At 39.3% G+C, this 230,686-nt stretch carries 227 protein-coding genes, 6 tRNA genes, 3 rRNA genes, 2 pseudogenes and 1 riboswitch (1 of these 239 only partly in view); of the genes and pseudogenes, 154 read left to right on the top strand and 84 right to left on the bottom strand.

From position 1 onward, the window contains the following. Positions 1 to 410 precede the first annotated feature (410 nt). Positions 411 to 578, bottom strand: coding sequence for a DNA gyrase inhibitor YacG (locus MTO68_RS21030; RefSeq protein WP_004816790.1), 168 nt, complete (start codon positions 576 to 578; stop codon positions 411 to 413). 75 nt (positions 579 to 653) lie between these two features. On the opposite strand from MTO68_RS21030, the gene MTO68_RS21025 reads away from it, so the two are divergent. The 3 genes from MTO68_RS21025 to MTO68_RS21015 all read left to right on the top strand — a co-directional run bounded on the left by MTO68_RS21025 (position 654) and on the right by MTO68_RS21015 (position 3,020). Beyond that, positions 654 to 1,316: a tRNA (guanine-N(7)-)-methyltransferase gene (locus MTO68_RS21025; protein WP_244016009.1), complete on the top strand. Its 663-nt coding sequence runs from the start codon at positions 654 to 656 to the stop codon at positions 1,314 to 1,316. Then, positions 1,306 to 2,511, top strand: coding sequence for a TIGR03862 family flavoprotein (locus MTO68_RS21020; RefSeq protein ID WP_244016008.1), 1,206 nt, complete (start codon positions 1,306 to 1,308; stop codon positions 2,509 to 2,511). Before MTO68_RS21025 ends, MTO68_RS21020 begins: the two co-directional genes overlap by 11 nt. 98 nt (positions 2,512 to 2,609) lie before the next feature. Next, positions 2,610 to 3,020 (top strand): GFA family protein, encoded by a 411-nt coding sequence (locus MTO68_RS21015; RefSeq protein ID WP_004725587.1) that lies wholly within the window; start codon positions 2,610 to 2,612, stop codon positions 3,018 to 3,020. A 47-nt stretch (positions 3,021 to 3,067) separates the two neighbouring features. Here the strand turns inward: MTO68_RS21015 and MTO68_RS21010 are convergent, their stop codons facing one another. After that, positions 3,068 to 3,400 (bottom strand): HopJ type III effector protein, encoded by a 333-nt coding sequence (locus MTO68_RS21010; protein ID WP_244014218.1) that lies wholly within the window; start codon positions 3,398 to 3,400, stop codon positions 3,068 to 3,070. A gap of 145 nt (positions 3,401 to 3,545) precedes the next feature. Here MTO68_RS21010 and MTO68_RS21005 point away from each other — a divergent pair, with 145 nt between their 5' ends. Together MTO68_RS21005 and crcB are read left to right on the top strand one after the other, a co-directional pair. After that, on the top strand, positions 3,546 to 4,394 hold the full coding sequence (locus MTO68_RS21005; protein ID WP_244014216.1) for a DUF2071 domain-containing protein: 849 nt from the start codon (positions 3,546 to 3,548) through the stop codon (positions 4,392 to 4,394). A gap of 125 nt (positions 4,395 to 4,519) precedes the next feature. Beyond that, complete coding sequence (gene crcB, locus MTO68_RS21000) at positions 4,520 to 4,900, top strand: fluoride efflux transporter CrcB (RefSeq protein WP_034616430.1); 381 nt, start codon at positions 4,520 to 4,522, stop codon at positions 4,898 to 4,900. A 70-nt stretch (positions 4,901 to 4,970) separates the two neighbouring features. Here crcB and MTO68_RS20995 read toward each other — a convergent pair whose 3' ends face one another. Next, positions 4,971 to 5,219 carry a type B 50S ribosomal protein L31 gene (locus MTO68_RS20995; protein ID WP_004816804.1) on the bottom strand — a complete coding sequence of 83 codons (249 nt, stop codon included), beginning with the start codon at positions 5,217 to 5,219 and terminating at the stop codon, positions 4,971 to 4,973. A gap of 292 nt (positions 5,220 to 5,511) precedes the next feature. Then, entirely contained in the window at positions 5,512 to 6,810 is a 1,299-nt protein-coding gene (locus MTO68_RS20990; RefSeq protein WP_244014214.1) for an AarF/ABC1/UbiB kinase family protein, read from the bottom strand. A gap of 199 nt (positions 6,811 to 7,009) precedes the next feature. Here MTO68_RS20990 and MTO68_RS20985 point away from each other — a divergent pair, with 199 nt between their 5' ends. Further along, the gene (locus tag MTO68_RS20985) at positions 7,010 to 7,225 is read left to right on the top strand and encodes a DUF1737 domain-containing protein (protein WP_034616427.1); all 216 of its coding nucleotides are present in this window, start codon (positions 7,010 to 7,012) and stop codon (positions 7,223 to 7,225) included. 83 nt (positions 7,226 to 7,308) lie between these two features. On the opposite strand, the gene MTO68_RS20980 is transcribed toward MTO68_RS20985, so the two are convergent. Both MTO68_RS20980 and MTO68_RS20975 read right to left on the bottom strand, forming a co-directional pair. After that, positions 7,309 to 8,664 (bottom strand): MATE family efflux transporter, encoded by a 1,356-nt coding sequence (locus MTO68_RS20980; protein WP_096735236.1) that lies wholly within the window; start codon positions 8,662 to 8,664, stop codon positions 7,309 to 7,311. 40 nt (positions 8,665 to 8,704) lie between these two features. Beyond that, on the bottom strand, positions 8,705 to 9,166 hold the full coding sequence (locus MTO68_RS20975) for a DMT family transporter (RefSeq protein ID WP_004725603.1): 462 nt from the start codon (positions 9,164 to 9,166) through the stop codon (positions 8,705 to 8,707). Between the two features lie 118 nt (positions 9,167 to 9,284). On the opposite strand from MTO68_RS20975, the gene hemW reads away from it, so the two are divergent. Then, on the top strand, positions 9,285 to 10,439 hold the full coding sequence (gene hemW / locus MTO68_RS20970; protein WP_275424467.1) for a radical SAM family heme chaperone HemW: 1,155 nt from the start codon (positions 9,285 to 9,287) through the stop codon (positions 10,437 to 10,439). Positions 10,440 to 10,515: 76 nt separating this feature from the next. Next, the gene (locus tag MTO68_RS20965) at positions 10,516 to 11,001 is read left to right on the top strand and encodes a hypothetical protein (protein ID WP_244014212.1); all 486 of its coding nucleotides are present in this window, start codon (positions 10,516 to 10,518) and stop codon (positions 10,999 to 11,001) included. Between the two features lie 74 nt (positions 11,002 to 11,075). On the opposite strand, the gene MTO68_RS20960 is transcribed toward MTO68_RS20965, so the two are convergent. Next, a complete protein-coding gene (locus MTO68_RS20960) occupies positions 11,076 to 11,966 on the bottom strand; it encodes a LysR family transcriptional regulator (RefSeq protein ID WP_004816817.1) in 891 nt (296 codons plus the stop codon). Between the two features lie 106 nt (positions 11,967 to 12,072). On the opposite strand from MTO68_RS20960, the gene MTO68_RS20955 reads away from it, so the two are divergent. After that, positions 12,073 to 12,993, top strand: a complete 921-nt coding sequence (locus MTO68_RS20955) for an alpha/beta hydrolase (protein ID WP_244014210.1) — start codon at positions 12,073 to 12,075, stop codon at positions 12,991 to 12,993. A 126-nt stretch (positions 12,994 to 13,119) separates the two neighbouring features. On the opposite strand, the gene MTO68_RS20950 is transcribed toward MTO68_RS20955, so the two are convergent. Next, positions 13,120 to 14,943 carry an acyl-CoA dehydrogenase C-terminal domain-containing protein gene (locus MTO68_RS20950; protein ID WP_004725609.1) on the bottom strand — a complete coding sequence of 608 codons (1,824 nt, stop codon included), beginning with the start codon at positions 14,941 to 14,943 and terminating at the stop codon, positions 13,120 to 13,122. A 233-nt stretch (positions 14,944 to 15,176) separates the two neighbouring features. Here MTO68_RS20950 and MTO68_RS20945 point away from each other — a divergent pair, with 233 nt between their 5' ends. Beyond that, the gene (locus tag MTO68_RS20945) at positions 15,177 to 17,582 is read left to right on the top strand and encodes a hypothetical protein (protein ID WP_244014208.1); all 2,406 of its coding nucleotides are present in this window, start codon (positions 15,177 to 15,179) and stop codon (positions 17,580 to 17,582) included. An 81-nt stretch (positions 17,583 to 17,663) separates the two neighbouring features. Here the strand turns inward: MTO68_RS20945 and aroE are convergent, their stop codons facing one another. Further along, complete coding sequence (aroE, locus tag MTO68_RS20940) at positions 17,664 to 18,452, bottom strand: shikimate dehydrogenase (protein ID WP_244014206.1); 789 nt, start codon at positions 18,450 to 18,452, stop codon at positions 17,664 to 17,666. 181 nt (positions 18,453 to 18,633) lie between these two features. Here aroE and MTO68_RS20935 point away from each other — a divergent pair, with 181 nt between their 5' ends. Beyond that, a complete protein-coding gene (locus MTO68_RS20935) occupies positions 18,634 to 18,843 on the top strand; it encodes a hypothetical protein (protein WP_035370575.1) in 210 nt (69 codons plus the stop codon). A gap of 282 nt (positions 18,844 to 19,125) precedes the next feature. On the opposite strand, the gene hemF is transcribed toward MTO68_RS20935, so the two are convergent. Continuing rightward, positions 19,126 to 20,067, bottom strand: coding sequence for an oxygen-dependent coproporphyrinogen oxidase (gene hemF / locus MTO68_RS20930; RefSeq protein ID WP_244014204.1), 942 nt, complete (start codon positions 20,065 to 20,067; stop codon positions 19,126 to 19,128). A gap of 274 nt (positions 20,068 to 20,341) precedes the next feature. Between hemF and hemN the strand changes: the two genes are divergently transcribed. After that, positions 20,342 to 21,706, top strand: a complete 1,365-nt coding sequence (hemN, locus tag MTO68_RS20925) for an oxygen-independent coproporphyrinogen III oxidase (RefSeq protein WP_244014203.1) — start codon at positions 20,342 to 20,344, stop codon at positions 21,704 to 21,706. A gap of 210 nt (positions 21,707 to 21,916) precedes the next feature. Here hemN and MTO68_RS20920 read toward each other — a convergent pair. After that, positions 21,917 to 22,260: pseudogene (locus tag MTO68_RS20920) on the bottom strand (DUF4844 domain-containing protein). A 35-nt stretch (positions 22,261 to 22,295) separates the two neighbouring features. Then, the gene (gene ribA / locus MTO68_RS20915; protein WP_034616453.1) at positions 22,296 to 22,898 is read right to left on the bottom strand and encodes a GTP cyclohydrolase II; all 603 of its coding nucleotides are present in this window, start codon (positions 22,896 to 22,898) and stop codon (positions 22,296 to 22,298) included. A gap of 315 nt (positions 22,899 to 23,213) precedes the next feature. Between ribA and dxs the strand changes: the two genes are divergently transcribed. The 8 genes from dxs (at position 23,214) to MTO68_RS20875 (ending at position 32,314) form a co-directional block, all read left to right on the top strand. Next, positions 23,214 to 25,118, top strand: coding sequence for a 1-deoxy-D-xylulose-5-phosphate synthase (gene dxs / locus MTO68_RS20910; protein ID WP_244014201.1), 1,905 nt, complete (start codon positions 23,214 to 23,216; stop codon positions 25,116 to 25,118). Positions 25,119 to 25,248: 130 nt separating this feature from the next. Beyond that, a complete protein-coding gene (locus tag MTO68_RS20905; protein WP_004725624.1) occupies positions 25,249 to 26,079 on the top strand; it encodes an inositol monophosphatase family protein in 831 nt (276 codons plus the stop codon). Positions 26,080 to 26,736: 657 nt separating this feature from the next. Further along, on the top strand, positions 26,737 to 28,674 hold the full coding sequence (locus MTO68_RS20900) for a DEAD/DEAH box helicase (protein WP_244014199.1): 1,938 nt from the start codon (positions 26,737 to 26,739) through the stop codon (positions 28,672 to 28,674). A 411-nt stretch (positions 28,675 to 29,085) separates the two neighbouring features. After that, entirely contained in the window at positions 29,086 to 29,904 is an 819-nt protein-coding gene (locus MTO68_RS20895; protein ID WP_004725631.1) for an ABC transporter ATP-binding protein, read from the top strand. Beyond that, on the top strand, positions 29,901 to 30,680 hold the full coding sequence (mlaE, locus tag MTO68_RS20890; RefSeq protein WP_244014197.1) for a lipid asymmetry maintenance ABC transporter permease subunit MlaE: 780 nt from the start codon (positions 29,901 to 29,903) through the stop codon (positions 30,678 to 30,680). The genes MTO68_RS20895 and mlaE overlap by 4 nt, the downstream gene beginning before the upstream one ends. Continuing rightward, positions 30,680 to 31,357 (top strand): outer membrane lipid asymmetry maintenance protein MlaD, encoded by a 678-nt coding sequence (locus MTO68_RS20885; RefSeq protein ID WP_244014196.1) that lies wholly within the window; start codon positions 30,680 to 30,682, stop codon positions 31,355 to 31,357. Before mlaE ends, MTO68_RS20885 begins: the two co-directional genes overlap by 1 nt. A gap of 21 nt (positions 31,358 to 31,378) precedes the next feature. Beyond that, a complete protein-coding gene (locus MTO68_RS20880; protein ID WP_004816842.1) occupies positions 31,379 to 31,999 on the top strand; it encodes an ABC transporter substrate-binding protein in 621 nt (206 codons plus the stop codon). 27 nt (positions 32,000 to 32,026) lie between these two features. Beyond that, positions 32,027 to 32,314 (top strand): toluene tolerance protein, encoded by a 288-nt coding sequence (locus MTO68_RS20875; RefSeq protein WP_034614405.1) that lies wholly within the window; start codon positions 32,027 to 32,029, stop codon positions 32,312 to 32,314. Between the two features lie 115 nt (positions 32,315 to 32,429). Here the strand turns inward: MTO68_RS20875 and MTO68_RS20870 are convergent, their stop codons facing one another. Then, positions 32,430 to 33,443 (bottom strand): magnesium and cobalt transport protein CorA, encoded by a 1,014-nt coding sequence (locus MTO68_RS20870; protein ID WP_004816845.1) that lies wholly within the window; start codon positions 33,441 to 33,443, stop codon positions 32,430 to 32,432. Positions 33,444 to 33,601: 158 nt separating this feature from the next. On the opposite strand from MTO68_RS20870, the gene MTO68_RS20865 reads away from it, so the two are divergent. After that, positions 33,602 to 34,219: a TIGR00730 family Rossman fold protein gene (locus tag MTO68_RS20865; protein WP_004816846.1), complete on the top strand. Its 618-nt coding sequence runs from the start codon at positions 33,602 to 33,604 to the stop codon at positions 34,217 to 34,219. Positions 34,220 to 34,296: 77 nt separating this feature from the next. After that, positions 34,297 to 34,695 carry an NUDIX domain-containing protein gene (locus MTO68_RS20860; protein ID WP_034614399.1) on the top strand — a complete coding sequence of 133 codons (399 nt, stop codon included), beginning with the start codon at positions 34,297 to 34,299 and terminating at the stop codon, positions 34,693 to 34,695. Positions 34,696 to 34,747: 52 nt separating this feature from the next. Here the strand turns inward: MTO68_RS20860 and MTO68_RS20855 are convergent, their stop codons facing one another. Both MTO68_RS20855 and recG read right to left on the bottom strand, forming a co-directional pair. Further along, a complete protein-coding gene (locus MTO68_RS20855; protein ID WP_244014194.1) occupies positions 34,748 to 35,377 on the bottom strand; it encodes a phosphoribosyltransferase family protein in 630 nt (209 codons plus the stop codon). A 220-nt stretch (positions 35,378 to 35,597) separates the two neighbouring features. Beyond that, entirely contained in the window at positions 35,598 to 37,643 is a 2,046-nt protein-coding gene (recG, locus tag MTO68_RS20850; RefSeq protein ID WP_209827912.1) for an ATP-dependent DNA helicase RecG, read from the bottom strand. Between the two features lie 59 nt (positions 37,644 to 37,702). On the opposite strand from recG, the gene MTO68_RS20845 reads away from it, so the two are divergent. The 3 genes from MTO68_RS20845 (at position 37,703) to MTO68_RS20835 (ending at position 40,611) form a co-directional block, all read left to right on the top strand. Next, a complete protein-coding gene (locus MTO68_RS20845; protein WP_244014192.1) occupies positions 37,703 to 38,524 on the top strand; it encodes an NAD-dependent epimerase/dehydratase family protein in 822 nt (273 codons plus the stop codon). Between the two features lie 20 nt (positions 38,525 to 38,544). Further along, complete coding sequence (locus MTO68_RS20840; protein WP_244014190.1) at positions 38,545 to 39,057, top strand: alpha-ketoglutarate-dependent dioxygenase AlkB; 513 nt, start codon at positions 38,545 to 38,547, stop codon at positions 39,055 to 39,057. Between the two features lie 309 nt (positions 39,058 to 39,366). Continuing rightward, positions 39,367 to 40,611, top strand: coding sequence for a transposase (locus tag MTO68_RS20835; protein WP_244012863.1), 1,245 nt, complete (start codon positions 39,367 to 39,369; stop codon positions 40,609 to 40,611). Between the two features lie 81 nt (positions 40,612 to 40,692). On the opposite strand, the gene plsB is transcribed toward MTO68_RS20835, so the two are convergent. Beyond that, positions 40,693 to 43,278, bottom strand: a complete 2,586-nt coding sequence (gene plsB, locus MTO68_RS20830; RefSeq protein WP_096735218.1) for a glycerol-3-phosphate 1-O-acyltransferase PlsB — start codon at positions 43,276 to 43,278, stop codon at positions 40,693 to 40,695. Positions 43,279 to 43,573: 295 nt separating this feature from the next. Between plsB and MTO68_RS20825 the strand changes: the two genes are divergently transcribed. Next, on the top strand, positions 43,574 to 44,449 hold the full coding sequence (locus MTO68_RS20825; protein ID WP_244014188.1) for an acyl-CoA thioesterase II: 876 nt from the start codon (positions 43,574 to 43,576) through the stop codon (positions 44,447 to 44,449). Between the two features lie 151 nt (positions 44,450 to 44,600). After that, positions 44,601 to 45,839, top strand: a complete 1,239-nt coding sequence (locus MTO68_RS20820) for a dicarboxylate/amino acid:cation symporter (protein WP_034614383.1) — start codon at positions 44,601 to 44,603, stop codon at positions 45,837 to 45,839. Positions 45,840 to 45,941: 102 nt separating this feature from the next. Here MTO68_RS20820 and MTO68_RS20815 read toward each other — a convergent pair whose 3' ends face one another. From MTO68_RS20815 to MTO68_RS20790, 6 genes are all read right to left on the bottom strand, one after another. Then, a complete protein-coding gene (locus MTO68_RS20815; RefSeq protein ID WP_004816855.1) occupies positions 45,942 to 46,889 on the bottom strand; it encodes a metal-dependent hydrolase in 948 nt (315 codons plus the stop codon). A gap of 136 nt (positions 46,890 to 47,025) precedes the next feature. Then, positions 47,026 to 47,883, bottom strand: a complete 858-nt coding sequence (gene yihA, locus MTO68_RS20810; protein ID WP_004816856.1) for a ribosome biogenesis GTP-binding protein YihA/YsxC — start codon at positions 47,881 to 47,883, stop codon at positions 47,026 to 47,028. Between the two features lie 123 nt (positions 47,884 to 48,006). Continuing rightward, complete coding sequence (locus MTO68_RS20805; RefSeq protein WP_004816858.1) at positions 48,007 to 48,450, bottom strand: Rrf2 family transcriptional regulator; 444 nt, start codon at positions 48,448 to 48,450, stop codon at positions 48,007 to 48,009. A 94-nt stretch (positions 48,451 to 48,544) separates the two neighbouring features. Beyond that, the gene (gene hmpA, locus MTO68_RS20800; RefSeq protein WP_244014186.1) at positions 48,545 to 49,753 is read right to left on the bottom strand and encodes an NO-inducible flavohemoprotein; all 1,209 of its coding nucleotides are present in this window, start codon (positions 49,751 to 49,753) and stop codon (positions 48,545 to 48,547) included. 318 nt (positions 49,754 to 50,071) lie between these two features. Continuing rightward, positions 50,072 to 51,631, bottom strand: coding sequence for a helicase HerA-like domain-containing protein (locus tag MTO68_RS20795; RefSeq protein ID WP_244014184.1), 1,560 nt, complete (start codon positions 51,629 to 51,631; stop codon positions 50,072 to 50,074). A gap of 304 nt (positions 51,632 to 51,935) precedes the next feature. Beyond that, on the bottom strand, positions 51,936 to 53,126 hold the full coding sequence (locus tag MTO68_RS20790; protein ID WP_244014182.1) for a PLP-dependent transferase: 1,191 nt from the start codon (positions 53,124 to 53,126) through the stop codon (positions 51,936 to 51,938). Positions 53,127 to 53,306: 180 nt separating this feature from the next. On the opposite strand from MTO68_RS20790, the gene MTO68_RS20785 reads away from it, so the two are divergent. The 30 genes and pseudogenes from MTO68_RS20785 to MTO68_RS20640 all read left to right on the top strand — a co-directional run bounded on the left by MTO68_RS20785 (position 53,307) and on the right by MTO68_RS20640 (position 69,555). Further along, a complete protein-coding gene (locus MTO68_RS20785) occupies positions 53,307 to 54,032 on the top strand; it encodes a type 1 glutamine amidotransferase (protein WP_244014181.1) in 726 nt (241 codons plus the stop codon). Positions 54,033 to 54,306: 274 nt separating this feature from the next. After that, on the top strand, positions 54,307 to 54,618 hold the full coding sequence (gene rpsJ / locus MTO68_RS20780; RefSeq protein WP_004725677.1) for a 30S ribosomal protein S10: 312 nt from the start codon (positions 54,307 to 54,309) through the stop codon (positions 54,616 to 54,618). A gap of 61 nt (positions 54,619 to 54,679) precedes the next feature. Beyond that, entirely contained in the window at positions 54,680 to 55,318 is a 639-nt protein-coding gene (gene rplC / locus MTO68_RS20775) for a 50S ribosomal protein L3 (protein WP_004816868.1), read from the top strand. Positions 55,319 to 55,329: 11 nt separating this feature from the next. Beyond that, positions 55,330 to 55,932 carry a 50S ribosomal protein L4 gene (gene rplD / locus MTO68_RS20770; RefSeq protein WP_004816870.1) on the top strand — a complete coding sequence of 201 codons (603 nt, stop codon included), beginning with the start codon at positions 55,330 to 55,332 and terminating at the stop codon, positions 55,930 to 55,932. Continuing rightward, entirely contained in the window at positions 55,929 to 56,249 is a 321-nt protein-coding gene (gene rplW / locus MTO68_RS20765; RefSeq protein ID WP_004725684.1) for a 50S ribosomal protein L23, read from the top strand. Before rplD ends, rplW begins: the two co-directional genes overlap by 4 nt. An 11-nt stretch (positions 56,250 to 56,260) precedes the next feature. Then, positions 56,261 to 57,085, top strand: a complete 825-nt coding sequence (gene rplB, locus MTO68_RS20760) for a 50S ribosomal protein L2 (protein WP_004725686.1) — start codon at positions 56,261 to 56,263, stop codon at positions 57,083 to 57,085. Between the two features lie 19 nt (positions 57,086 to 57,104). After that, a complete protein-coding gene (gene rpsS / locus MTO68_RS20755; RefSeq protein WP_004281508.1) occupies positions 57,105 to 57,380 on the top strand; it encodes a 30S ribosomal protein S19 in 276 nt (91 codons plus the stop codon). A 9-nt stretch (positions 57,381 to 57,389) separates the two neighbouring features. Beyond that, a complete protein-coding gene (rplV, locus tag MTO68_RS20750; protein WP_004816873.1) occupies positions 57,390 to 57,719 on the top strand; it encodes a 50S ribosomal protein L22 in 330 nt (109 codons plus the stop codon). Between the two features lies 1 nt (position 57,720). Continuing rightward, positions 57,721 to 58,537, top strand: a pseudogene (gene rpsC / locus MTO68_RS20745) (30S ribosomal protein S3). Next, positions 58,477 to 58,890 (top strand): 50S ribosomal protein L16, encoded by a 414-nt coding sequence (gene rplP / locus MTO68_RS20740; protein ID WP_004725694.1) that lies wholly within the window; start codon positions 58,477 to 58,479, stop codon positions 58,888 to 58,890. Before rpsC ends, rplP begins: the two are co-directional and overlap by 61 nt. After that, positions 58,890 to 59,087, top strand: a complete 198-nt coding sequence (gene rpmC, locus MTO68_RS20735) for a 50S ribosomal protein L29 (RefSeq protein WP_004725696.1) — start codon at positions 58,890 to 58,892, stop codon at positions 59,085 to 59,087. Before rplP ends, rpmC begins: the two co-directional genes overlap by 1 nt. Beyond that, positions 59,084 to 59,341 carry a 30S ribosomal protein S17 gene (rpsQ, locus tag MTO68_RS20730; RefSeq protein ID WP_004725698.1) on the top strand — a complete coding sequence of 86 codons (258 nt, stop codon included), beginning with the start codon at positions 59,084 to 59,086 and terminating at the stop codon, positions 59,339 to 59,341. The genes rpmC and rpsQ overlap by 4 nt, the downstream gene beginning before the upstream one ends. 92 nt (positions 59,342 to 59,433) lie before the next feature. Beyond that, positions 59,434 to 59,802 (top strand): 50S ribosomal protein L14, encoded by a 369-nt coding sequence (gene rplN / locus MTO68_RS20725; RefSeq protein WP_004725701.1) that lies wholly within the window; start codon positions 59,434 to 59,436, stop codon positions 59,800 to 59,802. A gap of 11 nt (positions 59,803 to 59,813) precedes the next feature. Further along, positions 59,814 to 60,131 (top strand): 50S ribosomal protein L24, encoded by a 318-nt coding sequence (rplX, locus tag MTO68_RS20720; protein WP_004725703.1) that lies wholly within the window; start codon positions 59,814 to 59,816, stop codon positions 60,129 to 60,131. Positions 60,132 to 60,147: 16 nt separating this feature from the next. After that, positions 60,148 to 60,684, top strand: coding sequence for a 50S ribosomal protein L5 (gene rplE / locus MTO68_RS20715; RefSeq protein WP_004725705.1), 537 nt, complete (start codon positions 60,148 to 60,150; stop codon positions 60,682 to 60,684). Between the two features lie 9 nt (positions 60,685 to 60,693). Further along, positions 60,694 to 60,999 (top strand): 30S ribosomal protein S14, encoded by a 306-nt coding sequence (rpsN, locus tag MTO68_RS20710; protein ID WP_004725707.1) that lies wholly within the window; start codon positions 60,694 to 60,696, stop codon positions 60,997 to 60,999. A gap of 13 nt (positions 61,000 to 61,012) precedes the next feature. Beyond that, positions 61,013 to 61,408 carry a 30S ribosomal protein S8 gene (rpsH, locus tag MTO68_RS20705; protein ID WP_004725709.1) on the top strand — a complete coding sequence of 132 codons (396 nt, stop codon included), beginning with the start codon at positions 61,013 to 61,015 and terminating at the stop codon, positions 61,406 to 61,408. Positions 61,409 to 61,421: 13 nt separating this feature from the next. After that, the gene (gene rplF, locus MTO68_RS20700; RefSeq protein WP_004725711.1) at positions 61,422 to 61,955 is read left to right on the top strand and encodes a 50S ribosomal protein L6; all 534 of its coding nucleotides are present in this window, start codon (positions 61,422 to 61,424) and stop codon (positions 61,953 to 61,955) included. A gap of 14 nt (positions 61,956 to 61,969) precedes the next feature. Beyond that, a complete protein-coding gene (rplR, locus tag MTO68_RS20695) occupies positions 61,970 to 62,320 on the top strand; it encodes a 50S ribosomal protein L18 (protein WP_004725713.1) in 351 nt (116 codons plus the stop codon). Between the two features lie 2 nt (positions 62,321 to 62,322). Continuing rightward, positions 62,323 to 62,820, top strand: coding sequence for a 30S ribosomal protein S5 (gene rpsE, locus MTO68_RS20690; protein ID WP_004725715.1), 498 nt, complete (start codon positions 62,323 to 62,325; stop codon positions 62,818 to 62,820). A 6-nt stretch (positions 62,821 to 62,826) separates the two neighbouring features. Next, positions 62,827 to 63,003: a 50S ribosomal protein L30 gene (gene rpmD / locus MTO68_RS20685; RefSeq protein WP_004725717.1), complete on the top strand. Its 177-nt coding sequence runs from the start codon at positions 62,827 to 62,829 to the stop codon at positions 63,001 to 63,003. A 3-nt stretch (positions 63,004 to 63,006) separates the two neighbouring features. Continuing rightward, on the top strand, positions 63,007 to 63,447 hold the full coding sequence (gene rplO, locus MTO68_RS20680; protein ID WP_004725719.1) for a 50S ribosomal protein L15: 441 nt from the start codon (positions 63,007 to 63,009) through the stop codon (positions 63,445 to 63,447). Positions 63,448 to 63,492: 45 nt separating this feature from the next. Continuing rightward, positions 63,493 to 64,812 carry a preprotein translocase subunit SecY gene (secY, locus tag MTO68_RS20675; RefSeq protein ID WP_171066869.1) on the top strand — a complete coding sequence of 440 codons (1,320 nt, stop codon included), beginning with the start codon at positions 63,493 to 63,495 and terminating at the stop codon, positions 64,810 to 64,812. 21 nt (positions 64,813 to 64,833) lie between these two features. Next, positions 64,834 to 64,950 carry a 50S ribosomal protein L36 gene (gene rpmJ / locus MTO68_RS20670; protein ID WP_000867907.1) on the top strand — a complete coding sequence of 39 codons (117 nt, stop codon included), beginning with the start codon at positions 64,834 to 64,836 and terminating at the stop codon, positions 64,948 to 64,950. Between the two features lie 107 nt (positions 64,951 to 65,057). Continuing rightward, on the top strand, positions 65,058 to 65,414 hold the full coding sequence (gene rpsM / locus MTO68_RS20665; RefSeq protein WP_004725722.1) for a 30S ribosomal protein S13: 357 nt from the start codon (positions 65,058 to 65,060) through the stop codon (positions 65,412 to 65,414). A 19-nt stretch (positions 65,415 to 65,433) separates the two neighbouring features. Beyond that, on the top strand, positions 65,434 to 65,820 hold the full coding sequence (rpsK, locus tag MTO68_RS20660) for a 30S ribosomal protein S11 (RefSeq protein ID WP_001040166.1): 387 nt from the start codon (positions 65,434 to 65,436) through the stop codon (positions 65,818 to 65,820). Between the two features lie 12 nt (positions 65,821 to 65,832). After that, positions 65,833 to 66,456 (top strand): 30S ribosomal protein S4, encoded by a 624-nt coding sequence (gene rpsD, locus MTO68_RS20655; protein WP_004725725.1) that lies wholly within the window; start codon positions 65,833 to 65,835, stop codon positions 66,454 to 66,456. Between the two features lie 17 nt (positions 66,457 to 66,473). Further along, complete coding sequence (gene rpoA / locus MTO68_RS20650) at positions 66,474 to 67,481, top strand: DNA-directed RNA polymerase subunit alpha (protein ID WP_004816876.1); 1,008 nt, start codon at positions 66,474 to 66,476, stop codon at positions 67,479 to 67,481. An 18-nt stretch (positions 67,482 to 67,499) separates the two neighbouring features. Beyond that, on the top strand, positions 67,500 to 67,865 hold the full coding sequence (rplQ, locus tag MTO68_RS20645) for a 50S ribosomal protein L17 (RefSeq protein WP_004281488.1): 366 nt from the start codon (positions 67,500 to 67,502) through the stop codon (positions 67,863 to 67,865). Positions 67,866 to 68,064: 199 nt separating this feature from the next. Then, entirely contained in the window at positions 68,065 to 69,555 is a 1,491-nt protein-coding gene (locus MTO68_RS20640; protein ID WP_004725729.1) for an NAD(P)/FAD-dependent oxidoreductase, read from the top strand. A gap of 165 nt (positions 69,556 to 69,720) precedes the next feature. Here MTO68_RS20640 and MTO68_RS20635 read toward each other — a convergent pair whose 3' ends face one another. Next, complete coding sequence (locus tag MTO68_RS20635; protein ID WP_004725731.1) at positions 69,721 to 70,893, bottom strand: acyl-CoA dehydrogenase family protein; 1,173 nt, start codon at positions 70,891 to 70,893, stop codon at positions 69,721 to 69,723. A 180-nt stretch (positions 70,894 to 71,073) separates the two neighbouring features. On the opposite strand from MTO68_RS20635, the gene MTO68_RS20630 reads away from it, so the two are divergent. From MTO68_RS20630 to MTO68_RS20605, 6 genes are all read left to right on the top strand, one after another. Then, entirely contained in the window at positions 71,074 to 71,331 is a 258-nt protein-coding gene (locus tag MTO68_RS20630) for a succinate dehydrogenase assembly factor 2 (RefSeq protein ID WP_004816878.1), read from the top strand. A gap of 163 nt (positions 71,332 to 71,494) precedes the next feature. Next, positions 71,495 to 71,722: a hypothetical protein gene (locus MTO68_RS20625; protein WP_244014179.1), complete on the top strand. Its 228-nt coding sequence runs from the start codon at positions 71,495 to 71,497 to the stop codon at positions 71,720 to 71,722. Positions 71,723 to 71,924: 202 nt separating this feature from the next. Continuing rightward, positions 71,925 to 72,086: a hypothetical protein gene (locus MTO68_RS20620; protein ID WP_004725737.1), complete on the top strand. Its 162-nt coding sequence runs from the start codon at positions 71,925 to 71,927 to the stop codon at positions 72,084 to 72,086. 220 nt (positions 72,087 to 72,306) lie between these two features. After that, a complete protein-coding gene (locus MTO68_RS20615; RefSeq protein WP_056512199.1) occupies positions 72,307 to 73,395 on the top strand; it encodes a hypothetical protein in 1,089 nt (362 codons plus the stop codon). Between the two features lie 66 nt (positions 73,396 to 73,461). Next, positions 73,462 to 74,034 carry a rhombosortase gene (rrtA, locus tag MTO68_RS20610; RefSeq protein ID WP_244014177.1) on the top strand — a complete coding sequence of 191 codons (573 nt, stop codon included), beginning with the start codon at positions 73,462 to 73,464 and terminating at the stop codon, positions 74,032 to 74,034. A 416-nt stretch (positions 74,035 to 74,450) separates the two neighbouring features. After that, positions 74,451 to 76,649: a TRAP transporter large permease subunit gene (locus MTO68_RS20605; protein ID WP_034614355.1), complete on the top strand. Its 2,199-nt coding sequence runs from the start codon at positions 74,451 to 74,453 to the stop codon at positions 76,647 to 76,649. A 59-nt stretch (positions 76,650 to 76,708) separates the two neighbouring features. On the opposite strand, the gene MTO68_RS20600 is transcribed toward MTO68_RS20605, so the two are convergent. Further along, a complete protein-coding gene (locus MTO68_RS20600) occupies positions 76,709 to 77,488 on the bottom strand; it encodes a helix-turn-helix transcriptional regulator (protein ID WP_034614351.1) in 780 nt (259 codons plus the stop codon). A 164-nt stretch (positions 77,489 to 77,652) separates the two neighbouring features. Between MTO68_RS20600 and MTO68_RS20595 the strand changes: the two genes are divergently transcribed. Next, positions 77,653 to 78,573, top strand: coding sequence for a DMT family transporter (locus tag MTO68_RS20595; RefSeq protein ID WP_034614348.1), 921 nt, complete (start codon positions 77,653 to 77,655; stop codon positions 78,571 to 78,573). A 100-nt stretch (positions 78,574 to 78,673) separates the two neighbouring features. Here MTO68_RS20595 and MTO68_RS20590 read toward each other — a convergent pair whose 3' ends face one another. The 5 genes from MTO68_RS20590 to rnr form a co-directional block, all read right to left on the bottom strand. Next, positions 78,674 to 79,117, bottom strand: coding sequence for a hypothetical protein (locus tag MTO68_RS20590; RefSeq protein ID WP_034614345.1), 444 nt, complete (start codon positions 79,115 to 79,117; stop codon positions 78,674 to 78,676). A 15-nt stretch (positions 79,118 to 79,132) separates the two neighbouring features. Then, the gene (locus MTO68_RS20585) at positions 79,133 to 79,342 is read right to left on the bottom strand and encodes a YheV family putative zinc ribbon protein (protein ID WP_171066870.1); all 210 of its coding nucleotides are present in this window, start codon (positions 79,340 to 79,342) and stop codon (positions 79,133 to 79,135) included. Between the two features lie 54 nt (positions 79,343 to 79,396). After that, positions 79,397 to 81,424, bottom strand: a complete 2,028-nt coding sequence (locus tag MTO68_RS20580) for a M3 family metallopeptidase (protein WP_244014175.1) — start codon at positions 81,422 to 81,424, stop codon at positions 79,397 to 79,399. A 92-nt stretch (positions 81,425 to 81,516) separates the two neighbouring features. Then, positions 81,517 to 82,152, bottom strand: coding sequence for a hypothetical protein (locus MTO68_RS20575; protein WP_244014173.1), 636 nt, complete (start codon positions 82,150 to 82,152; stop codon positions 81,517 to 81,519). A gap of 158 nt (positions 82,153 to 82,310) precedes the next feature. After that, positions 82,311 to 84,761 (bottom strand): ribonuclease R, encoded by a 2,451-nt coding sequence (rnr, locus tag MTO68_RS20570; protein WP_178283395.1) that lies wholly within the window; start codon positions 84,759 to 84,761, stop codon positions 82,311 to 82,313. A gap of 264 nt (positions 84,762 to 85,025) precedes the next feature. Between rnr and MTO68_RS20565 the strand changes: the two genes are divergently transcribed. The 3 genes from MTO68_RS20565 to MTO68_RS20555 all read left to right on the top strand — a co-directional run bounded on the left by MTO68_RS20565 (position 85,026) and on the right by MTO68_RS20555 (position 85,331). Continuing rightward, positions 85,026 to 85,115, top strand: a tRNA-Ser gene (locus MTO68_RS20565). A gap of 15 nt (positions 85,116 to 85,130) precedes the next feature. After that, positions 85,131 to 85,207 (top strand) — tRNA-Arg (locus tag MTO68_RS20560). Positions 85,208 to 85,254: 47 nt separating this feature from the next. Continuing rightward, positions 85,255 to 85,331, top strand: a tRNA-Arg gene (locus MTO68_RS20555). A 47-nt stretch (positions 85,332 to 85,378) separates the two neighbouring features. Here MTO68_RS20555 and MTO68_RS20550 read toward each other — a convergent pair. Further along, positions 85,379 to 86,047 (bottom strand): hypothetical protein, encoded by a 669-nt coding sequence (locus MTO68_RS20550; RefSeq protein WP_244014171.1) that lies wholly within the window; start codon positions 86,045 to 86,047, stop codon positions 85,379 to 85,381. A 69-nt stretch (positions 86,048 to 86,116) separates the two neighbouring features. Next, the gene (locus MTO68_RS20545; protein WP_244014169.1) at positions 86,117 to 87,058 is read right to left on the bottom strand and encodes a hypothetical protein; all 942 of its coding nucleotides are present in this window, start codon (positions 87,056 to 87,058) and stop codon (positions 86,117 to 86,119) included. A gap of 197 nt (positions 87,059 to 87,255) precedes the next feature. Between MTO68_RS20545 and MTO68_RS20540 the strand changes: the two genes are divergently transcribed. The 6 genes from MTO68_RS20540 to MTO68_RS20515 all read left to right on the top strand — a co-directional run bounded on the left by MTO68_RS20540 (position 87,256) and on the right by MTO68_RS20515 (position 91,608). After that, complete coding sequence (locus tag MTO68_RS20540; protein WP_004816901.1) at positions 87,256 to 87,453, top strand: hypothetical protein; 198 nt, start codon at positions 87,256 to 87,258, stop codon at positions 87,451 to 87,453. A 201-nt stretch (positions 87,454 to 87,654) separates the two neighbouring features. Further along, a complete protein-coding gene (locus MTO68_RS20535) occupies positions 87,655 to 88,314 on the top strand; it encodes an amino acid ABC transporter permease (protein ID WP_004816902.1) in 660 nt (219 codons plus the stop codon). Then, positions 88,304 to 88,969: an amino acid ABC transporter permease gene (locus tag MTO68_RS20530; RefSeq protein WP_034618242.1), complete on the top strand. Its 666-nt coding sequence runs from the start codon at positions 88,304 to 88,306 to the stop codon at positions 88,967 to 88,969. The genes MTO68_RS20535 and MTO68_RS20530 overlap by 11 nt, the downstream gene beginning before the upstream one ends. A gap of 2 nt (positions 88,970 to 88,971) precedes the next feature. Then, the gene (locus MTO68_RS20525; RefSeq protein ID WP_034618240.1) at positions 88,972 to 89,703 is read left to right on the top strand and encodes an amino acid ABC transporter ATP-binding protein; all 732 of its coding nucleotides are present in this window, start codon (positions 88,972 to 88,974) and stop codon (positions 89,701 to 89,703) included. Positions 89,704 to 89,768: 65 nt separating this feature from the next. Next, a complete protein-coding gene (locus MTO68_RS20520; protein WP_244014167.1) occupies positions 89,769 to 90,671 on the top strand; it encodes a cysteine ABC transporter substrate-binding protein in 903 nt (300 codons plus the stop codon). A 73-nt stretch (positions 90,672 to 90,744) separates the two neighbouring features. Then, the gene (locus MTO68_RS20515; protein ID WP_234624070.1) at positions 90,745 to 91,608 is read left to right on the top strand and encodes a cysteine ABC transporter substrate-binding protein; all 864 of its coding nucleotides are present in this window, start codon (positions 90,745 to 90,747) and stop codon (positions 91,606 to 91,608) included. A 69-nt stretch (positions 91,609 to 91,677) separates the two neighbouring features. Here the strand turns inward: MTO68_RS20515 and MTO68_RS20510 are convergent, their stop codons facing one another. Then, positions 91,678 to 92,115 (bottom strand): helix-turn-helix domain-containing protein, encoded by a 438-nt coding sequence (locus MTO68_RS20510; protein ID WP_004725772.1) that lies wholly within the window; start codon positions 92,113 to 92,115, stop codon positions 91,678 to 91,680. A 108-nt stretch (positions 92,116 to 92,223) separates the two neighbouring features. Between MTO68_RS20510 and MTO68_RS20505 the strand changes: the two genes are divergently transcribed. From MTO68_RS20505 to MTO68_RS20495, 3 genes are all read left to right on the top strand, one after another. Then, on the top strand, positions 92,224 to 93,483 hold the full coding sequence (locus tag MTO68_RS20505) for an MFS transporter (protein ID WP_244014165.1): 1,260 nt from the start codon (positions 92,224 to 92,226) through the stop codon (positions 93,481 to 93,483). A 130-nt stretch (positions 93,484 to 93,613) separates the two neighbouring features. Beyond that, positions 93,614 to 93,690: transfer RNA gene (locus MTO68_RS20500), tRNA-Arg, on the top strand. Positions 93,691 to 93,787: 97 nt separating this feature from the next. Then, positions 93,788 to 94,573 (top strand): hypothetical protein, encoded by a 786-nt coding sequence (locus MTO68_RS20495; RefSeq protein WP_244014163.1) that lies wholly within the window; start codon positions 93,788 to 93,790, stop codon positions 94,571 to 94,573. A 25-nt stretch (positions 94,574 to 94,598) separates the two neighbouring features. Here MTO68_RS20495 and MTO68_RS20490 read toward each other — a convergent pair whose 3' ends face one another. Beyond that, positions 94,599 to 95,888: an SRPBCC family protein gene (locus MTO68_RS20490; RefSeq protein WP_244014162.1), complete on the bottom strand. Its 1,290-nt coding sequence runs from the start codon at positions 95,886 to 95,888 to the stop codon at positions 94,599 to 94,601. A gap of 189 nt (positions 95,889 to 96,077) precedes the next feature. Between MTO68_RS20490 and MTO68_RS20485 the strand changes: the two genes are divergently transcribed. Together MTO68_RS20485 and MTO68_RS20480 are read left to right on the top strand one after the other, a co-directional pair. Further along, the gene (locus MTO68_RS20485; RefSeq protein ID WP_004816919.1) at positions 96,078 to 96,578 is read left to right on the top strand and encodes a YcxB family protein; all 501 of its coding nucleotides are present in this window, start codon (positions 96,078 to 96,080) and stop codon (positions 96,576 to 96,578) included. A gap of 47 nt (positions 96,579 to 96,625) precedes the next feature. After that, entirely contained in the window at positions 96,626 to 97,264 is a 639-nt protein-coding gene (locus MTO68_RS20480) for a fumarylacetoacetate hydrolase family protein (RefSeq protein WP_244014160.1), read from the top strand. 375 nt (positions 97,265 to 97,639) lie between these two features. On the opposite strand, the gene MTO68_RS20475 is transcribed toward MTO68_RS20480, so the two are convergent. Together MTO68_RS20475 and MTO68_RS20470 are read right to left on the bottom strand one after the other, a co-directional pair. Beyond that, on the bottom strand, positions 97,640 to 98,440 hold the full coding sequence (locus tag MTO68_RS20475; protein ID WP_244014158.1) for a helix-turn-helix transcriptional regulator: 801 nt from the start codon (positions 98,438 to 98,440) through the stop codon (positions 97,640 to 97,642). 212 nt (positions 98,441 to 98,652) lie between these two features. Then, the gene (locus MTO68_RS20470) at positions 98,653 to 99,897 is read right to left on the bottom strand and encodes a YihY family inner membrane protein (RefSeq protein WP_244014156.1); all 1,245 of its coding nucleotides are present in this window, start codon (positions 99,895 to 99,897) and stop codon (positions 98,653 to 98,655) included. 120 nt (positions 99,898 to 100,017) lie between these two features. On the opposite strand from MTO68_RS20470, the gene wrbA reads away from it, so the two are divergent. Then, positions 100,018 to 100,611: an NAD(P)H:quinone oxidoreductase gene (gene wrbA, locus MTO68_RS20465; protein ID WP_004725790.1), complete on the top strand. Its 594-nt coding sequence runs from the start codon at positions 100,018 to 100,020 to the stop codon at positions 100,609 to 100,611. 102 nt (positions 100,612 to 100,713) lie between these two features. On the opposite strand, the gene MTO68_RS20460 is transcribed toward wrbA, so the two are convergent. The 5 genes from MTO68_RS20460 to MTO68_RS20440 all read right to left on the bottom strand — a co-directional run bounded on the left by MTO68_RS20460 (position 100,714) and on the right by MTO68_RS20440 (position 104,530). Then, positions 100,714 to 101,076 carry a hypothetical protein gene (locus tag MTO68_RS20460; protein WP_004725792.1) on the bottom strand — a complete coding sequence of 121 codons (363 nt, stop codon included), beginning with the start codon at positions 101,074 to 101,076 and terminating at the stop codon, positions 100,714 to 100,716. Positions 101,077 to 101,299: 223 nt separating this feature from the next. Continuing rightward, the gene (locus tag MTO68_RS20455; RefSeq protein ID WP_244014155.1) at positions 101,300 to 102,160 is read right to left on the bottom strand and encodes an acyl-CoA thioesterase II; all 861 of its coding nucleotides are present in this window, start codon (positions 102,158 to 102,160) and stop codon (positions 101,300 to 101,302) included. A gap of 153 nt (positions 102,161 to 102,313) precedes the next feature. Then, positions 102,314 to 102,889 (bottom strand): xanthine phosphoribosyltransferase, encoded by a 576-nt coding sequence (locus tag MTO68_RS20450; protein ID WP_004725796.1) that lies wholly within the window; start codon positions 102,887 to 102,889, stop codon positions 102,314 to 102,316. Between the two features lie 103 nt (positions 102,890 to 102,992). Next, positions 102,993 to 103,697, bottom strand: a complete 705-nt coding sequence (locus MTO68_RS20445; RefSeq protein ID WP_209827967.1) for a DUF3108 domain-containing protein — start codon at positions 103,695 to 103,697, stop codon at positions 102,993 to 102,995. 152 nt (positions 103,698 to 103,849) lie between these two features. Beyond that, positions 103,850 to 104,530 (bottom strand): hypothetical protein, encoded by a 681-nt coding sequence (locus MTO68_RS20440; protein WP_239044831.1) that lies wholly within the window; start codon positions 104,528 to 104,530, stop codon positions 103,850 to 103,852. 232 nt (positions 104,531 to 104,762) lie between these two features. On the opposite strand from MTO68_RS20440, the gene MTO68_RS20435 reads away from it, so the two are divergent. Further along, complete coding sequence (locus MTO68_RS20435) at positions 104,763 to 105,644, top strand: TonB family protein (RefSeq protein ID WP_239044832.1); 882 nt, start codon at positions 104,763 to 104,765, stop codon at positions 105,642 to 105,644. Between the two features lie 14 nt (positions 105,645 to 105,658). Here the strand turns inward: MTO68_RS20435 and MTO68_RS20430 are convergent, their stop codons facing one another. From MTO68_RS20430 to radC, 4 genes are all read right to left on the bottom strand, one after another. Continuing rightward, the gene (locus MTO68_RS20430) at positions 105,659 to 106,057 is read right to left on the bottom strand and encodes a hypothetical protein (RefSeq protein ID WP_244014153.1); all 399 of its coding nucleotides are present in this window, start codon (positions 106,055 to 106,057) and stop codon (positions 105,659 to 105,661) included. Positions 106,058 to 106,371: 314 nt separating this feature from the next. Beyond that, complete coding sequence (locus MTO68_RS20425; protein WP_004816937.1) at positions 106,372 to 106,656, bottom strand: antibiotic biosynthesis monooxygenase; 285 nt, start codon at positions 106,654 to 106,656, stop codon at positions 106,372 to 106,374. Between the two features lie 65 nt (positions 106,657 to 106,721). Beyond that, on the bottom strand, positions 106,722 to 107,633 hold the full coding sequence (locus MTO68_RS20420; protein ID WP_004725806.1) for a bestrophin family protein: 912 nt from the start codon (positions 107,631 to 107,633) through the stop codon (positions 106,722 to 106,724). 37 nt (positions 107,634 to 107,670) lie between these two features. Beyond that, positions 107,671 to 108,393, bottom strand: a complete 723-nt coding sequence (gene radC, locus MTO68_RS20415) for a DNA repair protein RadC (RefSeq protein WP_244014151.1) — start codon at positions 108,391 to 108,393, stop codon at positions 107,671 to 107,673. Between the two features lie 114 nt (positions 108,394 to 108,507). On the opposite strand from radC, the gene coaBC reads away from it, so the two are divergent. The 6 genes from coaBC (at position 108,508) to MTO68_RS20385 (ending at position 113,252) form a co-directional block, all read left to right on the top strand. Beyond that, positions 108,508 to 109,773: a bifunctional phosphopantothenoylcysteine decarboxylase/phosphopantothenate--cysteine ligase CoaBC gene (gene coaBC / locus MTO68_RS20410; protein WP_244014149.1), complete on the top strand. Its 1,266-nt coding sequence runs from the start codon at positions 108,508 to 108,510 to the stop codon at positions 109,771 to 109,773. Between the two features lie 162 nt (positions 109,774 to 109,935). Then, on the top strand, positions 109,936 to 110,310 hold the full coding sequence (locus MTO68_RS20405) for a cytochrome b562 (RefSeq protein ID WP_004725812.1): 375 nt from the start codon (positions 109,936 to 109,938) through the stop codon (positions 110,308 to 110,310). A 531-nt stretch (positions 110,311 to 110,841) separates the two neighbouring features. Then, a complete protein-coding gene (locus tag MTO68_RS20400; protein WP_244014147.1) occupies positions 110,842 to 111,681 on the top strand; it encodes a methylated-DNA--[protein]-cysteine S-methyltransferase in 840 nt (279 codons plus the stop codon). After that, on the top strand, positions 111,668 to 112,405 hold the full coding sequence (locus tag MTO68_RS20395) for a 2OG-Fe(II) oxygenase (RefSeq protein ID WP_244014146.1): 738 nt from the start codon (positions 111,668 to 111,670) through the stop codon (positions 112,403 to 112,405). Before MTO68_RS20400 ends, MTO68_RS20395 begins: the two co-directional genes overlap by 14 nt. Before the next feature lie 3 nt (positions 112,406 to 112,408). After that, positions 112,409 to 112,654, top strand: coding sequence for an Ada metal-binding domain-containing protein (locus tag MTO68_RS20390; protein ID WP_244016007.1), 246 nt, complete (start codon positions 112,409 to 112,411; stop codon positions 112,652 to 112,654). Beyond that, positions 112,641 to 113,252 (top strand): alpha-ketoglutarate-dependent dioxygenase AlkB, encoded by a 612-nt coding sequence (locus tag MTO68_RS20385; RefSeq protein WP_244014144.1) that lies wholly within the window; start codon positions 112,641 to 112,643, stop codon positions 113,250 to 113,252. Before MTO68_RS20390 ends, MTO68_RS20385 begins: the two co-directional genes overlap by 14 nt. Here MTO68_RS20385 and MTO68_RS20380 read toward each other — a convergent pair. The 5 genes from MTO68_RS20380 to rsgA form a co-directional block, all read right to left on the bottom strand. Beyond that, complete coding sequence (locus MTO68_RS20380) at positions 113,247 to 113,726, bottom strand: DUF4184 family protein (protein ID WP_244014142.1); 480 nt, start codon at positions 113,724 to 113,726, stop codon at positions 113,247 to 113,249. The genes MTO68_RS20385 and MTO68_RS20380 overlap by 6 nt on opposite strands. Before the next feature lie 139 nt (positions 113,727 to 113,865). Further along, entirely contained in the window at positions 113,866 to 114,324 is a 459-nt protein-coding gene (gene secB / locus MTO68_RS20375; protein WP_004725824.1) for a protein-export chaperone SecB, read from the bottom strand. Between the two features lie 48 nt (positions 114,325 to 114,372). Next, complete coding sequence (gene grxC, locus MTO68_RS20370) at positions 114,373 to 114,630, bottom strand: glutaredoxin 3 (RefSeq protein ID WP_244014141.1); 258 nt, start codon at positions 114,628 to 114,630, stop codon at positions 114,373 to 114,375. 16 nt (positions 114,631 to 114,646) lie between these two features. Beyond that, the gene (locus tag MTO68_RS20365; protein WP_004725828.1) at positions 114,647 to 115,057 is read right to left on the bottom strand and encodes a rhodanese-like domain-containing protein; all 411 of its coding nucleotides are present in this window, start codon (positions 115,055 to 115,057) and stop codon (positions 114,647 to 114,649) included. Positions 115,058 to 115,148: 91 nt separating this feature from the next. After that, positions 115,149 to 116,207, bottom strand: a complete 1,059-nt coding sequence (rsgA, locus tag MTO68_RS20360; protein WP_004725830.1) for a small ribosomal subunit biogenesis GTPase RsgA — start codon at positions 116,205 to 116,207, stop codon at positions 115,149 to 115,151. Positions 116,208 to 116,329: 122 nt separating this feature from the next. On the opposite strand from rsgA, the gene orn reads away from it, so the two are divergent. The 12 genes from orn (at position 116,330) to MTO68_RS20300 (ending at position 130,606) form a co-directional block, all read left to right on the top strand. Then, positions 116,330 to 116,887, top strand: coding sequence for an oligoribonuclease (orn, locus tag MTO68_RS20355; protein ID WP_004725833.1), 558 nt, complete (start codon positions 116,330 to 116,332; stop codon positions 116,885 to 116,887). A 211-nt stretch (positions 116,888 to 117,098) separates the two neighbouring features. Continuing rightward, positions 117,099 to 117,833, top strand: a complete 735-nt coding sequence (locus MTO68_RS20350; protein WP_004816949.1) for a Bax inhibitor-1/YccA family protein — start codon at positions 117,099 to 117,101, stop codon at positions 117,831 to 117,833. Positions 117,834 to 117,993: 160 nt separating this feature from the next. Beyond that, a complete protein-coding gene (locus MTO68_RS20345) occupies positions 117,994 to 118,797 on the top strand; it encodes an enoyl-ACP reductase (RefSeq protein ID WP_004725837.1) in 804 nt (267 codons plus the stop codon). A gap of 173 nt (positions 118,798 to 118,970) precedes the next feature. Beyond that, entirely contained in the window at positions 118,971 to 121,604 is a 2,634-nt protein-coding gene (locus MTO68_RS20340; RefSeq protein ID WP_004816950.1) for a type VI secretion system Vgr family protein, read from the top strand. Further along, entirely contained in the window at positions 121,604 to 122,461 is an 858-nt protein-coding gene (locus MTO68_RS20335; protein ID WP_004816952.1) for a hypothetical protein, read from the top strand. Before MTO68_RS20340 ends, MTO68_RS20335 begins: the two co-directional genes overlap by 1 nt. After that, positions 122,451 to 125,393, top strand: a complete 2,943-nt coding sequence (locus MTO68_RS20330) for a toxin VasX (RefSeq protein ID WP_244014139.1) — start codon at positions 122,451 to 122,453, stop codon at positions 125,391 to 125,393. The genes MTO68_RS20335 and MTO68_RS20330 overlap by 11 nt, the downstream gene beginning before the upstream one ends. Continuing rightward, positions 125,390 to 126,367, top strand: a complete 978-nt coding sequence (locus tag MTO68_RS20325; RefSeq protein ID WP_004816957.1) for a hypothetical protein — start codon at positions 125,390 to 125,392, stop codon at positions 126,365 to 126,367. The genes MTO68_RS20330 and MTO68_RS20325 overlap by 4 nt, the downstream gene beginning before the upstream one ends. A gap of 88 nt (positions 126,368 to 126,455) precedes the next feature. After that, entirely contained in the window at positions 126,456 to 127,454 is a 999-nt protein-coding gene (locus tag MTO68_RS20320; RefSeq protein WP_035370590.1) for a DUF6708 domain-containing protein, read from the top strand. A 95-nt stretch (positions 127,455 to 127,549) separates the two neighbouring features. Next, a complete protein-coding gene (locus tag MTO68_RS20315; RefSeq protein ID WP_244014137.1) occupies positions 127,550 to 127,762 on the top strand; it encodes a hypothetical protein in 213 nt (70 codons plus the stop codon). A 69-nt stretch (positions 127,763 to 127,831) separates the two neighbouring features. Continuing rightward, on the top strand, positions 127,832 to 128,800 hold the full coding sequence (locus MTO68_RS20310) for an IS30 family transposase (protein WP_235663160.1): 969 nt from the start codon (positions 127,832 to 127,834) through the stop codon (positions 128,798 to 128,800). Continuing rightward, positions 128,793 to 129,635, top strand: coding sequence for a DUF6708 domain-containing protein (locus MTO68_RS20305; RefSeq protein WP_244014135.1), 843 nt, complete (start codon positions 128,793 to 128,795; stop codon positions 129,633 to 129,635). The genes MTO68_RS20310 and MTO68_RS20305 overlap by 8 nt, the downstream gene beginning before the upstream one ends. Beyond that, a complete protein-coding gene (locus MTO68_RS20300; protein WP_244014133.1) occupies positions 129,632 to 130,606 on the top strand; it encodes a hypothetical protein in 975 nt (324 codons plus the stop codon). The genes MTO68_RS20305 and MTO68_RS20300 overlap by 4 nt, the downstream gene beginning before the upstream one ends. Before the next feature lie 161 nt (positions 130,607 to 130,767). Here MTO68_RS20300 and MTO68_RS20295 read toward each other — a convergent pair whose 3' ends face one another. The 7 genes from MTO68_RS20295 to MTO68_RS20265 form a co-directional block, all read right to left on the bottom strand. Continuing rightward, positions 130,768 to 132,171, bottom strand: coding sequence for an efflux transporter outer membrane subunit (locus MTO68_RS20295; protein WP_166781803.1), 1,404 nt, complete (start codon positions 132,169 to 132,171; stop codon positions 130,768 to 130,770). 22 nt (positions 132,172 to 132,193) lie between these two features. Further along, positions 132,194 to 134,185: a MacB family efflux pump subunit gene (locus MTO68_RS20290; protein ID WP_244014131.1), complete on the bottom strand. Its 1,992-nt coding sequence runs from the start codon at positions 134,183 to 134,185 to the stop codon at positions 132,194 to 132,196. Positions 134,186 to 134,187: 2 nt separating this feature from the next. Continuing rightward, positions 134,188 to 135,552 carry a MacA family efflux pump subunit gene (locus MTO68_RS20285; RefSeq protein WP_244014129.1) on the bottom strand — a complete coding sequence of 455 codons (1,365 nt, stop codon included), beginning with the start codon at positions 135,550 to 135,552 and terminating at the stop codon, positions 134,188 to 134,190. A gap of 111 nt (positions 135,553 to 135,663) precedes the next feature. After that, positions 135,664 to 136,656, bottom strand: a complete 993-nt coding sequence (gene holA, locus MTO68_RS20280) for a DNA polymerase III subunit delta (protein WP_004725854.1) — start codon at positions 136,654 to 136,656, stop codon at positions 135,664 to 135,666. Positions 136,657 to 136,660: 4 nt separating this feature from the next. After that, on the bottom strand, positions 136,661 to 137,194 hold the full coding sequence (locus MTO68_RS20275) for a hypothetical protein (RefSeq protein ID WP_004725857.1): 534 nt from the start codon (positions 137,192 to 137,194) through the stop codon (positions 136,661 to 136,663). A gap of 212 nt (positions 137,195 to 137,406) precedes the next feature. After that, positions 137,407 to 140,043 carry a leucine--tRNA ligase gene (gene leuS / locus MTO68_RS20270; RefSeq protein WP_244014127.1) on the bottom strand — a complete coding sequence of 879 codons (2,637 nt, stop codon included), beginning with the start codon at positions 140,041 to 140,043 and terminating at the stop codon, positions 137,407 to 137,409. Positions 140,044 to 140,158: 115 nt separating this feature from the next. Continuing rightward, on the bottom strand, positions 140,159 to 140,554 hold the full coding sequence (locus tag MTO68_RS20265; protein ID WP_004816974.1) for a DUF4124 domain-containing protein: 396 nt from the start codon (positions 140,552 to 140,554) through the stop codon (positions 140,159 to 140,161). Between the two features lie 575 nt (positions 140,555 to 141,129). On the opposite strand from MTO68_RS20265, the gene MTO68_RS20260 reads away from it, so the two are divergent. The 19 genes from MTO68_RS20260 (at position 141,130) to MTO68_RS20170 (ending at position 160,607) form a co-directional block, all read left to right on the top strand. Further along, on the top strand, positions 141,130 to 142,857 hold the full coding sequence (locus MTO68_RS20260; protein ID WP_016539389.1) for an acetolactate synthase 3 large subunit: 1,728 nt from the start codon (positions 141,130 to 141,132) through the stop codon (positions 142,855 to 142,857). After that, on the top strand, positions 142,854 to 143,345 hold the full coding sequence (gene ilvN / locus MTO68_RS20255) for an acetolactate synthase small subunit (RefSeq protein WP_004725868.1): 492 nt from the start codon (positions 142,854 to 142,856) through the stop codon (positions 143,343 to 143,345). Before MTO68_RS20260 ends, ilvN begins: the two co-directional genes overlap by 4 nt. Positions 143,346 to 143,494: 149 nt before the next feature. Beyond that, positions 143,495 to 144,511, top strand: a complete 1,017-nt coding sequence (gene ilvC / locus MTO68_RS20250) for a ketol-acid reductoisomerase (protein WP_004725869.1) — start codon at positions 143,495 to 143,497, stop codon at positions 144,509 to 144,511. Between the two features lie 87 nt (positions 144,512 to 144,598). Further along, complete coding sequence (locus MTO68_RS20245) at positions 144,599 to 145,396, top strand: hypothetical protein (RefSeq protein ID WP_244014125.1); 798 nt, start codon at positions 144,599 to 144,601, stop codon at positions 145,394 to 145,396. A 106-nt stretch (positions 145,397 to 145,502) separates the two neighbouring features. Then, a complete protein-coding gene (locus tag MTO68_RS20240) occupies positions 145,503 to 146,333 on the top strand; it encodes a hypothetical protein (RefSeq protein ID WP_244014123.1) in 831 nt (276 codons plus the stop codon). 87 nt (positions 146,334 to 146,420) lie between these two features. Further along, on the top strand, positions 146,421 to 147,707 hold the full coding sequence (locus MTO68_RS20235) for a glycosyltransferase family 1 protein (protein ID WP_244014122.1): 1,287 nt from the start codon (positions 146,421 to 146,423) through the stop codon (positions 147,705 to 147,707). A 31-nt stretch (positions 147,708 to 147,738) separates the two neighbouring features. Then, positions 147,739 to 148,290, top strand: a complete 552-nt coding sequence (locus MTO68_RS20230) for a phosphatase PAP2 family protein (RefSeq protein ID WP_004725875.1) — start codon at positions 147,739 to 147,741, stop codon at positions 148,288 to 148,290. 216 nt (positions 148,291 to 148,506) lie between these two features. Next, complete coding sequence (gene iscX, locus MTO68_RS20225) at positions 148,507 to 148,707, top strand: Fe-S cluster assembly protein IscX (RefSeq protein WP_004725877.1); 201 nt, start codon at positions 148,507 to 148,509, stop codon at positions 148,705 to 148,707. Between the two features lie 143 nt (positions 148,708 to 148,850). Further along, entirely contained in the window at positions 148,851 to 149,282 is a 432-nt protein-coding gene (gene ndk / locus MTO68_RS20220) for a nucleoside-diphosphate kinase (RefSeq protein ID WP_004725878.1), read from the top strand. Between the two features lie 178 nt (positions 149,283 to 149,460). Next, positions 149,461 to 150,705, top strand: coding sequence for a 23S rRNA (adenine(2503)-C(2))-methyltransferase RlmN (gene rlmN / locus MTO68_RS20215; protein ID WP_004725880.1), 1,245 nt, complete (start codon positions 149,461 to 149,463; stop codon positions 150,703 to 150,705). A 65-nt stretch (positions 150,706 to 150,770) separates the two neighbouring features. After that, on the top strand, positions 150,771 to 151,574 hold the full coding sequence (pilW, locus tag MTO68_RS20210; protein WP_004725881.1) for a type IV pilus biogenesis/stability protein PilW: 804 nt from the start codon (positions 150,771 to 150,773) through the stop codon (positions 151,572 to 151,574). After that, the gene (locus MTO68_RS20205) at positions 151,565 to 152,353 is read left to right on the top strand and encodes a helix-turn-helix domain-containing protein (RefSeq protein ID WP_004816988.1); all 789 of its coding nucleotides are present in this window, start codon (positions 151,565 to 151,567) and stop codon (positions 152,351 to 152,353) included. The genes pilW and MTO68_RS20205 overlap by 10 nt, the downstream gene beginning before the upstream one ends. 21 nt (positions 152,354 to 152,374) lie before the next feature. Then, positions 152,375 to 153,490 carry a flavodoxin-dependent (E)-4-hydroxy-3-methylbut-2-enyl-diphosphate synthase gene (ispG, locus tag MTO68_RS20200; protein WP_004725885.1) on the top strand — a complete coding sequence of 372 codons (1,116 nt, stop codon included), beginning with the start codon at positions 152,375 to 152,377 and terminating at the stop codon, positions 153,488 to 153,490. Beyond that, a complete protein-coding gene (hisS, locus tag MTO68_RS20195) occupies positions 153,487 to 154,782 on the top strand; it encodes a histidine--tRNA ligase (protein ID WP_034612341.1) in 1,296 nt (431 codons plus the stop codon). Before ispG ends, hisS begins: the two co-directional genes overlap by 4 nt. A 30-nt stretch (positions 154,783 to 154,812) precedes the next feature. After that, positions 154,813 to 155,514, top strand: a complete 702-nt coding sequence (locus MTO68_RS20190; RefSeq protein ID WP_004816992.1) for a tetratricopeptide repeat protein — start codon at positions 154,813 to 154,815, stop codon at positions 155,512 to 155,514. Beyond that, the gene (gene bamB, locus MTO68_RS20185) at positions 155,514 to 156,662 is read left to right on the top strand and encodes an outer membrane protein assembly factor BamB (protein ID WP_244014120.1); all 1,149 of its coding nucleotides are present in this window, start codon (positions 155,514 to 155,516) and stop codon (positions 156,660 to 156,662) included. The genes MTO68_RS20190 and bamB overlap by 1 nt, the downstream gene beginning before the upstream one ends. Before the next feature lie 200 nt (positions 156,663 to 156,862). Next, positions 156,863 to 158,272: a ribosome biogenesis GTPase Der gene (der, locus tag MTO68_RS20180; protein ID WP_004725892.1), complete on the top strand. Its 1,410-nt coding sequence runs from the start codon at positions 156,863 to 156,865 to the stop codon at positions 158,270 to 158,272. A 59-nt stretch (positions 158,273 to 158,331) separates the two neighbouring features. Next, on the top strand, positions 158,332 to 159,003 hold the full coding sequence (locus tag MTO68_RS20175; RefSeq protein ID WP_034612347.1) for a 4'-phosphopantetheinyl transferase superfamily protein: 672 nt from the start codon (positions 158,332 to 158,334) through the stop codon (positions 159,001 to 159,003). Positions 159,004 to 159,383: 380 nt separating this feature from the next. Continuing rightward, a complete protein-coding gene (locus MTO68_RS20170; protein WP_244014118.1) occupies positions 159,384 to 160,607 on the top strand; it encodes an ammonium transporter in 1,224 nt (407 codons plus the stop codon). Between the two features lie 93 nt (positions 160,608 to 160,700). On the opposite strand, the gene rsfS is transcribed toward MTO68_RS20170, so the two are convergent. The 5 genes from rsfS to MTO68_RS20145 all read right to left on the bottom strand — a co-directional run bounded on the left by rsfS (position 160,701) and on the right by MTO68_RS20145 (position 166,932). Further along, positions 160,701 to 161,102, bottom strand: a complete 402-nt coding sequence (gene rsfS / locus MTO68_RS20165; RefSeq protein ID WP_016539395.1) for a ribosome silencing factor — start codon at positions 161,100 to 161,102, stop codon at positions 160,701 to 160,703. A gap of 102 nt (positions 161,103 to 161,204) precedes the next feature. After that, entirely contained in the window at positions 161,205 to 161,999 is a 795-nt protein-coding gene (locus MTO68_RS20160; RefSeq protein ID WP_004725901.1) for a TIM barrel protein, read from the bottom strand. A gap of 91 nt (positions 162,000 to 162,090) precedes the next feature. Beyond that, on the bottom strand, positions 162,091 to 162,966 hold the full coding sequence (locus MTO68_RS20155; RefSeq protein ID WP_244014116.1) for an NAD(P)-dependent oxidoreductase: 876 nt from the start codon (positions 162,964 to 162,966) through the stop codon (positions 162,091 to 162,093). A 36-nt stretch (positions 162,967 to 163,002) separates the two neighbouring features. Continuing rightward, the gene (locus MTO68_RS20150) at positions 163,003 to 163,791 is read right to left on the bottom strand and encodes a crotonase/enoyl-CoA hydratase family protein (protein ID WP_244014114.1); all 789 of its coding nucleotides are present in this window, start codon (positions 163,789 to 163,791) and stop codon (positions 163,003 to 163,005) included. 333 nt (positions 163,792 to 164,124) lie between these two features. Then, positions 164,125 to 166,932, bottom strand: a complete 2,808-nt coding sequence (locus MTO68_RS20145; RefSeq protein ID WP_034612366.1) for an ATP-binding protein — start codon at positions 166,930 to 166,932, stop codon at positions 164,125 to 164,127. 314 nt (positions 166,933 to 167,246) lie between these two features. On the opposite strand from MTO68_RS20145, the gene cysM reads away from it, so the two are divergent. The 4 genes from cysM to MTO68_RS20125 are packed head-to-tail and all read left to right on the top strand — an operon-like array spanning position 167,247 to position 172,785. Further along, complete coding sequence (cysM, locus tag MTO68_RS20140) at positions 167,247 to 168,167, top strand: cysteine synthase CysM (protein WP_244014112.1); 921 nt, start codon at positions 167,247 to 167,249, stop codon at positions 168,165 to 168,167. 59 nt (positions 168,168 to 168,226) lie between these two features. Continuing rightward, positions 168,227 to 169,048 (top strand): 3'-5' exonuclease, encoded by an 822-nt coding sequence (locus MTO68_RS20135; RefSeq protein WP_004817004.1) that lies wholly within the window; start codon positions 168,227 to 168,229, stop codon positions 169,046 to 169,048. A gap of 8 nt (positions 169,049 to 169,056) precedes the next feature. Continuing rightward, positions 169,057 to 170,451 (top strand): 23S rRNA (uracil(1939)-C(5))-methyltransferase RlmD, encoded by a 1,395-nt coding sequence (rlmD, locus tag MTO68_RS20130; protein ID WP_244014110.1) that lies wholly within the window; start codon positions 169,057 to 169,059, stop codon positions 170,449 to 170,451. Positions 170,452 to 170,478: 27 nt separating this feature from the next. Beyond that, the gene (locus tag MTO68_RS20125) at positions 170,479 to 172,785 is read left to right on the top strand and encodes a bifunctional (p)ppGpp synthetase/guanosine-3',5'-bis(diphosphate) 3'-pyrophosphohydrolase (protein ID WP_004725915.1); all 2,307 of its coding nucleotides are present in this window, start codon (positions 170,479 to 170,481) and stop codon (positions 172,783 to 172,785) included. 77 nt (positions 172,786 to 172,862) lie between these two features. Here MTO68_RS20125 and MTO68_RS20120 read toward each other — a convergent pair whose 3' ends face one another. Both MTO68_RS20120 and MTO68_RS20115 read right to left on the bottom strand, forming a co-directional pair. Then, positions 172,863 to 173,237 (bottom strand): hypothetical protein, encoded by a 375-nt coding sequence (locus MTO68_RS20120; protein WP_004817008.1) that lies wholly within the window; start codon positions 173,235 to 173,237, stop codon positions 172,863 to 172,865. Positions 173,238 to 173,433: 196 nt separating this feature from the next. Further along, positions 173,434 to 174,207 carry an SDR family oxidoreductase gene (locus MTO68_RS20115; RefSeq protein WP_244014108.1) on the bottom strand — a complete coding sequence of 258 codons (774 nt, stop codon included), beginning with the start codon at positions 174,205 to 174,207 and terminating at the stop codon, positions 173,434 to 173,436. 105 nt (positions 174,208 to 174,312) lie between these two features. On the opposite strand from MTO68_RS20115, the gene mazG reads away from it, so the two are divergent. From mazG to yjgA, 9 genes are all read left to right on the top strand, one after another. Continuing rightward, the gene (gene mazG, locus MTO68_RS20110) at positions 174,313 to 175,092 is read left to right on the top strand and encodes a nucleoside triphosphate pyrophosphohydrolase (protein WP_244014106.1); all 780 of its coding nucleotides are present in this window, start codon (positions 174,313 to 174,315) and stop codon (positions 175,090 to 175,092) included. Further along, complete coding sequence (locus MTO68_RS20105; RefSeq protein ID WP_244014104.1) at positions 175,085 to 175,546, top strand: ComEA family DNA-binding protein; 462 nt, start codon at positions 175,085 to 175,087, stop codon at positions 175,544 to 175,546. The genes mazG and MTO68_RS20105 overlap by 8 nt, the downstream gene beginning before the upstream one ends. A gap of 147 nt (positions 175,547 to 175,693) precedes the next feature. Then, positions 175,694 to 177,175, top strand: a complete 1,482-nt coding sequence (gene pcnB / locus MTO68_RS20100) for a polynucleotide adenylyltransferase PcnB (RefSeq protein ID WP_034612381.1) — start codon at positions 175,694 to 175,696, stop codon at positions 177,173 to 177,175. Then, the gene (folK, locus tag MTO68_RS20095) at positions 177,169 to 177,654 is read left to right on the top strand and encodes a 2-amino-4-hydroxy-6-hydroxymethyldihydropteridine diphosphokinase (protein WP_244016006.1); all 486 of its coding nucleotides are present in this window, start codon (positions 177,169 to 177,171) and stop codon (positions 177,652 to 177,654) included. The genes pcnB and folK overlap by 7 nt, the downstream gene beginning before the upstream one ends. 46 nt (positions 177,655 to 177,700) lie before the next feature. Beyond that, a complete protein-coding gene (panB, locus tag MTO68_RS20090) occupies positions 177,701 to 178,510 on the top strand; it encodes a 3-methyl-2-oxobutanoate hydroxymethyltransferase (protein WP_239044860.1) in 810 nt (269 codons plus the stop codon). A gap of 2 nt (positions 178,511 to 178,512) precedes the next feature. Beyond that, entirely contained in the window at positions 178,513 to 179,358 is an 846-nt protein-coding gene (gene panC, locus MTO68_RS20085) for a pantoate--beta-alanine ligase (protein WP_244014102.1), read from the top strand. A gap of 25 nt (positions 179,359 to 179,383) precedes the next feature. Then, positions 179,384 to 180,235, top strand: coding sequence for an RNase adapter RapZ (gene rapZ, locus MTO68_RS20080; protein WP_004725931.1), 852 nt, complete (start codon positions 179,384 to 179,386; stop codon positions 180,233 to 180,235). After that, positions 180,232 to 180,501, top strand: a complete 270-nt coding sequence (locus MTO68_RS20075; RefSeq protein ID WP_004725933.1) for an HPr family phosphocarrier protein — start codon at positions 180,232 to 180,234, stop codon at positions 180,499 to 180,501. The genes rapZ and MTO68_RS20075 overlap by 4 nt, the downstream gene beginning before the upstream one ends. Before the next feature lie 2 nt (positions 180,502 to 180,503). Beyond that, positions 180,504 to 181,043, top strand: a complete 540-nt coding sequence (gene yjgA, locus MTO68_RS20070) for a ribosome biogenesis factor YjgA (protein WP_004725935.1) — start codon at positions 180,504 to 180,506, stop codon at positions 181,041 to 181,043. 73 nt (positions 181,044 to 181,116) lie between these two features. On the opposite strand, the gene MTO68_RS20065 is transcribed toward yjgA, so the two are convergent. Further along, positions 181,117 to 181,737, bottom strand: a complete 621-nt coding sequence (locus MTO68_RS20065; protein WP_244014100.1) for a hypothetical protein — start codon at positions 181,735 to 181,737, stop codon at positions 181,117 to 181,119. Between the two features lie 138 nt (positions 181,738 to 181,875). On the opposite strand from MTO68_RS20065, the gene baeS reads away from it, so the two are divergent. Both baeS and MTO68_RS20055 read left to right on the top strand, forming a co-directional pair. Then, the gene (gene baeS, locus MTO68_RS20060; RefSeq protein ID WP_035370610.1) at positions 181,876 to 183,618 is read left to right on the top strand and encodes a sensor histidine kinase efflux regulator BaeS; all 1,743 of its coding nucleotides are present in this window, start codon (positions 181,876 to 181,878) and stop codon (positions 183,616 to 183,618) included. 15 nt (positions 183,619 to 183,633) lie between these two features. Beyond that, positions 183,634 to 184,320, top strand: a complete 687-nt coding sequence (locus tag MTO68_RS20055; protein WP_004725942.1) for a response regulator — start codon at positions 183,634 to 183,636, stop codon at positions 184,318 to 184,320. Positions 184,321 to 184,523: 203 nt separating this feature from the next. On the opposite strand, the gene MTO68_RS20050 is transcribed toward MTO68_RS20055, so the two are convergent. After that, a complete protein-coding gene (locus tag MTO68_RS20050; RefSeq protein WP_244014099.1) occupies positions 184,524 to 184,904 on the bottom strand; it encodes an MmcQ/YjbR family DNA-binding protein in 381 nt (126 codons plus the stop codon). A gap of 24 nt (positions 184,905 to 184,928) precedes the next feature. Then, positions 184,929 to 185,528, bottom strand: a complete 600-nt coding sequence (locus MTO68_RS20045) for a L,D-transpeptidase family protein (protein ID WP_004817028.1) — start codon at positions 185,526 to 185,528, stop codon at positions 184,929 to 184,931. A 277-nt stretch (positions 185,529 to 185,805) separates the two neighbouring features. Here MTO68_RS20045 and MTO68_RS20040 point away from each other — a divergent pair, with 277 nt between their 5' ends. Beyond that, the gene (locus MTO68_RS20040; protein WP_244014097.1) at positions 185,806 to 187,410 is read left to right on the top strand and encodes a carboxypeptidase-like regulatory domain-containing protein; all 1,605 of its coding nucleotides are present in this window, start codon (positions 185,806 to 185,808) and stop codon (positions 187,408 to 187,410) included. A 69-nt stretch (positions 187,411 to 187,479) separates the two neighbouring features. Here the strand turns inward: MTO68_RS20040 and MTO68_RS20035 are convergent, their stop codons facing one another. The 6 genes from MTO68_RS20035 to MTO68_RS20010 all read right to left on the bottom strand — a co-directional run bounded on the left by MTO68_RS20035 (position 187,480) and on the right by MTO68_RS20010 (position 194,348). Beyond that, positions 187,480 to 188,937 (bottom strand): protein adenylyltransferase SelO family protein, encoded by a 1,458-nt coding sequence (locus tag MTO68_RS20035; protein WP_244014095.1) that lies wholly within the window; start codon positions 188,935 to 188,937, stop codon positions 187,480 to 187,482. 77 nt (positions 188,938 to 189,014) lie between these two features. Continuing rightward, a complete protein-coding gene (locus tag MTO68_RS20030) occupies positions 189,015 to 189,344 on the bottom strand; it encodes a DHCW motif cupin fold protein (protein WP_004725953.1) in 330 nt (109 codons plus the stop codon). Positions 189,345 to 189,441: 97 nt separating this feature from the next. Then, complete coding sequence (locus MTO68_RS20025) at positions 189,442 to 190,605, bottom strand: acyl-CoA desaturase (RefSeq protein WP_004725954.1); 1,164 nt, start codon at positions 190,603 to 190,605, stop codon at positions 189,442 to 189,444. Positions 190,606 to 190,964: 359 nt separating this feature from the next. Next, entirely contained in the window at positions 190,965 to 191,687 is a 723-nt protein-coding gene (locus MTO68_RS20020; protein ID WP_004817034.1) for a glycerophosphodiester phosphodiesterase, read from the bottom strand. 113 nt (positions 191,688 to 191,800) lie between these two features. Then, entirely contained in the window at positions 191,801 to 192,379 is a 579-nt protein-coding gene (locus MTO68_RS20015; protein WP_096735154.1) for a cob(I)yrinic acid a,c-diamide adenosyltransferase, read from the bottom strand. A 109-nt stretch (positions 192,380 to 192,488) separates the two neighbouring features. After that, positions 192,489 to 194,348 carry a TonB-dependent receptor gene (locus MTO68_RS20010; protein ID WP_244014093.1) on the bottom strand — a complete coding sequence of 620 codons (1,860 nt, stop codon included), beginning with the start codon at positions 194,346 to 194,348 and terminating at the stop codon, positions 192,489 to 192,491. Positions 194,349 to 194,383: 35 nt separating this feature from the next. After that, positions 194,384 to 194,592: riboswitch (cobalamin riboswitch) on the bottom strand. A 142-nt stretch (positions 194,593 to 194,734) separates the two neighbouring features. Here MTO68_RS20010 and MTO68_RS20005 point away from each other — a divergent pair. The 8 genes from MTO68_RS20005 (at position 194,735) to ygiD (ending at position 202,049) form a co-directional block, all read left to right on the top strand. Then, positions 194,735 to 195,385 (top strand): phosphoribosylanthranilate isomerase, encoded by a 651-nt coding sequence (locus MTO68_RS20005; protein WP_004725962.1) that lies wholly within the window; start codon positions 194,735 to 194,737, stop codon positions 195,383 to 195,385. After that, positions 195,369 to 196,610, top strand: a complete 1,242-nt coding sequence (trpB, locus tag MTO68_RS20000) for a tryptophan synthase subunit beta (RefSeq protein ID WP_004725964.1) — start codon at positions 195,369 to 195,371, stop codon at positions 196,608 to 196,610. Before MTO68_RS20005 ends, trpB begins: the two co-directional genes overlap by 17 nt. 152 nt (positions 196,611 to 196,762) lie before the next feature. Continuing rightward, positions 196,763 to 197,482 carry a type II CAAX endopeptidase family protein gene (locus tag MTO68_RS19995; RefSeq protein WP_004817041.1) on the top strand — a complete coding sequence of 240 codons (720 nt, stop codon included), beginning with the start codon at positions 196,763 to 196,765 and terminating at the stop codon, positions 197,480 to 197,482. 9 nt (positions 197,483 to 197,491) lie between these two features. Continuing rightward, positions 197,492 to 198,025: a DUF1543 domain-containing protein gene (locus tag MTO68_RS19990; RefSeq protein ID WP_244014091.1), complete on the top strand. Its 534-nt coding sequence runs from the start codon at positions 197,492 to 197,494 to the stop codon at positions 198,023 to 198,025. A gap of 200 nt (positions 198,026 to 198,225) precedes the next feature. Further along, positions 198,226 to 198,414 (top strand): hypothetical protein, encoded by a 189-nt coding sequence (locus MTO68_RS19985; protein WP_004817043.1) that lies wholly within the window; start codon positions 198,226 to 198,228, stop codon positions 198,412 to 198,414. A gap of 342 nt (positions 198,415 to 198,756) precedes the next feature. Further along, positions 198,757 to 200,400 (top strand): nitrite/sulfite reductase, encoded by a 1,644-nt coding sequence (locus MTO68_RS19980; protein ID WP_034612410.1) that lies wholly within the window; start codon positions 198,757 to 198,759, stop codon positions 200,398 to 200,400. Further along, entirely contained in the window at positions 200,393 to 200,878 is a 486-nt protein-coding gene (locus MTO68_RS19975; RefSeq protein ID WP_056512359.1) for a DUF934 domain-containing protein, read from the top strand. Before MTO68_RS19980 ends, MTO68_RS19975 begins: the two co-directional genes overlap by 8 nt. A gap of 316 nt (positions 200,879 to 201,194) precedes the next feature. After that, positions 201,195 to 202,049: a 4,5-DOPA dioxygenase extradiol gene (ygiD, locus tag MTO68_RS19970; protein ID WP_227504218.1), complete on the top strand. Its 855-nt coding sequence runs from the start codon at positions 201,195 to 201,197 to the stop codon at positions 202,047 to 202,049. A 183-nt stretch (positions 202,050 to 202,232) separates the two neighbouring features. On the opposite strand, the gene MTO68_RS19965 is transcribed toward ygiD, so the two are convergent. The 4 genes from MTO68_RS19965 to MTO68_RS19950 form a co-directional block, all read right to left on the bottom strand. Next, positions 202,233 to 202,853 (bottom strand): rhomboid family intramembrane serine protease, encoded by a 621-nt coding sequence (locus MTO68_RS19965; protein WP_209828045.1) that lies wholly within the window; start codon positions 202,851 to 202,853, stop codon positions 202,233 to 202,235. An 83-nt stretch (positions 202,854 to 202,936) separates the two neighbouring features. Further along, entirely contained in the window at positions 202,937 to 203,377 is a 441-nt protein-coding gene (locus MTO68_RS19960) for a VOC family protein (protein ID WP_034612428.1), read from the bottom strand. Positions 203,378 to 203,520: 143 nt separating this feature from the next. After that, entirely contained in the window at positions 203,521 to 204,456 is a 936-nt protein-coding gene (locus tag MTO68_RS19955; RefSeq protein WP_004725982.1) for a mechanosensitive ion channel family protein, read from the bottom strand. Between the two features lie 14 nt (positions 204,457 to 204,470). Then, the gene (locus tag MTO68_RS19950) at positions 204,471 to 205,292 is read right to left on the bottom strand and encodes a hypothetical protein (RefSeq protein ID WP_004725984.1); all 822 of its coding nucleotides are present in this window, start codon (positions 205,290 to 205,292) and stop codon (positions 204,471 to 204,473) included. A 111-nt stretch (positions 205,293 to 205,403) separates the two neighbouring features. Here MTO68_RS19950 and gspE point away from each other — a divergent pair, with 111 nt between their 5' ends. Continuing rightward, positions 205,404 to 206,891 (top strand): type II secretion system ATPase GspE, encoded by a 1,488-nt coding sequence (gene gspE, locus MTO68_RS19945; protein WP_004725986.1) that lies wholly within the window; start codon positions 205,404 to 205,406, stop codon positions 206,889 to 206,891. A gap of 599 nt (positions 206,892 to 207,490) precedes the next feature. Here gspE and MTO68_RS19940 read toward each other — a convergent pair. The 6 genes from MTO68_RS19940 to MTO68_RS19915 all read right to left on the bottom strand — a co-directional run bounded on the left by MTO68_RS19940 (position 207,491) and on the right by MTO68_RS19915 (position 212,071). Then, positions 207,491 to 207,916: an organic hydroperoxide resistance protein gene (locus tag MTO68_RS19940; RefSeq protein ID WP_004725989.1), complete on the bottom strand. Its 426-nt coding sequence runs from the start codon at positions 207,914 to 207,916 to the stop codon at positions 207,491 to 207,493. 89 nt (positions 207,917 to 208,005) lie between these two features. Beyond that, a complete protein-coding gene (locus tag MTO68_RS19935; RefSeq protein WP_105714376.1) occupies positions 208,006 to 208,443 on the bottom strand; it encodes a MarR family transcriptional regulator in 438 nt (145 codons plus the stop codon). An 87-nt stretch (positions 208,444 to 208,530) separates the two neighbouring features. Beyond that, the gene (locus tag MTO68_RS19930) at positions 208,531 to 209,355 is read right to left on the bottom strand and encodes a carbon-nitrogen hydrolase family protein (protein WP_244014090.1); all 825 of its coding nucleotides are present in this window, start codon (positions 209,353 to 209,355) and stop codon (positions 208,531 to 208,533) included. Positions 209,356 to 209,387: 32 nt separating this feature from the next. After that, a complete protein-coding gene (gene gigB / locus MTO68_RS19925) occupies positions 209,388 to 209,912 on the bottom strand; it encodes an anti-anti-sigma factor GigB (RefSeq protein WP_016539397.1) in 525 nt (174 codons plus the stop codon). A 113-nt stretch (positions 209,913 to 210,025) separates the two neighbouring features. Continuing rightward, complete coding sequence (gene gigA, locus MTO68_RS19920) at positions 210,026 to 210,994, bottom strand: RsbU family protein phosphatase GigA (RefSeq protein WP_244014088.1); 969 nt, start codon at positions 210,992 to 210,994, stop codon at positions 210,026 to 210,028. Between the two features lie 123 nt (positions 210,995 to 211,117). Beyond that, positions 211,118 to 212,071, bottom strand: a complete 954-nt coding sequence (locus tag MTO68_RS19915) for a VacJ family lipoprotein (RefSeq protein ID WP_004817058.1) — start codon at positions 212,069 to 212,071, stop codon at positions 211,118 to 211,120. Positions 212,072 to 212,647: 576 nt separating this feature from the next. On the opposite strand from MTO68_RS19915, the gene MTO68_RS19910 reads away from it, so the two are divergent. The 6 genes from MTO68_RS19910 to MTO68_RS19885 all read left to right on the top strand — a co-directional run bounded on the left by MTO68_RS19910 (position 212,648) and on the right by MTO68_RS19885 (position 218,702). After that, positions 212,648 to 214,186 (top strand): 16S ribosomal RNA (locus tag MTO68_RS19910). Positions 214,187 to 214,245: 59 nt separating this feature from the next. After that, positions 214,246 to 214,322: transfer RNA gene (locus MTO68_RS19905), tRNA-Ile, on the top strand. A gap of 44 nt (positions 214,323 to 214,366) precedes the next feature. After that, positions 214,367 to 214,442 (top strand) — tRNA-Ala (locus MTO68_RS19900). Between the two features lie 406 nt (positions 214,443 to 214,848). Then, positions 214,849 to 217,739: ribosomal RNA gene (locus MTO68_RS19895) — 23S ribosomal RNA — on the top strand. A gap of 167 nt (positions 217,740 to 217,906) precedes the next feature. Next, positions 217,907 to 218,021, top strand: a 5S ribosomal RNA gene (gene rrf, locus MTO68_RS19890). Together the 16S, 23S and 5S rRNA genes with 2 tRNA genes alongside form the textbook arrangement of a ribosomal RNA operon. A 177-nt stretch (positions 218,022 to 218,198) precedes the next feature. Then, a complete protein-coding gene (locus MTO68_RS19885) occupies positions 218,199 to 218,702 on the top strand; it encodes a DUF2004 domain-containing protein (protein ID WP_239044874.1) in 504 nt (167 codons plus the stop codon). A 154-nt stretch (positions 218,703 to 218,856) separates the two neighbouring features. On the opposite strand, the gene MTO68_RS19880 is transcribed toward MTO68_RS19885, so the two are convergent. After that, on the bottom strand, positions 218,857 to 222,213 hold the full coding sequence (locus MTO68_RS19880) for a DEAD/DEAH box helicase (protein ID WP_244014086.1): 3,357 nt from the start codon (positions 222,211 to 222,213) through the stop codon (positions 218,857 to 218,859). Between the two features lie 194 nt (positions 222,214 to 222,407). Between MTO68_RS19880 and MTO68_RS19875 the strand changes: the two genes are divergently transcribed. Beyond that, complete coding sequence (locus tag MTO68_RS19875) at positions 222,408 to 223,571, top strand: acyl-CoA dehydrogenase family protein (RefSeq protein WP_244014084.1); 1,164 nt, start codon at positions 222,408 to 222,410, stop codon at positions 223,569 to 223,571. Positions 223,572 to 223,643: 72 nt separating this feature from the next. Beyond that, positions 223,644 to 224,813: an acyl-CoA dehydrogenase family protein gene (locus tag MTO68_RS19870; protein WP_244014082.1), complete on the top strand. Its 1,170-nt coding sequence runs from the start codon at positions 223,644 to 223,646 to the stop codon at positions 224,811 to 224,813. A 137-nt stretch (positions 224,814 to 224,950) separates the two neighbouring features. Here the strand turns inward: MTO68_RS19870 and MTO68_RS19865 are convergent, their stop codons facing one another. After that, positions 224,951 to 225,550: a TetR/AcrR family transcriptional regulator gene (locus MTO68_RS19865; RefSeq protein ID WP_004817882.1), complete on the bottom strand. Its 600-nt coding sequence runs from the start codon at positions 225,548 to 225,550 to the stop codon at positions 224,951 to 224,953. 166 nt (positions 225,551 to 225,716) lie between these two features. On the opposite strand from MTO68_RS19865, the gene MTO68_RS19860 reads away from it, so the two are divergent. From MTO68_RS19860 to MTO68_RS19845, 4 genes are all read left to right on the top strand, one after another. Continuing rightward, positions 225,717 to 227,507: an acyclic terpene utilization AtuA family protein gene (locus tag MTO68_RS19860; RefSeq protein ID WP_244014080.1), complete on the top strand. Its 1,791-nt coding sequence runs from the start codon at positions 225,717 to 225,719 to the stop codon at positions 227,505 to 227,507. Between the two features lie 96 nt (positions 227,508 to 227,603). Beyond that, on the top strand, positions 227,604 to 228,515 hold the full coding sequence (locus tag MTO68_RS19855) for an SDR family oxidoreductase (protein ID WP_004817877.1): 912 nt from the start codon (positions 227,604 to 227,606) through the stop codon (positions 228,513 to 228,515). Further along, entirely contained in the window at positions 228,512 to 230,125 is a 1,614-nt protein-coding gene (locus MTO68_RS19850; RefSeq protein ID WP_244014078.1) for a carboxyl transferase domain-containing protein, read from the top strand. The genes MTO68_RS19855 and MTO68_RS19850 overlap by 4 nt, the downstream gene beginning before the upstream one ends. 106 nt (positions 230,126 to 230,231) lie before the next feature. Then, positions 230,232 to 230,686 carry the beginning of an acyl-CoA dehydrogenase family protein gene (locus tag MTO68_RS19845; protein ID WP_244014077.1) on the top strand. The gene runs 703 nt beyond the window's last position, so 455 of the gene's 1,158 nt are visible here — the first part of the coding sequence; the start codon lies at positions 230,232 to 230,234; its stop codon lies beyond the right edge, outside the window.

Here is a 230,686-nt window from a genome sequence, read left to right as displayed (position 1 = left end):
AGATCTATAAAATAGTTTAATAATAGTGTTAAATTGATTTAAATCACCGCTACTTTACCATTTCCAATTTGATTAATAAGATGACTATTGCAAATAGAATTCCAATTGCGATAAAAGAAAAATCGAGTGCATATACTCCAATAAAAGTAAAAAATGCGCATAAAATCAATAAAATAGTGATAAATATTTTTAAACCTATAAACATTTAAATGCTCCTTGTTTTATCATGGCTGAAAACTAATCAAACTTTTATTATGTTTAAAGTATGAAATAAACCTGTTGTATCAGATCCAAAGTCTTATGAAAAATGAATGCTTACTGTGAAGTTTTAATATAAAGTTTCTTTAGTGTATTGTGATAATTAAGTAAGTTCAAGATCAGCCAGTAAAATGATAAAAATCTAGGAAAGCTTAGGAATCCTCAGCTTGCGGTGCATCTTCTGTAGGTAAGGTATAATCTCCATTGGCCCATGCACCTAAATCGATCAATTTACAACGCTCAGAGCAAAATGGACGAAATTCGTTGCCTTCCCATGTAGATGGTTCACCGCAGCGGGGGCAAGGAAAAGTTTTAGACATATGGAAATCCTCATTTAAAAAAGCAAAAACCGTAAAGAGTTGTTAAACTTGTGAACGATTTCTTGTTAGTTTGATCTGATTATGTCGATTCGTCAATTTCAAGCACAGCGTATGCATGCTCCTCGTGATTTTCAATGTATTGAAAATAACCCAATTTGTGTAGAAATTGGGGCAGGAAAGGGCAAACATGCCTTGCTCTTTTCTGAACAGCACCCTGAACTGAAATTGATTGCAATAGAAAGAACCCGTGAAAAATTTATTGCCATGCAGAAACAGCATCAGTTGGAAGGTCAAACAAATTTAACCCCTATTCATGCTGATGCATTGCCATGGGTGGTGCATGCACTTTATCCCAATCAGGTACAACAGTTTTTTATTCTCTATCCAAATCCAGAACCGCATAATCCTGCGCAGCGCTGGTTAAATATGCCTTTTTTTGAATTTTTGCTTTCCAGATTATCTCCAAATGGCAGTATCACGTTAGCCAGTAATATTCCTGAATATATTGCTGAAGCAGAACAGCAACTAAAAGATGTTTGGAAACTGCCTTATGAAAAACAAACGATTGCATCAGATTCAGCACGTACGCATTTTGAAATTAAATATTTAGAACGCGGTGAATTGTGTCAGCAATTGATTATTGCTAAACCTGAACACTATCAAACCCGTTTTGATAAGGTCGGACCACGTCAAGGTCAAAGTGTTGACAACCAATCAGAGCCGTCTGATGCCAATTAAGAAAATTGCCATCATCGGGGCAGGGCCAGCAGGTTTAATGGCTGCAGATGTTTTAAGTCAGTCTAAAACTGATTATGAAGTTCATGTTTTTGAACAGAAACCTTCTGCTGCACGTAAATTTTTGATGGCTGGAAAGACGGGGCTGAATATTTCCCATGCAGAAGTATTTGAACAATTTATTCAACGTTATGATCATGTGGAATGGTTAAGACCTTGGGTTGAAAAGTGGGATGCGACATGGATTCAAAGTTGGATGCATGGTTTAGGGATTGAATCCTATGTGGGCAGTTCAGGGCGAGTTTTTCCTGTAGAAATGAAGGCCGCGCCTTTGTTACGTGCTTGGTTAAAGCAGTTGGCAGGGCAGCACGTTCAATTTCATTATCGTCATCAAATTACTGATTTAAAACAGCAACAACTCGAAATTCTTGATCTAAGAAACAATCAAGCACAGCTTTTGAATTTTGATGCGATTATTCTGGCTTGTGGTGCTGTGTCATGGTCACGTTTAGGCAGTGATGGCGCATGGCAAAAGTGGTTACCTGCTTCTGAAATTGAAGCGTTTCAAGCGAGTAATGCCGGTGTGGTTCGGGCATGGTCGAATTATATGCAACCTGTCTTTGGTCAGCCTCTTAAACGTGTAGATGCTTGGGTGGAAAATTCTGCAAAGACACAAGGTGATATTGTGATTACCCATTATGGATTAGAAAGTGGTCTCATCTATAAGCAGGGGCGATTATTACGTCAATTGGTACAGCACAATCAACCTATGTCGATTTATTTAGACTTGTTACCTGATCAAACTGTTCAAAAGCTTACTCAGAAATTGCAGCCGTCCAAAAAGCAATCCAGTACCAATATTTGGCGCAAGGCAGGTTTAGATGCTGCCAAAGCCAATCTGATTCGTGAATTGGTAGATAAATCAGTATGGAACATTCCTGAAAAACTCGCACAACAGATTAAGCATTTAAAAATTGAGCTTCAGGGATTTCGTCCGATTGAAGAAGCGATCAGCTGTGCTGGTGGTGTAAAGCAAGCCGTATTAACACAGCATTTACAACTAAAATCCAATCCCTCTGTATTTTGCTGTGGTGAAATGCTGGACTGGGATGCCCCGACAGGAGGATATTTATTGACTGCGTGTTTTGCGACAGGGCGTGCTGCAGGTGAGGGTGTACATCAATATCTCAGTAGATGAGATTAGGCAAAAAAATGATGGTGTTTTGATTAAAAACGCGACTTTTATGCTAGTTTGATGCTATTGCCAATAGCCTTTGAAATAGGGAGATTTTCTCAATGTCTGCTGAAAAAATATATACAGGAAGTTGTTTGTGTGACGGTATTCACTATGAGATTCATGGTGAAATTGGAGAGGTGATCGAGTGTCATTGCCAACGTTGTCGTAAAGCCAATGGCACAGCATTTGCGACCAATGCGCCAATTCAAAAAGCAGATTTTAAAATCACCAAAGGTGAGGAATTACTGAAAAAATTTGCATCGACAGCAACAACAACACGTTGTTTCTGCCAAGAATGTGGCTCACCGATCATCAGCATTAAAGCAGAAACACCAGATACCTATCGTTTAAGAATTGGAACTTTAGATACAGCTTTAGAACAGAAGCCAACAATGCATATTTTTACTGCTTATAAAGCAGAGTGGGATACGATTTGTGACGGTTTACCTCAATATGATGAGCGTCCATAATCGTGTAGAAAGGGATCGAATAGATCCCTGACTTGATTGTGTTGTTGTTATTTTGCAGTTAAAGCATTGCCTTCAAATTTGATGCCATTCCAGCCATTTTGCATAAACTGGCGAATGTTTTGATGGTCTGTTGCATCAGGCGTTGCCAAAACAGCAGCATAATGCTCTGCAAATAGATTCAGTGTTTGTTGTTGATCTAAATCATTTAATTGTGCAAAAGAAAAAACTTTGGCACTGCCTTGGTTCTCTGTGGCAGCATTATGCTGTTGACCATTTTGGAATGCAGTCGGTGTGTGGGTATAACGAGCTTCGATATGACTGATGACATCTGCAAATTTTGCATTGCCTGCTTGAAGTTGTTTCAATAAATCTTGAGCCATGATGTGAAAATTCCGTGTTAAATCGTGCCAATATCATAGCCTATGGTTAAATAATTCAGTAATGCTATTTAATATTTTGAGATGGGCCATTCTTTAACCATATTTGCTAAAATAACAGCATCGAAATCCATAAAAATAGGTCGGTATGAATCGTCATAATATTAAAAATAAAGATTCAAACTTTATTTTGAGCCTGATCGGTCTTTTTGCTGAACGCCCATTATTATTAAAACTACGCCGTATCTTGATGGGTTTTATTCCTTTTCTACAGCTACAAAGTCAGGTCAAGAATATTGTGTATTTGTCATGGTTGGTGAATATAGATCAAGTTCGTTCACGCTATCCACAGCCTATTCAGTTATGGGAAAAGCAAGGGAAAACGATTTTTACCATACTGACATATCAGCATGAACATTTTGGTTTTTCTTTTTTAGGTCCATTACGCAAATTGATGCCATCACCGAAACAAAGCAATTGGCGTTTTTATATTGCCCCTACACAACAGGATAAAACGGTGATTTTCGAGCAAGTTGTGATTGACCAGCAGCTTTATGTTTTGAGTGGGCGTTTGGCAAGTGATGCGATGCCAGCACAATATGCAAAGAAATTTGTTCATCAAGTCTCTGAACAGCTGATTCAAACAGAACTCGAACTTGATCCTGTTTATCAATTATCCAGCACGGTTCAAATCAATACAGATCCGCGCTTGCCTGAGGCGTGGCAAAATTTATTCTCTTCATGGGATGAGACCATTCAATATCTGGCTGAACAAGACCATGCATGGGTAGAATGGGTCGATCAACCTGAAAAACTATCACAAGGGGATATTGAAATGCCTTTTGATTTTAGTCAGGTTCTGCCTGCGCAAGTGCTTAATATTGCTTGCCCCTTGCTAAAACAATGGGGTGTTCGTGAACAAGATGTATTTGCCTTTGTTGTGCCAACTTTGGACTTTTATGTCAGAAATGAGTTGCCACTTAAATTAGATCGTTAAGCTTCTCCATGTTAATCTGTGGATAACTATCCACTTATACACAAGTTGCTTATAAACAAGCTGAGCTGTAAAAAATCGGATGGTGGGTAAATGCGTTTTTTAAAAAGTTTTAAGGATATCTAAACATGAATTGGCTATTGGTCGCATGCGGTGGGGCAATTGGTGCAAGCTTACGTTATGGTGCAGGATTTATTATTTCTAAACCACATAGCCTATTCCCTTGGACAACATGGTCGATCAATATCTTGGGCTGTTTCTTGGCTGGGATTTTTTTCGCTTTTACCCAACGCTATCCTATTTTACAGAATGAAACTCGATTATTTTTAATGGTTGGAATCCTCGGTGGTTTTACAACTTTTTCCAGTTTTGGTCTGGAAACATTCCAGCTGATTCGGCAGGGACAGTTTCCAATCGCTTTGGCTTATACCGTTTCTAGTGTGATTGTTGGTGTGATCTGTTTAGCGATAGGCTTTTATATTTTTCAAATGCTTTTATCCACAAAATAATGTGCAATATTCAAAAATGAAAAAGCCTAAGCTGAGGGAAGCTTAGGCTTAGACACAACATATAGTTCAATTAACGTTTAAAACGGGCAAAGCGTTTATTGAAGTTGGCAATACGACCCTCATTGCTTGCCTGACGAATTTCACCTGTATAGAAAGGATGTGAAGCACTAGATATATCGAGGGTGACATAAGGATATTGTGTGCCTTCATATTCTTTGGTATTTGTTGTCTTGATCGTGCTACCAATAACAAAGTATGCATTGGCATTGGTGTCATGAAATAACACTTGACGATATTCTGGGTGGATACCTTGGCGCATGGTTTTAACCTCTAATTATTTAAACATTATGTAATGTTATAATATTACATTTAATTTGTAAAGTACTTCATTTGATGGGTATTTGTGTTGTCTAGTGGATTTGAAAAAAGTGAGATAAAAAAGAAGCCTAAGCAGGAGGATCTGGCTTAGACTTCAAATATAAGTTTAATGTAAAGCTCTATCCTTAAAATTAGATGAAGCGTATAACGAAATTTTTAAAATGAATGCATTGATCATGTTACTTTTAAATGAACTGGATGCAATCGACTTCAATAAAAAACATCAAGAAAACTTAGTCTTGTAAAGGCACCAGCTCTTCAAAGAGATCTTTTAAATTATCATGGACTTTAAGTTGAATCAGATTCCAGTATTGTCCTGAAATCGTACGATTTACCATTAAAGTATCTGGCGATGGTTTAAATACATCCCAATATTTTAACGATTTTTTAACCAGTTTGATGCCATCATGATGTGCTGAATTTTCAGCAAAATCATAATGTGTAGTCAATGGTCGTAATAAAATTTCAAGCCATGCCTCATATAACTCTACTGGAAATTTACCTTTTTCAGCCAGTGCATCTAAAACGGTTAAATGCTCTTCAATCGTCACAATATCTTGTTTTCGTGCAGCTCTGACCAAGGCTTTAAAATGAGTAATGATTTCATTGGATAAGGTTTTTACACCGCCAAAATCGTAAATGATCACACTGCCATCTTCACGGAAAGCAAAGTTGCCAGGATGGGGGTCACAATGGAAACGTTTTAAGAAGAAAATCTGTTGACCCAATGCCAAGATTAAGCGTCGACCAATTTCATTGCGCACAGATAAATCCCAAGTACTTGCAGTCTCAATACTTTCACCTTTTTCAAGGCTTAGGGTTAAGATGCGACGACTCGAATAGTCTGTAAACACTTTGGGAATAATAATTTTTGTGTCCAAAGCTTGATGGAATGTTCTAAAAACTTGTAAGTTTTGTGCCTCAATTTCGTAATTGAGTTCTTCATGTAAGCTGTCTTGAATTTCTTTAAATAAGCGATCTTGTAATTTTTTATCTACTTTTAAAACACCCATTAAGCGTAATGCCAAACGAACCTGTTTTAAGTCACTTTCACATGCTTCATCTACCCCAGGATATTGTACTTTGACCACAACTTCAGTGCCATTTTTTAACATGGCTTTGTGGACTTGACCAATAGATGCTGCTGCGAAGGGTTGTTCATCAAAATGCAGAAAGGTTTGATCAATTGGTTTGCCTAGCTCGCGTTCTACTTGTTGTTTAATTTCAGCAAATGGCATTGCAGGTGCTTGACGTTGTAATTTAGCAATTGCCCGCGCGACTTCAGGTGGAAAGATATCTTTATATTGCGAGGCGATTTGACCAACTTTCATCACAGCACCTTTCATTTCTCCTAAGGTATCTGCAATTTGAACACCAATATCTTGGAACAGCTTACTGCGGGCCTCATTTTTTTGTTCTTCATCCGCATTAAAGTTACGAATTGAATTTGATACCGTTTTCGTCGCGATACTTGCAGTCATACTCGCAAGTTTCATAAAGCGGCGACCTGGGGTACTGGTACTTCTCGACATTCGTAACCATCCTTTAATTGGGATTAGACGTTTAATTCATTTTGATCATAGGCGACTATTGTTAAACTGCCTACTCTAATTTGTTAAGCGTTTGTTTCTACTTGGCTATTTTTAATCTTGAAATACCCAGCATGCTTTAGGTTTCTTCTCAGTAGTTTTGGATTAAAATATTCTTCAATATTTTAATCGTTGTTGGATCATGAAAGTTTATCGTTATTTAACTGGTAAGGATGATGTGAATTTCTGTGCACGGGTCAGTAAAGCTTTAAATGACGGCTATGAGTTATATGGTTCTCCAACGATGACGTTTAATGGAACTGATGTCATTGTGGGGCAAGCCATCGTAAAAGAGGTTGGCAATGAATCTGAGATGTCTGAAAAGTTTCAGCAAGCCTATCAGCTTCAATCTGAGTAAAATAAAGTACACTTATAAAAAATAATGCTGTATTTAAACAGCATTATTTTTAGATAAACGCATTCAATATAAGCGTTTTTAATTTAAGCCTGACTCAACCTTTTATTGTTCATATACAGGCGCGTTAATAATAAAACACAGGCGATGGTCAGTCCAATGATCAGTCCTGTCCATACCCCAGCGGCGCCCATATCGGTATAGCGAGCCAAATAAATCCCAACAGGGAAAGCGATGATCCAGTAGGCCAGCATGGTAATCCACATTGGGCCTTTGGTATCTTGCATTCCACGTAAACAACCCGCAGCACTGACTTGCCATGCATCCATAAGTTGGTAGCCAATCGCAAATAAAATTAAATATATCGCTGCTTGGGAAACATCATAGTCACTGGTATAAACAGACACAATTTGAGGGCGTAAAATCAACAGCAGTAACATGGTGATACAGGCAAATAAGGTACTGGTCATTAATCCAACTTTCTGGACTTTTCGCATCGCATACCAATTCTTTTCGCCATAATAAGTCCCTGTACGAATGGTCAGTGCTAAAGCCAATGACATCGGAATCATAAACAATTGCGATGTGATAGATAAGGCAATTTGATGTGCTGCAACAGTAACTTCACCAAGCGGACTGAGTACAATTGCACCTGTACTAAAAATACTGACCTCAAAGAAAATCGCCAAACCAATCGGTAATCCCAGTTTGAGGATACGTTTAATCAGTACGCGGTCTATTTTCTCAAACATATTTAAGGGTTGTGTAGCTTGGTAGCGTTTGGCTTTTAAAATATAAATGCTAATCGTGATGAACATGATCCACTGCAACAAAGCTGTTGCAAAACCACAGCCAGCACTTCCCAAGTGTGGAATCGGCCCAATCCCATACATAAAAATAAAATTCAGCGGAATTTGTACCACAAGCGCAACAAGGCTAATCACTGTGACAGGGCGAGGGTAGCCTAAAGCTTCTGAATAGCCGCGTAATGTTGAATACATGGTAAAAGCAGGCATACCAAAAGCAATTGCATGTAAAAATAAACTGGCTTTAGGCAATAAAGATTCAGGCACACCAACCAAAGGCAACAATAAAGGAATGATCTGTAAAACAAGCATGCCAATAATACCCAGCAATAAGGCAACCCATAAAGACTGGCGAACAATCGAAGGGATGTTTTCTGGGGTACGCGCACCATTGGCTTCTGCCACTAAAGGTGTGGTTGCGATCATGATGCCACTAAACAGCAGCATGACTGGAATCCATAAACCTACACCAACAGCAATTGCGGCAAGATCTTCGGGAGACATATGCCCAGCCATAATGGTATCAATCAATCCAAAGCCTGCGGCAGCAAACTGAGTGATTAAAATTGGGAGCATTAAGTTAAAGAGTTGCTTTAATTCAAAGCGGGTAGTTGTGGCTTTTATCGATGCAGACACAGGAAATACTCGTTTTAAATGTGCTTAGAAAATAGATTGGTTAGCGTTGTAGAGTGAGAAGCACACCTATAAAAATCACCACGCCACCTAAAAGACGTTGCCAGTTTACTGGCGTTTTATCTGTACCCAGTAGTCCAAATTGGTCAACGATCATCGACATTGCAATTTGTCCAAAAATAATTAAGCCTGACAGGGTTAAAAAACCCAGTTTTGGTGCAGTATAAATGCTCATACTGATTGCATAAACACCTAAGCAGCCACCTAGCCAAAGATACCAAGGTATCACTGCTAAACTTGAAAGGGTTGGTCTTTGTTCAGCTTGTACAATCACCAAAATAGCGAGCAATAGTGTACCAACTAAAAAGGATAAAAGGGCAGCTTGTAATGGAGAATGCAGATATTCACGCAATTGAGTGTTAATCGCGGTTTGAAAGGTCATGGCAATGCCAATACCCATGGTGAGTGGTAAAAGGAACAATAATTGACTCGATAATTTCAGCATTCTTCTTCATCTACTTTTATTGTTAATGTTCAGTCTAAAGCAAATTGATGACTTGTTCTAATCGGATGGTAGAAGTCATGTTAAAATAATCATTCTCTAAACTTGTTCTGAGCTTTCTTTGACTGATTTAACACCTCAAAATATACCTTTGTCGCTTTATATCCATATGCCGTGGTGTGTCCGTAAGTGTCCGTATTGTGACTTTAACTCACATGCTGTACCCGATGGGAAGCTGTCTTTAGATTTAGAGCAAGAATATTTACTGGCATTGGTTGAAGACTTTAAAACCCAAGTGGATTTTGCTCAGGGACGTAAAATTCATAGTGTGTTTATTGGTGGTGGAACCCCGTCATTGATCTCTGCACAAGGTTATCAGTGGCTTTTTACCCAGCTAAAAGCTTTAGTCCCGTTTGAGCAGGATTGTGAAATTACTTTGGAAGCCAATCCAGGGACGGTTGAACATGATCCATTTGCAGATTATTTAGATGTTGGAATTAATCGTTTATCGCTTGGGGTGCAAAGTTTTAATCCTGATCATTTAACAAAGCTGGGGCGTATCCATTCCAATGATGATGCTGTTTCCGCCATTCAACATGCCAAACAAGCGGGTTTTCAACGCGTCAACGTAGATTTGATGCATGGTTTGCCAGAACAGACTTTAGAACAAGCCTTATATGACTTAAAACTTGCAGTCGAAAATGGGGCAACCCATATTTCATGGTATCAATTGACCATTGAACCGAATACGGTTTTTTTCCGCACTCAGCCTATTTTGCCTGTAGATGATGTTCTGGAAATCATCCAAGAACAGGGTGAGCAATATTTAAAGGCCAATGGCTTTATCAATTATGAAGTGTCTGCATGGCGGAAAGAAAAACCGTCATCACATAATTTAAATTATTGGCAATTTGGCGATTATTTAGCGATTGGGGCAGGGGCACATGGCAAAATCACCCAAGCTGATGGCGTATACCGTTTTCAAAAAACCCGTTTGCCTAAAGACTACTTAGCCAAAGTGCCGGCTGAACATTTGCAATTTAAACGTATTGAAAAACAAGACATGCCTTTTGAATTTATGATGAATGCTTTACGTTTAAATGAGGGTGTTCATGCGCAAATGTATCCTGAACGTACAGGATTGAATTTGTCTGATTTAGATCAGGTGATTGGTTCATTAAAACAGCGTAAATTGATGTTAAATGATGACACACAGTTGGCATGTACAGCGCAAGGTCATGTATTTTTAAATTCTGTGCTGGAAGAGTTTCTATAAATCTACAGCACAACAATTTAGCTTTTGTTATGATCTGACTTAAAACAATAATCTATTAAAAGTTAAGGTCATCACAATGAATAAGTTTCTAATCAGTATGTTATTTGCTGTGGCAAGCATTTCACTGGCATATGCAAAAAACGTTGTACCCCAATTTAGCGACTATCCTGTGAAAGCTGTGTATACAGGCAAGACTGCGAAACTTGATCTTTCAGACCCAAGCGCCAATATGTTTCGTACTCGACTGAGAGATGCATTAACACAAAAACCAGATTTTGCCGGTGAATATGTCACCACCATGTGGGGTTGTGGTGGGGGATGTAGAGTCTATTCTTTTATCAATAAACGTACGGGTCAGCTTTTAGCGGATGGCTTTGGTGGTGAGGAACGGACTGAAGATGTGATTGCAACACGTCCAAACAGCCGTCTCTTAGTCACACAAGAAGAGCATATGGATCAAAACTATACAGTGGATAAAGTGACTACACGTTTTTATGTGCTCGAAAAAAATCGATTTAAGTTGCTTAAAACCATTACTCAACCCACATCTAAAACTCAATAGAGAGATAGGGTAGGATATGATCCTGCCTGTTCGTTCAACATCGTAACGGGTTTATTTAAATGATTGTTTAAACCTTATAATGTTTGCTTTAGAGCATCCTTGATTATTGAAAACGCGGGGGAAACCAGTTTTCTACTGGTATAAAATAAATAAAATGCTGGGTGGGTAATTGAGTATTCAGGCATGATTTCAATTAAATGCCCCTGATTGATCTGAGGACCTGCCAGATCTTGAGGAATGTACGCAATACCATAACCACATAAGCTTGCTTCTAGAATTTGCTCAATGCTGGTAAAGATCAATTGCCCTTCACCTTTAAATGCAATGTTCTGTCCATTTTCAGTAAAGGTCCAAGACAAAAGCGAATGATCTGTCAGTATTCGTACATGAAGACAAGCATGTTTTTTTAAATCATGGATCGATAGAGGCATTGTATGTTTGGCGATATAGTCAGGTGATGCAACCAAGCACATTTTGATAGGCTCGCTAATCGGAATCGCGACCATGTCTTTCTCGACTAAATTACCCAGTCGTACTCCTGCATCATAACCTTCCTTGGCGATATCAATACGTCTATTTTCTGAAATCAGCTCAATTTGAATATCTGGATAATCAAATACGATATTTTTGAGTTTTTTCCACAGATGATATTTGATGACATAATCATCTGCTGAGATTTTTACCTTTCCTACAGGTTTATCATGCATAGAGCTTAATAGTTCTAAACCAAGTGTAATATCTTCTATATTTTTACCCACCAGCTCAAATAATCGTTGACCTGCATCAGTAACTGTCAGACTACGTGTTGTGCGATTAAACAGTTTGAGTCCAATTTGCTCTTCTAAATGACAAATACTTTGGCTGATAGCAGATTGTGTCACACCAAGCTGAGCTGCAGTTTTGGTAAAATTTTTATTTTGAATCACTGCGGTAAATGTACAGAGATCATTTAAATTTGTTTTCATTATTTATAAGTATCACTAATGATAGCAATCAGATTATAGCAGCTAATTCTGTGAATGTTGCTTTGTTAAGATGTATCTATCGCAACAAAAATCAATTGGATTCAAAATGACAAATGTAAAAATCAAAGCACCGTATTGGGAAATTGCTGCAAATCTATATTTCCCTGAAAATTTTAATCAAACTGAAAAATATCCAAGCATTATCAGCGCTCATCCGATTGGGAGTTGTAAAGAGCAAACATCAGGAAATGTCTATGCTAAAGCATTAGCAAAAGCTGGCTTTGTCGTGATTGCCTTTGATGCCAGTTTTCAAGGAGAAAGTGGGGGTGAACCTCGTTCTATTGAAAATCCAACTTTACGCGTCGAGGATTTTCGTTTAGTGGCTGATTATTTGGTCACACTTAATTATGTCGATGAAAATAGAATTGGTGTGTTAGGGATTTGTGGTGGTGGTGGTTATGCATTAAATGCAGCAATGACCGAAAAACGGATTAAGGCCGTGGGTACGGTAGATGCGGTGAATTTTGGACGTCTATCACGTGAAGGGTTTAGTCAATGGAATCCATTGGAAAAGTTAGAGCTTATTGCAAAACAACGCACAGCTGAAGCGCGGGGCGAAGTACGACGAGTCGATGGTTTATTACCGAATACGGTGTCAGAAGCACAAGCCGCAGGTATCAATGATATTGATGTACTCGAAGCAACTGAGTATTACAAAACAGAACGTGGTCAACATCCTAACGGTGAATCTAAAGCATTATTTTCTCATTCAGCTGTTTCAATTGGATGGGATGCATTTCATCTAGCTGAAGTATTACTGACACAGCCATTGCTTATCATCGCAGGAGATAAAGTCGGTGGCTTTGGATCATACCGTGACAGTCTGGAAATCTATGGGCGAGCACGTTCTGAAAACAAGCAACTGCTGATTGTAGAAGGGTGGTCACATTATGATTTATATGACAAATCTGAGCCTGTTGCCCAAGCATTAGCAAAACTGATCCCCTTTTATCAAACATATCTTTAAGTTCAGGCTTTCAAGGATAGGCTTCTGCTACAAGTGAATGAATATCACTGTAGTGCAGCTTGCACTGTTATATCTTAAAAACAAAGAGCGCCGTAGCGCTCTTTGTTTTTTCAGAAATTTTAAATTTTAGTAATCAAAACTAAAGTGTTCTGCATCAAGTGCCATCATGGTACGAGATGGATTCACCATAGACTCTGCATGACCTTGTGAACGTGGTAATAATTGTTCAAAGTAGAAATCTGCAAGTTTGATTTTTGCTTTATAGAACTCAGGAACTTCAGCACCGTTACCAGACGCTAATTTCTCAGAAGCGACTGCTGCTTGTTGCGCCCAGTAGTAAGCCATCATTGCATAACCAGAGAACATTAAGAAATCGACAGAAGCAGACGATACGATTTCACGGTCTTTGCGAGCTGCAAGCATGATACGAACAGTCAAAGCATTCCATTGCGCACAGATCTTGGTTAAATCCCAGGCAAAACGACGCATATATTTGTTACGTGCATGTTGACCACAGAATTTCAAGATTTCAGCGGTATATTCACGAACCACTTTACCTTTAGATGAAAGCAGCACTTTACGACCAATTAAATCCAGTGCTTGAATACCTGTTGTACCTTCGTACAAAGTCGCGATACGCGCATCACGTGCAATTTGTTCCATGCCATGCTCTTTGATATAGCCATGACCACCAAACACTTGCATACCCAAATTCGCAGATTCAAGCCCCATTTCTGTCAAGAAACCTTTGAGAATCGGGGTATAGAAACCAAGCTTATCATCATATTCTTCAAATTTTGCTTGATCACCTTGTAACATTGCATCAGTCATTTTATCTGCAAGCTGAGCTGCATGATAAATCATGGCACGACCGCCTTCTGCAAATGCTTTTTGAGTCAAAAGCATACGACGTACATCGGCATGGTGAATGATTGCATCAGCCACTTTATCTGGATCTTTTTTACCAGATAGAGCACGCATAGACATACGGTCTTTTGCGTATGGTAAAGCACCTTGGAATGATAATTCCGCGTGAGCAAGGCCTTGTACAGCAGTACCAATACGCGCTGTGTTCATGAAGGTGAACATTGCATGTAAGCCTTTATTCACTTCACCAATCAAATAACCTGTTGCGCCATCAAAGTTCAATACCGCAGTTGCAGATGCACGAATCCCCATTTTGTGTTCAATAGAACCACAAGTCACAGGATTACGTTCACCCACTGTACCTTCAGCTGTAGGGATGAATTTAGGCACAATAAACAATGAAATACCTTTGGTACCTGCGGGTGCATCTGGAAGACGCGCAAGAACGATATGGATAATGTTTTCAGTTAAATCATGTTCACCGGCAGAGATGAAGATTTTTGTCCCTGTAATCGCATAAGTACCATCAGCATTAGGTTCAGCCTTAGTTTTTACTTGACCTAAGTCTGTACCACATTGTGGTTCAGTCAGACACATTGTTCCTGACCATGTACCCGCAGTCAGGTGTGGCATATAGGTGTTTTTTTGTTCGTCTGTACCAAATTGCAGGATGGTATTCATACATCCCATGCTCAAACCTGGATACATGGTGAATGACCAGTTTGCAGTCCCCATCATTTCAGATTTGATCAGGTTTAATGACATCGGCAAACCTTGACCACCAAACTCTTCAGGATAAGACAGACCTTGCCAGCCACCTTGAATAAATTGGTTATAAGCTTCTTTAAAGCCTTTTGGTGTCGTAACTTCACCATCTTTAAAATGACAACCTTCTTCGTCACCAGATTGATTCAGTGGAGAAAGTACATTTTCACAAAAATCTGCAGCACCTTCTAAAATCATATCGACAGTATCAGCATCGGCATTTTCGCCAATTGATAGTGTTTTATAATGTGCAGAATAGTCAAAAACTTCATTCATTAAAAAACGTATGTCACGGAGCGGCGCTTTATATGCTGGCATGTGTTTAATCCTAATTTAAAAATAGTTTTGGATTTTCAATCTATAGCTTCATTATTCATAATCATATGGGAATTACATTGATAAGACTCTCTAAAAAAATTGTCAGAAATGCTAATTTGGTAGAAAAAGCACATGTGAATTTGTTGATTTTTTGATAGTCTTGTACACTTTGTTTTTTATTGTTTCATTGTTATTTTTATTGTCATTATAATATTCAAGTGGGTAGATCTATCATGCATTTAAAAAAATTAACATTGTGTCTATTGGGTTTGAGTTTATCAGCATGTTCTACACATGTGATTAAAAGCAATGCTTTAAATGCAGATCAAGACGCTCCGCAACGTGCAATTCAAGGCTTTAATGCCTTATATGAATATCCAAATTTTGATTACCGTGGACAAGTCAAGGTTCGACTTGATAGCGTTCAGAAAGCCAACACAGCTGATACAAAACAATTAGATCCTACAATTGAAAAAAAGGTCAATCAATACCTGAAAGATCAAAAAATCAAGTTAACCGATGCGCAAAAAAAAGACCTTTATCAAGCAATTGCTAAACAGGACTCAAAGTATTTTAGTCGCTTTGCTGGTATGGGCGCAGATGTTGTACAAAATATCGTGAATGATTTGCAGATTCGTTATGATGGAACGGTAAATTATCGTCAGAAAATGGCATCATTTAACTTAGAGACACAGTATAAAAAACCCAACCTCTCTGTGGAAATGCGTGTTCCTACAGTGTTGGATCTGAATAATTATAAATTCTATACCCATATTTTTTCTTTAATGCCTTATTTGGCCAATTCACAAGATCAGGATAAATATGCCTATTATGATTTTTCTAAATACAAAGATGATATTGCCAAAGTAAATGGAAAAGCCTTGGTTGAGTTCCTTAAACAATCAGGCGCAACCTCTTATTTGATCGCTTCTCCGAATCAAATTGAAAGTCTTGCGGTGAGTTCAGCTGAGAAGCAAGCGGGTGTGGTTGAAAAAATCCGCTTAAATACCAGTATTGAAGAAATGTTTTTGCAAGGGCAATTGTATTCTACAGTGAATCGTGAATATTTCATGAATTCAGTGCTTGGATTGAGTCCTACAAATATTGCAAAACTCTTAGATACTACTGGAGAAAATCAATCAAGTGATGCTGCTAACGAAGCGGCACAAGCTGCAATGAAAGCAGTAGAAGAAGCCTCAGCGGGGATCAATACTGATGATGCGGGAGTGGCTGATGCCGCTAGCGCCATGTATCAACTTTATAGTGCAGTCAATCGTCAATCTCATGAAGCGTCTGAAGAAGAGGTGGACGCTGTTTATGCAGATGCACAAGACGCGGCTAAAAAAGCAGTTGAAGATGATGAAGACTATGCCACTAGCCAAGCTTCCGATGCTGCTGAGCAGGAAGATGACAATGTTGAAGCTGAGTCTGAAGACGCATCAGCAGAGCGTCAGAAAATTTTAACTGAACAACAATGTGAAGACTTAACAAAAGCAAAAGCTCATCCACGTTTTGGTGATGTGGAATATTGTCAGTATCATTATGAAATTGATGTTTTAAGTGCTGAAGCAAAGGATGATGCATCTTCAGCCAGTAAAGCTTTACAGCAGCAAAGTAATGCAGCGCTTGTCAAAACCTTTACAGGCTATGCGAAAGACCAGTTGGTTGATGCTCAACAATTTAAACAATTGTGGAATCAACATCATACTGAAGTTGAAGCCAGTTTGCCGCCTAAAAATAAACGTAATCCTTTAATCGTTGATCTGTCTTTAGATAACAAAGGCCGGGCGGTAAAAGCAGATTATGATTTGGGTGTGGATTTTGATAAATTAAATCGTAAGCTGAATGTTAAGATGGATATGCAATTCCTTAATTATGGAAATGCCAGCAAGATCGATCAGAGTGTTTTACAGCAAGCTAAGCCATTTAAAGACATCTTTAAAGGCAGCATTATGGAGCAAGCTGTGGGCGGTATTGCGGGTGTTTCAGGTGATACAGGTAGTCGTTCAGAACAAAAATATTTAACTTTAGACGAGCGTTTAGCACAGTTGGCTGAACAAGTGTATGCACAAACGGGTTCTTATGAAAGAACCTATAAAGCCGTATTTATTGCCAAACTGACTGCAGAAAAACCTGAGCTAATCAAACAATATTCTGCTCAAGATTTACAGGAAATTGCGGCAGTCTACGCTTATTCTTATTCTGATGAAGAGATTTACAATCCGAAAGGTCAGGCTTTAAAACAGGTCCAAGCTTTACAGAAAAAGCATCATTTGGAAGATGACCACCAATATGATGATGGACTTGGAAATGCTGTTGATGAGATCGTGGCTAAAGTCTGGAAAGATAAGCAAAGTGTTTTAGAAATTCAGAATTTAGTCAAGAAATACAAAACCACTGAAGCCGTTTTTGCGCAATATTATATGCAGAAGTTTGAAGCAGAAAATGAGATTGAAAAAAGGCAACGCGCTGATTTTATCAAAACAGCGAAGATTTTAGCCAAGTCTTATACTGCATTTAAACGCAATAAATTTAACGATCAGGTTGTAGCAGGCTTGGATCAAGACGCGACTGAATTTATTGATTATGATTTATTTAAGCAAACCTATCAGATCTTGAGTGATGCCAAGTTAAAGTAATTGGTCTTGGTTTTGCTAAAAAGAACCTCAATTGAGGTTCTTTTTTTTATGGATTGTTTTTAAATAAAGATACATCCGTGATTAAAGAAAATCTTTTAAATTTGGACGAACCCCATTCCAAATATAAAAGGCTTCGATGGCTTGTCCAACCAACATACCGAAGCCTTCTGAGCTTGGAATCTGGCGCGCTTTGGCTTGATCGATAAAACTTGAAGGTTTGCCATAGGCCATTTCATAAGCATGGTGAAAGGTTAAGGTTTCAGGAAGAATCAGTGCATCACCCGTTAAGCTTGCCGAAGTTGCATTGATAACAAGATCAAATTGCCCATCTAATTCATCTAGGCTGCAAGCGGAAAGTTCTGCTTCAGGAACAGCGCTTTGTAAATCTGCCACCAATTGTTCTGCACGTGAACGGGTACGGTTGGCAATCACAATTTTTTTAGCCCCCGCTTTTACCAGAGGGTAAACCACACCGCGAGTTGCACCACCTGCCCCAATAATCAAAATATCTGTGTTTTCTAAAGTCCAGTCTAATGCTTTAATCGCATCGACTAAACCTTGTCCATCTGTATTGTCACCATGCAATACACCGTTTTCCATCCAAAGCGTATTGACCGCCTTGGCGATTTTTGCACGTTCTGTCAGTTGTTGGCATAAGGCAAAAGCTTGTTCTTTAAATGGCACAGTAACATTCATACCTACGCCATTGTGAGCAAAGAATTCAGTTACACTTGCAGTAAAGCCATCGAGTGGGGCAAGACGTTTTACATAGTTGAGATCAATACCAGTCTTTTCTGCAAAGGCATGGTGTAGTTCAGGTGAACGAGAGTGTTCAATCGGATTTCCAATGACTGCGAATAGTTTACTCATGCCAAATGTCCAAGTATTGATTGTGTTGATTTTTAGAGAATCTCGACAATATACGTGAAAATGGATGATACAACCAAACTATATGCAGTTTAGCTTATGCTAAAATTTGAATAAATTGATGATTTAGAGCGCTTTTTTAATCGCGCTAAAGCTGGTTTTTAAGAGGAAGGTTTTTTGGGAAATGTTGTGCTTTAAAAAAGATGCTTATGGATTGCAAACTGACTCTAAGAAGTCAAGAAAAATCATAGCAAAAACAACAAGAAAGCCAGCAGATAAAACAACACTAGAAGTAATTGAGATGCTGTCAGAGAGATGGTTGTTAGAGATAATGGTGGTTGAAATGGAACATGCTAATAAAAATAAAATACTGAATGAAAGTGTAACCTTATGATTTTCTAATAAATTCCTCATACCTACCTCTGGTTTCTACCGCTATAATAATCTTTAAATGCTAAGACTTTATCAAAAAATTAAGGAAATTTTAAGGTTGGTATCTTAGTCAGGTTTGAGCATATATTAAATTAAAAAAGTGTCCTTATCGTGAATTATTCTCATTTTAATTGTGAGTAAATCTTTCAAGCGCTATCCTCTCAGAAGGATTCATCGGTATACGTTAAAAAGCTATCTTGAATGCAAGATAGCTTGGTCACGATGAAACCTAAATGGCGAGAGATTATTTTAATATCGACAACCAATCTTTAGGTTTTAAATAATGAGCAGTGAGACGTTTTTCTGGGCTGTTTTCATCCCATTCTGGGCGATAAGACCACGCTGCAAGTGGTGGCATACTGACCAGAATAGATTCAATTCGACCACCAGTTTGTAAGCCAAATAAGGTGCCACGATCATAAACCAAATTATATTCAACATAGCGACCGCGACGATACAATTGGAAGTCTCGTTGGGCTGGCGTAAATGGTTTATCCTGATTTCTTTGGAAAATAGGCAAAATAGCATTTAAATAACCATTTGCGACCGCTTGGATATATTCAAAGCACTTTTCAAAATCCCATTGATTTAAATCATCAAAAAACAAACCACCAATACCACGTTGTTCATCACGATGTTTTAAATAGAAGTAATCATCACACCATTGTTTATGTTCAGCATAAATTTCTTCACCAAACGGTGCGCACAGGTCGAATGCTGTTTGGTGCCAAGATAAAACGTCTTCATCATTGGGGTAAAAAGGTGTGAGGTCAAAACCACCACCAAACCACCAAATTGGTGCTTGCCCTTCGGGTTCTGCAACAAATAGCCGTACATTGGCGTGAGATGTGGGAACATTGGGATTTGTTGGGTGAATGACCAAAGAAACCCCCAAAGCTTGTGCTTTGGCTCCAGCGATTGCCGGATGGCGTTCTGTTGCTGAAGCTGGCAGTTTGGAAATGTTGATGTGAGAAAACATCACCCCGCCTTTTTCGATCACAGTACCATTTTGTAGAACACGTGAACGACCACCACCTCCTTCAGGGCGTTGCCAGTCATCGATTTCAAATGTTGCAGTGCCGTGGCCTATTTTTTCTTGTTGCTCTAGGGCAGAGCAGATTCGAGCTTGTAAATCTGTCAGGAAATCACGAACACGTTGAATATCTGCAGAAGTCGGGTTTTGCATGATCATCCTCGAAGGAGAATTGAAAAATTTTCTACATCAAAACATAAAACGCTAAAAAAACAAAACCAAGTCATCATAAAGACATGTTTTGAACGTGACGTGAATGAATCGAATGAGCCTGAAAAATCTGTGGGTATCACGGATACATGCTAGGCAATCCCGAGCAATTCGCTAGGTTGAAATCTATCCTTAAGCTCAGCACAATGTATTGAGGATAAATTCAATTTTTGGGTTTATTGCATTCTGAATGTTAATTGCGTATCGAGCAGTGAATATGAGTTGTTCTTTGATTCAAAAATACAATGTTGCTGGACCCCGTTATACCAGTTATCCAACGGTTCCATATTGGGAGGAGGCATCATTTTCGCTGCAACAATGGAAACAGACCTTAAAGCGCTCTTTTGATGAGTCTAATCACGTTGAAGGCATCAGTCTTTATATTCATTTACCATTTTGTGAAAGTCTATGTACATTTTGCGGATGTCATAAAAAAGTTACGAAACGGCATGATGTTGAACACCCCTATATTCAAGCCGTTTTAAAAGAATGGGACTTATATTGTCAGTTGTTAGCAGACAGACCCATCATTAAAGAAATCCATTTGGGTGGCGGGACACCAACATTTTTTTCAGTTGAGCATTTACAACAATTAATTCAAGGTATTTTAGCCAAAGCCAATATTGCAGATGGTTATGAATTTAGTTTTGAAGGGCATCCCAATAATACCACGCGAGATCATTTACAAGCCTTGTATGAGCTTGGTTTTCGCCGTGTCAGCTATGGGGTGCAAGACTATAATACGACTGTTCAGAAAGCTATTCATCGTGTGCAACCTTTTGAAAATGTAGAAAGAGTGACGCAATGGGCAAGAGAGATTGGTTATACATCGATTTCACATGATCTGGTTTTTGGTTTGCCATTTCAAAATTTAGCAGATGTGTTGCATACCATCGATTTGACTAATACGTTAATGCCAGATCGCTTGGCTTTTTATAGTTATGCGCATGTGCCTTGGATTAAGGGCAACGGACAGCGTGGGTTTAAAGATCATGATGTACCTAAAGATGGGATGAAGCGAACGCTGTATGAGGAAGGGAAAAAGCAACTTTTAGCGCATGGTTATCATGAGATTGGGATGGATCATTTTGCTTTAGATCGAGATGAGATGTATCAAGCATTTCATGCAGGTACTTTGCATCGTAATTTTATGGGCTATACCTCATCAAAAACACAAGTCATGATCGGATTGGGCCTATCTTCAATCAGTGATAGTTGGTATAGCTTTGCACAGAATGAAAAAAATTTAGATGCCTATTACACTTGTCTTGAAAATGATGAGATTCCTGTAGTGAAAGGGCATGTGTTAAGTATCGAAGATTTAAAGATTCGTCAGCATATTTTGAATTTGATGTGTACTTTTCAAACCTCTTGGTCAGATCAAGCGATGGATTTTGCTGAGCGTGGTGATGTGATTCAACAGCTTGTTGAAATGCAGCATGATGGTTTATTGAACATTGAAGCGGATCGGATTGTGATCACGGAGCAAGGGAAGCCTTTTGTTCGAAATATTTGTATGGCGTTTGATTTACATTTAAAGCGTAAAAAGCCTGAAACACAAATTTTCTCGATGACGATTTGATTATATTTTACAAAATATTGTATTTAAAAATTTAGATGAAGAAGTGTAGATGATTCCTTTCTTTTCAGGGATGAAAAGAAACAAAAATCCTTTGTTGGGCAAAGGGGACTCCTGTCACCCTTGCCCAACGGCGACATCCCTGTCGCCATCCGCGATAGCAAAACCTTTCTAGATGTTTTATTCATAAAAATTAGTGAATTAATAGAAAGGTTATGGTTTTACTGATTTCTTTTGTTCAATTAACTTATTAATGACTTCACCATATACCCAAGTATTTAAAATACCATCTGAGCTTTCTAGGCCAATAATATCTAAAAATTTTCATAGCTAACAGCAACTTGTTCTCTATCATCTGTATCTAGGCTGTATGGGTCAATTTGATTGAGTTTTTGCTTTAATTGAGGATTTTTGATCCCAGCATATAAAAAATGGTCTTGTTGTTGGAACTCTCTTAATTGTTGAATGATTACAGATTGGGTTTTTGAATCAGATGCCTGACACTATGCGCTGAGTTAAAGGAGACTGATTGCAAATAAAATTGAGCTTAATTTCATTAGTTCAGTCTCCTATTATTTAACTTAGTGATTATTTAAAAATCATCTTTCTCATACATATGAGACATACGATCATGTTTGGTTTTTAAATAATCTTCATTGAACTTATTTAAGCCCACGGTCAACGGTACACGGTCTAATACATCAATACCTAAATCTGTTAAAGCTTTTAATTTTAATGGATTGTTGGTAATGAGTTTAACTTGTTTGACCTGTAAATGATCGAGCATGATACTACACATATCATATTTACGTGCATCAGCAGGTAGGTTTAACAATAAATTTGCATCAACGGTATCATGCCCTTGATCTTGCAAAGCATAAGCACGGATTTTATTGGTCAAGCCAATACCACGACCTTCTTGGCGCAAATATAAAATCACACCTTGGCCTGCATCATTCATCATTTTCATGGTGTTGTGCAATTGAGGGCCACAGTCACATTTTAATGAACCAAAGGCATCGCCAGTTAAACATTCTGAATGAATACGAACTAAAACGGGGTTTGTAGGCGCGATTTCTAAACCCTTAGAAAGAGCAACATGCTCTTCACCTGTTTGTGGATCTTGAAATACAGAAATTTTAAAATCACCATAAGCAGTGGGTAATTTTGAAGTGGCAACAAACTCTATTGACACAGAATCTTCCATCTATTTGTTTAGAAATTGGCTAAAGTATAGCGTAATGCTTGGACATTGGTAGGTTTGTAAAGCATGTTTTTATAGATAACATTGCTATAAAAATTTCTTTTTTGTATAAAGCACACGATAATAGTTGATATATAGATAGATTATTCATGATAATTGACACCAAGAGCACACTTGCTGACTTGGAAGTTCCAATGACGCATCATTATAAATGTGGCTGATTGAATGTGATATCATTGGTTCTCACAATCATGCTAACCCGTTTACCTAGCTAGATTTGCCAGGCTTTAGAAGGCTTTGCCACATATGTTGTATACCGAAATACCTAGTCATCGTCCTGTTACGCCTTTGTTGAATGAAATTAATCATCCTCAACAATTACGTCAGTTTGAGCAAAGCCAATTGCCGCAGGTCGCAGACGAATTGCGTCAATTTATTTTGTATGCTGCTGGACAAAGTGGCGGGCATTTTGGTGCAAACCTTGGCGTTATAGAATTAACAGTTGCCTTACACTATTGTTTTGAAACACCACGGGATCGTTTAGTTTGGGATGTGGGCCATCAGGCGTATCCACATAAAGTCCTTACAGGACGCCGTGAGCAATTGATGACCATCCGTTCTAAAGATGGATTGGCGGCTTTTCCAGCGCGTGATGAATCTGAATTTGATACCTTTGGTGTAGGACATTCATCGACTGCAATTTCTGCTGGCTTGGGTATGGCCTTGGCACGTCGTTATCAAAAAGACCCTTGTGAAGTTGTTGCTATCGTTGGTGATGGTGCGATGACTGCTGGAATGGCATTTGAAGCCATGAATGATGCAGTGGCGCATAATGCTGATTTGATGGTGGTACTCAATGACAATGATATGTCGATTTCATGTAGTACGGGTGGTTTTGCAAAGCATTTAGCTGCAATTTGGGAACAAGGGCAATTCATCAATATTGATGAAGAAGGGCAAGCTTTTGTACAGGATTGCCCTGAATGGAACTACAACTCTCGTTTACATCAATCTGCGACTGATGCTGCGGATAATCTATTTAAAGCCATTGGTTTTGATTATTTTGGCCCATTTGATGGCCATGATGTGGAGCAACTGGTACAAGTCTTTAATGCGCTGAAAAAGCGTAAAGGGCCACGTCTGATCCATGTCTATACCGTGAAAGGTAAGGGTTTTGCACCTGCTGAAGCGGATCAAATTAAATATCATGCGATTGGCAAAATTAATGCTTCAGCAACTAAAAATGTAGCGCCAAAATATTCAGATGTATTTGGGCAATGGCTTTATGATGAAGCTGCACAAGACGACAGATTACTCGCAATTACGCCTGCCATGTGTGAAGGCTCAGGCATGGTGCAGTTTGCTAAACAATTTCCAGAGCGTTACTTTGATGTTGCCATTGCAGAACAGCATGCCGTGACATTAGCTGCGGGTATGGCGTGTGAAGGATTGAAGCCAGTTGTGGCGATTTATTCAACCTTCCTACAACGCGGTTATGACCAGCTGATTCATGATGTTGCTTTACAAAATCTTGATGTGACCTTTGGTATTGATCGTGCAGGCTTAGTCGGCGAAGACGGCCCTACGCATGCTGGTGCGTATGACTATGCTTATATGCGTACCGTACCCAATATGGTGATCATGGCGCCAAAAGATGAAAACGAATGTCGTCAAATGCTGCATACAGCATATCTATACAAAGGCCCAACTGCAGTACGTTATCCACGCGGTAACGGTTTAGGTGTAGAAATTCAACAACAGTTGATTGAGCTGGAAATTGGTAAAGCTGAAGTATTGTTAGAACTCAATACTGAACACGAAGAAGGTATCACGATTTTGGCCTTTGGTAGTCGTGTTCAACCTGCGCTTGAATCAGCAAAACAGCTGGCACCAAAGTTGGATATTGCAATTCGTGTGATCAATATGCGTTTTGTGAAACCATTGGATGAACAAATTATTCGTGATTTGGCAGACAAAACTCACTTATTTGTAACTGTTGAAGAACATGCGGTGATGGCGGGTGCGGGTAGTGCGGTCAATGAGTTCTTGGCACAGGAGCAAATTGTGAAGCCAATTTTAAACCTAGGTTTACCTGATGAATTCCTCGCACAAGCAAGCCATTCTGAAATGCTCCAAGACTGTGGTTTAGATGTAAAAGGTATTCAAAACTCAATTGAACAGGCTTGGTTAAAGCTGGTACAACACGTTTAAGCTCATGTAAAAGTTAAAGTTGTAAAATTTTAGCAACAAAATTTCCCAAAAAGCGCCGATATTTGCTAAAATGTCGGCGCTTTTATGCATTATTCTTTATCAGTATCTTCAAATTTGTAGTGGGTGTTCAATGGAACCTATGGTGGTGATGGCTGCGCGTGCGGCTCAGTTAGTTGGTCAAGAGCTTTTAAAAGCGCATCAAAATCGTCATAAACTCGATCTACAAGTCGAAGAAAAAGGTATTGATGGTCCAGTGACTCGTGTAGATCGTTATATCGAGCAGTTGACTATTGATACGCTTCGTAAAAGTTATAAAAATCACAGCTTCCTTGGTGAAGAGTTTGGACTACAAGAAGGTAAAGGTCACGATGCCGATTGGTGTTGGGTGATTGATCCTCTTGATGGTACTTTAAACTTTATCAATGCTTTCCCACATTTCTGTGTATCTATTGCAGTTCAACATAAAGGTGTAACTCAACACGGTGTTATTTATGACCCTGTGAAAGATGAGCTATTCTCTGCAAGCCGTGGTCGTGGCGCAATGTTGAATCAACGTCGTATTCGTGTGAATGTTAAAGACAGTCTTGAAAATACCTTTATGGGTGTAGGCCATGCTTACCGCGCTAAACGTAATGGTGAGATTGTTTCTTATGCAAAAAACCATTTTGAATCATTATTAAATGTAACTGAAGCTGGCGCACAATATCGTCGTGCGGGTTCTGCTGCATTGGACTTGGCTTATGTTGCAGCTGGTCGTTTAGATGGTTATTTTGAACTCGGTTTAAAACCTTGGGATATCGCAGCAGGCGAGCTTATGGTGAAAGAAGCGGGTGGTACTGTCGTTGATGCTCGTGGTGGTTCAGATTCTATGGAAAATGGTCAAGTGATTGCGTGTTCTATGAAAATGTTAAAACCATTGATGCAAGCTGTTGTTCCTGCTTGGGGTGAAGCTGCGAAGTAATTTATACTTGTGTAGATTGAGTTTTAAAAAGCCTTCATCGTTATGAGGGCTTTTTTATGCGTTGCGATTTAATGCGATACTAGCAATACTGAATATCGTCGTTTGAACATTGGTGATTGTAAGACCTAGCGAATAGTACTGATATAAAAATAATACAACTTATTGGGGAAGTTAAGAGCACATATCATTGGCAATCCAATACGATTATTCTAAGCGAGTTTACCGTTGAGTGTTTAGGGGGGAGCTGTAGCAGATATTCTTGAGGATGAAAGTTTAGCTGTAGATCAAGTTTTTTATTTAATTCCTGAAGATAATGAATGACTTAATACAATACAGGAAAAAACAATAAAACTTCGTGACATTATTATAAATTCTGCTATACTCTGCGCACGCACTAAATTTCGTTCATTACCTGAACATTTCTCTTCTATATTGTGTATGCGCGTCCGGTCCAAAGAGAGGACAATATTTCGCGCCCCACCCAATCGCTTAAGCGATTCCTTCAGGTTGCGGCTGTTATCAAATGTGCGTTATACGCATCGTCGTTCTCGGATCGCCGCTGATTCTATATTTTCAGCGATTATTGCTGTGCCGCTTTTTGCCGATGTCCATCAGACCATATATTAATGGAGCACCCACATTAGGGTGAATATCTCTATGAGCAAAACTTTTGCTGAATTTTCATTAGACGAGTCGCTACAGAAAGCACTCGAGAGTCTTGGTTTTACTACGCCGACTCCTGTTCAAGAACTATCTATTCCAGCGGCTTTAGAAGGAAAAGACCTTCTAGTATCAAGCCAAACTGGTTCTGGTAAAACTGCTGCATTCTTACTCCCTACGTTAAACGCTTTAGCTGGTCAAGATACTTTTGTACCATTTAAAGATCGTATGAAAGCAGTAACTCAACCAAATATCTTGGTGATTTCACCTACTCGTGAACTTGCACAACAAGTATGTCAAGATGCGATTGCATTTGTACGCCATATGAAAGGTGTACGTGTTGCAGCAATCATGGGTGGTATGCCTTTTGGTAAGCAAATCCAACAATTAAAAGGTGCACAAGTTGTTGTTGCGACTCCAGGTCGTTTACTTGATCTTGTAAACCGTCGTCAAATTAAACTTGATTTAGTTGATGCTTTAATCGTCGATGAAGCTGACCGTATGCTTGACTTAGGTTTCTCTGAAGACCTAGAAGCAATCAGCGATTTAGCTTTAAATCGTAAACAAACATTAATGTTCTCTGCAACATTTGCACCACGTATCATTAATCTTGCTGAACGCATGATGAACGAACCTGAACGTATTGCAATTGAAACAGGTCATTCTACAAATACTGATATTACCCAAACTTTACATTGGACTGATGGCTTTGAGCATAAGAAAAAATTGCTTACCCATTGGTTAAATGAAGAAGACGTAGATCAAGCAGTTGTATTTGCTTCAACTCAAGAAGATACAGATATGCTTGCTGAAGAGCTTGCAGAAGCTGGTCTTTCAGTTGTTGCGCTTCATGGTGCTATGCCACAAACTGTACGTAACCGTCGTTTACGCAGTATCCGTGAAGGTCGTGCAAAAATTCTTGTTGCTACAGACGTAGCTGCTCGTGGTCTTGACGTACCAACAATCTCTCACGTAATTAACTTCGGTCTTCCAATGAAGAATGAAGATTATGTGCATCGTATTGGTCGTACAGGTCGTGCGGGTCGTACTGGTAAAGCAATCACTTTAGCAACTTACCGTGAACGCGGTAAAATCCGTGCTTTAGAAGATTATTTAGAAGCGCGTTTAAGTGTTTCTGAAATCGAAGGTTTAGAGCCATCTCCACCTCCAGCTCGCGGTAGTCGTGATGGTGGCGGTCGTGGTCGTAGTAACGGTGGCGGTCGTCGTGAAGGCGGTCGTGGCGGTTTCGGCGGTGGTCGTCGTTTTGAAGGTGAATCAAACTTCAAACGTCGTGAAGGCGGTGATGATCGTCCACGTCGTAGCTTCGATGACAAACCACGTGGTGATCGTCCATCTTATGGTGATGACCGTCCTAAGCGTGATTTTGGTGATCGTCCACCACGCCGTGAAGGTGGTTTCGGTGATCGTCCACAACGTTCATTCGGTGGCGAAGATCGTCCTAAGCGTGATTTTGGTGATCGTCCACCACGTCGTGAAGGTGGCTTCGGTGACCGTCCACAACGTTCATTCGGTGGTGAAGATCGTCCTAAGCGTGATTTCAACTCTGATCGTCCACGTCGTGAAGGCGGTTTTAACGATAAACCTCGTTTTAACTCGAATGATGACAACCGTGGTAACAGCGTAGATTACAAACCACGTCGTGAAGGCAGTTTTGCTGATCGTCCTAAGCGTGATTTTGGTGATCGTCCACCACGTCGTGAAGGTGGTTTCGGTGACCGTCCACAACGTTCTTTCGGTGATGATCGTCCTAAGCGTTCATTCGGTGGTGAAGATCGTCCAAAGCGTGAATTTAATTCAGATCGTCCTAAACGTGCGTTTGGCGGTGAAGATCGTCCTAAGCGTGAATTTGGTGGTGAAGACCGTCCAAAGCGTGAATTCAATGCAGACCGTCCGCGTCGCAAATTCAACGATTAATTAGATATTTTTAATAAAAAACCAGCCTTCAGGCTGGTTTTTTATTGCAAGTTGAAAAGTATTTGGTAGAATAAAGTGTGACATAGTTCAATTTATTTAATAAAACAGTTAGACTTAACTTATGAAAAATTGAATCTAATAAAGTTGATGATTTCTTTGAGGTAATTATGTTATATATGTTCTCACTTTTATTGATCTCAAATGTTGGGTACTTTTTTTATAGCCTGCTTTTTAGATAATCTATTTGCTCATTAAATAAAATTTAAAAGTAAAAAACTAAAAAATAGTCCAACAAACATTGTTTATAAAGATGAATATTCTTTATGATTTTTTATTATCTTTTAATTACAAAACATATAGATATTTAAGAGTATAGTATGTGGGCTGATAAATGCAGGAAAAAGTTCAGCTATGAATAAACACAGTCATTCCGAAGCTGAAGCTTTAATTGAAGTCAAAAATTTAAGTTTTAACCGAGGTGAACGCGTTATCTACGATAATGTGAGTTTGCAGATTCGTCGTGGGCAAATTACCGCAATCATGGGACCATCTGGAACAGGTAAAACAACCTTGTTACGACTCATTGGTGGTCAGCTTAGCCCAGATGCTGGTGAAGTACGACTTGATGGGAAAAACATTGCTTCGATGTCACGTAATGAGCTTTTTGCTGCACGTGCGCGTATGGGGATGTTATTTCAGAGTGGTGCGTTATTTACCGACATGACCGTCTATGAAAATGTTGCTTTTCCAATTCGCGCACATACAAAATTACCAGAAAATTTAATTGCTGAGTTGGTGGCACTAAAATTAGAGTCGGTTGGTTTGCGTGGTGCTGAAAAGTTGATGCCCGCAGAACTTTCTGGCGGGATGAATCGGCGCGTGGCGCTTGCTCGTGCGATTGCGCTTGACCCAGACTTGATTATGTATGACGAACCTTTTGCTGGGCAAGATCCGATCGTCATGGGGGTTTTGACTCGATTAATTCGATCATTACGTGATGCTTTAGATCTAACAACAATTATTGTTTCACATGATGTTGATGAAACATTATCAATTGCTGACTATATTTATGTTGTGGCTGAAGGTAAGGTGCAAGGCGAGGGGACACCTGAGCAATTGCAACAACACGCTTCTCCATTTGTACAGCAATTCTTAACAGGTTCGGTGGAAGGTCCTGTTGATTATCAATTTAGTCATCAAGCCTATTTAAGTAATGAGGTTAGTTCATGAATGCTATTGCCTTATTGGGTAGACGCGTTCTAGAACGTGTTCAGGGCATTGGTGTTGCAATGCTCATGTTGTTGCGCATTTTATTCTCTTTGCCAACAATACTTGGTATAAAACTTTTCATTTATCAGATGTATCGAGTAGGCGTACTGTCTTTATTGATCATTGCTGTATCTGGGCTGTTCATCGGTGCAGTACTCGGTTTGCAGATGTATAACATCTTGGTCACTTTTGGTAGTGAAGCCATGTTGGGCGCAGCTGTGGCTTTAACCTTGTTGCGTGAACTTGCGCCTGTTGTGGCTGCCTTGCTTTTTGCTGGTCGTGCTGGCTCTGCTTTGACTGCTGAAATTGGCCTAATGAAGGCAACTGAACAATTATCCAGTATGGAAATGATAGGTGTTGATCCGTTAAAGCGTGTGATTTCTCCACGTTTATGGGCCGGTATTGTCAGTTTACCGATGCTGTCTGTGATCTTTGCTGCGATTGGTATTATGGGTGGCAAAATGGTCGGTGTGGATTTTCTCGGCGCAGACGAAGGCTCGTACTGGAGCGGTATTCTGAGTAGCACTCAGTTTATGAAAGATGTGTTTAACGGAACCATCATTAAAAGTTTAGTATTCGCTTTAATTTGTACTTGGATTGCGGTGTATCAAGGTTATGCTTGTGAACCAACATCTGAAGGTATCGCAACATCTACGACACGTACTGTTGTGTATTCATCGTTATGTGTTTTAGGTTTTGATTTCGTGTTGACTGCGGTCATGTTCGGAGGTGTTTAATGAAATCACGTGCTAGTGAGCTGACCGTCGGTATTTTTGTCATCATTTTTGGTCTTGCTCTATTCTTTTTAGCCATGAAAGTGAGTGGTTTGGTCGGTACAAACTTAAAAGACAGTTATGAAATGACTGCAACATTCGACAATGTGAATGGTTTAAAACCGCGTGCCAAAGTGACCATGAGCGGTGTTAAAATTGGACAAGTTGATGCAATTACACTTGATCCTGTGACACGTCATGCAACGGTTAAATTCGATTTGGATGGTTCATTGACAACCTTCAATGCAGAACAGTTGAAGAAAGTAAAAGAAAATGCGCTAGGTGATTTACACTACAGTGCTGATTATCAGGCTGCGACACCTGAGAAACAAAAAGAAATGGAAACGCAACTGTTAGGTAACATGAAATCCATCACAAATATTGATGAAGATGCTTACATAATGGTCGCAACCAATGGTCTTTTAGGCGAAAAATATTTGAAAATCGTACCAGGCGGCGGCATTAACTACATTAAACGTGGTGAAAGCATTGAAAATACCCAAGGTACGATGGATCTAGAAGATTTGATTACCAAATTTATTACGGGTGGTGCAGGAAAATCATCAACTGGCGCATCGGAAGCTAAAGATGCATCTGCATCCACTGAAACAACTGATGCTCAAACTTCATTTGTTGAATAGGCATTAGAGGAGTTATTGAAAATGAACATGCTGTTAAAACAAACTTTTACTGCAACTATTTTGGCAACTATGGTGGCGACTGCAGCTCAAGCTGCTCCAGCAGAAGCACCACCAGTATTTGTTAAACGTGTTGCTGATGGCCTGATTTCGCGCTTAAAAGCAGATCAAGGTAAATTGCAAAACCCTGCTACTGTGAAAGCGATTGTTCGCCAAAACCTTGATCCTTATGTCGATGGTCAAGCGTTTACACGTATTGTGATGGGAACTTATGCAAATAGCAGTACCCCTGCTCAACGTGCGCAATTTGAACAAAACTTCCGTAATACGTTGATTGAGAATTATGGTAGCGCATTTGCAAAGTATTCAAATCAATCGTATTCAATGCGTCCGTATAAGGCAACCAACAGCAAGTTTCCTGTCGTTACTTTAGACTTCAATAACAATGGTGAAAAGATCCCTGTATCTTTCCAGTTGTCTGATGCAGGTAGCCAATGGAAAGTGCGTAATTTGAATGTGTCTGGTATCGATCTAGGTTTGCAATTCCGTAACCAATTTGCTGCGAACGTGCAACGTAACGGCGGTAATATTGACAAAGCAATTGCAACATTCAAGCCTGATGCAGACGCTGCTGTTAAGAAGTAAGCTCATAACATAGATAGGTGCAAGCGAGTGATTGAATTTAAAAATCAGGAATTATATGTTAGCGGTAAAATTGCTTACGAGAATGCTGAAAGCTATTATTTAAATGGTTTGAGAGTGATTCAAAATGAGAAAAATTTTCCAATAACTGTGAATCTATCACAGCTTGAACATGGCAGTACCCTTGCTTTATCTGTGTTTGTGCAGTGGTTACGTCAAACACCAAATCTTCAGGGGCTGCAGTTTAAAGCAGTGCCTGAAAAGATGATGAAAATTATTCAAGCTTGCCATTTGCAAGATGACTTGAAATTAATTTAGCATATGCAATATTGATGTAAAAAAGCACCTAAAGGTGCTTTTTTATTGACTCATTTTTCTTTCTGCATTGAGCAGTGCTAAATCTCAACTCAATCCAATAAGGGGAATGGAGTATTTAAATCCATTTCTTCCATCTAAAGTAAGCCAAAGGCCCCACAAAGAAAGCAATTAAGATGCTAATCACCACATAAAAGCTCCAGTGGCCATGGGCAAAAGGCAGAATCTCAGTGTTCATCCCATAAATACTGGCAATCAACATCGGTGGCGCAAGCATACTGGGTAAGATGGAGAAGCGACGAATGGTATCGTTCTGTTCAGTGTTAATAAATCCAGAGGTGGTATCAAGCAAGAATCGTACTTTTTGGAACAAGAACGCATCATGTTCTACAAGGGAGCGTACATCCTCACTCAACTCTCGAATATCTGCATCATAGATATGGCTCCCCAATGCGCGAGGACGAGACAAAAAGGTCAAAACACGACGTAAGTCAATCAGACAGAGTTGCGCTTTTCCAAGCATATCTTCCTTTTGTGCTAGACGAGTAATCATGTCATCTAAGTCTAAAATCATTTCACGATGACGCACGTTGAGGACTTCTGTGGAATATAACTCTAAGTCTTTGTGGATATCTTCCAAGATATCCGCAAGCTCATCCAGTTTTGCTTCTAATAAACCTAAAAGAATCCATGTCGGATCTTTGTATTCAATTTCATAGTCATTACGGCGTGCGCGTGCGCGAAAGGCACGAAAGGCAACCAGCTTTTCACCACGCAAGGTAAATAAGCGGTCTTTATGCAAAATGAATGCAACCGTCTGCACATTGGCAAGCATGTTTGAAGTATCTTCGGGATCGCCTTCAACTTGGTAATTTTTATTTTTTGTTAAAAAATAAGTACTGATATGTAGAATCCCATCATCATCACGGTAGAATCGTGCAGAGGATGAAATGTCTTCTAAAGATTTAAGAGTTGGTAAATTTTGCTGATAAGCATCTAAAACCCATTCTTGTTCTTCTTGTGAAGGTGCAATGAGGTCAACCCATACCAATTCAGGATGTAGGTCGAATCCACCATTAATTGTTGCATCTTCTAAGCTACCGCGCTCAGTGGCGTAAAAGGCTTCAAGCATTATGTCTTTTCTCCCTTGCGCAGTGTGGTGTTAATTTGATGTGTGTATTTTAGACAAGGATTTTAGGAAAAACACTCATTACATTGCTGTTTTGTAAAAAAAATCTTGATTGGCCGTCTGCATTTTTAGCATGACAAAATTAAAGTTAGGTTAAATTTATGAATTCTATTGCTATTTTTTGTGGTTCATCGTTAGGTACGGATCAAATTTTTGCTGATGTAGCAGAGCTGACTGGTGAAACAATCGCCAAGCAAGGGAAAACTTTGGTCTATGGTGGTGGTCGTTCAGGCTTAATGGGCATTGTTGCTGACAGTGCTTTGGCAGCAGGAGGCAAAGTGATTGGTGTGATCCCTCAGGGTTTGGTCGATCGTGAATTGGCCCATCCAGATTTGACTGAGCTGTATATTGTTAAAAATATGCATGAACGTAAAACAAAAATGTCTGAACTTTCCGATGGCTTTATTGCATTGCCTGGTGGTGCAGGAACCATTGAAGAGATTTTTGAGCAATGGACGTGGGCACAATTGGGAATTCATTTAAAACCTTGTGCATTTTTAAATGTTGAAGGTTTTTATGATGATTTATTGAAATTTATTCAACTCACGACAGACAAAGGTTTTTCTAAAGCGCGTTTTACAGATCAGTTGATTGATTCTGCTTCGATCGAAGAAATTCTAACCCAGTTTAGTCACTATCAAGCACCAGAACCAAAATGGGGTGTAAAAGAACGTGAAGAATTGGTTAAATTAGATCAAGCAGATCGTACATTTGGTTAAAAACTAAAACACAATATATTGTTTTTAAATTTATTGCTGTCACAATATATTGTATTTTTATTCTATTTTTAAATCTTATGAATGTAATTACTGTCGCGGCAGCTGTGATTTTGAATGATAAAAATCAATTGCTTTTGGTGAGAAAGCAAAATACACAATTTTTTATGCAGGTTGGTGGAAAGCTAGAACCCAATGAACCACCTGAGCAGACCATGTTGCGTGAGATTTTAGAAGAAATTAGTGTTCAAGCCGAGATTACTCAGTTTATTGGGCGTTTTGAAACAAAAGCGGCCAATGAAGCAGACTTTCAATTGGTGAGTTATCTCTATCTAGTCGACCTAGAGCAAATACCAAAAATCAATGCAGAAATTGCTGAAATGAAATGGATTGATTTGGATGATGCGCAAACGCTTTTAGCGCCATTGACCAAAGAGATCGTGATCCCATGGTGTAAAGCAAATTTAATCCATTCATAATTTTTGCTATGTTTGCTTCATAATGTATGTATTGCTGAACGATGATGAAAATTTATTGAGCTGCGGCAATGCAGACGCTATAAATCTGCTGGCAGCCCAAGTTTTCTAAAGCATGGGTTAAAGCATGAATTGAACTGCCTGTGGTCACGACATCATCAATAATCAGTACTTTTTTATATTTTCTTTTTTCTGTTTTGATCATTTTAAATTGATATTCAATATTTTCTAAGCGCTCAATTCTACTTAAACCTTTTTGTGAATGTTGTGCTTCTCGAATCACGGGTTGCCATACTGGGATATTTAATTGCCTTGCCATGATTTTGGCGATAATCAGCATTTGATTGTAGCCACGTTCTTTTAAACGAGCAGTAGAAATTGGCATAGGAACAATGGCTTGAATTTTAGGTAGGCTTAAATTCAATAAACTTTGTGCCAATAGTGTCTGATATTGCAGTTGTTGTTCATATTTATAGACTTGGATGATGCGATCAATTGGGAAGTCGTAACGGTGAGCACAAACAATCTGGTGTTGATGCCGTTCTATATGCTGCTTATACCAAGGAAGTTCGTTCCAACACGTGTTACAAAGAGAATGCTGTTGTTGTCGATCTATTCCACAAAGGAGGCAAGGGGAAAGGCTTTGTACGCTTTTATGGAGAAGTTGATTGGTAAATTGGAGCATGCTCTGTTCTATTTTTTATTTGGGATTAATTTCGCATAGTGTGCTGAATAGATCAATAGCAGATTTTTATTAAGCTTTATATCGCTTAATCTTCATATCACCATGTTATGACAACCTCCATGTCATCATTTGTGTTTATAGATTTTGATAAGCATCGTTAAACTGAATGAATCAAATATCTAAGCTATGCTGTTTATGCGTGGATATTCTAAATACATGTTTAGACATAGGCATATCTCGGTGCTTCAGGTAACCAGCGTTTTAATAAAGCTTCAGCATTTTCTGGATCATCTTTGAGTACTTGACTGGCAACATAATGTGCTTGATTAAGTAAATGATCATCTCGTTCTAGCTTGGCGACACGGAAACCCAAATCTCCTGTTTGCTTGGTGCCCAGTAATTCACCCGGTCCTCGGATTTCTAAGTCTTTTTCTGCAATGATAAAACCGTCATTGGTTTCACGCATGATGCGTAAACGTTCTTGGCCATTTTGTGATAAAGGATGTTTATAGAGTAGGGCGCAGAAACTTGCGGTCGCACCACGACCGACACGACCACGTAACTGATGCAACTGAGACAGGCCTAAGCGTTCAGCATTTTCAATCACCATAATGGAAGCGTTTGGAACATCGACCCCGACTTCAATCACTGTCGTTGCAATCAGCAGTTGCAATTCATTGTCTTTGAATTGTTGCATGACCCGTTGCTTCTCATCGGCTTTCATTTTTCCATGGACTAAGCCAATATTAATCTGTGGAAAGCGATCTTTAATCTCTTGATAGGTGGCTTCTGCGGCCTGAGCATCGAGAGTTTCTGATTGTTCTACCAATGTACAGACCCAATACGCCTGTTTACCCTCAGCGCAGTTGGTGGTGATACGATTCAGCACTTCTTCGCGTCTATCAAGTGGAATCGTGACTGTTTGAATGGGAGTACGTCCAGGAGGCAATTCATCAATCACTGAGGTATCTAGGTCACCATAGGCAGACATTGCCAGTGTGCGAGGGATTGGTGTTGCTGTCATGACCAATTGGTGTGGTGTGGTGTTATCCACGCCTTTATTACGTAAAGCTAGACGTTGATCTACCCCGAAACGATGTTGTTCATCAATAATCACGAGACCAAGTTTGGAAAATTCAACATTGTCCTGAAATAAAGCATGGGTACCCACCACAATATTGGCAGTTCCATCTTTAATGGTTTGTTCAGCCGCAGCGCGTGCTTTGCCTTTTTGTTTGCCTGAAAGCCATGACACATTTAAACCGAGTGGCTCGAACCATTTCTTAAAATTGATATAGTGCTGTTCAGCTAAAATTTCAGTCGGTGCCATTAGCGCCACTTGCCAACCTTCTTCCAAAATATGACAAGCCGCAACACCTGCAACCAATGTTTTACCTGCACCTACATCGCCCTGAACCAATCGCAACATGGGTTTGTTTTGTTTTAAATCTTTGGCAATTTCGTTTGATACACGTTTCTGTGCATTGGTCATTTCAAAAGGTAAGCTTGCCAATAAGGCTTTTGCAAATTTTTTACTGGTTGAAAATGCTGGGGCTGCAATTTGTTGAATATAAGCACGTCGGGTTAATAGGCTGATTTGATGTGCAACCAATTCTTCAAAAATTAAACGTTGTTGAGCAGGGTGAGAACCTTGTGAAAGTTGCAGCATATTGGCATTTACAGGAGGGTGATGAATATACTCCAATGCCTGTTTAAGCGCATAACCATTGGTGAATTTTTCAGGTAATAACTCAGGTAAAGCATCAGCGTGCTGGTTTAAAGCTTGCTTAACATATTCGCGTAATTTGGGTTGAGTTAAGCCTTCGGTGGCAGGGTAAATTGCTGTTAGTTGGGTTTTAGGGAGCGCTGTATGTTCGGTAATTAACTGGATCTCAGGATGATAAAGCTCCAGACCACGAGCCCCAACACGGACTTCTCCAAAAATTCTTAAACGATTACCTGCTTTAGCACGATCTGTGAGTGCTTTATAGATATGATAGAAGCGTAAAGTAACTTTGCCAAAATCATCTTGCAATAAAATCGCCATCGATTTGCGTTTACCGGGTGGCATATCGATTGATCTGACCACGCCTTCCATGAGATAACTACGACCGACTTGTAATTGGTTCATGGGAATGATCGTGCTACGATCTTCATAATCACGTGGCAAATGAAACAGCAAATCATCTGTGGTGAAAATATTTAGTTTTTCAAGTAAAGCAGCGGCGGCATTGCCAACCCCTTGCAATTGATGGACGGCAGCCATGTCCCCTCAACTTAAGTTTGATTGATTTTGAAAATCGGTTTCGAAGAATAGGTCGTGTAATGCATATTCTATTTATTGGTTATGGTAAAACATCGCAACGTGTTGCCAAACAATTATTTCAGCAAGATCACCAAATTACCACAGTTAGCCGCAGTGCGAAAGATGATGATTTCGCACAACATTTGATTCAAGACATTCAACAACTCGATTTAGCGCAAATTCAGCCTGTCGATGTGGTGTATGTATTGCTCGCACCATCTCGAAATTCTCCGCTAAGTGCTATCGAAAATTATCAACAAACCTATGTCGACTCGGTACAGCCGATTGTAAGGGCTTTAAAAGACCATCCGCTCAAAAGAGTTATTGTGGTTTCATCGACACGTGTTTATGGGGAAAACCATGGTGAACGTATTGATGATGAGTCAGTGCCTATTCCAAGTGATCGACAGGGTCAATTGTTATTGGCAATGGAACAGCGATGGCAACAGGCTTATCCATCTAAATGTGTGATTGTGCGCCCAACTGGGGTTTATGGTACATCCGTTGCTCGTATGATTAAACTTGCAGAAACCACACACAGCTATCCCAATATTCATTGGTCAAATCGAATCCATATTGATGACCTTGCAGATTTCTTAGTGTATTTGCTTCACGTGGAACATCCAGAAAAATCATATATTTGTACAAATAATCAACCGCTACCATTGCATGAGAAAATTTTAAATATTCAACGTGAGTTGAATTTGCCAGAATTGGTTTTGGAAAGCGAAAAGGAAACAGGTAAAAGAATTTTTGCGGAGAGGATGCTTGCAACAGAATTTAAGTATGTGCATCAAAATTGTTATATTGATTATGAGCAAAAATTATTGTCAGAGTACTAAATTAAATTAGCGAGACTTAAGTGGAAGATATTATTTATATTAAAGAATTTTTAAAAGATAACCATAAATTATTTGCTCTTTTAAATAGGAAAATAATATGGGATGAGCGTATGACAGCACGTAAAACTGCGAGTTTTGGTAAAGCTTATAATTATTCTCAAATGTCCTATCCTGAAGCTCCTTTTTTGGGTGAAATAAGACCGATTATTGATTTAATTAAAGAGACTTTGAGTTTTGAACCAAATAATTGTCTTATTAATTATTATATGAATGGTCAGGCGCGTATGGGATGGTATTCGGATCAAACAGATGTCCTTGTTTCAGGAACTGGTGTTGTGATTATTTCTTTAGGTGGTGAGCGGATTTTAAAATTTAGAAAAATAAATGCTTATGAGGTAGCTTCTGAGTATTTGTTGGCATCTGGCAGCTTAATTTATATGAGTCAGAAGATTCAGGAGGAATGGCAACATTGTATTCCAAAATCAAATATTGAACAGGCTAGAATGAGTCTGACGTTTCGGAAGCTACTGTAAAATTTAGTCAGCAGATAAGTTGTTGGTGGGGCTAGAGCCTAAAAATAGAAATAATAAATTTAACTGATGAAACTGTTACTTTTTCGTAGCTAGATATATCAAACTAGAATCTGAAAATTATAAATTAGCTCGTTGAGCCTTAGGATTATTCAATAATTGAGGCTTTGAGAAGTTCCCTCTCCTTGCAGGCATAGGTATCTACACAATTAAATCTATTTAAGTTAAATTGGAGAGCATGCTCTCCAATTTAACATTCCACACTTAGATAACCGATTAGTTAAACGCTACGGAAGTCTTGTAAAACTTAATATGAATCCACTTGCTTCATTAGCCCCAGCGCTTAAAGATATTGCCTCTACCCAAAAGACTAGCTTTGCTACAACCCAAGCAGTTTGGCGTTTCTTAAATAACGAAAACGTTTCATTTCAACAACTCAATCAGCCTCTTCAAAAACTTGCGTTTGAACAAATCGCTCTATCGAATCACCACTATGCCTTAGTTGCTCATGATTGGTCTCAACTACAATATTTCAAACATAACAACAAGTTAAATAGATTCAAAAGAACACATGCAAGTGACAAAGGCTATGAATTACAAAGCAGTTTATTAATTGATGCTGAAACGGGTTTACCCATTGCACCATTAGATCAAACTTTATGTGATGCTACTGGACGTTATTCAACATTTACTGATGGGCATAAAATAAAAGAAACCCATTTAAACGCACTATGTGAACAAATCGAACATATTGAGTCTTTACCAATAGAAAAGAAACTCGTACATATTATTGATCGTGAAGGAGATTCAATTGCTCATCTTAGATTATTGAATCAACAAGAACATTTATTTCTTATTCGAGGTAAAGAAGGAAATCGTGTTGAATATCAAGGAGAAGATGTTAAGTTAAGGGAAGTGTCAGATCAAATACCAACTACACAAACCCATACAATTCAATATAAAGGGAATTGCGAACAACTCTATGTTGGTGAAACTCAAATCAGTATTACACGTAATGCAAGACCAATGCAGAAAGACGAAACGGGAAAAAGAGTTCCACCACAAAAGGGAAAGTCATTAACCGTTCGACTGATTGTAGTTGAAGTTAAAAATAAGCAAGGAAAATCACTTTCTCGTTGGAGCTTATTAAGTAATGTATCATCAGAAATACCAAGTATAGAATTGGCAACTTGGTATTACTGGCGTTGGAAAATAGAAAACTATTTTAAGTTGTTAAAACAGGCGGGCCATGACATTGAGTCATGGCTACAAACAACTCCGCAAGCGATATTAAGAAGACTGTTAATTGCAAGTATGGCATGTGTATTAACTTGGCGAATACAGCGAGAAAATGATGAGAAAAATTCAAGAGTTAGAGTCTTTCTAACACGTCTATCAGGAAGGCAACAAAAAAGAGGAACAAGGGAAAGTGCACCTGCAATTTTGGCTGGTCTGTCAATATTACTGAATACACTACAATTATTATCTGAACATTCGGTGGATGACCTTAAGCTGATTGCTGAAATTGCATTAGAATCTCTACAAAAAGATGTGTAGATACCAATGCCTTGCAGGAGAGGGTTAGGGAGAGGTAATCATCCCAACCTTCTCCCAAAGGAAAAAGGCACTTTAAAGCTTTTATTTTTTCTTCCGTTTTAAACGCTTCTTGGCTTGTTGAGCGGCTAAAGCATCTAAAGCTTCTTTTAACTCCTCATCTGTAAATGAGGTGATATGGTGTAGCATTTGCAAAGTTACATCATCAAGCACCAAATTGGCATATTGCGCAACATTTCTAAACTGCTCATCAAAAACAATGGCATGGTCTTCATTGGTTTTGATATAGCCTTGTTCAGTTAAGACTTTCATAAAACTTTGGAATAACGCTTTATCAAAGAACTCAGGTGAGTTGAACTCATACAATACAGATAAACGTTGCCCAACCAAGTGACTTAATTCTTCGACTTGGCGAATCGAGATGTTTCCAGAGCCACGTTGAGTAATTAAAGCCAGTGTCATGTAATAACGTTCAAGACTTTGACGTACTGGCGCAGCCAAAACAGCCAATTGATTATGGTCTTCTGAGTTTGGCGCAGGGCTGAAAATAAAATCTTCATCATCGACAAAAATTAAATTCGCTTGAGCCAAAGCATCGACATATTCAGTCACTTGAGCCTTGATTTCACTATCTTTCCATTTTAAGAACAACTCTGCTTTTAAGAATGGATAAAGGGTACGAATCACATTGAGTAAATCAGACTTACTGATCTTGCCATTATGTTCGACCAATGCCGCAACCAACGACGGTAAAACAAAGGCATGCAAAATGTTATTGCGGAAGTAAGTCAGTAAAATGGCTTGATTGTCTTCAATGGCAATAATATCGCCAAGGACGTGTTGAACACGTTTAATCAATTTCAGCTTCATACCATAAGCAATGATTTCTTTGCCTGACAATGGTGTGACCTGAGTACGGCTGTCATAAGGATTTGCGGTTAATAACTTGCGATATGTATCAAGCTGTTTAATGCAGATTTCTTCATCAAGTGTGTGTTTTGGTGTTGCCAATAAAATCAGTGACAATAATGAAACAGGGTTGATGACCACAGCACGGTTGATATTTTCCAGAATCGCATTTGCCGAGCTGGTTACTGCATCTGAGACTTCTTGCGGAATTGGATCATCATTATGTTCAATGGTGATTTGATCAGCGCCATGTGCTTTGAGTAAGTCATCTAAGAAAACAGGCTCACCAAAATTGACATGCACTTTACCAAAAATACGCTCAATTTTTTTCAGGGTTTGCAAGATTCCCCAGATGGATTCAGCTTCTTTTGGCTTACCATTCATTTCACCGACATAGGTTGCGCCTTCCATCAAGCGCTCATAACCGACATAGGTTGGGATAAAGACAATCGGTTTGGCACGGCCGCGCAAATGACCATGTACCGTCATTGCGAGCATGCCAGTTTTCGGGGGTAACAAACGCCCAGTTCGAGAACGACCACCTTCAATAAAGTATTCAAGAGGTGTGTTTCTAGACAGGATGCTAAATAAATATTCTTTAAATACTGATGTATAAAGTGCATTGCCGCGGAATGAACGACGGATAAAGAATGCACCGCCTCCACGCAGTAATTGACCGACAAATGGCATGTTAAGGTTATCGCCGGCAGCAATATACGGCACCATCAAACCACGTTTATAAATCACATAAGACAATAACAAGTAATCGATATGGCTACGGTGACAAGGTGTATAAATCACTTCATAGTCTTTGACTAACTCGCGCACAGTATTGAAGTTATGTACTTCAACACCGTCATAAAGTTGTGTCCATAGACGAGTCAAAGCCATATCCGCAAAGCGTACAGCCGATGCAGAATAGTCGGATGCAATTTCGTTTACAAAACCAATCGCTTTATGTTCAGCATCTATCATGCTGATTTTTGAGCGAATACTTTCTTTACGAATTGCATCCTGTACATCAGGGGCTTTAATCAGTGATTGCATGACATTACGGCGATCAGATAAATCTGGACCGAGAATGACCTCACGCTGACGATCTAAGTAGTCATTTAATTGATTGACAATATAAGTGGCTGGTGAAATATTGGGATGAGCAATTTTCGCATGATCGACTAAAGCTCTAAGTGATTGCGCTTCATGGAATTCTAGGAATGACTGTCGACCATGTAAACCAATGTTCATCAACTGTTTAACTTTACTTGGCGTTGCCCAAGTGTCAGTAAATAACAGTTTAAACCAAGAGTCTTCTTTATCTGGTGAACGTCCCCACAGTACTGTGACAGGGATTAATTCAATATCTAAATCAACATTTTGATCAAGTGATTCAATCAGTCTAACTAAACGCGGCGGATAAGCATGCGTAGGCGGATTAAAATAATTGTTTTCATCTTGGTGTTGTAAAAATAAAATCGCAGCTTTTTCGCGACTATTGCCAATCATTAATGGGTCAAGTGCAGGAGGAAGCTGCAAACGACGTGTTTCACCATCAACAACTAAAGCGTTACTTCGTGAGTAATTCTGTAGAACATAGCAGACAACTTTTTGAGTTGTGGGCTGAATGAGCTCAGAATTTTCAGTTGAAGGGTCTAAAGGTTGAGCTTCTGTAGGAACCTCTCCAAGAACATGTGGTGTTACCACAAGGTCAAGTATTTTACTCGAAAGTCGACGATACATTTGACCAAAGCCACTCTTGGACATAAATACTCCTAGCCAATGGTGAATCACGCAATAAAGCGGATAAAAAATATTTTCTGTAATTAAAGCACAGAACAGTATGTCATTTTCTGACAAACTGCGGGTCGCTTGTCAGATTTTATCGTTAAAAAACGTATTTTAAACAATCCATCAGCACAAGAGAAGTGACAATACAGTTTATGAAAATTTAATGTTTCTCTCAGGACTTATGGCAAAATAGAGTTAAATCTCTAAAATATGGATACTTTGTTCTATCCATTGGAATAAAGTCAGTATTCAGTATATAGAAAGGTCACTTATGAATGCTTTAACCCAAGAGCTTGTAGAGCTTTTAACCCTTGAAAAACTTGAAGAACATATTTTTCGTGGTCAAAGTCGAAATTTAGTTGGTAAGCGTGTTTTTGGTGGGCAAGTTTTAGGACAAGCACTGCGGGCAGCATCATACACCGCTGATCGCCCCGTACATTCTTTACATGCGTACTTCCTATATGGCGGGGATATCAACGCCCCAATCATTTATGAGGTTGATCGGTTACGTGATGGCAAAAGTTTCTTAAGTCGTCAAGTACGTGCAATCCAGCATGGACGTACCATTTTTTCAGCGATGGTATCATTTGCAACACCAGAAGAAGGCTTGAATTATCAAATTGCTGAGCCAGAATATCCAGCCCCTGATGAATTAAAAGCTGAGCAAGAGCTTAAAGAAAATTTAATTAGTTTTATCCCGGAAAATATTCGCGCTGCGTTTATGCGTCCACGTCAGGTAGAAATTCGTCCGATCAATGTGACCAATCCATTTCAACCACAACCTGAAGCACCGTCTTATGCACATTACTTGCGTACGCATGAGCCATTAACAGCAGAGCAGGCGGATGATATCTCGTTAAATCAGGCAATTGTTGCATTTTATTCGGACTATACCTTGATGATGACTGCTTTGCGCCCGCATGGTCTCAATTACCTCTCGCCAAGTTTGCAATGTGCCAGTATCGATCATACGATCTATTTCCATAAACCAGTGAAAGCAGATGATTGGATGCTGTACGATATGGATGCAACAGTCAGTGCAAATTCACGCGGTCTGAATTTTGGTCGTATGTGGCAAAATGGCGAATTGGTTTGTAGTACGGTGCAAGAAGGTTTGATGCGGGTACGTGAAATCGAAAACCAATAAGATTTTATACTGATACTCAAATCCTAGAAATAAGCCATCATCTCTGATGGCTTTTCTATTTTTTAGCAGAGCTTGTGACAAAAAAATGCTCGATTCTAAATAACTTCAATGGCATAGTTCAACGTGTAAATATTTATAATAGTCAGCGAAGATGAGTTTAAACACCCAAATTTTTATTGCAGCCATTCTTGGTGTGGCATTTGGATTTTTATTAAATCAATTCCCTAATACTCAATTTTTAGATGCCAGCATTTATGGTTTGAGCATCGCCAGTAGTATTTTTATTGGTTTATTAAAAATGCTTTTGGTTCCACTTATTTTTAGTTCAATCTTGGTGGGTGTTTCAAACTTAGAAGCGGGCAGTCAACTCAGTCGAGTTTGGAAAATAACCTTGGCTTGTTGTGTGACCACAACGACATTGGCACTTATTCTCGGTTTAGCCTCGACACATCTATTCAATGTAGGACAAGGTGTGGACATTGCAATGTTTCAAGATGCAATGAATCAACATAAAAGCCCAGATTCACTGACACCCAGCTCGTTTTTAACCAATTTTATTCAAAATACCCTCATCAATCCATTTAAAGCATTTAGTGACGGCAATGTTTTGGCAGTCGTACTGTTTGCTTTGTTATTGGGTTTGGCACTGGTACATGGTGGAGAGCGCTTTAATTCAATCAAACAACTGGCACGTCAGTTTTTTGACATCATGATGATGTTAGTGGGTTGGGTGATGAAAGTTGCGCCGATTGGTATTTTTGCTTTGATGGCAAAGCTGATTGCAACAGAAGACATCTCTATTTTAAGCCGTCTTGCTGAGTTTGCTATTGTTGTTACGGGAACCACCATATTTCATGGTGTTGTGGTTCTGCCATTGTTGTTATGGATCTTTGGAAAAATGGATCCGATTACCTTTTTTAAAGGAACGCGTGCAGCATTAATTACAGCTTTTGCAACCAGTTCAAGTTCTGCAACCATGCCTTTGAGTTTAAAGTGTACTCAAGAAAATTTAGGCGTGCGTCCACAAATTGCAGGCTTTGTGATTCCTTTTGGTTCCCAGTTAAACATGGATGGAACAGCACTTTATGAAGCAGCAGCAGCGCTTTTTATTGCCAATTTAATGGGTTTAGAATTATCAATCACCCAGCAGGTAATTGTCTGTTTGACCGCGATGATTGCTTCATTGGGCGCACCGGGTATTCCAAGTGCGGGCATGGTCACCATGATCATGGTGCTGCAATCTGTGGGATTACCAGCGGAAGCAATTGCGATTCTTCTGCCAATTGACCGTATTCTCGATACTGTACGTACCGTAGTGAATGTACAAGGGGATATGATGATTAGTGTGGTGGTTGACCGAAACACCAAAGATATGGAAAGTTCAACTTAGTCTATGGTTAGGATCTTGTTCTAAAAGATTGGCCCAAAAAAAGCAGGATCTTAATCCTGCTTTTTTGATTGGATTTCAGTATTCATCACTATTCAATAGTTATTATGCTGCAACTCTAGGCAATGCACGTTTTGCCGCAGGGGATTGATCCAAATAAGCAATCGCATCTTCTGTTTTTGCTTCATGTACTGGATCATACCAAGGCATTAAATAGCCCAATTGCTGTGAAACCAACCATAATGGATGTGGCATTAAGCGATTATCTGATTGTGCGATACTTGCCCATTCACGCCAAATCCAAGGCTTATAGAAAGCAGGTTTTTTATCTGCATAACGTGGGTCTTGCCCCATGATATGTGCAGCACCATCAACCCATAAGCCTAATACAGCGGCAATCACGATAACACTTTGATAATAACGGGAAATATAACCGCCACCTAAATGACGATACAGATCAAAAGCCACTGTGCGGTGTTCAATCTCTTCGGCACCATGCCATTTGACTAAATCAAGCATATTGGGATCTGCACCCAATTCCGCCCATTTTTTATTATAAAGCGCATATTTACCCAAGACACAAGTCATATGTTCAACAGTGGCGACGATACCTAAGCGGAACAAATCCCATTGATGATCAAGAGCTTTGGGTACTTTAAAGCCGAGTGGTTGATCTGCAAGTAATTTACCAAACAAGAAATCCATAATCTCAAGATTACGTTGAATATCAATATTACGCACAGTTAAGTATTCTTTATTTGCCGAAGCATGTGCTTGGGCATGCATAGCTTCTTGGCGGATAAAGGCGCGAACATCTTCAGCTAATTTTTCATCTGTGATTTTGGGTAAAACACGATTGTATAAACGGCAAAACCAAAATTCACCTGCTGGGAGAATATTGTTAATTTCATTGATAAAGTAGCTGACAAATGGCTGATTTGGAATCCAATCGACAGGGGTATCTTGCCATTCAAATTTCACTTTACGTGGTTTGATGTGGTACTGAATAGACGATCCAATCCGACTGTTCTTTAATTTAGCGAGTAACTTCATCACAGTGTCCTAATTTTTCTTTGGTGATTTCACACTTTATTATTCAAGTATAAAAAAATGTCCTAAATAGTTATTAGCAATTTAGGACATTCCAGTATCAATATGTGATGAATTTTGTTAGACAAGACTTTTTTATTTATGCTTGTGGATTTTCATCTACATTTCCATCAATATTTTCACTATTGAATTCGGATTCTTGGTCTTGATCAATGAACTCATCATCCAAATCATCTTCAGTGGCTTCAGGAATTGCATCAATATCAAAATCTAAAGTTTTGTCTAAGGTGTAATTTAAGCGACCGGCCATAATTGACGCAAGTTCTTCTAGACCTTGTTTATTGAGTGATGAAAACAGTTGTATTGAAAAATTCAACTTCATTTTCTTCAATTGTTGTTGTACATCTAACAACACTTTACTGGCAGGACCACGGTTGAGTTTGTCGGATTTAGTCAACAGTACATGCACAAACAAGTGACGTGAATATGCCCATTCCAGCATCATCACATCGAAGTGTTGTAAAGGGTGGCGAATATCCATGAGTAGAACCAGACCTTGTAAACTTTTTCGATGAATCAAATAATTCTCAAGTTCTTTTTGCCAGACAATTTTCATTGCTTCAGGTACAGCTGCATAACCATAACCTGGTAAATCGACAAGGCGTTGATCTGGATTACCTAAACTAAAAAAGTTAATCATTTGCGTACGGCCAGGTCTTTTCGACGCGCGTGCCAATTGCTTTTGATTGGTCAATGCATTGATAGCACTTGATTTTCCTGCATTTGAACGGCCTGCAAAGGCAACTTCATAACCGGTGTCTTCTACACAAAGATTCAGTTTAGGTGCACTCATCAGAAATTCAGCTTTACGCAACCAGTTCAAAGATGAAGTTGAGTATTCTGAAATCGCAGGATCAGCCTTTTTTTCATAACTGATTTTTTGTTTAGGGGCGCTTGAGGTCTTACTATTTTTAGACTTTCCACTGCTGCGATGCATATTTCAACTTCAATAAACGGATAAACAAAGTGCATTATAAAGGAAGTCGGTGATTCAAGCGAATTTTGATCGTGTTAACTGAGATATTGATTATTGAGATGCTGGATGATGAGCTTTTGCGATTTACACATTGAGATTGGGAATAGGCGAGTTTACGATCTTTGGATGTTGTGGTGGTGCATTGAGAACATCGGCAACAGTATAGTGATCTAGGCTTTGATAAAACTGTTCAACGGCCTGATCTAAAATACCCTTTAAGCCGCAGCGTGGACGTAGCACACAAGGTGGCGTATTGCACTCTACAATTTGTGCATCGCGTTGGAGAATTCTTACAATATGTCCTAAGCGAAATTCTAAGATATCTGGGTTTAAGCGCAAACCACCGCCTTTACCTCGTGTGGTAATCAACCAACCTTGTTTTCCCATAAAATGCACAATTTTGACCAAGTGATTTTCTGAAACATGTAAATCTTCTGCAATTTCGGCAATTGTATAAGGCACATCTTTTGGAGGCGCGATGTACATTAAGATGCGCAGGGCATAGTCGGTAAATTTATTTAGTTGCATGTAGGCTGCTCATCTATGGGTAAAGATGTATCTCATCCTGAAATAAATAAGGCCAGTCTATCATAGACCAGCCTTATAAAGAACGAATGGAGATTTAGATACCTGCACCACCCGTACCAAACGCTTCACTATGAATTTGTTCAGGTTTAATACCACGAGCCACCAATGCTTGGTGTTGTTGTTGCATAAATGGTATTGGGCCACAAAGATAATAATCAGCATGGGCTGGGAGTAATGCTGTATCAAGCGTTGCTAAGTCTAAACGACCAGCCACATCATAGTCCTCACCTATAACATCACCGCTATGTGGGAACTCATAAGCTGTAAATGTACTGAGACGTGGGAATTTAGTTTTTTGCTCTTGGATATGTTGTTTCATCGCATGTACTTGGCTACTGCGACATGCATGAATAAAGCTAGCCGGTTGAGGCATGTCTAAAGTCACCAATTGGTTAAGCATTGCAATCATTGGGGTTAAACCTACACCCGCACTAATGAAGACATTACGTTTGCTACTATCAATCAGGTAGAAGTTACCTGTTGGAGCAGACACTTCAATTTCTGAACCTTCAGCTAAGCCATGTAAAGTATTTGATACCCAACCACTTGCCAAATCACCTTTTTCATCTTCACGTTTAACTGAAATACGTAAATAGTCTGCCTGTGGACTTGTCGATAGCGTGTATTGACGTGGTTGTTTTAAGCCTAATGCTTCAACAAATACGCGCACTGAAATATATTGACCCGCTTCATATTTAGGTAATGCACCACCATCGACTGGTGCAAGATAGAAAGAGGTAATTTCTTCGCTTTCATCCACTTTTTTAGCGATTTTAAATTTACGCCAGCCTAACCAGCTGCCTTGAGTTTGTTGGTGCTGTTCATAAATCGCTTTTTCAGTACTGATAAATAGATCGGCCAATTGCCCATAAGCTGCAGCCCATGCGTCAATTAATGGATCTTCCATCGAAATAGTTAATACTTCACTAATTGAATGTAATAGGTTTTCACCGACAATGTTGTAATCAGGTGCTTGAATATTCAGACTGACATGTTTATGGGCAATCAGTTCAACCACAGGCAAAAGTACTGAAGGATCTTCAATATTTTCAGCATATGCTAAAACAGCACCAGCCAAAGCTTGAGCCTGTGCACCACTACGTTGATGCCCCATATTAAAGGTTTCTTTTAATTCAGGATTATTGCCGAGCATGCGGTTATAAAAATAACCGGTAAGTGCTACACCATTTTCGCGAAGAACAGGAACTGTTGCTTTTACAAGGTCAATTTGCTGCGGAGTCATTGTTGATCTCTCTTGGCTGTCATTTATAAGATGTATTTAAAATACATCTTATAAAATGTATTTGCAATACACCTTTAAGAAAAACACATAAAATAATTATGGTTTAGTTTGAGTTTAAGTTTTATTGATTGAAATTATTGAATTTATTTTTAAGTTTTTAGATGAATTTTTTGAATAAGTTTTTAGATATGCTTTTAGATATGTTTAGCGGGCTTGATAAGCGGTATAAGCGAATAAAAACATAAGCAAGAAGATAAGCTATAAAAATGGAGAATAAAAAAGGAGCGCTAACGCTCCTCATATTTGTGTTTAAACGAATCAACGCCCACCAAATAATGAACCTAACAAACCGCGGACCAGTTTTTGCCCTGTAGGACCGCCTAAGGTTCTTGCGGCACTTTTAGCAAAAGTTCCGATCACATCTTGAGTCAGTTTGGCACGTGCAGCTGCAGCTTTTGCTTCCTCTTTTTCTAAGCGTTCTTGCTCTTTGGCTTGTTGTTTATCGATGGTCTGTTGTTGCTTGGTGAGCTCTTCTAATTGCTTGGCTTGTTGAGCCACTGCATCAAAGGCCACCTGTTGTTGTGAGCTATCAGAAACTTTACGTTGTAGCATTTCATAAGCGCTATCACGATCCACTTCATTGTCATAAACACCCGCAACAATACTTTGTGCCATTAAGGCTTTTCGTTCATCTAAAGTAATTGGGCTAAATGATGAGTAGGGTGGCATCACCATCGCTCGTTCAACCACTTGAGGTGTGCCTTGTTCATCTAGGCAACTAATAAGCGCTTCACCGACAGCCAGTTCTGTAATTGCTTGATCTACTTTAAACTCTGGATTAGCGCGGAAGGTATCAGCAGCAGTTTTTACTGCTTTTTGATCTTTAGGGGTAAACGCGCGTAAGGCATGTTGTACACGGTTGCCCAGTTGTCCTAAAACATTTTCTGGAATATCTAATGGGCTTTGTGAGATGAAATAAATTCCGACACCTTTAGAGCGAATTAGACGGACCACTTGTTGAATTTTTTCTTGTAAAGCTGGGCTGGCATTATCAAAGAGCAAATGCGCTTCATCAAAAAAGAACACCAATTTTGGCTTATCTAAGTCACCGACTTCAGGTAGCTTTTCAAATAACTCTGAAAGCATCCAAAGCAGGAAGGTTGCATACAGCTTTGGTGTGTTCATCAGCTTATCCGCAGCCAATAGGTTGATATAACCATGTCCATTGGCATCAGTTTGGATAAAATCCATAATATCAAGGCTTGGCTCGCCAAAGAAACGTTGACCGCCCTGATCACCTAAGGCCAATAGATTACGCTGAATAGCACCTAAACTTGCAGGTGAGAGATTGCCGTATTCTGCTTTTAAAGCTGCCGCATTTTCACTGACATAGGTCAGCATGGCTTTTAAATCTTTAAAATCAATTAACAGTAAGCCTTGATCATCTGCAACACGGAACACCGCTGAAAGTACACCTTCTTGAGTGTCATTTAAATTCAGCATTTGCGAAAGTAACAGTGGGCCAATTTCAGAGATTGTGGTGCGGATCGGATGTCCTTGCTCACCAAATAAATCCCAAAAAATAGTCGGTGATGCAGCAAAAGGAACACTGTCTATTCCTAAGCTTTTGATGCGTTCTTCAAATTTAGGATTGGTTGAACCTGCTTTGGCGATACTGGAAACATCCCCTTTGGCATCGGCAAGAAATACGGGTACACCAATCCGTGAGAAACTTTCAGCAAGCACTTTAAGGGTAACGGTTTTACCTGTACCTGTGGCGCCTGCAATTAAACCATGACGGTTAGCAAATTGTGAATGTAATACAATATCTTGTGTTGTATCTGAAGTTTTTTTTGCGATGACGATTGGTGTGCCCATTGTTATTCCTATAGCTTTAATTTGAGTTTGGATGTTCTTTATCTGACTCAATATTTATATCATTGTTGTTATACAAAATTGCATTAAATGATGATGTTGTAAATCTGTTTTTATTGTTGAATATGAATGTAGGGGGAGTGCGGATTGTGTCTTGAAATGCATAGGGAATAAGTAAAAGCTAAATGTACTTTTCGCTGAATGATCTCTGTGCTTAATCGTGTTTAGAGGTGAGTATAAGGTCCTTGCTGTCATTTGATATAGCAAAGACCCAGATATTATGTATTAAGCCTGCTGAGTTGAAATATTAAGCTTGAATGGCTTGAAGTGCGTTTTGAATATCTTGGATTAAATCGTCTGGATGCTCTAAGCCAATACAGAAACGAACCAATAGACCTTGCTCTAGGTGTGTGCGTTCTAAATGACGCATGTCAGTCAGATTATAAATCATGACTAAGCTGACAGGACCACCCCAACTAAAACCGAGTTTAAATAAAGATAAATGATCACAAAACTTTCTGATTTTGTTGATATTAAACTCAGGTTTAAAAATAACACTAACAAGACCAGCACTTTGTCCTGTTTGACAGGTCTGGTTCCAATAGGTGTGGCTTATATTGTCAGAATCCGCAGGGTGTAAAACTTGAGCAAACGCATTTTGATTCTTTAACCAATTTAAAATCTTTAAAGCACTTTGTGACTGATGCTCATAACGAATTTGCATTGAGGCCAAACTACGCTGTACTTGTGCAGCATCATCACCTGAAATCGCGATACCTTGGATGGCATGCATACGGAACAGTTTATGATGTAAAGCTTTATCTTGAGTGACCACAGATCCCATTAACATATCGCCACCACCACTTGGGTATTTGGTTAAGGCGTGTACGCTGATATCTACACTTAAATGTTCATGACTAAAATCAAAGGCATTAAACGCTAGGCCAGCGCCCCAGGTATTGTCCAAAGCCGTGAGGATATTTTTTGCTTTGGCTTTTTTGACTAAACTCATCAAATCAGGAAATTCGAGTGTGACTGAACCTGCGGCTTCTAACCAAATCAGTTTGGCATTTTCATTGGGTTGGAATGTGTCTGCATCGATAGGATTATAAACTTGAACGATAATGCCATAACTTTTTTCAAGATGACGTAGATGTTCCATGTTGGGACCATAGATATTGTCAGCGACCCAGACTTCATCTCCATGACTTAAAAAACATGAATTGACCAGATTAATCGCAGATAAACCACTGGGTGCAAGCAAGCAATATTCACCACCTTCTATTTGGGCAATGTGATCGCCTAAGGTAAACGTTGTCGGCGTGCCATGTGTGCCGTAACTATAGTCATAACGATCTGTCCAATGGCGATTAAATAGTGCATCGGTATTTTCAAATATAATTGTTGACGCACGAAATAGGGGAGGCTGTATTGTATTTATATATTGTGGTGCTTTACGAGAAGAATGAATTAAAGCAGTAACTGGTTTTTGTTTCACAGGAATACTCAATTTTTGTTAATAGCTGGACTAAAGTAAGCAAAACATAATCGCTCAGTGACGAAAAGCAATAAATTGTGAAAAATAATAAATAAAATTGATATTGGCTTCATTTTTGCATTTATCCAACTATGTTTTGTGGTTTGTAGCGTAATTGATACAACAAGAATAGGTGATAACATGAAAAAACTTAAAGTGCATTATTTTCAGCATATTGCAGGTGAAGGCTTTGGTAGCTGTTATGAGTATTTAAAAGCAATGGGCGCAGAAATTACTGCAACAGAATTTTTTGCTTTACCCACAGATTCACAATTAGAAATAGAAGCTTTGCCGCATGTCAATGATGTGGATTTACTCATCATTATGGGTGGGGAAATGAGTGTAAATGATGAAGCTAACTATCCCTGGTTAAAGGTCGAAAAACGATGGATTCGCCGTTATTTGGCATCAGAAAAGCCCGCAATCGGGTTGTGTTTGGGTGGGCAGTTGATAGCCAATGCTCTAGGTGCCAATGTTCGGCGTAATACTGTGCAAGAGATTGGCTGGACCTTGGTCAATAAAAGCAACCATGTGCCAGAAGATTATTTCCAATTGCCTGAGCGGGTCAATGTTATGCAATGGCATAGTGAGACCTTTGATATTCCCAAAGGTGCAATTCGTTTGGCGGAGAATCCAGCATGTCCCAACCAACTTTATCAGATTGGTAAAAATGTATTGGGATTTCAGTTTCATCCAGAAATCACCCCGCATAGCTTAAAAATCTTCATTGAGCATGAAGAAGAGGATATGGTGTTTAGTGGGGTACACAGTCAATCATTATTGAAGCTAAAAAAAACACAACAAACGGATTATGTGATTGGGAATCAGTTGCTCAATCATGCGATCGACTACGTGTTAAGGGTTTAAGCTGGTGTTTAAATAATAAGCGCTTTATTTATAATTAATTACTCAAAAAAAGGTAAAAACGTCCAAATAAGTTTGCTTAAGTGTTAAACAATCGTTATAATGAGCGACCCTCCGATATGGTGGGGTGAATGGCGAAGAAAGTCATTCAGATCGTTACAGTCGTGGCATCGATCACGACCTTAGTGATTTTCACTGCCTTTGACACTTACCTTATTTAGTGGGGTGAGATGCGTCAAGGGTGATTCTTTATATATTTGGCTTGGAGTTAACTGGTATGTCTAACCAGAGAATTCGTATCCGTCTTAAGTCTTTTGATCATCGTTTAATTGATCAATCTTCTCAAGAGATCGTAGAAACAGCAAAACGTACTGGCGCACAAGTGTGTGGTCCAATTCCGATGCCTACTCGCATCGAACGTTTTAACGTTTTAACATCACCACACGTGAACAAAGATGCGCGTGACCAATATGAAATCCGCACATATAAACGTTTGATCGACATCGTTCAACCTACAGATAAAACTGTAGATGCGTTGATGAAGTTGGATCTTGCAGCTGGTGTTGATGTTCAGATCGCATTGGGTTAAGGCTTTCGGTTAATTAACGCTCTATAAGTTAATTAGGCCGCTTTTTTAGAGGTTTATGCACATGGCTATTGGTTTAGTCGGTCGCAAGTGCGGTATGACACGTATCTTTACAGATGCTGGTGTTTCTGTGCCTGTAACAGTGATTGAGGTTGATCCTAACCGTATCACTCAAATCAAAACGCTTGAAACTGATGGTTATCAAGCGATTCAAATCACTACTGGTGAACGTCGCGAATCTCGCGTAACAAATGCTCAGAAAGGTCACTTTGCGAAAGCTGGTGTTGCTGCTGGTCGTTTAGTTAAAGAATTCCGCGTTGCAGAAGCTGATCTTGAAGGTCGTGAAGTTGGTGGCACTATCGGTGTTGATTTGTTCGCAGTAGGTCAAGTTGTTGACGTTACTGGTCAATCAAAAGGTAAGGGCTTCCAGGGTGGTGTTAAGCGTTGGAACTTCCGTACGCAAGATGCTACACATGGTAACTCAGTATCTCACCGTGTAATTGGTTCTACAGGTCAAAACCAGACTCCTGGTCGCGTGTTCAAAGGCAAAAAAATGCCTGGTCACTTAGGTGATGATCGCGTAACTGTACAAGGTCTTGAAATTGTATCTATCGACGCAGAACGTTCAGTTCTTGTTGTTAAAGGTGCGATTCCTGGTGCTACTGGTGGCGACGTTATCGTTCGTCCTACGATCAAGGCCTGAGGGGAAATAACGTGAATTTAAAAACTGTTTCCGGCTCTGCTGTTGAATTGTCTGAAGTTGCTTTCGGACGTGAATTTAATGAAGCTCTTGTACACCAAGTTGTTACAGCTTATTTAGCTGGTGGTCGTCAAGGCTCTAAAGCTCAGAAGTCACGTGCAGACGTTTCTGGCGGTGGTAAAAAACCATTCCGTCAAAAAGGTACTGGCCGCGCTCGTGCTGGTTCTATTCGTAGCCCAATCTGGGTTGGTGGTGGTAAAACTTTTGCTGCTCGTCCACAAGATTGGTCTCAAAAAGTAAACCGCAAAATGTACCGCGGTGCAATGCAATGTATCTTAGCTGAACTTGTTCGCCAAGATCGTCTTGTATTGGTTGAAGAGTTTGCAGTTGAAGCTCCAAAAACTAAAGAATTGCTTGCAAAACTAAACGGCTTGAACGCTACTCGCGCATTAATCGTTACTGAAGCTGTAGATGAAAATCTATATTTAGCTGCTCGTAACCTTCCACACGTTGATGTGGTTGATGCTGCTGGGATCGATCCTGTTGGCTTGATCGCGTTTGATAAAGTTGTTATGTCTGTTGCGGCTGCTAAGAAGATTGAGGTAGAACTCGGATGAACAACGAACGTATCTATCAAGTCCTAAAAGGGCCTGTTTTTTCAGAAAAAGCACAAGTTCTAGGCGAAACTGCTGGTGTTCAAGTTTTTAAAGTTGCTATCGATGCAAACAAACTTGAAATCAAAAAAGCAGTAGAGCAATTATTTGGTGTAGAAGTTGTTAAAGTTAACACGACTATCACTAAAGGTAAGACTAAACGCTTTGGTAAAACATTAGGACGTCGTTCTGATGTTAAAAAAGCATACGTCACCCTGAAAGCTGGCCAAGATGTTGAAATGGCTGACTTGGGCGATACCGCTGAAAGCACAGCGGAATAAGGACGAAAATTATGCCAATTCAAAAATGTAAGCCAACGTCTCCAGGACGTCGCTTTGTAGAGAAGGTGGTTCATAATCATCTTCACAAAGGCGCGCCTTATGCACCGTTGGTTGAAGCTAAAAAACGTACTGGTGGTCGTAATAATAACGGTCACATTACAACTCGTCACGTTGGTGGTGGTCATAAACAAAACTACCGTATCGTTGACTTCAAACGTAACAAAGACGGCATTCCTGCTGTAGTTGAACGTATTGAATACGATCCTAACCGTACATCACATATTGCTTTATTGAAATATGCTGACGGTGAACGTCGTTATATTATTGCTGCTAAAGGCTTACGTGCTGGCGATAAAGTACAATCTGGTAACGATGCTCCAATTCGTCCAGGTAACTGCTTACCGCTTCGTAATATGCCTATCGGTTCTACATTACATAACATTGAGCTTAAAATCGGTAAAGGTGCACAATTAGTGCGTTCTGCTGGTACTTCTGCTCAGTTGTTGGGTCGTGACGGTTCTTACGCAATCATTCGTCTTCGTTCAGGCGAAATGCGTAAAGTACACGTTGAATGTCGCGCTGTGTTAGGTGAAGTATCTAACTCAGAAAGCAACCTTCGTTCACTTGGTAAAGCAGGTGCTGCACGCTGGCGTGGTGTTCGTCCTACCGTTCGTGGTATGGCGATGAACCCAGTTGACCATCCACATGGTGGTGGTGAAGGGCGTAACAAAGGTATTCAACCTGTAAGCCCATGGGGTCAAAAAGCTAAAGGGTACAAAACTCGTACCAATAAGCGTACGACTAAGATGATCATTCGCGACCGTCGCGTTAAGTAACAAGTAAAGGAATCTGACAATGCCTCGTTCTCTGAAAAAAGGCCCATTCGTCGATGCGCACTTGTTCGCTAAGGTTGAAGCGGCTATCGCGGCTAATAACCGTAAGCCGATCAAAACTTGGTCGCGTCGTTCGATGATCCTCCCGGATTTTGTTGGTTTAACAATTTCTGTACATAATGGTCGTAACCATGTTCCAGTGATCGTATCTGAACATATGGTTGGTCACAAACTCGGTGAATTCGCGCCAACTCGTACCTATCGTGGTCACGGTGTTGACAAGAAGTCTAAACGTTAAGGTGCTATGATGGAAGTTACTGCTAAATTACGCGGTGCCGCTATCTCGGCACAAAAAACTCGTTTGGTTGCAGACCTAATCCGTGGCAAATCTATTGCTCACGCGCTTAATATCTTAAACTTCAGCAACAAAAAAGCTGCAGTTGTAGTGAAAAAAGCATTGGAATCTGCAATTGCAAACGCTGAACACAATAACAGTTTAGATGTAGACGACCTTAAGGTTACTACGATTTACGTTGATGAAGGCACTAGCCTTAAACGTATTATGCCACGTGCTAAAGGCCGTGCAGATCGTATTACTAAGCGTACTTGTCACATTACCGTTAAGGTAGGGGTTTGATATGGGTCAGAAGGTTCATCCAATCGGTATCCGCCTTGGTGTTGTAAAACGTCATAACGCCAACTGGTATGCGAGTCCGAAACAATACGCTGAATACTTGCTTAAAGATCTTCAAGTTCGTGAGTTTTTAACTAAAAAACTTAAAAGCGCGATGATCAGCAATATTCTTATCGAACGTCCTACAGGCGCTGCTAAAGTAACAATTAGCACTGCTCGTCCAGGTATCGTTATCGGTAAAAAAGGCGAAGACATTGAGAAATTACAGCGTGAACTTACCAAGATTATGGGTGTTCCAGCGCAAGTAAGCATCAACGAAATCGATCGCCCAGACTTAGACGCTCGTTTAGTTGCTGAAGCAATTGCTTCACAATTAGAGAAACGTGTAATGTTCCGTCGTGCTATGAAGCGTGCGGTTCAAAACACTATGCGTGCTGGTGCTAAAGGTATCAAAGTTGAAGTTTCTGGTCGTTTAGGTGGTGCAGAAATTGCACGTACTGAATGGTATCGTGAAGGTCGTGTACCTTTACATACACTTCGTGCTGACATCGACTATGCAACTATGCGCGCTGAAACTACTTACGGTACGATTGGTGTTAAAGTTTGGATTTTCCGTGGCGAGATCTTAGGTGGCATGAAACAAGTCATGAACCCTGCTCCTGCTGAAGAACGTCCAGCTAAACGCGGTCGCGGTCGTGGTGAAGGTCAAGAGCGTCGTGGTCGTCGCAATGATCGTTCTGCTGAAAAAGGAGAATAATCCATGTTGCAACCTAAACGTACTAAATTCCGTAAGGTGCAAAAAGGCCGTAACACTGGTCTAGCGCATCGTGGTAGCACAGTATCTTTCGGTACAATCGCACTTAAATCTGTTGAGCGTGGTCAAATGACTGCTCGTCAAATCGAAGCTGCGCGTCGTACAATTAGCCGTCGTGTTAAACGTGGTGGTAAGATCTTTATCCGTGTTTTCCCAGACAAACCAATTACTGAAAAACCATTAGAAGTTCGTATGGGTAAAGGTAAAGGTTCTGTGGAATACTGGGTTTGCCAAATCAAACCAGGTAAGATCTTGTACGAAATGGATGGTGTTAGTGAAGAATTGGCACGCGAAGCGTTTACGCTTGCAGCTGCTAAGCTTCCATTTAAAACCACTATCGTTACTAAGACGGTGATGTAATGAAAACTAAAGATCTACGTGAAAAATCGGTAGAAGAGTTGGCAGCTTTGCTTGATGAGCAACAGCTTAACCAATTCCGTCTTCGTATGGCGAAAGCAACTGGTCAATTGGGTAAATCGCATGAAGTTGCGTTAACTCGTAAGACTATTGCTCGTATCAAGACCCTCCTTACCGAAAAACAGGGGAACGCACAATGAGTGAGCAAACAGTTCGCACGTTAACAGGCAAAGTAGTAAGTGACAAAATGGACAAGTCTATTGTTGTACTTATTGAACGCCGCGTTCAACACCCGTTGTATGGCAAATCAATCCGCCGTTCAACAAAATTACACGCTCATGATGAGAACAACACTGCTAAAACTGGCGATGTTGTAACCATTAAAGAAAGCCGCCCAATTTCAAAAACTAAAGCTTGGACTTTAGTGGAAGTTATTGAAGCAGCTGCTGAGTAATTAGACGTTCTTGTTGCATCATCGGTCAATTTCGAGTACTCTTTGAGCCTTTCGAAATTGCGACCGGTGATGCTCGGTTTTGGAGTAGGGCAATGATTCAGACCGAAAGTATGCTAGACGTAGCAGACAACAGTGGTGCTCGCCGCGTACAATGTATTAAAGTACTTGGTGGTTCACATCGTCGTTATGCTTCTGTTGGCGACATTATTAAAGTTACTGTAAAAGAAGCAATTCCGCGTGGCCGTGTTAAAAAAGGTGACGTGATGAATGCAGTTGTAGTTCGTACTAAATTCGGTATTCGTCGTCCAGACGGTTCTGTGATCCGTTTCGATGATAATGCTGCAGTTATCTTGAACAACAACAAGGCTCCGATTGCCACTCGTATTTTCGGACCAGTGACTCGTGAACTTCGTACTGAACAGTTCATGAAAATCATTTCATTGGCTCCTGAAGTTCTATAATAGAGGCAATCATGGCTAAGATTAGAAAAGGCGATCAAGTAATTGTGATCGCAGGTAAAGAAAAAGGCAAACAGGGTACTGTTTTGTCTGTTTCAAATGACCAAGTTAAGGTTGAAGGCCTTAATTTAGTTAAGAAGCATCAAAAGCCGAACCGTGCAACAGGTGCTGAAGGCGCTATTGTTACACAAGAAGCTTCGCTTCATATTTCAAACGTGGCAGTTTTTAATGCTGCAACCCAAAAGGCTGACCGTGTTGGTTACCAAGTGATTGAAGGCGTGAAAACTCGCGTTTACAAATCAAATGGTGAATCAGTGGCGGTAGCGAAGTAATAGGTTGAACTAGGCTATGGCCAGACTTAAAACACGTTATAACGACGAAATCCGAGCTAAGTTGAAAGAAGAACTTGGTTTGGGCAATGTGATGGAAATTCCTCGCATTACTAAAATCACCATCAACATGGGTGTTGGTGCAGCTTCAGCTGACAAGAAATTGTTAGATGGCGCTTTGGCGGATATGCAAGCTATTGCTGGTCAAAAACCAGTTCTTACATTAGCGCGCAAATCAATCGCTGGTTTTAAAATCCGTGATGGTTGGCCGATTGGTTGTAAAGTAACTTTACGCGGCGAACAAATGTACGAATTCTTAGACCGTTTGATCTCTATCGCTATCCCTCGTATTCGTGACTTCCGCGGTTTTTCTGCGAAATCATTCGATGGTCGTGGTAATTATTCAATGGGTCTCAAGGAACAAATTATGTTCCCTGAAATCGATTTTGATAAGATCGATCGTATTCGTGGTATGGATATTACTATCACTACGACTGCTCGTACTGATGACGAAGGCCGTGCGCTAATCCGTGCATTCGGCTTCCCGTTCAAATAAGAGGTCGATATGGCTAAGAAAAGTATGATTAATCGCGAATTGAAACGCGAAACTACAGTTGCTAAATACGCTGCAAAACGTGCTGAATTAAAAGCTACGATTGCAAACGTAAATGCATCTGATGAAGAACGTTTCGAAGCGATGATGAAGTTACAAGCATTACCACGTAATGCGTCTCCAGTACGTCTTCGTAACCGTTGTGGTTTAACTGGTCGTCCTCATGGTTACTTCCGTAAGTTCGGCTTAAGCCGTAACAAATTACGTGACACAGTAATGCAGGGTGATGTACCGGGCGTTGTTAAGGCAAGCTGGTAAGGAGCGACTATAAATGAGTATGCAAGATACCGTTGCCGACATGCTAACACGTGTTCGTAACGCACAAATGGCAAAGAAACAAACTGTTTCTATGCCTAATTCTAAGTTGAAAGTTGCAATTGCAAACGTACTTCAACAAGAAGGTTACATTTCAAATGTAGAAGTTGCTGATCTTGAAGGCAAAGCTACTTTGACAATTACTTTAAAATATTTTGAAGGCAAACCAGTTATCGAAACTGTGAAACGCGTAAGCCGTCCAGGTCTACGTCAGTATCGCGGTAAAGATGCACTTCCGAGCGTTAAGCAAGGTTTAGGTATTGCAATTGTTTCTACAAGCAAAGGCATCATGACTGATCGCGCTGCACGTGCTGCAGGCGTTGGTGGTGAAGTTATTGCTTTTGTTTCTTAATAGGTGATTCCTCATGTCTCGTGTGGCTAAAGCCCCAGTAACTGTACCTAACGGTGTAGCAGTTACTCAGAACGGCCGGCAGGTCGAAGTGAAAGGCAGCAAAGGTACGTTGTCTTTCAACCTGCATGCGCTGGTCGAGCTTAAACAGGAAGAAGGTCAACTTCATATTGCTCCAGTTAAAGAATCTCGCGATTCTTGGATGCAAGCTGGTACTGCTCGCGCTGTTCTTAATAACCTTGTAAAAGGTGTTAATGAAGGCTTCGAACGTAAGTTACAACTTATCGGTGTTGGTTATAAAGCTGCGGTTAAAGGTACAGTTGTGAACCTTAACCTTGGTTATTCTCACCCGATTGATTACGCTCTTCCTGAAGGTGTAACTGCTGAAACTCCGACTGCTACTGAAATCATTTTGAAATCAGCTAACAAGCAATTGTTAGGTCAAGTTGCTGCAGAAATCCGTGGTTATCGTCCACCAGAGCCGTATAAAGGTAAAGGTGTTCGCTATTCTGACGAAGTTGTTCTTCGTAAAGAAGCTAAGAAGAAATAAGGCGCGAGGTTCTTATGAACGAAAAGAAACAATCCCGTTTGCGTCGTGCGAAAAGCACACGCTTGCACATTCGTGCATTGGGTGCGACTCGCTTGTGTGTAAACCGCACGCCGCGTCACATCTATGCTCAAGTTATTTCTGCAGATGGTGGCAAAGTATTAGCGCAAGCTTCTACTTTGGATGCATCTTTACGTAGCGGAACTACAGGTAATGTAGATTCAGCTACTAAAGTAGGTGCTTTAATCGCAGAACGTGCAAAGGCTGCTGGTGTAACTAAAGTTGCATTTGACCGTTCTGGTTTTAAATATCATGGTCGTATCAAAGCCTTGGCTGATGCTGCTCGTGAAAACGGCTTGGAGTTCTAATCATGGCTAAAGTTGAACAAAACGAAGGTCTTGTTGAAAAGCTGGTTGCCGTTGATCGTGTAGCCAAAGTTGTTAAGGGTGGTCGTATCTTCTCTTTCACAGCATTAACTGTTGTGGGTGATGGTAATGGTCGTGTAGGTTTTGGTCGCGGTAAAGCGCGTGAAGTTCCAGCTGCTATTTCTAAAGCACTTGAAGCTGCACGCCGCAACATGATCACTGTTGATCTTGTTGATGGTACTGTACAACATCCTATTCATGCTCGTCATGGCGCTAGCCGTGTTTACATGCAACCTGCATCTGAAGGTACTGGCGTAATCGCTGGTGGTTCTATGCGCGCAGTTTTAGAAGCTGCTGGTGTACGTAACGTATTGACGAAATGTTATGGTTCTACTAACGCGGCTAACGTTGTAAATGCAACTTTTAATGGTTTACGTGATATGACGTCTCCTGAGAAAGTTGCTGCTAAACGTGGTCTTTCAGTAGAACAAATTTTAGGGTAATCAATCATGAAAACGATTAAAGTTACCCAGACTAAATCTTCTTCGCATCGTTTGAAAAATCACAAACTTTGCCTACAAGGTTTAGGTCTGCGTCGTATTGGTCATACAGTAGAAGTAATAGATACACCTTCTAACCGTGGTATGATCAACAAAGTCTACTATATGGTTAGTGTAGAGGAATAAGCCATGACTCTGCGTTTAAATGAGCTTGCACCTGCTGAAGGTGCAAAACGTGATAATCGTCGTTTAGGCCGTGGTATCGGTTCTGGTGTCGGTAAGACTGGTGGCCGTGGTGTCAAAGGTCAGAAATCACGTAAAAGTGGTGGCGTTCGTCCAGGCTTTGAAGGTGGTCAAACTGCGTTATATCGTCGTTTACCTAAATTCGGTTTCACAAGCCAATTGGCTTTGAAAACTGCTGAAGTACGTTTGTCTGAACTTGCTAAAGTTGAAGGTGATATTATTTCACTTGAAACTTTGAAAGCTGCGAATGTTGTACGTAAAGATATGTTGCGTGCTCGTGTTGTTCTTTCTGGTGAAATCACTCGTGCATTCACTGTTCAAGGTGTTGCATTGACTAAAGGCGCTAAAGCTGCTCTTGAAGCTGCTGGCGGTAAAGTCGAGGAGTAATCGCGAGTGACTATGTCTCCTAGTTCTTCAGGTCATGTTAACATGATGAAAGGTCAACCATTTCATGTGAAATATCGTGAAATTATTCGCCGATTAATGTTCTTGATTGGTGCATTGGTAGTCTTTCGACTAGGAGCGCATATTCCGCTGCCAGGTATTGATAATGTTGCTCTAGAACGTTTTTTCAAAGCTAATGAAGGTACTTTTTTAGGTTTGTTTAACATGTTCTCGGGTGGAGCATTAGAACGAATGTCCATTCTGGCGTTAGGTATCATGCCGTACATTTCTGCATCTATTATTGTGCAGTTGATGTCGACCGTGGTGCCTTCGTTAGAAGCATTGAAGAAAGAAGGCGAGCAAGGTAAGCGTAAGATTAATCAATATACGCGTTACGGCACCCTTTTACTCGCATTAGTCCAAGGTATCGGGATGTGTGCTGGTCTAATCAGTCAAGGTATTACTTTGACTTCGGGACTGGCTTTTTACATTCCAGCGCTAACATCGTTAGTTGCAGGTACCATGTTCTTAATGTGGTTAGGTGAGCAAATTACTGAACGCGGTGTTGGTAACGGTATCTCAATGATTATCTTTGCAGGTATTGTTGCTGGTTTACCAAACTTAGTGATTCAAGCATTTACTTCGGTAGATAATGGCCAATCAAGTTTAATTGGTTTGGCTATCTTTGGATTGCTATCAGTTGCTGTTTTAGCAGCGATTGTGTTTATTGAAAAAGCTCAACGTCGTATACCTGTGAACTATGCTCAAAAACAGCAAGGTCGTCGTGTATTCACTGCACAGCAAACGCATTTGCCATTGAAGATCAACATGGCAGGGGTTATTCCAGCAATTTTCGCAAGTTCATTATTGTTGTTCCCTGCAAGTTTAGGTCAATGGTTAGGCAGTGCTGATCCAAATGCAGGAATTGTAAAACGTAGCCTACAAGATTTGGCATTGGTATTATCGCCTGGACAACCGTTGTATTTAGTGCTCTTCGGTGCGTTAATTATCTTTTTCTGTTATTTCTATACGGCGCTTGTTTTTAGCCCGAAAGAAGTATCAGAGAACTTGAAACGCAGTGGAGCTTATGTACCTGGTATTCGCCCAGGTGAGCAAACTGCTCGTTACTTAGATCATATTCTTAATCGTTTGACGTTTATTGGTGCAATCTACATTACAGTCATCTGTTTAATGCCGATGATTTTACAAAGTTCTTTTGGTATTCCATTCCATTTGGGTGGTACCTCATTACTTATCGTAGTTGTTGTTGTTATGGACTTTATGGCTCAGCTTCAAGCCCATTTGACATCACATCAGTATGACGATCAATCGTTAATGAGAAAAACGACTGCTCATCCTAAGGGATAAGCGCACTTAGAAGGTTTCATCATGAAAGTACAAGCTTCTGTAAAGAAAATTTGTGGTAGCTGTAAAGTTATCCGTCGTAATGGGGTTATTCGCGTAATTTGCAGCGCAGAACCTCGTCATAAGCAGCGTCAAGGTTAATTTAATTAAGACCTGTTGATTTCAGTAGGCTAATTAGGTTATTATCCGCCCCTCAAGATTTTTGTGGGGCGGTTGATTATCTCTACTGCCTTTTTGGAGAAATTTGAATGGCTCGTATTGCCGGTGTAAACATTCCGGATAACAAGCATGCTGTTATCTCTCTCACGTATATTTTTGGTATTGGCCGCCACACAGCTAAAAACATTTTAGCTGCTGCAGGTATTACGACTACTACTAAAATTCGTGAATTAGATGATGCTCAGCTTGATGCGATTCGTGCAGAAGTTGCTAAGGTTCCGACCGAAGGTGACTTACGTCGCGAAATTTCCATGAACATTAAACGTTTAATGGATTTAGGCTGCTACCGCGGTCTTCGTCATCGTCGCAGCTTGCCTGTTCGCGGACAACGCACCAAAACTAACGCACGTACCCGTAAAGGTCCGCGCAAACCTATTAAGAAATAAGATTTCTGGAAGCTAAAAGATGGCTAAAGATACTCGCACACGCAAGAAGGTCACTCGTACCGTCTCTGAAGGTGTTGCACACATTCACGCTTCTTTTAATAACACCATTGTTACGATTACTGATCGTCAAGGTAATGCATTGGCTTGGGCTACTTCAGGTGGACAAGGCTTCCGTGGATCACGTAAATCAACTCCGTTTGCTGCTCAGGTAGCTGCTGAAGTTGCTGGTAAAGCTGCTTTAGATTACGGTTTGAAAAACTTGGACGTCCTTGTAAAAGGTCCTGGTCCAGGTCGTGAATCTGCGGTTCGTGCATTAGGTGCAGTGGGTTATAAAATTAACAGCATTACCGATGTGACACCGATTCCGCACAACGGTTGCCGTCCACCTAAAAAACGTCGCGTGTAAGGAGAAACATTCATGGCTCGTTATATTGGTCCAAAATGCAAACTCTCTCGCCGCGAAGGGACAGACCTGCAATTAAAATCTGGCGTTAAACCATTTGACGTCAAAACAAAAAAATCTGCTAAAGCTCCTGGTCAACATGGCCAAAGCCGTGCTAAACAATCAGAGTATTCACTACAATTACGTGAAAAACAAAAAGTACGTCGTATGTACGGTGTTTTAGAGCGTCAATTTAGTAACTACTACAAAGAAGCTGCTCGTGTTAAAGGCGCAACAGGTGAAAACTTGTTGAAATTGCTTGAAAGCCGCCTCGATAACGTTGTTTATCGCATGGGTTTTGGTTCTACACGTGCAGAAGCTCGTCAGCTGGTATCTCACCGTTCAATCACTTTAAATGGTCGTCGTGTTAACATCGCGTCTATCCAAGTTAAAGCGGGCGACGTGATTGCAGTTCACGAAAGCGCTAAACAACAATTACGTATCAAAAACGCAATTGAATTAGCTGCTCAACGTGGAACAGCTGCTTGGATTGAAGTAGATCATTCAAAACTTGAAGGTACATTTAAAGCTGCACCAGATCGTTCTGATTTACCTGCTGAAATCAACGAAAGCTTGATTGTAGAATTGTATTCTAAATAATCCTTGAGGTAGCAATAATGACGCGTACTGCAAACGAGTTTCTAACTCCGCAAGCGATCAAGGTCGAAGCGGCAAGCGGGACCTCGGCAAAAGTGATTCTTGAACCATTAGAGCGTGGCTTTGGTCATACTCTTGGTAATGCTTTACGTCGCATCCTTTTGTCTTCTTTACCTGGCGCAGCCGTGGTTGAAGTAGAGATAGAGGGTGTCGAGCACGAGTACAGTACTTTAGAAGGCTTGCAGCAGGACATCGTCGAGCTCTTGCTGAACCTAAAAGGATTGTCTATTAAGCTGTTCGATCAAAACGAAGCATATTTGACATTGGAAAAACAAGGTCCTGGCGATGTAACTGCTGCTGACCTTCGTTTACCACATAATGTTGAAGTGGTTAACCCTGAACATCTGATTGGTACTTTAAGTGCTTCAGGCTCATTAAAAATGCGCTTGAAAGTTTCTCAAGGTCGTGGTTATGAAACTTCTGACTCACGTTTCCCTGAAGGCGAAACGCGTCCTGTAGGTCGTCTACAGTTAGATGCTTCTTATAGCCCGATTAAACGTGTGTCTTACACAGTTGAAAATGCTCGTGTAGAACAACGTACTGACCTTGATAAGCTCGTCATTGATCTTGAAACGAATGGAACTGTAGATCCTGAAGAAGCTATCCGCAAAGCGGCAACAATCTTGCAACAACAAATTGCAATTTTTGTTGATCTTCAGAAAGATCAAGCTCCAGTTGCTCAAGAGCCACGTGAAGAAGTTGATCCAATCTTGCTTCGTCCAGTTGATGATCTAGAGCTTACTGTTCGTTCTGCTAACTGTTTGAAAGCAGAAAATATTTACTACATTGGTGATCTAGTACAGCGTACTGAGGTTGAGTTGCTTAAAACTCCTAACCTTGGTAAAAAATCGCTTACTGAGATCAAAGATGTTCTGGCTTCTAAGGGCTTACAGCTCGGCATGCGTTTAGAGAACTGGCCACCAGCTAGTCTCCGTATGGACGATCGTTTCGCCTATCGTAGCCGTTAATTAAGTAGGACTATCACCATGCGTCATCGTAATAGTGGTGTGAAATTAGGCCGTACCAGCAGCCATCGTAAAGCGATGTTTCAAAACATGGCTAATTCTTTGTTTGAGCATGAGTTAATTAAAACTACTGTGCCTAAAGCAAAAGAGTTACGTCGTGTAGCTGAGCCTTTAATCACTTTAGCTAAAAACGATACTGTAGCAAACCGTCGTTTGGCGTTTGCTCGTACTCGTTCAGCAGCAACAGTTGGTAAATTATTTACCGTTCTTGGCCCTCGTTACAAAGAACGTAACGGCGGTTATCTACGTGTTCTTAAAGCTGGTTTCCGTGCAGGTGATGCTGCACCGATGGCTTATGTAGAACTTGTGGATCGTGAAGTAAACTAATTACTCACGTCACAGAACAATCGGTTGTTCGAAAAAGGTCGGTGTTTCACCGGCCTTTTTTTATGTCTTTTTGTTGGACAATTTATGGTTTTGTCCCAAATTGACTTAAATTTCGTCAGAAAAATGCAAACTTGACATTGCGTATTGTCAGATTTGTGCTTTAATAAAAAAGTACTCTTAAAAAGGTTATAAAAACAACATGGAAAAGCAAGTTGATATTCTTATCGTTGGTGCAGGCATCTCTGGTATTGGTGTAGCTGCGCATCTTTCAAAACACTCACCACAACGTTCATTTGAAATTATTGAGCGTCGTGAGAGCTTCGGTGGTACTTGGGATTTATTTAAATATCCGGGTATCCGTTCCGATTCAGATATGTCTACTTTTGGGTTTAATTTTAAACCATGGCAAAAAGCCAATGTCTTGGCAGATGGCGCTTCGATTAAAGGCTATGTTGCTGAAGTTGTCGATGAATTTAAATTAAAAGATAAAATTCATTTTAATCAGCGTGTACGTACTGCAAATTATGATTCATCAATTAAAAAATGGGTCGTACAAATTGAAGATGAAAATCAAAAACTCAATACGTGGGTTGCAAACTTTGTAATCGGATGTACGGGTTATTATAATTATGACCAAGGTTATCAACCTGATTATCCAGGTAAAAATGATTTTAAAGGCGAATTTATTAACCCACAATTTTGGCCTGAAAACTTAGATTATACGGGTAAAAAAGTAGTGATTATTGGTAGTGGTGCAACAGCTATTACCTTAGTGCCTGCGATGTCAAAAGGTGGAGCAGGGCATGTGACCATGTTGCAACGTTCACCAACCTATATTGCTTCAATCCCATCTATTGACTTTGTTTATGACAAAATGCGTAAGGTTTTACCTGAAGATGTGGCCTATAAGTTAACCCGTGCACGTAATATTGGTATGCAACGCGGTATCTATGCACTTGCACAAAAACAACCGAAATTACTGCGTAAGTTCTTACTCAAATCGATTGAAATGCAATTAAAAGGTAAAGTGGATATGAAACACTTTACCCCAACATATAATCCATGGGATCAGCGGTTATGTGTTGTGCCAGATGGTGACTTATTTAAAATTTTACGTTCTGGTAAAGCCAGCGTTGAAACAGATCAAATTGAGAAAATTACCGCAACAGGTATCCAATTAAAATCTGGTAAGCATTTAGATGCGGATATCATCGTTTCAGCAACAGGTTTAGAAATCCAAATCTTGGGTGGTATCAAAGCTACAATTGATAATAAACCAATGAATACGTCTCAACACATGCTGTATCAGGGTGTGATGGTTAGCGATGTGCCAAATATGGCAATGATCATTGGTTATATCAACGCATCATGGACATTAAAAGTTGATATCGCAGGTGAGTATATTTGCCGTCTTGTAAACTATATGGACAAGAAGGGCTATGACGAAGTTATTCCGCAAGGTGATGCAACTGAATTGATGGAAGATACGGTGATGGGCAGTTTAAGCTCAGGTTATATTGCTCGTGCGGCGGATGTGATGCCGAAACAAGGTAAGCATGCACCTTGGAAAGTGTCGAATAACTATTTAGCAGATCGTAAAGAACTTAAAAATGCCAAGTTTGAAGATGGCGTTTTAAAATTTCATAAGCGTGAAGCACAACTCGCAAAAAAGCCTAAACTGGTTTCTTAATCAAACCTAGTAGAAGCAACCAAACTAAGAAATAGCAAAATAAACAAGCTATGAAATAAACAAGGAGCGAAAGCTCCTTATTTATTGCGACATAAAAATTGATTTAAAAAGAATGCTTGGTGATAGAAAAAGGAGCCAAAGCTCCTTTAACAATGATCAGATAAATTATAAAGAACGGGAAATCAGTTCTTTCATAATCTCGTTTGTACCTGCATAAATACGATTTGCCCGATTATCAATATAAGCACGTGCAATTGGATATTCCAGCATATAACCATAACCACCATGTAATTGAAGGCATTCATCAACCACATTAGAGAATACTTCTGAAATTTTGTATTTTGCGGCAGCTGCAGCATCAACACCTAATGTACCTTCAAGTTGTAATTCCATACAACGGTCGAGGTAAGCACGGCAGAAATCAATTTCTGTGCGCATTTCAGCAAGTTTAAAACGTGTATTTTGAAAAGCACCGATCGGTTTACCAAACGCTTTACGGTCTTTGGTATATTGAACGGTGTGTGCCAACGCTGCTTCTGCGCCTGCTTGGCAGATAATCGCGACCAGCATACGTTCCCATGCCAACTCTTTCATCAGCATGATAAAACCCATGCCTTCCATACCCAATAAATTTTCTTTTGGTACACGAACATCTTCAAAGAACAATTCACAAGTATCTTGTCCTTTCATACCAATTTTATTGAGTGGTTTGCCTTTGCTAAAGCCAGCACGGTCAGCTTCAACGATAATCAAAGATAGGTTGGCAGAACCTTTCTCTGAACTGCCTGTTTTACATACCACAATTGCCATATCGCATAGGTAACCATTGGTAATAAAGATCTTAGAACCATTGATCACATATTCATCCCCATCTAAAACGGCGGTGGTGCGAACACCTTGTAGGTCTGAGCCTGTTCCCGGTTCTGTCATCGCAATAGCTGTAACGGTTTCTCCAGAAGCCATTTTAGCAATCCAATGCTTTTTCTGTTCTTCATTACCAAAGTTGTTGATGTAGTTGGCAACAATATCCGAGTGCAAAGAAAAACCTGTAGAAGAGTCCATTGCATAGGCTTGTTCTTCAATCAGAATCATACTGTAGAGGCGATCTACGCCATAGCCACCATATTCTTCAGGCATGGTTGCGCAGAGCAGCCCCATTTCACCTGCTTTGTTCCATAAATCGCGATCTACATGTTGCTGCTGTTCATATTTAGCAATATTTGGCACAACTTCTTTTTCATAAAATTTACGTACGGTTTCACGAAAAGCATCGTGATCGGAATTAAACAATTTACGAGGCAACATATTGGTTAAAGGTCGGATAGCACCTGATTGCATTTTTATAATATCCATATGAGTTTTAGTGAGTTGAAATTATGTGAATTGCTTATTTGTCGCAATGAGATGAATGCTCAAAACTCATTTTTAAATGATGAATTTGGTCATTTAGAAGAATTTAGCGAGAAATCGGTCGGGAATCGGGTAAACTAAGTCAGAATTAACCATTGGGGGAAAATGATGTCAGAAGAACTTACTTTAGAAGAACGTAAAGTGATTTATCGTGCTCGTCGCGGTTTAAAAGAGATTGATGTATATTTTGACCCATACGTAAAACAATATTACTTAGCAGCAAGTGCGCAAGAAAAAGCCTTGTTTAAAGAGTTAGTTGATCAGGAAGATCCAGATTTATTGGATTGGTTTATGGAAGTTTCAGAGCCACCTCGACCTGAACTCAGAAGCTTGATCAATAAACTTAAAGATTATGTCCACGGATGAGTTAAAAACTCACCAACGATATCAATTCAAACCCAGTCGTATTGCACTGGGTTTTCAGCTTTTGTGTTTAACAATTATTTTTATAGTGCTGTACTCGATTATCACTGTATGGATAAGTGGATTACTGCTGTTGTTGGCATGCTTCAGTCTAAAAATATTTAGAATGCGTCCACAAGTCCGAAGTTTAGAACATTTTGATTTAGATCAATGGACCCTACAATATGAGGATTCCAATCAAATTCATCATGTACAAATTCAGCAAATGATTGATCATCGATTTTATATCGCAGTGTATTTTTGTGAGAAAAACAATAAAAGTTTAATTATTTGGCAAGATCAGGTGGGCAAAATACAGTGGAAATCTTTAAAATCTCGGGTCAAATTAAGTTAATTGTCTAACAAATATAAAAAATCTAATCTAAATTTAATCTAAATAAAACAAAATCTTATTTGTATTTTTGCTTATTTAATATCCATTGTTAGACCAAATATATACAAAATAGCGCAATTGTAAAATTGTCGGACAATTATCTCTGTAAAAATCTGATTTTGCATGTAAATTAAAACTACCAACAGCGAGGAGGAATTTCCAAATGGGTGAAATTCATACGTTTTGGTTCTTAGTGGTTGCAATTGTTTTTGCAATTATATTTGGAAGACTAGGAACTATGCTGAGGGAACAGATTGAGAAAGCTAACGCTAACAGTGTTAACGGTAGCAAATTTAAAAGACTTAAAACCAATAAACTCTCTTAAAGAGTTTACCTTTTAACAAGTAGCATGTGCTGAACCGTCGCAATGCTACTTTTTTTTGCTTAAAATTTGTATAAAAACCAGATTAGGTCAATTGAATACTTTCTATATTGTGGCAAATTCTTCAGATGAAATTAGAGCTATTACTCTGTTATTCAGAGATTGCATCTGATATTGTTATTTTAAAAGGGATATAAACACAATTATATAGAGGACAGGAAGTATGTCTAAGGTCCACAAGCTTGGTCAATTGATGCTGACCGCTGTTGTTGCCTCATCTGTGTTATCAGGTTGTTCATATGTTGTAAAATCAGGTGCCAATGTTGCGCTTGGCTTTAGTGAAAAACATATCGTCCCACCCATTTTGGCGGGCAATGATACAGATATGGCGTGCAACTCAGGCAATGCATTAACGCCAGCGATTATGGCAACAAAAGATATGGGGGCCGACCCAACCCGTATGGCAGTATTGTTATATTCAGCTGCGGGGATGTGTGCAGAAAATCGTGCTTTGGATGCAGAACTCAGATATTTACGTGCTTCAAAAGACGGTAAAGTGACTGAAGCGCAAGATGCTCGTATAGAACAAAAACGTTGGGCAGCCCTTGCCGCAGAACGTCAATACACGGGTTATCAATTATTTGCAGAACGTTGGCAGGCAAAATATAAATATACTTTAGGTGATTCTTGTCCAACCATGCGTAAGGACTTAGATCAAACCATCTATTTAATTGGTATGCTCAGTGGTTTGCAATCGATGACCAATGACATTAACTCTGGCGGTGCAGTGAATGTACCGAAAGATATTGCTGCGATTGTCGAACGTGGTATGGCATGTCTAGACAATAACAAATTCTGGGGTGCGCCAATGGCGACACGTGCAGTGATTTGGATATTGTTACCAGGTGCAGGAGATGGTAAGCCTGATCCAACCCAGACCTTACAACAATCAATGCAAATCGCAGAACAAAAAGGTGTTCGTCTAGCATTTGCAATGAATGCTGTTGCAGCACAAGCCAGTGGTGATGATGCTAAATTAAGAGCGGCGTTAAAAGCCTATGCCGCATCGCGTGCAGATGATAAGCCAGTAAACCCTGAATTTAGATTGTTAGATGGTATGGCAGGTCAAATGGTTCAAGGTATTGCAGATCGTTATTGGACTGAACATACTGGTGTTCGTGCAGCAGATGATGGAATGACCACATTCTGGGATGAACAAGCATCTACGGGTGATGATGAATTGTTTAATGATTTACCTGCACCGACTGAAGAGCCAAGTGCTTCAGCTGACGAACCTGCAGCAAATCCATAGTATTCAATTGCATGAATTGGTTAGAATTGAGGAAGAGCGACAGCTCTTCTTTTTTTATGGTGTAGCATGGAACAACACAAGTTAGATAAAAATATATTGTTTATTGCAACCAGTATCATTTTTTTTGCAATTCTTCAGCTTTTTCAAACTCATTTCTTTTATCAGCACGATGTTTTTTTAAGCCAGCCTTGGCGCTGGTGGACAGGGCATTGGGTTCATGTGGGATGGATTCATTATGTTTTAAATGTTTTGGCTTTGGCTTGTTTACCCTTTTTATTTCCAAACATTAAAAAGAAAGTTTTTATTGCTTTATTGCTTATTTTACCGCCTTTACTCAGTCTCTGTTTTTATCTGATTTATCCTCATATTTTTGCTTATGCAGGTTTGTCTGGCATTCTTCATGGTCTGTTTGTATTTTGTGCAATCGTCAGTTTAAAAGAAAAGCCAGAACGAAATTTTGCCTTCATCGTATTGTTATGCATCTTCGGCAAAATCGCATGGGAACATTTTTTTGGTGCACTACAAACTGAACAATTGATTGGTCATCCTGTTTTAATACAGGCGCATTTGCTTGGGGTGATTTTTGGAAGTATTTGTGCCATTTTGAGCTTAATTTTTCGACTTAATGTCATCAAATAGAAAGCGAATCAACGCTATTATTTGTATGAAATATTATTTTATAAAATTTCATTATTTTGATGAGGTTAAGCACATAGCATTGTAAAAATATTTAAAAAATAAATTTGAATAAATGCTTTGTAATGAATGGATAGTGATTCTCATTTGTGGTTAATTATGTGAATGTTACATCTATTTTAGTTGTAAAAAATATAAGTACTGAGTTGTTTTTTCACATTTAATGATAAGACTATAGATGAGTTGACAAAAAGCTCGCCAAAAAAATTAATCTTTGTCATGTTTTTCTTAGGAAAATTAAGGCAAATTTGAGTGGTGATGATAGGAATGGGTATTGGTAAAGGATTTTACCTCTCACCTAATAATAAAAGATAAGCTGTGCAAGCGATTGTACACTGGTTATAAAAACTGGAATAACAATGCAAGAACCTGTAAATAATAGATCGGGATTAGGTCTACTCAGTTATCTCTGGAATGAGTGGTTCTCAACCTTTTCCATCCTTATTCTGCTTCTCCTGACCTTGATCATTGGGACAGGGGATATGATTCATGGGCAAATGCTTCGTTTAGGTGAACGCCTATATGGAGACGAAAAAATAGGAATGCAATATTCCTTTTTACGTGCTGAGCCCAACAAACCTTCATGTGACCGCAATGTAGATATCGATAAGCTTGTCAAAGAAAAAATGCAACAGGAAGCCAGTGATCCTGATGCGGCATTTTTTGGTTTAACGCCAGAAGCAGATGTTCGCGCTTCATTCGTTTCAGCGCAAACGGATTGTGAACAGAAATATGCGTTCTATGATAAATCGATCAAACATATGGAAGATCATCCTTCCCTTCGTACATATCGTTCGATGGAAACGGGGTTCTTCTGGATATTAAAATGGGGCTCTGAACATCGCGTACTCATCCTGATTTTGATGGTGGTGATCGCGGCAATTACCGCATCATTGAAGATGCATCATATTGGGCTACGTCCAGCGCGTACCAAGCTTGATTTTAAAGTCTATAACATTGCGATGGTGCTGGGGAATGCCTTACTGAGCTTCTCGGTCATTAGCCAATATCGCTCAGTACTCAATTCTGGTGTTGAATCGACCCTTGAAACGATTGGGGTCTATTGGTTATGGATGATCCTGTTTGTGGTCTTAACAGTCATCAGCTTGTTTAAATTATTCCGTACACCAGAAAATGCTGAAGAAGGCGGTAAATTTGGCCTTGCGCTGCTGAGCATACCTTTATATGCCTTTATGGCAATTGTGACAGGTATTGCGTTTACTTTCTTTATGGACTACCCAATGGGGCAAGGTATTTACCTTGGCTTGTTGACTGAATTTTCAAATATCTTCCTTAACTTAGCACTGTTTATTTGGGCGGGTATGTTATTGACCCAAACACGTGTGATGGATCTTTTCTTGGCGATTCTTCGTCCTTGGAACTTAGCGCCTGAAACGTTGACGTGGATCATTTTGATTGGTGCTGCAATTCCAACCGCATATACAGGTGCTTCGGGAATCTTCGTTGTTGCTGCTGGTGCAATTATCTATAAAGAAGTGTGGAATTCAGGTGCTCGTCGTCAATATGCACTTGCGGTTTCAGCAATGTCAGGTTCGCTGGGTGTTGTACTACGTCCGTGTCTCTTGGTGATCTTAATTTCAATGCTGGATAGCCGTCATGTAACTTCAGACGAGTTATTTAATCATGGTATTTATGTATTCTGGTTAACCGCATTTATTTTCTTAGGGGTGTCGTTATTCCTTGCTGAGAATAAGTTCCGTATTAACTCACCGAAAACTGCTGTCCCTGGTATGTTGCGTGCTTTCGTTCCAGTGCTTCCATATATCTTGATTGTTGCTGTCGTGATTGGCTTCTATCAGTTTGGTCTGGACACGAAAATGGATGAATTTACTGCACCTGTAATTCTTCCAATCATGCTATTGGCATTTATTTTATTTGATAAGTTATTTGGTAATAAATTACCGATACCAGAAAACCCAAATAAAGCGCTTGCTCTAGAGCATGAAAAAAATTCTGAATACTTACGTGAGCATGGCGATACCGCTGAAACAAAACGTGGCTTCCGTAGCGCCATTCGTTTTGCAACATCGGAAAGTGTTGGTCATATTGGTGCGTTAATTATCTTAATGGCATTGTCTGCAAGTGTTGGTGGTCTGATTGAACGTAGTGAGATCGTGACCATGGTTCCAACACATCTGGGTAGTATCTTGGTAACACTCGGCTTTATGGCATTGTTACTTGCATTAATTGGTATGACAACAGATCCATTTGGTGCGGTGATTCTTGTTGCTGCGACGATTGCGCCAGTTGCATTTGAAAATGGTATTCATCCGATTCACTTCTGGATGATTGTACTGGTTGCATTTGAGTTTGGTTATGTTACGCCACCTGTTGCGCTCAACCATTTGCTGACGAGGCTCTCGGTCGGTGATGCAGAGGTTGCCGCCGCCGATGCAGAGGCAAAAGCCAAATATACAAGCTTCTACTATCGTTATGAGCGTTGGATCTTACCAATCGTGGTGCTGTTCTCAGCATTGGTGATTGTGACCTATGCGCCGTACATGTTTAACCTGTTTGACTGGTATGCCAGTAAATAATTGAATGTCTAAAAAGCGCCTTCGGGCGCTTTTTTTCTGTCTATGGATTTTGAATAGATTTAGTGATCTTCAAATTGAAACTGCTGAATGTACTCACTCGGCGTCAAACTGGTTTCACGTTTAAACATGGCACTAAAGGCACTGGCACTGTCATAGCCCAAATCCAGTGCAACATTGAAAATTGATTTATTCATTGCCAAATCAGTCATGGCTTGCATCAACCTTGCCTGCCGTACCCAATGACTAAAATGCATATTGGTTTCTTTCTGAAAATGTCGAGTGAGGGTTTTCGGACTAACATGTAAAAATTGAGCTGCGTGTTCGAGTGTCCATGTATGGCTGAGATCAAGTTTGATTTCAGCACAAAGCTTTTGCAATTTAATATTTTGTGGCTCAGGTAAATTAAATGGTAGAACAGGGAGAAGCTCCAACTCATCTAAAATCAGTTCAAGCAATCGTGCTTCACGACTTTGAGGATGGATCGTGGTTTGAATCTGCATCGCGGAGCGAATAAGCTCTTTTAGCAGGGGTGAGATCGTGACAACACGACATTCATTGACTAATTTTAAACGTGCGTCTGGCTGAATAAATACACCATAAGCTTGCACATCACCGCTGATCAGTAAGGCATGAGCCTTATAGGCTGGAATCCATACACCGCGTCCCGGTGGCGTGACCCATGTTCCTTCTGTCGTTTGAATACGGATAACCCCAGAAAGCGTATGAATCAGTTGGATACGCTCATGGCTATGCCAATCTTCAATATGCCCATGGGAATAATTTTCAGTAAAGGCATAAATTGGATAATCTAAAAATCCATGATCATAATTATTCCCCACGATTTACTCCTCAATCAATACGGCACTGCCAATCATATATTCGTGGAATTGGCTTAGTCCTCAAGCATAATGTCCTTTTTGCGATAGTTATTGTCATTTTGTCGTACAAATACAAAATGATTATTTTTTAACATGGTTGAATCTTTCTGTATAGGCAGAGCAGCATGTTTCAAAAAGCTTATTTCTATCCATTGTTTGCCATTTTATTTTGGGCTGGAAATGTGATTGTGTCTAAAATGGCAAGTCATGCAATTTCACCTGTGGCGATTACATTTTATCGTTTGGTTTTTGCGCTCGCGGTGATGAGTACTTTTGTATTGATTCCCACGTGGAAAAATCGCCATATTATTCGCCAGTATTGGAAACATTTGGCTTTAGGTGGATTTCTTTCTGTATCCTTATTCCAATTTTTGTCTTATCAAGCCGCGACAACCACGACAGCGACCAATATGGCGATTGTGACGGCATTGATTCCATTATTGACGATTATTTTAAGTACATGGATTTTAAAAGATCAGATTAGCTATGGCTTAGTGATCGGAGGCTTTTTATCATTCTATGGCATTTTGTATTTATTGAGTCATGGGCATATTGCCCAAGTTTTTAGCCAAGGTATGCATCTTGGAGATGGCTTGATGTTGCTTGCCGCAATCGGCTACGCCTTATATGGTGTGCTGTTAAAACGTTGGAAAATGCCGATCCCTGCATGGCAATCGAATTTTGTGATGTCGAGCTTTGCCATCTTATATGTTTTGCCGTTTTTTATCTTTTTACCTGCATCGCAAATGCAACTGAATCAACAGACCATTCCTTTGATTTTGTACGCCAGTATTTTCTCATCAATTTTATTGTCTTATTTATGGATTGAAGGTGTAAGACATTTGGGGCCCAATAAAAATAGTATTTTTATGAATTTATTGCCCGTGTTTACAGCTTTAATTGCTGTGGTGCTCTTGGGTGAACATTTACAAGTTTTTCATTTGGTTGGTGGCGGTTTAACACTCTGTGGAATTTTATTGGCGCAAATTATCCAAAAGCCAATCCAATGGAAAAAATCAACACAGCAGTCATTGGACTCACTTTAAAATATTGAAATGTCTATTGTTCAAATTGAAAAAAGCCTTAACTTATAAAGAGGTTAAGGCTTTCTGATATCAGATCGTCATTTTTGCACATGATCAAAAATTATTGATTTTGTGCGGCCATTTGCTGTTGAAGTAGCTTGATTTGCTCTTCCTTAAGTTTAATCAATTGATCCGCATCAGCATGTTGTGATTTGAGGTTTTGTTGCTGATCATCAAGTTGTTTTTGGATGTCTTCTAGTTTAGCCACTTCTTCTTTCGCTAAACTGGCATTTTCAGGAATTTTATCTTTTAAAATGGATGCTTTGACCAATTCTACATTGGCAGCCTCTGAAGCAGCACTTTGTTCAACAGACGTTGCCACAGGTGGTGCCGTTGTTTCCACTTTCTTCGCAGCAGGTGTAGTCTGGTTCAATGGCTCATTGATTTGGGTGCTTTCAGAGGTGTTATTTAACCAGAAAAAAATAGCAATTAAAACGATAACTGCCCCCAACCCGCCTGCAATAATCCACATTAATTTTGAATTGTTTCTTTGTTCTATATGCATTTTATTCGGTCCGATCTATTTTGAAGAGCGAGGCTTGAATTGAATGACCCCAATTTCATCAGGTATAGCAGGTTCTTCAGGCGCATCTACATGGGTAGGGCGATTTTCAGAATATCCACACTCGATGCATTCAATCCATTCAGCATCGCCTTGGGTGAGCATAACAATACGATCCATCGCTTCACATTTTGGACATTTTGCACCAGCAATGAAACGACGTCTAATATTCATACACCCACCACACTTTAAACAATTTTGGCCGTTAGTTTAAGCGTTTTTTTAGCTATTCGTCCAACCTTGATGACGTAATAATGCATCTATTTTAGGTTCACGACCACGGAAATTGATAAATGCATCAAGTGCTGTATCTTTTCCGCCAACTGCAAGGATTGCCTTACGGAATTCTTGTCCAGTTTGGGTATTAAACACACCTTCATGTTCAAAGCGGTCAAAAGCATCACTTGCTAAAACTTCTGCCCATTTATAAGAATAATAACCTGCAGCATAACCGCCCGCAAAAATATGGCTAAAGCCATTTTGGAAGCGGTTATAAGGTACTGTTGCTAAAACGGCATACTTCTGGCGAATATCATCTAAAGTTGCTTGGATTTGTTCGGCATTTAGGGCAGGTGTAAGTTTATGAATGGTTAAATCGAACAGTGCAAACTCAATTTGTCGTAAAGTTTGCATACCTGACTGGAAAAAACGAGCATCGAGTAAGGCTTTTAAAAGATGCTTAGGAAGTGTGTCTTTAGATTCAATATGTTCACTGATTAAAGCCAAGCTTTCCGTATCCCATGTCCAAAACTCCATAAACTGGCTAGGTAACTCCACGGCATCCCATGCAACGCCGTGCGTTCCAGCAACTGCAATATTGTCTACTTCGGTCAACATATGGTGTAAGCCATGACCAAACTCATGAAATAAGGTATTCACTTCATCATGCGTTAATAGGGCAGGTTGATCACCGACAGGTGGGGTAAAGTTCCCAACCATATAGCAGATTGGTTTTTGTAACCCCGTTTTGGTTTGCATACGCGAGCGGAAACCACTCATCCATGCACCACCACGTTTACCGTTACGTGCATAGAGGTCAAAGTAAAAACCACCAATCACAGTGCCTTGGTCTTCTAGCTCATAATAATGGGCATCTGTATGCCAAAGTGGTGCTTGGCGTTCAATGACTTGAATTCCATATAAACGATTGACCACGTTAAATAAGCCTTGAATCACTTTAGGCGCAGGGAAGTATGGTTTTAAATCTTCCTGAGAAAGGTTGAACTGTTGAACTTTTAGTTTTTCAGAATAATAACTGCTGTCCCAAGGTTTTAGCTCATCTATACCATCTTGTTTGGCAATGGCTTTGAGTTCTTCAATTTCTTTTAATGCAGGTGTACGTGCATGTTCTGCTAAATCAACCAGAAATTGATCAACAGTGGCCACATCGGGTGCCATTTTTGAAGCAAGCGAATATTCTGCAAAATTGTCAAAACCTAAAAGCTTGGCCATTTCCTGACGTAAGCTGAGGATTTCAACCATCACGGGTGCATTGTCAAATTGCGTATCGCTGGCTTGATCTGAGGCGCGTGTAACATAAGCGTGATAAATTTCTTCACGGAGCGCACGATTTTCTGCATAGGTCATGATGGCCAAATAAGATGGAATATCTAAGGTCGCAACAGGCTGATCTAGTTCGCGTTGTTGACCGTATTGTTTGAGTAATTCAATACTGCCTTGTGGTAGACCTTTAAGCTGATCCGTAGTTAGAGTTTTGCTATAGGCTTGAGTTGAATCCAAAACATGATTAGAAAAATCAGAAGACAATTGGGATAATCGTGCAGAAATTTCTGCATAGCGTTTTTTAGCTTCACCTTCAAGGGCAACACCTGAAAGTTTAAAATCACGTAAAGCCAGCTTAATTGCACTTTGTTGCGCCGTTGGCAAGTCGCTAAAAATCGCATGATCATAAACATTTTGATAAGTTTGGAACAAGGCAACGTGTTGACCGATCTGAGTATAGTATTCACTTAAACTTGGCAACAAGGCTTGATAGACTTCACGCGTTTCAGTGTTATTCATCACTGCGTTGAGGTGTGACAAAATTCCCCAAGATTCACTCATGTTATTTTCAAGTGAATCTACATTTTCGATCACTGCAAGTTGTTGTTGAATGCTTTCAGGGACTTGTACCAAGTCATTTAAAAAGTTTTGACCGTCTTGGATGGCTTTTTCAATATTTTGTTTGAGTTGATCTAAACTAATTTGATCAAATTGCGGTACTGGCAACGTTGCCTGTTCTAGTGTCATGAGCTTTATGCCAAATCATTTCTTAAGTTATAGATAGATGTAGGGCTTCTGGCAGGGGAAATCAAGGTGTGACAATAAAATTAACACAGATGTTAATGGACTTGTTTGGTTTTCAGGTTGTATTCAAAAGGGATAGAATATGCGCCCGCATCAAAACTGATGCCTAAAATATCTTTTTTAAGATAAAAGCCATTTGCATTTTTTAGCGCAATAAAATTTTGATCTTCAGCATAGTATCGGTATAGGTATTGCAGATCTGCGCTATCACAGCCATTAGACGTTTTAGAAAGCGTTGCTGTTTTATTTTCAATACATGGGTCAAGTTGCTGAGCAATTTCATTTGAGATTTGTGCTGCGGACAATTGATATTTTTGTAGTATTTGTGACAATGTTGCGAACTGTTTATTTTTTAAATCGATCACATAATACTTTTCACGATAATAGCTTCGTCCGCCTTCAATTTCTAAATGGGTATAAACACTTAAATAGTTTTGATCCTGATAGATCTTTCCTGAACTAAAGTCGATACGTGTAGCATCATCTGCCAAAAGTTCGTGTTTGATCTGTTGGTTGATTTTTTCAAAACCTTTCCCTTGGATAAAGGGAATATTTCCTGAAAAATTCGTATATTTGGGGGGAATAGTTTGGGTTTTAAAGGTGATGGTTTCAGCAGAAGCTACACAGCTGAGTAGCAGGGTTGAGAGTGATAGTATATTTTTAATTTTCATGCTGTTATTTCTAGAGTTATTTGAGTCACTATAGATGCATTATAAAACAAGGAAGACTCTATGAGGGTACAAGAAAAGTATTTTTAGACGTATTCAAATTTAAAATTTTAATGATAAAAAAGAGAGCCGAAGCTCTCTGATTTTGCGGTAAGTCAAAATTACTCAGTCTTTGCTTTTGCGTTCGACTTTTTCTTTTTTGCTTTAGCCTTTTTCTTCACTTTATCTTTAGCCTTTGTTTCAGGCTGAGTTGCAGCACTTTTTCCAGGTTTCTTATTGTAAGAGCTGGGTTTTCCTTTGGGCTTTTTCTTTCGAATGGGACGTTCCCCATCTTCGCTGGCATTCCCACTGTCAGATTCAGATTTAACTTTGACAGGACGTTCAGAAAAAACTTCTTCTTTGGCAACGGGTTTTGCAACACGTGGTGCACGACTACGGATTACACGGCCCGCATGCGACAGTTGTTGTAACAATTCAAAATCAATCTTACGTTCTTCTAGGTTAACCCCAGCAACTTTGATCTTGACTTCGTCACCCAAGCCAAAGGCTTGACCACGATTTTGACCCACTAAATTTTGACTAACTTGGTCATAAACAAAGTAGTCATCGCCCAATTGACTCACGTGAATCATACCATCCACATATAAATCTTTTAGGGTTACGAATAAACCAAATTCAGCGGTTGCACTGATCACACCAACAAATTCTTCGCCTAAATGTTGCTGCATATAGTGACATTTCAGCCATGAAGTAACCGAACGCGAAGCTTCATCTGCACGGCGTTCAGTTGCAGAGAAATGTTCACCCGCATCTTCTAATGCTGCACCTGAAAGAGGATACTTTTTGTTGGTTAAACTGGCTTTAATCGCACGATGTAATAGCAGGTCAGGGTAGCGACGAATTGGTGAAGTGAAATGGGTATATGCTTCATAAGCCAAGCCATAGTGCCCCACATTTTTTGGACCATAGTAGGCTTGCATCATTGAACGTAACAACACCGCATGAATACTCGGTGCATCAATACGATCTTTGGTTGCTTCAATCACCGTTTGATAATCGGCTTGTGTCGGTTGGTCAGGGAATTTAAAGCCCAATAATTTTACAAAGTCTTTTACTTTTTGAATGCGTGAAAACTCTGGTGCTTCATGCACACGATACAACATTGGAACTTCATTTTTTAAGCAATATTCTGCTGCTGCAACGTTAGCAAGCAACATACATTCCTCAATAAGCTTATGCGCAACATTACGTGAACGCGGTAAAATTTCTTTAATTCCACCCAATTCATCAAAAGTCATGTAGGTTTCAACGGTTTCAAATTCCATTGCATGACGTTGTGCACGTAAACCTTTTAAAGTTTCATACAATTGGTAGAGCGTATTGACTGACTTACGGACATCACGATCTTCAGGAATTGCATTGCTGTCGCCATCCAAATATTGTGCAACTTGGGTATAGGTTAAACGTGCTTTTGAATGCATCACTGACGGATAAAATTCAAATTTAGTCACTTTACCAGCACGACTTAAATTTAAATCACACACCATACATAAACGGTCAACATGTGGATTTAAAGAACATAAGCCATTTGAAAGTGCTTCAGGCAACATTGGTAATACATAGTGTGGGAAATACACCGATGTACCACGTTCTTGCGCTTCATCATCTAAAGGTTTACCAACACGGACATAATGACTGACATCTGCAATCGCGACAACGACACGATAGCCACCACCAGGACGTTTTTCCGCATAGACTGCATCATCGAAGTCACGTGCGTCTTCACCATCAATGGTGACTAAAGGCAAATCTCGTAAATCTATACGACCTTGACGATCTTTTGCAGAGGGTTCTTTAAACGCTTCTGCTTCTTTGATGACTTCTTCTGGGAATTCATAAGGTAAACCATATTCTAAAATGGTTTGTGGGATAATGATTTCAGTATCGGCTTTATCCGCCATTGATTGAATCACGTGACCTGTCGCAAACTCATCTCGTGTTGGATAGTCATCAATTTCAACACGTAATGCATCGCCGACTTTGGCTTTGGCATGTTCAATCAGTTCTTTTTCTAAAGTTATGGGCTGATGAGCATTGGGAGGTGCAGGTTGAATAAAGTATTCACCTTCAAATTCTGCAACTTTACCGATCAGTTGTTTAACTCGACGTTGAGTCACTTCAGTAATATAGCCCCAAGCTTTACCTTTACGGTCTACAGAAGTTTGTTGGACTTTAACGCGGTCACCATGGAAGACTTGACGTAATTCGCGCTCAGGCAGAAGGAACTCATCTTTCTTCCCATCTAAGCTTGCAACACCTAAACCTTTAGCGTTGACATAAACAGTAGCGTCTAGGGTAGGTTGATCTGCCATCAGCTGATATTTAAAACCATCTTTCATCAACTGACCATCACGGACCATTGCACTTAAACGATGGCTGAGCGCATCTATACTTTTTTGATCGACAATTTCAAGCAGTTCAACAAGATCTGCATGTGACAATGCTTCTTGTTTTCGTTCAATGATTTCTAGGATAAGGGTACGACTTGGAATGGGATTGTCGTAACGCTCAGCTTCAGCTTTGGCTTCAGGATCGACCCAATTTTTCATGATGTATTTGGTTTCTAGTCAGAAGATAGGATTAGCATAAGACATACAGTGGAATACTGCACGTAATTGATTGCAATATTGTGTTTTTAATTTAGTTTTTAGAGAATTTTTCTTGGTATTTGTAGATTGTGATTATTTTACAGCATAAAAAAACAACAAAATGATGAAAATCGCTTAAAAAGTATTTAATTGAGTAAATTTCTCTATTTTTTTTAATGTCATCACTTGCCGAATCGGGTTTTAGTTTGTATTATGGCGGCTCGTTACGGTGAGATGGGTGAGTGGCTGAAACCACATCCCTGCTAAGGATGCATACGGGTAACTGTATCGAGGGTTCGAATCCCTCTCTCACCGCCAACGATTACTTATGACGCGCTCATAGCTCAGCTGGATAGAGCACTTGGCTACGAACTAAGGGGTCGGGAGTTCGAATCTCTCTGAGCGCACCAATAAGTTAATCATGATGTAACGAATGCCTTTTGGCAACACAAGTATTGCGCTCATAGCTCAGCTGGATAGAGCACTTGGCTACGAACTAAGGGGTCGGGAGTTCGAATCTCTCTGAGCGCACCAACTTGAAGAATTAACCGCATACCTTGCGGTTTTTTTGTGCCTGGATTTTAGATACTAATCATAAATTGAATAATAAAATGTACAAAGTGAATGATTAAAGTGGCTGTTAATACAGTGGCCAAAAACTGAGTTATCTTTTTATATCTGAGGGCAATGTGTTTGAAAACAGTCCATAAAGTAAAAACTAAAATAAAGTAACCGATGCCTGTATAAATTATTGAATTTAATAAATGGCTTTTAGCTTTTAGAATGTTAGCTTGACTGTTTGGCATTTCTTCTAAGTAAGGTAAAGTTTGCTGCTCATTTTTATCGTTTGTAAAGTGAATGTCTTTTAATATGTAATGGTAGAAGAAAATGGGCTGATCATTTGGATCATAACTGACATAAAAGCTAAAACTGTTTGGTGTGTATAATTCGTCTTTTACTTTTGTACAAAATGTTGAGATGTAATCTGCGCATGGTTCCTCGATGATGGTGGTTGAATTTAGAGTAATTGCTAAAAAAGAGGTATTATTACGATAGTTAACAATATTATAGCTTAGGTCATTTCCAACATCGATATGAATGGCTTTCCATTTTAAATTTTGTAATGCAATAATATTCCTAAGATTTTGATAAAAAAATTGATGGTTGTTGGTAATTATGATGAAGAAAAATCCAGAGAAGGCAAGTGTAGTTCCAATCTTTCCCAAAAAATTTTCAGTATCTTTAAGCATAGTCGTTATTTGATCAGTTTAAGTTGATAAGTGCAAGTTCTATAGTAAATTGCTCAGGCAAAATTGATTTTAATTTGAGTCTTTGAATATCTTGATTCTCTTGGCTATTTTTCGAAAAATAAAATAGCTAAATGCAATAAGCCCAATAATAATGCCAGTGATCTCCAAATAGGAAAAAGTTTTAATTTTAAAAAGAAAAAAGATGCTGATTAAACTTAGACTAAGCCACAATAAACAGAAAAATAGCACTTCATTAAAGAAGAATACTTGAAAGAGCCTTTTGCGTAATGCCTTATTTTTAATTCGCGTCAGAAATAAAAATCGATGTTTAAAGCCGAATGAACTGTTTGGCGAGATTTCAGCTTTGGACAGCAGCATTCGATAAAAATGGACCTCATCAAAAGACGCATTGAGTTTATTTTTAACAGGCTGTTGTGTCTTTTCATGATTATTTAACCATCTATCCACCTCAAAACAGGGTAGTAAAGACTCTCCAAAACCATCGATATCTAAATATCGATTTTGGGATGTTTTAAGTTCAAAAGATTTTGGCAGCCAATATTTGGATGGTGATGGACTTTTGGGATCTCGATGTTTTTCTTTGATGAAATTGATCATATCCACCATTTCATTGTTAGCTTCTATGCTAAATGGATCAATCATCATTGCCATAATATCGGTAATATTAAGCTCGACTGAAAATGTTGGAGTACGTTGCAAATATTGTAAAAATGATTGCGCTAAAATTGCTACTTTTTCATCATTATAGAGTGCTGACCATATATTGAGTCTGGATTTAAACGTTTCACAGCTTTTTAAGATCGTTGTCCGAAAGACGTAATAGCTTAAGCCATCTTGATCTTGAAGAGTGGTAATGTCTTCAACTTTAAATAAGGCCAACCAAAATAATGGAATCGAGTATTTAACTGCTTGATAGGTTTCATTTTCATCCATTTCACCCGTGGTTCTATCGAGGTCGGATGAAATTAAAAGTGTTGAGTAATGTCCCATTGTTTCCTTTTATCATCTGAATTTTTATAGGAATATTTATGAAATAATAGTCAGGATTGATTGATGTGGAATTTAAATAAAATGAATTTTATTATTTTTTGCACGTCTATTCTTGTCGCAGAGTCAGGATTGCAACATCTATTCTAGAGCTAAAAACTTTAAAATAATAAAATAACCGAAGCTTTAGAAAGAAGAACATGAAGAAATATACAGATGGATATTATATTTACCAGCATGTTGATTTTATTTGTCATTTCAACCTGCAACAGTGTGATGGCTGTAATCGCACGCTGACAGGTTTTGTCTATGAACTGCAAATCCAAAGTTTAGAAAATGAATCTGTCATCTTCTGTGCTGAATGTATGGAATTGTTAGACGTGGTGAATGCCGAATAATTGCTTCGGGTCGATGACTGTTTAATTTTAACATTGCTTATTTTTTCACCGCAAAAAGTAAGCATTATCCAGCATTATTTTTATAGAAAAGCTTATCTGATAATCATATTTATTTAGAAAAAATTCTCGCTGTAAGATAGTTCCAAATCATTTTTTCTGCTTTAGAGCGTAACAATAAAATAATTATTTTGGACGATTTCTTTGAATTGGCAATATATCTACAGTGTGATGCCACAGTTTGCTTCGGCAATGGTGACCACACTCAAAATCTCAATCATCAGTATTATTCTCGCAATATTGGTTGGTTTAATTTGCAGTATTCTCATTACCTATCGGGTACGGGTCTTTGACAAAATTGCCAAAATTTACATTGAATTATCACGCAATACACCCTTATTGATTCAGCTATTTTTCCTCTATTACGGTTTACCAAAACTGGGGATCAAAATTGATGGATTTAGCTGTGGGGTCATTGGTCTAACTTTTCTAGGTGGAAGCTATATGGCTGAAGCCTTTCGCGCAGGCTTACAAGCTGTGGCCAAAGGGCAAATTGATTCGGGTGAAAGTATTGGACTGAATCCACTGCAAGTTTTTCAATATGTGATCTTCCCTCAAGCTCTAGCAATTTCAATTCCTGCAATTGGTGCAAATTGTTTATTTCTGATTAAAGAAAGTTCTGTGGTGAGTGCCATCGCAGTGGTGGAACTATTGTTTGTCACCAAAGACTTAATTGGTATGGATTATAAAACCACAGAAGCATTGTTTCTCTTGATCATGTCTTATCTGATTATTTTATTGCCTGTGTCTATTCTCACCAGTTACCTGGAATACCGCAGTCGGAAGGTGAGCCATGGAATTTGATTATCTGTTTCAACCCAGTCATCTTGCACGATTACTGGAAGGGCTGTGGGTTACTGCAAAAATTGCCTTTATATCAGTATTTTTTTCAGCAATTTTTGGCACGATTTTCGGTGTCATTATGACGTCAAAAAATTTACTGATTAAAAGTTTGTGCCGACTGTATTTAGAAGCGATTCGGATTATTCCAATTCTGGTTTTATTGTTTGTTTTCTATTTTGGCTTTGCAACATGGTTTAACTGGCAGCTCTCAGCGGTACTGGTATGTATTGTGGTTTTCGTATTGTGGGGGACTGCTGAAATGGGCGATTTAGTCCGTGCTGCCATCACATCGATAGATCAACATCAACGCGATTCTGCACATGCACTTGGTCTGAGTCCTATGCAAACTTTGGGCTATGTGATTTTCCCGCAGAGTTTAAAAAGAGTCACACCGGGCGCAATCAATTTATTCACGCGTATGATTAAAACCAGCTCCTTGGCAGTGCTGATTGGCGTGGTCGAAGTGATTAAAGTTGGACAGCAAATTATTGAAAATTCGCTGTTAATTGTTCCGAATGCATCTCTTTGGATTTATGGTTTGATCTTTATTTTATATTTCATCATTTGCTATCCCTTATCCCGTTTAGCGACGCATTTAGAAAAAGTTTGGGAGTAATCATGACTTTGTTATCTATACAACATTTACAGAAATCATTTGCAGAAAGTCATATTTTACAAGGCATAGATTTGGACGTAAAACAGGGTGAAGTCGTGGTGATCCTTGGTCCATCGGGATGTGGGAAAAGCACATTGTTACGTTGTATCAATGGCTTGGAAAAAATTCAGGGTGGCACAATCAATTTAGCTGGCTCAGGTGTATTGGGCAAAGATTTAGCGTGGGTGGATGTACGTCAAAAAATTGGCATGGTGTTTCAAAACTATGAACTTTTTGGGCATATGAATGTGATTGATAACATTTTATTAGGCCCTTTAAAAGTTCAAAAACGAACAAGAGCTGAAGCTGAGAAAGTCGCAGACGAATTATTGAAACGTGTCGGTTTATACGATCGTAAGCGAGATTATCCGCGACAGTTATCGGGTGGGCAAAAGCAACGTATCGCAATTGTGCGTTCATTGGTGATGCAGCCTCAAGTGATTCTGCTAGATGAAATTACTGCTGCTTTAGACCCTGAAATGGTCCGTGAAGTATTAGATGTGGTTTTAAAACTTGCGTATGAAGGGATGACCATGTTGATCGTGACTCATGAAATGTCTTTTGCCAGAAAAGTCGCAGACCGAATTATTTTTATGGATAAAGGCAAAATTATTGAGCAAGCCACACCTGAACAATTTTTTGAGCATCCACAGACTGAACGGGCAAAAGCCTTTTTAAATATGTTGAATTACTAACAGTAATTTAGACATCAATATTCACCCTAATAGCAACACAGAATGATCTATAAAAATGAGGATGTATGGCTTTATCTTATTTAACTCAACCATCGATTTTTTTTAATATTTCCAACGTTGTTCGAACATTGAGTGTGGGCTTATGTATGGGAATGTTGAGCGCATGTAGTCAGCCAACTGAACCAAATGCATCAGCGGAGAAAAATACCCAGAATGATCAATCTTTAGATCAGATTAAAAAGCAGGGCGTGTTTCGTGTGGCTGTTTTTGCAGATAATCCTCCATTTGGTTATGTGGACAGTGCAGGTAAACCACAAGGTTTTGATATCGCTTTAGCAAAAAGAGTGACCAAAGATTTGCTTGGGGATGAAAATAAAGTTGAATTTGTGGTGACTGAGGCTGCTAATCGGGTGGAGTTTTTAAAATCGGGTAAAGCAGATGCGGTATTTGCCAGCTTTTCAGTCACTCCTGAGCGTAAACAAGTGGTTGATTTTGCTCAACCGTATTTAAAGGCAGCTTTAGGCATCGTATCGCCTAAAGCCAAGACGATTACAGATATTCAGCAGCTTGAAGGCAAAACCTTGATCGTCAATAAAGGCTCGACATCAGATATTTATTTCACTAAGAATTACCCAAAAATTAATTTATTAAAGTTTGAACAAAATACCGATGCCTTTAATGCCTTGAAAGATGGTCGTGGTGATGCAATTTCTCAAGACAGTACTTATGCCTTGGCATGGGCAGCTGAGAATCCAACATTTACGGCGGGAATTCAACAAATTGGTAATCAAGACTTTATTGCACCTGCAGTGAAAAAAGGCAATAGCCAACTTTTAAATTGGCTCAATACTGAAATTTCAAGCTTACAAAAAACAGGTGAAATTCAGAAGATTTATGATCAGACCTTAAAGCCTGTTTACGGTGGAACTGTGGATGCTCAAGTCTTTTTGGATGTGACACCGAAATAAAAATTGCATTAAAGCGTTTAACTATGAAAAGAAATCATTGTTTAAATATGAAAATAGATCAGAGGAAAATTAAATGAATATATCAATAAAACAGTTGACTCATCTACTTGCGGCTTCAGTGCTTAGCTTAGGGTTGGCGGCGTGTAATAAAAACGCGCCAACAACTGAAAAAGCTGCTGAACCTGAAAAAACCAGCTCAAGTATCGAGCAAATTAAGAAAAATGGTGTGGTTCGTATCGGGGTGTTTAGTGATAAGCCGCCTTTTGGTTACTTGGACGCACAAGGTAAAAACCAAGGTTTTGATGTGGAAATTGCCAAGCATGTTGCCAAAGACCTATTGGGAGATGAAAACAAAGTTCAATTTGTTTTAACGGAAGCTGCCAATCGTGTGGAGTACCTTAAAGCCAATAAGGTGGATATTATTTTTGCCAATTTCACCGTGACACCTGAACGCAAGGAAGTTGTCGATTTTGCCAAGCCTTATTTAAAGGTTTCTTTGGGCGTTGTATCGCCTAAAGCTAAGCCGATTACAGATATTGCACAGCTTAAAGACCAGACTTTATTGGTCAATAAAGGCACGACGGCAGACTCATTCTTTAGCAAATCACATCCTGAAATTAAATTACAAAAGTACGAGCAGAATACAGAGACCTTTGATGCTCTGAAAGATGGACGTGGTGTGGCTTTGGCACATGACAATTTATTGGTACTGGCTTGGGCAAAAGAGAACCCAAATTACACCGTGGGTATTACCAGCTTAGGTCAGCATGATTTAATTGCACCTGCAGTCAAAAAAGGCGATAAAGAATTATTGGATTGGTTGAATCAAGACTTAGAAAAATTATCTAAAGCGGGGGTTATCCAGCAAGCCTATGAAAAGACGTTAAAACCTGTCTACGGTGATAGCATTAATCCAAAAGATTTATTGGTTGAGTAAAACCCTTAAAACTTAAGTTTGCTCTTTTAAAAATATCATCGACTTTAACTGGGAAAACATGATTTGCATTTAATTGATCTTTTTCACAAAGGTCTCTTGTGCAAGTAGATGTTTTCCTTTTTTTGTCATAGGTTGCATAAGTGCCAATTCATCACCTGTATTTTTCTCGAGTAAAATAGAATGTGGTTGATCCTCAGCGAATAAAAATTGCTCACCCCATTGACGTAATGCCACGATGATCGGGAACAGTGCATAACCTTGTTCAGTGAGCACATATTCCAAATAGGCTGAGCCATTAGAAGCAGGTTGGTTCTTTAGAATTTGAGCATCAATAAGTTTAGCCAAACGATCAGATAAAATATTTTTGGCGACATTTAAATTTTTTTGAAAATCACTAAATCGTTTTACCCCATCAAAAGCTTCGCGAATGATCAATAAAGCCCAACGATCTCCAATTAATTGCACTGACCGCGCAACTGGGCAAGCTTCATATCTGTCTTGATTCATCAGCTGTTCCATCTTTCATCTTAAAAATAAGACTATAAATCTAGTTGCAATTTAAAACAAGATTGCGTAATTTAATCTGGTTGCAAATTAAAACCAGATTAGTGCAAAATGAACAAAACAGATCATCAACAGCGCAATAAAACAAGAGAACAGCAGCGATCCCACCTTTCTCCAGCCTTGGTGATGCTGTTGGCGTGTGCTGCTGGATTGAGTGTTGCAAATGTTTATTATGCACAGCCATTGCTGGATCTAATCGCCCAAGATTTTAAATTAGACTATTCGTGGGTGGGGTTAGTTGTTTCATTGACTCAAGTGGGATCAATCATTGCATTAATTTTTATTGTGCCTTTAGGCGATTTATTACCACGAAAATCTTTGATGTTGTTTCAGTCCATCATTTTATGCCTCGCTTTAATCTCATTGGTTTTTTCAGATCATATTTTCACGTTGTTATTGAGTATGCTGATTGTGGGCATGTTGGGCACAGCGATGACCCAAGGCTTAATTGTTTATGCATCAGTTTTGGCCGCTGCTGATGAACGCGGCAAAATCGTGGGTACAGTCCAAGCTGGTGTGTTGATTGGCATACTTTTATCTCGGGTACTGTCTGGTAGTTTAGCCGATTGGTTTGGATGGCAAGGGGTATATATATTCTCTGTACTATGTATGAGTATGATCAGTGTGTTTTTATGGAAATACTTAGCTGTTATCCGCATCGAAAAAGATCCTATTCAGCAATCCACTTATTCCCAGATAATCTTTTCATTGTTTGAACAATTGTTTAAAAATAGAGTGTTACAGATTAGAGGCGTACTTGCTTTCATCATTTTCGTCAATTTAAATCTGTTTTGGAATGCGTTGGTATTTCCTTTATCTGTTCAGCCTTTTGAATATTCACATAGCTTGATTGGTTTTTTAGGCATCATTGGTGCTATCGGTGCGGTTATGGCAATCCGTGTTGGTGGGTTGGCTGATCGAGGCTATGCGCAGCGTGTTACACAATATGCGTTTCTATTACTGATCGGAGCTTGGGGCATTTTAACCTGCTTATATTTTTCAATTTGGGTTTTTATTTTAGCGATTATTTTATTTGATGTAGCCATTCAATCAGTCCATGTGATTAATCAAAGTCTGATCTTCCAAGCGGATATTCGATTACATGGGCGATTGGTTGGTGCTTATATGTTGTTTTATGCATTGGGCAGTGCTGTGGGATCATTACTGGCAACAACACTCTATGGACATTGGGGATGGTATGCCGTGTGTGCTGCTGGGATCCTATTGAGTGTAATTGGCTATTTATTTTGGTTGTTTACTGAAAAATATTTAATTCAATTTCAAATGAAACAGCATGCAAGCAGTGAATAAATGCATAAATCCTAGGTTTTTTGTCGATTTAAAGATAAATAGCCCAAATACTAAACACTTGGTGTTTAACTATTGAAATAATCCTTAACAAAAAAATGAAAAGGCGTATAATGCGTCCCATCAAGACGTCGCGCTCATAGCTCAGCTGGATAGAGCACTTGGCTACGAACTAAGGGGTCGGGAGTTCGAATCTCTCTGAGCGCACCAACTTGATAAAATATTTAAAAAAACCGCTTTATTGCGGTTTTTTTGTGCCTAAAAAATGGCACAATGAGCGAGATAATAAAAATAAGGCCAATCTTTCATGCATAAATATTTCTCATTGTTTATCGTGCTGGTCATCAGTCAAATGATCGGATGTACCGCCATTCTGTGGAATAACAGTGATTCTGGCAGGTTGGCGACGGGTAAAGTGGTTTCAACCCATGCAGATCGTGTGATTGTAGATCAGGATCAAATTGTCGGTTTTGCCTATTTAACAGAAAATGCTTCCTCAAAAAATAGCCATGATAGAAACAATGTAGATCGCTCCTTAATCGTGGTTGGGCAAAAATATGCGTATATGATTGATATTGGAAATAAGGAAATTTTAGAGACCATTCAATCTGATTTAGACTCCAAGTATTGGCGGATCAAACCAGTCCGTCCGAGTGACAAGCATTTTAGCTTGTCTTTAATGCCTGAAAGCGATGATCAAAAAAATCCACAAGCAGCTCAATTTAGCGGTGATATTGAACTGTATTATGCAAAAAACAATTTAACTCGACTGGAAGAAAATAAGTTATCTCGACTTGGACTGAGTCAGTACGAGTATGGTCAGGAAAACTCTGAATTTTATCAAAGAAAAATTGGATTGGTTGGGCGTGTTGTGGGTTTAAACGCTGAAATTAAAAATATGAAATTTCAAAACTTTAGTCAAAATTATACGATTGAAATGTATACACAAGGAAAAACCAAATACTCACTACATTCTAAAACATTGTTGCAGAAAATCGCCTTAACCCCAGTCACTTTAGTCGGTGATCTGGTCGCAATCCCATTATATTTCCTATTTAATATTGGTACAACAATTAAACATCTGGCTGATTAATTGAGTTTTAAAAGTTCAATCAGCACTACTTTACTTTTTGAGCAAAAATTGCATTTGCACCCAGTGCAGGTAACATTTCATGGTAGGGTAAACTGCGTGCTGCTTTGAGTAGGAATGGTGCTTTTTCATCAATTTTGATGGTGGTGGTCATTTTGAGTAAGGTGTTATTGCCTTGGGGTAAAAATTGAATTTGACCTTTGAGATAACGTAAATCACCGCCATTGGCATAGAAGTTATTTTCAGTGGCTTTGGGATAGCTAAAACGCATTTTAAAATCAAAAGGGATACTAATAACCCCCAATCCGACACTGACTTTAAAGTCTGCATCTTGTCCTTGTGTGTTGATCGCTGTGGTTTTAATGCTTTTGATTTGTTTTGGAAAAATTTCTTTATAGGATAAGGGTTGTGTCCAACGTTGTAATTGTTGTGGGGTGGCATTTAAATATTGATAGCTTGTGGTAAAACGTAAAACTTCACGACCATGGGTATAAGGTACAGTGACAGGATTAAGTACAATACTGACGGGCTGTTGCGCATTGGCACTGACCTGAACAATTTTATTGATTTGAGCTGTATTTAATTGTGGGCTAGGTAGTTGCCCTGCATTTAATGCCGTCACTTTTTTAGTCGTATATTTATTTTTGAGTGCTTCTAAAACAAAGGCGCTCGAACCATTTGGAATCGCCAGTTTTACTTCAGGGAAAGCATTTAAAATTTTCTTAAATAGGAAACCTTGCGGTTGGTTTAAATCGCCCCATTGTGTCAGGGTCACTAAGGTTTTGTTGTCAGCTAAATTGAACCATTCAAATTTCCCTAATGCATAAGGAATTGGGCCATCAATCACCATGGTTGAAATGCTATTTTGTCCAATTTGATGTTGCATCACCACATCTTCATTAAAATTCAATACAGGTATCGGTGTCGGGATGGAAATACGATATTTTAATTGACTGACAGGTCCTGCTGTTTCGATGACTTTTGCTGATTTTAAAGTCGGGAATAACCCAACATATTGCGTGTAATTGCTTAAAGTTTTAGCCACTTCTTGGCTACTTACAGGCACAACAATGGCTGCTGTTGAAAATTTAGCTATAGGTTGGGGCTGTTTGCTGAATGTCGGTAGCGAGGTCTTGGTCGCTGGATGGGCATAAATTAAAATATTGTCTTGTGCAATTGCCGCAATTTGCTGGGCATTATTGTCAAATGGTTTTAACGCACTGGGAATATTATCGGTCCAAGTGACCAATTTCGCGAAACTGATTTGACTGATACCGATTAAGAGCACTAGACCGATATTTAAATAAAAAACTTTCATCACAATTCCTTTTGCGCCTTGATAAGCGGCAATCTTTTGTTCTTATAAAAACCATTTGTATGAAAGACCCTAAAAGGATTCACTTTTAAAAAATAGAGGTGTTCTGTAAAACAAGATGAAAATCCGCATCTCGCTGGAAAAATCTAGTGTAATATCTTGGCATCGTAAAATATTTGTATTGAAGCAACTATGTCAGACACCCAGCCTGCATTATCTGCACGTTATTATCTTAATTTAGAAGAATCTCAAGACGGTTTTAAACTGGCAACTTTTGGTAAAAAGCAAATTAGCCAATTTCTCACGCCTTTGGTCAGCATCGGAATCATGGTTTGGGGGATTTACCTCGGTTTAGAGGGTGTGGGTAAATATTATGTTTGCTTAGGTGCTTTTTTCTTAATTCTGCAAATGCTGATGCGGTATTGGTTTTTACCGATGATGTTTAAACGCCAATTCGTTAAATATCAATTTGGTAAAAGCGAACAAGGTATTGAATTATTTCAAGACTATATGGAGTTATTCAGTAGTGGTCGTCCAAAGCAAGTTCATCATTATTCAGATGTAGATAAATTTGCAGAAGGCAAGCTTACCTATATGATCGAATTAAAAAATCGTACTGTGGTGATTGTGCCTAAACGAGCATTTGCTACACCCGCAGATCAAACGATTTTTATCAATACTTTTAAAAAGTAATTTGGAATTATAAAGTTTTTAACGCTGATCAATAAGAAGGGAACAATATGAGTACACGTCCATCTAAAATTGTATGTGTCGGTCGTAGTTATGCAGCGCATGCAGCAGAATTAGGTAACGCAATTCCAGATCGTCCAGTCTTATTTATCAAGCCGCCCAGTAGTTTGATTTCATTGCAAGACGGTATCTCTTGGAATGAGGCGTGGGGAAATTGCCACCATGAGTGTGAACTGACGTTACGTATCGACAAGTCACTTAAGGGCGAAACCAATTTAGATAAAGTATTGGATGCGATTGGTGCGGTGACTTTAGGCTTAGATTTAACTTTACGTGATCTCCAAGATGACTTAAAGGGCAAAGGCCAGCCTTGGGAGCGTTCAAAAGCTTTTGATGGTGCATGTGTACTGGCAGATTGGGTCAGTGTGGATGAGATTAAAGATTGGTCGGCTGTTACTTTTGAATTTGCGGTAAATGATGAAGTTCGACAAAAAGGCGATACTGCTTTATTGATTTTTGATATTGCTTACTTACTTGCAGACATCTGCCAAGTATTCTCTTTAGAACCAGGGGATGTGGTGATGACAGGGACACCAGCAGGTGTTGCAGCATTGGCTTCTGGTGATCAATTGACTATGACTCTACATGGTCAAAGCCAAGATTTTGTTTGGAAAACTTTTGTAAAATAAGCACTTAAAATGCAAGCAACCCAGTGTTTATTTATAATCAATACGCATTGGGTTTTTTATTATCTACAGTTTTATACAACAACAATTATCGCTAACTTTTGCGATATATCCTGCTTGATTTATCCGTTGAAATTTACAGCCAGTTAAAATTTACAGTATTGCTATTTTTTTAGCTGTTGTTTGAATCGTATTAAAATCGCCAATTGGCTCGTCATAATAAAATTACCAATGGATGACTTTGGTGAATCAATACATAAAGCAAAGTTAAATTCAGCTCATGCATTTTTAGATCGACATATAGATTGGTCGGGAAGATTATTGATTATCAGTATTTAGATCGCTCCACTTCATCTATTTAAAATGTAAAAAGTTGATTTAGTGATGCAACAATTTTCTAAACTGATCTGGGGTACGCATCATCCAACGTTTAAACATATTGATAAAAGCAGAAGCATTGGCATAACCTAAATCCAGTGCAATGCTTTCAACCGTTTTCCCCTCATTGAGCATAGACATCGCTTTCATGACTTTAAGCCGTTGTCGCCATTCATTGAGTGACATTGCCAACTCTTTTTGACTCAGCCTTGCCAAGGTACGTTCAGTCATATTAATCCGTCGGGCTAAAGCCTCTAGGGTACTGTGGTCAGCAGGGTGGGCATGTAAAAAATCCAAAACTTGTTTTAAGGCAGCATGATTGGTATGGGGTAAATAACTACCGATTAACTCAGCATGTTGTAACTGATCAAGTAACACCTGTAATAGTCGCAAATATTCAGGCTCAGATGCTTGCATTGGATGTTGTTTGATGTGCTGTAAAATCGCTGAAACCAAAGGCGAGGTTAAGAGAATCCCTGCTTGTTGAGGTAAGGCACTACATAACGATTGGTGGATATACAAAGTTGCATGGGAAACAGGAGTCCGATTCAAACCACTATGTTGCGTATTTGGCGGTAACCAAACTCCATATGGAGGTGGCGTAATATAATTAATTTGATCAATATTGACTTCCATCACCCCATTAAAAGCATAAATAAATTCGCCCCAAGCATGCCCATGTTCAGGATAAACCGACAGTGCAGGATCATGTCGAAAAATAAGCCACAGCGGTGCAACAATTTCATCATTGGTACTGAGTTGAGTCAGTATATTTTTATCGCTTGTTTTTGTTATCGTCATGCAAAGATTGCCTGAATAAAAAGATCTTTTGTCTACTTTGAATTATATCCTATAAAAAAGACAGGTTCATACCATTGGGGTGTCTTTTATCCGCTTTATGCAGTGGTTTTTGCTATTGCGAAATTATAACGATTCATCGAAAAAGGAATATCACTTCCCTTTCCAATGAGCACTGCTTGGAAAGGGAAGTTGTTTATCTATCTTGGTTAAAATTACTTATCATCCAAAATGGTCGAAAGCGGAATTGATAACTTGGCTGCCAAATATTCATCGGATTCGATTAAGGTTGGACCGATATGCTTCATCCATACATCATCATCATGGACATGTTCAACATCATGACGACGAGGGAGGGTATAAGGCAATGATGTATAGAATGACCAGAAATCAATTTCATCTAAATTTCTGACCAGCACATATTCATTATTGTCAGTACATTTAACCAAATTCTGTTTTTCTAGAAGTTGGATATAAACTGGCCAGCGTCCAATTTCACCACGACCTAAAATATTTAATGCTTCTGCATCAGTCACCACTTCACCCGTTTTCTGTTTTTTATAAAATAATTCCAGAATATCGAGCATCATCAACACAGGATGGCGGGTTTGGATTTTACCTGTATGAAATGCGGTAAGGGCATAGCTGATTTCCACACCCAATAAGACGATATTCCACGATAAAAAGATCCATAATAGGAAAATTGGTACAGCAGCAAAAGCACCATAAACAAGGGTATAGCTGGTGAAATTTGCCATAACAAAACCAAATAGGTTTTTAAGTAGCTCAAATGCAATCGCACCAAAAAGACCTGCAATCGCGGCCGCTCGAACAGGAATACTGCGATTTGGAATCGTCCAATATAAAATGAAAAAGCCTAAAGTGGTCAGTGCAAACGAAATGACCCCAAGTAACGCTGTACCATCAACTTCATAACCAGCAAAGTTATTACTTAAAACATTCATAGAGGCCAATGTTGATGAAATGACAAAGGCACTCCCCAATAAAATCGGGCCTAAAGAAATAATAGTCCAATAACGCATAAAGCCAATGATGCCATTACGCGTTTCTTGAACACGCCAAATCCGATTAAAAACCGTTTCGATACTGGTAAGCATCAGTACTGTGGTAATGAATAAAAACAGCACACCAATAACAGTTAAATTACTTGAATTCTCGGTAAAGACATTAAAAGCCTTATCAAAAGCAATGCTGGTTTTCGGCAAGAAATTACTATAAATCATCTGCTGGAGTTGCTGTCTAGCAGGCTCTAAGGCTTTGATTGATGAGATAATAACCAAGAAAACAGTCAACATTGGAACAACAGCAAATAATGTCGTATAGGTCAGCGATCCTGCTTGTTCACGACAACGATCTGCTTCAAAACGACCAAGTACAAAAAGAATGAATTGAAACCAAGTTTTTTCATAGAAAGGGAGTTTTTTAAGTAATTCAAGCATATATATCTTTGATCTCAATTATTTTTCGGCATATCTTGCATTTTCATTGTCTAGCTTACCCAAAAAAGCAGAAAAATACCGTATAGTTTTATTTTCTTATGTTGAAATCAAGAAATCTCTATGCAAGCTTATGTTCTCGTACTCTATTACAGTAAATATGGATCTACCAAAGAGATGGCACACTTGATTGCCAACGGGGTAGAAGCAGCGGGTGTCGCAGTAAAAATTCGCACTGTGCCTAATCTTTCCACTGTTGTGAAAGAAGCGGAAGCCAGTATTCCAGAACATGGCGATATTTATTGTACATTGGATGATTTACAAAATTGTGCAGGATTGGCTTTAGGTTCACCAACACGTTTTGGCAATATGGCATCTGAAATGAAATACTTTTGGGATCAAACCACCAGCCTTTGGCTAAATGGTGCATTACACGATAAACCTGCTTGTGTATTTACCGCGTCAGGGTCAATGCATGGTGGACAGGAAAGCACATTATTAACGATGTTACCGCCATTGTTTCATCATGGCATGATGATCATGGGGTTGACCAATGCCAATCCAGCCTTATCTAATACCAAATCAGGCGGTACGCCGTATGGAGTCAGTCATGTCAGTGGACCACGTCATGACCAAAACTTAAGTTCCGATGAAAAAGCTTTATGTGCAGAACAGGGAAAACGTCTAGGTGAAACGGTTAAAAAGTTAAACCCATAATTTTTGATGCACTTGCGAGATCTAGATAAAAATTCAAAGACTTCTCTTTTATCTGGCGTCTAATGGATAAAAAGAGAAGTTCTTTATCATATTGATATTTTATTATTTTAGATTAAAGCGATGATTACATTTTTTACATTGGTAATCAAAAAAGATATTTTGGTCAACAATCACACCTGCTCGTTTACCAAAGCGATTTCCTAGAAATCCACCTGTAATTCCAACACTGATTGCGCCTACGAAGGTTCCTACAGTTCCACCAACAATAACGCCTAAAGGACCTGCAACCGTTCCGATAGCCGCACCAATTGAAGCACCAGAGGCAGCGCCACCTACAGTTCCTGCTGCTGCACCCGCAGAAGTCAATAATACACTGCCTGCTTTGCCTAAAAGTTGTTCATGGTCACGGCGTTCTAAGTCTGTAGCGCCACACTTTGGGCACTTTACTGTTTGTTCATCAGTCATTGATTTTTACTCACTCAACAAAGTCCATTTGTCTTCGTTAAGTTATGGTTAAGCGTTATATTCACGTTCACTACTGGCATTTTTGTCATGCTTATCGCTATCGTTACAATCATGTCAGGGATATGACATGATTTTGATTGTAACTGAATACCGTGATCAGTCTTTATATTTTGTGTGAATGTAATAGATAGAATGATTGACACAAGCTTATAGAAACATCTTGTTATTGCTTCAGCCGCATTAAACTTTCCTGATTAACGCTACACACCAATCGACCATCTTGCCACATCCTGCCGAAATTAAGCCCTCTGGATTGGCTAGATACGGTGGCATTCATATCATAAAGTAGCCACTCATCTACTCTAAAATCTGTATGAAAATAAATGCTATGGTCTAAACTTGCACTACGTACACCGCCGTTCGCATAGCTGACACCATGCGGTCTAAGTGAAACCGTCAGCAGGTTATAGTCAGAATAATATGCAGCAATGGCTTGGTGCATCATGGGTGTATCTTGTTGAGTGGGAATCGTTTCAAAGGTTTGAAAATATTCAGCATAATTTGTGTCTAATTTTATCGGTTTAAATGGATTGAATGGCTGTACAGGATGGATGTTGATAAAAAATTGACGCATAAATATTGCGCGTGCAGGTTCAGGAACATCCTCATAAATCATTTGTTTAAGTTGTTGTTCTGGGATCAGTTCATCTGGCGAAGGGTAGAGAGGCGGTTCAATCTGATTTTCTAAACCCTCTTCAATATAGGCAAATGAAACCATGGCCGAAAATATAATATGGCCGTTTTGCCAAGCATGGACTTGGCGAGTCGAAAAACTTTTGCCATCTCTTAAATTTTCAACTTTATATAAAATCGGAATATCTGTGCGACCACTGCGAATAAAATAAGCATGTAATGAATGTGCTGGTCGATTGGTGGTTTTTGATGCGGCAATCAATGCTTGTGCCACCAATTGCCCACCGACAAGGTGTGATCCAAATAAACGTGTGTTTTGCCCTTGAAATAGACCATCATCCAATTGTTGTACGTCGAGTAGATCAACTAATTTTTGAGTGATTGATCTCATTTATTATTTACCTGAGTTATCTCTTTATTTACACAATATAGCTGAGGGCTTGATCAAAATAAAAGGTAAAACAAAGACGCTACTGATCAAAAAGCAAAAAAAAGAGCGCCTAAAGCACTCTTTTTTAATGAAAACTTTTGAAGTAAGACTAGCTTATTCTTCTACAAAGCTTACCGTACCGTTTGCCAAAGATTCAACACGTGCCAATGATTCAACACGGTAGCCTTTATCTAATAACAATTGACGGCCTGGTTGGAAAGATTTTTCAATCACAATCCCAATACCCACAACTTCTGCATCCGCTTGATGAATCAAGTCAGCAAGACCTAAAGCGGCTTGACCATTCGCTAAGAAATCATCAATAACCAAAGCTTTATCGCCTTTGCTAATATGTTTCTTAGAAATCGCAATGGTGCTTTCAATTTGCTTGGTAAAAGAGAATACTTTTGAACGATATAAATCATCTTTAAGGGTTAAAGACTGATATTTACGTGCAAAAATAACGGGTACACCAAGTTCCAAACCAGCCATCACAGCAGGCGCAATGCCTGATGCTTCAATTGTGATGATTTTGGTAATGCCTGCATCTTTAAAAAGACGAGCAAACTCTTGACCGATGAGCTGCATCATCACAGGGTCAATTTGGTGATTTAAGAAAGAATCGACTTTCAGAACTTGATCAGATAGAACGATACCTTCAGCTAAGATTTTCTGTTCTAGTGCGTGCACAGGGAGAATCCTCTAGAGGCAAGGTGCTTTTTAAAGCAAAGGCGTATTTTAAAAAGCACTAAAAAAAATGCAAGCTGAAATTGATCAAAAGGTGAAAAATGTCTTACTTTTTGTAACTGGTCAAGGTTAGGTTATAAGATGTTTTACCATCAACATGTGACATTTTTACGGGTAAATAGTCTAATTGCGGTGCTAACCAGAAAATTGAACTCTTTTCACCATTGTCATGGGTGAGTACAACTTTGACCGTGTTATAGGTTCCCGCAGGGGTTTTAATTGACTCTGTGCCTTGTTTAACAAAGCGACGCGCATCTAAACCTTTTGCATCTGCAATCAAATAACTTGATTTTAGACCAGCACCTTTTAAGTCTTCACGTACTTGTAATTCAGCATTTAACTCATCTAAAGCACCAGCTTTCCATGGGAAAGAACGTGCCTGATCTTTTTTCTTGGTGTTAATGGTTTTGTTGCTTGGATTAAAGTTAATGGTCATGGTGTCATTATGTACCAACACTTTACTGGTACGACTAAAACTACTTGAATTAATTTGACCATTGGTAAAGCTAAAACGGCTTGTTTCGCTTGCAGAAGCAATTGCCGCTGCTTTTGCTGCAAATACATAGGTCCAGTTATTGCCACTTTGACTCAATGTACGAGTCGCAGTACCTAAGTTTTTACCATTATAGGCAAACTGGTAACTTGCTTGGAACGGACTCATGGCAAGAGCATTGCTTGAAAATCCAACCAATAACATTGCAGTTGAAACACCAGTTGCCATACTTAATGTTTTAAATAACGTTTTTGCCATCATTAAATGTCCTATGCATTTAAAAGTATTTTTGGATATGACACCTATTATGCGGTGTAATTAAAGAGAAAATATCCACTTTATTGCTAATCCTGTGAATTTATGTATACATTTTGATTGCGATAACTTGAAATCTAATCTGCAATTTAGACTTAACTCTTTTGCTCAATCGGTGTAACTTCAGTTTCAAGATAATCATCTTCGTCCCAGTCTGGGTCTTTATCTTCTCTAAATTTACTCAATAAAGCGGTTAGGTTTACATTACCAATCACTACCAACTCAGTTTCACGTAATTCTGCATGATTCACATGGACTTTGTTTAATGTGTCCATAATAGAACGATTTTTTCCTAACCAACGATTCAGGTCTAAATGAAGTAATTCATCTTTTACGGTAATGACATTAAATTTTTCTAGGATCATTCCTAAAGGATCTTTTTTCAGTACTTTTTGATAGAAGAATAAAGCAGTATTTACGCCCATCTTATACCAAACACTGGGATAGCTGGCTTCGATCACTTGGGTGTTGCTGATTTGTTCAAAAACAATCAACTGCATATCTTTGTTGAGTTCCATTTGAACTAACTTAAGATCAACCGAAAGAACCAAATGCATGCCTTTGACATTGAGTGTGGCATAAAGTTTTAGCCAATCATCATGCAGGTCGGCATGTAAATCTTCTAAAATTTTGACGTTGTCGGTGACAAAACGTTTAAAGGTCGCATTTAAAAATACTTGTGATACTGGAAACTCGCGTTCTTCTTCTATAAAACCTTCTGCTTTTTGGTATACTTGTCGAATACGTTTAACAATGTTAGAAAGTAGCGTCGGCATAAGTATTGTCCCAAATCATCATCATTTTTTAAGGCGATAAACTTGTCGATTATTAAAAAAATACAAGTCTAACGATTGCAGTTTAACAAAAAACATTGCACCATTTTGAGTGTTTTAAAATTACGTTTTTACTTTTACTAAATAAGTCACAAAGTTTGTGAATAATGTAAAGTTAAACTTATTTTAATAAATTTTAAATTTGGCGATTGGGGAATTTTGTCGGATTAATGTCATGATAAAAAAATTATTTGCCAATACACAGCATTCTGAGTATTGGTGGCAAGACGCATTATTTGTTGGAGCTGTTTCTGCAGCTGTCATTGCACATGTACTTTTTTTATCTGTTCAATTTGGAATGCCACAAGAAAATAATACCAGTACAAAAGAAATCGCAATCAGTATTCGCCCAAGTGAAGATGAAGTTAAAGATGCAGATTTTTTAGCGCAAGCAAATCAGCATGGTTCTGGAACATTCCGTAAAGAGCATCGTATTTCAAGTGATATGCCAGCGCAAGCAGAAGACAAGAGTGCGGGTGATCAGCAACTGGAAGCTTTAGAGCAAATACAGCAAAAACGAGAATTGAAATTCGAAGAAAAAGTATTAATGACGGTTCTTAGCTGGCAAAAGCAGGCCGAACAAAACGATCGTAAAAAGGCCATGGAAGAGTTGCAGAGCCAGATGCAGGCTAAAACGGCAATGGTGGCGAGTTTAGAAGCTCAATATTTACAGAAACAACAAAATTTTAGTAAACAACAAAAAATTAAAACCTTAGATGGTATTCAAGCCAAACAAGATGCATCTGCTGGATATTTAGATAAATTTCGTGAAAAAGTTGAGATGTACGGAAACCGATATTACCCAGATCTTGCCAAACAGCAGCGTCTTTCGGGTGAGGTCCGTTTAATGGTTATTCTCAATAATGAGGGGGGGATTCGTGCTATACGATTGATTGAAAGCTCAGGTCATTCAATCCTCGATGAAGCTGCCAAAAACTCAGTGCGTAAAGGGGCACCTTTTGGACGTTTTGATTCAAAAATGAAAGATATTTCTGAACTGCGGATTGTGCGCACTTGGCGTTTTGATCCAGCTGAATCTGAATTTGAAGTGCGCTAATAGATAAATACTGATTAGTCCATTGACCAAAAAAGATTAAGCTCATGGAAATCATTATCTTTAATGAAATGAATGACTATATCGATGCTATAGCCATCTGAGTTAAATGAACTAATTTGTCGATAATAATCTGAAAAATCTTGTTTTAATAATTGTATAAATTCTTTCGATTTTAATTCTGTATCCTTTTGTTTTAGAGATAATGATGTTGTAAAAAAAGATTCAATTTGCTGAACCTCTTTATCATTAAACTCCCTAATGTCTGCTGTGGTTTTTAAGAAATTGTGATCGAAAACAGTATGAGCAAGCCTATGTGCATATTTATACTCAAAGGTTATTCCTCCATCTTGAAATTCTTGATCTGATTTTTCCGTTATTTCTAAAAGAAAAGATTGAGTTGGTTTTGTAAGCATAGTTTTTATTCCTATAAGTTGATGATTTTATTTAACATCATAGGGGTTATACTAAAACTCCTATAAATTATTGATTTTAAATTACACTATATAGATTTTTTTTTTACCATTTCTCAATAGAATAGGGGGAGATATTCATTTACATAAAGGGAGTTTGAATTTTTAAGTAGAGATTGATCTTTAATATCATATTGTTCGATCAAAGTGATACTTCACTAAAATTTTATTAAAATGGCTAAATTGTTAGTGTCTTCCCCCGCACTTTATTTCTACATCAGCATCATTTTCAACTCATAATATTACTTAATCATTTTTTAATAAGTTTTTATGACTTCGCAAACTTCAACACTAAATTTTTTATACCACTGTTGTTTACCAATTCGTTGAGCTGCTTGATGTTCTGCATCTTTATGCCAAGCCTGGATATCTTCAAGTGTATTCCAATAAGAAAGCGCAACTTCAAAATCATTTTCACAAAGAGACTCAAATTTTTGACAGTTAAACTGGCTCAATGCTTTCTCTCGTAAAAGTTGTGCAGTTTGAAAATACTGTTGATCAAGCGTATTGATCTGTGCCTTAAAGATAACCACATATTTCATTTTCAGTGCTCGGCCTTTACTTTAACTTCTCTTTAAAAAGGGCAATAAAATCAGAAATTGATGCATTAAAGTAAATTGTGATCATGGGCTTGAATTGGTGGGGGAGTCGGTTTCCCGAGAGTTCCCAATAGTTCAATTTCAATCATTCTCACCATCGAATCTAAAGGTAAATCATTACTTTGTGTACCAAAAGGTTCTTCTATCTCGGTACTTAACGCATCTAGCCCCAGAAAAGTATAGGCTAAAATACCCACCAGCAAAGGTGTTGCTAAACCCAGTAATGAACCTAAGCTAAAGGGCAACATAAAGCAGAAAAAATAGACTGTACGATTCAATAAAACTGAATAAGCAAAAGGCAAAGGTGTGGTTGCAATACGGTCACAGCCGGTTTGTACCAAACTGAGCTCATTCACATGTTCATTTAATTGGGTATAGATAATGTCGGAAATTTCGCCTTCTTTGAGCGCTTGCATCAATTCCCATTGGATCAAACTCAGCGTGTATTGCGGCGCATTGGTTTGTTGATACAACTGTGTCAGTGCTTGTTGACTCATACCACTGGTTTCTACCAGCGCATCTGGATTTGCTGTTTGATGTCTCAGACGATCTCTTAATAAGTTTGCAAATACAATCACATGTTGAATGATCCGTTCACGACGCCCTTGCGGGAATATACGACAATCACGGTCAAAGTGACGCGCATTGGCAATCAGCATTCCCCAAAGTTTACGCGCTTCCCACCAACGGTCATAACAGGCGGTATTTTTAAAGCCTAGAAAAATAGAAAGCACCACACCAATCAGGGTAAAGCCAACCAAGGGTAATTCAGGAAAACGATATAAATTGGTATACTCAATGCCACCCACAATTGCAGAAATCAGCATCACAAAACCAAGCGGTGGCAGCACTTTGGGTAAAATCGTACCACGCCAAGAGAGTAATATTTTAAGGGTGTCGTTTTGATCGCGGACAATCATACTTTTAAATCTATATTTTTTAGTGATCTTCACCGCTTCAAAGGTGCTTGTCAATCACATTTGTAGGGAAAGTTTTGGGTTTGATGAGTCCGTGTTCAGCAAAGGAGTAGCTTTGCTCAGCAGCAATGATCATATGATCCAATAATTCTATTTCAAGCAGTTGACAGGCTTTTAATATTTCTTGAGTTAAATCGTAATCTTCACGTGAAGGCTTGGCAAAACCTTTAGGGTGATTATGGGCAATAACGATAAAAGTCGCATGTTTTTGTATGACATATCGTAATAATTGATTGATGGAAATATTGCAGTAATTGATTGAACCATAAAATAGTTTTTTAAAACTCAATTTACGTAACTGGCTGTCTAAACAGAGTACGGCAAAGACTTCTTGAGATTCTCCGATCAATTCATAACGTAAATAATCTCGGATTAAATCAGAACAACTCAAGTCTAAACCTTGGTTTAGTTGATGTTTCAAGTAACGTCGCCCCAGTTCTTTCACCGCCATCAGTTGTGAATACTTGCTTTCGCCAATGCCATGAAACTGTTTTAAATCATCTAAAGACGAATCAAATACAGCATTTAAATGACCAAAATGTTGAATGAGCAAGCGTGCTAATTCAACAGCGGAGTGTTGTTTTGAGCCTGAGCGTAGAAAAATCGCCAGTAATTCTGCATCAGATAAGCTGTGCGCCCCTTGTAAGAGTAATCTTTCACGTGGACGTTCTTGTTCAGGCCATTGTTTGATTGAATGATTCATTATTTTTCACATTTTAAAATTATTTTACTTCTGATTTTTCTCCCTTGAATGACTTGGGAGATAGACTATTTAATGATATTGTGAGCGCCACTGCAACTGAAAGGTAGCCTGATAGTGAGTTTTGATCTCAGTGTATTTTCTAATAAAAATATTATCCTCGCTGTAACAGGCGGTATTGCCGCCTATAAAAGTGCAATCCTGGTACGCCGTTTAAAGGATTACGGCTTTAATGTACGCGTGGTAATGACCAAAGGTGCACAGGCATTTATTACCCCTTTAACTTTTCAGGCCTTATCAGGCAATCCAGTTCATACTGAGTTATTAGACCCTGAAGCAGAAGCGGGAATGGGGCATATTGAATTGGCGCGTTGGGCTGATTTAATTTTAGTTGCACCTGCAAGTTGTGACACCATTGCAAAGTTTGCCGCGGGTTTGGCTGATGACTTGCTCAGTACCTTGTATTTGGCAACCAAAGCACCTGTTTGGGTTGCGCCTGCAATGAATCAGCAAATGTGGGCAGCTAAGCCGACACAACGTAATCTGAATACCTTAGTTGAAGATGGCGTACATGTGATTATGCCTGAAGCGGGTTCGCAAGCTTGTGGTGATGTCGGTTTAGGGCGTATGCCTGAACCTGAAGATTTAGCTGAACAAGTTAAAAACTACTTCCATCAAGCACAACGTGCAATTGCTGAGAAGTTTGGCTTGCTTGCTGGAAAACGTGTGGTGATTACTGCGGGACCAACACGTGAAGCGATTGATCCTGTACGTTATATTTCCAATCACAGTACAGGGAAAATGGGCTTTGCTATTGCGGCAGCCTGTTATTCAGCAGGGGCAAAAGTGACGCTATTGGCTGGTCCAGTCAGTTTAGATACCCCGAATGGTGTGCGTCGTATCAATGTTTCTTCTGCAATAAAAATGCTTGATGAAAGCATGCATCAGCTTGAGGAAGGCTGTGACGTGTTTATTGCAACTGCGGCTGTCGCTGACTATCGTGTGGCAGAAGTTGCAGAACATAAGATCAAGAAAGCGGGTGATGAGCTGAATGTTTCATTGGTAAAAAACCCCGATATTGTGGCGACCATTGCGCAACAGTCAAAGCGCCCATTTATGGTGGGTTTTGCGGCAGAAACCCGTAATGTAGAGGAATATGCAGCAGGAAAACTGGTTGCCAAAAAACTCGATATGATTGCCTGCAATGATGTCTCGCGTGCTGATATTGGTTTTGCTTCTGATCAAAATGCGATGACCGTGTTTTTTGCAGAACAGTACCAGATGGAAAAGCGTGATTTAGAAAAAGCCTCGAAACAAGAGATTGCACAACAATTGGTTGAAGCGATCCACGATGCCTTACACAATGAGATTGAACCAATTTAAGTCTTTCTCTGATTATTTCTGAATATAAAAATGCAACGAATTCGTTGCATTTTTATTTGCTATTTTTTGTGCTTTTAAACTATGTTTAATCTTGGAAATGGACAATAGCCACAATGGGCTTTTTTACACCCAACAATAGCCACAGTTTTAAGGAAGATCATAATGATCAAAAAAACTTTAGCCACCGTCATGATGATTTCTGCTTTAGGTTTCAGCTCAATGACTTTTGCTGCAACGTTACAACAAAATATGCAGGCATTAGGTAAAAACTATAAAGCATTTAATCAAACCAATAATGCCGCTGAAGCAAATAAAGCTTTAGATAATATGCGTGCTGCTGCAACCGATGCTAAAAAAGTCAAACTTAAAGGTCGTGGTGATGCCAGTGCACCGACTTCGACTCAGTTATATGATCAATTGATTGCGCAAATTGATAAGACTCAAGCGCTAGTCAAAGGCGGTCATTTAGATCATGCCAAAATGGAAGGCAAGAAAATTGCTGAAATACGTGATCAAGGGCATAAGATCTATCAATAGTCTTATTGCGCAAATATGCATTTAGATGATTTATAAATAAGGCTAAAATTATAAACTTATATGCTTTCATTAACGTGATTCATATGGTTATAACGCTTGCAATGCCACACTTTACAATTAATGTTTAAATAGCTTTGCGTAGGCGATGCCTCACTTTTTGTAGATGATGCCAAACCTTGCGCTGCAAACAAAGCTGTGCTTTGCTTTTGCTCATGTTTGGCGAGGGGTACGTCCTGTACCCCCGCCCAACAGCGACATCCATGTCGCCACACGATAGATCGACCATGTACGATTCAATAATACAAAGAATCAGGTAAATTTATATAGATTGCGTATGGACTACTTGTTTTTAACGAACGTAATTTCGAAGAATAGATTTATCCATTTAAAAGCCGTTAGTTTTAATGACTAACGGTTTTTTATTGTGAGGAGATTTTTAAACGATATTGAATCACTAAACTCAGCATGATTCGGATTTGCTCATTGCATAACAACTGTTAAGTTAGATGGAGAAAAGTGAGGAGAAATGCGATGCAACAGCACAATCAGTTTGAACGTATTGCAAAAGCCATTGAATACATTAAACACAATTTTAAAGCACAACCGAATTTAGATGAGGTGGCTGCGCATATTCATTTAAGCTCTGCACATTTTCAACGTTTATTTACAGAATGGGCTGGAACCAGTCCGAAGAAGTTCTTGCAATATATTAGTATTGAACATGCAAAAAACTTGTTAAAACAAGAGCATTCGGTATTTGATGCGACTTATGACACAGGACTATCGAGCACCAGTCGTTTGCATGATCTATTTATACAAATTGAAGGGATGACACCTGTTGAATACAAAAGTGGTGGGGAAAACTTAACCATCCACTACCAGTATGCTGAAACACGCTTTGGAATGGTTTTAGTGGCTTCAACAGCCAAAGGGATTTGCTTTATGTCTTTTGTGGAGCATGAGCAAGATGCCTATAGCGCACTCGTTGAAAAATTTCCTAAAGCAAGATTTTATCAGCAAGCAGATGCCTTGCATGAACATGCTTTGGCCATTTTCTCATCTGAACAAAAACCATGGAGCCAAATTAAGCTGCATCTAAAAGGCACTGATTTTCAGCTTAAAGTTTGGGAAAGTTTGCTTAAAATCCCGATGGGACAATTGGCGACCTATGCAGACCTTGCAGAACAGATTGGAAATCCAAAAGCTTCCCGTGCAGTCGGTACTGCGATTGGCAATAATCCAGTGGCTTTTTTAATTCCATGTCATCGTGTGATTCAAGCGACAGGTGTTTTAGGTGAATATCATTGGGGTAAAACACGTAAAGCCGCAATGATTGGCTGGGAAGGTGTGCAAGTACATGCCAGCATTTAATTCACAACAAGCAACAGCGTTGCTCAATAAAATTGAGGGTTTAGATTGGGAGTCAATCCATGCTCAGATGCATACACAAGGCTACTCAATCCTTAAAGACTTTTTATCTGATGAATTGTGTGAGTTGATCAAAAGTCATTATAACCATCAACAACTGTATCGAAAAACCGTCACTATGCAGCAACATCGTTTTGGATATGGCGAGTATAAATATTTTAATTATCCACTACCAAACTTGCTTCAACAGCTTCGAACTCAGTTTTATCCCTATCTGGTTCCTATCGCCAATGCTTGGTCTGATGCTTTAAAGCTGGATCGACAATATCCAGATTCACATCTTGAATTTTTACAACAATGCCAACAAGCGGGTCAAAATAAGGCCACTGTTTTGATTTTGCACTATCAGCAAGATGGTCTTAATACCTTACATCAAGATCTATATGGCGAGGTCTATTTTCCGATCCAAATGGTATTTGTTCTTAGTCAAGCCAATAGCGATTTTACCGGTGGTGAGTTGGTGTTGACTGAGCAAGTACCACGAGCACAGTCAAAAGCCATTGTTTTACAACCTGATCAAGGGGATGTGTTAATTTTTACCACGCAGTTTAGACCGAAGAAAAGCACTCATGGCTATTATCGAGTCAATATGAAGCATGCTGTCAGTCAGGTGCGTACAGGGGAGCGTTATACATTGGGGATTATTTTTCATGATGCTGTGAGTTAAATGATGATTAAACATGATGACATTGAGCGCTTGGCGTTATATCGAAAAATCAGGAATGTTGAAATTTTATTTGCAGGCAACCAAAAGCTAAAAATTTATGGACGTTTAAACTGTGGTTCGGGCAAGCGTATGTTAAAAGCCAATCGGGTGTTCTTTAGTAGTGAAGCCGAAGCCTTGGCATTGCAATTTCGCCCGTGTGGACATTGTATGAAATCAGCCTATGTGAAATGGAAAAATGCAACAACTTGAGTTTCTAACCGATCCCCATGAGAACTTGCTTCCACAAGATGGAACAGTGAATTATTTCGGAAAAATCATGGATGAAGCCATCGCCAATGATTATTTTGAGCAATTGCTAACGCATATTGAATGGCAAAATGACCAAGCGATTATTTTTGGCAAAAAGATTATCACTAAACGGAAAGTGGCTTGGTATGGAGATCGCGCTTTTGAATACACTTATTCAAATAGCTCCAAATATGCCTTGCCATGGACTGAAGAATTACTCGAACTGAAACAACAGATTGAATTGATCACGGGGGAAACATTTAATTCTTGTTTACTGAATCTTTACCATACAGGTGAAGAGGGTATGGCATGGCACAGTGATGGTGAAACAGATCTAAAAAAGAATGGTGCAATTGCGTCTTTAAGCCTAGGCGCGGTTCGAAAATTTGCCTTTAAACATAAAAATAGCCAAGAAAAAATTGAGGTTTTTCTCGAAAATGGCAGTCTACTGGTCATGAAAGACACCACACAAACATATTGGTTGCACCGCTTAGCCCCAACAAAGAAAGTGCATACGGCTCGGATTAATCTAACCTTTAGAACAATCGATGAATCATGATTTTTCCTCACGGATAAGCCAAACAATTGCGGCAAAAATAAAATTGATTAAACTCCCATAAAAAATAAAATTGTAGGGAATCATGTTGAGTAAAACTTGAGAATAACTCAGCGGATAAAAGGGATACATATCTGCATGCATCAAAGCATCTAAAAAAACATGACTAAAACTCCCGACCAAAGCACTGACTGTCGCCACTTGCCATGTGATCTGCCAGTCTGCTTGTTTGAATAAGTTGCGTAAGCAAAACTCACTCATCACTTTACCTATGGGGACTGCAAGCAAAGTAATCAACAAAGCACCAAGTAAATTATGGGTATATAAATGGAGTGTGGTCCAGCCTCGAATGATGCCAATTAGAGGTTCTATATCCATCAAAACTTGAACACCAGAGAAAATTAACAAGCTAAATTTTTTATTTGCAATAGCTTTACAGCTTGCGCCTAAGCCCAAATGTAAGGGAGTAAATGGCATTGTTATTGTTCATGCTTATTATGATGTTTAAATTATAAAAAATTGCATCACCCACGGTTGTGAAGTTTGGGTGATTTTTATCTGATCAAACATAAAAAAGACCGCATAGTGCGGTCTTTTAAACTTAATTATTGAGAAATTAAGCTTGGCCTTCAGCAGCAGCGCCTTGGGCACGTTCCATATTTGCTTCAAACTCTGCATCAAAATTGATTGGCGTAAGAAGTAATTGAGGGAAGCTACCTTTTGTTACAAGATCATTAACTGCTTCACGCAAGAATGGGAACAAAATGTTCGGGCAGTAAGCACCTAAGATGTATGGAAGACGGTCTTCTTCAATACCATCAATCAAGAAAATACCTGATTGTGTTACATCGACGATAAATGCTGTATCGCCTGCATTGTTCGCTTGCACAACAACTTTTAAAGACACTTCAAAGTGGGTTGCATCCACTTTTTCAGCAGCAGAAGACAAGTTGATGTTTAATTCAGGTTGCCATTCTTTGGTAAAAACTTGAGCCCCAGGTACTTCAAAAGAAATGTCTTTTGTATAAATACGTTCTAAAGCAAGTTGTGGTTGAGCTTGTTGTTCTTCACTCATTCTTTATTCCTTAAATTTTAAGAAGTGATTCATTAATTAAGTTGTGGATTAACCAAGTAACTCATCGAGTTTGCCGGCTTTTTCTAAAGCATAAAGCTGGTCAAAACCACCGATAAATTCATTATTAATAAAAATTTGTGGCACTGTACGGTGTCGAGTTTTCTGGATCAGCTCAGTCTTAACTTCAGGTGCTTCTTCATCGAGATTGATTTCGGTAAAAGCAACACCTTTACGCTCAAGTAGAGATTTCGCACGTACACAGTATGGGCAAAAAGCTGTTGAATATACTTTTACTTCAGCAGTCATGTTGAGCTCCTTAAGCTTATTTTTTAGCTTTAACTAATGGCAAGCCTTGGGCTTTCCAGTTACTGATACCACCATCAAGACGATAGCTGTCTGCATGGCCGACTTGTTGTAAAGCACTTCCTGCAACTTGACCTAAGTTACAGATAAATACTAAAGGACGGTCAGCAGTTTTTAACTCTTCAATGTGACTGGCAATTTGACTGTATGGAATGTTGCGGCTGCCACTCACATGACCTTCACGGAAATCTTTAGCATCGCGTAAATCAATCAACATCGCATTTTTAGCCTTCACTAAAATACCAAGTGATTGTGGTGAAATCTTACGACCACTGCGTTGTCCTTCAAAAATAAAGAACAAGATCGCCAGTACCCCTAAAATACCAAATAAGAAGGGGTGATTCCCCATAAACTCAAACCAACGTTCCACAAGTCACCTAATTACAATCAAAAATTGCGTCGAGTATAGCGTATATATATGGTGATCAAAATCACCGCTTCAAGGTTCTCAAAGAAGAAATTTAATTTTTTTGTTGCGCATCAGTGATTTCTTCAATTAAACGTAAATAACTTTCATGTCGTCTGGCTAGAATTTCACCATTTTCTACCGCTTTTTTAATTGCGCACTGTTTCTCATGTGTGTGGGTGCAATTACGATATTGGCAATGTCCAATCAAGTTAGAGATTTCAGGAAAGCCTGCATCAATCTTTTCTAGGCTCAAATGCCAAAGCCCAAATTCACGGATGCCGGGCGAGTCAATCAAAGCACCATTTTCACCAAAACGAATCAAACGGGTAGAGGTGGTTGTATGTTGTCCGAGTGCCGAGTTTTCAGAAATAATATTGGTCTTCTGTTCTGCATCAGGAACGATGACATTAATCAGGGTACTTTTGCCGACACCTGATTGTCCAACGAAAGCAACAGTTTCGTTGTCCAGTCGTTGCTTTAATTCGCTAATATCACCTTCAGACTGAGTGATCAGTACTTCATAACCCAAGTCTTGATATTCTTTAATGAGATCTAAAATAGGATCATTTTCTTTGAGTAAATCTGATTTGTTTAACACCAAAAGGACTGGAATATCCGCATCTGCACATGCCACTAAATAGCGATCAATCAGCGTGGGTGCTGGCTCAGGCAGAGTTGCAAAGACAATGACGATTAAACTGATATTGGCTGCGACAGGTTTAACTTTATGATAACGATCGGGACGTGTTAACAACGATGTCCTTGGATGAATGGCAGTGATGATGCCTAAGCCTGTATTTGGATCTGCTTGCCACTGAACTTTATCGCCTGTCACTAACAGCTCTAAATTGGTTCGTGTATGACAGCGCCAGACACTGCCTAATTCAATCGGTTTCCAAAAGGGTTCTGGATCACCTTCATTGACGATGGGTTTTTGCGGATGTTGAGTAGGAACAGAAAGGGCTTGTACTTCGAGTTGTCGTCCATAATGCTGAACAACAAGACCTTCAAGGTCATTGGAAGTGTCGATTTCTTCTTGACGTGTTTTATGTTGTTTCTGAATGCGGCGTTGCTGCTGTTCAGTTAAACGACGTTTACGAATTAAAGCCATTCATATCCTAAAAACCTTAAAAATGAGAAGGCAAAAATACCATGACAGGCGAATGAATTACAGCGAAGATGCAAGAAATTTGCTACTATTCATTTTTTATTGGCCTAATAAGATTGCACTATATGAGCAGCACTCCGGATACCCGCTTAATTTGGATCGACCTAGAGATGACAGGTTTAGATACAGATAATGACAAGATCATTGAAATTGCGACAATTGTAACAGATGATCATTTGAACATTTTGGCGGAAGGCCCTGTGCTCGCAGTGCATCAATCAGATGTTATCCTCAATGCAATGGATGAGTGGAACACCAAACAACACGGTCAGTCAGGTCTGATTGAACGGGTACGTCGTAGTAAACTCACAGCGCAAGATGCAGAGCAGCAAACCTTAGAATTTTTGAAGAAATGGATTAATCCTAAAACTTCGCCAATGTGTGGTAATTCAATCTGCCAAGATCGCCGTTTTATGCACCGTTTAATGCCTGAGCTTGAACAATTCTTCCATTATCGTAATTTGGACGTGTCTTCAGTGAAAGAGTTAGCAAAACGCTGGAGACCTGAAATTATGAGCGGTTTAAAGAAAAATGCTTCACATTTGGCAATGGACGATATCCGCGATTCGATTGCTGAACTTAAATATTATCGTCAGTATTTCTTTATCGCCAATCAAGATTAATCATTTGAGTGGTTAAATCTCATTACATATCAGATTGAAAGAAGAGGCTTTTTAGCCTCTTTTTTTGCTATGCATTTTGGTTTTTTAAGCTATACTAAAGCTGATGTCCTCTGACAACTCGTTACAAAAAATAGCAAGCAGTTCAAATTGTTTGCATAAAAAACGTTTTAATATCCTTATATATATTTGAATTATTACAAAGAGATTGACTATGCAAAGTAATAACCCAATTTTAACGCGTGCGGAAACGTATGCAGATTATGAACAGCCAATGACTGTACAAGGCGCAATTCAAAAATCAGTTTTATTGACTGTTATTGCGGCCATACTCGGTGTTGGAATTTTTTTCTATAGCTTTACCACAATGAATGTTGGAATTGCCTATGCTGCCGCAATGGTCGGTGCAATTGGTGGTTTGATTCTCGGATTGGTTGCTACATTTAAGCCGAATACAGCACGTGTTTTAGCTATTCCTTATGCGTTCTTTGAAGGTGCATTTTTGGGTGGTGTTTCAGTGATCTTCCAACTGAAGTTTCCGGGCGTACCATTACAAGCACTTTTAGCTACATTTATCACAACTTTAGTGATGTTTGGTTTATATAAGTTCCAAATTATTCGTGCAACTGAAAAATTTAAATCTATTGTGATTTCAGCATCTATCGCAATTGCATTGGTTTTTGTAGTGCAGTTCATTATGCGTTTGGCTTTTGGTTCAAGTATTCCATTCTTATTTGAAAGCAGCATTTTAGGTATTGGTTTTGCTGCATTTGTTGCGGTGATCGCATCATTGAACTTGATTCTTGATTTCGATTTGATTGAATCGGCTGCTGCACAACGTGCACCGAAAGCCTATGAATGGTTATGTGGTATCGCTTTATTGGCAACATTGGTATGGATGTACTATTCATTCTTACGTTTATTGAGCTTGTTGCAAGGTGATGATTAATCATTCCCTTTATATCGATTGATAGATTTAAAAAGGCGCACTCGATTCAGTGCGCTTTTTTTATGTTTTTAGTAAACTTTTAAAAAAAGATGCATTATGCAATTTAGTTATGGGTCAAGACTTGGCATTATGCTTACAAAATTGATCAGGTGAGAATTTCATGGCACAAGGACTATTGGCAGGTAAACGCTTTTTAATCGCGGGAATTGCAAGTAAATTATCCATTGCATTTGGTATTGCTCAGGCATTACATCGTGAAGGTGCAGAACTCGCATTTACTTATCCAAACGATAAACTAAAAAAACGTGTAGATGATTTTGCAGAACAATTCGGTTCTACTTTAGTTTTCCCTTGTGATGTTGCTGTGGATGCTGAAATTGACCATGCATTTGCTGAACTAGCAAAGCATTGGGATGGTTTGGATGGTGTTGTACATTCAATCGGTTTTGCACCTGCGCATACACTTGATGGTGATTTCACGGACGTCACAGATCGGGAAGGTTTTAAAATTGCCCATGACATCAGCGCTTATAGTTTTGTTGCTATGGCACGCGCAGCAAAACCTTTATTGTTGGCTCGCCAAGGCTGTTTATTGACTTTAACTTACCAAGGTTCAGAGTCTGTTATGCCAAACTATAATGTTATGGGTATGGCGAAAGCATCTTTGGAAGCAGGTGTACGTTATTTAGCATCAAGCTTAGGTGCTGAGGGTATCCGTGTAAATGCAATTTCAGCAGGTCCAATCCGTACTTTAGCGGCATCTGGGATTAAATCTTTCCGTAAAATGTTAGATGCCAATGAAAAAATTGCACCGTTAAAACGTAATGTTACGATTGAAGACGTAGGTAATGCAGCCTTATTCCTATGCTCACCTTGGGCAAATGGGATCACTGGTGAAATTCTATATGTTGATGCTGGTTTTAATACGGTCGGTATGAGCCAGTCAATGATGGACAGTGAATAGCATTTAGTCTATATAACAATTTGAATTAAAAACATAAATCTCAACATTAAGCATTTAATGTTGGGATTTTTTTACAAATTTTAAAAAATTAACCGATCAATAAACTAGGATTCAATCGTTTTTTTTGATTAAATATTCATAAATATTAATATTATTTTAAGTTTGATAAGAAAATGAATTTTGCCAATATATTTTCGGCTCTGCAACACCTTGGATTGACTGCGCAAAAACGAGCCTTGCATATCCAATTTAGCAATCCTGATTTGACTGCTCAAGTCTTCTTACAACGTATCGATGGACAACATGGTTTAAACCAAGGTGTGTCTGTTGAACTGATTTGCCTTGCCACTTCAGCAACGATTCCCCTTAAACAATTCATCGGTAGCCAAGTGGCCATTGATCAAGTCACAGATCATGGGCAACTGTTTCGTAGCACAGGAGTGATTACTGAGGCCGCACAAGGGCAGAGTGATGGCGCACTAACGCTATATAAACTCAAACTCGAAGATGCCACTTCACTGTGGCATAAACGCCGTAACAGCCGAGTGTTTATGAATAAGTCGGTTGTGCAAGTCATAGAAACTCTGTTTAAAGAATGGCAAGACAAAAGCCCACTCTTTGCATCGAGTCTAAGTCTCGATAAAAGTGGTCTTAAAAAAGATTACGATATCCGACCATTCATTATGCAGAGTAACGAAAGCGACTATGCATTTTTAAGCCGCTTGATGCGCAGTGAAGGGATCAACTGGTTGATTGATGAAGCACAATTGATTGTACCTAGTTCTGCGACTCAAATTCAGCCGCAAAAACTGCGCTTGGTGGATGATAACAGTGAATACAAAGCACTAGAACGAAGAAAGATCCGCTTCCATCGCAGCAGTGCCACAGAGCAACAAGACAGCATCACCAGCTTTATCGGGCAACGTAGCTTACAACCCACTGCTGTCCACGTACAACGCTGGCAAGCAGATGTGTTAGAACAAGAAGAGGGTGCAGGCAGTGTTCAAAGCAAACACCAACACAGTCAAAACCAAAACAATGCCAGTCTCGGTTTAGAACAAACTTGGCATATTAGTCCAGCATGGATTCAAGACCTGAATGGTGAAGATCAAGCAACCGCGTCAAATAACAATCAGATTGAAAAGATCAACCAAAACCTCAGTCATTACTATGATGCTCAATCCAAGCAATTTGTTGCCAACTCCACTGTACGTGATGCGCAAGTAGGTTACTGGTTTGAATTGAATGAACACCCAGAAATAGACCAACACAGTGGCTCAGACAAAGAATTTCTGATCACGTCAAAGACATTCTATAACCAGAACAACTTACCCAAAGATCTGAGTGAACAAATCAATCGCTTGCTCCAACAAAGCAACTGGGTAAATGAAAATAAAGCAGACAACAGCAACAGTGATGAACGCCAAGCCAATCAATTGGTGCTACAACGCCGTAATATCACCACTGTTCCTGAATACCACCCACTACAACACCGTCCAAGTACCCATCCACAACGTGCCAAAGTGGTTGGGCCAAGTGGAGAGGAAATTCATGTCGATGAATGGGGACGTATTAAAGTTCGCTTCCTATTTACCCGCAATGAAGATCATAGTCATGATGGTGGTGCAGGGAGCAATGACAACGACACTGATTCCGCTTGGGTGGATGTACTGACCCCGTGGGCAGGTGAAGGCTATGGTGCGCGGTTCTTACCGAGGATTGGTGAGATTGTCGTGATAGATTTCTTTGATGGCAATATCGATCGACCATTTGTGGTGGGGCGTATCCATGAAGCGCAACGAAGTCCAACGAAATTTGATGACAAAGGCCAATTACCTGACACCAAAAAACTAGCAGGGATCAAAAGTCGGGAAGTTAAAGGCAGTGGCTATGGTCAGCTTAGATTTGACGATACCACAGAGCAAATCAGCAGCCAGCTACAAAGCAGTCACGGCACGAGTCAACTTAACCTTGGTAATCTAAGTCATCCTAAAGAAACCGAGACCAGTAAAGGACGAGGTGAAGGCTTTGAACTAAGAACAGATCAATGGGGAGCAGTGCGTGCAGGGCAAGGTCTACTACTGAGTACACATGCTCAAGATTCGGCCTCAGGTAACCATCTCGATGCAACAGCAGCGAAAAGTCAGTTAGAAAGCAGTCTAAATAATTCTAAAGCCTTAAGTGAAGTTGCCAAGAATCAGCAAATTGATCCTTTGGAAGTGTTGGAAAGAATAAAAGGATTTATTAATACACTAGACCAACAAGATCCGAAAAAAGCAGATGCATTTAAGTCTGCGGTGATGATGTTGGCTTCACCTAATTCGATTGCACTTGCCAGTAACGAAGATATTCATCTTTCAGCAGATGGGCAAATCAGTCATACCGCAGGCGACAGTATCAACCTAAGTACACAAAAGGCTTTGATTGGGCATGCCAGTGCTAAGATCAGTCTTTTTGCGGCACAGGAAGGGGCAAGGTTGTTTGCAGGGAAAGGTAAAGTTGAACTTCAAGCTCAAGATGGTGGTGCAGATGTGATTGCACGCAAAGGGATTCAAATCATTTCGACCGAAGACGCGGTTTATATCATTAGTCCGAAAGAGATTAAGTTGATTGGTGATGGTTCTGAATTAAAGATTAATGGTTCAGGGGTATTTTCAACTACAGGTGGTTTGTTTCAGGTGAAGTCGGGGCAACAGAAGTTTACCAGTGGTGCGAAGATTAATTCAGACATTCCTCAGCTTCCTATTTGTGAAATGCGTGTTTCTGGTGCTGCGGCAAAAGGTGATGCTTCTGTGGAGCTTTCATAATGTTATTAGAGCCTATACATCCAAAAGAGGTGATTGAGTATGATTACGTCATTATTGACCCGAATCTAAATGCGCAATATTTTTATGAAGTGGAAGCTCAACTTAAGTCTTTAGCACCTGATTATGCGAAGAATGTACAGCATGTTTTTCCGTATTTATTGCGTTTAAATTCAGTCGGTGCTTCGCTTGTTGATGAAATAAAGCAACATGATCAAAATCAGATCAAAGCGGGGCTTTCACCTTTTTTTCTAATGACGTTTAAAAGTGTTCCAACTCGAGAACCTGATATTGTTAATCACTTAAAACAAAATTTAGTCTATGAAGTAGGCACTAAGAAGTATTTGTATCGGTTTTTTGATCCGAAAATTTGGATGCTACTCAATTATTTTGAGAGTCAGGATTTTTTATGGATCAATAAATATTTTAAAAATATTGAATTTAATTTCTTAAATGAAACATTGTGCTTTGACGCTGGATCTGAGGGGGATTTTATTCAACAGCCTGATCATGATTTATTGGAAAAAATCAGTGTAAACAACAGAGTATTTGAAAAGTTAAAATTCAAGACTGACGACCTGCCAGCATACTTTTTAAAAGTTAGTCAGATTTTTAATTATGCAGACTTAATAAAAAATAAAGGGATTTTGACCAAGGATGATGCTGTAGCATCCATTTTTCATGCAGATTTAATCGGTGAAAGCTTTCTTGAAACCCACTTTTTTCAACGTTTAACAGAAAGTCCCAAAGGCTATGAACAGGCAAGCAAACAGCTTTCAACGTCTGAGTGGGATGATTTTTTTAAAAAACAAAATATTGATGATGAAAATTTAAAAAATAAGGTGATGTATGACTACTGATAATCAAGAATATCCTTGTGATTTTTGTAAGAGAGATGAAGGGCTACAGTTATTATTGGCTAGATATGTTGTTGTAACAAAAAAGGGAACTTATCCAGGAAATACTCAAAATGATACGATTTTGTCAACTTATAAAAAAAATGATCCTGAATTACAAGATATAAGTGATGAAAAGAAGAAAATAAATAGCGAACTTGAATTTCGTAAAAAAAGGAATGATTTTTATAAAGCGCGAGGGACTTATATTGAAGGTAGTGGTAAACCAAAACCTACCGAACCACTCCGAACAATAACAGTTTCAGCAAGTCGGAGCGCTAAATCTTGTTTTGAAAGTATTAATAGTATAGTTCCTTCAGAAGGATATGCTTATGGACTTACTACTTTAAGAGCTGGATATTTATATGTATTTATGAAACATATGGATAAGTGGCATGAATATGAAATATCTCAACAGGGCTTTTTAAAAAGAATTGATAATAATGATTATTTCTCTGAAACGATCAGCAACTCACAAAGTAAAGAACCTTGTAGTAAAACAGTTCATCGTGCAAGAGCGCTCATGATTACAATCCCAAAGGCCTCTGAAGCAACTGAAATTTATATGAAATATTCAGAAGTAAAATGGAGTAAAGATAAAAAGGTTGAGAACAAAAATAAATACAAAAAAAATATGAATGTATTCAATGTAAAAGCATATTTAAATGGTATGGGGAATGATGATCGTCAATTTCCCATCACAGAGCAAAACTTAAACTTAATAAAAAATTACAATTTAGAGCAATATGTTTTTTTAGATTCTAATAAGTCTAGCGCATATCTTCAAACCCCGTGGACTTTGAGTAATGTATCAACTAATTTTGAAAATCATTATAATCAGATCTTTGATTATTTGAGTTTTAAGATTTGCTCATCAGAAGCTATTGATAATGATGAAGATTCATCAGTAATTAATAAGTATGATAATTATGAAGTAACAGAATTAAAAGATATTTTATCTGATAATAAAAAAACGAGATTATTTACAGGTGCAATTTTTTGTTTGGATGATTATGTCGGTATAATTCAAGATATTGCTTCTAATGCACTATCTGTATTGGAAGATACTTCAGTATATACAGATCAAGAAAAAACTTTACTTGACGTTGAAGGACTTAAATTAGCATTTGGAATAAATAAAGATATTTATTTTACAGAAGCTGAAAAAGCTGAAATTAATAAAGATCCTATTTTTTTAGATCCTTCTGAGCAATTATCGAATGAATTTGGAAAATATCTAAAAGAACAAATGCAGAAGAAAAAAACACCTGAACAGATCGCAGAAGAAGAAATTAGAGATAAAGCAAATCAACAAAAATATAAACTACAAGATTGGAATAAAAACTATCAAAGCTGTTTAAATGATAAAATTTACTCAGATGCAATTAAATCAAAAAATGAAAAAGATGATCAGAAATCTAAAAAAATTGATTCATTGGATGAGTGGGCATTAAAATTATTTATAAATAATATTATAAATGAACACTATTTTTATGTTACAGAAAGAGATAATCCAAAATCTTTGTCAGGTAATTATGAGTTGAGTTCCTCTATTCTTGAGTTTTGTAAAGCTTTACCTAAATGTTTAGACTATTTTGTAAAACAGCTTTACTTAATTTCAGATAATAAAAGTTTGATTTCTGATACATTATGCTGTAGTTCTTCTGATATTAAAAATAGTGTATCAAGCTATATTAACTACTCAAACTTATCTACAATTCCATGGGGAGATTTAATTTCTCGCACGAATTCAGTAATTTCATCATTGAATTCTTTTGAAATAGCATATTTACAAAGTTCAATAAGTCAGTTTGTTTTGCATTTATCTCCTGTCGCTATGCGTGGAATCGAACTTCATCCTAATCAATTGAATCCTCTCACCATAATGCTAGGAGGCTACACGCAAGCACCAGTTAAGGAAGGAATTATTCAGGCGAAAAATGTTTCTCAATTCAATAATAAACTCGCTGACTTATTGATTGCATATTATAAAGATACATTTGGAGCAGATGTTAAGATCAGTAGAGATAGTATGCTTAGTAAAATAGCCAATGATCCACTTTGGAATGCTTCTCGGGAAAAATTAAGAATTAATTTGCCTTATCTTGATGTTAGCACTCAAAATTTACCTAGAGAAAAAGCACATTTTATTAATACTATATCCAGCATGTTATTGGGGAATTATTCAAGTGATGCTGTTCCAAATGAAGTAAATACCTCTAATAAGCTTAAAATCGAAACAGAAATTCCCGTAAACGTATTTACAGATAAAAAAATATCATTTGAGCATCTGGTTGCTACAGGAAACTTCGTTTTCCAGTCACTTGCCATGTATACAGTTTGGACTGATCAAAATTTAAGTGGTTCAGAAAAGGGTGGCCGTAAAGCTGCTTCTTTAGTTGGTGTAGGGATGGCATTAGTAGAAGGTACATCTATGATGCTTAGTAAATATTTTGAAAGAAAGATGGCTGTAGGACCCTTACAAAATACTAAGCTAATTTCATTCTCAAAAGACTTAGCCAATGCTACAACTATGAAGCATTTGGGTTGGCGAACATTAGGTACATTAGTAGGTGCTGTTTTTGGTGTATTCGATATGATTAATGGGTGGAATAGTTTTAAAAGTGGAGAACGAACTTATGGTTCATTTCTATTTTTAAGTGGATTAACAATGGTTGGTTCATCACTATTTATTATGCTTGGTTTGGCAACCCATCCAATAGGATTAATACTATTAGCATTAAGTATTGGTTTTGCAATTTATGCGCTTTATAAAAGAGAAAAAGAATTACAAAAATGGTTGCGGAAAAGTTTTTTGGGAAATCCTAACGAAGGGATGGTTTCTTTTGGAAAATATGAAACACAACTATCAGCTCTAAATGGACTATTTAAATGAAAAACCCATGGTATTTTGTTTCTCGTACTAAAGTGGAAGAAAGAGTAAAAAAGTATCAAATTTTTAAGCTAGATACTTTTGAACTCAAACGTGTGATCAATCATAACTTTTCTGTTATTCAGATGAATTCTAACTTTATTGAATTAACAAATAGAAATTACGTATGGAAAGGAAAGAAATTAATTTTTTTATCTTTTTTTGGTATTCCTTTTGTCCTATTAGTTTTATTCGGTGGTTATCTATTTTTAAAAGATGGTATTGGTGATTTATTAGGTTTTTTAATTTCATTAATATTTGTTTTTCTTATTTCATTATATATGCTTTTAACTATGTTAATTCCTTTCTTAAAAATTGACTTTTTAAAGCCCCTTTATTTACCAGTCGTAATAAATAGACAAAAAAAGACCATGACCGTATGTTCCGATGGGAACAGCACCTCTCAGTTTTTATTAGACGATTTGTATTTTGATATCGTTCAATCACAAGGTGTAGTGGGACTACCGCTACATGAGTTACATGCCTATGTACTTGATGGTGAAGTGATAAAACATGATATACAGTTAGGGACACCGAATATTCATAAAGATCATATAGAAGGTTTTTTACTATTTATTAAAACTTATGTAGAACAAGGTCCGGAACCACTATATTACAGAAAAGGAATAGATGATCCTGAGCAAGAAGTTCTGAGTAAATTAACTTATTGCTATGATATTCAAGAGAAAAATGAACCATTCAGTCAAAGCTGGCAAACCGTATTTATTAATCATTTTCAGACGCCATTATTTGCAATTTTTTTCGCTATACCTGAGTTTTTTAGATTCTTTGGGCGACGAATTACAGTTGTTTTTTCAAAACCATTTTACTGGAGTGAACAGCTTAAAAAAGATAATTCCGTAGATGAAAATGATCCATATATTGTGACAGCAAAAGACAATTTGAAATTTGGTTTTTTTAGTGTGAAAGACAAATGATAAAGCGCGCAAGCGCTTTGATCTCTAAAAATAAAATTATATTTTTTGTGAGCATAATATTTGGAAGCATCAGTAAAATGGGTACATGATGAAAAGTAAAATTAAAGAGCATTCGTTTGGTTATGATGTTTTTAAAGAAAATATACCTTTTTCTAGATTAGATGAAGGTGATGTACTTTTATCTCCCTATGATGAATTTAAACGCAATCATAACTGGTCTTTTCTAAGGATGAATAATAATTATATAGAGCTTATAGATCAATCTTATGCGAGGTTAGGAAAAGGAATCAGTCTTTTAGTATTATGTTCTCCTATATTATTTTTAATATTTTATATTCTATATTTATATTTTTCACTTGGTGGGAGTTCTAAAGAGTCTATTTCTTTTTCAATATTTGTCGTAATTTCAGGGTTGATTATCTTTTTTTTACCACTCTATGCATTTTTAGACCCTTTTTTTAAATATGACTACAACAAGGCAGTTTGTAAACCAATTTTATTCAACCGAAAAACAGGCAAGGTGTTTTTTTATTTAACTGAAGCTGAGTATATCGAACGAGATTGGAAAGATGTTGTTTATGTGATGGGGAATAGCTTTGGTCTTTCAGGCGCACCTTTAAGAGAACTGAGAGCACATATTGTTGAAGATGGTCTGTTAAAACATACTTTTGTCATTGGCTTTCCGATGATGGGTATATTCCGTACACAGGGTTTATGGTCATTTATATGCCATTTTATGCATAAAGGACCAGCAGAATTATATCCAAAGCCTAATCCGATGTATGGAACAATAGACCCGTTTACGCAATTAACGTTTTGCCAACAGGTCATTGGAGCAAAAGAAAGTTATCGAGATACATGGAAGTCATTTCGAATCATTTATCATGATAACTGGGTTCCTGCGTTATTTTCCTTCCCTTTTGATCTTGGTAATTTTATTGCAAGACGAATATTGCTCAATATAAAGCCTCTACCTATATGGCATAAAGAGGTTATCCTTAAAAATAAAATGGAACAACAACGCCCAGAGGAAATTAGCTTTAAAGACAACTTTGAATTTAGTATGTTTGAGATGAAAGATAAATGATAAAGCGCTACAGCGCTTTGATTTTTAATGATTAAAATGAAAATTATATTTTTTTGAGCTTAATATTTGGAAGTATAAGTAAACATGGTTGCATAATGAAAAGTAAAATTAAAAAACATTCGTTTGGTTATGATGTTTTTAAAGAAAATATACCTTTTTCCAAATTAGATAAAGGTGATGTACTTTTATCTCCCTATGATGAATTCAAACGTAATCATAACTGGTCTTTTCTAAGCATGAATGATGATTATATTGAACTTATAGATGGCAGAGTAAAACTTGAAGTGCGACATAAACCACCTAATTAATTTAAAGGGTTTATGGAGTATATAAAATTGTCATACCATCATCTTAACTTTGAAGATCGTACTGCATTAATGCTTGAATCAAGAAAAGAAGGCTTTTCACCCAGAAAATTTGCTGAACTTATTAAAAGACATCCTAGTACGATCTATCGTGAACTTAAAAGAAATAGCATCAATGACGTTTATCAAGCCCGATATGCTTCTGATCACACCTTCGCTAGACGTAGACGTGGTCATAGAAAACTCAAAATCGATTCAATCCTTTGGAAATTTATTGTTGAAGCGATCCGTTGTTTATGGTCTCCTCAGCAAATAGCAAAGCGTTTAAAGACATTTCCTGATTTGGATCAAACAATGAATGTAAGCCATACAACGATTTACTCAACTATACGAGCATTACCAAAGGGTGAGTTGAAAAAAGACTTATTATCCTGTCTGCGTCATGAAAATAAAAAGCGAAAAGCTAACGGTGAACCTAAAAAAGATTCTATATTACAGGATATTAAAACTATTCATGAGCGCCCAGCCGAAGTTCAAGAAAGAAAAATACCGGGTCATTGGGAAGCCGATTTAATTAAAGGTAAAGACAATAAAAGTTCGATAGCAACACTTATTGAACGAAATACACGGCTCTGTATCTTGGCAACATTACCTGATGCAAAGGCAGAATCCGTGCGCAAGGCTTTAACTGAAGCTCTGAAATATTTACCTGCAGAACTGCGTAAAACGTTGACCTATGACCGTGGACGTGAGATGTCAGAACATAAAAAACTCGAAGAAGATTTAGGCATAGATGTATATTTCTGTGACCCACATTCACCCTGGCAAAAAGGCACATGCGAAAATATGAATGGTTTAATTAGGCAATATTTACCTAAAGGGATTGATTTAAATCAGGCAGATCAGCATTATTTAAATCAAGTTGCCATGTCACTGAATACTCGTCCTAGAAAAGCGTTAGATTGGCTTACACCATTAGAGAAGTTTGCTCAGCTTGTTGATTATCATAAGGCTTTTGAAACTGTCGCACCTCATGTTTGAATTCGCCGATCAATCTTATGCGAGGTTAGGAAAAGGAATAAGTCTTTTAGTTTTTATATCACCTTTAATATTTTTTATAATTGGTTGCTTGGTCTACATGTTGGTTAAACCATTTTATAATGAAGGTGTTTTCTTATATATATTTATTGTATTTGTTTATTTATTCTTATTGTTTTTTACATTATATGGTTTTTTGAGTCCATACTTTAAGCATGATCATAAAAAATCTATTTGTAAACCGATTTTATTTAACCGAAAAACAGGCAAAGTATTTTTTTATTTAACTGATGCTGAGTATATAGAACGAGATTGGAAAGATGTTGTTTATGTGATGGGTACAAGCTTTGGGCTTTCTGGATTTACCTTAAGAGAACTTAGAGCGCATATTGTTGAACATGGTCTGTTAAAACATAGTTTTGTCATTGGCTTTCCTATGATTGGTTGGAGTAATACCCAAGGCTTATGGTCATTTATTTGTCATTTTATGCATAAAGGACCAGAAGAATTGTATCCCAAGCCTAATCCGATGTATGGAACGATAGACCCTTTTACTCAATTGACATTTTGTCAGCAGGTCATTGGTGCAAAAGAAAGTTATCGAGATACATGGAAGTCATTTCGAATCATTTATCATGATAACTGGGTTCCTGCTTTATTTTCCTATCCTTTTGACGTGTGTAATTTTATTGCAAGACGAATATTGCTTAATATAAAGCCTCTACCTATATGGCATAAAGAGGTCATCCTTAAAAATAAAATGGAAAAAGAACGACCAGAGGAAATTAGCTTTAAAGACAACTTTGAATTTAGTATGTTTGAGATGAAAGATAAATGAAAAATCCATGGTATTTCGTTCCTCGTACAAAAGTTGGAGAAAGTGTAAAGAAGTATCAACTCTTTAAACTCGATACTTTTGAACTCAAACGTGTGATCAATCATAACTTTTCTGTTATTCAGATGAATTCGACATTTATAGAATTTATTAATAAAGAGTATATTTGGATTGGAAAGTCATTTATTTATTCTTTATTAATGGGTATCCCCGTACTTGTAATGAGTATTTTCTTTATATATTTGATTTTTTTTGATTATGGTGAAATAGATTATATTATGTGGTTTGGAGCCATATCTATTTTTATTGCAAGCTTATATATTCTTCTAACGATGCTTCAGCCATTGATAAGGAGTGAACTCCTTAAACCTCTATACAACTCTATAATTCTAAATAGGAAGAACAAAGAAATAACTTTCAGTAAAAGTAATGAAATCCTGCAATTAAAATTAAGTGATCTTTATTTTGATATCGTTCAATCACAAGGTGTAGTGGGGCTACCGCTATATGAGTTACATGCCTATATACTTGATGGTGAAGTGATAAAACATGATATACAGTTGGGTACACCCAATATTCATAAAGACTATATAGAAGGCTTTTTACTATTTATAAAAACTTATGTAGAACAGGGGCCTGAACCACTGTACTACAGAAAAGGGATAGATGATCCTGAGCAAGATTATAAAAGTAAATTAACATATTGTTATGATATTCAAGAGAAAAAAGAATCCTTTAAGCAAAGTTGGCAAACCGTGTTTATCAATCATTTTCAGACACCACTCTATGCGCTTATTTTTGCCATACCTGAATTTATTCGGTTCTTTGGACGACGAATCACAGTTCTTTTTTCAAAACCATTTTATTGGAGTGAACAGCTTAAAAAAGATAATTCCGTAGATGAAAATGATCCATATATAGTGACAGCAAAAGACAATTTAAAATTTGGTTTCTTTAGCGTGAAAGATAAATAAAAAGATTAAAATTAATTTTTATCTTTAATTATATTAATGGGTTAAATATGATAAATGGCAATTTGCAATACCCAGCTTATAAGAATAGTAGGGTATTGACCCAAAAAGAAAACATAGCATGAAAAAAAAGCCCCTCAGGGCTTTCTTATCTCAACACATTCTTAAGGTAATTGCTTAATCGGACTACCACCCAAAGCTTGCATCAAAGTGACATAAGCATTGTATTGGCTTTGCTTTGCTTGGACTAAAGACAAACGAGCACTACGCGTGGTTTCTTGAGCATCCAAAACATTTTTTAAAGCAATTGCACCATTACGGTAACGTACATTGGTTAAACGTTCTGTTTTTTCCGCAAGTTCCAAGTTCTTTTGTTGAAAGGCGACTTGTTTATCTAGCTCAGTACGATTCGACAATGCATTTTCAGTATCCGCAAAAGCTTGGTACAAGGTATTGCGATATTGAACAATGGCTTTTTCATAGTCCAGTTCACTGATCTTTAAATTCTTTTGCATATCATTATATTGTAAAAACGGCAGGCTTAAGCTTGCGCCTAAAGTCAGTGCAGGATTTTTCAATAAATTTGTCAATGATGTGCTGGTTGAACCTAAATTCCCCGTCAAACTGATTGAAGGATAATAGCTGGCTTTGGTGGCATCTTTGGTCGCCAAAGATTCACGTAAACGCAATTCGGCTGCTTTTAAATCAGGACGGCGCGACAAAATATCTGCCGGTAAACCCGCTGAGATATTGGGTAGACTGATCTGCGGTAATTGCTGTGGTTCTTGAATATTTAACTGTTGCACAGGTATTTGTAATAACACTGCCAAAGCGGTACGTGTTTCAACACGTTGCTGTTCAATTTGGCTTAAACTGGCTTTTTGGCTTTGTACCGATTGCTCAGCTTGGGTCAAATCTAGTCCTGAAACAGCGCCAGCACGATATTGAGTACGCACCAATTCAAAGGTTTTTTGAGTAGCAGCTAGGCTTTGTTGGGCAGAGCTATAGCGTTCATTTAAATAACCCAATTGCCAATATAAATTTGCGGTTGTGGCAATTAAGGTCTGCCCAGTGGCTTGTAAGTCTTGTTCAGTGGCTAAGGATTCCCACTTCGATGCTTCAGTTTGACGTGCTAATTTTCCAAACAAATCCACTTCATAACTGACACCCGCACTGAGAGATAGACCTTTGGCAGCATCATCACCTGAATTGAGGTCAAAGCTATGGCCTGTAGATACCCCTGAATTAACACGAGGACCTTGTTGGTCTCGCGCTAAGCCAGCTCTTAAACGGGCTGTTTGTAAGTTAATCCCTGCAACAGCCAAATCAGCATTGCGTTGAATCACTTGATTGACCAGTTGATTTAACTGAGCATCACCAAATAAGGTCCACCACTGATCTGCATATAAATCTGCCTGAACGTGTTTAGATTTTGCATTGTCATAAACAAAACCATTTGGAATTTGAACAGCAGGGGCCTCGTATGGGGTTTTAACCACAGCCGCACAACCGACCAATGAACTCCCAAGAATCAAGGCGCTTGCAAGTTTGCTTAAATTCATTTGCATTAATAATTTCCTTATTCTTCGGTTATTCACGCGAAAGTGCATCAACAGGATTGAGCTGTGCTGCATTGCGAGCTGGGATAAATCCAAATACCACACCAATCAAGGTTGAACATACAAATGCCGCAATGATGGAGGTGCTTGAATACGCCATTTGGAAACTGCCTTTGGCAATATGTCCAATCAACTGTCCAATGCCTAAAGAGAGCAGGACCCCTAAGATACCGCCCAAAATACACACCAAAACAGCTTCGATCAGGAACTGTTGCAGAATGTCACTTTGCCGAGCACCTACAGCCATACGCACACCGATTTCTTGGGTACGCTCGGTCACAGACACCAACATGATGTTCATTACCCCAATACCACCGACAACCAATGAAATCACCGCAATGGCTGAAACCAGTAAAGTCATAGTTTGTGTGGTCTGTTCAATGGTTTGACGAATACTGTCAGAGTTTTGAGTAAAGACATCTTGTGCGCCATGACGTTGTTCCAACAAACTTAAAATGGCATTTTCAGCAACCGCAGTTGGATATTCATCTTTAATACGCACGATGATGCTACGAACATTGGATTGTCCTAACATTCGGCTCATGACGGTTGAATAAGGTAGATAAACATTGAGACTGTCTGAGTTGCCCATAAAGCCTTGCTGTGCATCAATCACACCAATGATTCGGCTTGGAACACTTCCCAATAACAGCACTTGCCCTACAGGGTTAGTGCCATCTGCAAAGAAAGTCTTTTCAGTATTGGCATCAATCACCACATCCTGCGCTCGCCCAGTGATACTGTTTTTATCAAAAGCTTGCCCAGATTTAAAGGTCATGCCACGCACATAGAAGAAATCCGCACTGACACCATTGACGGTTGCTGAAGCTTCGGTATCTTTAAAACGTGCTGTTACGCTACTATTGACTGTTGGACTGACTGCTTCGACATACGGTTGCTCTGAGAGTGCGTCAGCATCTGCTGGAACCAAGGTTTTAAACTGTGCTGTTTTCGAGTTATCACCAAAGCCACGTCCCTGAAAGACGGTAATGGTATTGGTGCCTAAACTGCTGATGTTATCAAGAATCTGTTTTTGTGAGCCATTACCTAAAGCCACCACCGAAACCACAGATGCGATCCCGATAATAATACCCAGCATGGTTAAAAAGGTACGCATACGGTGGGCATTCATTGCCAGCAAGGCCATACGGAAGGCTTCTGCAAAACGATCTAATGCAGAACGCCATTTAGATGACTTTTTACGATTCGACTTAGGTTCTGGATCGACAACAACATCAATCTCATCATCATGTTCAGGAACATTTGGCTTATCCGCGATGATGTTACCATCACTGATTTCAATGATACGTGTCGCATTTTTTGCCACATTCATATCATGGGTAACCAGAATAATGGTATGCCCTTTAGCATTGAGCTCACGTAAAATACGCATAACCTCAACACCACTGTGCTTATCTAGTGCACCAGTTGGCTCATCCGCAAGGATGACATCACCACCATTCATCAAAGCACGGGCAATCGAAACCCGTTGTTGTTGTCCACCCGAAAGCTGATTTGGACGGTTTTCAGTTTTTTCACCGAGTCCTAAGTCAGTCAAGATCTCATGTGAGCGCTTTTGACGCACACTCGGATCCATACCAGCATAAATCGCTGGGACTTCAACGTTTCCTGCAGCATTTAAATCACCCAATAAATGATAGCGCTGGAAAATAAAGCCAAAATATTCACGGCGTAATTGCGCGAGCTCATCGGGTTCAAGTTGACCTGTTTCACGTCCATTGACTTGATAACTACCTGATGTGGGTTGATCAAGACAGCCCAAGATATTCATCAATGTCGATTTACCCGAACCAGATTGCCCAACAATAGCAACCAGTTCACCGGGGTAAATTTTAAGGTTAATACTCTTTAAAATCTGAATAGTGGATTCACCCGCAGGGAACTCACGAATCAGATTACTGACCTCAAGTAGAGGTTTGATCTGATGATTGTTCTGATCCATGCTTAGAGTCTCATTGGGCCACTGTTTTTATTGCTTCGTTTTGCAGAGTCATTGGATGTATCTGAACCATCTGCTAGTACAACTTGATCACCTTCATTGAGGCCACGCAGTACTTGGGCGGTTACACGGTTATTTAAACCAATTAAAACTTGTTTACGTTGAGCACTACCATCCGCCTGTAAAACACGAACAATCGAAACCGAAGCTTTACCCTGATCAATCAAAGTCTTTTCATCTGCGGTGAGTTCAAGGCGTTCTGGGCGATCAGCAGCATTTTGTCCATTTTTATTTGCTTGACCTTGAGGTGCAGATGCTGAACGAGTTGAATTTGCACCAGAAGTGCCATTTGCGGATTTATTGGCGCGTTGTGGACGGTTTGAAGACTGTAATGCCGCAGCAGGAACAGTCAGTGCATTTTTGGCTTCAGCCAGAATGATATATACCTGTGCGGTCATATCAATTCGGAGTTTACCGTCATCGTTTGGTACATCGAATAGGGCATTATAATAAATCGCTGTACTTGATGATGAGGAAGATGAATTGCTTGATGTTTCAGTATTAATTGACTCTGGTGCAGGCTCTACTTGACGCAGTGTTGCATAGCGTTTTTTCTCACTGTCACCCAGTGTGGTGAAATAAACTTTTTGACCTTCTTGAACTTTCATGACATCTGCTTCAGACACTTGTGCCTTGATGGTCATGGTGTCCAATTTTGCAAGTTTCACAATAGTTGGTGCACTTTGGTTGGCGTTTACCGTTTGACCTTCTTCAGTCACAATGGCTACCACAGTACCATCCATAGGAGCAACAATACGGGTATAACCTAAGTTTTCTTGTGATGTTGCAAGTGTAAGCTTGGATTGTTCAATTTGTGCATTCATCGAAGCAATATCAGCTTGTGCTGTTTTAAATGCCGCTAAGGCACTGTCATAATCTGCTTTAGAGGTTGCATCTTGTGCAAACATATTTTTTTGGCGGTTATATTCTGCCTCAGCTTTGGCTAAAGTCGCCTGTTTGGTTGTCAACTGAGCCTGTTGATTTTTAATATTGGCTTCAGCCGTTTTCAAATCGTTGCTTTGACGTACTGAATCAATTTGTGCAATCAGTTGACCTTGTTTAACTTGGTCACCCAGCTTGACGTACATTTTTTTAACTTGACCTGAAACCTGCGCACCAACGCTCACCATCTTGGTTGCTTCCAAATCACCTGTTGCAAGAACTGCATCTTCAATATCACCACGTGTGACTTCTGAGGTTATATACTGCGGTTGTGTATTTTTAGGCTTTAATACGTACCATGCGATTGCGGCAATGATGGCAAGACAAACCGCTATAAGAATGGCTTTGGCTGGTTTTATTTTTGGCATAGCGATAATTGGGCTGAGAGAAAAATTGATCAAATTATAATGATTAAATAAGGATAAAGCGTGAATTTTTTAAAATAAATGGAAATGAGAATTATTCTGTATAATATTTACCTAAGCATTGATAAATAAAGTTTTTCCACATAACTCAGCAATACATTGTTGAATGATATGTTCTGGACTTTCTTTGCTGAGTCCTTTGATTGCAGCATCTACACGCAATAACAGTTGTGGCCAAGTTAAAAATGAATGTGGATTTAAGCGTCTAAGTGCTTGTTGATACAACGAAATCTTGGTTTTCCAAATGCCGAGCTGTAAGGCATTTTGTGGTTGTTCATACAATTGCATCAAAAGACGCATTTCTTTACTAATTGTCCATAAAATTAAACTGTTGGGTTCGCCTGACTCCACAAGATATTGGAAAATTTTAATCGAAAGTGCCAAGTTTCCAGCAATCAATGCATCACTTAAATCAAAGGTGCTATAACGTGATTGATCCTGTAAACATTCTTGTAAATGTTCAATTGAAATCTGTTTTTGATCTGGGAAGGTGTCGGCAACACGCATCAGGCTGTTTTTGGCAGCCAAAAGATTATGTTCATGATGTTGTTCAAGCCAGATCCAGGCATCTTGATTTAATTGGACACCGAGCTGATCTGCTTCGATTGACAATATTCGTTGACGGTCTTGCGGGTAATTTGCGGTTAAAGCAATCACAACACCATTGGCTTCAACGGTTTGAAAGAAACTTGACTTTAGACTACTTGAGTCTTGTTTGGGCATAATGATCACAAGCAAGTTGTGTTCATTATGTTGAATATAGTGTTTGAGTTGTTTGAGTCCATTGGCATCGGGTTTGATATTACCATGGACTTCAAGTGCCAGATTTTGAGAAAATAAAGATAAGCTATTCAAAGCATTAAAGACATTTTTCCAGTCGGAAACGCTATTGAGATCATAGCGTTGTCTTTCTACTTCATGTTTTGCCCAGCTTTTTCTTAAAGCATCGAGTAGGTTTTGTTCTAGAAGTGGTTCTTGACCATGTAAAATCCAAACACCTCGCGCTTCATCAACACGTTTAAGGGCTTGTAAATAGTCAAGTTTCATAGAATTATTGCGCTACAGGTTGGGTCGAAAGAGTACGTGCTTTAGGTAAGCGATTGGCTGCAATTTGACGTGACATTTGTTGTGCAATGTCATCAATCAAAATTTGGCTCAGATATTTATATTGTTGATCATCTGTGTTGACCGTTGCAACATCATATTGATAACTACGAGATGCATTTAAGGTCCGAGGTTCAGTAATCGGATTCCCTTGTTTATCTTCAATCTGGAAAGTAACACTTAGACGGAGTAGTGTTTCTACCAATTTACCATTTAACTCATGACGAACAGGTTTGTAGTCTAATACTCGTAATACATAAGCATCACTTGAATTACTCAGTTGGACACCTGTTGCAGTTAAATAAACACTGAGTTTCTTTTCAAGATCTTCAGTATTCGCTGGTAATACCAGTTGTAATTTGGTGTAAACCAAAGGTGTTGCTTGGGCATTGGTGCCCTTTAAATGAAAGCCACAACCTACTAAGCCCGCACTCAGACCCAAAGTTAATACAACTGCAGCAACACGTTGAACTAAATGCATGCTTTGTCCTCATGAAATTCCATTGGATATGGAATATTTAATCTTTATAAATTCACGCCATTTTAGAATCAAAGCCCGTTGAATGACAACGGGCTTTGTTTGGGTTTTGTTTATTGCATTTAGTCCCCCTCTTTTTAAAGAGGGGTTAGGGGAGATTTTTTTCATAAAATCCCTCCAAACCTCCCTTTTAAAAAGGGAGGCTTAAAAGCTTTTTAAACCACCAAATTCACAAGCTTATTTGGAACCACAATTTCTTTCTTGGTTGGACCTGTTAAGAATTGCTGAACCTCAGGTAATGCTTTAGCCAATGCCAATAATTCATCTTTTGATGTATCAACAGAGACTTCTAACTTGCCACGAAGCTTACCATTGACTTGAACTACGATGGTTTGTGTATTACGTGTTAATGCAGACTCATCAACCGTAGGGAACAGTACCGAAGTTAAATCGATATCAAACTCAGTCAATAAGGTCTGACTTAAGTGTGGTGCAAATGGTGCAAGTAAAGTCAGTAAAGTGGTAATCGCTTCACGTGCTACAGCAACATCGTTGTCATCTTTTGCTTCAAACTTATTGCTGGCATTGAGTAATTCCATCAAAGCTGCAATCGCGGTATTGAATGCATGACGACGTTCGATGTCATCACCCACTTTTTGAATCGTTTCATGAGTTTTACGACGTAGATCTTGCGCTTCAGTAGAAAGTTTCGAAGCATCAATTGCTGTTGCATGGTTGCCTTTTTCAAGGAAGCCTGCAACTAAACGCCATACACGTTTTAAGAAACGGTTTGAGCCTTCAACACCCGCATCAGACCATTCTAAAGATTGATCTGGTGGTGCAGCAAACATCATAAATACACGTGCAGTATCCGCGCCGTACTGGTCAATAATCGCTTGTGGGTCGATACCGTTATTTTTCGATTTCGACATTTTCTCTTGACCACCAACCACAACGTCTTGACCGTCACCTGAATATTTAGCAGAAAGTACACGACCTTTCTCGTCTTTTTCTAACTCAATATCCGCAGGATTAAACCAAGTTTTTTTGCCACTTTCCGCTTCACGATAGAAGGTATCCGCTAAAACCATACCTTGAGTGAGTAAGTTGGTAAATGGTTCATTGCCTTGTACCACACCCTCATCACGCATAAGTTTATGGAAGAAACGCGCATAAAGTAAATGTAGGATTGCATGCTCTACACCACCAATATATTGGTTTACAGGCAACCAAGATTTTGCTGCTTCGGGTTTAACTAAACCACCCGTGAAATCAGGAGAAGCATAACGTACATAATACCAAGATGATTCTACAAAGGTATCCAAAGTATCGGTTTCACGACGTGCATCACCACCACAGCTTGGGCATTTTGTTTGATAGAATTCAGGCATTTTATTTAAAGGATTACCTGAACCATCTGGAACCACATCTGTTGGAAGAACAACTGGCAGTTGATCTTCTGGAACTGTGACTTGACCACACTTGTCACAGTTGATCATCGGAATTGGACAACCCCAGTAACGTTGACGAGAAACCCCCCAGTCACGTAAACGGAATTGAACTTTAGAGCTGGCAAGACCTTGTGGTTCTAATTTGCTTAGGAATGCATCAAAAGCAGCTTGGAAGTCTAAACCGTCAAATTCAGCCGAATTGACCAATTTACCTTCTTTAGAACCGTACCATTCCTGCCATTCTGAAGCAGAGTATTCAGCATCATCTGAGCCTTTGGCATCAATGACTTGTTTGATTGGTAAGTTAAATTTATTGGCAAATTCAAAATCACGTTCATCATGTGCAGGAACGGCCATCACCGCGCCTGAACCATATGACATCAATACATAGTTTGCGATCCAAACTGGGATATCTTGACCCGTAACAGGGTGTTTAACTGATAAACCTGTTGCCATGCCTTTTTTCTCAGCAGTCGCAAGATCCGCTTCTGCAACAGAACCCATACGACATTCTTCAATAAAGGCAGCAAGTTCTGGCTTGCCTGCTTCAGATTGAATCGCAGCAGCTTTGAGCGCTAGAGGATGTTCAGCTGCAACCGCAACATAAGTTACCCCCATCAAGGTATCGGCACGTGTGGTATAAACCGTTAAACCATCTGCATAAACTTCAGGATTTGCCGACGGGAAGGTAATGTCCATACCTGTTGAACGACCAATCCAATTGCGTTGCATGGTTAAAACTTGTTGTGGCCAACCGTCTTTTAAGGTATCTAAATCGTCTAATAATTCTTGTGCATAATCGGTAATTCGGAAGTAATACATTGGAATATCACGTTTTTCTACCAATGCACCTGAACGCCAACCACGTCCATTTTCAACTTGTTCATTTGCAAGAACAGTTTGGTCTACAGGATCCCAGTTCACTGTAGACAGCTTGCGATAGATCAAGCCTTTTTTATAGAGCTGTACAAATAACCATTGTTCCCAGTGGTAATACTCTGGTGTACAGGTGGCAAATTCGCGATCCCAGTCGACAGATAGACCAAGTTTCTTCAATTGATCGCGCATATATGCAATGTTTTCAAATGTCCACTTTGCTGGCGCAACTTGATGGGCAATCGCTGCATTTTCAGCAGGTAAGCCGAAAGCATCCCAACCCATCGGTTGTAGCACAGTTTCACCTTTGAGACGGTGAAAACGGCTGATCACATCACCAATAGTATAATTACGCACATGACCCATATGCAGTTTGCCGCTTGGGTAAGGGAACATCGAGAGGATATAACGACGTGGACCTTCTACAGTGTCGGCAACTTTAAACGATTTGCGATCTTCCCAGTCTTTTTGGACTTGAGGCTCAATCGCATTTGCTTGATATTCAGGGTCAATATGAGTAGTCATAAATGTATTTGAGAATAATGGTTAAAAAACTGTGCACACAGCATAGCGCAAAATCCATCTAAAAGTGAATTTTGCACGCTTTTAAATCTGAAAAACTTGTGATTTTACTTTTAATTTAATTATTGACTGGGGCAACACTAATAGGTGTATTTTGCCCATTTTGTGGAACAACATTCGGCTGTTGTGTATTCGGTGGGTTAACCACTGGTGCTGGGGTTACCGGTTGAGTACCTTGTGGTTGCCCATTTTGTGGCTGATTTTGTGGTGTATGCGGCTGAGCTGTTGGTGCTGAGTTGGTGGGTGTTGAATCTCCATGATAGCCATAAGTATTCACCTTGCTTTGGCTACGCGCATTCTTCGGCGGTGGTGTGGTGGTGTAATGGGTAGAGCCTTTGCTGTCTACCCATTTATAATACTGTTTTGCATGACTGGCGCTGACCCCAACCACAGAGAATAAGGCAAAAATTGTCGATACAAAAGCCGTGTGTGCAAAGCGTTGACGTTGTTTCATTTTATAAAACCTTTGAGTCATTTTTTATTCAGATGAAAACGAAAAATCATTCTGCTATCTAATATACATCGGATTGTTTTCGCTTGATCTGGGTATTTTGGAAATCGTATTTATTTTATACAGAAAAATAAAATTTTAAATAATTCTTTTGCAATTTTATTGGCTTATAAGTCTTTGAAAATTTTATTTATAAGACAACCAAAAAAAAGGAATAGTTTTAAAAATAAACGCTTGGTAAATAAACAATAAAAAGCCTGATAGAAACCTTGACTTTGTTCGCTAAAACTACAAAAATGCTTGCTTTAGTTTCAGATGTTTTTTTCGATCACCCTTCGAGTAAAAATATCAAAGCGAGCAATAACATTTTCTCTAAGCCGAGAAAATGACTCTACCGAAGCATGTTTATCCCAACATATTTCAGTGATTCATACAGCTCAAACAGCTGCGTGACGATTTATTTTTTTATTGCTGCAAAAACTAGTAAATATGTGTGCTATAACAGAGCGCACAATCAATGAATGAAACACAGCCTGTGTCTCCCATAGCGCTGTGGAATAAAGATTAGGGTGAATACGTTGGAACTTTTATCTGGTGGTGAAATGCTCGTTCGTGCATTGGCGGACGAAGGCGTTGAACATGTTTTTGGATATCCAGGCGGCGCAGTATTACATATTTATGATGCGCTATTTAAACAAGATAAAATCAATCATTACCTCGTACGTCATGAGCAAGCTGCTGGTCATATGGCAGATGCTTACTCACGTGTGACGGGTAAAACAGGTGTAGTACTGGTCACTTCTGGACCTGGCGCAACCAACACTGTAACACCAATCGCTACAGCCTATATGGACTCAATCCCAATGGTGATTTTGTCTGGACAGGTTGCCAGCCATCTTATTGGTGAAGATGCATTCCAAGAAACAGATATGGTCGGTATTTCTCGCCCGATCGTAAAACATAGTTTCCAAGTGCGTCATGCAAGTGAAATTCCTGCCGTTATTAAAAAAGCATTTTATATTGCTGCTTCAGGTCGTCCGGGTCCTGTTGTGGTTGATATTCCGAAGGATGTCACCAATCCTGTCGACAAATTTGCTTATGAATATCCTGAAAAAGTGAAGATGCGCTCTTATCAGCCACCTCACCGCGGTCATTCAGGTCAAATTCGTAAAGCCATTGATGAGCTGATTAATGCCAAACGCCCTGTGATTTATACAGGTGGTGGTGTTGTTCAAGGCAATGCTTCTGCATTACTGACTGAATTGGCGCATTTATTGAATTACCCAGTGACCAATACGCTGATGGGTTTGGGTGCATTCCCAGGCGATGATGAGCAATTCTTGGGTATGTTGGGTATGCATGGTACATACGAAGCCAATATGAGTATGCATAATGCTGATGTTATCTTGGCGATCGGTGCGCGTTTTGATGACCGTGTAACCAATAATCCAGCGAAGTTCTGTACTAACGCGAAAGTGATTCATATTGATATCGACCCAGCGACGATTTCAAAAACCATTATGGCGCATATCCCAATCGTGGGTGCGGTAGAGCCAGTACTTCAAGAGATGTTGGTTCAATTGAAACAAATGAATGTTTCTAAACCAAACCCTGAAGAAATCTCGGCATGGTGGTCACAAATCAACGAATGGCGCAAAGTACATGGTTTGCGTTATGCGCCAGGTGAAAATGGTGTGATGAAACCACAACAAGTGGTTGAAGTATTAGACAAAGTAACCAATGGTGAAGCGATCATTACTTCTGACGTTGGTCAGCATCAAATGTTTGGTGCGATGTATTACAAATACAAACGTCCACGTCAATGGATTAACTCAGGTGGTCTAGGCACAATGGGTGTGGGTTTACCTTATGCCATGGCTGCGAAGCTTGCATTCCCAGATCAACAAGTGGTGTGTATCACAGGTGAAGCATCGATTCAGATGTGTATCCAAGAGCTTTCTACATGTAAGCAATATGGCTTAAATGTGAAAATTCTGTGCTTGAACAACCGTGCTTTGGGGATGGTAAAACAATGGCAAGATATGAACTATGAAGGACGTCATTCAAGTTCTTATGTTGAGTCATTACCCGATTTTCCAAAATTGATGGAAGCTTACGGCCATGTAGGTATCCAGATTGACCATGCGGATGAGCTTGAATCTAAGCTTAAAGAAGCAATGGCGATTAACGATAAATGTGTATTCATTAACGTGATGGTTGATCGTACCGAGCATGTATATCCGATGCTTATTGCAGGTCAATCTATGCAAGATATGTGGTTGTCTAAAGGGGAGCGTACTGAATGAGACATATTATTTCTGTACTCGTTGAAAACGAAGCTGGTGCGCTTTCTCGTTTAGTGGGGTTGTTCTCTCAACGTGGTTATAACATTGAAACTTTAAATGTCGCACCAACTGAAGATCCAACCATGTCACGTTTGACATTAACCACTTATGGTGATGACCATAAAATTGAGCAAATCACCAAACAGCTGAATAAGTTGGTCGAAGTGGTTAAAGTGGTTGATTTGTCAGAAGGCGCACACATTGAGCGTGAACTGATGCTGATTAAAGTCAAAGCATTGGGTTCTGCACGTGCTGAAATTAAGCGCACAGCGGATATCTTTCGTGCTCAAGTGGTTGATGTTACTCCAACGACTTATACCATTCAGATTGCGGGTACAACTGAAAAAATTGATGGCTTTATTGATGCACTTGCAGAAAACACAATTTTAGAAGTTGTTCGTTCTGGTGTATCTGGTATTGCTCGTGGTGAAAAGGTTCTTTCACTCTAGTTGCACCTCAACCAGTAATTAATTATTTGATTTTTTATTCCCTCATGTATAACCTCTCCTCGCAATAGGAGAGGGACTTAGACTAGAAGATTCAAAACAATAATCTTCAGGATAGGAAGAGGAAACACAGCATTTTAGCGGAGACAGCAATGCAAATTTTTTATGATAAAGACTGCGACTTATCTATCATCCAAGGTAAAAAAGTAGCGATCATTGGTTATGGTTCACAAGGTCATGCTCACGCGCAAAACCTTCAAGACTCAGGTGTAGACGTTACTGTTGGTTTACGTGCTGGTTCTACTTCTTGGAAAAAAGCTGAAAATGCAGGCCTTAAAGTTGCTGAAGTTCCAGCTGCTGTTGCTCAAGCTGATTTAGTGATGATCTTGACACCAGATGAGTTTCAATCACAGCTTTATCGTGACGTGATCGAACCAAACATCAAAGAAGGTGCGACTTTAGCATTTGCACATGGTTTCGCTGTACTTTATAACCAAGTTGTTCCACGTAAAGATTTAGACGTGATCATGGTTGCACCAAAAGCACCAGGTCATACTGTACGTTCAGAATTCCAACGTGGTTCAGGTGTACCTGATCTTATCGCGATTCATCAAGATGCTTCTGGTAATGCACGTAACGTTGCACTTTCTTACGCTTCAGGTGTAGGTGGTGGTCGTACAGGTATCATCGAAACTTCATTCCGTGAAGAAACTGAAACTGACTTATTTGGTGAGCAAGCAGTACTTTGTGGTGGTGCTGTAGAATTGGTTAAAATGGGTTATGAAACGCTTGTTGAAGCGGGTTATGCACCTGAAATGGCTTATTTCGAATGCTTGCACGAACTTAAATTAATCGTTGATTTAATGTTTGAAGGCGGTATTGCGGACATGAACTATTCAGTATCTAACAATGCTGAATACGGTGAATATGTGACTGGCGTTGAAGTGATCAACGAGCAATCACGTGAAGCGATGCGTAATGCACTTAAACGTATCCAATCAGGTGAATATGCGAAAATGTTCATCCAAGAGGGTGCATTGAACTATCCATCTATGACAGCTCGTCGCCGTCAAAACGCAGCTCACGGTATTGAAGTGACTGGCGGTAAATTACGCGCGATGATGCCTTGGATTCAAGCCAACAAAATCGTAGATAAAGAAAAGAACTAATTTTTAGTTTTTATCAAAGCCCACTCTTTTGAGTGGGTTTTTTTATGTTATATTTTAGCTAAAGTTAATAATAAAACAGAAAATAACATGACATTAAAAACATATTTAGTCAGCATTAGTATGCTTGGCTGTAGTGCTATATATCCCGTATATGCGCAGAATGCGAGCGTAGATGATTCTATGCAAAAATCTAGGCAGAATTATGATCAAGTTCAAAATACCCAAAATAAAGTACTCGATGAAAAGATTGCGTACAATGCTTTAGAAAAAGCCAAGCAGTCTTTAAATGCGGCGCATCCACAACAGGCCATCGCAGCATTACAGACTGCAATTCAGTATTTTGAAAAATATCAAAACAATAGCCACGATACTCTCTATGCAGCCAATGGCACTGCTGAAACCTTGCTATACCTGATGCTTGATATAGGAAAGCAAAAAAATATTCGAGTTTTTTCAAGTTGTTGGGCGGACTTATACTTTCAAGCCGCTTATGCCTTTATTGAACTGAATGATTTAAAGAATGCTCAAGTAAAGTTAAAAAGTACTTTAACACTATCACCTTTTAATAGTGTGTATTTAAAAGAGGCAGGCTTTATTCAGCAAGCACAAAACCAGTGGCAAGCCTCATTGGAAAGCTATAAAGCTGCTGAACAGCATCTGTATTTGCTTGAGCCTGAAGAAAAAAGATTGGCAATTCAACAGAGTGTAAGACGCAGTTTAGGGGTGAGTTTGATTGAATTAAATCAACTGGATGAAGCTACTCAATATTTTAATAAAGTTTTAAAGGTTGATCCCTCAGACGCAAAAGCGCGTAATGAATTAAAGTATATTGAGGAGTTGAAGAAAAAAGGTCATGTTGCCAAACAGCCAATTGGTCGCGTCTAAATCGCGCTTTTTAAAATCATCTTTAGGGTAGCAATTTTTAACTAATAAAAATTTATTTTGTGATAAATTACACATTATTGATTCTGGTTAAACGTGGTATTCAAGCATGAAATCTAAACTTCTCATCGCAATGACGACTTTGTCTATTTCATGCTTTAGTTTTGCTGAAACGCAGTCCACTTCGAGCAACACTGCGCTAAAACCGTTGAGTGGCGTACGTGTATCGATGCAACGTATGCTTAAGTCGAGTGAAGGTCGATACTTTATGAACCTTTATGCGGGGATTGCCCATCCGCACGGTGTGTTGACGGATTTAATGGATGGTACAACAACAGATTTTAAAGGGACACAAAAAGCTGATCAGTTGGATTTAAAGTCGATCACTACTGAATCAGATCCTTCTGTAAATGGTAGTGATCAATTAACTGGTCTATTAAATGCAAATACAGGTGTGTTTAAAGCATCATTGTTAAAGAAACCAAATACAGCTTGGCAGTCGATACAGTTTGAGCCTGCTTTTAAAGTCACCAATAAACCCGTTTTTATCTTTAAATTTTATGGTCAAGATGATGCCAATAGCCCTTATGGAAAAACCTTAAAACGTGTTGATGTGTTAAATAAAACCAACAATACAGTGGTACAGAGCTTGACAGGTTTTACTGGTTATCCAAACAGTATTGGCTATATGGATATTAATTTTGATGGTTATTATGATGTCATTGTGTCGGACTTGTCACAAGGTCGTACAGTCGATGATAAGCGCTATATTTACTGGATGTACAATCCAAAAACACAACAATTTCAACGTTCTCCGCAACTTGAAAAAATTATTGGTTTCCCAAGTTTACATGGTGAAAAACAACAAATTGATTTTGGTAATGGACAGCTTTATCAAGTTCAGAATGGTTTGTTAAATCGTATTTCTGATGAAAACTGATAATGGTCAAAAAACTGTCATTAAATAATCATTAAAATGTCAAAAACTTAGCCTAATCTATTCAAAAATGAAGAGATTAGGTATCGTATGAATAAACCGTACGCGAACACCTTGCAATTTAAACAACAAGATTTTCCCGATAACTTTAAATTTTATTTTAATCCAAACAAGAAAAAAATCGATACGAATAAAGAGCATCTTATTCGTGACTTATCCCGACCTCGACTAAAAATTGCAATCGTGACTGAAACATGGCCACCAGAAATCAATGGTGTTGCTTTGTCTTTAATGCAACTGTGTAAAGGCTTGCAAAACCAAGGTCATAAAATATTACTGATTCGCCCTGCACAAAAGACCCAATGTCAAGACTTTAGCCCAAATAAAGAATGCTTGGTGACTGGGCAATCAATTCCGAAATATCCAGACATGAAGTTTGGCTGGCCCCAATTTCTAAAAGTCTCTCAAGCAATTTCGGCATTTTCACCTGATGTGGTACATATCGTGACTGAAGGGCCTTTAGGCTTTACTGCGCTGCATGCGGCAAAGACACGACGAATTCCGGTATCAAGTGGGTTTCATTCACAATTCCAAGAATTTAGCCGCTTTTTTGATTTAGCGTTCTTGGTTAAACCGATTCAAAGTTATTTGAGATGGTTCCATAACGCAACGCAACTGACTTGTGTGCCAAGCCGTGATACAGAACAGGCATTACGTGAGTTTGGTGTGACCTGTCCATTGGTTGTGGTCGGGCGAGGAATTGATACAGAACGCTTTTCATCACAACGCTACTCTGAACAGTTGAGACAACAGTGGGGTGCAGATGAAGATACCACAGTCTTGATCTATGTTGGGCGTTTGTCTTCTGAAAAAGAAGTCAATGTGGTGATTGATGCCTATTCTGAACTGCGAAAACAAGCACAACGAAAAGTAAAGTTAGTGCTGGTAGGGCATGGCCCAGATCGCGGTCGTTTAGAAAAAATGCCGGGTGCTGAACATGTGATTTTTATGGGCAGTCTAACTGGCACACAACTTGCTGAAGCCTATGCGAGTGCAAATGTTTTTGTTTTTGCAAGTCAGGTAGAAACCTTTGGGAATGTCGTTATCGAAGCGATGGCGAGTGGTTTACCGATTATTGCTTATGACTATGCCTGCGCTCAACTTCATGGCAGACATGCGCAGAATGGCTGGTTATGTCCAATTGGAGACATTAAGCAATTCACTCAACATGTATTAGATATTCCAGATAACAGCACACTCAAACGTTTCGGGCAACAAGCGATGCATGATGTGCAAAGCATCGGATGGCAACATCCCGTACAACAATTCGAAGAAGCACTATACCAGGTAACGCAGTATGCAAAACGACTGACCTAGTTCATCTCAAATAATGAGAGGAGAGTGGAAAATGAATTTTAAAAATACCAAAATAAAAATGCTCGATCTCGACCTTAGAGGTTGTTTATATCTCAATAATTTATCGCATACCCAAAGTATTGCGACGTTCTTTAAAACTGTGAGCCGTTTGGGAGATGGTCCTTTCTGGTGCGCAATGTTGGTTCTGATTTGGCTACAAAAGAGCTGGATCTATGGTCTGCAACTTCTTTATGTTGTTGTTATGGGACTTTTAGGAACAGGAATTTATAAGTTCTTAAAACATAAAACAGTGCGACCACGACCTTATCAAGTTCATCAAGTCATTATTCTGGGTGAACGACCATTGGATCATTTTAGCTTTCCGTCAGGTCATACGTTACATGCGGTCATGGTCACAATTGTGTTTGGCTATATTCAACCGGTTATGTTGTTCATTATGATGCCTTTTACCATTCTTGTGGCGTTATCTCGGATGGTTTTAGGCCTGCATTATCCAAGCGATGTCATTGTTGGCGCACTGATTGGTGCAAGTGTCGCGAGTTTGATTGTGTTAAGCGCACCATATTTAGGAGTGATGTTATGATGGTTTATTTACTGCTGGTCTGTAATTTTATTTTTAAAGAATCTGATGATTTTGATCATCAAGGTTTTAACTTTGAATAATTGCTTGATTCATCCGTTTTGTAAATTAAACGCTTGAATCCGTGGTGAATCTTGTAAATGTCTAGAATGATTTATTTCTGAATGAATTGAGATTTGATACAGTAGCAGAATTAAATTGAGCAAAGGAAGACCTGATATGGGCTTACGTTGGACAGATACAATTGATATCGCAATTGAACTCAGTGAAGCGCATCCAGATGTGGATCCACAATGGGTGCGTTTTACCGATATGCATGCATGGATTTGTGCATTGCCAGAATTTAGTGATGATCCAACCAAATCGACTGAAGGTCTGCTAGAAGCCATTCAAATGGCATGGATTGATGAAGCGAATTAATGGCTTGAGATGTTGCAGAATGATGCTAAACGTCACAGCGCATCGAAAAATCCAAATTTTTTACAGATTAAAAGCAGAAAATTGTTCATTATTCGGTATAATGCGCCCAAATTTTCGTGTCAATTTGACTAAAGGAGCCACTCATGGCTATTGAACGTACTTTATCTATCGTAAAACCAGATGCAGTTGCTAAAAACCACATTGGTGACATCTTTGCTCGTTTCGAAAAAGCTGGTCTTAAAATCGTTGCGACTAAAATGAAACACCTTTCTAAAGCAGAAGCTGAAGGTTTCTATGCTGAGCATAAAGAACGTGGTTTCTTTGGTGACCTTGTTGCATTCATGACTTCTGGTCCAGTTGTAGTATCTGTTCTTGAAGGTGAAAACGCAGTTCTTGCTCACCGTGAAATTCTTGGTGCTACAAACCCTAAAGAAGCTGCTCCTGGTACAATCCGTGCAGATTTCGCTGTAAGCATCGATGAAAATGCTGCGCATGGTTCTGACTCAGTTGCATCTGCTGACCGTGAAGTAAATTACTTCTTCGCTCAAACTGAAGTTTGCCCACGTACTCGTTAATTCGACGTATCTAGGGTCTCTTTTTCTACACGAATAAATCTCCGATTTATGAATTGATAACAGACCCGAAACCAGATAGGTGATATACTACTTGTCTGGTTTTTTTATTTTTGTTGCTTTATTTGGCTAAATATTGGTCAATATGTTTTATTACTACGGCATGATTTAGGTAATCCCCATGAATTCTGAAGTTGTCGCTTCATCGTTAAATCTAGATGAACAGCAGCCTGCATCATCAAAATCTGTACAGGCTGATCGTATTCAGACTGCAAATGTGCAGAAAGTGAATTTACTTGGCATGTCACGTCCGCAATTGGAAAAATTCTTCGAAGAAATCGGCGAGAAAAAATTCCGTGCTGGGCAGGTAATGAAATGGATGCATCAATTTTTTATCACTGATTTTGCTGAAATGACCAATATTTCAGGAAAGTTGCGTGAAAAACTAGAAAGAATTTGTGAAATCAAAGCGCCAGAAGTGGTACATCGTAACTATTCGAAAGATGGAACCCGTAAGTGGGTATTCCGTGTTGGTGATGGTGCGGGCTCTTTGGTTGAAACGGTATTGATTCCAGCAGAAGATAAAACAGGTTCACGTAAAACACTGTGTATTTCATCACAAGTGGGTTGTGCTTTAGATTGCTCATTCTGTTCAACAGGAAAGCAAGGCTTTCAGCGTGATTTAACCCCTGACGAGATCATTGGACAGTTGTGGGTGGCCAACTATTCTTATATGGAAGAAGTACCTGTTGCTGAACGTGAACGCTCAGTGACCAATGTGGTGATGATGGGAATGGGTGAGCCATTACTCAACTATGATGCTGTATTAAGCTCAATGAATATCATGTTAGATGATTTTGCTTACGGCATGTCTAAACGTCGCGTTACATTATCAACCTCAGGTGTTGTACCGAAAATTGACCAATTGGCACAAGATATAGATGTGGCTTTGGCGATTTCTTTACATGCGCCAAATGATGAATTACGTAATGAATTGGTGCCGATTAATAAAAAATATCCATTAGCACAATTGATTGCTGCATGTCAGCGCTATATTGCCAAAGATGGTAATGAAAGCTCTCGTAAACATGTCACTATTGAATATGTGATGTTGGAAGGGGTGAATGATCATCCTGAACATGCACAACAAATGATTAAGTTACTGAAAAACTTACCAAGTAAAATTAATTTAATTCCATTTAATCCATTTCCGCATGCGCCGTATGGCCGTTCAAGTCGAAATCGTATTATTTCTTTCCAAAAAACTTTGTCTGATGCAGGTTTTGTGTGTACGATTCGTCAGACACGTGGTGATGATATTGATGCAGCATGTGGGCAGTTGGTCGGGCAAGTGGCAGATCGTACCCGTCGTGCAGAGCAGTGGAAAAAGAAAGTTGCTGAACGTGGTGAGATTATTCGTTCATAAGCTTAAAGATTTGTAGACATGCATTTATATCAACAAATAATCAGGGGCTGACTTTGAGAAAATCGATGTATCAAAAAGCAGTTGTAATATTGGCAATTGGTTTATCTGCATTGGTCGTACAGGGTTGTCAAACGACAAATTCAGACACAATAATAAAAAAAGATCCTGAAAAAGCCGTTAAAGTACGTACTCAGCTTGCTGCTGAATATATTCGTACAGGTGATTTAGATGCTGCAAAACGCGCACTAGACCAAGCTTTAGAAACTGATTCACGTGATTCTGCGGCAAATATGATGATGGGTGTCTTACTGCAACAAGAAGGCAGTAAGATCAGTATGGAAAAAGCAGACGGCTATTTTAAGCGTGCGATTTCCAGTGACTCAAAAAATGCACAAGCTCGTAATAATTATGGAACATATTTATTTGTTACTGAGCGCTATAATGACGCGATTGAACAATTGAGTATAGCTGGTGCTGCGCTTGGCTATGATCAGCGTTACAAGGCTTTAGAAAATTTAGGTCGGGTTTACTTAAAAGTGGGTGATGTGGCAAATGCTGAAAAAGCATTCAAACAAGCTTTACAAGTCAATCGCGATTCGATTATTTCTCTGGTAGAGTTATCAGAAATTTTCTATTTGCAACAAAAAAGTGCGCAAGCAAGTCAACTCTATGAGCAATATGTTCGTTTAGTAGGTCAGGACAAACAGGGTGCGAGAGCGCTTTGGATTGGTTTACGTATTGCACGTGCCAATAATGATCAGATGGGAATGCAAGTGTTGGTCAACCAACTGCGTGCATTGTTCCCGGACAGTAAAGAATATCAACGTTATCTGCAATTACAGTACAGTACTGAGGCCGTATGGAAGTAAATCCTAATTCACAGCAACCTACAGGTTCAAACGTAGCATCTAATGGCTTAGGAAATGTTCAACGTCCAGGTGAGTACTTGCGTCAAATTCGAGTCTCCAAAAACCTAGACATTCAAGATGTTGCAAACGAACTAAAAATGCCTGTAAAAACCTTACAAGCATTGGAACAAGATGAATATAAGTCTTTGCCAGAAGCAACCTTTATTAAAGGTTATTATCGTTCATATGCCAAGTTTCTAGGTGTTGATGCAACGGTAATCATTCAACGCTTTGATGAAATTTATCAAAATGATACTGGGCTTTTGCCAAACCATGCATTAAACAACTCCCCAATCAAGATTATGGGGAAATTGCCTGGATCAAACAGTGATCGTAATAAAAAATGGTTAAAGCGAATTTTAATTGCCATTGTTGCGCTTGCGGTGATTTGGGCTGTGATTGCTGGAATTCAAAAAATGACATCGGGTAAAAGCGCTGATGTCGATGCCAAACCACAAGCCTCAGAAGTAGAAGTGTTGAATTTAAACAATGCAACTGCGACTTCAGGTGACCAAATGGTATTGAATTTCAGTCATCCAACTTCTGTACATATTGTAGATAGTACAGGAAAAGTTTTGGCGACTGGTCGCCAGTCGGCTGCTTTAACCGTTAATGGCCAATCACCATTCCAAATTCGTCTCGATGATGCAACTGCTGTGTCATTAAGCCTTAATAATGAACAGATTTCATTGTCTCCATATACAGTGAACGGAAAAGCAGAATTCCGTTTGTCACGTTAATGGGCAAGAGTAGATAAGATCATGATTGAGAATCCAATCAAGCGCCGTCCTACACGTAAAATACGTGTAGGTTCAGTGTATGTCGGTGGTGATGCACCGATCAGTATTCAAAGTATGACCAATACTGAAACCTGTGATGTCGATGCAACAGTTGCGCAGATTCAACGCTGTGCAGATGTTGGTGCGGACATTATGCGTGTATCGGTACCGACTATGGAAGCTGCTGAAGCTTTTGGTGAAATTCGTAAACGTGTCACGGTACCATTGGTTGCAGATATTCATTTCGATTATAAAATCGCATTGAAAGTTGCAGACATGGGTGCAGACTGTTTGCGGATCAACCCCGGGAATATTGGTTCTGAAGCCAAGATTCGTGAAGTGGTTGCTGCTGCACGTCATCACGATATTTCTATGCGTATTGGTGTCAATGCTGGATCTTTAGAAAAAGATATCCAAAAGAAATATGGTGAGCCGACAGGTCAGGCATTACTTGAATCTGCAATGCGTCATATCGATATATTGGATCGTTTAAACTTCCATGAGTTTAAAATTTCAGTAAAAGCATCAAATGTATTTTTAACAATGGATGCTTATCGTTTATTATCTGCACAAATTGATAATCCATTACATTTAGGTGTAACCGAAGCTGGGATCTATCGTACGGGTTCAGTGAAATCTGCGATTGCTTTAGGTGGTTTGCTGTTGGATGGCATTGGTGACACCATGCGTATTTCATTGGCGGCTGAGCCTGAAGAAGAAGTAAAAATTGGTTTTGATATTTTAAAATCCCTGAGCCTTCGTTCAAATGGGATTAACTTTATTGCTTGTCCAAGCTGTTCACGTCAGGAATTTAACGTGATCAAAGTGATGCAGGCTTTAGAGGAGCGTTTAGAAGATATTCGTACACCAATGGATGTGTCTGTCATTGGTTGTAAAGTCAACGGTCCGGGTGAAGCAAAAGAAGCTGATATTGGTATAGTCGGTGCAAGTCCGCGTTCACTCGTGTATCGTAATGGCGAAAAGAGTCACTTAATAGATACAAATCAGTTGGTTGATGAAATCGAAAGCATGGTTCGTCAACGTGTTCAAGAGCTTGAAAAAGCTAAAGCTAAAGAGATTATTCGTAGTTCATCATGAGTTCAATTGTCGCAATTAAAGGTTTTAATGACTTTCTCCCATCGCAAACACCTGCGTGGAGACGTCTTGAGCAGCATTTAGCATCGCTTATGGATGCGTACGGTTATCAGCAAATCCGTTTGCCGGTGGTTGAACATACCAATCTGTTTAAGCGTTCAATTGGTGATGCAACTGATATCGTTGAAAAAGAAATGTACACTTTTTTCGATAAGGGTAATCCGCCTGAATCTTTAACTTTGCGTCCGGAAGGCACAGCGGGTTGTGTACGTGCAATGTTGGAACATAACTTACTCCGTGGTGCAAATCCTCGTGTTTGGTATGTTGGACCAATGTTCCGCTATGAAAAACCACAAAAAGGTCGTTATCGCCAGTTTCACCAATTTGGTGTAGAAACTTTTGGTGTAGCGACACCTGATCAAGATGCTGAACTGATTCTCATGACTGCGCGTTTATGGAAACGCATGGGTGTTGCAGATAAAGTTCAACTTGAGCTAAATACCTTGGGCGAGTCTGATGAACGTGCAGAGTATCGTGCTGCATTGGTTGAATTTCTTACAGCGCATCACGCTGATTTGGATGAAGATTCGCAACGTCGTTTAACCACCAATCCATTGCGAATTTTAGATTCGAAAGATGCACGAACTCAGCAAATTCTTGAAAATGCACCTAAGTTGCATGATTTCTTAAAAGAAGACAGCTTGAATCATTTTGCTCAATTGCAACAGTATTTAACTGATGCAGGCATTGAGTTTGTCATCAATCAAAAACTAGTCCGTGGTTTAGACTATTACAACAAAACTGTTTTTGAATGGACAACGACACATTTAGGTTCTCAAGGAACGGTGTGTGCGGGTGGTCGTTATGATGGTTTGGTTGGACAGCTGAAAGGTAAGCCTGATCAATCTGTACCAGCAGTTGGTTTTGCCATGGGCATGGAACGTTTATTATTGCTTCTTGAACAAGTTGAAGACAATACACCTGTGCGTGAATGTGAGTTATTCTTGCTATCAGATCCTGCAACACAAGGTCAGGCTTTGGTATTGGCTGAACAAATTCGTGATCAACTTGAAGCTGTAAATAGTACAATTCGTTTGAAAACAGGTTCACAGGGTTCAATGAAGAGTCAAATGAAGAAGGCAGACCAATCGGGTGCCATCTATGCTTTGATCTTTGGTGAGCGTGAGGCTGTAGCGCAGCAAGTTTTAGTCAAAGAACTTGCGACAGCAGAACAATATGAAATTAAGGCCACTGAAATTGTGCCTTTTTTCATTGAAAAATTTTCGTCAAAATAAGCCGATAATCATAAGGAAAAGGGGAGTCAAATGAGTGCAATGACTGATGATGAGCAACTGGATAGTGTGAAGTCATTTTTTAAGAAATATGGCTCGGCTATGGTGACAGGTGTCCTCATTGCATTGATTGCCTTTTTCGGTTGGGAATATTGGCAAAAGAAAACTTTGGCTGAAAATCAAAATGAAACAGCCAAAGTCCAACAATTGATGGATGAAGCGCGAGCAGCTAATGGTGATGCTAAAGTCACTGCTGCCTTAGTCGCGTCAGCAGATAAAATTGTCAAAGACAATCCAGATTCTGTTCATGCAATTCAAGCACAAATTGTCATGGCAAAAGTTGCCTATGATAAAAATGACTATGCATTGGCTGAGCGTGAACTGAAAAAAGTTGAAAATTCTAAAATTAAAGACGCTGGTTTGTTACAAGTTGTAAAAATCAAACTTGCCGATGCACAATTGGCGCAAAAGAAGTTTGATGAAGCCTTGAAAACCTTGTCAGCTGTGAATGATCCTGCTTTTCAGGCAAGTGCTGATGAGTTAAAAGGTGATATTTATGTGGCAAAAAATGACACTGAAAATGCAAAAAAATCGTATCAAGCAGCATGGAATGCGGTCGTTGAGCGTAAACAAGAACGTCAAATTTTACAAATTAAACTCGAAAGTGTTGGCGTATTAGTAGAAGATCCTGATCTTGAACGCCCAATTTTAGCAACACAAGTGGATGAGTCTTAATGGATAGAAATTTTAAAATACCTTTTGCTTTAGCAATCTTATCAATCGCTTTAATCGGCTGTTCAAGTAATAAGACGAAAGAAGTGAAGATTAAGCCAAATCCACTGCCTAAAGTTGCACAAGCTTCGAGTTTGGTTCAAGTATTTTCGACCAGTGTCTCTTCGACCAGCAGTGAAGATGCATTACGTTTACGTTTAGATACAGACAATGGTGTTGTGTTTGCTTTAGATCCAAAAGGTGAAGTGGCTGCCTATAAAGGCAAACAGCGCTTATGGAATGTTAAAGTTACCAAAGATGGTTTAAGTTCTGGTGTTGAAGCAGCAGATGGTGTGGTGATTGTTGGTAATCAAAAAGGCCATGTTTTTGCATTAGACCAAGCAACGGGTGCGACCAAATGGTCTGCGCAATTGTCAGGTGCAATTATCAGTTCTGCTTTGATCCAATCTGGTCGTGTTATTGTGGTTGCAAATGACGGTACGGTTTATGCCTTAGATGTTGCGACAGGTCAGCAAGCGTGGACTTATAAATTACCAAGCGCTTCATTTAGCTTAAGAGGTCAAGCTACTCCAGTTAGTTTAGATCCACGTACTGTGCTTATCGGTACCTCTACTGGCTATATTTTTGCAATAGATAGTCTTGCAGGTGTACCGCGTTTGCAACGTCGTGTTGCAGTATCTGAAGGTCGTTCTGATATTCAGCGTTTGATTGATGTGGACAGTGAGCCTGTTGTTTCAGGACAATATGTGGTTACGACGAGTTTCCAAGGTCAAGTCACTGTTCTAGATTTGGCTTCACAACGTGTTTTGTGGAGTGAAAATTCAAGCAGTATCAACCGTCCAGAAGTGACCGATGGTAAAGTCATCGTATCGCAAACCGATGGTCAAATTATTGCGTATGACTTGATTACAGGTCAGCAGCTTTGGAAAAATGAGCAACTGCTCAACCGTAACTTAAGCAATCCTGTATTGCTCGGTTCAAATCTTGTTGTGGGTGATTTAGATGGTTATTTACATCAAATTGATCCAAATACAGGAACAACGTTAGGTCGTGCTAAAACCAGTGGTGAAGTACGTACGTTGAGAGTGATTGATAATCAAGTTTATGTTTCGACACGCAAAGGTGCAATGAGTATCTGGCAAAGTCGTTAACAGTTAATCAACAGACACGATTAGGATTCTCTATTTTTTTAGTCTTGTGTTAAAATAGAGCAATCCGTATGAATTCCATACACGGGGTGATTGAAAATCAATACCCCGTGTTTTTATTTTAGGTTTTTCCTATTCTTCTTCCTATACATTTCTGATGTTCAGACCAGTCATACTGGCTGATCTTGAATAAAGGTTATTTTATGAAACCCGTAATTGCGCTCATTGGTCGTCCAAACGTCGGCAAATCAACGTTATTCAACCAGATTACCAAGAGCCGTGATGCACTCGTTGCTGATTTTGCTGGTCTTACCCGAGATCGTAAATATGGTGATGCAACTTATGAAAATAAATCTTTCATTGTTGTTGATACTGGGGGTATCGGTGAAAATGAAGGTGGTATTGACTCATATATGGCAGAGCAATCAAAAACTGCGATTAATGAAGCCGATATCATTGTTTTTGTTGTCGATGCACGTGCTGGGCTATTGGCTTCTGATGAGCAGATTGCCCGTGAGTTGCGTACACTTGGTAAAAAGGTTTACTTGGTTGCCAACAAAGTCGATGGTGTACATGCTGAAGCTGCATTAGTTGAATTTTATAAACTTGGTATGGGTGAACCCTTACAAGTTGCGGCAAGTCATGGTCGTGGTGTTCAACAAATGCTTGAGGATATCTTGGTGGATGTCCCTGAAGATGAAAACCCAGAAGAACACGATAAGGCAACAGGTTTACGCTTAGCAATTATTGGTCGTCCAAATGTCGGTAAATCTACTTTGGTTAACCGTCTGTTAGGTGAAGATCGCGTTGTTGCATTTGACCAACCGGGTACAACCCGTGACTCGATTTATATTCCGTTTGAGCGTGATGGTCGTCAATATACCTTGATCGACACAGCGGGTGTACGTCGTAAAGGTAAAGTTGATGAAATGATTGAGAAATTCTCAATCGTTAAAACGCTACAAGCGATTAAAGATGCACATGTCATCGTGGTAGTTTTAGATGCACGTGAAGGTGTGGTTGAACAAGATCTACATTTGATCGGTTATGCACTTGAAGCTGGTCGTGCCATGGTGATCGCCATTAACAAATGGGACAACATGACAGAGTATGATCGCAAACAATGTAAATTGGATGTTGATCGTCGTTTTGACTTTATTCCTTGGGCAAAAGTACATTTGATTTCTGCTTTGCATGGAACAGGTGTCGGTGAGATGTATCCAACCATTCACCGTGCTTATGATTCATCACACTTAAAAGTTTCACCTGCAAAATTAACTCAGATTTTGAATGATGCAACTGAAGCACATCAACCGCCAATGATCAGTGGTAAACGTATTAAGATGCGTTATGCCCACATGGGTGGACAAAACCCACCAACGATTGTGATTCATGGTAATAAGGTGGATAAGACGCCTGCGGACTATCGTCGTTATTTAGAAAATGTCTTCCGTAAAGTGTATAACCTTGAAGGTACACCAGTTCGCGTTGACTTTAAAACAGCTGAAAATCCATTTGAAGGCCGTAAATCTCAAATTGATGAGCGTGTTGCAGCACGTCGTCGTCGTTATGTACAGAAATTTAAAAAGGCTGAAAAGAAATTTAGAAGCTAAATTTAGCGTTGAACACATCAAAACCCAAAGTGATCTTTGGGTTTTTTTGATTTAAGATAATGAAAAATGTTTGGGAATGGATTGTGAATCGTATTATTCAATTGGATGTTAATTCTATTCAAAATATTCTTCCGACTTACCATTCGAGCGATCGAAAGGGGCAGATCCAAGAACTGAAACAGGCGATCTATCAATATAGAAACCAATTATTGTCCGATATTTTTTCAGTTGAAATCAGTAACCACTCTTTTGAAAAAACAGATTTTGGTAAACCCTATTTAATTGATTATCCAAAGTTTCACGTGAATCATTCACATAGCCAGCACCATTATGCTTTGGCGAGTAGCCAGCAGATCCAAGATTTGGGTGTGGATGTTGAGGACTTAGATCGAAAGGTGCGCTTTGAGGCTTTAGCTAAACATGCTTTTCATCCCCAAGAATATCAGGCTTGGCAAGCGTTAGACTTTGATCCTACTTTTTGGTTTAAGGTGTGGACCACAAAAGAAGCGATTTTAAAAGCATCGGGCCTAGGGATTCGTTTGAGTCTAAATGAGCTAAATACTGGAGTGCATGTGATGAATGATGGTGGGATCTCTACGCATCCGTTATTGGGCAGCTTTGCCTATCAAAATCTCCAGCTGAGCCGAGTCATGCTGACGGTGGCATGGCGTTCTGAATTATCCTGTAAGGGTTTTGCATTTCCACAGATTCAAATCATTCAACATGGCTAATTAAAGACCGTATAGACGTTTTCATTCTGCATAACACATAAATCGCAGCAACGTTATTCCGTATTCGATTGTGGTATCTATACGTCTAAGTGCTGAAACTTTCAAGCTTAAGCCACATGTTTTGCAAATCGGCATTGTTTAATAAAACCAGTTAAATGTAAGCTGTTTATCTTTAAATAAAAATAAATAGTACTCGATCACGAACAAACAATCTTGCTCGTCGCGTGTACTTTGTAAGCTATATTTTTTACATAAAAATTAGTTTATTTCTCCATGAAATTCTCTATACTTGATAAATTAAATGATAATTAAGTAGCGAAAATACTAATTATTGTGAATTTAAAGCGATGAAAAAGCGATAGGTTAGGATTAATTATATAGTGCGATTTAAATACTTCATCAGCTTAATTTGCATCATATTTTTTTATCCAAATTTTAGTTTTGCTTCAAGTTTAGAAAGTGATCTTGCTGCTTTTAATCTCATTACCAACTACGAGCTTTTATTCTTTGGTGGAATATTTGTCATTCTGATGCAAGCTGGTTTTGCTGTAGTTGAAGGCGGATATGAAAATACCTATAAGTCAATTTCCGCATTATTGGTCAATTATGTTTCAGCAGTTTTAGGAACGCTTATTTTTGGTTTCTTCTGCGCAAAAATTCTCCTTGCAGGCGATGCCAGCTCTGAAAAATATATGAATGGCATGCTGCATGGCTGGCATTGGAATTTATTATTTTTTTATACTTTAATGGCCACCACAATCACCACTGTGGTTGGGCGAGTGATTCCGAGTAAAGTTCCCTTATTTGTCAACTGGATAACTGGTTTAATGATCGCAGGTGTGATCTTTCCTTTCTTTAGTAGCTGGACTTGGGGAAATATCTTATTCGGTAAAGGCTGGTTAAAAGAGTTAGGATTTATTGATTTCGCGGGTTCAACAGTGGTGCATTCCACCGCAGCATGGATTGTTTTGGCGGGCTACTTAACTTTAAAACCTCAAGACCGACAAGAAATCTTAAAAAAAGACTTAATCTTTGAAGATTATAAAATCTTATCTTTGGCATTGGCTGGCTTTATTCTTTGGCTGGCATGGTCAGGTCTAAATGTAGTTTATATCTCAGCACTCTATGCGGATATTGGAGTCATTGTCGTCAATGCCTTTGCTGCACTCTTTGGGGCAATGATTGCCCCCTTGATTTTTTCCTTGGTACTCAACAATAAAATTATTTCATGGGTTGAAATGATTAAAGGTGCTTTGGGTGGCTTGGTGGCGATCACGGCAAGTTGTGGTTTAGTGAATTTGTCATCGGCATTGATAATTGGTTTGGTTTCTGGATTATTCACAATCTATTTACCCCGTTTATTGACCTATTGGATTGATTCTAAGCATATTCGTGAAGTTGTTGTGGTACATGGTATTTGTGGGGCATGGGGCACACTGGCTGTTTCTTTGACAGATAACCCCGTAATTAATTTAGCCAACAAGGCCAGTATTATCGATCAAAGTATTGGGATTGCGGTAAATTTTGTGTGGAGTTTTGGTGTTGCATTCTTAGTATTTAAACTGATTTGTAAACTGCGTAATGCATACTCAATTAAGTCGTAAAAAAATTGAGTACTTAAAAGCTTTGAAAAAAGCCAAGCACTAAAAAAAGCGACATAAAGTCGCTTTTTTCATATTTAAGTTCTGTATTAAAAGTTAGGCAACACTTTCAGGTGTCGCACGCCATAAACTTTCCAGATCATAAAATTTACGTGCTGTTGGTAGCATCACATGTACGACTACAAATCCTAAATCGATAAGGATCCATTCAGCGTCTCGTTCACCTTCAACACCAATTGGGCGAAAGCCTGCTTTACGTGCTTCTTCAGCGACATTGTCAGCAAGTGCTTTAACATGGCGTGTTGATGTCCCGCTCGCGATGACAATTGCATCTGAAACGTTGCTAATAGCGCTGACATCAAGTTGAATAATATCTTTGGCTTTTACATCAAGTAGAGCTTCTTGTACGACTTTTAAACAAGTCTGTACGTCTTGATTTTGAGTGTTCATTGCAAGTTCGTGAGAATTAGAAGCGCTGGGCGATGGTTCTAAATTCATATAAGGTATATTTTCCAGAAAATATCTCATCTTCTAATATAGCGCTTTTGTCTAAAAAATACAAATTATACAATGCAACCGTTTGCCTAAGTACACACCCATTTAATAGCTGTGGTTGTTGGAAAAATATTTTTCTTTCCATGCAAATGACTGATTTGAATGCGATTGTGGTTTGTATTCTGCTGCAATAAAGCCCGTATAGGCGCTTTGTTTTAACCATGAAAAAATTGCAGAATAATCAATTTGTGCGGTATCTGGTTCGTGACGTCCAGGGCAGTCTGCAAATTGGATATGCCCAATCCAATCAATATTTTCTTGTAAGGCTGCCAGTACATCTTCGCCCATCATCGCCATGTGGTAACAGTCAAATTGCATTTTTAATGCAGGATGCTGTACTGCTTCTAACATTTCTTGGCCTTGTGCAATATTTTGAACCAAGAAACGTGGCATGTCTGTACCATTGATCATTTCAAATACAGGCTGAATATCACGATTAGAGAGCAGATGACAAGCCAGTTTTAAATTGTTTGCTAAGGTGTTTAAACAGGGGAGTAAGTCGGCATCTTGTGGTTGTTTACCTGCCAAAATATTGACGTTTGGAACATTGAGCGCTTCTGCATATTCAATTGCAAGTTCCAAGGCTTGATGAAATGCCAGTTCTTGACCAGGCACACCAGCAAGTCCGTTTCCACCTTGCATCAAGTCGCCAGCGGGAACGTTGATCAGGCAAAGGCTGAGGTCATATTGTTCAAGTTGCGCTTGAATCTCTTCAATGCTTAATTCATACGGAAATTGAATTTCTACATTGTGGAAGCCATGAAGATGTGCCAAAGCAAAGCGTTCAATGAGCGGCACTTCAGTAAAAATCAAGGATAGGTTTACTGCGAGTTTAGTCATAAGAACGCTCCTTGCTATATTTGGACTCTCATCTTCAATGTAGTAGGCAATAGATTATTTTTCAACTTATTTATGTGTAGTTCCGTGTATTTTAACCCGATTTATTTTCTACTTGATTAATGACTGTGGCTAAATCCGATTCAGCAAATCCGTTGTTTTGATGGCTTTGTAATTGCCCAAGTGCACGTTGAGCCACAGGAATTTCTAAATCAAATTGCTGTGCAAGTTGAATGGCATTATTTAAGTCTTTAGAAAGCGTTTGTACTTTCCATTGTACTGGTTCAAAAATATGTGTTGCCATGCGTGGGGCTAAAATTTGGAAAGGTTTTGAGTCGGCAAAACCACCAGCCAAAGCCGGCGCCAGTAGGGTTGTATCTACACCTGCTTTACTGGCAAGCGCAACAGCTTCCGCGATCAAGGTACTATTGGCAGCAACGATAAGTTGGTTACAGATTTTAGTGGCTTGTCCAGTACCTGTTTCACCCATACGTGTGACACGCTGTGACAGGATATTGTAAACGAGGCTCAGTGCTTGGATCACCTCAGCATTGCCCCCAGCAAAAATAACCAGCGTGCCATTTTCAGCACCTACTGTTCCACCTGAAACAGGTGAGTCAATCCAAATCACCTGTTTTGTTGTGGCGCTTTCCGCCAGTTGCTTGGTTTTATCCACAGATAAACTGGAGAAATCCACAATCACTTGCTTGGCTTGTAAATAGGGCTCAATGTGCTCATAAACCAGCTGTACAGCCTTATCATCAGCAAGGCAGCTGAGAATAATCGGATATTCTGCAATATTCTCAAGCTGTAATGGGTGAGCGCCTAGATCAATAAGGGCGTCACAAGCAGATGCGGTTCTGTTCCAGACAGCGACATGCAAGCCTGCTTGGATTAATCGGGTTGCCATACGGCTACCCATTAATCCCATCCCTAAAAATGCAATTTTACTGTTACGATCAAAATTCATTTTATAACTCAAAAAGCTTTCAATAATAGTTTTAGATTATTTATATTGGCGCGGTAAAAATTTTAATTCAGGATTTTTATCCTTTTTACGTGCAATTTGACTATTTTTACCCAAGAGTAATTTTAACTGCCAAATCTTCTCTAAACGTAAAGATTTCTGAGGTTGATGTTCCATCGCATCTAAAACACGTTTAGCAGCCATCAGCGCATCTGGCGAGCGTTGCAGCATCTCTTCGGCAATGGCTTGAGCTTTTGCCAACGGTGAGTCGTCTACATGCGTCACCAAACCAATGTCTTTGGCATAATTGCCATCAAAAATACGTGCAGTGAGGGTAAGCTCTTTGGCTAAATCAATACCAATCACGCCCTTGATTGAACGGGTTAAGCCCATGTCAGGCACAAGCCCCCAACGGCTTTCCATGATTGACATTTTAGTCTCTGGGTGTGCAATACGAATATCTGCAGCCAATGCAAGTTGCATCCCAGCACCAAAGCAGAAACCTTCAATTGCTGCAATGACAGGGACAGGTAGTTCTTGCCAGATTAAAAATGCTTTTTGGAATAGGCTTTGACCGGGTTTAATCAGTTCCCAAGCAGCAAAAGCTGTATTTTTAGGGCTATTTAAGTCAGCAAGGTCAATACCTGCACTAAATACATTGGCTTCACCCGTCAGAATCACCACACGAATACTGCGGTCTTTTTTAATGTGTTGTGCGGCGCTTACCAGTTCACGGAGTAAAGCAAAACTCATGGCATTGCGTTTATCTGGACGATTTAATGAAACTATTGCGATACCATTGTTTTTTTCTATATGTAGTAGTGCCATGATCTTGACTCATTTTTTCCTTGGTCATCAGCATAGCATGTGAATTAAATAGTTACATGACAGTAGAGTCACCGAAACTGTGTTGATGTGCCAATTGGGTAGTAAAGCCAAAACAGGATTGCAATAGTGACTTGTATCATTTTATTGGATCTTTAAAAAGATGATTGCAATAAAATGATTGTTCTAATTCATGCTGTTTTAAAGAAATAATAGAAACCATACGCAGGATAAAACTTAGAGTCAATTTGGGTTTTATCCTGCGGATTTAAAAACAGCTTAAAACGCGATAAGAAAAGCGTTTATAGCGCTGAATCGGCTAGAACTGCGCTGTATTTATGAAACGGGTAAAATCTGTTGTGCCGCAGTTTCAACTTCATGAATCGCCAATTGAAGCTCATCAAAGCGTTTCATCACGTCTTGGATAAAGGCTTCATCTGCTTTGCGACGCTCTTTGCGTAGCATGGAAATGAATTGTTCAAAATCACCTGTAATACGTTGCAATTTGGGTGTGCCGACATAACGGGTAGCACCATATAAGCGATGTAAGACATGTTCTAATTGTGGGAAGTCTTCAAGCTCAATAAGTTGTTCAATTTCAGCCAGCTCCGTTGGGAAGCTGTCGACTAGCATTTTTAACAAATCTTGTGCGAGATCTTCTTTATTGGCTGCTAAAGCAAGGCTTTGTTTCCAATCTAGAATATAAGCATCCAGCGCTTCGATATATACTGTGTTTTCTATAGGTTGCTGATGTTGAATAAATTTATCACTTGTCCAATTGGTGAGAATTTGAATGATTTGCTCAATTTGGATCGGCTTGGTTACATAGTCGTCCATACCCACTTTGAGTAATTTTTGCTTCTCATCAGCCAATGCGTGAGCTGTCAATGCAATAATCGGCATTCGCATACCATCTAAGGTAGATTCCAAAGAGCGAATCGCCCGTGTGGTATCTATCCCAGACATGACTGGCATTTGAATATCCATAAAGATAAGATCAAATGGTTTAGCGCCTTGTTCAACTCCTTGCTGAATAATGGTTAAGGCTTCTTGACCGCTGAGTGCCTTGGTGGTTTTTACATTGAGCTCGCCTAATAGCGCTTCTAGTACGATCAAATTCGGTAAATGATCATCTACTGCTAAAACGTGTAAATCTTGCCCTTTAAAGTCTTTATGATGTTCTTGTTCAAAAACAGGCTGATTACTTAATAGTTGAATCACTGAACTACGGCTCAGTGGTTGATACAGCGGACGCGCTTTATATTCAGTCAACATATTTGGATCAAGTGACATTTGATAACCATATACCGCCAAATGACCTTGATAGCGACCACGAATTTCTTTAAGTAAGGCTTCGGTATCTCCACTGTGATCAACGATCAACCAGGTGTTTTCAGTATTTTTTTCTAAGCTATTTAGTCGGCTAAACAGATCTAAAATCGATTGTGCTTCGGTGTGCTGAACTTGATAGTCTTCTAAGTAATGACGTAATACGTTGGCGGTTGCAGGGTGTGCCAAGAAAGACACCACATTTAAGTTTTTAAATGATGGATGAACAATTTCTTCATCTTCATTTACCGTTAACATGGCGGTAAACCAGAAGGTTGAACCTTTTTCTGTTGGTGCACGTTCTTGGTTATCTTCAAAGCCAATTTGACCATGCATCAAATGTACAAGTTGCTTGGAAATGGCTAAACCGAGTCCTGTACCACCAAATTGGCGAGTGACAGAAGCATCACCTTGAGAGAAGGATTCAAATAGTCGTTTACGATCGGTGCCACTTAAACCAATACCACTGTCTTGTACACTAAAGTGCAGCAAACATTGTCCGATATCATCGTGTTCCATCCGCGCACGAACAATAATTTCACCATCAGGGGTGAATTTAATCGCATTGGAAATAAGATTGGTCAGCACCTGTTTAAAGCGTAAGGCATCACCAATGACATGTTTAGGCACATTGTCTGCAAAATAGAATGCCATCTCGATATGTTTTTGCGCTGCCAATGGCGAGAGCATATCCATCACATCGAAAATTGCTTCTTCAAGATCAAAAGGTGCGGTTTCGAGTTCTAATTTACCTGCATCAATTTTCGAGAAATCGAGTACATCATTAATCAATGCCAATAAATGTGCAGAAGACTTACGGATGGTCTGTAAATATAAACTTTGATCATTGCTTAAATTGTCTTGGCGCAACATCAAATGAATAAAGCCATCAATACTATTTAATGGGGTACGTAATTCATGACTGATATTGGCAAGGAAGACCGACTTCGCCTGATTGGATGAAATCGCCTGATCACGGGCTTGTTTATAGGTAATGTTTTGGACTTCTAAGGTGTCTAATGTACGACGTAAGTCATCTTCTGTTTGTTCCGTATGTTCTTTTAGCTCAAGGAAGCTGAAATGTAGCCGTTTCACCACATTGGCAATATCACGCTGTAATAAGCGCAGTTCCCCAGTACTGTTGATCACCATATGTTGATCAAGCGTATCTGCATTTAAGCGTTGCAATTGCATCCGAATTTCGTACATCGGTGCAATCCAGCGTCTTGAATAGAAGTTTAGACACAATAGAAGCAACAAGAGCGTTAATAAGGCAGTCGTAATCAATACGATCATGACACGATAATGTGAAATTTCTAAAGGTTGATTATCAAGTTCAATCACCAACCACATATTTTCAGCAGATTTGGTGGGGTTTAGTTTAATCCCATAAATATTGTTGTACTTATTTTGAATTGGTCCAAAGAAAGTGCCTGATTTTGGAATTTTTGGCCAAGCACGTTGATTTTGGTAGCCTACACTTAAATGATTGACATTATTTTCATCTAAAATCGCTGCGCTGAGTAAATGCTTTTCGTTAAACATTTTTTGTAAAATGCTTTCAGCTTTGGCGTGTTGAATTGGATCTTGTTCCATGACTGCGGTGAGTTGCTCAGCAGTATATTGGTAACGGCTCAATATCGCGATGGCTTGGAAGCGCTGTTTGGACTTGGCCGCAGCTGATGTTTCAGAAAGAACCAGTGCTGTTCCAACACATGCCAAAATCATAATTGGCACGAAAATTAACGCAATAAGTTGACCATAAGCGTGATTGAGTTTTAAGCGTTTAAAGAGTTTTTTATTGAAATTCGACATTGTTCCAGCAACTCATTGCCCATGGCAAAGATATTAACATGCTTTAATCATCCTGCATGACAATATGACTAAAAATCTTGTGAATTGAAAATGAGTTATGCTGTTTTATAGATAACTTTATCATTTCTAATTCTAAGTAAAGTTTATTTTTTTATATGTATTTAATTTTATTCAATAAAGAAAATCATGCTCCTGCTTGGGTCTGTTGATATATATGAATTTAGTTTGATCATTCCAAGTAAAATGAAGCGGAAAGATGTGCAGTATGTTTCTTTTTTTCATACAATATGCCCACCTCGATATAGGTGCAACCGATGAGTCACACACAACCTGATTTCTTAGCCGACGAATTTTTGTTAGATCACTATGTAGGAAAAACTCCTTTGGTGCGTTTACAACGTTTGGCAAGTCATACTCAAGCAACAGTATTGGCAAAGCTAGAAGGCAATAATCCTGCTGGTTCTGTCAAAGATCGTCCTGCATATAACATGATCATGAAAGCTGAACAGCGTGGTCAAATTAAGCCGGGTGATACGTTGATCGAGGCGACGAGTGGAAATACTGGGATTGCGTTGGCAATGGTCGCCGCAATGCGTGGTTATAAAATGAAATTGATCATGCCGGGGAACTCTAGCCAAGAACGTAAAGATGCGATGCGTGCCTATGGCGCTGAATTGATCGAAGCAACCAATATGGAGGTTGCGCGTGATATGGCTTTGCAAATGCAAAGTGAAGGCCAAGGTTTAGTATTAAATCAGTTTGGCAATCCAGACAATGTAGAAGCACACTACCTGACCACAGGTCCTGAAATTTGGCAACAAACCGCAGGGAAAATCACCCATTTCGTGAGCTCTATGGGCACAACGGGCACGATCATGGGGATCTCTAAATATTTAAAAGAACAAAATCCAGATATTCAAATTATTGGATTACAACCTTCCGAAGGTTCAAATATTGCAGGTATTCGTCGTTGGCCTCAAGAATACTTACCGACTATTTTTGATCCAAGCCGTGTCGATCAGATCATGGATATTCCGCAAATTGAAGCAGAAAAAACAGCACGCCGTTTAGCACGTCAAGAAGGCATTAGTGCTGGGACTTCTTCAGGTGGTGCTGTATGGGCATCGGTTAAAATTGCTGAACAAAATCCAGACGCAGTGATTGTCTGTATTGTCTGTGACAGAGGTGATCGTTATCTTTCTACAGGTTTGTTCTCTGTTGAGGATCAAGAATAGTTGCTTCGAAGTCATAAATTGCTTCATGATGGCAAACTTGAGTATTGAGTAAAGCTTTTATGCGTCTTCCAGTTTTAGTTTTTGATATCGAAACCCTGACCGATCTTAAGTCAGGGGCGCATTTATATGGCTTGGATTTACCACAGGACGATTTAGAACAGGCGTTGGCAAAACTACGCCGTCAAGAATCGGGGATGGATTTTCAGCGCTTGGCTTTACATGAAATTGTCTGTATTTCAGGATTGTGGATTGATGAAAATGGTGTGATGAAACTGTTTTCATTTAGTCGAGAGCACTATACTGAAACTGAAATTTTACAAAAATTTTTATCTATCTTTGATAAAAGACATCCAACACTCGTGAGCTGGAATGGCTCACAGTTTGATTTGCCTGTGATTTTATTCCGTGCCATGTATCATGGACTATCTGCACCAAGTTTGTTCGATCAAGGTGAGATTGACACACAAAAAAGGTATAATAACTATCAGAACAGATACCACAACCGTCATGTCGACTTAATGGATGTCATGGCGATGTTTAATGGACGTCATTTCCAGAAATTGGATGATGTTGCGCATTTATTGGGTTATCCCGGTAAACGTGGTATTTCAGGCTATTTTGTTCCCGAATATGTGAATACACAGCAATGGTTGAAACTCACCAGCTATTGCGAAGGTGATGTTTTAAATACATGGTTGATTTTTTTAAGATGGGCTTTACTTAAAGGTCAGATTTCTTTGCAAGATCACCGTTTATGGATTCAAGCCTCGATTCATTATTTGCAAGGACAAGCTCAACAACATGAGTTTTTAAATGTTTGGCGTGAAACCTCACAGCGAACTGAATTTACTCAAGCAGATTTTTCCTCCACACCCGATTAGGTATCCCTTTGAAACATAGAGCCAAACCTCGACCATCTCAGCTTCCACAATATATTTTTAAAGTTGAAAGATTGTCACACGAAGGGCGAGGGATTGCGCATTATGGAACAGAACTCAATCATCCAAGTGAAAAGCAGGGTAAAAAAGTTTTTATTCGCTATGCACTGCCTGGTGAAATTGTAAAAGCTCAAGTGACGCGTCAAGTATCCAAACTTGAAGAAGCGGACAGTATTGAATTACTCAGTGAGCCAAATCCACATCGTATTCAACCGATCTGCCCACATTTTGGTACTTGCGGTGGATGCAATATGCAACATTTTCATCCAGATGAGCAAATTCGCTTAAAACAAGATGTTTTAAAGTCACATCTCAGCCACTTTGCAGGCTTAGTACCTGAACAGTGGTTAGCGCCATTGCGTTCAACGCGTACCGACTATCGGCATAAAGCCCGAATAGGTGTGCGTTATTTAGCTAAACAAAATAAATTATTGATGGGTTTCCGTGAAGCACAGAGCAATCACTTAACTGCAATTGAAACCTGTAAAATTTTAGATATTGAATTAGATCAAGCCTTACCTGAAATCAAGGCATTACTCGAAAGTCTAAAAGGCAAAAGCAGCATTGGTCATATAGAATTAGCCAAAGGCGATAGCGAAATTTCATTATTGGTTCGCCATACTGAAAAATTAAAAGCCCATGATGTCAACCTATTGCAACAATATGCGTTACAGAAACAGTGGCAGTTGTATTTGCAACCTGCGGGTGTGGAAAGTGTACAACGGCTAGATGATGCTCAGGCAGACATGCATTTGCATTACCGTTTAAAAGATTTTGATATCGAGTTTGCGTTTAATCCAACAGATTTTACCCAAGTGAATCCCACTGTAAATCCACAGATGGTTAATTTGGCATGTGATTTGCTTGAGTTGAAAGCAGGTGAAACTGTTTTGGATTTATTTTGTGGATTGGGGAATTTTTCTCTGCCGCTCGCTCAACGTGTGGGTGCTACAGGAAAAGTCATTGCTGTTGAAGGTAGCGAAGCGATGGTGAAGCGTGGTACAGAAAATGCACTGAACAATCGCATAAGCAATGTTAAATTCTATTCACAAGATTTAACAAAAGACTTTTCGCATTATTCTTGGGCAAATCAAGGATTTGATGCATTATTGATTGACCCTCCTCGTGCGGGTGCAGAACAAGTTATGCATTATTTGCCCAAATTTGGTGCGCAAAGAATCGTTTATGTGTCGTGTAATCCAGCAACATTGGCCAGAGATGCTGGAATTTTGGTAGAACATGGTTATCAGCTCACTAAAGCCGGTGTGATGGACATGTTTACGCACACAGGGCATGTAGAATCGATTGCTTTGTTTGAAAAGAAATTAGAGATAAACGATTTATAATGAAATATAGAGTTAGAGGAGTAGGGTATGGTCACAGTACGTGAGCAACTTCCTGATCAGCTCAATGAGCTATCAGAGGAAGCGACTGTAGAACATGCCGATGAAGCGCAACAGGCTCTAGCAACTTGGCTAGATCGAGTGCGTGGAATTTTAGACGGTGCTGAACTTAAGCAGTTAGAAGAAGTCGCGCAATTAGTATTACAAAAAGAATTGGCGACCACAGTAAATTCCAGAACCAATACCTTTGCAACAGGCATTGGGATGGCCGATATTCTCGCGCATTTACATGTTGATGAAGATACGCTGGCAGCAGCTGTGCTTTATCGTAGTGTGCGTGAAGATCTCACCACCTTAGAGGAAATACAGCAGCAATGCGGTGAGCAGGTTTACAACCTTGTCAAAGGCACTTTGGCGATGGGTAAACTTTCTGAACTGATTGAAAAGAATAAACGTTTAGAAGATCACTTTAATAATAATCAGCGTGAACATCTGACAGGCATCTATAAGATGTTGATATCTGTGACAGAAGATGTTCGTGTGGTCTTGATTAAACTGGCTGAACGGACCTTTGCTTTACGTGAATTGGCGCATTCTTCAAAAGAACGTCAAGAGCGTGTTGCACGAGAAATTCTCACCATCTATTCACCTTTGGCGCATCGTTTAGGCATTGCCCAATTAAAATGGGAGCTCGAAGATCTTGCTTTCCGTTATTTGGCACCAGAACGTTATAAAGAGATTGCTTCTTTACTCAATGAAAAGCGTCTAGAGCGTGAACAATATATTCAGTTTGTGGTAGATAAACTCAAGAATGAGCTGGCTGGGCATGATATTGAGGCCGAAATATCAGGTCGGGTAAAACATATTTATTCGATCTACCGCAAAATGAAGAGTAAAAATCTAAGTTTTGATCAGCTTTATGATATTCGCGCGTTACGGGTTTTGGTTAAATCTGTCGCAGAGTGTTATCACGCTTTAGGCATTGTGCATCAAATTTGGCGTCATATTCCTCATCAGTTCGATGACTATATTACCAACCCAAAAGCCAACGGTTATCGCTCTTTGCATACTGCGGTGATTGCAGAAAATAAATCTTTGGAAATCCAGATCCGAACCAAAGAAATGCATGAAGAAGCCGAGTTGGGCGTGTGTTCACACTTCAATTATAAAGAAGGCTCGAAAACCACCGACTATTCATTTAATCATCGTTTGCATTCTTTACGTGCAGTGCTTGAACATTATCAAGAACGTACCGAAACCAGTGCGCATCCCAATGAAGATGAAACAGAAGATTTTGAACAAATTCAAGATTTTGAAGGTTTTGAAAAAATCTATGTGTTTAGCCGTGATGGGGATATTAAAGAACTACCACGCGGATCGACAGTGCTTGATTTTGCTTATCATGTGCATACCGAAGTCGGCAATAAGTGCTATGCATCACGGGTCAACCAACGCTATGTGCCGTTAACCTATACCTTAAAAACAGGCGAACAGGTTGAGATTTTAACCAAGAAAGATCGTGAACCCAATCGTGATTGGTTGGTTAACTCTTTGGGTTATATTAAAACAGCACGTGCGCGTGACAAGTTGCGCCACTGGTTTAGACAACAAGATCGCAGTAAAAATTTGGAAGTTGGGCGTGAGCTACTCAATAAAGAACTTTCACGTTTAGCGATTCATCCGAAAAGTATTGATTTAAGTGATTATTGTAATCATTTCAATGTGAAAACTGGGGATGACATCTTGGTGTCATTGGTGAGTGGGGAAATTAGCCTGCATGCCTTGATCAATCAAGTCAATCGCCACATGCACTTAGATCAGGATGAACCAGAGCTGGTTTTAAAACCAACATTAAATCCACGCGCAAGTCATACCTTGTCGGCGCATGGAATTTTAATTGATGGTTTGGACAATGTTGAATTACATATTGCACAATGTTGTCAGCCTGTTCATGGTGAGTCGATTGCTGGATATATCACATTGAATCGTGGTGTTAGTATTCACAAGGTTGCATGCCCAGATTATATGCGCATGATCAAGTTAGAACCTGATCGTGCGGTTGAAGCGGATTGGGAGATGCAACCGACACGTGGGCAAAGTGTGCAAATTGTGGTGGAAGCGTATGATCGCCGTGGTTTGTTAAAAGATTTGACCCAAGTGATTTTTTCAGATCAGATCAATATCCGTCAGGTGAATACGATTTCTGAAGCAGATGGTATTGCCAATATGAAATTGTTGATTGAAGTGAAAGGCTTGGCGCAATTGTCTCGCCTCTTGGCGAGATTGGAGCAACAGCCTGGCATTATCAGTGCTCGACGCTTGGTTCAAGGCAATTAGTTCGCTGTTCTGACATTATTTATTTCAAAAAAACCTGCACAATGCAGGTTTTTTGATTTGAAATCACCCTATAAAAATTACACGCTACATTTTTTTGAGTTTTGGTAAATGGCGATATTTTCTATGTTGGCTTGAGCATCAGTCATAAGTTGAGTATCGACTTGACCAGGATCTGACTCAGTCGAGACCTTATTGGCAAAGCCTCCAGCTTTGGATGCTGTATCAGAGCCTCCACCAAAAGCATTTAAAGCACTACTTGCAAGACCCGCCCATTTACTAATGGTTTTGCCTGTTGCCTTAGTTTCAGAAGTGGAGAGCACGCGGCTTGCATTGGCTTTTTCAACAGCAAGCGCGGCACAATCCATACTTTTTAGTTCAGTAGTGCTCAGTGGGGCAGCAGTTAGGATTGTACTTGATGCAAGTATGGTTATTGTTAGGAGTGTTTTTTTCATTGTTTATTCCATTTGCACATTGGAAACAAAACTATAAATTAAAATAACAAAAACAAAAATTACAAAGCTGTTAGGAAGCGAAATAGGCGCTTCCATAAGGCGGTATTACAATCAAAATCTAAAATATTTTTATATCAATATAAATGACTTAAGCCTATAAGCCATAATTTTTTTATGACCTATAGGCGAGCAAAAATTACTTTTTGGTGAGCAGTAAATTGGCTAAACGATTGACAAACTGGGGGCTGATTGCAGAGAGTTGGAACATAATTTTGGTTTTCAATCCCACAGGCGTATGCGTAGCCGTTAAGATGCTTCCTTTGGCTTTGACTAAGGCAAACACTTGTTCGGCAACATCTTGGGGCGTGAGACTGACCCCAATGTTTTGAATCGCGCCTGCATCCATGTCTGTCACCATCGTTGTTTGGACAAAAAGCGGCATCACATCCAGTACACGAATGCCATATTTTTGCCATTCGATATCTAATCCTTCTGTAATACCGCGTACGGCAAATTTACTGGCAGAATAAGAGACTAAATCTGCTTGTCCATAAATGGCTGATGCTGAGGAAAGATTGATGATACGCGCAAATTTCGCTTGTTTTAGATAGGGAAGTGCGGCATGACAGCCATTTAAAACGCCATTGACATTGATATTGATTGTACGGTGATGAGCACTAATCTCAGTTTTTTCAAAATCTCCAGAATACAGAATCCCAGCATTATTGACTAAAATGTTGAGACCATTTGCCCATTGAGAAAATTCTTTAAGCGCGGTTTGCCATTGTGCATAATCGCTCACATCTAATTTTCCCGCTTTGGCATTGTCACCCAATTGATCTGCTAAAATTTGAGCCTGCGCTTCATTGATATCATAAATACCAACTTGATAACCTTGTTGGTAGAATAGACGTGCAATCGCAGCCCCAATCCCTTGCGCAGCACCACTAATGAATATGCTTTGACTCATTGCAGCATCCTTTTTAGTTTATTTTGATTGCAAAGAGTTGAACATAAAACATGCAGAACAACAAGTGTTGTGCAGTCATTTGTTATTGATCTTAAAGGACATAAAATGCAACAGCTATTCGCCATCATGAAACAATTACGTGCAGAATGCCCTTGGGATCGTGAACAGACACCTGAAAGTTTAACGCGCTATGCGATTGAAGAAGCATATGAAGTGGAAGAAGCAGTGCGTTCTGGTGATATAGATGAAATTAAAAATGAATTAGGTGATTTATTGCTACAAGTGGTTTTTCAATCACAGATGTACAGTGAGCAGGGGGCTTTTGATTTTAACGATGTTGTCGATGTACTTTGTCAAAAATTGATCCGACGCCATCCACATGTTTTCCAAAAACAACAATTTGATAATTTAACGCCTGAACAAGTGTCGGTGTTGTGGCAGGAAATTAAACAACAAGAAAAACAGGGCAAAACTCAATCTCGATTAGATGCGGTAAAACATGGTCCTGCTTTATCTCAGGCAGAAAACATTCAAAAAAATGTCGCAAAAGTAGGCTTTGATTTTCCTGATGTGGCGCAGGCCTACGATAAAGTCAAAGAAGAACTGGCAGAGTTTGAAGAGGCGCTGCAATCGGAAAAACCTGATGAAATTATGGATGAATTTGGTGATTGTTTATTTTCTTTAATCAATGTAGGGCGTAAACTAGGCATTTCAAGTGAGATGGCGCTGTTAAGAACCATTTATAAATTTAAATCTCGCTTTGCTTATATTGAAGATAAAATCAATTTTAAAAATAAAAGATTAGAAGATGTATCTTTAGAAGAAATGGATCTCCTTTGGGATCAGGCAAAGCAACAATTAAAATCACAGGTTAGCAATGAGTAATCAGCATTTTTATTTTAATCGTGTAGTAAAACTAATTAAATCGTCTTTTTTATTGGTGCTTTTGAGTTGCTCCTTGAGCTTGTATGCACAACAGTTTGATCAAGCTTATCTCAACTGGAAAGCACAACAACAGGCCCATGATGCACAATTAAAAAAAGTCGACGATCAATACTATCTTTCACGACCGAATAGCCAAAAATCGCCATCGAATAGCAATCACAAAGGCCCATCATCTTCTGCTCAGTCTTCAAACAGCTCAGCTTTAAAAGTCAGTTTAAATTCTGCAAATGCTGAACAATTACAACAGCTCACGGGTGTGGGGGCAAAGAAAGCACAGGCGATTATTGCTTATCGTAATCAGAATGGCGGATTTAAAAGTATCGATGACTTAAAAAAGGTCAAAGGGATTGGCGAGAAACTTTTCGAGCAGAATAGAGCACGGCTGAGTTTATGATGGGTTTAACAGCCTGTAGATCGACGAATTATCAATAGTCCATAAATTCAAGTGAAGTTTGCGAGAATCAAATTGCCCTTTAGCTGTGTAAGCGATATCATTAGCACAATTATGATTTTTACGTCCTGACGTAGGAGACAGTGTCTTTTGCAAACTTTGCGTGCGTCAAAGTGTGGGTTATCCACCGCTCAATTACCTTCCTCCATTTTAGATGTTATTGATTCTTTAACTAAAGCTGGCTATGAAGCTTATATAGTCGGTGGTGGTGTACGTGATTTAATGCTTGGCTTAAATCCGAAAGACTACGATGCTGTGACCAATGCAACACCTTCACAGGTGAAAGAGGTATTTGGTCGTCGTTGCCGAATTATTGGGCGACGTTTTGAATTGGCACATGTGTACTCAGGTCGTGAATTGATTGAGGTGGCGACATTCCGTGCCCCACCGAAAAAAGCCATTACCTCTGCACAAGGGATGATTTTACGTGACAACAATTGGGGAACAATAGAGCAAGATTTTGCTCGACGTGATTTTTCCATCAATGCCATGTATTACCAACCTCGAAAAGGGGAAGTGCTCGATTTTTGTCATGCTATTGATGATATAAAAACCAAAACTTTAAGACTATTGGGTGATCCCGCACTTCGTTTTGAAGAAGATCCAGTACGGATGTTGCGTACATTACGTTTTGCTGCGAAGTTAAATTTTAGTATAGATCCTAAAATATTAGACGTTTTTACCCAAGAAATGACGCAATTGCTGCGTGATGTTTCTCCGCATCGTTTATATGATGAGTCGCAAAAATTATTCACCATGGGGCATTTGCATCGTGTGATGCCGATGTTGATTGAATTTGGTATTTGGAAGCAATTATTTGCTGATATTAGCCCTGAGATTACTCAATTTATAGAGCGTGCAGCGAAAAATACCGATCAACGGATTCAAATGGGTAAAACCATTAATCCTGCATTTTTCTATGCGGTATTGCTCTGGAATAATTTCTTAGCGCGTTGTGATTTCTACCATGCTAAAGGTGTGGTTGCTGCAGAAGCACGTGCTCAAGCAGGTTTGGATGTGTTAAAACGCCAAGCGACACGAACCATTATTCCTCGTTTTGCCGAAACCTTTATTCGTGAAGTCTGGGAAATGCAAAGCCGTTTGCTCAACCCGAAACCACAACAGATTGAAGCGCTTTCGGGTCATGCACGTTTCCGTGCAGGATTTGACTTCTTGTTGTTGAGAGAGAAGTCAGGTGATGCTTCTACCAATGGCATGGGTGCATGGTGGGAAGCTTACCAAGACATGTCGACTGATGAGAAAGAGCGTGCAATTGGCAGCTATAATCGTCAGCGTGCTAAGAGTCGTAAGAAACTTGCTGAAGTTGCCCCTGTTGAAGATGTAAAAGCAGCAGCTTCCACGCAAATTGAACCATTGGTGAAAGAACAAGAATCTCGTAGCCGTCGTTCCCGGACTAAGCCAAATTCAACATCATCTCAAGATTTTAGAAGTAGAAATGATGCTCGAACAGCAGTAAACAAAGGCGAGATCACAGCGGATCATCCAATTACCAAGCGTAGACGCGTACAACGTGATTTAAGCAGTGTGATTTTTGGACCGACCCAATCATGATTAAAACCTATATTGGTTTAGGCAGTAATTTAGGTGATTCTGAGCAAATTCTACGGGAAGCTGTAGAAAAACTCAGAAACTTAGGTGTTGTTATCGTTTCAAAGCTGTATCAAAGCCCGCCGATGGGGCCTCAAGATCAGCCAAATTATCACAATGCAGTTGCAGAATTACACACCGATTTAGCGCCTTTGGCCTTGCTGGATGAGCTGCAACGTATTGAAAATGAATCAGGTCGAGTACGGTTACGCCGCTGGGGTGAGCGTACTTTAGATCTAGATCTTTTGCTTTATGCTGAAAAAAACATTATAAATGAGCGGCTCACAGTACCGCATATCGGTATTTTAGAGCGTGATTTTGTGGTGATTCCATTGTTGGATCTCGATCCTGAGCTCCAAGTCAATGGACAATCATTGCAAAAGTTAGATTTCGTGCAACATTCAACCCTTCGTGTTTTAACAGATCAGTCATGGGCTGATTAAAGGATTGAATGGGCAGAGGAACTCTCATTGATAGAGGAATATCGTCATGATTAGCCTAAGTGATTTAAGACAATTCAAAACTCAGGGACGTAAATTTTCATGCTTAACTTGCTATGATGCAAGTATGGCAAAAGGTATGGAAGTTGCTGAGATTGACACCATTTTGATTGGTGACTCTTTAGGGATGACAATCCAAGGGCATGATTCTACCTTGCCTGTGACTGTTGCAGATATGGCCTATCATACTGCGGCTGTACGTCGTGCAAATCAACATGCGTTTGTCCTGTGTGATTTACCCTTTATGAGCTATGCCACGCTCAATGATGCGTTGCTCAATTCAAAAACCGTGATGCAAGCGGGCGCTCAAATGGTGAAAATTGAGGGCGGTGAGTGGCTGGCTGAAACTGTAGAAGTTTTGACACGAAATGGTATTCCTGTTTGTGTACATTTGGGTTTAACACCACAATCGGTGCATGTTTTTGGTGGTTATAAATTACAAGCGAAAACGCGTGAATCAGCAGATCAACTGATTGCGGACTGTAAAGCTGTAGTTGATGCAGGTGCGGCTGTGTTATTGCTTGAATGTGTTCCGGCACAGATGGGTAAAGAAATTGCTGAATTGTTCCCACACGTTCCTGTGATTGGCATTGGTGCTGGTGCAGATACCGATGGTCAAGTACTTGTGGTGCAAGATATGCTTGGTTTGACGTTTGGTAAAGTGGCACGTTTTGTACGTAATTTTATGAAAGAACAAGCAGGGGAAACTGCAATCGTGGATGCATTTAAGGCATATCATGTTGCTGTACAAGAGCAATCATTCCCTGCCAAAGAACATACTTTCCAAGTAGAGCTGTAAACATGAAAACAGAAACGACCATTCAAGGATTAACAGCATCACTTCAACCTGCTCGATCGGCACGTAAAATCATTGGTTTTGTACCGACGATGGGAAATCTACATCAAGGCCACTTAAACCTGGTTCGTGAAGCGCGTAAATTATGTGATGTGGTGGTGGTCAGTATTTTCGTGAATCCAATCCAATTTGGACCGAATGAAGATTTTGATAATTATCCTCGTACACTTGAGCAAGACAGTAATTTGCTTGCTGAAGTGGGTTGCGACATTGTTTTTGCACCTTCTGTGGAACAAATGTATGGTAAATTCCCACGCTTAACCAATATTAGTGTGGGCGAAATTACCAATGACTTGTGCGGATTACAACGTCCAGGTCATTTTGATGGTGTTGCTGTTGTTGTCACCAAATTGTTTAATATTGTACAGCCGAACTTTGCATTTTTTGGACAGAAAGATTATCAACAATTGGCTGTGATTAAGCAGGTTGTTCGTGATTTGAATATGCCAATTGAAGTGATTGGTGTGCCAATTGCACGTGCTGAAGATGGTTTGGCCTTAAGTTCTCGTAATGGTTACTTATCTGAACAAGATCGTCAAACAGCTCCTGTTATTTTTAAGAGCTTAACGACTGCTGAACAAGATTTACATGCAGGTAAAGCACTTGTAGATGTCTTGGCGCAAATTCGTGAAAGTTTAAATGATGCAGGGTTGGTTGTGGATTATGTCGAAGCACGTAGTCCAACGTTGCAAAAAGTTGAACAATTCGACCAAGATGTTGTATTGTTTGTTGCAGCGAAATTAGGCAAGACTCGTCTGATTGACAATTTACAAGTAAAACATTTGACATAAACTTTGCTTTTAGGATCGCCATGCCATGAAGCGCATACTTATCGTAACAGGACAGTCTGGTTCAGGTAAATCATCTGCTTTGCAGGTGCTTGAAGATTTGGGTTATTACTGTATCGATAATTTGCCTTTGGCATTGCTTCCTGAAATCGTTGAAAAGCTGGATAGAGAAAACAATTTAGAATTATTGGCACTCGGTGTCGATGTTCGAAGCGCCAAAGAAGATTTACAAGGTTTTGATCAGGTTTTTCAACAGTTACAGAAACATGGCAGCGTAGACGTTATTTATTTAACGACGCGTGATCAGGAGTTGATTTCACGTTTTAGCGCATCGCGACGTCCACATCCTTTGTCAAACCGCTTCCAAAGTTTGAATGAATGTATTCAAGAAGAAAAAAATTTATTGCTCCCCATTCAACTGCGAGCAACAGTACATATCGATACAACGGATAAAAGTGTACACGATTTAAAAGATACCTTATTGTCCAAACTGGGACAGTCCGATAAACTCATTTTAATTTTGCAATCTTTTGGTTATAAACATGGTATTCCATTAGATGCAGATTTTGTTTTTGATGTAAGGCATTTGCCGAATCCACATTGGGATTTAGAGTTACGTAAATATTCGGGTTTAGATGAACCAGTACGTAAATTTTTAGAAGCCAGCGAGCAAGCAAATGAGATGTATCAAGACATCTATCAGTTTTTAAATAAGTGGTTGCCTGCTTTTTCGGAAGGTCATCGTCACTATATTACAGTGTCAATTGGCTGTACGGGGGGGCAACATCGTTCGGTTTATATTGTGGATAGGTTGAAAAAGGCTCTTGAGTCGAAATGGACTATTCAGGTATTACATAGAGAAATGAAGCACTGGTCATGATTGACACAACTGTTGACGTAATTAATAAATTAGGATTACATGCGCGTGCATCTGGAAAACTAATCGAAGTCACGACTAAATTTAAATGCTCTATTCAAATTGGTAAGGGTGACAAGTTAGTCGATGCCAAGAATATCCTTTCTTTACTTATGCTCGGAGCGGGTAAAGGAACCACCTTGCGTCTAGTGATTGATGGTGCAGATGAAGAAAAAGCTTTGTCTGAAGTTCAAGCACTGTTCGCAGATAAATTTTACGAGGCAGAATAATCGTGGCACGTCGTCCGCAACGTTTTACTGAAGATGATTTTGAGTCTTTAGAAGGGCGTGCAAGTAAAACCGAACAGAAAAAAGCTGTACAACGTATGGCTGCTTTAGGTGAACAACTCGCAGAGTTGTCGAAGAAACAAATTGAATCTTTACCTGTCGAAGATCGGTTGATTGAGGCTTTGCTTGATGTGCAATTGATCACATCTTTTGAAGCACGTCGCCGTCAATTTCAACGGATTGGTAAGCTTTTGCGTAATGAAGACGAAGCTATCATTTTGTCTTATTTAACCCCTAAACAAGGGATTAAAAAGTTGGCGCAATTGGATCGTTGGGTTGATCGAATGATTGAACAGCGTGATCCTGCAATTAAAGAATTCTGTAAATCTTATAATGCTGCAGAAAGTCATTCTTTACGTCAGCATGTATTGCGCATTCATCGGGATATCACCCGTCAAGCCACTGCTGAAGAATTAGCGGCTTCTAAACTTAAGTTATTAAATTATGCCCAACAAGTGGCTTTGATTTCGGATAATTCCAAGTAAACTCAAATAAATGATCGTGACAAATAAAAAACGACCCTTTTGGGTCGTTTTTTATATTTAGCCGAGATATGAATTAAACTTTTGGTGGCATCATCGGCATGTTTTCGCCTGCTTTAAATTCTGGTTGGAATTTAACAACACATTTGCCATCGATGATTTTATCACCCATTTTTACTTGGATTGCTTTGCCATCAGTCTGACCTGCACATGATTTTTGAATCGCATCCCACTGTGCTTTACGTTCTGCACGTTTTTGTGCAAATTCTTGCTTAATTTGAGCACGTTGTTCTTCGGTCATGTCTTTCATACGTGGCCCATCATGACGCATCATATGGCCACGTTGTTCTCCATCTCGACGGAAATCTTGTTTCATCTCTTTCATCGCCTTGTGATCAGGCTTGAATACGATATTACATGTACCATTAATATTTTGCTGACCTGCTGTCACCTGAACCGTTTGACCAATTGCTTTGCCATCACAGGCTTTTTGCATTTGTTGGCGTAACGCTTTATGTTGAGCACGCTTCTGTTTCATTTCTTCACGTTGTTCTGGTGACATTTTATGATGTTCACCATGCATCATTGGGCGGCCATCTGGACCGTCTTTAGGACCAGGATTGGATTGGCAGGCTGTTAAAGCCCCCGCAGTTAAAATACTTGCTGATACCAGTGCGATTTTTGTCATTGCTTTCATTGTTACTACTCCAATGAATATTTTGATGTTCTGTTGATACAGTAAAGATTAAATAATAATGATGTAGAAACAATGGAGAGAATTTTGAGCAACTGTTGGGTACAATGTTGAAATGAGAAGAAAAACGTGAGACCAGTTTTGAAAATACGTCGAGTTCCCATTGCATTACGCTTATTTCTGACTGTTTTGTTGACAACTTTAGTCATTACAACAGTGAGCTTGGGTGTCTTACATTGGACTATGCAAAAGAACTTTGCCAGATATGTTGCAGATGTTGAGATGCAGAAACTTGATCATCTGATCGAAAACTTGGCAGATGTATATGGGGTCTATCAAGACTGGGGTAACGCGGTTCAAGCACAGATTTTGCAAATTGAAGGTGATGCTGCGCCTGATGATTATGATAAATTATCACGCTGGTGGCTACGTCGTCAGTATGATATCGCTTTACAGCAACGCTATTTTAAAGAACATACAATGGTGGCGACTTTGGGACAAACGGACGGTGCAGTTCATAAGTCTCAGCTGGATAAAGAAGAACTGAAAATTCTCGAAGAAAATTTACCCTCAGCTTATCAACCTTTTGAAGGTTTGAAATTTCCGCTTAGTTCAAATCAAAACTTATATAGACCCTCAGATCGTAAAGCAAATAAACCGCCTATAGGTAAAGATAAAAGTCATCTTTCAGCAGGACACGAAGCAGCAGCTTCTGCAGCGAAAGAAGCACCAACGCGAGATCCGATGCGAACGGTAAATCCGCAGAATGGCAAAAAGATATTTGTGTCATTGCCTGACCGTTTGGGGCTGAGTTCACGACTTTCTTTATATGATGCAAAACAACAGTTTATTTTAGGTGAACCGTCAGATGATCAGGTGTCTTATCGTCCGATTTTAGTCAATGATGAAGTGGTCGGTTACTTGGGTTTAAAACCAGTTTTAGATCAGGATGATGCGCTGAGTATTAACTTCTTTAGTAATCAAAAGCGTTATTTAGTGCTGATTTATATCTTCACCTTCTTATCAAGCTTGGTTGCAGCATTGTTATTGGCGACTTATTTTAAAACACCGATTCAACGTTTATTGAATGCAACTCGCGAATTAACCAAAGGTAACTACCAGCATCAAGTGGTGATTAACCGCAATGATGAATTGGGAGATTTGTCGACAGAGTTAAATCAACTGGCCGTCATTCTTGACCAGCATGAAACATCACGCCGTCAGTGGGTTGCAGATACTTCACATGAATTAAAAACGCCATTAGCAGTATTACAAGCACAGATTGAAGCCATGCAAGATGGGATTCGCAAGCCGACACCAGAACATTTTGAAGCGATGTTACGTCAGGTTACGAGCTTGAAAAAGTTGACACAGGATTTAGCCGATTTGGCGCAAGCTGAAGCACAACAATTAAAATGCTACTTTGCAGAAATTGATCCTTGGTCGGTGGTTTTACAAGAAATAGAGAATTTTAAACCTAAATTTGAACAGGCTGATTTAACAATTTCTGCCACAGGTGAGGGAGCGAAATTACAATTAGATATAGATCGCTTTAAGCAAATTATGGTCAACTTACTTGGAAATAGTATTCGCTATACTGAGGCAGGTGGTGAAGTCCAAGTGCATACAGAGCAAGATGCAGATTCTTGGAGTGTGATTGTTGATGATAGCCCATTGGGTTTGAGTGATGAACAGATTGCACACTTGGGCGAACGTTTCTATCGTGTGGATAATTCACGTACACGTAGTACAGGTGGTACAGGATTGGGCTTAGCTTTATCAGGTAAAATTGCACAAACACTCGGTGGTCAGCTTACTTTTGATCATTCGCCATTAGGCGGTTTGCGTTGCAAACTGACATTTTCAAAACATACTAAAGTTTAAAAGGAATAGTACAACATGAAGCATATCATGCTGGTAGAGGATGAAGTTGAACTTGCGCAATTGGTGCGGGATTATCTAGAAGCAGCAGGCTTTGAAGTCAGTATGTTTCATGATGGTCAAGAAGCGTATGACAGCTTCCTGCAACGCAAGCCAAGTTTAATGGTGTTGGATTTGATGGTCCCGCGTATGGATGGTTTGACCATTTGCCGTAAAGTACGTGAGCAAACCGACTTACCGATTATCATGGTGACTGCACGAACTGAAGAAATCGATCGTGTCTTGGGTTTAAATATGGGAGCAGATGACTATGTCTGCAAACCTTTTAGCCCAAAAGAGTTGGTGGCACGTGTACAAGCGGTATTACGCCGTTTAGAACGTAAAGCTGAACCTGAAGCCAATGACTTATTTCGTATTGATAAAGCACAACAACGTATCTGGTATCAACAAAAATCGTTGAATTTAACGCCAACTGAATTCCGCCTTTTAGAGCTTTTCCTCGAACATTTGGGACAAGTCTATTCTAGAGCGCAACTTTTAGACCATATTAACCCAGATAGTTTTGATGTTGCTGACCGTGTTATTGATAGTCATATCAAGAACTTACGTCGTAAAATATCTGAAGCAGCGGAAACCGGAAATCGTCATGAATGGGTACAAGCTGTTTATGGTGTAGGCTACCGTTTTGAATATCCAGAAGATTAAGTTTTCGACATTTTAAGTTCATCGTTGTGGATAAACACAGGTTTATCCACAGATATTGTGGGTAAATGTTTATAAATGTAAAAAGTTATGTTTGAAAAATAAACATATAACTTTATGTTTATTGATATATTCTGATTTTGACTGAATCGTGGATAGATAGAGCTTAGGTCTGTTGATCTAATGTGCGATCCAAAGCCCGCTAATTATTTAATGTGTTGATAAACCGCCAATACCTGCTTTTGGGCTTTGGTCAGGCTCTTGCTCACAAGCTCATAAGAGCCTTCAACCAAGTCTTGAATCAGATCAGCACTGATCTGTTCGTCTTCATAGACTGAAATCCAATGACGTTTATTCATATGGTAACCCACCTGAATCGAGGGATAGAGATCTCTCAACATTTCGCCATGATCAGGTTCAACTTTTAAATTAATCAGTTTTTTGCCATGCAGTTCAGAGCCTAACATAAACATTTTTCCCATCACTTTAAAAACAGGAACATCCTCACCAAAGGGATAGTCAAGTTCGGATTTAGGTAAATCTGATGCAATCTTAAATGCTAAAGTTCGGATTTCTTCACCAGTCATCATTGTCTCTTTTTAAAATATTCTTTATGAATAAATGCTAATCACTGTTCCATCATCGACCAGCTTCCAAATTTCATCCATGTCTATATTTCTAACGGCAATACACCCCCATGTCCAGTCATTTCTAGGTAAGTAGGTCATTAAACTAGGCAGCTTTTCCACTTGTGAGCGTGTTGCTGAACCATGAATCATAATGTCGCCACCAGGAGAAACGCCAAGTTGGTTGGCTTTAGATTTATCCTGTTGGTTTGGATAGGACACATGCAGTGATTTATAAAATGCACTATTGGGATTACGCCAATCTAGAATATAACGACCTTCAGGAGTTTTTCCATCACCTTCTTTAACTTTATGTCCAATAGGATCAAAGCCTAAGCGCATTGGATATGTTCGTATGTCTTGATCATGATGCATGAGTTTAACAATACGATCTGATTTATAAACTTTAACTTCGGTGATTGGCGTGTTTTGACGAAGACGTTGAATCTCTTGCTCAGATAAATTCTGCACATGTATGGCAGCATTTGCCGTTGGAATAAATTGATTATATTTTTGATAAGTCCAGACACTTGCTATAGCTATAGCCAAAAGAATCAAGCATGGAATGAGGTATTTTTTATTCATTTTAGAATACTAATGTTGTAAAACCCTGTATTGCCTAAATTTTATTCATTCTAAAGACAAAAGCTGTAGTTAATTTGTGATTGTGGATTTATCCTGTGGATAAACACAAGTTTATCCACAGAAATTGTGGGTAACTATAACAATATCGGCTATTCATGTGACGATTCCTCTTTTAAGATTTTTTCTTTAATTTAAGCTATTATTAAAAATCAATTTAATATATTTAATAAATTGTGTGTCTATAACAACAAGGATTAAAATATCCGAGGTCAGTTACATGAAGAAAAATTTAATTGCAGCGATCATTGCTTCTACAATGATGCTTGCTGCTTGTGGAAGTGATTCATCAGATCCAAAAACGGACAATGAAAAGCCTATCAATCCACCTATTCAACAACAAACCAATGTCAATCGTATTCAAATCTTAGATGCAAATCATCAACCAATTGCCAAACTTACGGTAAAAGTCGCATCTGCAAAGAGTTTAGGTATTCAATATTCAGAGAGTACAGATTTATTTGCATCTAATGACATTTTGCCAGATGCGAAAAGCTTTAGTTCAGTCACTTTAATAACGGATGAGCAAGGTTTTATTCAAGTGAATAATTTAACACCTGATCAGTATTTTGTTTTAACGAATGAAGCAACTTCACCCGTAGTCACCAGCTTTGTACTGAAAAAGCAGAACTCGAATGCTGAAGTCGTTCTCAATGTGCCATTAAGTTGTAAAGCTGAAAAATGTGAAGAAGTTAAGGCAATCGTTGGTTCACTGTCGGGCCAAGTTACTCAAAATGGAAAGCCTGTTAAAAATGCTCAAGTCTCATTATCTGGTGGTGCAGCGACCAATGGTGCATTTATTACGGCTTTAACAGATAACAAAGGGCAATTCAGCTTGACCTTTAATGTCTCGGCTAATCTGGCTGCTGCATTGAAAAATACCACATTGCTGATCAATGCCGAGGGCTATCAAACCATACAGAAAGCTGTATCTGTAAATAGTTCATCATCTTTTGGTAATCAATTCTTTTTAGCCCCAATCACAATAGCAACGGGTGATGTAGTGTGGAGAGAAACTTTTGAGCCAGATTCTCCTACAGTCAATGCCTGGACTAAAGAAAGTAGTTTGCAGCAACCGATTTGGAATCTAATAAAAACTGGTCATGGTATTCAAAATAAATTAGTTGGCGGTTTTGTGACTTTAGCACCCAATGATACCAGTAAGGGTGTTGTACCAAATCCTCCTCAAGGCAATCAAGCTTATTGGTATGGTGATATCCAACAAGGTAATTTTATAGGTAAACAATCAGGAAATAGTGCATTAGATGGTGGTACTTCTGAGGACAAAAATGATGCTCAATTAACATCGCCTTCAATCGACTTAAGTAAGGCAAGTAAACCACTGAGTTTAAATTTTAAAACATGGTGGGAAATTGAAGCAGTCAATCCGAATGAGAAAGGATTTGATCTGATGGATATTCAAGTATCGACGGATGGTGGGGAAAACTATAAGATGATTGCTCGATTAAACCCTTTATCTGATCCTGAAACGACATTGCTGAAAGCGCCTTTACCATTTACAAACTTTGGTTTTAACCTTGCACCAGCGATATCACAGCAAGAACCGATATCGCTGGATGAATTTGCTGGCCAGGCAAATGTAAAGTTAAGATTCCAATTTAAAACAGTGGATGGTTTATATAATGGGTTTAGGGGCTGGATGATTGATGATATTGAAATCAAAAAATCGCCAGGCACTTTCCCGCTATTTAGTGACAATGATAATTCAGAAGACCGTGGGGATGTTGAACCATACGCCGCTATGATTAAAATGATGAAAGTTACTTATCAATCACCACGTTGGTTAGATATTCCACAACGTTAATTTACTGTAATAAATAAAAAGCTCCCTAAATTGAATTAAACCTCAAATCAAGGGAGCTTTTTAATGGATTTAAGAAGAACAGCTCACCATTACTTCAGGAACATCGCTCGGTAAAGGCGTTAAATCTTTGGCTGTTTCTAAATCCGTTTGTTTGGTAAACGGTTGACTAAGCAATTTAAATAGACGATCAACCTCAGAAAAATCATCACGTTCAGCCTGTTCAATGGCTGTTTGTAGCATATGATTTCTTAAAATATAGACTGGATTGGCCTTTTTCATTTCTGCATCAAGTACATCAATCTCTTGCTGCTCACGAATACTGTGATATTGCGTCAAGAAGTTTTCAAATTGAAAGCGATCTAGGCAATCATCTTTAATAGCTTCGTATTCTTTATTCTGTAAGCGAAGAAAACTGTTGGTATAGTCGAGTTGCTCACTTTGTAGAATTCTTAAAAATGCCATACCACAATCAAAACTATCTTTGTGGAAGGCAGGTAGTCCAAGTTTTTGGCATAGCCCATGGGTATAATGTTCTAGAAAGGTCGGTTCAAAATGCTCTAAACATTCGACGAGGTCTTGCTTAAATTGTTCTTTATTTTCTGCTTGTGCCAGTGGAATTAAATTGTTTAACCAATTCCATAAGTTCCAATGTGCAATACTCGGTTGGTTTTGGTAGGTATAACGGCCATTGTAATCACTATGATTGTTGATCCAATTGGGACGGAAACGCTCCATAAAACCATAAGGGCCAAAATCAAGGGTAGAACCTGTAATATTGAGATTATCCGTATTCATGACCCCATGCGCAAAACCTACCAATTGCCATTTTGCGATCATGACAGCGGTGTTTTGGATCACTTGCGTTGCAAATGCTAAAACAGTGTCTTCAAACTTTTGCTGTTCAGCACTTAAACATTGTGGATAGTGCCATTCAATACATTTTTGGGTAAATTCAGTGAGTAACTCTGGCTGATATTGATTGATCCATTCAAAATGCCCTAAACGGATGTGGCAATCCGAAGTGCGTAACATCATTGCACCAAGTTCAAGTTTTTCTCGTTGTACACCTTGGGTTGAAGAAGTAAAGCCTATGGAATTGCTTGAAGCAACCCCCAGTGCATTGAGTGCATGACCTGCTAGATATTCACGAATCACAGAGCGTAATACAGCACGTCCGTCTCCCATACGAGAGTAAGGGGTTGAGCCTGCACCTTTTAAATGTAGGTCAATGGTTTGGCCTTGTCGATTTAAAATTTGCGCTATCAATAGGCCACGCCCATCCCCCAATTGACCTGCCCATTGTCCAAATTGATGCCCTGCATAAACCATGGCAAGGGGATGAAATTCAGCAAAGGTTTTTTGTCCGCTACAAATCTCGACCCATTGGGCTTTTTCATCTTCAGACCATTGTAATTCATCCGCAAGCGCAGCATTAAAATGCCCAGCCTTTGCACCTTTCAGTGGGCTAGGCATTTGCTCATGGTAGAGCTTTGAATCGAGAGATGGATAACGTGGGGCAAATTGCATAGCGATCGGTCACAATGGTTTTACTTGTCCCTCTCAATATAGCAAAGTTTTAAGCTGTTGAGATAATGTCGACTGTTTTAGTCGACAATAAATAGCTTTGCACCAAATGCGGTAGAAGAACGATGCGCTTCAGCTTGGTCTGCAACTTGATAACTCATCCCTGCTTTTAAGGTAAAGGTACGTCCATCATCAAGTTCAGTGTGCAACTCACCTTCCAAGCAAAACAGGATATGACCTTTTAAACACCAGTGGTCAGCCAAATAATCGACAGAATATTCGACCATTCGCACTCGAATATTGTCAAATTGCTGTGTGCGCCAAAGTGCAAAGCCTTGCTCACCCTCATGGCGCGTTGTTGGAACTTCTGCCCAGTTGGTAATGCCAAAGGGGATGTTATTAATTTGCATATTATTTTCTCTCAATATTCTCAGTATGAATGTCTGTAAAAAAATGGATAAAAGAAAAGCCCCTTTCGGAGCTTTGCTTTTGATGTGTATTGAGAATTTAAGAAACAACGTTCTTTTTGATTCCACGCATCAATGTTTCTAAACGTTCACGATGGAAAGCAAGTTTCTGTTCGACCAATTGGAAATCAACTTTAAGTTTGACATCCATTTGGTGGATCTTTTCAGCAACAGATGCTTTTTTCGCTTGTAGCTCTTGTTCTTTTAACGCAGCCCAATCATTTAATGTATTGGTGAATGCTTCATATTCTTGCGATACTTTTTGTTTCATCGCGATAATATCTGCATTGACGTTATGACCATAAATCGCTAAATCCTGTTCAGCATATTTAAATCTCATCGCCAATTCCGCTTTTTTGATATTGAAGCTTGGGATACGACGTAGGTTCTTGGCTAAACCGATTTTAGAGCACGACCAAATCAACCATTTTGTTGGATCATATTGCCACCATTTCACACCATTACGATAATCGTATTGGAAAATATGGTGATAGTTGTGATAACCCTCGCCCCAAGTTGCAATGGCAAGAACAAAGTTATCACGTGCAGTATTTTCGTCAGTATAAGGACGTTTGCCCCACATATGGCAGAGTGAGTTGATGAAGAATGTTACATGATGGCTAATGATTAAACGGAGCAAACCACCTAAGAGTAATACGCCCCACATGTCACCTACAGCCCAACCCAGTGGAACTAAAATCGCAGCATGTACAGCAATCACAAGTGGAACATAATACTTGTCTTGGAACATAACCACTTTGTCATTCAACAAATCAGGTGCATTTTTATAATTTGATTCAGCAGCAGGATAATTACGTAACATCCAGCCGATATGAGCGTACCAAAAACCATTGTTAATCGAATACGGATCTTGATCTACATCATCCACATGGCGGTGATGTGTGCGGTGACCAGAAGCCCAGAACAAAATACTGTTTTGAACAGCAAAAGTTCCCATGATCATCAAAATGATTTTAAGTGGTAAAGTCGCTTCGTATGCACGATGTGCCCACAAGCGATGATAACCTGCAGTAATACCTAAACTACTGAGACCGAGTAAAACGAATAAACTAATCCAAGCTGCCGCACTAAAATCATGGTGGTAGGCATATAAAGGGATCGCAATTACTGCCACAAGGGGTAGAAACACCAAGGCAAAAACACCGATCCAATTTATTGGGGCTTTGGGTAGGGGAGCATTCATCTCCAACAGCACTCCTAAGAACCTTAATCAGGTAAAGTTAAACGCATAGCTTCAGCATTTTTCTAGGCTATACTTTCACAGATATTATCATGGGCGAACATGTGTTCACTAGTATTAGTGTACATCTGTATTGTATAAAACAGTAACAGAATAAAACATGAATTCTAGCGGTTTGATCGAAAAAAATGAATGGTTAAAACGTCGTATTTAAATGTCAAAATAGTGTAAGAATTTTTCTGCCTTATCCAATTTGATTTTTAGGGGGTTAGACAATTGATTCTCAAGTTAAATTTTAATTTTGGGACTCTCTAAAGTTCAAAATAAAATTCTACTTTATTGTGTTATTAAGGGCGTTTGAGTTATTGAATTTGTGCTAAGGCAAGCTGCATCATTTTGGGGAAATCAGTAATTAATCCATTGATCCCCAAATCTCTTAAATGCTTAGCGCGCTCAATATCATTGACAGTCCAAACACTGATGTCCAAATCTGCACGCTGAGTTGCTTGAATGAGCTCATCTGTTGCCAATTGATTCATCCATCCAATCTGGCAGCATCCCAGTTGTAATGCCTGTTCGATCGCACGTTGTTGGATGTCATCTTCAATCAGTAGACCACGTTTAAAACTTGAGTTTTGCTGTTGTAAGGCTTGATGTATTTTTAAATCAAAACTGGTAATCACTGCAATATTTTCAAAACCTTGCAGTTGTTTTTGTAATTCGATGATGAGTTTTTCAGCGTGTTGCAATGTTTCTACAGCTTTCACTTCAACTTCAATATGCTCAAAGTCCTGCATAATCTTTAGGCTTTGGCTTAAGGTTGGGGTAATTTGTTTTTCCCAATCCATCCAGATATTGGCTTGGTTATAGGCCGCTAATTCAGCGCTGTTTAAATCATACAGTGCTTGATCTATTCCAGTTGTTCTTAAAAAATTATCATCATGCATGATAATGAGTTCATCATCTTTTAATTGTCGAACATCGAATTCAACTGCACGGATACCTAAATCGTGAATATATTGAAATCCAGCTAGGGTATTTTCAGGTGCTTCACCACGCGCGCCACGATGTCCGATAATTCTCATAATGAACTCACATACTCATTTTCATCTGTTTAGTAATCGTTTAAGTCTTACTTTTAGCAATAACTTGACTTTATCATACTGTTAAAAATTTACTTTTAGACAGTGATTTATCGTTAAATCGTATCATTGATGTTCTTTTGCCAAAGCACCTCACTGCCACCTTCTGCACGTTGTAAGCTACGTGAAGCAACAAAAAACCAGTCGGATAATCTGTTAATTAATTGTAGAGCAGTTGCTTGAATATTTTGATCACGACTGTGTACAGTCATTAAGCTACGTTCTGCTCGACGACATACAGCACGTGCTTGATGTGCATAACTACATGCTAATGTTCCTGAAGGTAGAATAAAGTCCTTAAGCATTGGTAAGTCTTCATTCATTTTGTCGATTTCCTTTTCAAGAAATTCAACACAAACAGGTTGGAGCAAGTTGTAGTTGGGAATACAAACTTCACCACCCAAATCAAATAACCAGTGTTGAATTAAGCTCAGTGATTTATCCCAATGAGCTTTATCGACGATGTTACTCATTGAAATTTGTGAACGTAATACACCAACAATAGAATTTAGTTCGTCTACATCACCGAGAGCGGTAATACGTAAGTCATCTTTCGCTACGCGAGAACCGTCTCCTAATCCAGTGGTACCTGAATCACCTGTACGGGTATAAATTTTACTTAAACGATGTCCCATAATTTTGTCCTAGATAAAAATGAAAAGATAAAGAATAAAAAAGGATAATGTCGGTCAAAACATTATCCATAAACTGCGCTGTTTTAGATATTTTTTTTGGGTGTCGCTTTTAGTAGCGGAAAGTTACCCCAGCAGATGCAAGACGACCACCGTTGATGTAGTAAACACCATTACCGTTGTATGCTGTCTTATAATTAACATCACCAATGTTTTCAATATTGGTAAAGAGTTTAATCATTGGAGTTGCTTGCCAGTAAGCATTGACATTAGTACTAACATAACCCGGCGTTGTGGTTGGTGTAGTCGATGGGTAATCTGCAAAATCTTTTGAATTAGATTTTGCGACGACAGATGCAGAAATACCATATACGCCATCATCCCAACCTGTAGTTAGAGTTAAACTTTGGCGTGGTCGGCGAGTTAAATCTTTTTTAGTTTCATCATCTTTTGCTTGAACATAAGCATAAGTTGTAGTTAAAAAGAGTTCATCTTGTTGCCATTTAAATGAAGCTTCACCGCCAGTAAAGGTTGCTTTATTTACGTTAACTAATTTACCCGCCTGATAATTAATCAGGTTGTCTACTTTATTGCGATATACAGATAAGCCTAAATCAATATTATGATTAAGTTTTTGATCAACACCGATTTCATAAGAAAAGCTTTCTTCTGGTTTTAAATCAGGATTTGCTCCCCAAGAAATTGCATATAAATCGTTGGTTGTTGGTGCGCGGAAAGCTGATCCGACATTTGCATAAATGCTCGTAAGTGGTAAAACTTGATAACGGACAGCACCTTGACCAACTGTGTGTGTACCAAACTTATCGTTGTCTTCCACACGAATACCAACTTGAGTTTCTAGACCATTGTGTTGATATTGATGCTGTGCAAAATAGCCAATAGTATCTACAGATTCTTTGTATTTAACATCTTGTCCGCCAAACAAATTTTTCGAATAAACATCACCTTTAATATCTTTAAAGGTTGAACCGAATAAAATGTTTTGAGCAGGTGTCATTTGCCATTTTGTATAGAGCTCAGCTTCTTTGGTTGTACTATGTACATAATCTGAAGAACTATTTTGCTCAATATTGTCTTTAAATTGCGAAAGTCGTGCATGAAGTGCGACATTATCTAAAATATCGACTCGACCTTTTACATTAATGATTTCATTTTTAAAATCTTGAGAAACGAGATTACCGTAATTGTCATAATCACTATAACCTTGATTTTCACTGTAATCGACTGAGGCTGCATAGCGCTCTTTCTCAACACCAACTTTTGCACTATAGCCTTTTTGATCAAAACTTGCTTTCTTGTTGTTTTTTGCATCTGTTACAGGCGTACCATCAGTTTCTAGGCGTTGTCCACGAACTTGAGCATAAAAACCATCTTGAGCAAGATCAGCACCAATTACTGCTTTATAGGTGTTATTTTCACCCATTTCACCAGTAACAAAAGCACCCGTTTTTTCAGGTGTTTTGGAAATCAATTGTATTACACCACCAATCGCATCATCACCATATAAAACTGATGCAGGTCCTTTTAATACTTCAATTTGTTTAATATCTGTTGTATCAATAAAAGGTAAAGATGCAGAGCCAGCAGTATTTGAGTTTAAGCGAACACCATCTCTTAGAAGTAAAGTATGGTCAGAATCTGTACCACGTAAGAAAATTGATGCAGCTTGTCCATAACCACCAGTTTGTACCATATTGATTGATGCATCTGTTTGTAACAGTTGTGGTAAAGATGCAATTGGTGATTGTTCAAGAGTCTTCGGCTCAATAATATTGATTCGAGCAGGAACTTCACTGATTTTTTGCTCAGTACGAGATGCTGTGACAACGATTGTATCGAGTTTCGAATTTGCTTCTGAATTTGAAGAAGTATCTGCAAAAGCAGTAGAAGATAACCCCATCGCAATAGCGACAGCACCTACAAGTGCAGTAGGTTTAAAAATAACAGACATGATATGCTCCATACATTCACTCCCCGTGAATGATTGAGTTTAAGGGCACAACAAGCTGGTATCCGGACTTAAATATAGAACCTAAAGCGATTCAGATTATTCCACCTTCCCACAAAACATTGCAGTGGTGTAAGTCTTTTGACTTATTAAAGAATAATATTTTCATTTTACCGTTGCGGGGGCAGTGTTGGATTTCCACCAACTTCCCAAAGCCTTAAGCTAGACTTGTTGCATTTGTGTGCAGTATAAAGTTTGTTTAGTGTATAAACAATGTAAAACAGATAATCCTATAGAACTTTAACGCAAGTGAATAAATTTGCTTTACAATGATTTGCTTAAAATACTGAAAAAATCAGTTTGATCTGAACAAATTCGAGTTCAAAGCTATGCGTACCCGTGCCAAAATTTGTGGGATTACACGACCACAGGATATTCAAGCTGCTGTACAAGCAGGTGTGGATGCGATTGGTTTTGTGTTTTATGAACCTAGTCCACGTTATGTCACGATTGAATTGGCTCAGCAATTGGCACAACTTATTCCACCGTATATCAACATTGTTGGATTATTTGTCAATGCCAGCGCACAAGACATTGCACAAGTATTAGAACAAGTGCCTTTGGATATCATTCAGTTTCATGGTGATGAAACTGCACAACAATGTCAGCAGATCGCACAGTATAATAAGCGCCGTTGGTACAAAGCGATTCAGATTAAACCTGATGCAAAAAATTCAGATATTATTACGACAATTCAGCAATACCAACAGGCTGGCGCGAGTGCTATGCTTTTAGATGCATGGCATCCTGAACTAAAAGGAGGGACTGGACACAGTTTTGACTGGTCTCAATTCCCTAAACTCGATATTGCTTTAATTTTGGCAGGTGGTTTAAAACCTGAAAATATTGAAGACGCTATACAAACGACTCAAGCGTATGCAGTCGATGTCAGCGGAGGCGTAGAATCCGCAAAAGGTATCAAAGACCAACAACTCGTAGAACGATTTATGCAAGGAGTCCAACGTGGATCAGCAAAGTAATCAACAAAATAGTGTGATTGACTATACCCAATTCCCAGATCAAAACGGGCATTTCGGTATCCATGGCGGACGTTTTGTGTCAGAAACTTTAATGGCAGCTTTAGAAGATTTAGAGAAACTCTATTTCCGTATGAAAGATGATGCGCAGTTTCTGGCAGAATTCGACCGTGATCTCGCTTATTATGTCGGACGTCCTAGTCCGCTTTACTATGCTGAGCGATGGTCGAAAGAGTTGGGTGGTGCGCAAATTTATCTTAAACGTGAAGACTTAAATCATACAGGCTCACATAAGGTCAATAACACCATTGGTCAGGCGCTACTTGCGAAGCTTTCTGGCAAAAAACGTATTATTGCGGAAACGGGTGCAGGTCAACATGGTGTGGCGACTGCAACAATTGCCGCGCGTTTAGGTCTTGAGTGTGTGGTATTCATGGGGGCTGAAGACGTAAAACGTCAGGCCATGAATGTCTACCGTATGCGTTTACTTGGTGCAACAGTTGTGCCTGTAGAAAGTGGTTCTAAAACATTAAAAGATGCCATGAACGAAGCGATGCGAGATTGGGTAACCAATGTAGATTCGACTTACTACGTGATTGGTACGGTTGCAGGTCCACATCCATATCCTCAATTGGTACGTGATTTCCAGTCGATTATTGGTCGTGAAGCACGTAAACAAATTCAAGAGCAAGCAGGTCGTTTACCAGATGCTTTGGTTGCATGTGTCGGTGGTGGTTCAAATGCAATGGGCTTGTTCTATCCATTCTTAAATGATCAAGATGTCAAAATGTACGGTGTTGAAGCCGCAGGTTTAGGCATTGAAACAGGTAAACATTCAGCACCATTAAATGCAGGTCATGTTGGTGTTTTACATGGCAACCGTACTTATTTAATGTCAGATGAGCAAGGTCAGATTATTGAAACACATTCAATCTCAGCAGGCTTGGATTATCCTGGTGTAGGTCCTGAACATAGTTTCTTAAAAGACATGCATCGTGTGAATTATGTGCCAATTAATGATACAGAAGCACTTCAAGGCTTCCGTGATTTGACTCATATTGAAGGGATTATTCCTGCATTGGAAAGTTCACATGCAATGGCCTATGTGACTAAACTTGCGCCAACAATGTCGAAGGATCAAATTATTATTGCAACGGTATCGGGTCGTGGTGATAAAGATTTAATGACTGTTGCACGTATTGATGGTGTTGAAATGGTTGAGATGTAATTCATCTCACTCGATTAATTTAAAAGCCTCTTTTATAGAGGCTTTTTTATTCCTGGATTAGACAGGATCATGGGGAAACTCTACAAAAAGCACATGGAAATCATGAGCTAAATTACCCAAAATTTAATGAAAATAATCGGTTAATTTTTTATATGCATTTTTTACAACGGGTTCGAGCTGAACCTTTTCCTGGAAAAATTGTCTGGGGATTGAAAGACACATTTGCGATTTGTATCATCCCTTTAATTATTTTAAATGGCTTTATTTTAGAAAAAATATTTGGAATCTCGATAGCTGTTAGTCTGGGCGATACCATTTTAAGAGGCGTGCTGTTTATTTTAGTGTGCTACTTATATAAGGATATGTTGCTTACGCATTGGCAAAAGTATAAACAGGCCTTTTGGCGCTCAAGTGTCTTGGTGGTGGTTGGTGCAATCGTGTTACAAGTGGTGATCTCACTGACACGTCAGCTTTTACCTCTAGAGCCGAGTACACAAGAAAAAGACCTGATTGACCCTGAACATATTCCTTTTCTCAGTCTGTTGATCATTAGCTTGGGTCCGCTATTTACTGCGCTTTTAGAAGATATTGTGTTTCGCTATACTTTATTGCAAAAGTTATTTATCCAACCGTGGCTATGGCGCATTGTACTGATTATATTGAACTCTATATTATTTGGTTTGATCCATTATCATAATTTTGATGGAAATTTAATCGCAACAATCAGCTTTATGAGTGCAGGTTTATTTTTAAATCTGATCTATTTGTGGACACGCAATATTTGGCATGTATTACTCATTCATTTTTTGAACAATGCCGTATTATCTGTGGGTGGGATTTTATTATTAAAACTTGTTCAAACATTAACTTAGTGACTGAATATGTCTAGTTTATTTATCGTTATGTTGGGTGGCCGTCATGCACGTGCCAATGTTGAAGTTCATGATGTGGTTCTTGCCGTAGGCGATTCGCTTGAAGAGGTTTATCCTCAATTAAAAAATGCATGGTTTGGTGAGCAACAGGGTTTACACATCGACGCATGGCAAAAATTAAATACTTTAGTGTTTGAAAATAAGAAATATCAAATACATTTTACTGATGCGCAACCGAATGCATCAGATCAGAAGCTTTGGCTGATTAATTTAGGCGGCTATGATGCAAATGAGTTTGGTGAGTTACACCGCTATATCCTGATTGTTGCTCAAGATGCGATTGAAGCGAAAGCCAAGGGTAAACAGTATTTTGCAGGGCATTGGCAAAAACCACATACCGATCGAGTTTTAGAGGTCGATGATTGTCTGGCGATAGATCAGGTATATGGCCGTTATGTGCAATTGGTTGAAGTAGATTTGAATGCTGATTTTCATGCAGAGCTTGACCAAAGTGTTTGGGAGAATACCTATTTGTCCATCTGAGTTGTCATCGCTTGATCTGCTTAAAAAGGGCGCTGTATTGCAGCCTTAAAAGATTAAGCGGATCTTAATTTTAAAAAATTGAGATCAATCATTGCATTGCTCTCTCATAACCTAGTCATTGAAACAACAGAATCTTCGCAATGTTTTCAACAAGTTTGCATAGACTAAAAACTCAAACAAAACACTGCGGAGTGTGATCAATGAGCGGTTTATTAGACGAGTTAGGTAAAATTGCAGGTGCAGTGATTGCTGAGCAAAGTGTCGATAAGTTAGACCCTGATGCTGGCTTTCTAGAAAAAGCAGCTGGCGCATTTGCAGGTTATGAAGCCGCAAAAATTGCCGAAGATAAATTAGAAAATAGTGATGAGCAGCAGAAACCAGAGGATTAATTCAAAATCGGTAAACTCAGCTTTGGGCATTGATCTTAATCAATCCTGTATAAGCTAAATAAGCTACAGGGTTGAATAAGTTTAGTATTGGGATGACAGCTGTGATCAAAGAGAGGGCATATTCGATATGCTCTTTTTTATTATCTAAAATAAAGATAAGCAATGAAGAAAAACATCCATAACGTAATAAAAGCATGCTTTGCCCGTAAAGCATTGCCAATTCGATCTTTGCACAATGCTTATCAATAAAACCGCTATAAAATATGGAAAAAAAGCATTTCTTTGATAGATCAATACTCGTTATATTGTGCATCGTTATAATGAAACTACTAGCTGTACGCCATGTATTTATATACTGATTTCGATCAGCAACTGATCAATGAACGTGTTGCACAATTCCGTGATCAAACGGAACGTTATTTAGCTGGAAAACTCACTGAAGATGAGTATCGTCCATTACGATTACAAAATGGTTTATACGTACAGCGTTATGCGCCAATGCTACGTATTGCTGTACCTTACGGTTTAATGAACTCTAAACAATTACGTAAAGTTTCAGAGTTGGCCAAAGAATATGACCGTGGTTATGCACACGTTTCGACACGTCAGAACATTCAGTTTAACTGGCCTGCGCTAGAAAATGTGCCTGATATGCTAGAAGGTTTAGCTTCTGTTCAGATGCATGCGATTCAAACTTCAGGAAACTGTATCCGTAATACCACAACTGACCAATATGCTGGTGTTGTTGCTGGGGAAATTGCAGATCCACGCCCAACGTGTGAATTGATTCGTCAGTGGTCTACATTCCATCCTGAGTTTGCATTTTTACCACGTAAGTTCAAAATTGCAGTTTCCGCACTTGAAGAAATTGATCGTGCAGCAACTTCATTCCATGACATTGGGGTGTATTTAACTCGTAATGAAGCGGGTGAGTTGGGTTATAAAATCAAAGTGGGTGGTGGTCTAGGCCGTACACCTATCATCGGTTCTATGATTCGTGAGTGGTTGCCACGTGAAGATTTAATTGCTTATTTAGAAGCGGTTCTGCGTGTTTATAACTTGCATGGTCGCCGTGACAATAAATATAAAGCTCGTATTAAAATTTTGGTTAAAGCATTAACACCACAAGTTTTTGCTGAAAAAGTTGAAGCTGAATTTGCTGAAACAATTAAAACTTTGAAAGTTCAACCTGAAATTTTGCAAAAATTAGACGAAGAGTTTATGCCGTTTGATTATCAAAATTATGTAGATGAAGATTTCAGTGGCCTATTTGCTGAGTATCCAAAGTTTAAACAGTGGTTCAATATCAATACCAATGCACATAAAGTTGCAGGCTATCGTATTGTTACTATTTCACTAAAACGTGCGGGTATTGCACCAGGTGATATGACTGTTGAAGAAATGAATTTGATTGCAGATCTTGCAGACAAATATACATTTGGTGAATTACGGACCACACACGAACAAAATATTTCATTGGTTGATGTACCACAGAAAGATTTATTTGAATTGTGGCAAACCCTTGAAAAGAATAATCTTGCTCGTGCACATATTGGTTTTATTACCGATATCATTTGCTGCCCAGGTGGTGACTTCTGTTCATTGGCAAATGCGAAATCTATTCCAATTTCTGAAGCCATTACACGCCGTTTTGATGATTTAGATACAGTCTATAATTTGGGTCATATCGACTTAAACATTTCAGGTTGTATGAATGCTTGTGGTCATCACCATGTCGGCAACATCGGTATTTTGGGTGTGGACAAAAAAGGTGCTGAATTCTATCAAATTACCTTAGGTGGAAATGCAGACCATGACGCTTCAATTGGTGATATTTTAGGACCATCATTTGCAGCAGAATCTGTACCTGACATTATTGATGAAATTTTAAATACTTATCTTGATCTTCGTAACGAGGGTGAAGAATTTATTGAAACTTATCGTCGAGTGGGTATTCAACCTTTTAAGGAGCGCGCATATGCTTAATACCGCACTTCAAGTCCTCTCTAAAGATGGCACTGTTGCAGACAATACCTATCAAATCATTGCTGAAGATGGTGTATTGCCACAAGGTGATGTGTTGTTGACTGTTGAGCAGTTGGACCAGCTTGCGAATGTGACGGGGAAAAAAGCACTATTTCTTACCGTAGATGCTTCACCTGAAACCAATGCGTTTCCATTAGATCAGTTAGATGCGATCTTTATTGATTTTGCTGGTTTTAATGATGGTCGTGGTTATTCATTTGCTGCGTTGTTACGTCGCCAAGGCTATACAGGCGATCTTCGTGCAACAGGCGATGTATTTAAAGATGTCTTGAACTATATGAAGCGTTCTGGTTTCGATACTTTTGTTGTAAAAGAAGGTAAAGATATCCATGAGGCAGCAGCAGGTTTAGGTGATTTTACTCACCCTTACCAAGCATCTACAGCTGTACCAAAAGCGCATTATCAAACAGGTGCTTGATTGTTTTAAGTACTGATTTTGAAATGAAAGCCGAACGAAAGTTCGGCTTTTTATTGTTCTCAAGTTAAAGCTGGTGTAGCCATTGCTTATTGTGAATATGATTTCAACGATATAAATTGGTATTCGGCTTTATTTGTATCGTGCCCAAATCAACATTAATTCAACATAACATCATTAGGTAGTAAAACTTTCTCTACTTAAAAGCATCTACAAAATTTCATCGTTGCATTTTTGCAATGTTGTAGGCTGGAAAAGTCTATATATCTACAGCATTAAACACCACATAATCAAATAAAGATGATTCATGGTGGATGAAATGTTAAATCAAACAATGGGTGACTTATCTCTACTCAAAGGCTGGAACGCAACTTTACCCAATACTGAAGTCATGCCTGTACTATTTTTGGGTCATGGCTCACCCATGAATGCAATTCAAACCAATGATTTTACTCGTTCATGGAATCGTATTGGCGCTGAAATGAGCACACAACCGACAGCAATTTTATGTATTTCTGCACATTGGCTTACCCAAGGTGGTACAGCCGTCACTGCAATGCAACAACCGAAAACTATTCATGATTTTGGTCGTTTCCCTCAAGCATTGTTTGATGTGCAATATCCTGCTACTGGAAATAAAGCTTTGGTTGAGGCAACAACTGAAGCAATTCACAGTATAGAAGTTCATCATGATCATAGTTGGGGATTAGATCACGGAACATGGGGGGTGTTATGTCATGTATTTCCACAAGCCAATATTCCTGTTGTTCAACTGAGTGTCGACTATAGTCAAGGTGCACAATATCATTATGACTTGGCTAAACAATTGGCGCAGTTACGTCGTAAAGGGGTATTGATTGTTGCTAGTGGTAATCTCGTACATAACCTAAGCAAAATTGCCTTTGATAAATTTGATGACCATTATGGTTATGATTGGGCTTTAGAGGCTGATGCAAAGATGAAAAATTTCTTAGCGACACATAACCATCAAGCTTTAATTGATTGGCAAAAACAAGGTGCTGAGTTTTTATTGTCGATTCCCACACCTGATCATTATTACCCGATGTTATATGCCTTAGGTTTGCAGGAAGAGAAAGATGAGTTACATATTTTTAATGATCAAGCCGTCGCTGGTTCATTAACCATGACCTCATTTCGACTTGATCAACATTAATGTCAAATGTTAAGAATATAAAAGTTGGGGCTAAGGATTCAGCTTTTATAGTATTGGTGAAATTGAGTTAGTCATATTTATTCTCTCAAGATAGAATTCTTGCAAGATCATTACGCAATTTTCAAATATTGATGTCTTACTTTCTTACAGAGCAGTTTAGACATCAATGAATCCATATGAAATTTAGAATAACGGTGAATTAATAAATTTATAGAAGAATGCTGTAGCTAATGATGGTTCTAATAGTAAAGGAAATAAGAAACCATAGATTGCACCAGTAATATGCGCGCGGTGATCGATTAATGGCGAATGTCCTGAACGGATTGCATACAGGCTATAGCATAAATAAATTGTCCCAAAAATAATTGCGGGTACAGGTAAAATATAGATATAAATCATGCTCCAAGGGTTAAACAGAATCGCACTAAATAATACTGCATTGACTGCACCCGAAGCCCCTAAACTTCGATAGGAATTTAGGGTTCGATTATGCAAATAGCTGGGAATCGCAGCAATGATGATGGCGCTACAATAAAATAAGACAAAGCCCATACCGCTTAAGTAACCACGGAAAAACCATTCAACATTTCGCCCAAAGAAATACAAGGTAAACATATTGAAAAATAAATGCATACCATCTTTATGGATAAAACCATGGGTTAAAAAGCGATCATATTGACCATGCTTAATCGCTGAAACATTGAAAATTAAACGATTCATTACATTGCGTTGTTGCCAAGCAATAAAAGAAATCGCAAGTGTGATTAAAATAATCAGAAGGGTATGGGTAAGACCAGTGATCATATTGTTATAAATGACGTTGTTATCGTAATAGCAATATAACCTATATCATTGTCAATCAATAGGCTATCGCAATATTCTATTCATTATCCTTCATTCAGTTGGCAGTTCACCATCCAGCGAATACCAAACTGATCGGTGAAAGCACCATATAAAGCACCCCAAAATGTAGGTTCTAGTGCCATTTCAATATGACCATTGGCAGAGAGTGCTGTAAATAATCGCTGAGCTTCATTCGCTTCGTGAGCTTCTAAGTTGATCGAAATATAATGGTTGGTGCCTTTGCTAAATGGCGCACTATTAGGTGCACAGAACTGCTCGCTGGTGTCTGAACCCATCAATACAGTAAATTCATTAATCGGCAGAGAAACATGTAAAATATAGTTTTTCTCTTGATCTGGCACTTGGACATCGGGCAGTTCGGAATAGCGTTTTAAAAATGAAAATTCACCGCCAAAAACAGATTTATAAAAATTAAAAGCAGCTTCGGTCTGGCCTTCAAAGTTTAAATAGTGATTGAGTTGCATTGTGATTGTCCATTTTGTTGTTTTGAAGTGATTAATTTATCAGCTCACGGTTTAAAACTTGATGAATATTTTGTAATTGAAAATAAAAATCCCTCAATCATAAATGAGGGACGCTTGTTTTCTAGATTATCGCTTTGATCTGCTTAAAGCTGTTTATCTTGTTGTTGCTCTAATTTTAAATCCTGTTTATTGGCGTAACCGTCAATATCTTCATTTTGAAGAACTTCATTTGGATTTGGACGATCTACAAAGCCAATTTTTGGTACAGGGATTTCAATCTGATTTTCCACAAAACGATTGCGGATTAACTCATGAATTTCATCTTTAACTTGTAAGTAGTTTGCTTGCATGCACCACAGCGCAAATAAAATTTCAATGGAGGATTCTCCAAAGGCTGAAACAGTCACACGCGGTTTAGGATCTGCTAAAACCAACGGGTAGTCGTTGGCAACATCAATTAAAACTTCACGCACTTTATTGATATTTTCATTGAAGTTAATTGCAACTGTGATCGACAATCGCCGTATCGGGAATTTTGATAGGTTATGTACAGGAGCGCGAATCAATTGCTCATTGGGGAGGCGCACATAGACATTGTCCATGGTCAAAAGTTTCACTGAAAGTAAGTCAATCGAAATCACTTCACCTTCAATGGTATGTCCACGAATCAGGGTGATTTGAATTGTATCGCCAACTTCGAATGAACCTTCGCCAATTAAAAATAAACCACTGATTAAATTTGATGCAGAAGTTTGTGAGGCAAAACCCAATGCAACAGTTAAAATCCCTGCTGCGCCTAAAAATACGCTGAGTTTAAAGCCCGCTTCTTTTAAGCTGGCAATCACAAACAGTAAGAAAATAAAATAAAAAATACCTCTACGCCAAACCAATCGTTGATGCGCATTAAAGCGCGCACCGATGGTACGGATAAAAGTATTGGAAATAACACGTGCCAGTACAAAACCCACAAAGCAGAGGATCAGAGCAACAGCAATTTCACTTAAGCGGTCGACATTTACATTGGTAAAGATGCCTTTTAGGCTATTGGCAATGTCTTTGGGAATATTGGATTCAGCCATTTTTACCTCATCCCTTAGAAAAATGAATCAAACATATTGAACAAAGCGCCGCCTGGTGAGCGTGGCGGATGTACATAAATTACTTCGCCGGCCAAAGGTGGTGTACGATTTTCAATTCTTACACGGGCAGGGCGGTCATTGCCTTCATAAACAACCTTGATTTGTGATGTCCATAAACGACCTGTACTTTCACTATAAAATAAAGGCAGTGCAGGAACAGGTACATTCATACGGTCAAATCGAAGCTGATGGCTACTGACATTGTGGAAATCAATCGGTGTTACTGCACGAAAGGCACGTGGACGTAATAAATTTAATTCGGTACGACCGTCGACTGAGGTGGCATAACACATTTCACCTGTGCGGTGATCAGGGCCAAACCATGTATCCTTAGGTAAAATTACAGGAATATCAAATAAGGGTTCTTTTTGGGCTTGCACAAAACCTGAAATCCACAGTGGTGTACTGATATAGAGTGTGCCGCGTTGGCCTGCTGGGATATAAATTGGATCGACAGGACGAATCACCACAGAGCGATCGGCTAAACGGGGCATAAGTTGAAATGCTTTATGGGTCTCGCGAAACATATAGCGTTCAACATGTACAGGTTCAGGAAAACCAAAGTTTACATCATGGATTTTATGCCATTGCTGTTCATAGTCATATTGGAATTTTGGACGATAATATTCCAAGCGCCATTCTTGTAAACCACGAGTAATGCGCATCATCATAGAACCAAATTGCCATGCTTTGGATTGGTTCAATTCAAACAGTTGTTCTCCCCACCACTTTAAATCAGGGAGTTCTGGTTCCAGATGTTCTTTCTTCTTAGACAAAAGTGTTTATCCCATTCATAAAATCATCATCAAATCTTTAACAAACAGACTTCACGCTGTCATGAGCATAGAGTACACTCAAAGCAATTTAAATCATTAATATAAGTTGTAATGCAAGTTCTCAAACAATTACAAATACCATATAGTTTTGCAAAACGGCATGGAGTGCTGTTGCGTTATGAAGGTGATCAAGTTTTTATTGTTCGCCGTCAGGATACCGCACAAATTGCGATTCAGGAAGCCCGCCGCTATCTCGGTCGTACAGCACAACATCAATTATGTAATGAAACTGAGTTTAATCACATGCTCAGTTCAAGCTATGCTGGTGAAACGGGCGAATCGCAACAGGTTGCCGCTGGTCTTGAAGATCACCCTGATCTATTGAGTCTGGCCGATCAGATTCCTGAAACTGAAGATCTAATGGATCAGGAAGATGATGCTCCAATCGTGCGACTCATCAATGCTTTATTGTCTGAAGCGATTCGAGTCGGGGCTTCTGATATTCATATTGAAGCTTTTGAAAAGAAATTATCTGTTCGCTTACGGGTAGATGGGCAATTGCGTGAAATCGTACAGCCTCGCCGTGAACTTGCGCCATTGTTGGTATCGCGTATTAAGGTTATGGCAAAACTCGATATTGCTGAAAAACGTATTCCACAAGATGGTCGTATTTCTTTACGTCTTGCAGGACGTGAAGTCGATGTCCGTGTTTCAACCTTGCCATCATCGCATGGTGAACGTGTTGTTATGCGTTTGTTGGATAAACAAGCGGGTCGACTCAACATGACTCATTTGGGTTTAATGAAGCCTGACTATGAGCGTTTAACCCAATTGGTTCATCGTCCACATGGCATTATTCTAGTCACTGGCCCTACAGGTTCCGGTAAAACCACGACTTTGTATGCCGCGCTTTCTGATTTGAATGATGGTTCTAAAAATATCCTCACTGCTGAAGATCCAATTGAGTATCAACTTGAAGGGATTGGGCAGACTCAAGTGAATACCAAAGTGGATATGACCTTTGCCCGTGCGTTAAAAGCCATGCTTCGTCAAGATCCAGATGTGGTGATGGTGGGTGAGATTCGTGATTTGGAAACGGCTGAAATCGCAGTTCAAGCGTCTTTAACAGGTCACTTGGTTTTGTCTACACTACATACCAATACGGCAATTGGTGCTGTGACCCGTTTAAAAGATATGGGGATTGAACCCTTCTTATTATCCAGTTCATTGATTGGGGTGATTGCCCAGCGTTTAGTTCGGACATTGTGTTCTCATTGTCATACGTGGCGTGAAGCAGATGATTTCGAAAAAGATGTGTTTAAACCTGTGAGTTTAGAATCGAATTTAAAACTGCCTGTGCCGAATGGTTGTGATTTTTGTTCCCATACCGGCTTTACAGGACGTACTGCGATTTATGAAATTGTACCGATTGATGAGCAGATGCGCCGTTTGATTCATGGTAATGCAGCAGAATATGAGCTTGAAGAATATGCACGTAAAGATGCAGGTTCAATTCGAGATGATGGTTTACGTAAAGTATTGGCGGGTAAAACCACAATGGAAGAAGTTTTACGTGTTACCAATGAAGCGGCTGAGTAACTGAAAACTATTTGTCTATCTTTTTAAATTTTTCTCAGAGTATGCTTTAGGCTTTATAATTTAAGCTATAAATTCTATAGAGCCTTTAGTTACTTTTATAAGTATGATTTCTGGTTGATTCTCAGGTGTTAAAATAATCTGCTTATTTATTAAATTCGAAATATTAATCATGTAGTTAATGGTTTTTTAATGATCTTGTAGCGAATTAATTTCTTCTGGATTAATATCATTTTCAATTTTGTCTACTAAGAACAAATAATTATTGATTTGAATGTTATCTAAATAGAGATTTACATGTGAACATAGATTGTGGGTGTCATTCAAGCACTCTTGAAGGACTTCAAAATTAATTTGATTCTCATTCTTTTGTGTCTGCTGGTTAAACCATTTGATTTTATAATTTTTATTTACAAAGACAGTCCATTTTTTTAGGTCGTCAATATTAGTATCGAATATATAAAGGTTTCTCAGAGTACCATCGCAATAATATATTTTATTTTTTAGTTCTGCCCAGTACATAAAAAGTCAACCAGAAAAATAAAAGTAAGCATTAACCCTACCTAAAAATAACTTATTTTTAGGTAGGGTTAATCATAACATTAAACAATCACATTTAATGTCACATCAATATTGCCACGAGTCGCATTTGAATATGGGCAAACAATATGTGCAGCATCTACTAACTTCTGTGCTTCTTCTTGCTCTAAACCTTCTAAATGAATATTTAAAGTCACTTGAATACCAAAACCAGTAGCGATTGGACCAATACCAACATCACCTTCGATAAAAACATCAGGGGTAATTTTTAAATGATCACGATTCGCAACAAACTTCATCGCACCAAGGAAGCAAGCAGAATAACCTGCTGCAAAAAGTTGTTCAGGATTGGTACCACCACCAGCACCACCCATTTCTTTAGGCACTGCTAATTTAACATCTAAAATTCCGTCTGATGATGTTGCACGACCATCACGACCGCCAGTTGCTTTTGCATGTGCTGTATAAACCACTTTTTCTAAAGACATCGGAAACCATCCATTTTTGATTGCGTTCAATTATATCGTATACGATATAAATATTTAAACAAGTAGCGTTTGTGTAAAATTTGATAACTTTATTTTGAAATGTTTTCGCGTAAATTTGAAAGAAGATCTTTCAATTGAGTAATGCTGTCTAAATCACAGGCACTGGCTTGAGCAACTTGTAATGGAATATCCACGGCTTTTAATTTTAGCGCATGGCCCTGAGCAGTGAGGCTAATAATCACTTGACGTTCATCTTTCGTAGAACGTTCGCGGTTAACAATACCATTACTTTGTAATTTTTTGAGTAAGGGGGTCAGGGTAGATGATTCTAAAAAGAGTTTTTCACCAATTTCAGACACAGTTAGACCATCTTTTTCCCAAAGCACTAACATAACTAAATACTGTGGATAGGTCAGTCCGAGTGGTGTGAGTAATTTACGATAAAGTTGATTTAATGCTAAGTTTGTAGAGTAAACAAGAAAGCAGAGTTGATGATCAAGATTTAAGTTTGAATAGTCTTGTTGCATGCTTGTCTCGTGAAGATATTACGCCTCACAAGTATAACGTTGTTTTGTCTCGTTCAGGAAATAAAAGTCATTAATGGCAATACAGGCTTAGAATGACATCAATTTGCGATGTTGCATTAAAGGCATTGATTCACGGATTGAGCGCTGCTCATTCAAATCAAAAGGAACCGTCATCAATTGCGCGCCTTCTGCATCTGTAATCGCTAAAATCTGCCCACGACTATTGGTTGCGCCAGCATGTCCCCAAGTTTGACGTTTTTCACCATGCCAACCTTGTTGTGCTGCACCTAAAACATGGCATTGGCTGTCCATCGCACGTGCTTGAAGTAATAACTGCCAATGCATTTGACCTGTGGTATAGGTAAATGCAGCTGGTGCAGTCAAAATATTTGCACCTTGCGCTCTCAACGTGAGTGCAAATTCTGGAAAGCGTAAGTCGTAGCAAACCATCAAACCAATTTGTCCAAAAGGTGTTTTCGCGACAACAACATCACTGCCTGGTTCAAAAAACTGAGATTCTTGATACCCACCAACAGCATCACCCACTTGTACATCAAACAAGTGAATTTTGTCATAACGTGCTTCAGTGCCTTCTGGACTGATACATAGGCTGACAGTACGAACTCGACCGTCTGCAATAATTGAACCATCTGGACGGAAAGGGCAAGGTAATGTCCCTGCAACAATCCATATTTGATAATGATGTGCTAAGTTTTCTAGACGTTTTTGAATTTCTTCAAAACGTGCAGCAGTTTCCCGTTGTTTACCTGCGGCAAAGCAGACAAAGTTTTCAGGAAACACAATCAAAGACGCACCATCAGCTTTACTTTGTTGTATCAACGACTCAATCACACTGAAGTTTGCTTCAATGTCATTTTGAGAGTTCATTTGAACAACGGAAAGTAAAGTCATGGGCTATCCTTGATAAAGCAATTTTGAAATTATTAAGCGTTTTGCTGGTTTGAAGACACACATTCCATTGTATCTTGCTGCTTTTCAAGTTGTTTAACTAATGGCTCGAACATATTTTGGTTGTTTTCATTGAGCTTCATTAATGTTTTGTGTGCATCGAGAACGGTACACAGCATTGTGCTGTGATTAACATTATCGTCAATCAAAGCATTGGTGCACACTTGAGGGTCACCACAGTAATTTAAAATGACAAAAACCTGCCCTAAGCCCATGCTATTGGCTAGAGTGGTAATATCTGGATTTGTGGACAGCATCACCGCTTGGATGTGGTGTACTTGTTTCAACTTTAAGCCAAGCTTGGCAAGTATTCCAAGAACTGTACTATCAATAAATGTGGTTTGGGTTAAATCAACAATTGCGCCAATGACGTTTTTCTGTTGTTCAATCCTTGCCAAAAGTTTGTCTAAACTAATACAAGATTGGGCTCGCACTTCACCAATAAGTTTGAAAATATGCGTTCCATTCAAGCTTGCATATTCAACATGACCTGTTGACATATAAATGCCATTTGCAGAGAAGGATAGGAAAATTATCACATAGCGCAAGTCTATACTCAAGCGTTTGCGTATAGGTTATTAGTCTAATTTATTATATGTATTTGATTATATTGTTAATTCATTCTGCGGAGACTGAGGATTGCAATGTCATCTGCTACATGTTCTGGTGCGAGGAATGATTGATTTTGCAAATGATAGACCAATTGTGAGAACTGTTCATTCAAACCACCTGAGAATGGTTCAAGGGCACCATCAGAACAAATAATGAACCGCGCATGCTTGGTTAAGGTACATTGGAATTCTTCAACCTCTAAATCTTCTGTGAGTCCTAAAGGAAAACTGCTGGTATTTAAGACACGAGGGGCTTGGTTGGGCTCAAAAATGATGGGGGGAGGGTAATGCCCCGCACTTGACCATTTTAAAGCATGTGTTTCTAGATTTAGAATTCCAGCTAACATCGTGATATGTTTTTCAATATTTTCTTGAACCAGCATACCATTGAGTTTTTTAATCAACTCCCTTGGTGTTTTCGAGCGACCATGAAAGGCAGCCATCCAAGATGTCAGTAAGGAGCTGGTTACCCCATGACCCGATACATCAGCCAAATAGAACATGATCTCTTTATCACTGATTTTCCAGTAGTCATACCAGTCACCAGACAAATACGCAGAAGGCTGGAAAAGCGTCTCAACTTTATAGTTTTGTAGTTCAATTGGATTTGGAAGAAGTTTCTTTTGTAGTTCTGCGGCAGATGGTAAATCACGGCTATCTTGATTACGTTTATATTGCGCATCAATTTTTAATAAAGAATCTTCAAGATTGGCTGGAAGCTTGGTCCAGATCCAACCAGCAAGAGCGCCAAGTTCCCATGCTTGAGAAAGTTCGCTTCCTTCATTTTCTTGTGCAATGACAATGGTAGGCAAAGCCCATTGGTATTGTAAAAAATCGTGGACGTCTGCAATTGCAATAATTGTTGGATCATAACGATGAATGTCTTCAATGGTAATCATCTGCAAGCTAGGAAGCGTATCTAATACTTGTTCTAAGCTTGAAATTTGGCGACTGGGTTGAATGAAATACATAGAAGAAATGAATGATCCTTAATCGGTATAAAAGCATTATCCAGTAGATTTACTATAGATGACACCACAATGCTAGTAAAACCATATGAATTACTAGCAAATAAGTTTAACAAAATATTGTGGTTATTTGTCTGCGTTTGTATCAGTAGGATGATTGCTGTCGTCCTCATCATCATCTACAAATGCGACAGCTTCCTGTCCACGGCCTTTTTTCTCAGCAATTTGGAATGCTAAACGTTGTAAATAGATATCGCGAATTGCTGAGTAACGATCACCTTGCAATACACTTTCAACATCTAGAAGTTTAGAACGGGTATTAATCCCACCTAAAGCACGATTACCCCAGATTAAACCTGTTTGATGATTGTTATCCATTGGATAGGTAAGCGGATTGGCATAACCTTCAGCAACATAATCAACTGAGTGACGAAGTGTGCTTGGTCCTAAGATAGGCAGCATGACATAAGGGCCACTTGGAATACCGTAGTAACCTAATGTGGTACCCAAGCTTTCTTCTTCAGTTGCTAAACCTAAGCGAGTTGCAGGATCAGCTAAACCTAAAGAGCTGACAGTGTTAATGGTAAAACGACCTAGAGACTTGGCTGCACGACTAAAGCGCCCTTGAGCAAGTTGGTTGACTGCATTCCATGGTTCACTCAGGTTTTTACGAAATAAACTATATGAAGAACGTACATCACCAGGCACTTTTGCTTTGTACTGAACAGCAATAGGTCGAGCAACATTACGGTCGATCATGTCATTAAACGCATAAATTTCACGGTTCAATGGTTGTAGTGGATCTTTTACAGCATCTGGTTGCGCTGCATTGGCATTCACTTTTAAGTCATTTTTTGTGATGTTTTTAAGCTCTCTAAGGGCTTCAATTCTTGGGTGTTTAGAAGCTGCTTCGTTTTCTAGTGCTGAAGAATTCTCTTGAGACGACTTATCATCTGAATCAGAGTTTGTAGAAACAGCATTGTCCGAATTCTCTTGAGCAGATAATTCGTCTTGAGCAAATACATGGCTAGTCAGACCAATGCTAAGTAAACAAGCCCAAAGTACATGATAAGGACGCATAGAATTCCTTGAAATATTCTTAAAGTAAAAGTAGTCGATAACGATATAGCTATATTAAAGACTTCATAATCGTATTCTAACAGTAGTTATTGCATATGTATTAAAGCAAATTTGATTAAAAAGTGTGAATAAATATGATAAACGAACATTATTTGTTCGAACAATTAAAATAATTAAAAAAAGGGGTTGTGTTGGGTAAGGAATGCTGTAGAATGCACATCCATCGGCGGTGATGTTAAATAAAACTTCTGATAAATCAGGCACTTGATTAAGTTGTTAAGATTTCGAATTGAGATTTTAAGATGAGATTAGGGTTGGGTTTGTTAGAAAAAATAATTAACATTATTGATTGACTTTTTAGAGATAGAGAGTAGTATAGCCGACCTAGCTTGATGCTGACGAAGCATTGAGAAGATCATTAAGAGAATATGAAGAACAACTTGTGTGGATTTTTACTGATTGATTGATCGAAATATTATCATTGATTGATTGGTTTAAATTACTCGAAGTTTATTTGAGAGAATTTGTCAGTACATTGATGAGCCAGAATTGTGACCTTAAGTCACTAATGATTTTTAACTGAAGAGTTTGATCATGGCTCAGATTGAACGCTGGCGGCAGGCTTAACACATGCAAGTCGAGCGGGGGAGATTGCTTCGGTAATTGACCTAGCGGCGGACGGGTGAGTAATACTTAGGAATCTGCCTATTAATGGGGGACAACATCTCGAAAGGGATGCTAATACCGCATACGCCCTACGGGGGAAAGCAGGGGATCACTTGTGACCTTGCGTTAATAGATGAGCCTAAGTCGGATTAGCTAGTTGGTGGGGTAAAGGCCTACCAAGGCGACGATCTGTAGCGGGTCTGAGAGGATGATCCGCCACACTGGGACTGAGACACGGCCCAGACTCCTACGGGAGGCAGCAGTGGGGAATATTGGACAATGGGGGGAACCCTGATCCAGCCATGCCGCGTGTGTGAAGAAGGCCTTATGGTTGTAAAGCACTTTAAGCGAGGAGGAGGCTCTCTTGGTTAATACCCAAGAAGAGTGGACGTTACTCGCAGAATAAGCACCGGCTAACTCTGTGCCAGCAGCCGCGGTAATACAGAGGGTGCGAGCGTTAATCGGATTTACTGGGCGTAAAGCGTGCGTAGGCGGCTTTTTAAGTCGGATGTGAAATCCCCGAGCTTAACTTGGGAATTGCATTCGATACTGGGAAGCTAGAGTATGGGAGAGGATGGTAGAATTCCAGGTGTAGCGGTGAAATGCGTAGAGATCTGGAGGAATACCGATGGCGAAGGCAGCCATCTGGCCTAATACTGACGCTGAGGTACGAAAGCATGGGGAGCAAACAGGATTAGATACCCTGGTAGTCCATGCCGTAAACGATGTCTACTAGCCGTTGGGGCCTTTGAGGCTTTAGTGGCGCAGCTAACGCGATAAGTAGACCGCCTGGGGAGTACGGTCGCAAGACTAAAACTCAAATGAATTGACGGGGGCCCGCACAAGCGGTGGAGCATGTGGTTTAATTCGATGCAACGCGAAGAACCTTACCTGGTCTTGACATAGTAAGAACTTTCCAGAGATGGATTGGTGCCTTCGGGAACTTACATACAGGTGCTGCATGGCTGTCGTCAGCTCGTGTCGTGAGATGTTGGGTTAAGTCCCGCAACGAGCGCAACCCTTTTCCTTATTTGCCAGCACTTCGGGTGGGAACTTTAAGGATACTGCCAGTGACAAACTGGAGGAAGGCGGGGACGACGTCAAGTCATCATGGCCCTTACGACCAGGGCTACACACGTGCTACAATGGTCGGTACAAAGGGTTGCTACCTAGCGATAGGATGCTAATCTCAAAAAGCCGATCGTAGTCCGGATTGGAGTCTGCAACTCGACTCCATGAAGTCGGAATCGCTAGTAATCGCGGATCAGAATGCCGCGGTGAATACGTTCCCGGGCCTTGTACACACCGCCCGTCACACCATGGGAGTTTGTTGCACCAGAAGTAGGTAGTCTAACCGTAAGGAGGACGCTTACCACGGTGTGGCCGATGACTGGGGTGAAGTCGTAACAAGGTAGCCGTAGGGGAACCTGCGGCTGGATCACCTCCTTAACGAAAGATTGACGATTGGTAAGAATCCACAACAAGTTGTTCTTCATTGATGTATCTGAGGGTCTGTAGCTCAGTTGGTTAGAGCACACGCTTGATAAGCGTGGGGTCACAAGTTCAAGTCTTGTCAGACCCACCAAGTCTACTGAACACAGAAGAGCAGATATATTAAGATCTTAAGCTGGGGACTTAGCTTAGTTGGTAGAGCGCCTGCTTTGCACGCAGGAGGTCAACGGTTCGACTCCGTTAGTCTCCACCATCACTTACATTGAACTTAAAATGTTCAAATAGACGTAAGATAAGTTAAGAAATAAGCATATAGTTGATTAGATCCTAGAGATTAACAAATGGATGGCGTAGTATACGCACCAGTTGATAATCTCTGTGATTTATCACAGTTGACTACTCGCTGACGAGGCGGTAGTGAATCATTAACAGAATATATTTGAGTTGAAATAATTGTTTAAACTCGTTTTAGTTGATGTTAGCAAGTAATTGTTAATGTTGAATGAAATGAGCACTAGCGATAAAACTGAATCAAGCGTTTTGGTATATGAATTAAATTGAAGCTGTATGGTGATTAAGTTCACAGGCAACAAATAGAAGTGATTAAGTTCACATTGTTGATCCTCCTTGTAGGGATTAACGACTGTTTGGGGTTGTATAGTCAAGTAATTAAGTGCATGTGGTGGATGCCTTGGCAGTCAGAGGCGATGAAAGACGTAATAGCCTGCGATAAGCTTCGGGGAGGCGGCAAATATCCTGTGATCCGGAGATTTCTGAATGGGGAAACCCACTTACCATAAGGTAGGTATCGCATGATGAATACATAGTCATGCGAGGCGAACGAGGGGAAGTGAAACATCTCAGTACCCTTAGGAAAAGAAATCAATTGAGATTCCCTCAGTAGCGGCGAGCGAACGGGGATCAGCCCATTAAGTTATATGTGTTTTAGCGGAAAGCTCTGGGAAGTGCTACCGTAGAGGGTGATAGTCCCGTACACGAAAGGGCACATATAATGATGACGAGTAGGGCGAGGCACGTGAAACCTTGTCTGAATATGGGGGGACCATCCTCCAAGGCTAAATACTCCTGACTGACCGATAGTGAACCAGTACCGTGAGGGAAAGGCGAAAAGAACCCCTGTGAGGGGAGTGAAATAGATCCTGAAACCGCATGCATACAAGCAGTGGGAGCCAACTTGTTTGGTGACTGCGTACCTTTTGTATAATGGGTCAGCGACTTATATTCAGTAGCAAGGTTAACCGCATAGGGGAGCCGTAGAGAAATCGAGTCTTAATAGGGCGTTTAGTTGCTGGGTATAGACCCGAAACCGGGTGATCTATCCATGAGCAGGTTGAAGGTTGGGTAACACTAACTGGAGGACCGAACCCACTGTCGTTGAAAAGCCAGGGGATGACTTGTGGATAGGGGTGAAAGGCTAATCAAACTCGGTGATAGCTGGTTCTCCCCGAAAGCTATTTAGGTAGCGCCTCGGACGAATACCATAGGGGGTAGAGCACTGTTTCGGCTAGGGGGTCATCCCGACTTACCAAACCGATGCAAACTCCGAATACCTATGAGTACTATCCGGGAGACAGACTGCGGGTGCTAACGTCCGTAGTCAAGAGGAAAACAATCCAGACCGCCAGCTAAGGCCCCCAAATTATAGTTAAGTGGGAAACGATGTGGGAAGGCATAGACAGCTAGGAGGTTGGCTTAGAAGCAGCCACCCTTTAAAGAAAGCGTAATAGCTCACTAGTCGAGTCGGCCTGCGCGGAAGATGTAACGGGGCTAAAACTATATGCCGAAGCTGCGGATGTATACTATGTATACGTGGTAGGGGAGCGTTCTGTAAGCCGATGAAGGTGTATTGAGAAGTATGCTGGAGGTATCAGAAGTGCGAATGCTGACGTGAGTAACGACAAAACGGGTGAAAAACCCGTTCGCTGAAAGACCAAGGGTTCCAGTCCAACGTTAATCGGGGCTGGGTGAGTCGACCCCTAAGGCGAGGCCGAGAGGCGTAGTCGATGGGAAATTGGTTAATATTCCAATACTTCTGTGTAATGCGATGAGAGGACGGAGAAAGTTAAGTCAGCCTGGCGTTGGTTGTCCAGGTGAAAGGCAGTAGGCATGCATCTTAGGCAAATCCGGGGTGCTCTATGCTGAGAGCTGATAGCAAGCTAGTTTACTAGCGAAGTGGCTGATACTATGCTTCCAGGAAAAGTCTCTAAGCTTCAGTTACACAGGAATCGTACCCTAAACCGACACAGGTGGTCAGGTCGAGTAGACCAAAGCGCTTGAGAGAACTCTGCTGAAGGAACTAGGCAAAATGGTACCGTAACTTCGGGAGAAGGTACGCTGCTGACGGTGATAGGACTTGCTCCTTGAGCTATTGGCAGCCACAGAAACCAGGCCCCTGCAACTGTTTATTAAAAACATAGCACTCTGCAAACACGAAAGTGGACGTATAGGGTGTGATGCCTGCCCGGTGCTGGAAGGTTAATTGATGGGGTTAGCGTAAGCGAAGCTCTTGATCGAAGCCCCAGTAAACGGCGGCCGTAACTATAACGGTCCTAAGGTAGCGAAATTCCTTGTCGGGTAAGTTCCGACCTGCACGAATGGCATAATGATGGGGGCGCTGTCTCCAGCAGAGGCTCAGTGAAATCGAAATCGCCGTGAAGATGCGGTGTACCCGCGGCTAGACGGAAAGACCCCGTGAACCTTTACTGCAGCTTGACATTGAACTTTGATCTTACTTGTGTAGGATAGGTGGGAGGCTTTGAAGTAGTGACGCCAGTTGCTATGGAGCCATCCTTGAAATACCACCCTGGTAATATTGAGGTTCTAACTCTGTCCCGTTATCCGGGACGAGGACCATGTCTGGTGGGTAGTTTGACTGGGGCGGTCTCCTCCTAAAGAGTAACGGAGGAGTACGAAGGTGCGCTCAGCGTGGTCGGAAATCACGCGTAGAGTATAAAGGCAAAAGCGCGCTTAACTGCGAGACCCACAAGTCGAGCAGGTACGAAAGTAGGTCTTAGTGATCCGGTGGTTCTGTATGGAAGGGCCATCGCTCAACGGATAAAAGGTACTCTGGGGATAACAGGCTGATACCGCCCAAGAGTTCATATCGACGGCGGTGTTTGGCACCTCGATGTCGGCTCATCTCATCCTGGGGCTGAAGCAGGTCCCAAGGGTATGGCTGTTCGCCATTTAAAGAGGTACGCGAGCTGGGTTTAGAACGTCGTGAGACAGTTCGGTCCCTATCTACCGTGGGCGTTGGAAATTTGAGAGGATCTGCTCCTAGTACGAGAGGACCAGAGTGGACGAACCTCTGGTGTACCGGTTGTGACGCCAGTCGCATCGCCGGGTAGCTATGTTCGGAAGGGATAACCGCTGAAAGCATCTAAGCGGGAAGCCTACCTCAAGATAAGATTTCCCTAGGACTTTATGTCCTCTAAAGAGCCGTTGAAGACTACGACGTTGATAGGTTGGATGTGGAAGTGCGGTGACGCATGAAGCTGACCAATACTAATTGCTCGTGAGGCTTGACTATACAACACCCAAGCAGTTGTATATGAAGCATCATTTGATTCATAAAAGATCAAACATACTTGATTTAGTTGTAAAGCTAGTTAAACTATTCAACTCAAATGTTCTGTTAAACTCATTTGGTACGAAGTAAGGCATTTAAATAAGACCCGAACAAGTCCATAACAGTTTGCTGGCGACAATAGCAAGAGTGAACCACCTGATCCCTTCCCGAACTCAGAAGTGAAACCTCTTAGCGCTGATGGTAGTGTGGGGTTACCCATGTGAGAGTAAGTCATCGCCAGCTTTTAAATCTAAAACACCCCGGTCTCTAACGAGAGCGGGGTGTTTTTTTATGTGTATTATTTTAAGTGTTTTATTATTTTTAAAGACATAAATATAAAATCTAGACCAAGAATTTTTTATCATTAAATGATAAATTAATTGCTTTATCTAATATGTAAAAAATATAGGAATATAAAAAATGCCAGAATACACCTTGCCGCATTTTGGAACACTGCAATTAGAATCACTAGAAGAATATTACCAAGTTGATCTTGAGCTTAATGGCAAAGCCGTTCAAGTTGATTTAAATTTTGAAGCGAACACTTTGGATGTAGAAACTTTTCAACGAGTTAAGTCTTTTATTGAAAATATAGAAAAATTTGATCAAAAAAACCAAGATTATATTCAACAAGATTTTGAAAATGAAAAGGAAGGGACTGTTAAAGAATATGTGGATTTTCATATTGAAGAATTAGGCGAGGATTTCTTAGAAAAAATTGGGATTTCTAATCCAATAGATAAAGCACAGCAGTTTTTAACCAAATTATATTTAACAAGAGTTGGGCTTTATCCAGATGGAAAGTATGATACATCGTATTTTGCTGTCTTTGATTACACTACAAATAGAGACTTAACTGATCAGTTAATCGTCGTTAAAACAGATGATCACGGTAATTTGGATCATTTAAGTTGGGAAAGCTAACGATGCAGTAAAGTGAAGCAGCTGTATTTAGAAGTCTATAGATTCTAAAACAATGTAGGTATAAAAAACAAAAACCCATCAAGATGACGGGGTTTCTTTGTATTGATGCGTTAGATCTAACTTTTGTTAAATTTCACACCTTATCTTTAAAGTTTCAATCCAATAAACTCATGACATCATCTTCAGACAATTTCACTTCATTTTCATGATCAATACTTAGAATAGATTTGGCAAGATCAGCTTTATTTTTCTGTAAGGCTAAAATCTTTTCTTCAATACTTTGGTTGGTAATCAACTTATAAACAAATACAGGTTTATCTTGACCAATACGCCATGCACGATCAGACGCTTGATCTTCAGCCGCTGGGTTCCACCAAGGATCATAATGAATCACAGTATCAGCAGCAGTGAGATTAAGCCCTACACCGCCTGCCTTTAAGCTGATGAGGAAAACAGGAATATCGCCTGCTTGGAATGCGGTGATCACTTCATCACGTTTCTTGGTTTGTCCAGTAAGTTTTACATTTCGGATATTTAAGGTTTTTAAATGCTCTTCAATGAGTTGTAGCATCGTGGTGAATTGAGAGAAGATTAAAATCTTACGTCCTTCCTCAACCATATCTTGAACCATTTCCAATAAATGATCTAATTTTGCTGATTCAACATTTTGATTTTTGACTTGATCAAGCTGTAAAAGGCTTGGATGGCAGCAAACTTGTCGAAGTTTAAGTAATGCACTTAAAATTTGAATCTGGCTACGATGGAAGCCTTTCGCTGCAATCAACTCACGAATATTCTTTTGCATTGTTGCACGAACAGCTTCGTAGAGCTTAGATTGCTGTTCGTTCATATCAATATTGACTTCAATCGTGGTTTTTTCAGGAAGCTCTTTCGCCACCTCTGTTTTTAAACGACGCAACATAAACGGTTTAATACGAGAAATGAGTTTGGTTTTAACCTGAAGATCTGCATGTTTCTCGATAGGATTGCGATATTTTTTATTAAACAATTCCTGACTATATAAAAAACCAGGCATCAAGAAATGGAACAATGACCATAACTCACCCAAATGGTTTTCCATCGGTGTACCAGTTAAGCATAGACGATGTTTTGCTTTGATTTGTCGTACCACTTGAGAGGCTTTGGCGCGTGGATTCTTAATGTTTTGCGCTTCATCCAAAATCAATAAATGATATTGATAGGGCAGTAAAAATTCTTCATCACGGCCCAAAAGCGGGTAGGTACTGAGCACAATATCTACGTTTTTAATCTCTTGAAAATGCTCGACTCGATCATGTCCTTGTAAGACCAAAACTTTTAATTCAGGGGTGAATTTCTCAGCTTCTTTACGCCAGTTATGCATTAAAGAGGTTGGTGCAATAATCAAGGCTGGGCGTTGATTTAATCGGCCTGCCTGCTTTTCTAATAGAATATGCGCAAGTGTTTGTGCTGTTTTACCGAGCCCCATATCATCGGCAAGGATACCGCCATGTTCAGTTTCACGTAAAAACTGTAGCCATGCTAAACCTTGTTGTTGATATGGGCGTAGTTCGCCTTGGAAGCCTTGTGGTGTACATATTTGATCTTGATAACTATTTTGAAGCTTTTCAGCAAATATTTTCAGGCGTTCGTTGGTGCGCCAAGGCATGCCCAAATGATGCTGTAAATCTAAGAATTGAGCGGCATCGTATTGATCTAATGTTGCAGATTCAGGATGTCGTAAAATTTCTTTTAAATAGATCAGAATGGGCTTAATTTCTTGATTTCTAAGCGCCAGTTGTGTTTGAGCTTCTTTTAAATGAACAATTAAGAAGCTGTCACTGTCCATTTTTTCAATATAGTCATCTTCTAAAAGATGTGGATTATGCTGTATCGCATAGCCAAGAAGATCAATCAGGTTATAGGTGTTGCCATTCATATCTTGAATCGTCGCACCGACATTAAACCAGTCTTGTTTTTTTTCAGATTCATTTAATGAGAGTTGCAGGTTTTGTGTTGCACTTAAATTGAACTGACTATCTAAGGTATGTTCAACTTTCCAGCCGAGGCCTTCGATTTTATTTTCAGGAACCAATTGCTCAACCCAAGCCATTGGATCTGCATAAACAATTGAGTTTTCTGTGATGTCATCAAAAGCAGGGCGTTTGCTTTTTGGTAGCTTGCTAATCCGTTGCATGGATTTAACTGAATGAATTAATTCATCAATATGTTTCTTTTCAGCAACTAAATCGCGTTGTTGGCGAACTGCTTTTTCATCAATATTGATAATGAAACTGTCATCAGGGAAACCCGCTTTAATTCGTCCAGCTGAGTATTCAAATTCAATTTCAGCAATTGCATAATGATGCATATGACCAAGACGATCATATTGCGGATGTGTTCCAAAACGTAAAATAGGTGTGGGTTTGCCTTTTAATATTTCTATACTTTGCGTAAATGGCGCTTGAGGTAAATCTTCAAAAAATGCATAGGGTTGAATCACTTGCTCAAATTCAGCCATTAACTCCACAGGCATTTGTGGCATATTCAGCAATTCTTCGATCATTTCACTAGAATATAAAGACTCAAGTACACCGACTTGGTTTTTAAGGGTATCGAGATAACTTAATGGATGAGAATGAATAATATAAATTTGTTCAGCATGGTCAGGTGGAATTTCTAGATGATTTTCATCAAAAAATTGTGCTTTAAGTTTCTCTGTTTGTTGTTCTGTACGTGTTTGCCAGTTGAATTCAATTTTATAAGCTTGATCAGACCATGTTAAAGGTAATCTTTGTACATCAAGTGCGTAACAAGCGCTACTTTGAATAGCCGTTCTTAGATGTTCTTGATAGATTCCTGAAATATCCCATGACGCTGGATAAAAATGAACATCGCTAAAATTTAGCTTAGCGAAAAAGTACAAATGACTAAAGATTTTCTTTTCTTCTTTGCTCACTTTAAGACGTTCATTCAATACATTGTCATAACTGGTGTAGAGCGCGGTATCTCTAATTTTTCCATCTTTGTTACGACGAACTTTAAAAACACTAAGTTGTAATTTGGCGGTGTTATTTTTTGGTTGGAAAATATAAATAAGTTGGTGCTGTACTGGCGTTTCAGTGCGTTGAACTTGTGCCAATTGTTGTTTAAATTGAGCGAGCCAAGCTTTTGCCGTGGTGTGGGTAGAACTATTTGTTGTGGTTTGAGCCTGGTCTAATGGGTTTAGTTTTTGACGTGCGGCTGGGTTGGAAAGCTGTTGATCATAAAAATAACGTGCAAGTGCAGCCGAATGCTTACAATCGTAACCAACAGGGCAACTACAGTCGGTATCCACAATTTTATTTGTTAAAGGATTATAGATAACAGCCGTTTCATAATAATCCGTTCCCTGAATTTGTGCTTCGATGACTAAATTATCCCGATCAGGATAGACCTCTAAGGATTTTAGATCAATTTTTTTGACATAACTCAAGCTTCTTTGAATGGTTGCAGGGTTAAAACGTGATAAAAATTGATTCAATGTCGCCATTATTTATAGAGCTAAAAATTAAAAGGAAATTACTAACAGTGTAACGGATTTTTGATCATGAATCTGAAATTAATATATGAGTTTTGATCAAAAATGACATGTTTTTAAATACAAATTGATCGTTTCTGCAACTTTAAATTAAATAAAATCTGTCAGTATAAATTTTTCAAAATAATGCTGGGAAGCAAATCAAGATGAAGCATAATCCAATTTACTATACAGATCAGCATTTTGCATTTGCAGATTCCATTCGAAAGTTTGTTCAAAAAGAAATAATGCCACATATCAATCAATGGGAAGAGGCAGAGACCTTTCCAAAAGAACTTTATAAAAAAGCCGCAGATATCGGCTTATTGGGGATAGGTTTTGACGAAAACTATGGGGGAATTCCAGAAACCGATGCTTTTCATGTGTTGTTGTCTTCGATTGAGTTAGCTAAAACAGGTTCAGGTGGTTTATGTGCTTCCTTATTGTCACACTCGATTGGCGCACCTCCGATCAATCATTTTGCTTCAGATGAGATTAAACAAACTGTACTGACTCAAATTTTAGCAGGCAAAAAAATTTCAGCGTTGGCGATTACTGAACCCACGGGTGGTTCTGATGTGGCAGCACTTAAAACCAAAGCTGTACGGGATGGTCAAGACTATATTGTCAGTGGCGAAAAAACCTTTATTACATCGGGCATTCGTGCTGATTATTATACCGTTGCGGTACGTACAGATCCTGATGCCAAAGGCCCGAATGGTATATCGATGTTATTGATTGATGCTCATAGTGACGGCATAAGCAAATCAAAACTCGACAAGATGGGATGGTGGGCTTCGGATACGGCTCATCTCCATTTTGATCAAGTTCGTGTTCCTGCAAGCAATTTGTTGGGGGCAGAAAATATGGGTTTCCTTGTGATTATGAATAACTTCAATATGGAGCGGTTTTTTCTTGCTGCCAGTAGTTATGGTTTTGCATTAGTCTGTTATGAAGAAGCATTGGAATGGGCACGAGAACGTAAAACCTTTGGTAAACGTTTAGTTGATCATCAAGTGGTTCGGCATAAATTAGTCGATATGGCGACTCGCTTAACCACAACACTTGCTTTGTTGGAGGATACTGCTTATCGCTTAGGGAAGCCCGAAATGCAGGGCAATGAGTTGATTGCGCAAATCTGTATGCTTAAAAATGTGGCCACTCAAACCATGCAGTTTTGTGCCGATGCAGCGGTACAAACGTTAGGGGGCATGGGCTTTATGCGAGGCACCAAGTCTGAACGGATTTACCGTGATGTTAAAGTCAATATGATTGGTGGTGGGGCGGAAGAAATTATGAAAGACCTCGCGAGTCGTCAATTGGGCTATTAGAATATCGAGAATGGATTAAACTAGAACTGTACACAATAAATCGCAATAAAAATAAGCAGGGAACAACAAGATATGGATCATTTAAATAACCCGATTTACTACACCGCTGAACATCGTGCATTTGCAGACAGTGTGAAGAAATTTGTTGAAAAAGAGATTTCTCCTTTTGTCAATGAATGGGATGAGGCTGAAACTTTTCCTCGTGCGCTTTATCAAAAGGCTGCTGCAATTGGTCTATTGGGTTTAGGCTTTGATGATGAGCATGGGGGAATCTCAGATGCAGATGCATTTCATGTGTTCTTAGCCGCAGTTGAAACAGCCAAAGCAGGCTCTGGTGGCGTACATATTTCTTTGATGATTCATACCATTGGTACACCACCAATTCATCATTTTGCTCAGCCACATATTCGTGACAAGGTGATGCCACAAATTATTTCAGGCGAAAAAATTTCTGCACTTGCGATTACTGAACCAAGCGGCGGTTCTGATGTTGCTGCATTACAAACCAAAGCAATCCGCGAAGGTGATTTTTATCTGGTCAGTGGTGAAAAAACCTTTATTACTTCAGGTATGCGCGCAGATTATTATACGGTAGCGGTGAGAACTGATCCTGAAAATAAAGATGCGAGTGGTATTTCGATGCTATTGGTTGATGCACATAGTGATGGCATCACTAAATCACCTTTAAAGAAAATGGGCTGGTGGGCATCGGATACTGCTCATTTGCATTTTGACCAAGTCAAAGTTCCTGTAGAAAATCTTCTTGGTGAAGAAAATGCTGGCTTTAAGGTCATTATGAAAAACTTCAATATGGAACGCTTTTGGTTGGCTTCTATGGCCTATGGTTATGCCTTGGTCTGTTATCAAGAGGCTTTAGAATGGTCTAAAGCGCGGAAGACTTTTGGAAAACGCCTAGTTGATCATCAAGTGGTACGTCATAAGTTGGTTGATATGGCGACGCGTTTAACCACAACACGGGCATTATTGGAAGATACTGCGTATCGTATGGGGCAGGCTGAATTACAGGGCAGTGATTTAATTGCACAAATTTGTATGTCAAAGAATATCGCAACCCAAACTATGCAGTTCTGTGCAGATGCGGCAGTGCAAACTCTAGGTGGCATGGGCTTTATGCGAGGGACTAAATCTGAGCGTATTTATCGCGAAGTCAAAGTAAATATGATCGGTGGCGGTGCTGAAGAAATCATGAAAGATTTGATTAGTAAGCAGTTGGGGTTTTGATGACAAATTTTTAAGTGATAAAAACTTACAAAGCTGGTTTCAGCTAAAAATAACCATAGGTGCGCTAGAGGCCTATGGTTATTATCAATTTAAGGAGTCTTTATCTGAAATATGAGGCTTGCGAAGATAAATTGTGCTCATTTCAAAGCCATTTCTAAAACGATTTCAGTCAGTTCATCTAAGCTCATTTTACCATTGGGATTATACCAAGTGACGGTCCAAGCAATCGCACCGCCCAATAAACGGCGCCAAATAAAAGCATCATGCTGAATTTTACCGAGGTCGCGCAATTTCTCAATCACAGCGAACCAGATATCCTCATAATCATTTCGTAGTTTAAGAAGTTCATCTTGTCGTTGTTTCGACAATGCAAACCATTCATAAACTAAAACAGCCATGGCTGAACCGGTATCTCCAGTAATCGAAATTAACTCAGCTTTGATCAAGTGTTTTAACTGTTGTTCAGCATCATCCGATTTTTGGATTGCATCAAGCATACGGGCATGATTGTAAATAATGGTTTCATGCATGACATTGGCAAGAATATCATCCTTGCTTTTAAAATGATGAAATAAGCTACCCGATTGAATTCCAATAAAATTTGCTAACTCACGAACTGTGGTTTTGGCATAACCTTGCTTATGAAATAAATAAGCAGCACCAAGTAATAAACGACCTTTAGGGCTGTCATCAAAACATGCGATTGGTTGGATATCATCGATTGAGTGAGCAATCATCGGATCATTTTTTCCATAAAGTTAAGCAAATTATTCATTGTTTAAAACGTGTTTTAGCACATTTGCCAATTCAGAATAACATTTTGCCCTTTACAAACCAAGCGCTTGCTTGGTAGATTGATGTATAAATTTTATTCAGAACAATGAAAACAAGATAGGTGTGAAAATGGAAGATCAGCGTATTGTGAAAATTGGATGTGCTTCAGGTTTCTGGGGGGACACCAATACCGCAGCATTTCAGTTGGTACATTTGTCTGACATCAATTATTTGGTTTTTGATTACCTTTCAGAAATCACCATGTCTATCATGGCAAAAGCGATGATGACCAATCCAGAACATGGTTATGCTTTGGATTTTGTCAGTCGGGTGATGACACCGCTGCTTAAAAAAATCAGTGATAAAAAAATAAAAGTGATTAGCAACGCCGGTGGTGTCAATCCATTGGCATGTCGTGATGCCTTGCAGAAAGTGCTTGAAGCACAAGGATTGGATTTAAAAATTGCAGTGGTATTGGGGGATGACCTATTGACACAACAAGCCGAATTAAAAACACAAAATATTAAAGAGATGTTTAGTGGCGAAGATTTGCCTAGCCAATTAGCCAGTTGTAACGCATATCTAGGAGCTGTTCCAATTCGAGACGCACTTGATCAAGGTGCAGATATTGTCATCACTGGGCGAGTGGTGGATTCAGCTGTGGTGCTTGCACCTTTGTTGCATGAATATCAATGGTCCTTAGAGGATTATGACAAGCTGTCCCAAGGTTCTTTGGCAGGGCATATCATTGAGTGTGGTGCACAATGTACAGGTGGCAATTTTACAGATTGGCGCTTAGTACAAGGCTTTGACAATATGGGGTTTCCAATTGTTGAAGTGAAAGCAGATGCATCATTTATTGTGACTAAACCCAAAGGAACCGGTGGACTGGTTTCGGTTGCAACTGTTGCTGAACAAGTTGTCTATGAAATTGGCAATCCGCAAGCGTATTTACTGCCCGATGTTACTGCAGATTTTAGCCAAGTGAAATTAGAACAGGTGGGTGAAGATCGAGTTTTAGTGATTGGCGCAAAAGGTAGAGCACCAACACAACAATATAAAGTCAGTGCAACCTATCCCGATGGTTATCGTGTTTTGGTGAGTTTCCTGATAGCAGGACGCGAAGCTCCTGAAAAAGCCCAAGTAATTGCAGATGCAATATTAACTAAGTGTGAGCGTGTTTTAGCATTACGTTCAGTTCCGCCATTTTTAGAAAAATCGGTTGAAATATTGGGTATTGAAAGTACCTATGGCGCAAATGCGCAGCAGATCAATAGTCGAGAAGTGGTTGTCAAAATTGCTGTAAAGCACATGTTTAAAGAAGCATGTATGTTCTTTGCTTCTGAAATTGCCCAAGCATCTACCGGAATGGCTCCTGCATTGGCTGGAATTGTTGGGGGGCGTCCCAAAGCTTCTCCTGTGATCAAGTTGTTCTCGTTTTTAGTGGATAAATCAAAACTAAGTGTTGCGATCGACATCAATGGTCAGCGTCAAAATATACAGATTCCATCAGGTTGCTCAGATCAATCTTTTGATGTTGTTGCAGTGGGTGAGGTTGCTCAATTTACGGGTCAGGAGATTGAAGTTCCTTTAGTTGAAATTGCCCATGCTCGGAGTGGCGATAAAGGCAATCATAGCAATATTGGAGTGATCGCACGTCAGCCTGAATATCTACCTTGGATTCGCGCCAATTTGACTGAGGAAAAGGTCAAAGAATATATGCAGCATGTTTTAGACCCTGAAAAGTCTAAAGTGATTCGTTATGAAATCACGGGGTTTAATGCCTTAAATTTTATGCTGGAAAATGCCTTAGGTGGTGGAGGAATTGCCAGTTTACGTATTGATCCACAAGGTAAAGCTTTTGCACAGCAGCTTTTAGATATGCCAGTCAAAATCCCAGCGAGTTTAAAGTCCTTCTAATCCTTGTTTACGAATGTGGGGCGAATTCCTCGCTTTTTAAAAGGGAGCTTGGAGCGGGATTTAAGCAAGTTAAAAGACAACAATTTGGATATAAAAATGCATTATCACTCAATATTTAGATCGGATGCTTTTCAGGACCAAGTCATCATTGTGACCGGTGGTGGTTCGGGTATAGGACGCTGTACTGCTCATGAACTGGCTGCTTTAGGGGCTCAAGTGGTGATTACAGGGCGGAAAATTGAAAAGCTGGAAAATGTCAGCAAAGAAATCATCGAAGATGGTGGCAAAGTTCATTTTATCGTTTGTGATAATCGCGAAGAACACAACGTGAAAGAGATGATTGCCGAAGTAATTGAAAAATTTGGCAGACTCGATGGCCTTGTCAATAATGCTGGCGGTCAGTTTCCCTCAAATTTAGAAGGCATTTCTGCCAACGGTTTTGATGCTGTGGTACGCAACAACCTACATTCAACTTTCTACTTAATGAAAGAAGCCTATAACCAATGGATGGCAAAACATGGTGGCAGTATTGTCAATATGGCAGCCGATATGTGGGGTGGCATGCCGGGGATGGGACACTCTGGTGCAGCCCGTGCTGGGGTAGATAATTTAACCAAAACAGCAGCGGTGGAGTGGGGCCGTTCTGGGGTACGTGTTAACTGTGTTGCACCTGGTTGGGTTGTTTCTTCAGGAATGGACAATTACACCGGTGATTTTGCCAAATTTATCATTCCAAGTTTGGCGGGGAATGTACCATTGAAACGGATGGGGACAGAGTCTGAAATTTCTTCAGCGATCTGCTATTTGCTTTCAGAAGCAGCAGGTTTTATTTCTGGCATGACGATTCGTATTGATGGCGCTGCATCCTTAGGCACTCGAATGTATCCATTGGCAGATGCTTCAAATAGTGAGTCGTTTAATGGCTTCCATCGTGCCTTTATTCCAGATGTATTAAAACAACAATTGAGTGATCAAACCAATAACCAGCAGACAGGAGAAAATTCATGACTGTTCTCCAATCCGAAATTGCAGTTGGCAGTGAGCAATTTGAACAGAACAAGCAGGCATTACTTGCTCAAATTGCCGAAGTACGCGCAGTACAAAATAAGAATATTGAAAAATCATATGCAGCCAAACCCAAATTTGACAAGAAAGGTAAAATTTTACCGCATGAACGTGTCCGTTTAGCTCTTGATGCTGATTCACCATTTGTAGAACTGTGTGGTTTGGTGGGTTATGCCATGCATGATGATAAAGATGGTTCAGATGCAGGTGGCGGGATTATTTCAGGCATCGGTTTTGTCAGCGGTGTCCGTTGTCTGATTTCGGCAAGTAACAGTGCAATCAAAGGCGGAACAATGTCACCGATGGGGGTACAAAAAACCTTACGTCTTCAAGCAATCGCTTTTGAACAGAAATTACCGATGCTGACCCTTACCGAAAGTGGGGGTGCCAACTTAAATTACGCTGCTGAAGTATTTACTTATGGTGGAATGACCTTTGCCAATCAGGCACGACTGTCTGCCGCAGGCTTACCCCAAGTCTCCGTGGTACATGGCAATGCAACAGCCGGTGGAGCGTATCAACCGGGTTTATCTGATTATGTGATTGCAGTTCGTAAGCAAACTGAGATGTTACTCGCAGGGCCACCTTTACTTTTGGCGGCAACTGGAGAAGTGGCAACAGCAGAAGAACTCGGTGGCGCAGAAATGCATGCACAGGTTGCTGGAACAGCAGAGTTTTTAGCCGAGAATGATGCCGATGGAATTCGTATTGCTCGTGAGGTTTTTGAGCATCTTAACTGGAAAGAGCAAACTCAAAAGTTAAACTTAAGCTATAAAGAGCCACGTTATCCTGCCGAGGAGCTGTTAGGGATTATTCCTGCAAGTCCGAAGCAGCCTTTTGACATGAAAGATGTGATTGCACGAATTGTTGATGACTCTGAATTTTTTGAAGTAAAACAAGAATATGATGCATTGACCGTGTGTGGTTGGGCAAAAATTGGTGGATTACATATCGGAATTATCACCAACAATGGACCGATTACCCCACAAGGCGCCACTAAAGCTGCACAGTTCATTCACCTCTGTGAACAGACCAAACGCCCCTTACTGTTTTTACATAACACCACAGGCTTTATGGTCGGAACTGATGCTGAACAGAACGGCATTATTAAGCATGGTTCGAAATTGATTCAGGCCGTTGCCAATACCACTGTACCGAAAATTTCGATCGTTGTGGCAGGTTCCTATGGTGCGGGCAATTACGCGATGTGTGGACGTACATTGTCACCGCAATTTATTTTTGCATGGCCAAACTCGCATGTGGCAGTGATGGGTTCAGCTCAGGCAGGCAAGGTATTACGTATCGTAGCGGAAGGAAAGCAAAAAGCTTCAGGGATGGAGCCTAACGAGCAGATGCTGGATTTCTTAGAGCAAAGTACAGCAGCAAAATTAGAACAGCAGTCAACCGCCTTATTTAATACGGCCATGTTGCATGATGATGGAATTATCGACCCGCGTGATACACGCAAAGTCCTGATCTTCTTACTAGAAACAATTTATGAGGCAGAACATCGCAAACTAAATCCAATACGATTTGGTGTATCGAGGCTTTAAAAGTTCTCGGCCTTTGCAAAACTCATCTTTCCTCATCTTTTAAAAGTGAGGTGTTCTCCGCTTTATTAAAGCGAGTTAGAGAAGATTAAATTTAAGGAAAAAAACAATGAAATTTACAACAGAGCATGAAGCACTACGCCGTACCACACGTCAGTTTGTTGAGACTGAACTCAATCCTTATATTCCGACATGGGAAGCTGAAGGGCGATTTCCTATTCATGATGTGTTTAAAAAACTGTCGGATTTAGGTTTGCTGGGGATTTGTAAGCCTGAAGAAAATGGCGGATTAGGTTTAGATTATTCTTATAACCTTGTGGTTGCAGAAGAATTAGGGCGAGCCGCCTGTGGTGGTGTACCTTTGGCGATTGGTGTGCAAACGGATATGGCAACACCAGCCTTAGCGCGCTTTGGTAGTCAAGAATTACGAGATGAATTTTTAACACCTGCAATTGCGGGTGAATATGTTGCTTCGATTGCTGTATCGGAAGTACATGCAGGTTCAGACGTCGCAGCCATCAAAACCACCGCAAAAAAACAGGGTGATGATTATGTGATTAATGG

This window comes from Acinetobacter sp. NyZ410 (assembly GCF_022828975.1).
Taxonomy (GTDB): Bacteria; Pseudomonadota; Gammaproteobacteria; order Pseudomonadales; family Moraxellaceae; genus Acinetobacter; species Acinetobacter guillouiae.
The sequence above is the reverse complement of the archived record's forward strand: the minus strand, read 5'-3'. Positions and strand labels throughout refer to the sequence as shown.

Coding starts and splice junctions, on each gene's coding strand:
- MTO68_RS21030 (WP_004816790.1), bottom strand. CDS start 578: ATGTCTAAAACTTTTCCTTGCCCCCGCTGCGGTGAACCATCTACATGG.
- MTO68_RS21020 (WP_244016008.1), top strand. CDS start 1,306: ATGCCAATTAAGAAAATTGCCATCATCGGGGCAGGGCCAGCAGGTTTA.
- MTO68_RS21015 (WP_004725587.1), top strand. CDS start 2,610: ATGTCTGCTGAAAAAATATATACAGGAAGTTGTTTGTGTGACGGTATT.
- MTO68_RS21010 (WP_244014218.1), bottom strand. CDS start 3,400: ATGGCTCAAGATTTATTGAAACAACTTCAAGCAGGCAATGCAAAATTT.
- MTO68_RS21005 (WP_244014216.1), top strand. CDS start 3,546: ATGAATCGTCATAATATTAAAAATAAAGATTCAAACTTTATTTTGAGC.
- crcB (WP_034616430.1), top strand. CDS start 4,520: ATGAATTGGCTATTGGTCGCATGCGGTGGGGCAATTGGTGCAAGCTTA.
- MTO68_RS20995 (WP_004816804.1), bottom strand. CDS start 5,219: ATGCGCCAAGGTATCCACCCAGAATATCGTCAAGTGTTATTTCATGAC.
- MTO68_RS20990 (WP_244014214.1), bottom strand. CDS start 6,810: ATGTCGAGAAGTACCAGTACCCCAGGTCGCCGCTTTATGAAACTTGCG.
- MTO68_RS20985 (WP_034616427.1), top strand. CDS start 7,010: ATGAAAGTTTATCGTTATTTAACTGGTAAGGATGATGTGAATTTCTGT.
- MTO68_RS20975 (WP_004725603.1), bottom strand. CDS start 9,166: ATGCTGAAATTATCGAGTCAATTATTGTTCCTTTTACCACTCACCATG.
- MTO68_RS20965 (WP_244014212.1), top strand. CDS start 10,516: ATGAATAAGTTTCTAATCAGTATGTTATTTGCTGTGGCAAGCATTTCA.
- MTO68_RS20960 (WP_004816817.1), bottom strand. CDS start 11,966: ATGAAAACAAATTTAAATGATCTCTGTACATTTACCGCAGTGATTCAA.
- MTO68_RS20955 (WP_244014210.1), top strand. CDS start 12,073: ATGACAAATGTAAAAATCAAAGCACCGTATTGGGAAATTGCTGCAAAT.
- MTO68_RS20950 (WP_004725609.1), bottom strand. CDS start 14,943: ATGCCAGCATATAAAGCGCCGCTCCGTGACATACGTTTTTTAATGAAT.
- MTO68_RS20945 (WP_244014208.1), top strand. CDS start 15,177: ATGCATTTAAAAAAATTAACATTGTGTCTATTGGGTTTGAGTTTATCA.
- aroE (WP_244014206.1), bottom strand. CDS start 18,452: ATGAGTAAACTATTCGCAGTCATTGGAAATCCGATTGAACACTCTCGT.
- MTO68_RS20935 (WP_035370575.1), top strand. CDS start 18,634: ATGTTGTGCTTTAAAAAAGATGCTTATGGATTGCAAACTGACTCTAAG.
- hemF (WP_244014204.1), bottom strand. CDS start 20,067: ATGCAAAACCCGACTTCTGCAGATATTCAACGTGTTCGTGATTTCCTG.
- hemN (WP_244014203.1), top strand. CDS start 20,342: ATGAGTTGTTCTTTGATTCAAAAATACAATGTTGCTGGACCCCGTTAT.
- dxs (WP_244014201.1), top strand. CDS start 23,214: ATGTTGTATACCGAAATACCTAGTCATCGTCCTGTTACGCCTTTGTTG.
- MTO68_RS20905 (WP_004725624.1), top strand. CDS start 25,249: ATGGAACCTATGGTGGTGATGGCTGCGCGTGCGGCTCAGTTAGTTGGT.
- MTO68_RS20900 (WP_244014199.1), top strand. CDS start 26,737: ATGAGCAAAACTTTTGCTGAATTTTCATTAGACGAGTCGCTACAGAAA.
- MTO68_RS20895 (WP_004725631.1), top strand. CDS start 29,086: ATGAATAAACACAGTCATTCCGAAGCTGAAGCTTTAATTGAAGTCAAA.
- mlaE (WP_244014197.1), top strand. CDS start 29,901: ATGAATGCTATTGCCTTATTGGGTAGACGCGTTCTAGAACGTGTTCAG.
- MTO68_RS20885 (WP_244014196.1), top strand. CDS start 30,680: ATGAAATCACGTGCTAGTGAGCTGACCGTCGGTATTTTTGTCATCATT.
- MTO68_RS20880 (WP_004816842.1), top strand. CDS start 31,379: ATGAACATGCTGTTAAAACAAACTTTTACTGCAACTATTTTGGCAACT.
- MTO68_RS20870 (WP_004816845.1), bottom strand. CDS start 33,443: ATGCTTGAAGCCTTTTACGCCACTGAGCGCGGTAGCTTAGAAGATGCA.
- MTO68_RS20865 (WP_004816846.1), top strand. CDS start 33,602: ATGAATTCTATTGCTATTTTTTGTGGTTCATCGTTAGGTACGGATCAA.
- MTO68_RS20860 (WP_034614399.1), top strand. CDS start 34,297: ATGAATGTAATTACTGTCGCGGCAGCTGTGATTTTGAATGATAAAAAT.
- MTO68_RS20855 (WP_244014194.1), bottom strand. CDS start 35,377: ATGCTCCAATTTACCAATCAACTTCTCCATAAAAGCGTACAAAGCCTT.
- recG (WP_209827912.1), bottom strand. CDS start 37,643: ATGGCTGCCGTCCATCAATTGCAAGGGGTTGGCAATGCCGCCGCTGCT.
- MTO68_RS20845 (WP_244014192.1), top strand. CDS start 37,703: ATGCATATTCTATTTATTGGTTATGGTAAAACATCGCAACGTGTTGCC.
- MTO68_RS20835 (WP_244012863.1), top strand. CDS start 39,367: ATGAATCCACTTGCTTCATTAGCCCCAGCGCTTAAAGATATTGCCTCT.
- plsB (WP_096735218.1), bottom strand. CDS start 43,278: ATGTCCAAGAGTGGCTTTGGTCAAATGTATCGTCGACTTTCGAGTAAA.
- MTO68_RS20825 (WP_244014188.1), top strand. CDS start 43,574: ATGAATGCTTTAACCCAAGAGCTTGTAGAGCTTTTAACCCTTGAAAAA.
- MTO68_RS20820 (WP_034614383.1), top strand. CDS start 44,601: ATGAGTTTAAACACCCAAATTTTTATTGCAGCCATTCTTGGTGTGGCA.
- MTO68_RS20815 (WP_004816855.1), bottom strand. CDS start 46,889: ATGAAGTTACTCGCTAAATTAAAGAACAGTCGGATTGGATCGTCTATT.
- yihA (WP_004816856.1), bottom strand. CDS start 47,883: ATGCATCGCAGCAGTGGAAAGTCTAAAAATAGTAAGACCTCAAGCGCC.
- MTO68_RS20805 (WP_004816858.1), bottom strand. CDS start 48,450: ATGCAACTAAATAAATTTACCGACTATGCCCTGCGCATCTTAATGTAC.
- hmpA (WP_244014186.1), bottom strand. CDS start 49,753: ATGACTCCGCAGCAAATTGACCTTGTAAAAGCAACAGTTCCTGTTCTT.
- MTO68_RS20795 (WP_244014184.1), bottom strand. CDS start 51,631: ATGGGCACACCAATCGTCATCGCAAAAAAAACTTCAGATACAACACAA.
- MTO68_RS20785 (WP_244014181.1), top strand. CDS start 53,307: ATGAAAAAACTTAAAGTGCATTATTTTCAGCATATTGCAGGTGAAGGC.
- rpsJ (WP_004725677.1), top strand. CDS start 54,307: ATGTCTAACCAGAGAATTCGTATCCGTCTTAAGTCTTTTGATCATCGT.
- rplC (WP_004816868.1), top strand. CDS start 54,680: ATGGCTATTGGTTTAGTCGGTCGCAAGTGCGGTATGACACGTATCTTT.
- rplW (WP_004725684.1), top strand. CDS start 55,929: ATGAACAACGAACGTATCTATCAAGTCCTAAAAGGGCCTGTTTTTTCA.
- rplB (WP_004725686.1), top strand. CDS start 56,261: ATGCCAATTCAAAAATGTAAGCCAACGTCTCCAGGACGTCGCTTTGTA.
- rpsS (WP_004281508.1), top strand. CDS start 57,105: ATGCCTCGTTCTCTGAAAAAAGGCCCATTCGTCGATGCGCACTTGTTC.
- rplV (WP_004816873.1), top strand. CDS start 57,390: ATGGAAGTTACTGCTAAATTACGCGGTGCCGCTATCTCGGCACAAAAA.
- rplP (WP_004725694.1), top strand. CDS start 58,477: ATGTTGCAACCTAAACGTACTAAATTCCGTAAGGTGCAAAAAGGCCGT.
- rpmC (WP_004725696.1), top strand. CDS start 58,890: ATGAAAACTAAAGATCTACGTGAAAAATCGGTAGAAGAGTTGGCAGCT.
- rpsQ (WP_004725698.1), top strand. CDS start 59,084: ATGAGTGAGCAAACAGTTCGCACGTTAACAGGCAAAGTAGTAAGTGAC.
- rplN (WP_004725701.1), top strand. CDS start 59,434: ATGATTCAGACCGAAAGTATGCTAGACGTAGCAGACAACAGTGGTGCT.
- rplX (WP_004725703.1), top strand. CDS start 59,814: ATGGCTAAGATTAGAAAAGGCGATCAAGTAATTGTGATCGCAGGTAAA.
- rplE (WP_004725705.1), top strand. CDS start 60,148: ATGGCCAGACTTAAAACACGTTATAACGACGAAATCCGAGCTAAGTTG.
- rpsN (WP_004725707.1), top strand. CDS start 60,694: ATGGCTAAGAAAAGTATGATTAATCGCGAATTGAAACGCGAAACTACA.
- rpsH (WP_004725709.1), top strand. CDS start 61,013: ATGAGTATGCAAGATACCGTTGCCGACATGCTAACACGTGTTCGTAAC.
- rplF (WP_004725711.1), top strand. CDS start 61,422: ATGTCTCGTGTGGCTAAAGCCCCAGTAACTGTACCTAACGGTGTAGCA.
- rplR (WP_004725713.1), top strand. CDS start 61,970: ATGAACGAAAAGAAACAATCCCGTTTGCGTCGTGCGAAAAGCACACGC.
- rpsE (WP_004725715.1), top strand. CDS start 62,323: ATGGCTAAAGTTGAACAAAACGAAGGTCTTGTTGAAAAGCTGGTTGCC.
- rpmD (WP_004725717.1), top strand. CDS start 62,827: ATGAAAACGATTAAAGTTACCCAGACTAAATCTTCTTCGCATCGTTTG.
- rplO (WP_004725719.1), top strand. CDS start 63,007: ATGACTCTGCGTTTAAATGAGCTTGCACCTGCTGAAGGTGCAAAACGT.
- secY (WP_171066869.1), top strand. CDS start 63,493: ATGAAAGGTCAACCATTTCATGTGAAATATCGTGAAATTATTCGCCGA.
- rpmJ (WP_000867907.1), top strand. CDS start 64,834: ATGAAAGTACAAGCTTCTGTAAAGAAAATTTGTGGTAGCTGTAAAGTT.
- rpsM (WP_004725722.1), top strand. CDS start 65,058: ATGGCTCGTATTGCCGGTGTAAACATTCCGGATAACAAGCATGCTGTT.
- rpsK (WP_001040166.1), top strand. CDS start 65,434: ATGGCTAAAGATACTCGCACACGCAAGAAGGTCACTCGTACCGTCTCT.
- rpsD (WP_004725725.1), top strand. CDS start 65,833: ATGGCTCGTTATATTGGTCCAAAATGCAAACTCTCTCGCCGCGAAGGG.
- rpoA (WP_004816876.1), top strand. CDS start 66,474: ATGACGCGTACTGCAAACGAGTTTCTAACTCCGCAAGCGATCAAGGTC.
- rplQ (WP_004281488.1), top strand. CDS start 67,500: ATGCGTCATCGTAATAGTGGTGTGAAATTAGGCCGTACCAGCAGCCAT.
- MTO68_RS20640 (WP_004725729.1), top strand. CDS start 68,065: ATGGAAAAGCAAGTTGATATTCTTATCGTTGGTGCAGGCATCTCTGGT.
- MTO68_RS20635 (WP_004725731.1), bottom strand. CDS start 70,893: ATGCAATCAGGTGCTATCCGACCTTTAACCAATATGTTGCCTCGTAAA.
- MTO68_RS20630 (WP_004816878.1), top strand. CDS start 71,074: ATGTCAGAAGAACTTACTTTAGAAGAACGTAAAGTGATTTATCGTGCT.
- MTO68_RS20625 (WP_244014179.1), top strand. CDS start 71,495: ATGCGTCCACAAGTCCGAAGTTTAGAACATTTTGATTTAGATCAATGG.
- MTO68_RS20620 (WP_004725737.1), top strand. CDS start 71,925: ATGGGTGAAATTCATACGTTTTGGTTCTTAGTGGTTGCAATTGTTTTT.
- MTO68_RS20615 (WP_056512199.1), top strand. CDS start 72,307: ATGTCTAAGGTCCACAAGCTTGGTCAATTGATGCTGACCGCTGTTGTT.
- rrtA (WP_244014177.1), top strand. CDS start 73,462: ATGGAACAACACAAGTTAGATAAAAATATATTGTTTATTGCAACCAGT.
- MTO68_RS20605 (WP_034614355.1), top strand. CDS start 74,451: ATGCAAGAACCTGTAAATAATAGATCGGGATTAGGTCTACTCAGTTAT.
- MTO68_RS20595 (WP_034614348.1), top strand. CDS start 77,653: ATGTTTCAAAAAGCTTATTTCTATCCATTGTTTGCCATTTTATTTTGG.
- MTO68_RS20590 (WP_034614345.1), bottom strand. CDS start 79,117: ATGCATATAGAACAAAGAAACAATTCAAAATTAATGTGGATTATTGCA.
- MTO68_RS20580 (WP_244014175.1), bottom strand. CDS start 81,424: ATGACACTAGAACAGGCAACGTTGCCAGTACCGCAATTTGATCAAATT.
- MTO68_RS20575 (WP_244014173.1), bottom strand. CDS start 82,152: ATGAAAATTAAAAATATACTATCACTCTCAACCCTGCTACTCAGCTGT.
- MTO68_RS20550 (WP_244014171.1), bottom strand. CDS start 86,047: ATGCTTAAAGATACTGAAAATTTTTTGGGAAAGATTGGAACTACACTT.
- MTO68_RS20545 (WP_244014169.1), bottom strand. CDS start 87,058: ATGGGACATTACTCAACACTTTTAATTTCATCCGACCTCGATAGAACC.
- MTO68_RS20540 (WP_004816901.1), top strand. CDS start 87,256: ATGAAGAAATATACAGATGGATATTATATTTACCAGCATGTTGATTTT.
- MTO68_RS20530 (WP_034618242.1), top strand. CDS start 88,304: ATGGAATTTGATTATCTGTTTCAACCCAGTCATCTTGCACGATTACTG.
- MTO68_RS20525 (WP_034618240.1), top strand. CDS start 88,972: ATGACTTTGTTATCTATACAACATTTACAGAAATCATTTGCAGAAAGT.
- MTO68_RS20520 (WP_244014167.1), top strand. CDS start 89,769: ATGGCTTTATCTTATTTAACTCAACCATCGATTTTTTTTAATATTTCC.
- MTO68_RS20515 (WP_234624070.1), top strand. CDS start 90,745: ATGAATATATCAATAAAACAGTTGACTCATCTACTTGCGGCTTCAGTG.
- MTO68_RS20510 (WP_004725772.1), bottom strand. CDS start 92,115: ATGAATCAAGACAGATATGAAGCTTGCCCAGTTGCGCGGTCAGTGCAA.
- MTO68_RS20505 (WP_244014165.1), top strand. CDS start 92,224: ATGAACAAAACAGATCATCAACAGCGCAATAAAACAAGAGAACAGCAG.
- MTO68_RS20495 (WP_244014163.1), top strand. CDS start 93,788: ATGCATAAATATTTCTCATTGTTTATCGTGCTGGTCATCAGTCAAATG.
- MTO68_RS20490 (WP_244014162.1), bottom strand. CDS start 95,888: ATGAAAGTTTTTTATTTAAATATCGGTCTAGTGCTCTTAATCGGTATC.
- MTO68_RS20485 (WP_004816919.1), top strand. CDS start 96,078: ATGTCAGACACCCAGCCTGCATTATCTGCACGTTATTATCTTAATTTA.
- MTO68_RS20480 (WP_244014160.1), top strand. CDS start 96,626: ATGAGTACACGTCCATCTAAAATTGTATGTGTCGGTCGTAGTTATGCA.
- MTO68_RS20475 (WP_244014158.1), bottom strand. CDS start 98,440: ATGACGATAACAAAAACAAGCGATAAAAATATACTGACTCAACTCAGT.
- MTO68_RS20470 (WP_244014156.1), bottom strand. CDS start 99,897: ATGCTTGAATTACTTAAAAAACTCCCTTTCTATGAAAAAACTTGGTTT.
- wrbA (WP_004725790.1), top strand. CDS start 100,018: ATGCAAGCTTATGTTCTCGTACTCTATTACAGTAAATATGGATCTACC.
- MTO68_RS20460 (WP_004725792.1), bottom strand. CDS start 101,076: ATGACTGATGAACAAACAGTAAAGTGCCCAAAGTGTGGCGCTACAGAC.
- MTO68_RS20455 (WP_244014155.1), bottom strand. CDS start 102,160: ATGAGATCAATCACTCAAAAATTAGTTGATCTACTCGACGTACAACAA.
- MTO68_RS20445 (WP_209827967.1), bottom strand. CDS start 103,697: ATGGCAAAAACGTTATTTAAAACATTAAGTATGGCAACTGGTGTTTCA.
- MTO68_RS20440 (WP_239044831.1), bottom strand. CDS start 104,530: ATGCCGACGCTACTTTCTAACATTGTTAAACGTATTCGACAAGTATAC.
- MTO68_RS20435 (WP_239044832.1), top strand. CDS start 104,763: ATGATAAAAAAATTATTTGCCAATACACAGCATTCTGAGTATTGGTGG.
- MTO68_RS20430 (WP_244014153.1), bottom strand. CDS start 106,057: ATGCTTACAAAACCAACTCAATCTTTTCTTTTAGAAATAACGGAAAAA.
- MTO68_RS20425 (WP_004816937.1), bottom strand. CDS start 106,656: ATGAAATATGTGGTTATCTTTAAGGCACAGATCAATACGCTTGATCAA.
- MTO68_RS20420 (WP_004725806.1), bottom strand. CDS start 107,633: ATGATTGTCCGCGATCAAAACGACACCCTTAAAATATTACTCTCTTGG.
- radC (WP_244014151.1), bottom strand. CDS start 108,393: ATGAATCATTCAATCAAACAATGGCCTGAACAAGAACGTCCACGTGAA.
- MTO68_RS20405 (WP_004725812.1), top strand. CDS start 109,936: ATGATCAAAAAAACTTTAGCCACCGTCATGATGATTTCTGCTTTAGGT.
- MTO68_RS20400 (WP_244014147.1), top strand. CDS start 110,842: ATGCAACAGCACAATCAGTTTGAACGTATTGCAAAAGCCATTGAATAC.
- MTO68_RS20395 (WP_244014146.1), top strand. CDS start 111,668: ATGCCAGCATTTAATTCACAACAAGCAACAGCGTTGCTCAATAAAATT.
- MTO68_RS20390 (WP_244016007.1), top strand. CDS start 112,409: ATGATTAAACATGATGACATTGAGCGCTTGGCGTTATATCGAAAAATC.
- MTO68_RS20385 (WP_244014144.1), top strand. CDS start 112,641: ATGCAACAACTTGAGTTTCTAACCGATCCCCATGAGAACTTGCTTCCA.
- MTO68_RS20380 (WP_244014142.1), bottom strand. CDS start 113,726: ATGCCATTTACTCCCTTACATTTGGGCTTAGGCGCAAGCTGTAAAGCT.
- secB (WP_004725824.1), bottom strand. CDS start 114,324: ATGAGTGAAGAACAACAAGCTCAACCACAACTTGCTTTAGAACGTATT.
- grxC (WP_244014141.1), bottom strand. CDS start 114,630: ATGACTGCTGAAGTAAAAGTATATTCAACAGCTTTTTGCCCATACTGT.
- rsgA (WP_004725830.1), bottom strand. CDS start 116,207: ATGGCTTTAATTCGTAAACGTCGTTTAACTGAACAGCAGCAACGCCGC.
- orn (WP_004725833.1), top strand. CDS start 116,330: ATGAGCAGCACTCCGGATACCCGCTTAATTTGGATCGACCTAGAGATG.
- MTO68_RS20350 (WP_004816949.1), top strand. CDS start 117,099: ATGCAAAGTAATAACCCAATTTTAACGCGTGCGGAAACGTATGCAGAT.
- MTO68_RS20345 (WP_004725837.1), top strand. CDS start 117,994: ATGGCACAAGGACTATTGGCAGGTAAACGCTTTTTAATCGCGGGAATT.
- MTO68_RS20340 (WP_004816950.1), top strand. CDS start 118,971: ATGAATTTTGCCAATATATTTTCGGCTCTGCAACACCTTGGATTGACT.
- MTO68_RS20335 (WP_004816952.1), top strand. CDS start 121,604: ATGTTATTAGAGCCTATACATCCAAAAGAGGTGATTGAGTATGATTAC.
- MTO68_RS20330 (WP_244014139.1), top strand. CDS start 122,451: ATGACTACTGATAATCAAGAATATCCTTGTGATTTTTGTAAGAGAGAT.
- MTO68_RS20325 (WP_004816957.1), top strand. CDS start 125,390: ATGAAAAACCCATGGTATTTTGTTTCTCGTACTAAAGTGGAAGAAAGA.
- MTO68_RS20320 (WP_035370590.1), top strand. CDS start 126,456: ATGAAAAGTAAAATTAAAGAGCATTCGTTTGGTTATGATGTTTTTAAA.
- MTO68_RS20315 (WP_244014137.1), top strand. CDS start 127,550: ATGAAAAGTAAAATTAAAAAACATTCGTTTGGTTATGATGTTTTTAAA.
- MTO68_RS20310 (WP_235663160.1), top strand. CDS start 127,832: ATGCTTGAATCAAGAAAAGAAGGCTTTTCACCCAGAAAATTTGCTGAA.
- MTO68_RS20305 (WP_244014135.1), top strand. CDS start 128,793: ATGTTTGAATTCGCCGATCAATCTTATGCGAGGTTAGGAAAAGGAATA.
- MTO68_RS20300 (WP_244014133.1), top strand. CDS start 129,632: ATGAAAAATCCATGGTATTTCGTTCCTCGTACAAAAGTTGGAGAAAGT.
- MTO68_RS20295 (WP_166781803.1), bottom strand. CDS start 132,171: ATGCAAATGAATTTAAGCAAACTTGCAAGCGCCTTGATTCTTGGGAGT.
- MTO68_RS20290 (WP_244014131.1), bottom strand. CDS start 134,185: ATGGATCAGAACAATCATCAGATCAAACCTCTACTTGAGGTCAGTAAT.
- MTO68_RS20285 (WP_244014129.1), bottom strand. CDS start 135,552: ATGCCAAAAATAAAACCAGCCAAAGCCATTCTTATAGCGGTTTGTCTT.
- holA (WP_004725854.1), bottom strand. CDS start 136,656: ATGAAACTTGACTATTTACAAGCCCTTAAACGTGTTGATGAAGCGCGA.
- MTO68_RS20275 (WP_004725857.1), bottom strand. CDS start 137,194: ATGCATTTAGTTCAACGTGTTGCTGCAGTTGTATTAACTTTGGGTCTG.
- leuS (WP_244014127.1), bottom strand. CDS start 140,043: ATGACTACTCATATTGACCCTGAATATCAAGCAAATGCGATTGAGCCT.
- MTO68_RS20265 (WP_004816974.1), bottom strand. CDS start 140,554: ATGAAACAACGTCAACGCTTTGCACACACGGCTTTTGTATCGACAATT.
- ilvN (WP_004725868.1), top strand. CDS start 142,854: ATGAGACATATTATTTCTGTACTCGTTGAAAACGAAGCTGGTGCGCTT.
- ilvC (WP_004725869.1), top strand. CDS start 143,495: ATGCAAATTTTTTATGATAAAGACTGCGACTTATCTATCATCCAAGGT.
- MTO68_RS20245 (WP_244014125.1), top strand. CDS start 144,599: ATGACATTAAAAACATATTTAGTCAGCATTAGTATGCTTGGCTGTAGT.
- MTO68_RS20240 (WP_244014123.1), top strand. CDS start 145,503: ATGAAATCTAAACTTCTCATCGCAATGACGACTTTGTCTATTTCATGC.
- MTO68_RS20235 (WP_244014122.1), top strand. CDS start 146,421: ATGAATAAACCGTACGCGAACACCTTGCAATTTAAACAACAAGATTTT.
- MTO68_RS20230 (WP_004725875.1), top strand. CDS start 147,739: ATGAATTTTAAAAATACCAAAATAAAAATGCTCGATCTCGACCTTAGA.
- iscX (WP_004725877.1), top strand. CDS start 148,507: ATGGGCTTACGTTGGACAGATACAATTGATATCGCAATTGAACTCAGT.
- ndk (WP_004725878.1), top strand. CDS start 148,851: ATGGCTATTGAACGTACTTTATCTATCGTAAAACCAGATGCAGTTGCT.
- rlmN (WP_004725880.1), top strand. CDS start 149,461: ATGAATTCTGAAGTTGTCGCTTCATCGTTAAATCTAGATGAACAGCAG.
- pilW (WP_004725881.1), top strand. CDS start 150,771: ATGTATCAAAAAGCAGTTGTAATATTGGCAATTGGTTTATCTGCATTG.
- MTO68_RS20205 (WP_004816988.1), top strand. CDS start 151,565: ATGGAAGTAAATCCTAATTCACAGCAACCTACAGGTTCAAACGTAGCA.
- ispG (WP_004725885.1), top strand. CDS start 152,375: ATGATTGAGAATCCAATCAAGCGCCGTCCTACACGTAAAATACGTGTA.
- hisS (WP_034612341.1), top strand. CDS start 153,487: ATGAGTTCAATTGTCGCAATTAAAGGTTTTAATGACTTTCTCCCATCG.
- MTO68_RS20190 (WP_004816992.1), top strand. CDS start 154,813: ATGAGTGCAATGACTGATGATGAGCAACTGGATAGTGTGAAGTCATTT.
- bamB (WP_244014120.1), top strand. CDS start 155,514: ATGGATAGAAATTTTAAAATACCTTTTGCTTTAGCAATCTTATCAATC.
- der (WP_004725892.1), top strand. CDS start 156,863: ATGAAACCCGTAATTGCGCTCATTGGTCGTCCAAACGTCGGCAAATCA.
- MTO68_RS20175 (WP_034612347.1), top strand. CDS start 158,332: ATGAAAAATGTTTGGGAATGGATTGTGAATCGTATTATTCAATTGGAT.
- rsfS (WP_016539395.1), bottom strand. CDS start 161,102: ATGAATTTAGAACCATCGCCCAGCGCTTCTAATTCTCACGAACTTGCA.
- MTO68_RS20160 (WP_004725901.1), bottom strand. CDS start 161,999: ATGACTAAACTCGCAGTAAACCTATCCTTGATTTTTACTGAAGTGCCG.
- MTO68_RS20155 (WP_244014116.1), bottom strand. CDS start 162,966: ATGAATTTTGATCGTAACAGTAAAATTGCATTTTTAGGGATGGGATTA.
- MTO68_RS20150 (WP_244014114.1), bottom strand. CDS start 163,791: ATGGCACTACTACATATAGAAAAAAACAATGGTATCGCAATAGTTTCA.
- MTO68_RS20145 (WP_034612366.1), bottom strand. CDS start 166,932: ATGTCGAATTTCAATAAAAAACTCTTTAAACGCTTAAAACTCAATCAC.
- cysM (WP_244014112.1), top strand. CDS start 167,247: ATGAGTCACACACAACCTGATTTCTTAGCCGACGAATTTTTGTTAGAT.
- MTO68_RS20135 (WP_004817004.1), top strand. CDS start 168,227: ATGCGTCTTCCAGTTTTAGTTTTTGATATCGAAACCCTGACCGATCTT.
- MTO68_RS20125 (WP_004725915.1), top strand. CDS start 170,479: ATGGTCACAGTACGTGAGCAACTTCCTGATCAGCTCAATGAGCTATCA.
- MTO68_RS20120 (WP_004817008.1), bottom strand. CDS start 173,237: ATGAAAAAAACACTCCTAACAATAACCATACTTGCATCAAGTACAATC.
- MTO68_RS20115 (WP_244014108.1), bottom strand. CDS start 174,207: ATGAGTCAAAGCATATTCATTAGTGGTGCTGCGCAAGGGATTGGGGCT.
- mazG (WP_244014106.1), top strand. CDS start 174,313: ATGCAACAGCTATTCGCCATCATGAAACAATTACGTGCAGAATGCCCT.
- MTO68_RS20105 (WP_244014104.1), top strand. CDS start 175,085: ATGAGTAATCAGCATTTTTATTTTAATCGTGTAGTAAAACTAATTAAA.
- panB (WP_239044860.1), top strand. CDS start 177,701: ATGATTAGCCTAAGTGATTTAAGACAATTCAAAACTCAGGGACGTAAA.
- panC (WP_244014102.1), top strand. CDS start 178,513: ATGAAAACAGAAACGACCATTCAAGGATTAACAGCATCACTTCAACCT.
- rapZ (WP_004725931.1), top strand. CDS start 179,384: ATGAAGCGCATACTTATCGTAACAGGACAGTCTGGTTCAGGTAAATCA.
- MTO68_RS20075 (WP_004725933.1), top strand. CDS start 180,232: ATGATTGACACAACTGTTGACGTAATTAATAAATTAGGATTACATGCG.
- MTO68_RS20065 (WP_244014100.1), bottom strand. CDS start 181,737: ATGAAAGCAATGACAAAAATCGCACTGGTATCAGCAAGTATTTTAACT.
- MTO68_RS20055 (WP_004725942.1), top strand. CDS start 183,634: ATGAAGCATATCATGCTGGTAGAGGATGAAGTTGAACTTGCGCAATTG.
- MTO68_RS20050 (WP_244014099.1), bottom strand. CDS start 184,904: ATGACTGGTGAAGAAATCCGAACTTTAGCATTTAAGATTGCATCAGAT.
- MTO68_RS20045 (WP_004817028.1), bottom strand. CDS start 185,528: ATGAATAAAAAATACCTCATTCCATGCTTGATTCTTTTGGCTATAGCT.
- MTO68_RS20040 (WP_244014097.1), top strand. CDS start 185,806: ATGAAGAAAAATTTAATTGCAGCGATCATTGCTTCTACAATGATGCTT.
- MTO68_RS20035 (WP_244014095.1), bottom strand. CDS start 188,937: ATGCAATTTGCCCCACGTTATCCATCTCTCGATTCAAAGCTCTACCAT.
- MTO68_RS20030 (WP_004725953.1), bottom strand. CDS start 189,344: ATGCAAATTAATAACATCCCCTTTGGCATTACCAACTGGGCAGAAGTT.
- MTO68_RS20025 (WP_004725954.1), bottom strand. CDS start 190,605: ATGAATGCTCCCCTACCCAAAGCCCCAATAAATTGGATCGGTGTTTTT.
- MTO68_RS20020 (WP_004817034.1), bottom strand. CDS start 191,687: ATGAGAATTATCGGACATCGTGGCGCGCGTGGTGAAGCACCTGAAAAT.
- MTO68_RS20015 (WP_096735154.1), bottom strand. CDS start 192,379: ATGGGACATCGTTTAAGTAAAATTTATACCCGTACAGGTGATTCAGGT.
- MTO68_RS20010 (WP_244014093.1), bottom strand. CDS start 194,348: ATGTCTGTTATTTTTAAACCTACTGCACTTGTAGGTGCTGTCGCTATT.
- MTO68_RS20005 (WP_004725962.1), top strand. CDS start 194,735: ATGCGTACCCGTGCCAAAATTTGTGGGATTACACGACCACAGGATATT.
- MTO68_RS19995 (WP_004817041.1), top strand. CDS start 196,763: ATGCATTTTTTACAACGGGTTCGAGCTGAACCTTTTCCTGGAAAAATT.
- MTO68_RS19990 (WP_244014091.1), top strand. CDS start 197,492: ATGTCTAGTTTATTTATCGTTATGTTGGGTGGCCGTCATGCACGTGCC.
- MTO68_RS19985 (WP_004817043.1), top strand. CDS start 198,226: ATGAGCGGTTTATTAGACGAGTTAGGTAAAATTGCAGGTGCAGTGATT.
- MTO68_RS19980 (WP_034612410.1), top strand. CDS start 198,757: ATGTATTTATATACTGATTTCGATCAGCAACTGATCAATGAACGTGTT.
- MTO68_RS19975 (WP_056512359.1), top strand. CDS start 200,393: ATGCTTAATACCGCACTTCAAGTCCTCTCTAAAGATGGCACTGTTGCA.
- ygiD (WP_227504218.1), top strand. CDS start 201,195: ATGTTAAATCAAACAATGGGTGACTTATCTCTACTCAAAGGCTGGAAC.
- MTO68_RS19965 (WP_209828045.1), bottom strand. CDS start 202,853: ATGATCACTGGTCTTACCCATACCCTTCTGATTATTTTAATCACACTT.
- MTO68_RS19960 (WP_034612428.1), bottom strand. CDS start 203,377: ATGCAACTCAATCACTATTTAAACTTTGAAGGCCAGACCGAAGCTGCT.
- MTO68_RS19955 (WP_004725982.1), bottom strand. CDS start 204,456: ATGGCTGAATCCAATATTCCCAAAGACATTGCCAATAGCCTAAAAGGC.
- gspE (WP_004725986.1), top strand. CDS start 205,404: ATGCAAGTTCTCAAACAATTACAAATACCATATAGTTTTGCAAAACGG.
- MTO68_RS19940 (WP_004725989.1), bottom strand. CDS start 207,916: ATGTCTTTAGAAAAAGTGGTTTATACAGCACATGCAAAAGCAACTGGC.
- MTO68_RS19935 (WP_105714376.1), bottom strand. CDS start 208,443: ATGCAACAAGACTATTCAAACTTAAATCTTGATCATCAACTCTGCTTT.
- MTO68_RS19930 (WP_244014090.1), bottom strand. CDS start 209,355: ATGACTTTACTTTCCGTTGTTCAAATGAACTCTCAAAATGACATTGAA.
- gigB (WP_016539397.1), bottom strand. CDS start 209,912: ATGTCAACAGGTCATGTTGAATATGCAAGCTTGAATGGAACGCATATT.
- gigA (WP_244014088.1), bottom strand. CDS start 210,994: ATGTATTTCATTCAACCCAGTCGCCAAATTTCAAGCTTAGAACAAGTA.
- MTO68_RS19915 (WP_004817058.1), bottom strand. CDS start 212,071: ATGCGTCCTTATCATGTACTTTGGGCTTGTTTACTTAGCATTGGTCTG.
- MTO68_RS19885 (WP_239044874.1), top strand. CDS start 218,199: ATGCCAGAATACACCTTGCCGCATTTTGGAACACTGCAATTAGAATCA.
- MTO68_RS19880 (WP_244014086.1), bottom strand. CDS start 222,213: ATGGCGACATTGAATCAATTTTTATCACGTTTTAACCCTGCAACCATT.
- MTO68_RS19875 (WP_244014084.1), top strand. CDS start 222,408: ATGAAGCATAATCCAATTTACTATACAGATCAGCATTTTGCATTTGCA.
- MTO68_RS19870 (WP_244014082.1), top strand. CDS start 223,644: ATGGATCATTTAAATAACCCGATTTACTACACCGCTGAACATCGTGCA.
- MTO68_RS19865 (WP_004817882.1), bottom strand. CDS start 225,550: ATGATTGCTCACTCAATCGATGATATCCAACCAATCGCATGTTTTGAT.
- MTO68_RS19860 (WP_244014080.1), top strand. CDS start 225,717: ATGGAAGATCAGCGTATTGTGAAAATTGGATGTGCTTCAGGTTTCTGG.
- MTO68_RS19855 (WP_004817877.1), top strand. CDS start 227,604: ATGCATTATCACTCAATATTTAGATCGGATGCTTTTCAGGACCAAGTC.
- MTO68_RS19850 (WP_244014078.1), top strand. CDS start 228,512: ATGACTGTTCTCCAATCCGAAATTGCAGTTGGCAGTGAGCAATTTGAA.